Source organism: Paenibacillus sp. FSL M8-0212 (assembly GCF_038004645.1).
Lineage (GTDB): Bacteria > Bacillota > Bacilli > Paenibacillales > Paenibacillaceae > Paenibacillus.
Genome location: NZ_JBBORP010000001.1, coordinates 4,382,646 through 4,613,331, shown reverse-complemented (window position 1 = coordinate 4,613,331; position 230,686 = coordinate 4,382,646). Strand labels below are relative to the sequence as shown.

The following is a 230,686-nucleotide window of genomic DNA, read 5'->3' as shown; positions in this document are numbered from 1 at the left end:
ATACGCCTCATCACCAAGTGTTTCTGACGGGAACGTAGCCCCATATGCCAGCTGAGCTCGTTCATCGTAAGCAATCTCTGCTACACCTTCGTTCATGAGTTGCCGGAATATCATATTGACCGAATGCACGACTTCCGCACGACTGCGGAAATTCCGCGCAAGATCAATACGTTGACCTGTACGACTCAGATGATCTCCCACCATTCCGTCCTCACGTGTGCTCGCTCCATATTGGCGATACTTGTTCATAAACAGACCCGGCTCGGCCAACCGGAAACGATAGATACTCTGTTTGACATCACCGACCATGAATCGGTTACCCGGGTTTTCTCTGGAGATCAGCTTGACGATATCTTCTTGAACCGTATTGGTGTCCTGATATTCATCAAGCAACACTTCATCGAATCGCGAACGGTACTCCATAGCCGCATCGGAAGGCATCGACAGTTCAGGCGTTGAATCCTCATGTCGTAAAATGTGAAGACAGTAATGCTCCAGATCACTGAAGTCAACTTGCCCACGTTCCTGTTTGGCCTGTCGATAACGTTCTCCAAATGTACTAACCAACCTTGACAACTCCTGCATGAGTGGTGCCGCCTGCTCCAGCTCCTGCCAGAACGCAAACGCAGTTCTTCCGAACAATGAACCTTTCAGGTCGGTAACTGCCTTTTTCGCAGCCTCCCGAAGTTCCTTCACCTGATCCTGTAAAGCCGGGTCCGTCTGATCTTTTTTGCAGGGTTTCAGTTTGCCAAAAGCAGCGGGTTGAAACACTTCAGGCAACCTCTCCCATGGCATAATCTCAACCGCAGACAACAGTTCTTCTACCATCACCAGGTCTTCTTTTAACGTATCTGCATAAGGTGTCGGACCTTCAGGTTGCATGGAAATATGGATGCCTTGACGAAGCAGTCCTGCTGCACCACTTAAAGCAAGAGCCGCATCACGCAAAATACTCTGAACCCATGCTGAATGTCCAAGTGCCTCCACACTTTCCACCTGAAAAGCAGATGCCATCTCTGAGAGCCAATGATCCGGCCAGGAATGACTGCGGGAGAAATCATACAAACGTTGCACCAGTCGATGCATCGCATCATCGTTTCGTTCTCCACTGAACCAGTCCACTAATTCACGGAATGTACTCCCTTCATCTTCTTCGCCATACTTTTCCTCAAATAGTTCTTCAAGCAGTTCCTGCCGCATGATTTCCGCTTCATTTTCATTCAAGATACGAAAAGCCGGGTTCAACGGAATTTGCTGATAATAACGGCGAATGACTTCCATACAGAATGAATGCAGCGTTGTAATAGATGCCCGTCCAAGCAGCGACAGCTGCTTACGCAAATGCTCTTCTCCAGGCTGTTCTTCCAGCGCACGTTCCAACGCTTCCCGAATCCGTTGTTTCATCTCGGCGGCGGCCGCTTTGGTAAACGTAGCTACAAGCAAACGATCCACACTGTATCCTTGGGAGGGATCTGCGATCTTGCGAATAATTCGTTCAACCAGCACGGCTGTCTTTCCTGATCCCGCCGCTGCGGCAACCAGAATGTCTTCTCCGCTTTCCGAGATGGCACTCCACTGGTCATCACTCCAAAAGCTTCCTTCCGGTTTTGGCATATTCGTCATGATGTTTCCCCTCCCTTGGTGTGAGATAACATATCCCAGATTTGCTGTTTGCCCGGTTTGGACAACAGGTTGTATTCATTTCCTTCTATATTCTCATCAAACTGACAAACAGGCTTATATGGACAGAACGTGCACGCCACTTCCTGCTGAATACGATAAGGCTCAATGGCCACATCTCCATCCGTAATCCGGGTACCAATCTCACGGATATTACTGCGGACTGAAGCAAGCAGCGTATCCCATTGCTCTGGCGTAGCTACAGCGGCGCTGCTATAAAAGCTTCCGTCCGCCTTAAGAGCAACTGGAATAATAGCTGAATACCCCTTATCCAGGGTGTTGTCCATTTGAGCAATTGCGTCCCGATCCGCCAGCAGCAAACCTTTCATTTTGAACCGTTTCAGCAGTTCTTGTCCTGCCTGCTCTGATGTCATGCCGTTTGCGGATTGCAACAGCGGGTTATGCACATGGAAATACAACGTTCCTCCCGGCATCGCCGTTTCCCCAAGCCATTCTTCGGCAGCACTAAGCAGCACCTCCAGATAGGTGAGCATTTGCAATGACAGACCATAGTACACTTCATGTAACTTGAGGTCCGTCTGGCTTGATTTATAGTCAATGACACGCAGGAGCAGACCATTCTCTCCTTCTGCGACATCTACTCGGTCAATCCGACCCACGATCTCCATCACACAGCCGTTCTCCAGTTCAAAACGTAGTGGCGGCAGTGTTTTATCCGGTCCAAAATCAAGCTCCAATCCAATCGGTTCAAAACTTCCGCGTCTGGACTGTTCACCAAGAATAACGGATGCGCGGCTAACAATGTCCTTCAATTTGCGGAAAATATAACCGTATCGCTTGGTGCTTAGCAAAATCTCCCCTTGCAGCTGTGGTGCAATCTGCTCCACAGTTTGCTCGGCTTCCTGACGGCATTGGTCTGGAGTCAAACTGCCCCAACTACGATTTTCTTCACGCAACCGCATAGCCAGCTGGCTTAGTGCAGCATGAAACAGCTGTCCAATATCAGGAGCCTGAAGGCGGTACAATTGCCGTTCTTTGAGGCGCAGCCCATGCGAAGCAAAATGAGAGAACGGACAGGCTACGAACCGTTCCATTCGCGAGACACTTGTCCTCACCTCTGTACCATACAATCTGCGACTGGTAGCTGTACGTAGTGGTAATGCCCGATTACGATAAAAGATCGATCCCATCAACCGCTCCAGTTGAGGTCTGCTTGTCTCCCGAGAGACATGCCAATTGTAGACCGCCCACCACATTTCAGGGATGTCTTCTCCACGGCGCCATTTGCGCAATTGTCCAATGAGCGTAGACAGACTCTGACCTGGATGGGTGACATAGGACCAATGCGCTTCTTCCGAGTTCGCAACCGGTGGTTGAGCGAGCAACGGCTGTTCTTGTAGACCAAACATTTTCCGTACATGGCGGACAATCTCGGAAGGAAGAAGTGCTTTCCCCTCATCATCAGCAACCGGGTAACTCAGCCACAACTGGCTGCTTGCCGCTGTAAGTGCCGTATAGATCAGAAAACGTTCATCCAGCATCTGCCTTGTTGCACCTGGTCCAAGTGCCACGCCTCTTTCCGTCAGTAACGATCTCTCCAGTTCTGTTAATACGCCATCATCCTGAGGTACGGCAGGTAATTCACCATCAACGGCGCCCAGGATAAATACGTATTTGATGTCCTGAAGTCGTGTACGGTCCATAGAACCAACCAATACCTGATCAAGTGCTGGTGGTACCAGACCCAGCTTCAGTTCCGTCAATCCGGTCTCAATCATCCCGACAAACAGCGTGATATCCAGCCGTTCATTCCCCATCATATCGACCATCTGATCCAATAAATCCAGCACAGCTCCCCACATCTGCCGATGTTCTCTCGACCGTTCGGGGTCACCTTGTGCCTTAGCTTCAGCAGACATATTCTCCAGCTTCCATGCGATCTCAGCATCTTCCAGCAGTCTGTATAGTGCCTCACACTGGGCTTTGGCTGTCTTTGCCTTTTTCATTCGCTTCTCAAAAACACCCAAGGAATCTGTAATGACCGTTCGGCAGCTCTCCATTAAAGAAAGCATTTGGTCCCGTCCTCGACTACGGCCATCCTGACCGTTGTCTTCCAGCGAAAGACTTGGTACATACTTCCACGGTTTGCCGTCAGTCCAGCGATACCCATGAATACCACAAGCCAGTACATAATTCTCAAGCTGGTCCATATCTTCACGGGTGATGGAACCATCACGCGGAAGCAACAGATCCGTTTTCACACAGCGAAATACATCCTCGTAACGCCAGTGGCGCCGAACAATATCAAGTGCGGAACGGATAAACTCAGATAATGGATGATGAAGTTCATTTCTTCTACGGTCCAGAAAGACGGGTACGCCATAATCCCTAAATAACGGTTCAGCTATATCAGCGTAGGTATCCAACTGACGAACAAGTACCGCCATGTCCCGATAACGCGCACCTTCGTTTTGCGCCAGACGCCGCATCTCACGCAGTGCTCCCTCCATCTCAGCTCGTCGGTTCTCTGCTGCAACCAGTCGGATTCCGGAATCAAGGCCTTCACTTTTCCAACGAATTCGGCGGTCGAAACCAGCCTCCAGATGAGCAAGTCCCGGACGATCCTTGTATCTCGGTGGAATCTCCGAATCTAGCACGGTTATATCGCTCGGTACACCCAGTTCTTCAGCCATTCCTTTGAGACGCGCGTAGGCACTTGCCGTAGGATAAAACAGTTCCAGTTCTCCAGGCAGTGCGCCGTGATCATAAGGACGATCCAATGTCAGTGCAATGGTCACGGAAGAGGACTGCAACATCAGCCGACCGATCACACTCATCTCCTGTGGTGTGAATCCCTGAAAACCATCAATCCATATCTGGGCATCCTGCAGCAATGCACTTTCCGACAAACGATCTGTCAGCTCGGTCAACGTGTCTTCATCATCAATATATAAATTGGTCAATTCCTGTTCATAGTCACGATATATCAGATTCAAGTCATGCAACTTGTCCTCCAGAATTGGCGAAGTGGATGAGGTATTCCCTCCAAACATCCCTTCTTCCAGCAATGATGGATCAACTTCATAACGTTTAAATTCACTATATAAGTCATTTAATTCGCCTATAAAACCCAGCTGGCTGCCGGATGCACCAAACAGCTTCAATTCTTCCTTACGGCGCTGGATGACTTTATAGAGCAGCATCTTTTTGCCTTCGGCTCCGATCGGAATACGAGCAGAACCACCTGCTTCTTGCATTACACGATAGGCTAAACGGCGAAAGCCGAGCACTTCTGCACGCATGGTACCTTTAATTGCTCCAGAAGACACCAATGCCTGCTCTGTTCGAAAAGAACTCTGTTCGGGAACGAGCAAAATCAAAGGTGTGCCTTGCGGTTCTTGTTGAAGCAGGGATGTAATTTCCCGGGTAATCAGCGAGCTTTTGCCGCTGCCTGCCCGGCCAATAACAAAACGAACGGACATGTCTAATCCTCCAAACCACACGTACAAGATTTTAATTCCCAGTATAACATATCTGACTTGGTTCGGAACATACGTTTGCCACTATTCGGTAAAACCGGAGATCATCTCCGTTAACACAGCAAAACAGCAAAAAGCCCGCAGCTATCACACTGTGGACTTTTGACTCGATCTATACTTGATTGGAACGGAAATCATACAATTAATTCTTTTTACTGCGCACTTCGAAAATAGCAAATTTCAGGTAATGTCCTTCATCCACGCCCAAAATTTGCGGGTGGTCCTTACCGGCTGCCTTCCAGTCGATCAGACGAAGCACTTTGCCTGCATCTTCCGCTGCATCGGCAATCGTATCCAGGAAGAGGTCTGGACGCATGTGATACGAACAGCTCGCTGTTACCAAATATCCGCCCTCATTAACCAGTTTCATTCCTTGCAGGTTGATATCCTTATATCCACGGCATGCACCTTTGACTGCTGATTTCGTTTTGGCAAATGCAGGAGGATCGAGGATGACCACATCAAATGTTTTACCGCCAGCTGCCAGCGCTTTGGATGTATCCACTTTCTGTTCGCCTGCACGTGCACGTGCAGTACGTTCATCCAGTCCTTTCACTTGTTCACGCAAGTACTGGAATGCGTCAGCAACTACAAATTCGACCCGGTCGGTGAAACCGTTCAGCTCCACATTTGTTCGTGCACTCTCAATGGCATGCTCCGAAATATCAAGACAAGTCACTTTTTTGGCTCCATACTTGCAAGCATTCAACGTAAAGCTGCCCGTGTGTGAGAAACACTCCAGTACAGTAGCACCGTCCCAATAAGGGAATGTAACTACCTTACCGCTTTTATTCACAGGCAAGAGTTGCTCTGTGCCATCCTGCTCGGTCGTTTGAAGTGTAATTCCACTCTTGTAGCCCCAACCTTTCATGAGCGGTTCGATGGCTGCACGATTCTCACGTTGGTCGAAGAAGTAACCTGTTTTCTGTCCTTCCACGATATCCACTTTAATGAGAAGTCCATTCTCTGTAACGGTGACATGTCGTGGGCACTCTCCGTACAGCGGACCTTTGGTCTGCTCCAAACCTTCGAGTTCACGAATTGAGACATCACTGCGCTCATATATGCCTTCCGGCTGCATTACTTCAATGAGTGCCTGTACAATCGCTTCACGGCAACGATCCATGCCAAGTGTAAGCAACTGTACAACGAGGATGCTGCCGAATCGATCAACGATCAATCCTGGCAGAAAATCAGCTTCTCCGTAAACGAGACGGTATGCCTCTCCATCCTGGATAAAACGTTCCCGATGACGCAAGCAATCACGGAAACGTGCTGCAAAAAACGCGGTGTCCATCTGTTCGGACTCCAGCGGTTGATAAGCTACAACTCTTACTGTGATTTGAGATGCAGGATTGTAATAACCTGTCGCCAGATAGCGACCTTGATGATTCAATACATTGACCAGATCTCCCGGTTCCGGGTTTCCGTCAACAGAGGCAATTTCATTGTTAAATATCCATGGATGGGCATGTTCAAGTCGCTTTTTGCGACTGCGTTCGAGTGTAACTGATGGCAAGGTAGATCCACTTCTTTCATAGTTAGTTGAAAAGATAGGTTTGGTACAAAGGAGACGCTACGGCGACGAATTGTTCCTCTGATCGCTGTTATCCCCAGATTTTTTTGATTCCCTTTCTTAAAGGGAAAATCCGGGGATAAAGGCGAGCGCTTCGCTTCTTCGGTAACAATTTCGTCTTCTTCGCTGCGTTTGCACGAATCACCGTATCTTTCGAATTGGGGTGCAGTAACTAGGTGGCGTTCCGGGTTCGAATTGATCTTTCGATCGCTGTTGTCTCCAGATTTTTTTTGATTCCCTTTCTTAAAAGGGAAAATCCGGGGACAAAGGCGCACTCTTCGCTTCTTCGGTAACAATTTCGTCTTCTTCGCTGCGTTTGCACGAATCACTGTATCTTTCTAATTGGGGTGCAGCAACTAGGTGGCGTTCCGGGTTCGAATCGATCTTTCGATCGCTGTTGTCTCCAGATTTTTTTTAATCCCCTTTCTTAAAGGAAAATCCGGAGACAGCATATGCTCCCGATGTAGCTTTCTTTCAGAAAGCTTTTAGGCGAGCGCTTCGCTTCTTCAGATTCGATTTCGTCCCCTCCACTACGTTTGCACGAATCACCGTATCTTTTGAATTAGGGGCCGATAATGTAGGTCGCTTCCCTCTGAATTCCTTTAGGCTTGTCATGGTTGTCTTTTCTTACTCATAGGATGAGTTAAGGAACCGGACGGAAGGAATGATATTTTTATGTTTAGAGATGTGATATTGCCCCTACTCTATGGGCTTATTATCTTTTTTGGTGGCATGAAGCTGATGGAGACGGCCTTGCAGCGCATGGCAGGGCCCATGTTGGCAGGTTGGCTCAATCGCGCCACCTCTGCTCCATGGAAAGGCATGGCCTTCAGTGCGGGCGCAACGGCCCTGTTACAGAGCAGTACTGCGGTCACCGTACTCACCATTGGACTGGCTAATGCCAGATTAATTACCTATGGACGCACACTCGGCATCATCCTCGGTACCAACATCGGGACATGTCTGACGACGGAGCTGGTGGGATTACAGATCGGACGTGCTTCCCTGCCGCTGCTTGTCCTGTCGCTTACGGGCTGGGCCATGTTTGTTGTCCTTGGTGAACGCAATCTGGCCGCTCCTGAACGCACACGCCGGACTCTGTTTAACATACAGTACAGCTTCCTCGCAGCTGCGGGATTTGCACTTGTTATGACAGGCATTCAGGTGATGCAATCCATTGCTTTACCCTTGCGGAGCATGGGCGTATTTCAATGGTTTCTCGACCGCTCGGCCGACAGCTTGTGGTGGGGCTTCCTGGCAGGTGCCTGTCTGACAGCGCTCATTCACAGCAGCGCTGCTGTCATTAGCATGGCGATTACGCTCGCAGCCACAGGGGTATTACCTGTGGAGATCGGCATCGCCATTGTGATCGGGTCCAATGTGGGGACCTGCATCACCGCTGTGATCGCTGCCGCGGGCGGAGCATCCGCAGGCAAATTTGTCGCAGCCTCCCATGTTGTATTAAACATTGCGGGAGCGCTGCTGTTTATGCCGCTGATCGGCCAGCTGCATGCAGCTTCGGCCTGGCTGTCAGCGGACAACGGGGCACAGATTGCGCATGCCCAGACCCTTTTTAACATCACTAGCTCACTGCTTGCTTTACCGTTCTGTTACTTGCCAATCTGGCACAAAAAACCACCGGTCCACGCCCCAGCGGCGAAGTCACCCGTGGCTTGATGATCTGCCTATCAGACCCACAGAACACGCGGTTAACTGACCAGGACTATAATGCGTTATACGTTAATGCCTAACTTGTTCAGGGCTACACGCAAGATATCATCGTTATTATCATATCCGCTCTGCTGCTGTAAGGACCATGCTTCTTCCGGAGCATACCAATCCACACCCTTAATTTCTTCAATCTGAGGCTGTAGATCACCACTCTCGGCTTCAACGAGATAATAATGAACTTCCTTGTCCACCGGGCCAAAATCTGCATGTTGGTACGTATAAGCAATGATATCAACCGGCTCTACAATGCGACCCACCATACCTGTCTCTTCCAAAATCTCGCGCAGTGCCGTCTGTTCGATTGTTTCTCCCTCTTCCATTTTGCCCTTGGCGAGAGTTGTTTTACCATAACGATCTACGATAAGCTGAATTTGAAGACGTCCGTCTTCCCCTGTTCTATAAACAACTCCGCCTGCTGAAATTTCTTTTTTGTTCATCGTGCTCTCCCCCATCAACTTCGATATCTTTATCTTATTTTTTGCAAAAGAAGGACCTCATCTCCCCGGGTAAGCTCCCCAAGGAAATGAAATCCTTGTTTCTGACGCCTCGATCACATCGCGGCGGACTTAAGATTCTCTTCCAACACACGTACCAGCGTAGCCTGACTCTCGTTGACGCCAGCTTCAACCACTTTGACCCGGCACACTTTACCGACCATATCCATGGTTCCGTCAAAGACCAGTTGAATGTAGTTGTCGCTATAACCGTGCAGCTTGCCACTTCCCTCGCGGCCCTTGGCTTCACCTTCGGGAATAACATCCAGTACCTGTCCAACAAACTGCTTAGCGTACTCCAGCTGCATCTGCTCGGACAAATCAATCAGTTCATGCACACGTGCATTTTTGACTTCTTCGTCCACCTGATCTTCCATCCGTGCTGCTGGTGTACCCGTACGCTTGGAATAAGGGAATACGTGCATTTCGGAAAAACCGATCTTACGCATCAACTCATAGCCATTACGGTACATCTCATCCGTCTCACCTGGAAATCCAACAATGATGTCTGTTGTAATCGCTACATCCGGCATTGCTTCCCGAATGCGAAGCATTTTGTTGTAAAACTCTTCTGTCGTATACTTACGGCGCATACGTTTCAACACCGTATCATCACCCGCTTGCAGCGGAATATGGAAGTGACGAACAAGTTTGTCCGAACGTTTGATCACGTCGAGCATGCGGTCATCGATCTGACTGGCTTCAATCGAGCTGATTCGAATACGCTCCAAACCTTCTACCTTATCCAAATCCCACAGCAGGTCGGTCAGATCATAGTTTTCCATGTCATCGCCATACCCACCTGTATGAATACCGGTCAGAACAATCTCCTTGTATCCGGCGTGTACGAGTTGATGAGCCTGTTGAATAATGCTGTTCGCCTCACGGCTGCGCGAGAGACCACGAGACCATGGAATAATGCAGAATGTACAGAAGTTATTGCATCCATCCTGGATTTTCAGAAATGCGCGGGTACGGTCAGCAAAATCCGGTACGTCCATTTCTTCAAACACACGGGTTTTCATAATATTACGCACCGCATTAACCGGTTGACGCGACTCCTGAATTTCATTAACATATGGCAAAATCTTGTCACGGTCTTGTGTACCGATAACCAGATCCACCCCTGGGATGTCCAGAATCTCTGCCGGAGAAGTCTGCGCGTAGCAGCCTGTAACGGCCACAATCGCCTCCGGGTTGCGCCGAATGGCACGACGAATAATTTGACGGCTCTTTTTGTCGCCGGTATTGGTTACTGTACAAGTATTAATCAAGTATACATCCGCTGTCTGTTCATCAAAGTCCACTTGATCGTAACCTTCGTTTTTGAACAATTGCCAAATCGCCTCTGTATCATAGAAATTAACTTTGCAGCCTAAGGTGTAAAACGCCACGGATGGCATAATTACATTCCTCCCATTTCTCCGGATTCATATAGCACGCAAGTTAGTGCTGCCATTCCAGCTGTCTCAGCACGCAAAATGCGTTTGCCCAGTCCAACAGATACAGCACCTGCCTCATCAGCCTCTGCCGTCTCCTTCTCAGAAAATCCACCTTCCGGTCCAACCACGATCAAAACTTCTACACTTGCATCAGGTGCAAGCTGCTCTACAAACGGTTTCAGTGCATCTCTCAGCTGTTTACCGTTTTCTTTCTCATAACAATAACATACCAGGCTATAGCCCTCAAAAGAAGATAACAGCCCTTTCCAGGAAAGCGGCTGCTCGACAGATGGAATACGATTCCGGTGACTCTGTTCGGCAGCTTCCTTGGCGATTTTCCGCCACCGCTCTAACCGTTTGCCTTCTTTCTTGGCATCATATTGCACAATCGTACGTTCTGACAGGAAGGGTACAAATGATACCGCCCCAATCTCAGTACATCTCTGGATGACTGTTTCCATCTTGTCGCCTTTGGGCAAACTCTGTGCCACGGTTACACGAATCCGTGCTTCATGGTCCATCTCGAGAGGTTCGACAATATTGGCTGTCACTTGGCCAACTTCAATAGTCTCAATTTCCACGAGTGCTTCTCTGGAGTTTCCGTCACTGACAATCAGTTTATCTCCAGGTTTACCACGCATGACCTTGCCGATATGGCGTGCATCATCACCTGTGATGATCACAGCGTGTTCATTAAACTGTTCTGCAGATACAAAATATCGCTGCATTAGTCAATCCACCCATTCTGTCCTGTTATGACTGAAATTCACCCCGCCTAATGACAGGCGTGAATCCAATCGCCACAGATGATCATACAACTTTTACGTGTTTCTGACCAGTATATCAGCCCAAAACACGATACGCTTTTAGCGATATAATTCAATAACCAGCTTTGCCAGATCCACATACATCGTTTGCGCAAACTCATACAAAGGTTGAATCGTCACATTTTGCAACGGAGGTATAACAAGAATCAATAAGAAGATAAAAATGGACCATTGCTCCACCCCTTGCAGCTTGCGGCTGATTGAAGGTGGCACTACATCTTCCAGAATCCGATAACCATCCAGTGGGGGCAACGGAATCAAGTTAAACAGGAACAGGAAAAAGTTGGTTAAGTTAAAGATAGCGAAAAACGTTGTGATTGCTGTCAGCAACCGCTCATTATCAATGCCGCCGAGTGCTCCCGAACCAACCAGTGAAGCATAGATGATTGTACCAATGATCGCGAGCAACAGATTGCTCAGAGGCCCTGCTGCGGATACGATGATGCCCATCAATCTAGGCTTGTCGAAGTTAGCCCGATTAACCGGAACTGGACGTGCCCAACCAAAGCCGGCAATAATGAGCAACAGCACACCAAATAAGTCAAAGTGTACAACCGGATTCAGTGTGACCCGACCCAACAGCTTGGCTGTTGGATCACCGAATTTGTTGGCAAAATACGCATGCGAGAATTCATGCACCGTAAATGCGATCAGGATAGTCAGCAGGAAAAACGGAAGCTGATCGATCGGATAACGAAAGAACGAATTCCAAAAGTCCATGGGTTACCCCTTTCTGGCTACAAACGCCAGCCAATCCTCATCACGATGGATCGCACTCACTTCAAACCCGGAGGCTACCAGTGCATCATGTACAACCTGCTCTTTGTTCTTCCAAATTCCGGATACAATATAGGTCCCGCCAGACTCAAGCGCATTATAGACATCGTCTACGAACAACAAAATGATCTCAGCCAGAATGTTCGCCACGACAACCTTAACTGGCAGTTGCACACCAAGCGCAGGGTCCTGACTCCCGAGGACGGACAACAGATCACTCTCTTTAACCGTAATTTGTTGCTCCAACCCGTTCAGTTCCACATTCTCCCTGGCACTGATTACCGCAACCGGATCAAGATCAAGCGCCAGTACATGTTTTGCGCCAAGTTTTATCGCTCCTATAGCCAAAATCCCAGAACCTGTACCTACGTCAATAACTTCCTCGCCGCCCTGAACAACCGTTTCCAGTGTACGCAAGCAGAGGGAGGTCGTTGGATGTGTTCCTGTACCAAAAGCCATGCCTGGGTCAAGCTCAATAATTTTCTCATCCGGACTTTCTGGCGTATACTCTTCCCACGTTGGTTTAATCGTCAGACGTTCCGATACACGTACCGGCTTGAAATATTGTTTCCAGGCTGTTGCCCAGTCATTTTCATCCACTGTACGCGTCTCATAACGAACCTCACCTGTATCAATTCCGAATTCGGAGAGTTCCTCGATTCTCGGATTAACTTCTGACTGTAGTGCATCCATGTCCGTACCTTCGGAGAAGTACCCTTTGATTACCGCAAAGCCTTCCGGAATATCATTCAAAGGAACGTCGTATAACTCACCATATGTCGTGTCCCGTTTTTTATTTAAAGTACCGGACTCTTCAATTGAAACCCCTCCAGCACCCGCTTCATGTAAAAAATTCGAAATCATCTCCACAGCTTCTTCTGTGGTATGTATTGTTAGTTCATGCCATAACATACTTGGTTTTTCCTCCTCATTTTTCAAACATCCCAACTATTGTACTACACAAGCTAGCCGGAGCACAAAGCCGCACCAGTAAAAGAAAAACAAAACAGGATATCCGCAGCCTGACTGCTCGAATATCCTGTCATCTATTCATACATATCTGTTTCATTTACTTCAGCATTTTGCATAATTCGAATCTCACTTAGCAAAAACGCCCACCATTCTGCGTGATCATCTCAGCGGCTTGCGGGAGCGAATCGTTGGATACGGACACGGTCAGCAAAATTTCTTGTTTTAGCCTGTTTGCCGAATCCTCTTCGGGTGTATCATACACCTGACCATTGGACAGCATTTCCGTTTCATCACTAATCAGGGCAAGTACATTCAGTTCTCCACTAAATCCTCCAACGACGGCTGTAGGGGAATTATCAGAGCCTGTAACATCGTGAGAGTCCAATGCAGACGCTTCATTGCCAAGGCTCTCGATACTCAATTGGTTTGGGTGCAACAATTCCAGGGCTCTGCGTGCAGACTCGGCCTCAGTCCAGCTTGTAAAAACAGCTTCGAGGGTCACTGCCGAGCGATCTTCAGTCATGAAGCTCCCGTCCCTGACGTCGATCAGCCGCTTCACTGCGGCGTAGTGCTTCGATATCTTCATGATCCGCAGCTTCAGCGCTGAATTCCACGTCCTCATTTTTTGCGGATTGCATACGTTTCATCTTTTCCGTTTTCGTTAAAATCTTGCCTGGACGTTCATGTTCTGCCATTGTAATGCTCCTCCTTCAAATTGTATAAGTTCAACTAAATCGTATTTACACTGACACTCCGATGACAGAACAACCTTCCGATCGCTGTTATCCCCAGATTTTTTATATTCCCTTCTTAAAGGGAGAAATCCGGGGATAAATGCGAACGCCTCGCTTCTTCAGGTTTTTTCTGTCCTCTCCGTTATTGTGTAAATGTTTAGATTGAATCTTATATTGTTGGTCTTATATCGATTTCTTGAAACTAGATCATTCCACCGGCTTGTTCGATAATAGACATAGCACGGTGATGTACCGATTCATCTACGATGACCGTTAGTAATACATCCCTTCCTGTAGGTCCACCCTGTCCACCATCACTCATGCCGCTTGCAGAAGGGTCCGCCGCAGCCATGATTCCAGCACTGGCATTCGTTTGCATCGAATCGGGCACCCATGATGAAAAACTACCGGAAACGCCCGGCTTGTAGGAAGCCCCGCTTGGTCCTACACCCGCATATCGGCTGAATCGATTAATTGACAGGTCCTCCACTCGCAATGCCTCCAGTTTTTTGGCTGCCCCTTGAGCCTGTTCCGGGCTGTGAAAGTACGCCAAAATATTTTTCTCGGTCATCCGCTTCACCTGCTTCCCTAATTTCTCGCATATCAGCTATGCATATCATTCTCGCCATGCTATCTTTCCGCAAGTTCGCTCAGAATATACCGGAATGCTCCCACAAATTGCTGTCGTTCTTCGTAGCATAAATCCATGGATTTCACAAAAACCACTGAACCACAAAAAAAGGCGCACAAAAAAGGACACCCCGCGGTAAAAACCGCTATGGTGTCCTGTTGGGCTTGCTTTATTTTATTCTTAGTCGCCGCGGAAGGCGCGTTTCACTCTATCAAAGAAAGATTGTTCATGCTCATGTGTTTGCTCTCCATCCAGCGCAGCAATTTGGCGAAGCAGATCCTTCTGCTCGTCATTCAGCTTACTAGGTGTAACCACAACCACTTTCACATGTTGATCCCCTTGCCCCATACCGCGTAAGCGTGGTACACCTTTGCCTTTGAGGCGGAAATACGTTCCCGTTTGTGTACCAGCTGGTACTTTCAACTTCACTTTTTCAGTCAACGTTGGGATTTCAACTTCATCTCCCAGAGCTGCCTGTGCAAAGGTAAGTGGGATTTCGCAATAAATATCGTCACCTTCACGCTCGAAGAAATCATGTGATTTCACGCGAATGACAATATACAGATCTCCCGCTGGTCCGCCACGCAGGCCTCCCTCGCCCTCACCTGTCATACGCAGTTGCGCGCCATCATCTACACCCGCTGGAATGCGGACATGGATTTTGCGTTGCTTGCGGACTTTACCGCTACCACTGCACGTTGTACATTTTTCTTTGATAATTTGGCCCGAACCACTACAGTTCGAACATGCACGGCGATTAACCATACGACCAAACGGGGTATTTTGCACGACTTCCTGCTGACCGCTACCTTGGCAGACCGAGCAGGTTTCCGGTTTCGTTCCAGGTTTGGCACCTGAGCCATGACAGGTATCACAGCCTTCGGTACGCGGAATCGTAATATCGGTTTCTTTACCAAATACAGCTTCCTTGAACTCAATCGTCATCGTATACTGCAGGTCATTCCCCCGTTGCGGAGCATTTGGATCACGTCGTCCACCGCCACCGCCGCCAAAGAACATGTCGAAGATGTCGCCAAATCCGCCGCCGCCAAAATCACCGCCACCACCGAATCCACCTTGATTCGGATCGACATGACCATATTGATCATATTGTGCACGCTTCTGACCGTCACTCACTACGTCGTAAGCTTCTTTAACTTCTTTAAATTTAGCTTCCGCATCAGCAGCCTTGTTTACGTCAGGGTGATACTGACGGGCAAGCTTACGGTAAGCCTTTTTAATCTCATCGTCGTTAGCCGTTTTACTAACGCCAAGCACCTCATAATAATCACGCTTTTCAGCCACTCTTCCACCCCCATATCATTCACCATATCGCACATCGTGACAAAAGGAAAGCCAAAGCGCGGGAGCCCCGGCTATGACTTTCCCTCTAATTCGAACGTCACCGATGTTTAATTCGCGTAGAACTACGAATTAGTTTTGTTTTTTATCTTCATCCACAACTTCGTAATCAGCGTCTACGACGTTGTCACGTTTAGCAGAACCTTGTTGCTCTTCAGCACCTTGCGCTTCTTGCTCTTGCGCCTGAGCTTGCTCATACAGTTTCACGGACAGTTGTTGAACGATCTCTGTCAGTTCTTCTGTAGCAGCTTTGATATCTTCCAGGTTGTCGGAAGCCAGCACGCCTTGCAGTTTTTCTTTGGCAGCATTTGCTTTTTCAACTTCGCCAGCATCTGCTTTTTCGCCAAGATCTTTGATCGTTTTGTCAACAGAGTAGATCAATTGATCTGCACTGTTTTTCGCTTCAACGAGTTCTCTGCGTTTTTTATCTTCTTCAGCGTGCAACTCAGCATCTTTCATCATTTGCTCAACTTCTGCATCGCTCAAACCGCTGGAAGAAGTGATTGTGATTTTTTGAGTTTTGTTAGTACCTTTATCTGTTGCAGATACGTTAACGATACCGTTGGCATCAATATCGAAGCTAACTTCGATCTGCGGAACGCCACGTGGAGCTGGTGGAATATCACCCAACATGAAACGTCCAAGCGATTTGTTACCCGCTGCCATCTCACGCTCACCTTGCAGAACATGAATCTCAACGCTTGGTTGATTGTCTGCATATGTGGAGAATACTTGAGATTTGCTTGTAGGGATCGTTGTGTTACGCTCGATCATTTTGGTGAATACGCCACCTGCTGTTTCGATACCCAGGGACAGTGGAGTTACGTCAAGCAATACAACGTCTTTCACGTCACCTGTCAGTACTCCCGCTTGTACAGCAGCACCCAAAGCTACAACTTCATCCGGGTTAACGCCTTTGTGAGGCTCTTTACCCGTCAGTTTTTTGATTGCTTCTTGAACTGCAGGAATACGTGTGGAACCACCAACCAATACGATCTTGTCGATATCGTTAGCTGTCATACCCGCATCGCTCAATGCACGACGAGTTGGTTCAAGCGTACGCTCAACCAGACCTGCAGAGATTTCTTCAAATTTCGCACGGCTCAGGTTCAACTCCAAATGCTGAGGAACGCCATCAGCAACCGTGATGAAAGGCAAGGAGATCGTTGTAGTCAATACGCCGGAAAGTTCTTTTTTCGCTTTTTCCGCTGCATCTTTCAAACGTTGAACCGCTGCTTTATCTTTACTCAAGTCAATGCCTTGATCTTTTTTGAATTCACTTACGAGGTAATCAATGATTACTTGGTCAAAGTCATCCCCACCCAGTTGGTTGTCCCCGCTAGTTGCTTTAACTTCGAAGAAGCCGTCACCCAGTTCAAGAATGGATACGTCGAACGTACCGCCACCCAGGTCATATACGAGAATCGTTTGGTCTTCGGATTTCTCCATACCGTATGCCAAAGCTGCTGCTGTAGGCTCGTTGACGATACGCAGAACTTCCAAACCTGCAATTTTACCCGCATCTTTAGTCGCTTGACGCTGACTGTCATTGAAGTAAGCTGGTACAGTGATAACTGCTTGAGTTACCGTTTGACCCAGATAAGCTTCAGCATCAGTTTTCAATTTTTGCAGGATGATTGCAGAGATCTCTTGTGCAGAGTAGTCTTTGCCATCAATTGTTTCCTTGTGGGAAGTACCCATGTGACGTTTGATCGACATGATGGTACGATCCGGATTGGTGATCGCTTGACGTTTTGCAGTTTCACCAACAACACGCTCTCCATCTTTTTTGAAACCAACTACGGATGGAGTTGTACGTGCGCCCTCCGGATTTGGAATTACGACAGCCTCGCCGCCTTCCATTACTGCTACGCATGAGTTTGTTGTTCCTAAGTCAATACCAATTACTTTGCTCATCCGAAAATTTCCTCCTCAACAATTTAAAATGAATGGGTCTGATCTGACCCTTATTTAGATGTTCATGTTGCTAATCGTGCTCTATGTGTACAAACCTTTATATTAAACTTCGCCCACATTGTTCAACCACGGAGCCAACTCATTCCTTCCTATAAGGAAATTATGAGCTGACTTTTACCATAGCTGGACGAAGCACTTTATCTTTCAGCATGTAGCCTTTTTGGACTTCCTCAACAACGATACCTTCTTCGTATTCGTCGCTTTCCACTTGCATAATTGCTTGGTGGAATTCAGGATTGAACGGTTGTCCTACCGATTCCATAGCCGTCAGACCTTCATTATTCATCACGGTTTCCAATTGACGGAAAATCATTTGGATGCCTTTTGAGAAAGATTCGACCTCTGCTCCTTCCGGTACAGTAGCCATGGCGCGCTCGAAGTTATCAATAACCGGTACCAGTTCGGTGACCAGCTTCATCGAAGCATATTTAGCCAATTCTTCTTTTTCCTTCTGCGTACGACGACGGAAGTTATCAAAATCAGCCTGTGCACGGACATAACGCTGCTGTTGCTCCTCAGCTTCTGCCTTCAGACGTGCAAGCTCATCCTGCTCCTGACCAGCCATCTCTTCAGCTTGTGCTTCTGCAGCGCCAGCTTCATTAATAGGCTCCTGCTCAGCTGCTGTTACCTCTTGTTCTTCTGTAAATGATTGCTCCTCTTTCAAGATGTTCACCTCCTTATACGAATGAAATGGTTCATTCCCGAATCTTATTTGAAACGATGGGTCAGCATCGTCGTCAAGTCACGGGATAGTGTATTTAGAATATGAATGACACGTGCATAATCCATCCGCGTGGGTCCTAAAATACCGATCGAACCCAATGCCTCACCGTCCAATGAATAGGAGGCTGTAATCAGGCTGCAGTTGGCAAAGGCTTCATGATCATTTTCAGTGCCGATTCGCACTTGAATACCAGATCCACCCGGCACGGGCATCATCAATTTCATGAGTGTTGGTGTCTCTTCCAGCAGGTCAAGAATATCTTTTACCTTTTCGATATCTTTAAACTCCGGTTGAGTCAACATGTTGGTGGCACCACTGAGGAACAGACGATTATCATGTTCGTTATCAAAGGCACTGTTCAGCACCTGCATAACTTCCTCATAACGTGTAATATGCCGTTCCATCTCTTGCCCAAGTTCGGTATAAAGACGGGATTTCAATTTGTAGATTGGTACGCCCACAAGTTTGGTATTTAACAAACGAACCACATTTTCCATCTCGGCTACCGAGATTTCTGGTGGAATCTGGACCGTCTTGTTCTCCACCTGACCTGTATTGGTCACAATGATTGCCACAGCTTCACTTTCATTCAACGGAAGCAATTGGAAGTGACGTAGGGACGTATGGAATACTTCCGGTCCAAGCAGGATCGAAGTATAATTCGTCATATGTGACAAAATATTGGATGCATGCTGAATAACTTGCTCCATGACGTTCAACTTTTCAGCGAAGAACGACTTCAGATCATCCAACTCCTGAGGCTCCACCTGATTCCAGGGAACCAAATGATCGACATAATATCGATAGCCTTTATGGGATGGAATGCGTCCAGCCGATGTATGCGGCTGTTCCAGAAAGCCCATATCTTCGAGGTCCGCCATTTCATTACGGATCGTCGCCGGACTGTATCCAACATCTCCCCTTTTGGAAATGCTCCGGGACCCTACGGGCTCAGCTGAACGGATATAGTCATCCACTATAGCGTTCAGAATCATTCGTTGACGCTCTGTTAACATGGTGAGTATTCCCTCCTTCTGACTGTACTGTCCCATGTCGTTAGCACTCCAGTTAGATGAGTGCTAAGCGGTAATACAAAAATACCAAACTGACGTGAACATTGTCAAGTGAGTTTGATGAGTGGGCTCATCTATTTATAGTATAGACCAATGTCAACGAGTCCTAACAACTTTATTGTACATACTTTAAAGTAAAAAAAGGACTGCATGTAGGGCAGAGGCTGACTCGGCTCGATCCATGCAGTCCATTCAGTTATTAGGCTGAAACATTAAGCTCTTTTAATACCGCGATCTCATCACAACAATCCTGCTTGCTGCAATGAACACAGTCGGTCCATACTTTCTCGGGGAAAATCTCCTTTTCCACCACGGCAAAGCCGTTTTTGAGGAAAAAGGACACTTCATATGTCAACGCCATAACCTTAGGAATCTGTTGTTTCTCCGCTTCTTCTACCAGTCGGTCCAGCAATCGGGAGCCAATACCGAGCCCTTTGTGCCCTTCCGAGATACCGAGTGATCTGACTTCTACCAGATCATTCCCCAGACGACAAAGCGATCCGCAACCCACCACTTCACCATCAACTTCGGCTACAACAAAGTGCTCCAGCTGTCGGTGCAGTATTTCCCGTGATCGCGGAAGCATGATCCCACGCTCTGCATAGCCCTTAATCATTTCATACAGTGGTTCAACATCTTCCGGCACGGCTTTTCTGCATATTACCGACATCCTGCTCTCCTCCTATTACCAAGCTTTCCAGAGGAAAGCTGACTTCGTAGTTGTTAAATTAACACGCTCTGTAAAATCAATATGAATAAATATACAACAGAGCGTATAGAATTTCAAGCTATGAATTCAGCGATATGGACCCGATAAACTCCGCAAAAACGTCATTTCCGAACAGGATACCCTGCTCGCTCAGTCGGAAGCCGTCTGCCGTCCGCTCAAGCAGCCCTGCGTTCAACATTTTGCCCAAAGGCTTTGCAAACACTTCTTCCATGGACTCTCCGAACTGTTCGCTAAAACGTGAGGCCGAAGCCCCCTCCAACATTCTCAGTCCAACCATCAGATAATCTTCCATGGCCTCCGGGCGAGCAATCTCAAAATGATCCAGACGAGGCAGTCCTGCACGCGAAGCTTCAACATAAGGATTTATACCTTTAATATTCATATGCCGTTCGCGGCCTACATATCCATGCGCACCTGCACCCAGACCATAGTAGTCCTCATTACGCCAGTAGGTAATATTGTGACGACTCTCAAAGCCCGGCTTGGCAAAGTTACTGATCTCGTATTGTCCATAACCTGCTTCTTTCATACGTCTCATTAATAGAAGATACATCTCCAGCTCGTCATCTTCATGAGGAAGTGGCAACTGGTTCTTCTGATACAGTGTATGGAAAAGTGTATTCTCTTCCACTTTCAGGCTGTAGATGGAGTAATGCGGCAGATCAAGCTCCAGCGCTTTGTCGATACTCTCATTTAACATCTCTACGGTCTGGTTTGGCAACCCAAACATCAGGTCAATGGACAGGTTATTCAAGCCTGCTTTACGAGCATTCTCCAAACTGCGATATACATCATCCGTATTATGAATACGGCCAATGCCTGTCAGCAGATCATTCTGAAACGCCTGCACGCCAAAGCTGACACGGTTGACCCCGCCTTCTTTCATCGCAGCGAGTTTCTCCGCATCCGTGGTTCCCGGGTTGGCTTCCATCGAAAATTCAATATCGTCCGCCCAATTTGGGAAATACGTCTTCACAGAACGAAGAAATACTGCCATCTCATCCGGTTTCAGAGCTGTTGGCGTACCCCCACCTACAAATATCGTCTTGATCTCACCCGGTGGATTGGCCTTAACTGTATGTTCCATCTCCCGTTCCAGCGCTTCGAGATATTGCATCACGGGCTGATCTTTCAGAACGTAAGAGTTAAAGTCGCAATAAAAACATTTATTCGTGCAAAAGGGAATGTGAAGATACACCGCTTGGGGCGCACCTGTCTTCCGGCTGTGTGCTGCCAATGTCATGGCAAGTCCCCCTCTATTTGAAAAAAGGAAAGCCATCCGGCTTCCCTTTCAGCTTAGTTATTTAATATTCTGTGTTGTACCAATTCAATTTCGATACACACACTCTGTGATGTACCCGAAATTGAATTCTCCTAATCTAGTTTGAATACTCACATTCTGTGACGTATTTCAAATTAGATTATTTAATCATCAATTTTCAGTACCGCCATGAATGCCTCTTGTGGCACCTCAACGTTACCAACTTGCTTCATCCGCTTCTTACCTTCCTTCTGCTTCTCAAGCAGTTTCCGTTTCCGCGAGATGTCACCACCATAACACTTGGCAAGTACGTTTTTACGCATTGCTTTTACCGTCTCACGAGCAACAACCTTGGTACCTACAGATGCCTGAATTGGCACCTCGAACATTTGCCGTGGAATCAGCTCGCGCAGTTTCTCACAGACAATGCGTCCGCGGTTATAGGCACGGTCACGGTGAACGATGAAGGACAGAGCATCCACCTGTTCGCCATTGAGTACAATATCCATTTTCGCCAGATTGGACTGACGGTAACCGGACAACTCATAATCCAGGGATGCATATCCTTTGGTACCGGATTTCAACTGGTCGAAGAAGTCATATACAATCTCGGACAACGGAATCTCATAGGTAATGGTAACCCGGGTTGTGTCCAAATATTCCATATTTACATATTCACCGCGTTTATTCTGACACAGCTCCATAATGGTACCTACATAATCATTCGGTACGATAATATCTGCCTTGACGTATGGTTCTTCGACGTAATCAATCCGTCCCACCTCAGGATAGTTGGATGGGTTGTCGATTTTCATCACTTCACCATTCGTTAAGGTGACGTGATAGATTACACTTGGTGCCGTTGTGATCAACGGAATGTTAAACTCCCGCTCGATCCGCTCCTGGATAACGTCCATGTGAAGCAGTCCAAGGAATCCGCAACGGAATCCAAAACCGAGTGCACTGGATGTTTCCGGTTCAAAGCTCAGAGACGCATCGTTCAGCTGCAATTTCTCCAACGCTTCACGCAGATCAACATAGTCCGATGTTTCGATCGGATAGAGACCACAATACACCATTGGGTTAATTTTACGATAACCCGGCAAAGGTTCCGGTGTTGGATTTTTGGCATCTGTCACCGTATCCCCGACTTGTGTATCGCCAACATGCCGGATACCTGCAACGATAAATCCAACATCCCCGACGTTCAGCTCGTCCACGATGGTCATACGAGGTTTGAACGCTCCAACTTCAATGACTTCAAATGATTTACCTGTTGCCATCATTTTGATTTTGGAACCGGATTTGATTTTGCCATCAACAACACGCACATATACAATTACACCTTTGTACGGGTCATAGTGCGAGTCAAAGATCAGCGCTTTCAAAGGCTGGTCAGGATCACCAGTTGGAGCCGGAACACTTTTCACCACTTGCTCCAAAATTTCTTTGATTCCGATTCCTGATTTGGCCGAAGCCAAGACCGCATTACTTGTGTCCAAACCAATAACATCTTCCACTTCCTGCTTCACCCGTTCAGGATCAGCGCTCGGAAGGTCAATTTTGTTGATTACTGGTAAAATTTCAAGGTTGTTATCCAATGCCAGATACACGTTGGCAAGTGTTTGGGCTTCAATTCCCTGAGCCGCATCCACAACCAGCAGAGCACCTTCACATGCAGCAAGACTGCGTGATACTTCATACGTGAAGTCTACGTGTCCCGGTGTATCAATCAGATTCAATAAATACTCTTCACCGTCATCCGCTTTGTAAGTCAAGGCTACTGCTTGTAGCTTGATCGTTATTCCACGTTCGCGTTCAAGGTCCATCTTATCCAGAACCTGTTCCTGCATTTCACGTGACGTGAGCGCACCTGTGTGCTCCAAGATCCGGTCCGCAAGTGTTGATTTGCCGTGATCTATATGTGCAATGATAGAAAAGTTACGAATTTTACGTTGTCTTGCCCGAATGTCAGTCATTCCTTACCCCCAGAAACAGCCTAGTGTCAATCACTTCATTATAACAGTTGAAGCACAGTGCATCAATCCCGTGTTGTCTCAACTTTATAATAAAGTGTGATCATACACTCCTAGAGGTAATATTGTACCTTTAATCCATGGTATTTTATTCAGCAACGCCACTAAAAAGAGATACTACCCATTTGATGCCACTGTGTGAGAGATTTTGCAATAGTCCAGCCGTTTTGTCTGCCAACACATCGACCGGAGCTTTACTCTGATCTGCCCCAAGCACTTGGCTTGGTGACTGAACAGGTACAAACGGTGGTTCTTTGATCTCCTTCTGGACAGGTGCAGTTGGAACAGATTCGGTAACCGATGAAGTTGGCTCAGTTGTCACCACGGTTGACGTGCCTCCTGATGGATTGCCCATATGAAAGTTGCTGCCAGCCAGCTGCATTCCGAACAGAACACCCAGCAACATTAATACAGCCATGGATAACAGTCTTTTACCGAATCTGGACATATGCTTTGCCTCCTGTCACTCTACTATTTTTATCTTCTTTACATATATAATTCCTATCCACCCTGCGACGAGGTTTCCACACTGGCTTTGTCCACCTTCTGATCTTCCCAATACACTTGGGCAATCATGTCTGCTAGAATCTTCGATGTCCGTTGTAACTCAGCTCCTGTGTTGTCTATGCCGCCAATCTCAATCAAAATGCTGTTGGGTGAAAGGGTTTGATTATACTCTCCATTGTTGGCTCCTCCGCCATCCTTGCCCCACACACCACGGGATACCCCAGGATACTTGGCTTCTAGTTTCTTATGAATTTTCGCTGCAAAGGCTTCATTCTGCCGCCAATTTGGATTTTCATGTCCAATAATGAAATACACTTTAGCATAGCCCAAGTCATTAATTGTTGTTGTTGTTTTGCCATGACGCTGTGAATCACGATGAATGTCTATGAGATACGTCAGATCATCATTTTGAGCGAGTGCCGCTTTTACCGTTTGACGGGAGTATTTATAGGAATAGTTCCAGTTGTAGTCCTTAACTTTAGTGGGGTAATCATCCTTGGCGTGTTCTACGCCGATTCCCAGCTTCTCCAGACTGATTGAGAGGTAGGTTCCCACTTGAAACACATTGCCTGTTGATTTGCCTGATGATGGATTATCACTTTTCGTACCTAGCAGTGGATTGTAGCCTTCCCTTGGATGGGAATGATAGATAAGAATTGACTTTTTGCCTGTTGTCGGTGAGCCTGAATTGTCTTTCTCACCATTCTTCGCTGGAGGATCTTCTTTACCTTCTCCATCTCCAGGCTCACTCGACTCAGGTGGATCCGTATTGTCTTGGCCTGGTGGAATATGCAGCTCACTACCGGGTTTTCCTCCACCTGCGGAAGCCGTATCCGTAAGACCGGGACCGGGCTGATAATCCTCGGGAGCCTCTGCTTTTTCGTTACCAGATCCAGGACGGAGCAGAACAGGTTGGTTGGAACCCATGCCCGGCATTTCTCTCGCAATCAGGCTCTTCGGATCTTGAGGATTTACATTCGTTAGTAATTGGAAAACAAATGAGGTGAGGTTTTCACCAGATATGGCAGAGGTCTGTTCTTTCTGGGTGAGATGTGGCATCTCCATACCGAGCATATCAACAAAAAAGCGGCTTGATACGGCACTCGCAAATCCTTTCATGGAAGAAACGGGTGAATTATTCAAGCGTTTCTCTGCCATGCCCCCCAGACCCAATACGACAAAAAATAAGGCAGATATGATCATAAGCAACAACAACGTACGGCCCATGGCCAGCACGTGCAGACATCTTTTTTTCCACTTTCCAATATTCCAGGCCAATATCTTGTTCATTCTGCTGTCTCCTTCCCTGCTGGACAACTCTTATACTTCAACTCTATGAGCCCGCCCAATTTGCTAGAACAGGAAAATGAAAGATTCCAGAAACAAAAAAAGAAAGTCCGATAGATTCGGACCTTCTTCTCAGCAGTTTTAAGTTTTAATGTGTATAAGCGGCTACGTTATCCGGATTCACTGCATCATGGAGTGCGGCGTTAAGTCCTGTAGCAATAACATTGGCAATTCCCTCAATAAACTCATCGATTTCCTTTGGGGTAACAATGAGGTCATGACCTAGTGGCTCCAGTACCTCTTTCACCAGACTCAAGCGATCTTGCTCACCGATGTCGTCCAGCATACCCATGATCTGTTTGGTCTGATCCGTTTCCTGGCGGAAGTGTGAGCGCATCATCTCAATCACATTGTTCACAATGGTGGACGCATAACATACGGTTGGTACTCCGATGGCGATGCAAGGCACACCTAATATCTCACGGGTCAGGCCACGCCGTTTGTTTCCAATACCGGAACCCGGGTGAATACCAATGTCCGCTACCTGAATCGTTGTATTTACACGTTCCAAGGAACGGGAGGCCAGCGCATCAATCGCAATAATCGCATCCGGCTTGGTCCGGTCTACAATCCCCTGTACGATGTCACTGGATTCAATGCCCGTTGTACCTAACACGCCGGGAGCAATCGCGCTGACTTCCCGATACCCTGGCGCAACCTGATCTGGCACCAATTCGAAATACTGACGCGTCACCATCAGATTTTCCACAACAAGTGGACCGAGTGAATCCGGGGTGACATTTAAGTTGCCCAAGCCAACAATCAAAACCTTGGATGTTTTGTTAATTCCGGCCTTAACCATAAAATCTTCCATTTCACGTGTGAACTCGGCAGCAACTCGCTCCTGTAACTCGGTATCACCATTCCGTAGTGAAGGTACTTCCAAGGTGACATAGTGACCTTTCACCCGACCAATAGCCGTGGCTGCTTCTTCAGTCAGGACATCAATACGTGTAATCGTAATGCCCTCTTTTTTCTCTACATCTTCCTGTAGTCCGGGAATCGTCTGTTTCTGTCCACCTTGCGCCATTTCCTTGGAGTCGATCGCCAAATCGGTACGAACTGTATAGTTTTGCAAATCCAGTGTCATTCTGTCCCTGCCTCCCTTACCGCATTTGAGCATATTGTGTGGGAAAAAGGGTTTCTTTATACAGCATGTCGAACATCGTAGGAATATCTGTTGCATTTTACATGCTAGCGTGATAGAATATTTTAAGTTGTGAAACGTTTGTATTCATGCAAATGCCTTACAGGAGGTGAATGTAATGCCAAACATCAAATCCGCTGTTAAACGCGTAAAAACGAGCGACAAGCGCCGCGCACTCAACGCTTCCCAGAAGTCTGCACTCCGTACAGCTGTTAAAGCTGCTGATGCTGCTCTGGTAAGTAACGAAGTTGATACTGCAAAAGCTGCGATTCAAGCTGCTTCCAAAAAGCTGGACAAGGCTGTAACTAAAGGTCTGGTTCATAAAAATGCTGCAGCACGCAAAAAGTCTCGCTTGGCGAAAAAACTGAACGCTCTTTCCGCACAAGCGTAAGAAGCGTTACTTATACGATCCAATGGAAAAATCCTGAACAGCATAGGCTTTCAGGATTTTTTAGTATCTGATTCGATAAGTATAAGACACAAACAAAAGCGACCTTTATTCCGATGATTTAACGATCATGGAGCAAAGGTCGCTTTGTTTGTTATTCACACTAGTAATCTATTACGTTTACTTGTCCATTCATGCACCAAGTCTCAATAAGAACAGCTCCAGACCAAGTACTTTATCCACCGCTCCTGTTTTCATCTGGTAATCCAGTTCGCTGAGGTGACTCAGAATCATTCTCAGACGTTCCGGTTGAAATTTACGAGCTTGTTCACCCGCAATCTTAACGGCATATGGATGCAGACCAAGCTGACTGGCAATCTGCTGCTGGGAGTAACTTTGTTGGCCCAACTCTTTCACCTGGATCATGATCCGAAACTGACGTGCGATTAAAGCCGCAATTTTAATCGGTTCTTCCCGCTGCTTCAGCAACTCATAGAAAAGAGCCAACGCTTTCTCCAGTCGCAAATTAGCGAGTTCTTCGACCAGCGAGAATACATTCTGCTCTGTACTACGGGCAACCAGTGACTCGATATCAGCACGCTTGATTGTCCCCCCATTACCAGCAAACAAACATAACTTGTCTACTTCAGCAGACAAGGTCTGAAGACCTGTTCCTGCATAGCTGATCAACGTTTCCGCCGCTCCCGTCTCCAAGGAAACATCCCGCTGCTTCGCCAGTTTCGCTATCCAACTCAACAGCTCATCTCCACTAAGTGGAGCAAAAGCAAGAACTACTGCCTGTTTCTTAACAGCCTTCACCAGTTTCTTACGCTCATCCAGCTTATCCCCTTGGGCCAGGAAAACAATCGTACTGTAATCTGCCGGATTTTCCATATATGTAAGCAGACGATCAACCTGATGTTCAATCTTGGATTCTTTACCTGCGGTGAACAGGCTCGCGTCCCTTACAATAATTAATTTGCGCGGAACCAGAAAAGGTACGGTCTCTGCTTCTTCAATAACGACCTCCACAGCCGTTTCAGACAAATCATATGGAATAATCGCAAAATCACGATGTTCTTCTTCAATAACCTGTTCTTTTAACATATCCGTAAATTGCTGTATCTGATACTTTTCCGTTCCATACAGCACATAGATCGGAGCCGGTTCTCCACTACGTATTGCCTTTGTTGCACTTTTTACATCCATTCACGGTGCCTCCTTATCCCTCTTATCCTACCAGAAAAAGTGCAAGACAACAAAGGGACCTTACATCCAGTTTACGGATGAAGGTCCCCTGTCCTACATCTATATAAACGCAGACACCAGCAGTTCTAGAAAAAGCCGGTGCGCGGTCATACGACGTCAGTTGTTTGAACTGAGATAGGACGTTTTGTTAATTCCACTATATGCTTGTCATACTGAAAATGTTCTTTCGTTTGGAGGAGCGCACTCCCCATTTTTTAAATTATTTCGCAGGAGCTCCACTTGGAACGGCAGGTACATTAAACGAGTTCTTCGCCGTTGTTCCGTCCTTGTCCGTCTCGTAATTAAATAGGGTACCATCCTTGGACCAACTCGCTGACTTCAGTGTCCCCTCTATACTGCGTTGTTCAACCAAATTCAGAACATCCGGTTCATTGGCAGGTTTGGAGTATATGCTGAGTTGATCACCAATAAGCATAACTACATAGGAGCCGTCAGGTGACTTCCATTCTTTTGGTGCTGCCGTTGTAGTCATTCCCTGATCCGGTCCTGCTGCGAAACCTTTGTTTCCTCCAGATGCGTCTGTACCTGCACCGGAATCAGGAGCAGAACTGCCTTCTACCGGAGCATCTTCATTCGTATTTGGTACGATTGTCTGAGAAGTGAATGAATCTCCATTTTCTGTTTCTGTTACTCCATTCTCTTCCCCATCTGCAGAAGATTTGGGAGCATCTCCTGATTCTTGATTTCTCTTCTCAGAATCTTGGTTCTGAACCTGACTCTGCTGATTATCGGTCGAAGGAGTTTTAGACGAATTATCCTGAGTTCCTTTATTCCGAGCAGGTGTTGATTCGGTAGCCGGTTGTTGAGGTTCCGGATCTGATTGAACTTCAGGCTCCTGTACCTTATCTCCACCGTTCTCTTCAGGCAAGGTTTCTACGCCTTGGTTGTCTGGTTCAGTCGGTGAAACATTCGATTGATCCACAAACACATCGTTGCTGCTTGGTTGGGATGAAGTGGCAGGATCAGAATTTTCAATACTCTTGCTTAATGGATTCTCATCCACATTGCCACTCTCTTGAGAAGCCCCAGAGCTCATCAGCATTGAATCGGCATTCTCAATCTGTTCAGGCTGATATCCCCAGATGGCAAATCCCAATACAACTGCCGCAGCCGCTGCACCCATGGACATACGCCCTGCCATTGAGTTAAGCCATTTTTGCTTCGTTTTCCGCTCACTTGAACGTTGTAAATTCTCAAATGTAGCGGGGACAGGATTCATTTCCTGTATGGTGCTACTTTGTTCCTTCCGCGCTTCGTCAATGGCATCAAGCTGTGGCATAATCGCATCAACCAGACTAAATTTTGGGCTTACTTGCGGTAATTCTTCCAGTTCTCTGGAAAGAGCTCTGAGTAAACTAAAATTTTCGGCGCATTCCGGACACTTTGCCACATGCTGTAGCATCTGCGCGGTTTCCGCCTCGCCCAGATCATGATCCAGATAGCGGTGCATCCATTCCACCACCTCTTCGCATTTCATCCTGTCACACCACCTTTCTGATATTCCTGTAGTAGATTCTGTAATTGCTGTCTGGCTCTAAATAAATAAGATTTCACCGTATTCAACGGAAGATCGAGACAATCCGCAATTTCATTGTAGGATAAGTCCTGCAAATATCTTAGAACAATAACGGTACGATGATGCTCGGGAAGCTTGTTGATCGCATCCTGAATGTCTTGGGCCACATATGTAGACATGACCTCGTACTCCACATCCTGATTATCCTGAAAAACCATGTCATGTTCGTCAATGGAGACGGACGGTTTGGTTCTTCTGAATTTATCAATACAGATGTTCGTGACGATGCGTTGTACCCATGTTTTGAATTGGGCCTTTTCTTCGTATGAATTGATTTTGGTGTAAATTCGGATCAACGCTTCCTGAGCAGCATCCAAAGCGTCCTGTTCATTATTTAGAATGTAATATGCGGTCCGATAGACATGTTGTTCAATCTCCCGCAATAGGGTAATTAGAGCGTCGCGATCGCCCGATTGAGCGGCTCTGATGAGTTCCGGCTCTACCACAAAGGATCCCCCTCTCCCTGCAACCTTACAGACGTGATCATCAATAAAATTGTTGCAAAGTTAAGTATTTTTTTAATTTGCCATAACAAAATAACGGCGTATGTATTAGGGCCGCTGAAATCTTCTCTTAGAATAACAGAAATTGCATAACGAGTCACCAAACGTATCCAAAAGGGATTCCATTACTTACACGACTCAATTCAAATGCAATGGCATACATTATAGCTAAGCACTTTTTTGGTTCTGAAAATAAAAAAAGTCGAAATTTGTCCAAATTTAAGCTATTTTTAATGCAATTTTCATGAAAATGGTGTATTGTAAATTTACATTCATAAACACGAGGTGATGAGCATGCCAGCTCTAGCGAAAATTCAAGCTTTAAAAGAACAAATGCCCAAAGAATACCAAAGCATTTCCCATTTTGTGGAACATGCATTGGAGTCCATTGATACTCTGGTCGAGGAACATCGGAAGTACGTAGCTGCACAGGCATTATACGGCGATAAAATCGTTGGATCGGAAGAGCGCTTGTACAGAGAAACCGTACTTGATGTCAGAGCACAGTTGTTGATGACTCTTGAGAAAACGGTAGAAGATCTGTTGCACAAGGGCGACAAACACTGGAACAAACACTTTAAGGATGGCGTGGAGTAGTTCTTATATTTCTTCTACATTTTGAAAAAATGGCCCGTTTTCCGATATTCTCCCTCGTGGAGTGTAACGGAAAGCGGGCTTTTTTTGTGCTGTGACTTACAATCAAATGAAGTGATTAATTGATATCATCTCAATCAGCATAAAATCGTTTAACTGTTTCCTCAACCTCTGTATGTTAAAATATAGTAACTCTCTTAGTTTATCTCTTGTTGAATATAGTTATTCAAGATGGAGGTCAATATTTAAATGACAAACACCCATAGAATCAATAGGCCGCGCGGAAAAATACTTGCAGCTGTATTAACCGCCATTATCATTTCACTTGCAATGGGGATATATCACTATGTCCCTATAGATGAAAGAATAGAGAACACTTACTACTATTCATTCGGGTATAAACTTGCGGTTGGATTATTGATTAACCTCGCTATTTTACTTTTCTTAATTATGCCACTTTCCATATTGGTGGATGGATTACTTTTATACAGAAAAAAAGATAATACGTATATGAGATTGCTCGTTGCTATTGCCGCATATGCTCTATTAGGCTTCATAGGTGGGATCATCTACTCGATATTTACACTCAACTTCAATACTTTTTCCGCTCAGACTATCCACATTGTTGTATGTTCTATTGTCTTTTTAGCTTTCCAGTTAGTATTAAATCGGAGTTTTCTTCACTCATCTTCACACCGATAAATAGATCGCGTGCCGTCACTCAACTCCAAACAACTTGTACCGAATATCAATCTTCCCATCTTTCACTCTCATCTGGACCTCACCCATCTGATCCGTCTGATAAATCTCTGACCCGGTAGCTTCCAGACGTTCCATCACTCCCGGGTTGGGATGTCCATATGTATTGTTAACTCCAGCAGATATCACAGCGGTTTTGGCATTCCAGTATTGGAGCCAAGCTTCTGTGGACGACGTTTTACTACCATGATGAGCGACCTTTAGAACGTCAATGGAGCCAAATGCTGAAGAAGCATCATTTGAATTAACCTGCAACGGGCGTGTAAGTACCCTTTGTACAACTCCCTCTGTATCTCCAAGATCTGCACCTTTCTGTTCAAACTGGGCAGCCAATGAGCCATCCTGAATCATATAGAGCAGGTCCTGCTCGGCTGCTGCATCCATATCCCCGGTGAATAACATGGAAGTCCCAGCCATGTCCAGCAAAAAGACAACGGAATCATGATTTTGGTGTTCAGATACAGGTAAACTGCCTGATACATTTACATCCATATGTGCCAGATCCGGAGCTATAAAATGTAAAATTGTCTCCTTATCAACCTTATAGGACATGCCTTGCTGAATCGCGTACAGAGGAATTTTCCGTTCCATAGCTGTATTCAGTAACTTATCAAAGTTATCCTTACCGCTGGTCGTTCCATTAAACATGAAACGTTTAACCGGAATCTGTTCCAGCACAGCCTGTAGCCCTCCGGCATGATCCTGATCAGCATGTGTTACAATGACCGCGTCCAGTTGATGGATGCCTCTTTTTTTCAATAGAGGAACAACCACCTTGGCTCCCACCTCATACGGATCACGCCTTGTTTTCCAAGATTGTTCGTTGTTCCCAAAACTAACTGTTCCCCCGCCATCCACCAGAATGTGTTTGCCTTCCGGGGTTGTAATTAATGTACTATCTCCTTGTCCAATATCCAAAAACTGTACGATGCCGGTTCCAGCAGGCTTGGGAGTCTGATATGCCCACAACAATCCAGCAACAAAGCTGAGCGCAAGCAAACCGCACAACCATCGCTGAACTTTACTCATTCGTTTATATGCATAATAACCTGCACCTCTTGCGGTAAATGCACTTGTATACTCCGGCCAGGCAATACTGGCTCCTAATATCGTTAATGAAGTTTCTTTTCCATCTACACGGTTCTTACCTTGATCCTGTGCCACCGTAGACACCGAAGAGCGAATGCCCATATTCGCCATTGAAACTGAAGGTTGTCCCCTCACAAGAGGAGCCGTCTCTTCCTCAACAAACGCTGTTTCTTGCTGCTCACCATTGCCACGATACAACAGGTAGAGTAAGGCATACAACACAGCATAATATGCGGCAATCCATAACAAGGGCGGTGTTGCCCAGATCAATACAAAACCTGGCAGGCTGTTCATCCACTCCACGCTTATAAATGTCAGTTGATTCAGTTGAATCGCAATCCATGCGAGAGGTTTCGCCAAGGGAACCCATATGAATGATAACAGCATGGCGACCGTCCCCAGAGGTAATACAATAGCACTAATCAAAGAAACCAGCAGAAAGTTAGCTACAAATGAGAGTAGCGAGAACTGGTTGAAATACAAAATGGTTACTGGGAACGAAATCAGCTGAGCGGTCACCGTTACGGATGCTGTTGCAGACAGTGATTTCGGCCAGCTGCTGAACAGTCGGTTAATCAATGGCATGTAGATCATCAAACCTGCGGTCACAAGAAAGGATAACTGGAAGCTCACGCTTAATAAAAAGTACGGGTCCCACCACATCATCAGCAACGCTGCTGCACTGATCATCTGAAGGCCATCTCTAGCGAGACCGCGACGTGCCATGTACAACCCAATCATGGACATAATTCCTGCCCGAATCACTGAAGGTGAACCACCTGATAACAGTACATAAGCTGGCACCAGGATCAGAACAATCGTGAGTGCCGTCTCTCTGGTAAGCCTTAGCCAGGATAGAATAAGGAGAAGAGAAGCGACATATACAGCGACATGGGTCCCGGAGATTGCCAGGATATGCGTTAAACCCAATTGTGAAAACTGACCATAGGTACCTGGATCGATATCAGTAGCCATCCCAATAATAAGACCCTTCATATATCCTGCATGAGGCTCTGGAAATAAATGCTCAACCGCCGAGCCCAACGTATGCCTTGCCCAATCCGTCCATCGTAGTACGTTATATTGTCCAAGTCCCTCAGGAGCAACTGCTGTTACCGAACCGGCTCCCTTCACTTTGAACAACCAATGGATATGCAAGGTTCGCAAATAACTGCGATAATCAAATCCGCCAAAGTTCCTTGCTTCGCCAGGAAGGGCAAAAGAACCATTAAGCGTGATTGTATAGCCCCTCTTCCAGCTCGCTGCTACCTGTTGTTCTTCTTCCTCCAACAGTCTGACTTGTACCATCAATTGTTCATCTATTTGGAATGCAGACGCTGCCAGATCTGTATCTGCTGATGAATCCGATATGGGCAATATTGAAGACATCTGCATCTTAAAGTCAGCCCGATCTCCATCAATACGTACATCTGACACAAGCTCACCCTGAATTTCGGCTACCAAACCGTCTAAGTCTCGAATAGCAATATGGGTAGTCTCGGGCAGACTGCTATGATTGCGTGCGTCATTCCATTCCCAATGTGCAGCACCTCCAATAAAGGCAGAGAGCAAAAATAAAATGGACCATCCACGAACATCCATAAAACGAAGTAGAAGTGGCAGACACGCCAGCGCTCCAATCATCCCCCAGATTAACGTCCAGCCTGTTAACGCACATGCCATTCCGCTACCGCATAACCAGCAAATCGTAAAACTTAACAACGGTCTGCCTTTCATTTGTCCCACTCCTTCATGTCACCCGTTGAACGCAGAAAAACCCCCGGAAAGCCAATTCAGGCTTGCCGGAGGTTCTCCCTCGCGTATTCGATCATATTTACATTAATTGCTCACAGTCATCATCGTTTCCCGCGGGGGCTGGTAATTCTCCAGCCTGCGGAACGTTATGCCCTTCTGTTCCATCATATTTGTAACCTTGCCGGTATCTTTAGGATAAGAACGATGAAAGACGATTTCTGTAATCCCGCTATTCGCCAGCATATTGGCACATGTCCAGCACGGTTCGTCGGTCACATACACGGACGAGCCTTCGCGGTCGATTCGATCTGTGAATAAAAGCAAATTTTGCTCCGCATGAATTGTACGAATGCATCGTTGCTTTTTCACCATTTCTTCTTGCCCATCGGTTACGACCAACTCATACTCTTCCGATATCATGCAACCTGCTTCAGAACAATCCGGGACGCCGGTGGGTGCACCATTATAGGCTGTTCCCAGCAGTTTCTTCCCTTGAACAAGAACGGCACCCACATGACGACGCGAACAGCGGGAACGGGTGGAAACCATATACGCGATGTCCATAAAATACGTATCCCAGTCCTTGCGTACCTCTGTACTCATGCTGTTTTCCTCCCGCTTAACACAATTTATATTTTAATATTACCGGATCTGCACATACGGCGCCATCTTCTCCAGCATCTTCATACCGATTCCTTTGACCTTTGTCAGATCACTGACTTTTGCAAAAGGACCATGTGCATTCCGATAGTCCACAATAGCTTGAGCTTTCTTCTCTCCGATTCCGGGAAGCTCCGTAAGCTTGGAGACAGGTGCAGTATTCACATCAATCTTGCCATTGTCTCTAGCTTCCTCACGAACTACAGGTGGATTACTGTTCGAGCCCGTCTCGGAGGTAACCGAAGGATTCGAATTCGTACTTTGCGCAACTGGTTCAATCGAATTTGAGGTGTCCGGTGGATTATCATTTGCCTGACTTGTAGTTTGAACTCCCGAATCACCATCAACTGAAGCGCTCGCAAGTTCTTTAGACTTATCTGCCTTTGCCTCATTCCCAGTCTGCACCCCACTTGCATCCGTTCCCGAAGATGATCCCGTGTTGCCCTGAACCGAAGTAGCCGACTGTACAGCAGGAAGTTCCTGCTCTATCGTCGGCTTCTCGGTGCCGAGCTGCAAGGGTTCCCAGCCACTAGGTGGTTGTTCACTTTTGCCCGACCATAATATAAGTATACTTCCAACCACTGCAGCAGCAATGGTCATCCCTTTATTCCATCTCATTCTTCCACACCTCTCCCTGAATTCAAAATCATTCATTTCGAACACGGGCGGTGCTTCCGAACCGTTGTACTTTCCTGATGAAACAAGTTGTGCATTTTTCATGTCATGTGAAACAGGTCCTCACGCATAGAATAGAGGGAATGAACTGCGCCAGTACCGTAAAGCATGAAAGGAGGCCTGAAACAATGAAGGTTGGATTTATCGGAACCGGCAGCATGGGCAGCCTGCTAATCTATGCCCTGATCCAATCGGGTGCACTTGAGCCCCGGCAGATCGCCGCCAGCAATCGAACCCCGTCCAAAGTACGTCAGTTATCCCTCCGTTATCCCGGTCTGCATGAATCCCAGAGCAATCGGGAAACGGTGATCCGAAGTAATATCATCTTCCTGTGCGTGAAGCCGCTTGAATTCAAACATGTCATTGACGACATCCTGCCTGTCGTGAATCCCAATCATATAATTGTCTCGATTACCAGTCCCGTGCAGCTGCGACATCTGGAATCTTCACTTCCTTGCAAAGTCTCCAAGGTAATTCCCAGCGTCACACACCAAGTCGGCAGTGGAGCATCCCTCTGCATACATGGCGAACGAATGACCAGTGAAGACCGCGCTGTGTTGGAAAGTCTGCTCAGTCATATCGGTAGGCCGTACCAAGTGGATGAAGCCTGTACACGAATCACATCCGACTTCTCCAGCTGCGGACCTGCATTCATATCGTTCTTTTTGGAACAGTGGATCGAAAGTGCGGTGAAGCTGACAGGCATCAAAAGGGCAGATGCCTGCGCTCTGGCTGGCGAAATGCTCCTGGGAACAGGCAAGCTGCTCACCGAAGGAGGATACACGCCGCAAGAGCTTCAGGCTCGTGTCGCTGTACCTGGCGGTATTACCGCTCAGGCACTTGCACTGCTGAAGGTAAGTCTCGACGGTGTTTTCGACAGCCTAATCCACACAACACATGACAAATATGATGAAGATTTGTTAAAGCTGGATGAACTATTTCGAGCCGGTGAGATTAACCGGCAACAATATTAACGAGTTTGCCTGGAACGGCAATGACCTTACGAATGGTCTTGCCTTCCAGCGCCTGCTTAACAGGTGCCAACTCCATCGTAAAGTCCTGCATACCCTGTGCATCCAGATCCTTCGCGATCGTAGCACGAGTTACAATTTTACCGTTTACCTGAACAACGATTTCTACTTCCGCATCCACTGTCATGGACTCATCATATTCAGGCCAAGCCACGTAAGAGATTCCACCTTCATGACCCAGACGGCTCCAAAGTTCCTCTGCCATATGCGGTGCCAGTGGTGACAACAGTTGCACAAAGTTTTCCATCGCTTCGCGAGGCAGTGTATCTGCTTTGTATGCATCGTTGATGAAAATCATCAGCTGGCTGATGGATGTATTGAAGCGCAGGTGTTCCAGATCTTCCGTAACTTTTTTGATCGTTTTGTGAGCAGTCCGCTTGAACTCATCCGTTCCACCGTCCACCGTAATCTTGTCATTGATGGCTCCTGTGTCTTCGTTAATGAAGAGACGCCATACACGTGACAGGAAGCGGTGCATGCCTTCAACCCCGTTTGCATTCCACGGTTTTGTCGCTTCCAATGGTCCCATGAACATCTCGTACAGACGCAATGTATCTGCACCGAATTCATTGACGATTTCATCCGGGTTAATGACATTACCACGAGATTTACTCATTTTCTCATTATTGGTACCCAGGATCATACCTTGGTTAACGAGTTTATGGAAAGGTTCTTTGGTCTCCACAACACCCAGATCATACAGCACTTTGTGCCAGAAACGAGCGTACAGCAAGTGAAGCACCGCGTGCTCTGCTCCGCCAATGTACAGATCAACTGGCAGCCACTGCTGCTGTTTCTCCTTGGAGATCAGTTCCTTGTCATTGTGCGGATCGATAAAGCGCAGGTAATACCAGCAGCTACCCGCCCATTGTGGCATGGTGTTGGTCTCACGACGTGCCTTCATTCCCGTTTCCGGATCTACCGTATTCACCCACTCCGTAACATTCGCCAGTGGTGATTCTCCAGTACCCGAAGGTTTGATCTGGTCGATATCAGGCAGCAGCAGTGGAAGTTGATCCTCAGGTACCGTCTTCATCGTTCCGTCTTCCAGATGCAGAATCGGGATTGGCTCACCCCAGTAGCGCTGACGGCTGAACAGCCAATCACGCAGACGATAGGTTACTTTCCCTTGCCCTTTACCGTTCTCTTCCAGCCAAGCAATCATCTTGGCAACCGCTTCTTCATTATTCAGTCCGTTCAAGAAATTGGAATTCACATGCGCGCCATCACCGGAATAAGCCTCTTGTGTAACGTCTCCACCTTGAATAACCTCGATGATATCCAGACCGAACTGCTTCGCAAATTCCCAGTCACGTGCATCATGACCCGGAACAGCCATAACCGCACCTGTACCGTAGCCTGCAAGAACGTAATCAGCAATCCAGATCGGCAGTTTTGCACCATTAACAGGGTTGATTGCATAAGCGCCAGTGAATACACCTGTTTTGTCTTTGGCCAAATCCGTACGTTCCAGATCACTTTTACGAGAAGCCTGCTCCTGATAAGCCTGAATAGCTTCACGTTGGTCATCGGTTGTAATTGCTTCTACCAATTCATGTTCCGGAGCAAGTACTGCAAAGCTCGCACCGAACAATGTGTCCGCACGGGTAGTAAACACCTTAATAACTTCCTCGCGACCTTCAATGGCAAATACAACTTCTGCACCTGTCGATTTACCGATCCAGTTGCGCTGCATATCTTTGATGCTTTCAGACCAATCCAGCTCTTCCAGGTCTTCCAACAGACGCTCTGCATACTCGGTAATTCTCAGAACCCATTGACGCATCGGTTTGCGTACAACCGGATGTCCACCACGTTCACTCTTGCCATCAATAACCTCTTCATTAGCAAGTACCGTTCCAAGGGCTTCACACCAGTTAACTGCAACTTCATCCACATAAGCCAGACCCTTATTGTACAGCTGGATAAAGATCCATTGTGTCCATTTATAGTATTCAGGGTCCGTTGTGCTGATCTCACGATCCCAGTCATAAGAGAAACCGAGCGATTTGATCTGGCGACGGAAATTGTCAATATTACGGAATGTAATATCTCGTGGATGTTCACCTGTATCAAGTGCATGCTGCTCAGCAGGCAGACCGAAAGCGTCCCAACCCATTGGGTGCAATACGTTGTAACCGCGCATACGTTTGTAACGGGAAACGATATCCGTTGCCGTATATCCTTCCGGGTGGCCTACGTGCAGACCTGAACCGGATGGATAAGGGAACATATCCAGTGCATAAAATTTCGGTTTAGCAGGGTCCTCACCCGTTTTAAACGTTTTATTTGCATCCCAGTATTGCTGCCAACTTTTTTCCATGACTTGTGGCTGATAGCCGTGTTTCGGCTGGTTATTCTCACTCATCTATTGTTCCTCCTTCAGGTTATTCGCTTTAGCTTTAATTGCAACAAAAAAACCTCAGCATCCCGTAGCGTTTGCAGCGCTAGGGACGAGAGGTTGAATTCCCGTGGTACCACCCTAGTTAGCGGACGAACGTGCTTCGTCATCCACTCCCTTTGGACCTGTAACGGCGGTTAACCGATGCGGATTTCCATTCCTGAACCCAAGCTTTATAAAAGCAGGTTAAACAGAATGGTGTAATCACCGCATTTCTCCAAGGCGAGTTCGCAAATCACTGTCAACCGGCTTGCACCAACCGCCGGCTCTCTGTTATGTACAGGAATTACTACTGATCCTTATCATCGAAATATGTATACAATATCGGGACCATTATATAAAAAAGCAAGCCCAAAGTCAATATTACACGTTATAATCGCTATCTTGAAGTCTACGGTTCGTATCGTTCATAACACTGGTTGCTGTTCAGGATAAGCGAAAACGCTCAATGCCTTCCTCCAGATTATGAATGGTCCAATTCACATGTTCCTGATTATCATATTGGCGATAAGCGCATTCAATGCGTAATACCAGATCAAAATACAAGTCGTATAAACTTCTTCTTCTCAGCTCACTTTCATTTGTAATCGCATGCCCATACCCTTTCACAAAACCGGGAGTATAGTTAAAATGACTGAAATAATGCTCCATCAGAGGATCTGCCCACAGTGAACGTTCAAAATCAATAATCGCTGTGATGCGACCTTTGTCTACTAGAACATTGCCATCCCATAGATCCCAACTGACAAGCACAGGTTCTTTGACATCGTCCAGTACATTCAATTTTTCTCCAATCAAGCGTCTCAATTCAGGATAATCGATCGAAAATGTAATCCCGGCTTCTTCACCATCGTTAAGAATGTCATCCATCAGATTCATAAATGCATCTTTCCATGTGGAATATCGCTGTTTTTCCTCCGAGAAATATCCAAACTGCTCGCCCTTGATTTCATTAATTCGACGATTGTACCGACCGAGCTGGTGTTCAATGGCTTCCTGTTCTTCCGCAGAATACTGATCCTTGACCTGATTATAGGGTGTTCCAGACATGTATTCCATGATAAAATAACGGGCTGAAGCCATAGTTAACGAATCATCATAAGCCAACACTTGGGGTACGGGAACATCCTGTAGCTCCGTAATAAGGCGCAGGGCCTCAACTTCGGCAATCATGAGATCCTGCTCACAGCGCATCAGATTTGTCGAAGCCGACGGTGCAATTTTGAGTACCACACGCTGTGCGTCACTCAGTGTAATGAGATATGCATGATTGGCCCAGCCATCCACCATTTCCTTGTAGTCCTGTATACTTGCAGAGAAATGCTGCTTTATTATGGCATTCAACTGTTCTGACGAAAGTCTTGTTTTATATGTACTTTCCACTTCTACACCTCACATTGACAATTGATTTGTTTTCTCAGAAAACGCTTTCTATCCGACTATTATCGCCTGCTTTACTTTAACTGGCAATACTTTTTGTCACGTCGATATATCTTTTCTTTGCATTCCTTTACCCTATTTAAAAATATTGCTATTCATTCTCCATGGAAAATCAAACAAAAAAACTGCCCTTATGTACCATACATAAGGACAGTTCTCATTATTCGCTCTTACTTCACAGCCACGTAGAACAAGCGCTGTGCGCTGTCTCCAGCCTCTTTCCATTCAAAATCCGCATATACCTTCACGTCTCTAAAGCCTGCCTTGGACAACTCCAGCTTCATCCAGTCCGGATTATATGCACGCTGGACATGAACTTCTTCAAAGCGCTGGTACATATCCTTGTTACCATTATCCACACGCGAAAAAATACTGAGATGATGCTCAATCTCACAGCGATCCTGATCCAGATCACAAGTCCAAATATACGACACGGAGCGCTCATCTAGTACAAAAGGCTGCTCTTCATCATAACGAATAAGGGTATTAGGATGATGCACATCAAACAGGAACGTTCCACCAGGCTTCAGCATTTCGTATGTCCGCTGGAAAGTACGAACGACATCTTCTTGTTCAAGCAAATAATTGACACAATCACAGAAAGATATCACCGAATCCACAGGTTCCGGAACTCGCCATTCCCGCATATCCTGCTGCACCCAACGGACACTGCCCTCTCGATACAAGCGATGACCCTGAGGCGTAGCCTCCATCTTGCTGCGTGCAACCGACAGCATATCTGCTGAGAGGTCAATGCCTGTAACTTCGAAACCGGAGTTCACGAGTGGAATCGTAATGGAGCCCGTTCCACAGCCCAGTTCGGCTACACTTTTGGGCATTCCATGCTTTTCCCATGCTGTTCTTGCAAACCTTATCCAGTCCGGATAAGGCATATCTTCCATTAATTCATCATACACATAGGCAAATTTCCGGTAAGACATGTCAGGCACCGCACTTTCAATTTCATTTTCGAATTGATCTATATAAATTGAACTAAAGAATATTTACACTGGACACTCCAATGACAGAACAACTTTCGATCGCTGTTATCCCCAGATTTTTTTGATTCCTTTTATAAAGGATTAAATCCGGGGATAAAGGCGAACGCTACACTTCTTCAGGTTCTTTCTGTCCTCTCCGTTTCGTGTAAATGTTTAGTTCAATTTATATAACAATAGAAAAAGCAGGGGTATCCGGTATTTACCCAGCCTAGCCCTGCCTTCTCCGAGTTTCATATTACGAAATATTCAATCAAGAAAATTACTTATTTTCATTCTGATCCGCAGGAGCAGATTCGGACAGATACGTCCAGCTTTCCTTTTGAACCACCAGTCCGTCCTTCATCAATTTGCCCAGGGCACGCTTGAAAGCGGACTTACTGATGCCAAAGCGCTGCTTGATGATATCCGGCGGAGTTGCATCCGAGTAAGGCATGCCGCCCATAGGACGCTCTTTCATAAAGGCGAGCAGCTTGTCTGCATCTTCGTTACGTCCAACTTGTTTGAGTTGAGTCATGGCCAGATTCACACGTCCGTCTTCACGTACCAGTGTAACCCGACATTTCACTTTCTCACCAAGACGCAACATATGACTACGTTCGGATGAATGAATCATACCAATCGCGCCAAAGCCCAGCACACCGCCCTCTACAAGTACAAAAGTACCCATCTGCAGTGGCTTGTATACCGTCGCTTCAACCCACTCGTTTAACCATGAAGTTGGAGCATGGAAAGCCAACGGTGAAAGCTCACGTTCCCCGGCCAATTTGGCACGCAGACGTCCCTGCTTGTCATGTTCCATGATTACAAAGACTTCATCCCCCACTTGAGGACGCAGTTCTTCAAGTTCAGGCAATTCACGAATAGGAAGCAGCAATTGCCGTCCAAGGCCCATTTCCAGGAAACAGCCCAGTCGTGGGTGAACATCAGCCACAACCAGTCGTGCCATTTCGCCAAGCATGAGATAAGGCTTTTTCATCGTTACGGCCAGACGATCTTCCGTATCAAAGAATACAAATACCTCAAGCGTCTCGCCAATCTTAATATCCCGTGTTAACTCGGTGTAGTGAAGCAGTACATCTTCCGATCCTGTCGTCAAAAAGAAGCCAAACGGAGACACTTCACGTGAAACCGGCAGAGAGACGACTGTTCCAGCAATCAAACTCATACAGTTTCCACCACTTTGGCATCAGACCATAGTCGTTCAATGTTGTAGTATTCACGCTCGTCACGGTGGAAGATATGAACAACAACATCGCCCATGTCCATCAATACCCAACGTGCGGAATCCATACCTTCGATACCTTTGATCGTCGCTCCGGCTGCATGAGCCTGTTTGCGAATTTCAGTGGCAATGGCTTGTACCTGTGTATCGGAATTCCCGTGACAAATAACAAAATAATCTGCCACCAGAGAAACATTAATCAGATCCAACGCTACAATATTGGATGCCTTTTTGTCGTCAGCGGCAGCAACCGCCATATTCATAAGTTCTTTCGATGATACTGTCATGAACCAACCTCCATAATCTATAATTGTGTGTTCAAAAAGATCAGTTTTCAGTACCGAGAAGATGGAATAAAGCTAGAAATGGAGTAGCGGAGCGTAGGCAAACTACGTGAGCAACGGACATTTCGGCTGAATTTCATCTTCGATGCTGATGATGCCGCTAGGCATCCTTCGTAATCAAAAGTGGAATTTTTGAACAACCTCTATAATTGTGCAATTAAGTCATTCCGCGACAGCATAGTCAAAGGATAAATGACACGGCGCTGCGAGATCAGCAAGCTGATCGTCGAATCGAATCCGGCAATTAAACCTTCCTCCAGACTACGTTCTGCCTGTTCGCGAATGTGTTCCACTCCCGGGAAATCCCGGCCCGGTTCAATGTAATCGGCAAGACACACCACTTTGTCCAGCAAGCTCATGCCTACCCGACCCGAGGTATGCCACCGGATGGCATTAATAACTTCGGAATCTTCCACACCGTAATCACGCTCAGCTACAAAAGCACCGACTTCGGAATGCCAGAGCTGCTTGTCATGTTGCAGAAGTTCCTGGTTTAATCCGTTATCACGGATGACCGCTTCCATCTCCGCTACGGGCCAGTACTTCGCCACATCATGCAATATCGCTGCCAGATCTGCTTTCACAGGATCAGCCCCATATTTTTCAGCCAACATCACTGCCGATTCCATTACACCCAGTGTATGCTTCCAGCGTTTTTCCGGCATTTGTCCGGATACGGCTTGAATCAGTTCCTCACGGCTTAGTGCCATATAAACCGCTCCTTACAATGTATTGGTGCACCTCATCAGGAATCATGAAGCGTACCGAATGTCCTTTGGCCAGACGTCTGCGTACAGCTGTCGATGAAATATCGACCAAGGGCATCTCGGCCAGCAAGACCCGATCCTGTAACTCGTCTGGTAAATCATCCAGATGTAACTGGAAGCCCGGCCGACCAACTCCGATAAAGGTTAAGCGTTCGGCAAGTTCTTCAATCTGCTCCCATTTGGGAAGATAGTTCACCATATCCGCCCCGATAATGAAATAAAATTCATGTTCAGGATGGCGACGCCACAGTTCCTTCATCGTATCAATGGTATAAGATACTCCACCCAATTCCATCTCGATACCCAGCACCTCATATTGCTGCACACCCTTCACAGCCGCTTCCGTCATGTCGAGACGTTGCTGTCCCGAAGCTCCGGCTCCGCGTTTGTGAGGTGGAACATGGGAAGGCATGAACCAGATTTCATCCAGTGCATGTGAATCCCTTGCCGCTTCAGCTGCCAGGAGATGTCCCATGTGGATCGGATCAAACGTACCACCCATGATGCCGATCTTCACCTGCGTCACGCTCCCTTATCTAGGTAGTTCGATTTGTTTGTTATCGCGAGATTCTTTGTACAGGATGATTGTGTTACCGATGAGTTGTACAAGCTCACTTCCCGTTTCACGGGCAACTTCTTCTGCCATCTCTTTTCTGTCCTCGTCATTGTTGTTCAACACTTGCACTTTCATCAATTCGCGCTTCTCAATCGCATCCTCGATGTGACGGAACAGGTGCTCATTTGTTCCACCTTTACCAATCTGAAATACAGGGGTCAGGTGATGTGCCTGTGACCGCAAAAAGCGCTTTTGTTTACCGTTTAACATGAATACTCCATACTCCTTATGTTGAGCAGGCCCTGATCGACAGCGCAAAACCTGTCCGGACCTGACCATTCAATTATTATTTTTCAATGGTGAAAATGATCACTGAGTACACAAGGTGACTCCGATTGCAGTACCATCTTCCGATCGCTGTTATCCCCAGATTTTTCTGATCCCTTTTCACAAAGGGAAAATCCGGTGATAAATGCGACCACTTCGTTTCTTCAGATTGGTTCTGCACTCGTCGTCTGCATGTACTCTTAATATCATTTTCACACTTCAAAACTGTTTAGTACAGCACGTCTCATCGTTTCCACAGGAGCCGGGATGCCAAGCCAATATTCAAAGGCCACTGCGCCCTGGTATACAAACATACCCAGACCACCGTGAACCGTACATCCGCGCATCCGTGACTCCCGAAGCAGACGGGTCTCCAGCGGATTGTAGATCAGATCACTCACCGCTGCTCCTTCACGGATCAGTGCAGGATCAACCGGTACGTCATCAACATGTGGGTGCATTCCGGCAGCCGTTGTGTTAATCACGATATCAGCCGTAGCCAGTACCGTTGCAGCGTCTTCCATGCCACTGCCCGAGATTTCTCCCAAGCCATGGCCTCGTAAATCCGAAGCAAGTGCAATAGCTCTGTCCGCTGTACGGTTCAGAATGTGGATGCGTTCAGGCTTCTCCAATGCAAGTGCATATATGACACCTCTAGCTGCTCCACCTGCTCCCAGTACAGCAATACGTTTACCCGCAAGCTCAGGCACAGCCTCTTCCTTCAGCGATCGGACATAGCCAATACCATCCGTATTGTACCCTGTCAGTGTTCCACCTTCATTAACGATGGTATTCACCGCACCAATCAGGCGAGCACTTTCATCGATCACATCCAGATACTGCATCACCTGCTCTTTGTGCGGGATGGTGACATTGACACCACGATAGCCCAGTGCCACAATTCCCCGAACTGCCGCCTCCAGTTGATCCGGATGAACATGCAGTGGCATATACATTCCATTCACTTCTGCAGCCTGCAGAGCCGCATTGTGCATTGCCGGAGACTTGGAGTGAGCAATCGGATCACCCATAACACCAAGCAGCACGGGAAGTGAAGAGTTGAATTTTTTCTGCTCAGACATAGGTCCGCCTCCGATCCATCTGATGTACAGATTCTGAGAATTTACTAGATCAAGGATGGGCGGATCTGTACACGAATGCCTTTTGGAGCATGAACAGCAACAAGCGCTCCAATATCGCCATTAACCTTAATCCAGCCCAGACCCGAGATGAATACATCCGATTGACTGCCGCGTTTGATGCGGAATTCATGTCTGGTCCATTCAGCCATCTCTGCTGCATCCTCACGGGTTGGCGGAGACAACAATTCTCCCAGATGGTCGCGGTACAGATCATCTGCACGCTCCAGCTTCGTCCGGTGAATATCAAGCGCAGTGCTAATAAAACAAGTGAACGACTGGCGATCACCTTCCACAAAGTCAAATCGAGCCATGCCGCCAAAGAACAGCGTCTGACCGGAATTCAGCTGATACACAGCCGGTTTAAGCGGTTTTTCCGGCATGATGGCAGCGAGATCCTTACGTGAAACAATCTCGCTGAAACGCCATGGATACACGATTCCAGGCGTATCAATAATATATTTTCCATCATCCAGCGGAATGTTCACCATATCCAACGTTGTTCCCGGATAACGGGATGTGGTCAGTTCCTGCTCCAGATCGCTGTAATCACGGATCAGACGGTTAATCAGTGTGGATTTACCCACATTGGTACCACCAACCACGTACACGTCACGATCTTCGCGATACGTTCCTACAAGCTCAAGCAGTCGGTCGAAGCCCTGATTTTGCTTTGCACTGCACAAGACTACATCCACGGTACGCAAACCCTGTTCTTTGGCTTGCCTCTGAACCCAGTTGCGAACCTTGTTCCAGTTGGTAACTTTCGGAAGCAAGTCCGTTTTGTTCACAGCAAGCAATACCGGATTGTTGCCTACAAAACGTTGCAGACCGGAGATAATACTGCCATCAAAGTCAAACAAATCAACGATATGGATGACAAGTGCATCCTTATCCCCGATTTTGCTAAGCAGCGCCAGGAATTCGTCCTGATCCACCGTAACGGATGATGACTCATTGTAGTTTTTGATGCGGAAACAGCGCTGGCATATAACCGGTTCACGATCCAATGCCTTCTCGGGGATAAACCCTGGTAATTCCGAATTTTCTGTTTGCAGATGCACGCCGCATCCGCTGCACCTTACGGCAAGATTGCCGTTATGCGGTTCTGTCATTTCTTCTTTTCCTCCTCAAGCCATAAGCCTTTCCTGCGTAAACTCGTTAGAGCAATCCGTTCCACGCGTCGATTGAAGCGGGTCATAAATCCTTCGTCCCCAATGGAGATTGGCAGTACCAGAACGGTATATAACCCCATTCGGTTCCCTCCATAAACGTCCGTAAGCATCTGATCGCCTACTACAATCGTGTTTTCAGGAGATAACTCCATCATTTTCATTGCTCTACGAAACGGTACATTCGATGGTTTGCGTGCACTATGCACAAACTGGATATCCAGCGGGGTCGCAAACAGGGATACACGATTCAAATTGTTATTGGACACAATCATCAGCTTGAAACCTGCCTCTTTCACACGTGCAAACCATTCAATCAGTTCGGGCGTAGCGTCAGGGGCTTTGGCTCCAACGAGTGTGTTATCCAGATCAGTTATAATTCCACGGTAGCCTTGAGCGTACAGCTCTTCCAGATTAATGTCAAAAACCGTGTCTACACGCAGCTTGGGCATTAACATTTTAAACAAAGAAGTCACCTCAGTTTCATACGACACACTATATCACAAATCCGTCTTTCCTGAAAATGCATACAGCGCCTGATGGCATAGGAAAAAAGGAAAAACGGGACGGGCAACAACTATGCCCGTTCCGCTTTCAGTTCCTTCCGCAGCTTCAAGGCAGTCTGATAGACGGCCTTCCAGTCGTCGGCAGTTACGGACGCCGGACTGTAACGAGTCTGTTCAAACTTCGTGAGAAGCTCATGCAATGTCGCTTCTGCAGCAGGTTTTGCCTGGCTCCAGCGGGCTACCGATTCACGAAGTGTCTCGTCTCCGCTCCGGGTCAACCCTTTGCGTTTCACATACTGAATCCAACGCTCGGTCTCTGCCACTACCTTCTGTTCAGGGGTGAGCGGTCCACCTGTCCGTAGACGAAGTAGGAAGAATCGCATGGAGAAACGATTACGCCAGAACATATAGGCTACCCACAATACTATAATGGCTCCTGCAGCCCAGATAACAAAAGTCGGGATGGCAGACGATGTCTGCTCAGGTGCAGGGGTCTGCTCTTCCTCTTGTACCGGCTCCTCTTCTGGCTCTTCTTCTGGCTCATCTACAGGCTGTACATCAGGCTGTTCCGTCAGCAGCGGCATATCAAAGCCCGGCGTTGCTTCAACAGGAATCCATCCATACTCACCAAAATAAACCTCTGCCCAAGAGTGTGCATCTGCATTCGTAACGGTGTAGGTCGTCTCAATCTCCGCGCCAGGTTGACGTGGAGCCTGCATGTCCGAATTCAGGGACAGTTGTCCAGGCGCATAACCTTTAACCCACCTTGCAGGAATGCCCTCCGAGCGCGCCATCATCACCAGCGCAGTCGAGAAGTAATCACAGTAGCCTTCCATAATATCGAACAGGAAACCTTCCACAAAGTCGCCGCTTACTTTTCGAGATAAATCCGGATTGTTCGTGTATTCAAAATTAGTTTGTAAATAGTTTTGCAGTAATGCCACTTTTTCATACGGAGTATTCGCAGATGCCGTTATCTCGGCTGCCAGATTCGACACCCGGTCAGGGAAACGGGATGGTAACTGCAAGTACATATCATCTGCCGGATTACTGTTATACAGATCTTCAAATGACTTTGTACGAAGCTCATCTTCCACAATCACAGGGGCTTCCGATACGATAGTATATGTCTTGGGATACTGTGGTTGCTGACGGTCTGTCACCACATGCAGTTCAGCCTGTTCGGCATTCCACAACATCCGATCCGTTCTGTCTTCACCATTAATCGAGCTAACTTCCGAGATTGAATAAGCACCAAAGAGAATCGGATAGACATTATCATTCAGCATCGTTACGTTCTGAGTCACTTGTTTGGTATTCACATTACCGGATTCTTGGTTCTCGAGAGGCTGTCCGGCTTCAACATTCTCTGTCGCACCCCGTCCAGGGTCATCCCAGCCTGTACCTGTATACTCTGCACGTGTCTCACCACGCCAGTAACTGCGCTCATTGGTGGTGACAGACATAACAGGGGTATAGTCGAAGTTGAATCCTCCACCAAGCTGATTGTCTTCCCTGCTGTATCCCGATTCGGTAGCCGCGGGAATATCCAGGTTTCCGTTACCAGCCTGACTTGTGGAAGTTCCGGTATAGTTACGCCACGCCGTATATGGGTCCGTCAAGGTGGGTGGAATCTCCGGCATATTAACGCTGGCTACAATAATCAAAGAAAAGATAATGGCAATATTGGCCAGGACTTTATAAGGATAACGGATGATTCGTTTCCAACCTTGTGGATACTGTAGCTGATAGTTACGGAAATGCTGGCATACGAGCCATCCCATCCCCGCAAACATCACCCAGGCGATTTCAATCCAGAGTGGAATCTGGGTGAAAGAATCGAGAATCCCCATCGAAATGATGTTGACTCCCAGAAAAACAAGAATGCGACGTGTTGTGGTCACGAGTCGAAGCGCAGCTTCAAGCATTACCCATGCACACAAAGAGAACCAGATGTACGGCGTCATATGCAATATAAATTGCTCCGCTCTGTCTGTTAAAGAGCCATAAGGGATGTACACCGTATAATCGATCAGCGTTTTATGCAAAATGTAACCAACAACGACCGCCTTGATCATCGCGCGATATATCGTTTTGAAGGGCAGAATGACCTCCAGCACACTGACCGCAGCAAGTGTCCATAACACCAGAGAAGTGGTCTCCGTGTACCACGATTCCTGCGTAAATGAAATCCACTGCATTCCAATGAGGAAAATCCAGAGCAATGACGCTGCATGATACCAGGATCGTTTGCCTGCAACACTTTCATTTCCTTTTGTACTCATGCAGAACCTCCCCCCATCACCGTTGGAAGCTCCTGCAAGTGAGAAACAGTGAATGACCTCGTGCCTCTTCCACGCAACATGGCATTCCACTCGGCACTCCGGCGGGATTCACTGGTATCGATCAGAATATGACATGGAGTCATGCCCCGCGTATCGGCCCAGCGCAACAGTTCCATTATTTTTTCATCCTTCTGGGGAGAAATCACAACAAAGTAAGCTCCCTGAGGCAGTTGACGTGCAATTCTTTCCACGCCGGGCAACAGATGGGTATCCTGGCCGTTATATTGAATATCCACCAGATGATGCATCATCTTCTGTCGTTCCATCAGACTTTCACTGGGGGCCATGAAGGAGGTCTGGTCTGACAATGTCAACAACCCCATCCCCATTCGTTCCCTGACACCATACTCCAACAGAGAGGCAGCCGTGGAAACGGCAATTTCAAATGCATCCCCATGTTCGTAACTTGATGCCAGCGCATCCAGAACCAGAATGGTTTTGGGCACAGACTCATGTTCAAACTCCTTGGACTTCCAGTTCCCTGTCTTTGCCGTTGCATTCCAGTGAATGCGGGAAAGTCGATCTCCGTATACGTAGTCACGTACACCATTGATCTGAGTGGTCTCCCTCCGTGAACGGGTTAACGCCGTCTGAGGACCGGATAACCGTGATTTGCGGTCGTAGAGCTGCCAATATGGAATAAATACCGTTCTTGGCAGGACGCGAAACTCACCTTTGGCCTTAAACTTTCCTCGATGTTCGATCAGTCCAAATATGTCCTCGCTGGCACATTCCGTTTCTGAAAAAACATACTTCCCCCGCTCAAGTGGTGGCGTCTGGAATGACAGCTCCCCATTACCTCGCATATTGGGAATCAAACTTTCCTTGAACGACCACGATTCTCCGTTATGCCGATGCAGCATTTCACGTACAACAACATAGGGAAGCGGGAGGAATCCCGGAATCGTCAGACTCAGCTGTACTTGAACCTGGTCACCCGCATGCAGCAATTCTTCGTGGTCTGGACCAGAAGATAACCTACGATTTCCTTGAGCGCGTCTTACCCCGCTAAATCCAGCAATGGCAAGGTACACACAGAGGAGGGTCACCATCGACAGTAACATAAGGGATGTCTTCCCGCCCTGAAACAAAACATAAGCCAGACAGCACATCCACACCATTGCGATGCTCCATACGCGTGGGTGGCGTAACCCTCTATTAACTGTTCTCAAAAGCGGCTTCATGAACTATTGCCCCATGGAGACGGGCACGCGTACTTGCTGGAGTACGGCATTCAAAACGGCCTCGGAACTCATACTGTCCAGTCTCGATTCGGGACGAAGCACAATACGATGAGAGATCACATAAGGGGCCATCGTTTTCACATCATCCGGAAGCACATAATCACGTTCCTGCAGGAAAGCAAAGGCTTTTACGGCCATCATGAAAGATATGGCTGCCCGTGGGCTGGCACCCAACAATACAGATGGGTGGGAGCGGGTTTGACGAACAACATCCAGCAAATAGTCCATAACCGGATCACCGATAAAGACCTCTTTAATCTCCTGTTGAATTGCAGAGATCTGATCCATATGAGTCACGGATTCAAGACGATCTACAGGCTGACCCATCTGATGCTGTTTCAATAGGATTTTCTCAATTTCCTTATCGGGATAACCTAGACTTATTTTCAACATAAACCGGTCGAGTTGTGCTTCCGGCAAAGTATACGTACCTTCAAAATCAATCGGATTCTGAGTTGCACAGAGCATGAATGGATGTGGCAGATCATACGTATCACCATCAACGGTTACGCTGCGCTCCTCCATAACTTCGAGCAGAGCCGATTGGGTTTTTGTTGTGGCCCGGTTAATCTCATCAGCTAGCAAAATGTTGGTCATAACAGGACCTGGCCGGAAATAAAAACGTTCATCCTTCGGATGGAACACAGATACGCCTGTAATATCACTAGGTAAAATATCAGGATTACATTGAATACGCCGGTACTCACCACGCATGGATTTCGATAATGCCTTGATTAACTGCGTTTTGCCGGTTCCCGGTACGTCTTCAATCAGAACGTGCCCGCCTGCAAGCAAAGCTGTAAGTAAAAGTTGAATTTCAAAGGATTTCCCCATAATGCAGGATTCCAGATTTGAACGAACTGCGGATATGATTTGGATCGACTCTTTGCGCACAGGCATGTGGTCTAACCTCCTAAAAAAGCATACAGATTTCCTTTTATTGTACATGATCCAGAGTCACGAGTACACTCGAAGGAACTCACAATTTGTTTCCAGCCCGTCAGATTCACCGCAGTTCTCGCATGAATACGACAAAAAAGGCCCGGATAGAAGTTATCCGAAGCCTCTGCTGAATCGCAATATGTTCAAGTAGATTTCCCATTCTATGTTAGCCTTTTGGCCTAACCACCAATGCCGCGAGAAAAGAAAAGATGATCGCTGACGAAATTCCCGCCGCAGTCAGGTCAAAAATCCCCGTAATCACACCCAGCCATCCCTCTTTTTCCAGCTCCGTCAATGCCCCGTGCACCAAGGAGTTACCGAAACTTGTGATGGGGATTGAAGCACCCGCACCTGCAAACTTAACCAAGGGGTCGTACAGGCCAAATGCATCCGCAAGCGCACCTGCTACAACAAGTGTGCTCATCGTATGTGCCGGTGTCAGTTTGACACCATCCATTAGAAGCTGTCCGACAACACAGATCAAACCGCCAACAATAAATGCCCACAAGAATTGCATTACCTTTATCCCTCCTTTTCTATGGCTACCGCATGAGCAATACAGGGAATGCTCTCACCCTGCTGGTACGAAATCGGAGATAACAGCGCCCCGGTAGCAACGACGAGCACCCGTTTAAGATCACCCTTTTGCATGCGGTTCAAAATGTGACCATAGGTGACGGTGGCAGAACATCCGCAGCCACTTCCTCCGGCAACAACATAAGGCTGTTTCTCCCGATCATAGATCATCAGGCCGCAGTCATTAAAAACCGTCTGTTCCATGGGAATGCCTTCTTTTTGCAAAAGCTCTTTCGTAATTGGCAGACCGACGGAAGCCAGATCCCCAGTCACAATGAGATCATAATAGCCGGGTTCCAATCCCGTATCCCTGAAATGAGAGATTATAGTGTCGGCTGCTGCTGGCGCCATGGCTGAACCCATATTAAAGGGATCTTTGATGCCCAAATCCATAATGCGTCCAATGGTGGCTTTGGTAACAACGGGACCATCACCAGTAAGGGAGACCACACCACACCCTGCTCCTGTGACGGTATATTGAGCATAAGGCGGCTTTTGGGAGCCATACTCCGTCGGATACCGAAATTGTTTTTCCACCGTACAGTTGTGGCTCACCGTTCCTGCAAGGACATAATCTCCAGCTCCCGAGTCAATAATCATCGAGGCCAAAGCTAATGTTTCCATGGATGTGGAGCAGGCTCCAAAGACACCCAGGTAAGGCACACCCAGTTTTCGTGCTGAAAAGGAACTGCTGATAATCTGATTCATCAGATCACCACCAACAAAAAATTGAAGCTCTTCCTTGGTGATATTTGCATTTACCAAAGCCAGCTGAGATGCCTGTTCGAGCAGTTTGCGTTCTCCCTTTTCCCACGTTTTCTCGCCGATCTCGAGGTTGTCATAGACATAATCGAAATCAGATGACAGTGGACCCTCGCCTTCTTCTGGTCCTACAACTGCGGCTTTACCGATGATCCGAGGACGATTCTCAAACTGCCATGTCTGGCGACCCAATCGTTTCACAGGTGCCCACCTCCAAATCCCAAAAAGGCGTAAACGATCCCTACGACAAATGCTGCCACGACACCAAACACGATAACGGAACCAGCAAGTTTAAACATGTTGGCCCCTACACCGAGCACCAGTCCTTCAGCACGATGTTCCAGTGCAGCAGAACACATGGAATTGGCAAAGCCGGTAACCGGCACAGCAGTGCCCGCTCCTGCCCATTGAGCCATTTTATCGTAAACGCCGAGACACGTTAGAATAACTGATATGAGAATCATGACCGCCACCGTAGGACTGGAAGCTTCCTTCGATGTCATGTCGAAACCGGCCATAAAAGCCTCTTGAATGGCCTGTCCAATCAAACAGACGGTACCCCCAACCAGAAATGCTTTAAGGCAATTTTTCAGGATTGGACGAGGCGGCTCATGTTTTTTTGCGACTTTTTTGTACTCCTTTTCATCCATGGACAGGGACGACGTTTTTTTTTCGCTTCCGGATGCAGATTGAGCTGGCAAGATACAAGACCTCCTCTATGTGAAAATGGTTCAAAGCTACGGCTGAATGCCAATGTGTGTAATCCTATATTCATTGTTTGTTAATAATCGGAAGGTTATGTATCCGGCGACAGACAGCATATGTTTCCAACAAGATCATGTTGTGGAAGCAAGATGGGAATACGCCGGATCTGAGGACTTTTAGATACGTCTATAAATAAAGAAGAACAATCACGAGCAAGATAAAAAGAACGATAAACAGTACTTTTTCCGTGCCCTCTTCTGGAGGCTTCATTGGATATTTAGCTCCTTCCTGTAAACAGACAAACAAATATTGAAATAAAGAAGTTCACAAAATGATGACATCTCCTCCATATATTCATATTCATTGAAGTGGCATCAGGACTGCGACTACAGCGGATAGAGTCATGAAACTTGGACACGGTAAGCGCCCAAAATATGCCTTAAATACGTGACATAAACATGGACAATCACTTGCGCAAGGTTCATACTGTAATGTGACCAGTGGTTAAATAACAAGTCCTCAGCATATTAAAGTGCATGTTCAAAAAGATAAAAGACTTTTTGAACTACATCTTAAAAGGACAACAGGCGGGTAGCCGTTCTACTGTGACCTGAAATACATACCAACAGAGGAGTTGTTGACACATGAATGAAAAAACGATGGATATGTTCCGTACGTTGACGGAATTCCCTTCCGCATCCGGTTTTGAACGTGAGCTTCGCGGCTGGATGAAAGATAAGCTTTCCGCTTATACCGATGAGTTCGTCCAGGATCGCCTGGGGAGTCTATTTGGTGTATTACGCGGGGAGGAATCCGGTCCTAAAGTTATGGTAGCCGGACACTTTGACGAAGTTGGTTTCATGACTACAGGCATTACGGAAACGGGTATGGTCAAATTCCGTCCATTGGGTGGATGGTGGAGTCAGGCTGTACTGTCTCAGCGATTGGAAATCATCACACCGGATCGTCGCATTACCGGAGTTGTAGGTTCTACACCTACACACTTGTTGGACGAGTCCCAGCGGAACAAACCTGTTGATCTGAATTCCATGTATCTCGATATTGGGGCAGACAACCGTGCGGAAGCAGAATCCTGGGGCATTCATCCAGGGATGCAGATCGTGCCAATCTGTGAATTCACGCCGATGGCGAACCCGAAAAAAATCATGGCCAAAGCATGGGATAATCGTTACGGCGTAGGACTTGCACTTGAACTGGTTGAAGCGTTGCACAAGGAAAAACTGCCTAACACGCTTTACGCTGGTGCAACGGTTCAGGAAGAACTGGGGCTTCGCGGTGCACGTACGGCGGCCAATCTGATTCAGCCTGATATTTTCTTTGCACTTGACTGTAGCGCGGCGAATGATATGACAGGTGACAAACAGTCATTTGGACATATCGGAGAAGGCGCATTGCTTCGTATTTTTGACCCGGGTATGTTCACCCATCGCGGAATGGTGGAATATGTTCAAGATACGGCTTCATCCAATCAGATCAAAATGCAGTATTTCATCTCACCAGGTGGTACCGATGCAGGTCAAGTACACCTGAGTGGAATTGGTGTACCATCAACAGTTATTGGTATCTGCGCACGTTATATCCACACCTCTTCTTCCATCATTCATACGGATGACTACGATGCGGCCAAAGAACTGATCGTGAAACTGGTCAAAGGTCTGGATCGGACAACAATGAATACCATTATTAATAACGCGTAACAGTTGATAAGAGACCTCCTAACTATTCGAGAGGTCTCTTTTTTATATCCACAACTATATCCGTTGGACACATTTACACGAGAAAGGCTATTCTGTCATTCGGAGTGGCACGTGAAAATATTTTTTCGTTCAACGTACGTAGATTAATAGGCCGAACATTATAGGGAATTACACATAAGATACAATAACGGAAGATGAATTAAACACCAACCAGTGGGGGACCTGTTATGGCAGTGGGAAGGAACGGAAAATCAAATAAAGGTTCTAACAAAAAACCAAACGCTGCTAATACCCTCCTTAATGGAAGCCTTAAAGGGAAAAATCTCGAACTGATTGTAGCAGCGCTATTGGTGAGCGGAAAGTTGAGAGTGGATGCTGTCACGTTGTTTCGTGAGGCTACATTGGTTGTAGAATTGGTTGGTCAATATAAAACACTTCAAAAGGTCACACCCTCCAATTCAGACAAACTGGTACAATTCCTGGATGAAACTGGCGGCGATATGACGCTTAATGATGTTATACAGGCATTTCAACAGAGAATCAATTCTTAATGGTCAAGAAATGAGGTGGATGTCATGTCCGAGTTTGACGGAATCGGATTTGCCGAGCTATTAATTGTGCTTATTCTTGTTGTTTTATTTGCATTTGGCTCTTCTGATCTTGACGGTTTATCAAGCACGCCAACAACGAGTTGACCCCCATAATCCTCTCATGGCTTACAGGTAAAAGAACAAAATAAGAAATACCAGTCCTTAGACAGGACTGGTATTTGGTCATTACAGAAATAATGGCGAGAATGCAATCCAGGCCAAAATAAGGGTAAGCACAATGCAGACATTCTCTACAACGGCCCCACGCTTGGTCCCTGTACTCATCAGATTCACCCGTATGCGCCACTTGAGCGGTGGTAACGGACGAATCCCCCGATTGGTTAGTGAATCGGCCAACAGATGCATCGCATATGCCGTGCCTCCCGCTACCCAGATCTCCGGTCCCTGCTGCTGGGTCGTGCTGTAAAGTAAGCCGGCCCATATCGCAGTTCCATATAAGGTATGCGTCAATCCCCTATGAGTTAGCGTGGTGCACAGCATAAGCAGGCTACCTGCAATCAGATTCCACGGGGCAAATGCGTGACCGTAGAACACCAGACCGAGTCCAATGGCAAACATCAACACTTTGCGAAGCGAACGCGAAGGCAGGAATGACACGAGCGCAATAAGGATTGCAAGCAACAGGTTCCATGGTTTGGCATGAACATAAAAGTACACAAATACAGCTGTGGGCAACAGAATCGTCTGTAACAACCTGATCAGACTGTTAGGCAAGGCTCTGGATACCAGCAGCGAATTTGGCTCATCGATATCAGGCAATAACGAACCAATCAGAGCAACCGTAACGGCCGGCGCAGTAACTGGCATACCGGCCAACTGCAGAACAGAAAGCGATACGCCTGTCCCGATAATGAGGTGGGATCTTCCCATCATGATGCAAAAACGTCCTTTCGAAGAAATCGGGAACATACGGCCCAGTTCCGATTTTACAACGAAAACAAAATAAGAACAATAGTTCGCATTTCTTATTTTAGTGACGATCAATTTGTCAACAACACGATACGGGAATGCCTATCCTCTCATACAACACGGCTTCACACGCCATCGCTGTATCTTTCAGACAACAGAACGGCAGATTCCAGACTGGTCATTTGTAGTGCAGCAGTACGTGCCTCAGCAAAAGCCTCTCTCGCCAGATCTGACAGAACCTGTCCCGGAGGCATCTCCAGAAAAAGTCTTCCTCCCAGTTCATAAATTAGCGTGGACACCTCATCCCAACGAACGGGATGTGCAATGTTGGTTGCAAGATCCTGTCCAATGTCATTGGCCGTCCGCAGTACACGTCCTCTGACGTTGCCCGCGTAAGGAATCAGAGGTTCTTTCATTTGGATACGACCGATGGCTTCCTTTAACTTCAGCGAAACGGGGTCCAGCAGCTTGCAGTGGGAAGGCACGTTCATATTCAGCCGTATGCCTTTGCGGGCTCCGTTCTTAAGACATGTAGCGAGCACCTTGTCGATGGCCTCCAGCTTGCCTGCGATCGAAATCTGGGTAGGTGCATTCAGATTCGAGATGTACACCGGATTCTCTTCAGTATGAATCTGATTCACCACAACCTCTACCTCACGCCGAAGAAGTCCGGTCACAACGCCCATGCCATAACCTTCGGGGTAAGCTGTCATCATGCCTTCACCTCGTAACCGGACCAACGGCAACGTGTCCTTGAGCGTTATTGCACCCGATATAACCGCTGCCGCAAAAGCCCCAGCAGAATGACCCGCAACATAGGCCGGCTTCACGCCTTCCTCCAATAGGGCCCGAGCCACAGCAACGCCGCTGATACATAATGCCAGTTGTACGTGGTCGGTTGTTTCCAGCGATGCCTGTGTGTCCAGTTCCAGCACGTCCATGTTCAGAATCTCACTGGCCTCATGCAGTGTCGCCTGAATTGCCGGATGAGAGGGTAATTCATGGAGCATGCCTGGACGCTGGGCTCCCTGACCAGGGAATAAGAAGACTACGCTCATTCCATTTCTCCTCCCTTATTTCGAAATCTCCCATGGATCATTCGTAAGTATAGGACCTGAGCATGTTTTTAACATCACCTGCGAGCCCCCTCTGGCCCACTCCGCCAGCGAGAACGATCCTGCCGCAGTTTCTGCCTGAAGATCCAGCCGAACTCCGCTCCATTTATCCGAGATGCTCAACGGTGAAGTTAGCTTTGCCAGCAATTCTGTTGCCTGCTCAGGTGTAAGTCGTTCGGGTAAACGAAGAATCAGATCCAGATCGCTTTCCGGACGTGCGACCTCTTGCCCTGTAGCCAGCTCAAATCCAATACTGCCTCCCGGACCCCAGATCCGTTCCGTCCTGCTCCAGAGTTCAGCAACCTGTTGTAGCATACCGATCGCAGGAATATTCCAACGTTCCTCCGGGAGGTTATACCATGCTTGATCTGCCACCAACTGCTCAGGGCTTACTCTGGCAATAACATCTTCCGTGGAGATGGAAGCGGCCCAGCGTAAATGCCGCTCTGGCCCCCGAACACCAACTGGAATGTTCCCCGCCATCTGTTCTGCCCTGCGAACTACAACCCAAGGGTTTTTCCTCATCGTAGTGGTGACCCACGCTGGAACCGGCTGCTCTCCTCTCAGCACGGCATTCCCGTGAATCTTTAACAGGTCATGCACTTGAAAAGATCTAGCTATTGGTTCCACTGTTCCTTCAGCAGCTTGCGCACATGAACGGAAGCTGCACGACCAGACTGAGCCGCCTCGGAGGTCAGACGGGAACGGAGGTCCACCGGGGACTGACGTATTTCCTGTATGGTATCCGTAAGAATACGCTGAACCTTCTCTACATCAGACGGACCGGGTGAGGATGCGTTGATCCCATCGACCAGTTGGTGTAGGGCACCCAATTTGGCAAAAGACTGCACATCATATGCCGCCCCTGGCACTTTGGTCGCTGCTTCATTAAGCTCATCAATACTGCGACGAGTGATGCGCGCGGCAGATTGTTTGGACATGACCTGAACCGTAACCTCTGGGTCATTGAATGCGATAAGGCGATTGGACTGCATTCCGTGTGCCAGGAAAGCACCGGAGATCGCGTTGCCCACAATCAGGGCAATCACCGGATGGCCTGCTAATCGAGCCGATGCATAAGCATCTGCTGCTGCTGCGCAAGCCAGGTGTATGCCTAGCAGTTCCTCACGATAACCATAGGCCTGACTTGGTACATCAACGATGGCTACAATTGTACGGCGCTGACCATCTTGATCTGCTTCCATGGCTTCACGCACGTAAGCTGCAATACTCCAGCCCTCGTCCAGCCCCACTTCGCCGTTGCGGGCACGAACAAATCTGGCATTGGGATCAGGAACAACCGAGATAAATCTGACGTTTTCCTCACCGATCCGTCCATCTGCGCACAGCACAGAAGGGGCTTCTCCCTGTCTGATATCGCCATGATCCGCCAGCAGGTTGAACCACTTTTCTCCCCGTGTACCTGACGCATTGGAAATGGAGGCCCATCCTTGACGAAGCTGCTCCAGCTTCTCTGCGCCCGTCTCGTCCCTGTGATTCTTCCACAACTCGCGCACATCTTCCGGCTTGAGATTCTCAGCGCTGCCAATCTCGGCAAGCAGATGCTGATAGAGCTTCACTTGTGCGCTCCGGTTTATTTTTTTGACACCTTGCTCGAATGAATCCCGAATGGCTTGTTTAATCTGGCCGATATCATCTTCAACCAACTGATCTGCAAATCCGGCTTCAACACGCTGTTTACCACCCACCATGGACCAGATCTTTTGTTTGTCACCAGAATCGAGTTCGGCGATCCCTGCCTCTTGTTCAATAACCTCGGACCCGTTCAGCTGCATGCGGCCCTGACGTGTCATGATTAGATGACTGGACAAACCTGCTGCACAGATCGACATCCCGCCGTAACAGCCAATCATCCCCGAGATCACACTGACCACAGGTGTATGAGGACGCAAAGCAACAATCGCTGCGCCAATCTCGGCAATAGCCAGCAGACCATAATTTCCCTCTTGCAGACGTACCCCGCCGGTTTCAAGCAATAACACGGGACGTGTCGGCACACCCTGTTCATGATCCTGCAACGCCAGCTCCAGAGCCCCGGCGATTTTGGCACCACATACCTCGCCTATACCGCCCCCCTGGAATGCACCCTCAAGCGCAATCACAACAGCAGGTTGTCCATCAATGGTTCCGCGAGCGGTAACTACACCATCATCACTTTGCGGGACGATGCCCTGAAGCGGAAGATGGGGGGATTCCACACGCTGAAACGGATCAATCAATTCGCGGAATGTGCCTTCGTCCAATACCGACTTGGCACGATCACGCGCACGCAGCTCAATGAAGCTCTCTTTTACCGCCATCCATTCTGCCTTATTGTTCATGGGTCAGCACCTCCATCGCTTGGGCCAAACGCAGATTCACAACACCCGGCGTTGCGCCGAAATCATTGATTTGGATCGATACCGCCACGTCGTGCTTTTGAAAAAAACGGTCCAATCCTGCCCGCCATATATCGCCAAATCCTTTGGCCGTTGTTCGGATCTCGACATGTGCCTGCCCGTCCGCAGACGGTTCCATCAACAGCTCCAGATCTCCTGAACCAGCTACCCCTACATGGGCTTTACCTTCCAGCTTACGTGATGTTTTATAATTAAAAGTCATGGTTTCCATGGTGTCCTGCACCTCCAAATTGTTTCTGTTATAACTGACTCGTTGCGAGCGGACATGCACCAAGCTCGGTTGACGCACTCTGATCTATGCGGTCGAGAAACAAGACCGCAGCCAGCAAGTCCGCGCTTCCGCCAGGGGAAGCGCCGATGCCAACAAGGCGGCTGCCCAGTTGTTCCAGGGCAGCCATGCCTTCCGCGGTGCCGCTGCCACCCCGCGACAGCACGGTGGCGGCACCGCTTCTTGCGGCGGCGAGGGCATCGTGCCCGCCGCGGTGCAGCAGGCAAGTATCTTCGAGACTTGCCATGATGGCCAAAAGCGCATCCAGACGCGCCTGCGTCTCTGTGCGCCCTGCACTCCGGGCTGCGCGTAGCGCTGGCAGCCCGATGTCCACGACGTGCGGGAAGCCTGCTTCGGCTTCTTCCCGCGCGCCGCGTGCGCCGTAGCGGCGCTGCACACGCTGCCCGTTCGACGTCCGCTGCTGCGGAGCATGCCGGTCGGGCAGCCGGGCAAGCGCCCCGGCGACGGCTGCAATCTCAGCCGCGCCCTGACCGGGCCAACTCACCGCGGCAGCGCCGGTGAGCAACCCAAGTGCCCACACAGCTCCGCGATGTGTGTTGGTTCCGCCTGTGGCTGCGAGCATACTAGCTTCGCCGTCACGCCCAATCGCAGCCAGGCGTTCACGCAGCGATTGATCCGCAGGCTGTGCCCATCCTGCCTCACCCATCGCTGTAAAGGCAGGCCGCAGCGCCCGTGCCGAGCGGCGCATCAGCTCCACGTTCAGATCTGTATGTGCGCCATTGTCACGCAGATCTACAAGCCCCGGTTTTGGCGTCAACTCCGCCTCATCAATCAACGCCTGCACGGCCAGTTCACCGAGCAGCACGCCGCATCTCTGTGCTGCCGAACTGGCCCAAGCTAGCTTCATCGGCTTCAAGTCCTGCCACATAGAGACAGGTGTATTCCTCTTAGGGCTTACCAACTGCGGAACTTGGATGGCGGATTGTACAGCCCACCGGACCATTCCACCAACTCCTCGACACTTTTGGCCGCCAGAAGCGACCGTTTGGCATCCGTGCGGCGAATGTCCAGTTGTTCCGGGAACGCAATCAGTCCATCACTGATCAGACGTTCATTCAAGCTTGCATCATGAGCCTGTCCGAGCGGAGTAACACCGGCAACCGCCGCGAGTGCAAGTTTGCGTTCTTCGATGTTCTGTGCCTTGTACAGATAGGCAATTCCCTCTTCCGTCACTACATGTGTCACATCCTCACCATAGATCATGACAGGTGCAATGGGCAGATGGGCTTCTTGACCAACATGAATGGCATCCAGGGAATCTACAAAGGTTGGCCGCTCTCCGTTCTGGAATGTTTCCACCATCTGTACGACCAATTTTTTACCCCGAACCAGCGGACCATCTCCATTCATCATGTTCAGCCAGGCTTCGGTATCATGTCTGCGTCCATGTGGATCATGTCCCATATTGGGCGCGCCGCCAAATCCACTGAGACGACCGGAGGTCACCGTTGATGAGTTGCCCTCGGGATCGATTTGTAATGTTGAACCAATAAACATATCTACGGCATACTGACCTGCCACTTGGCAGAGTGCACGGTTAGAACGCATGGAACCATCAGGCCCTGTGAAAAATACGTCCGGACGAGCCGCTGTATACTTCTCCATCCCTACCTCGCCGCCAAAAGAATGGATACTTTCAATCCAGCCACTCTCAATTGCCGGAATTAATGTGGGATGGGGATTCAGCGCCCAGTGTTTGCATATTTTGCCGCGCAGTCCAAGTGACTCCCCGTAAGTCGGAAGCAATAATTCAATGGCCGCTGTATTAAACCCAATGCCGTGGTTCAAAGATTGAACATTATGTTTGGCGTATATACCTTTGATCGCCATCATGCCCATGAGAATATGAGTCTCTTTGATCTGGCGCGGGTCCCGTGTAAACAGAGCTTCCAACTGATACGGCCGATCCGATTCAACAACCAGATCTACCCATGCGCCAGGAATATCTACCCTTGGAACCTCATCCACCAGTTCATTCACTTGCACGATGACGATTCCGTTACGGAAGGCTGCTGCTTCGATAATGGTTGGCGTTTCCTCCGTATTGGCTCCGGTGTACAGGTTCCCCTGACGGTCTGCTTTATCCGCCGCCACGAGCACAACATTTGGAATCAAATCAATGAACAGTCGACCATATAACTCCAAATAGGTGTGAATCGAGCCAATCTCGATACTGTTATCCTCAATCATCTGCGACATGCGGAGACTTTGTGAACCCGAATAGGAAAAGTCAAGCTTGGAAGCGATCTTTTTTTCAAAGATGTCCAGATGATCCGGACGTGAAATACTCGACATAATCATGTGTAACTGATTGACCTTCTCCGGATCGACCTGAACCAGTGCAGCGGACAAAAAACTGGCCTGTTTCTGATTATTTCCTTCCAGTACAACACGATCACCCGGTCGGATGAGCAACTCAAGTGCATTTACAATTTGCTCTGTCGGCAGTACCTTTCCCTTGAGTAAAGACTCTACCTTCTGCATTCTGTTATGTTTCTCATCTCTTCTGGTCGTCCAGCTTGATGGGCCCAAGGGCTGTTGCTGCTGTTTGGTCGTACTCATCTCTGACCAGCCTCCCTTAACTATGATTTAATGTTCATCTGCCATTTGGTTTCATTATCATGTTCTCTAATTCAATCTGAAATTCGTTCATTCACATGCGGTACAGGTTTTATTTTACTCCTCACATTAATAATGTATAATATATAGTTATACATATATACATAACCAAATTGATATGGATGGTGATTGGCATGGATTTACTTCAACTTCGTTATTTTTGCAAAATCGCCCGGCTGGAGCACATCACACGAGCGGCAGAAGAACTGCACGTCTCCCAGCCAGCTTTGAGCAAAACGTTGAAAATGCTGGAACAGGAATTGGGAACCGAGTTATTTGATCGAACAGGAAAGTTCATCCGGCTGAACAACTATGGTCGTGTATTTCTGAAATATGCCGAGCAATCTCTTGAAGCACTCGAAAATGGAAAACGGGAACTTGCGGATATGTCATCTGGTCAGGCAGGCGATATCCGTCTTGCATTCCCTGTAGGCTCTCACGTGGTGCCCGACCTGTTATCTCGATTCAGACAACAATACCCAGATATCACATTTACGTTAATCCAGCATTTTGGTCCTTCTGATCCTCCGAGGTTTGATCTCTGTATCTCTTCGCTGCCCTTGCAGATTCCCCGAGTAGAGAGCTTGCCTCTTCTGACAGAGGAACTGTTCCTGGCCGTGCCCGCTGACCACAAGCTCGCCGGGAAAACATCCATCCGACTGGAAGATGCAGCCGAGGAACACTTTGTCACGCTACGTGCAGGGAACGACCTTCGTGAACGAACCGACAGCCTGTGCCGGATTGCCGGTTTCAATCCGAAACGTATTTTCGAAAGTGATGATCCGGCAACCGTACGTGGACTCATTCGCGCTGGACTTGGTATTGCACTTGTTCCCGCGGTATCCTGGGATGGATCTGTGGGTGAACATGTACGATTGATTCGGATTGAACAGCCTGTATGCGAACGAACGATTGGGATTTCCTGGTTGGAAGATCATTACCTGTCCAAAGCTTGTCTGATTTTTCGCGAGTTTACGGTCGCTTATTTCCGTGAGCTGGCGCTGGCTGATGCCCTTGGTGATTCCTCGCTCTGAGAAGTCGCATCATTGCCTTGCACAATTTCTCAATGTAATACACCATCGTGAAGGCTAGAATCGCAGTGCAAATCAGCAAAAACACGATGCTGATGCCGAGCGGCATCTCCTTCACATAACTGCCCATCATCCAGATCGTCAGATTCAGTGCAAAATAACTGGCGAGATATGCCCGAAAGGCGTATTTGGCAATCCAGCGAAAAGTAGGTAGAAATCGGACATTCATACGAATCAGTCCCGTTGCACCAGCGTACAGGAGCAAGATGAGCGCCATGTTAAACAGCACCATCGACGGTTTCAGATACGAAGATTTCAACAAATTCATATCCTCAAATCCATAAGCAAACAATTCCCGGTTCACCCAAATAAACAACAGCACACCGATGGGCAGCAACGCCCACTTCATTTTGTCCAACCAGACAAGGCAAACTTCCTTATATATGGATGTACCCATTCCCAGCAATGCAAATAGTCCATACATGGCAAAGATTCGATCCGTGTAGACCAGATCGGGATGCAAAAGATCCAGCAGAACATATCGGTCATAGAGCAGAATCAGAATGGCATACACGATGATGGATACCACCCATGACACAGCTGCTTTTTTTCGATTCCGAATCATGAGCAGAGCCAGTGCAGTCACCAGCGGAATGAGCAAATGATATTGGAACATCATGACCGTATACCACAAATGCGGGGCTGCCGTTCCCAGCAGAAAGGCTTGTACAACATCCCCCACCTGCTCATATCCGCCTGCATTCACCGTTATTATATATACGGTAGTCCAGAAGAGATAAGGCCCGATGATCTCTTTGGCTTTATGCCATACATAGTGTCCATACTTTACGTCTCGCAGCTGTGCCACATCATACAAAATGGCAAAAATAAAGGCAGGTGCCGAGAACTTCGCCAGATTGTACAACATGCCAATCTCTATTCTGTGAGATACATCGGGAAACTGCTTTAAGAGAACCGACAGGATCAGCTGCATCATCACAGCAGTTACTGCAACCGCTTTAATAATCTCCGGCTGGGTTGCAGCCGGTGAGGTATCGTCCATTCTTTTTACACCCATAGGTGATCTCCTTTCAGCCATGTCAACACAATGAGAATTCACGTCCCCATCTTCACTTCTGAAACTTCATTAAGCCCTAGTAGTGTGTTTCGTGTTAGCAAAAAAAATACCAAATTTTGAAAATATCATATCGACGCGTCGTTATGCCTCGTAGTATATGCCTTGATTAATCAGCCTGTATAATATCCATTTGGATATGTATATATGTCGCTCTGGAAATATATATAAAAATCTGTGACCGGGATCACACCAACGAATAGTTGACTGAACTATCTTTATTAGTGAATTAAATCACATAAACTGTCGTCAACTACTTGTATAATTTCAAATATAAACCACTAAAATTTTGAGTAATGTACAGCGTCTATTCAAGGAGGCATACACACATGAACGGAAAAAAAGAGAACCTCATCATCATTGGTAACGGTATGGCAGGAATCAGTACTGTTGAACAAATTCTGAAATTAACTACGCGATTTGATATTACCGTTTTTGGCACCGAGCCCTATCCTAACTACAACCGCATTATGTTGTCGTACGTACTGGAAGGAAGCAAAACGCTGGACGATATCGTGCTGAACGACCTTCACTGGTATGAAGATTACGGCATTACATTGCACACAGGCACAACGGTTACACGAATCGATGCCGAGACACATGAAGTTGTAACTGAAGATGGAACTCGCGTTCCTTACGACAAAATCATCATTGCAACAGGCTCTAACTCCTTTATTCTCCCCGTACCGGGGCATGACAAAGAGGGTGTTGTCGGTTTCCGTGATATCGCCGATTGTAATGTCATGCTGGAAGCTGCTAAGCAGTATAAACGAGCGGCCGTTATCGGGGGCGGTCTGCTGGGTCTTGAAGCTGCCAAAGGGTTGGTACAACTTGGCATGGAAGTTACCGTAGTGCATCTGATGGAAGATCTGATGGAGCGTCAGCTTGATCCGCAAGCTTCAGCCATGTTGAAGGCAGAACTCGAACGTCAGGGTATCCGGTTCAAAATGGGTGCGCAGACTTCCGAACTGCTGGGTGGCGAACGGGTTGAAGGAATTCGTTTTGCAGATGATACGGTTCTGAATGTTGATTTTGTGGTCATGGCTGTAGGGATCAAACCCAATACGGCTGTAGCCCGCGAAAGCGGTATGGAAGTCAACCGGGGTATTGTCGTGAATGACTATATGCAGACTTCACTTGAGAATGTGTATTCGGTCGGGGAATGTACAGAGCACCGCGGGGTATGTTACGGCCTCGTTGCCCCATTGTTTGAGCAAGGCATGATTCTCGCGAAACATATCTGCGGTGTCGAAACGGCTCCGTATGAAGGTTCTGTAGTATCCACTAAATTGAAAATTTCGGGTGTGGACGTGTTTTCAACTGGTGAATTCATCGACAGCCCAGAGCACACCGTCATTTCGCACAAAGATGACTGGAAACGGACTTACAAAAAAATTCTGCTTCGTGATAATAAAATGGTCGGCGCCGTTCTCTTCGGTGACATTACGGATTCTGCCGAATTGCAGAAACTGATCAAACAACAGACCGAAATGACCGAAGAATTGTATGGTTCACTCATGGGTACAGGCTGCGGCGGTCATAAGAAAACCACCTCTGTAGAAACGATGGCTGAAGACGAGATTGTCTGTGGCTGTAACGGTGTAACCAAAGGAACGATTGTTGATGTCATTACGAATCAAGGACTAACCAGCGTAGATGAGATCAAAGCCTGTACAGGTGCAACCCGCTCTTGCGGTGGATGTAAACCAGTTGTGGAACAGATTCTGCAATATGTACTTGGTGACAGTTTCAGTACTGGAGCCAAACAGGGCATCTGCGGATGTACTTCCATGGGACGGGATGAGATTGTAGCCGAGATTCGTGCAAAGGGATTACAAACAACCAAAGAGGTCATGAATGTACTGGGTTGGAGTCAACCTGAAGGTTGTTCCAAATGTCGTCCGGCGATCAACTACTACCTTGGCATGATTGCACCAGACACACACGAAGATGAGAAAGAATCCCGTTTTGTTAACGAACGGATGAATGCAAATATTCAAAAGGATGGAACGTATACGGTTGTACCTCGGATGTACGGCGGGGTGACTACTCCAGCGGACCTCAAACGCATCGCTGACGTTTCAGTCAAATATGATGTGAAAGCAGTCAAAGTAACCGGCGGTCAGCGTCTCGACTTGATTGGTGTTAAAAAAGAAGATCTGACTAAAGTCTGGGCTGAACTGGATATGCCTTCAGGTTATGCATACGCCAAATCGCTGCGTACGGTCAAAACATGTGTCGGCTCCCAATTCTGCCGATTCGGTACACAGGATTCCATGGCCATGGGCGCTCGCATCGAACGTAAATTCGAACGTCTGGATCTGCCAGCCAAGTTTAAATATGCCGTCAACGGTTGTCCACGGAACTGTGCAGAGGCATGTACCAAAGATATCGGTATCGTTGGTAACGACGGAGGCTGGGAAATCTTCATCGGTGGTAACGGCGGTATTAAAGCAAGACTTGCTGATTCCTTATGCAAAGTGAAAACAGATGAAGAGTTAATTGAACTGTGCGGAGCCATCATGCAATATTACCGCGAGACAGGTAACTATCTGGAACGGACTTCCGAGTGGGTGGAACGGATGGGTCTGGAGCATATTCGTTCGGTTGTCGTGGATAACCTGGAGGAACGCAAAGCGTTGATGCAGCGGATTGAATTTGCACTTGAGCATGTTGAAGAACCTTGGCAAAAAGCGATTCGCAATGAGGAAGGCGAAAGCAAAATGTTCCATGGAATCGAAGTATCGGCTCGTCCATAAGCAAGCTTGCAGGATTAATACTGGAGAATGTTAAATAAATAAGGAGTGGTTTAAGATGACGACCAAACAATCAGGCACCTACTTCCCTGCCGGAGTAGTTGAAGAATTCCTGCCACGAATCGGAAGAGTAGTTGAAATTCTGGACCATCAGCTTGCTGTCTTTCGTGCATCGGATGGCACCATCTTCGCCGCTGATAATCACAACCCCCACCCCAAGGGTGGGCCGCTGGCAGAAGGCATCGTGTCCGGGCATTATCTGTACGATCCGCTGTATGATTGGAAAATTGACTTAACTACCGGTGTTGTGCAAGCACCGGACAATGGGCAAGTGCAGATGTATCCGGTGAAGGTAGAGAACGGCCAGGTCTGGATTGAAATATAGCTCCATCGAAACGTTCAAAGATTGATGCAAAATAATGGGGGAAACCGTGATGTATACACCAAGTGTTGAGGGAATTATTGAAGCTGCGGTTAAAAAACGGGATCAGATGAACTCAAATCTTTCACGCTACATGGTTGCCGCCTTAATGGCGGGTGCCTATGTAGGGCTTGGCATCGTACTGATCTTCAGTATTGGTGCCCCGCTCCTTGCGGCACAGTCACCACTGCAAACCATGTTAATGGGCATGTCCTTCGGACTCGCTCTCACGCTTGTCATCTTTGCCGGATCGGAACTATTTACAGGCAACAACATGTTTTTCACCATGAGCACGCTCGCAGGCCGGACCACAGTCAAAGATACACTGAAAAACTGGGGACTCGTCTTCCTCGGCAACCTGCTAGGTGCGATCCTGCTCAGCCTGCTTATTGTAGGCAGCGGCCTGTTCAAAACGGCTGCGCCCGAACATCTTTTATTTGTCGCTTCTGCCAAAAAGATGGCCGCTCCCGTATCGGAGTTGTTCTTCCGCGGCATTTTCTGTAACTGGCTCGTCTGTCTGGCGATCTGGATGGCTGCTCGCACAAAAGAGGATATCGCCAAAATTGCTCTCATCTGGTGGTGTCTGTACGCCTTTATTGCAAGTGGGTATGAGCACAGTGTTGCCAATATGACTTTGCTGTCCTTGTCCTGGCTGTTGCCAAACCACCCGGATACCATTACTCTGGCGGGCTGGTTTCATAACATGATCCCGGTAACACTTGGTAATATCATCGGCGGTGCCCTCTTTGTCGGAATGGCGTACTGGTATACTTCACCGGTACGTAAAAAATCATAATTTTTGATTCAACTGAACTTATGTAGCACTAGGTAACACAACATCTACACACTAAAGCCACGATGGATGCTGAACTCACGTTCAATCACACATCGTGGTTTTTTATTGTTTGTTGATAACCTGCGTACTCTCTCGTACGTTCCCTTTCATCCTCTCGTCCTTCTATAGAATTAAAACTTCATTTTACCTTCGTCGCTATCCGCGTTAATCCACAGTTGACATAACTGGCGTATAGTCGATGGATACTCACACTTATACTCAACCAGCAAAGGATGAACGCTTATATGGGAATTCACGCGTACTTCAGGTCACTGAATGATCTTGAACGTATTATTCGTACACCTGGCAAATTCAAATTCGAAGAACACAGCGTATCCGCTCATTCCTGGAAAGTGGTACAGTACGCCAAAACGCTCGCAGATATTGAGGAGCAGCATGGAGTCACCATTGATTGGAAGAAGTTATACGAAATCACCAGCAGTCATGATTATGGCGAAATCTTCATCGGTGATATCAAAACACCAGTCAAACATTATTCACTGGAGCTGCGATCGATGCTGCAAAAGGTCGAAGAAGGCATGGTTGAACATTTCATTAATGAAAATATTCCTGAAGAGTTCCAGCCTATTTTCCGCAGACAGCTGCGTGAGGGCAAAGACCAATCGATCGAAGGACTGATTCTCGAAGTCGCAGACAAGATGGATCAAGTATATGAAGCCTTTGCTGAACTCCAACGTGGCAATACGGAGAAAGAATTTATCGTTATGTACCGTTATGCCTTGGTCAAAATCAAAAATATCGACCTCCACTGTGTGCAGTATTTCCTGGAACAGATTCTCCCCGACATAATTGAAGAAGGTATCCGCTCCCCGTTTGATATTCGCAAAATAACCGAAGAAGCTCTTGCCCAGTAATCAGCTCAAGTCAACATGGTTCTCATCATCCATGGACAGGGCTTTTTTTCGTTCCTGCAGTTGCAGTCGGTACTCGCTAGGGTACATGCCCGTTTTGTTTTTGAAAATCCGGCTGAAATAGTGGGAATCACTATACCCTACCGCTCCACCAATGGTCTTGATATCCATATTCTCGTGAGTAACGAGCATGCGCTTCGCTTCATTTATTCGCAGGCCTGTCATATATTTCAGCGGAGTCTCCCCTGTTACTTTTTTAAAACACTTTCCCAGGTAGTCCACACTAAAATGCATCTGTCCCGCCATGTCCTGGAGTGTAATCTCATGCATGTAATTCTGCTTCAAATACAACTTAACGGCCTCTGCGATATCCTCCGGCTTCACCTGTTCATCCAGCACGGCACTGACATGGGCAAGCGAATCCACAGCGCTCCCAAGCTTCAATTCCATCGCATCCAGCAGTGTACGAAGCTGTTCTTCCGATAATGGTTTGAGCAGATAATCCTCCACCTTGTAACTGATCGCCTGCCGTGCATATTCGAATTCATGATAACCGCTCAGAATGACAATTTTCACATGCGGATAGGCAAAATACAGATGTTTGGCGAGTTCCAGTCCATTCATTACCGGCATCTGTATATCCGTTACAACCAGATCAGGTACGGAATGTTCAATGAGCTGTAACGCTTCCTGACCGTTCCGCGCCTCACCAATCACCTCGAACCGGGTGTCCAACTCTCTGAATTTGCGTGAGACATTCCGGCGAATCAAGGCTTCATCTTCCACAATAATCGTTCTATATTTGATTGTCATGGGTTCAGTCATGCTCCTTTCGAATGGAACCACCTATGGTAATCTGGACACCGCCGGAAGGCTTGTTTGTAATCAGCATGTGGGCTGCCGTGCCATACCATAATTTCAATCGGACCCATATATTCTTCAGTCCCATTCCGTTAATTTCAAGGTCAGGCATACGCTCCCACTCCTGTGATTGTTCGATGTAATGCATGATCTTGGCAAGTGCTTCTGGTTCCATGCCAGGCCCGTTGTCTTCCACGTGAATCTGCCAGGTCTGCTGCACCGCATCCATATCTCCAGTAATATTCAGTTTCCATGGAGGGGTATCGCCCAGTCCATATTTCATGGCATTTTCGAGGAGTGGTTGTACCATCAGCATCGGAACCTGAATAAGCTGCATTTCTTCCGAAATATGAAACTCGTAGTGCAGATCATCCTCGAACCTAATCTTCATACACTCCAGATATCGCTCACAATAATCCAGTTCTTGGGACAGTGGAACCCCATTCTTTCCCGGAGTAGAAATATAACGCAGCATATACGCAATATTGGCGCAGAACGCAACAATCTGCTCATTCATGCCTTCTTCCGCCATGATGCTGATATTTGTAATGTTGTTATAGAGAAAATGCGGGTTCATCTGGGATTGCAGCGCCAGTAATCTTGCTTCTGTCTCCTGAGATTTCATCGCCAGCCTGTCCTGAAAAGACTGCACAAGCTGTTGATTCAGCCGGATAAACGTATCATTTAGCTCATCCATCTCCCGAATAGAACCGGGATGCTCCAGCTTGAACAATTGACCGGATTCCTGTCCCGATAACAGATCATTCTCACCCGTTTTCTGAATAATGCGCTGCAAACGATGCAGCGGCAAAGTGACCCGTTTGGAAATCAGATACGAGAGAACCAGAATCAGCATGAGAGTAGCTAACGTGGCACCGATAAACATCACAGCCATCCGGTTGAGACTGGCGAAAAGGGACTGTTTGGACTGCATGACAATAACGGTCCATCCCGTCTCCTGTGACGTCATGTACGTCATCATTTGTTTGGACTGACTCAAAGGATCGGTGATCTCCTGCATCGTATCAGGCGGAAATGAAAGATTTTGAATCAAGTCCACATCATCGAAATGGCCTGCTTGAGAAGCATCAGCATCCGAAGAAAGTGGATACAATCGTGTATTTTGTTCATCCACTACATAGATCCGAAGATCGTCGTTATTTGCCTGCAATTCATTCAAATGCTGAAACAGGGTTCCGGCATCCTGCAAAATCTCAACTACACCCTGGCTGACATAATTGCCATCTTTGTATACCCGGGTAAGAGAAATGTAAGGTTGATCCGATTTCCCCTCACCGGTCGGCATGGGCAAAGCTCCGCCCTCTAACAATTGGATCACTCGCCAGCCACTCCGCTCCCAGGTTTCCTTGTACCACGGTCGCTGAGTCAGGTCTACCGACAGTTGACCGTTGAATGCACCCGCTCCCAGCATCTTGCCATTCACATCATAGATATTGGCCTGCTTGGCTGTATTGGAGCTGCTGATGATCGCAAGAATGACATCAATTAGTGTGGTTGTATCCTTATACAATGCCGGATCACTCGTCATTGTCTGCTCACTGCCTTCTGCTGGTGCCAAATAGTGACTGAAGTGTTCTTTGACCAGATTGGAATACACAATATTCATGGAAAAGTTGTTCATTTTCACCACTTCCTGATCCAGGTTACTGACGATTGATACACCCAGTTGTCTCTGCTGTTCTTCACTTCGCTGACGAATGTCACTTGCGAGAAAAACATACAGAAGCCCCGCCACAATCAGCGAAAAGATAATAAATACCGCAGAGTAATAGGCAAACAGACTTTGCTGAAGCGTTCCAAATCGATATCGCAATCCCCACACACCTCGTCCTATGATGATATCTGTCACACCATTCGAAAATGTCCACCCAACAGAACGCTTTTGTCTATTGAGCACATCCCTTGTTCACAGTAAAGTTATCCACATAAGAATACGCTTACATTAAGCGTTTCGGCAAGTTACAATTTTCTTTATATTCCGGGAGGTTCAATGATGAGAAAACGATTTCTATTTTCGCTTGCAAGTGTGCTCCTGCTCTCCACTCTGCTGCTTGCCGGGTGCAACTCAGGTAAAAGTACGGAAGGTTCGGGTAAGGTGACTCTCACATTTGGAACAAGCCAATCCGGTATTCCGCGTACAGGCATCATGCAGACGATGGCCAAGGAATATGAACAGGAGACCGGTGTCAAAATTGACTTTCAGGTCGTACCTGACGCACAGTGGCGTGACCTGATCAAGGTAAAGCTGGCCTCTGGCGAAGCACCTGATATTTTTAATGTCGATGTGGACCCACTGAGCATGCCGGCTAACGTAAGACCAGAGGAAAATGCCATTGACCTGACCAATGAGGAATTCACAGGTCGGATGTCTGAAGAGATTTTGCCAACCGTCAGTCACAATGACAAGGTGTACGGAGTTTCTTTTGCGCCAACGAAAATCTGGTATGTGTACTATAACAAACGTATCTTCCAAGAGCTCGGCATAGAGCCTCCTACATCCTATGCCGAATTCAAGGCGATCAGCCAGAAAATTAAGGATAAAGACATTATTCCGTTCTATCAGGCACCTGCCAGCGGGTGGTATCAGGTTCTGCCTTTGTTCGAAACGGGACCTAACTATGAGCAAACAACAGCGGGAACCTACGAGAAATTAAACAACAATGAGATGAAAATCGCAGATATGACGCAACTCAAGACGGTCATTGAACAATTGAAGGAATTTGCGGATCTCGGTTATTTCGGCAAAGACTTCTTGTCCAATACGGTAGAAGCGGGAATTGAAGCGTTTGGTCAGGAAAAAGCTGCTATGTTGCTGCGGGTTCCAGGGACGGAAAAGGAAGTTTCCGAAGCGTATCCGGCAATGAAAGACAATATGGGGTTCTTTGTCATGCCGTGGGGAGATAATCAGACGATTGGTGTGAATCCCGGCGGTTCAGCTGCCATGTTTGGTAACAAAAACAGTAAACATCCTGAAGAAGTGCTGAAATTCTTCCGCTGGATTACCGAGCATGATCATCTGCAACGTGTGTTCGACGAAGGTGAAGGTAATCTGACGATCTGTTGGCCGGAAATCGAACCAAAGCTGACACAGGATTATATTGATTATGAGAAAAATCATGAAAAAGGTACGGTCATGCAGGCCGCTGTGAAATATATTGATCCACAATGGATGGATATTGGTAAGGACTTGTCAGGCATGTTCGCTGGCGCAATGACACCGGATCAGATTCTGCAGAATATCGATAAACGTCGTGCTGAACAAGCCAAAGTGCTGAAAGACGAGAAGTGGCAGTAACAGCGCATATGGCAGATAAACATAAATACTGTACAGCGTTACATGCAGCGGGCACTTGCCCGCTCATGTATTTTGGCAGGAAGGAAAGGTGTTACCGGTTATGAATGCAAACAAAATCTATCCCTGGTATTTCTCATCTGGAGCGATTGTATTATATCTGCTGTTCATCGTTGCTCCCGCCCTGCTGGGCATCTATTATTCCTTCACCGACTGGAACAGCTATAGTTCGGAGAAGAACTTTATCGGTCTGGAGCATTTCCGCACTATTCTGGCGGGTGATCCGACCTATCTGCTTTTTATCAAAAACACAGTCCTCTTCACCCTGGTTACATCCATCGCCAAGACGGTTCTCGGCTTGTTTCTGGCCCTGCTGCTGGTCAGCGGTGTAAAGGCCGCGAATCTGCACCGGATGATCATTTTCTCCCCGCAGGTGCTGTCGTTCCTGATTGTTGGGCTTGTGTTCAAAAGTCTGCTCGACCCAAACAACGGGTTCGTTAACGTAACCCTGCGTGCATTAGGGCTGGATGTTCTCGCCCAGAACTGGCTGGGCTCCCTAACCTGGGCCATGCCATCCATCATGGCAGTGGACACGTGGAAAGGCATGGGGTACATCATGGTGCTGTTCATCGCCGGACTGCTCGCCATCCCCCGGGATTATTACGAGGCAGCGTCCATTGACGGCGCCGGATTTGGGCAAAAGCTGTTCCGGATCACCATTCCGATGCTGATGCCTACCATTACCATCGCCACGGTACTCAATATTACGTATGGGCTGAGAGTATTCGATGCCGTATACGTGCTAACCAACGGTGGCCCCGGTAACGCAACAGATGTCATTAACACGGCGGTTTATTCCTCTTTTGCCAAAGGGTATTGGGGACTGGGGAGTGCGCTATCTACCATTCTGTTTGTCATCATGGCGATCATCTCCTTTTTCATCATTCGTTTGATGAACCGAAAGGTGGAATACTGACATGCGATTGAGAAAAAGATTGGCTTCGATCGGGTTAAATGCACTCGCCTGGCTGCTTAGCCTGGTGGTCTTGATTCCTTTTGTGGTCATTGTACTGAATTCATTCAAGTCGGACGCCGAGGCCAAAGTGCTGAAGCTGACGCTGCCCGAGAAGTTTATCTTCGAAAATTACAAAATCGTCTATGAACAGGGACATTTGGGCGGTTCTTTTTTCAACAGTCTGCTGCATTCCGGGGCTTCTTCTCTGCTACTGGTGTTTGTTGTGGCCTTCTCAGCCTTCACGTTATCACGCAACCATTCGAAGCTCAGCAAGTTTCTGTACTTCTTCCTGATTCTTGGTATCACACTGCCGCTCAACTACATTCCGCTGATGGAAGTCATGAAGTCCATGGGTATGATCAATTCACATGTCGGCATGATTCTGCTCTACACGGCTATGGGTATTCCGATCTCGCTGTTCATTACGTATGCGTTTGTGTCTAACATCCCGAAGGAGCTGGATGAAGCCGCGATCATGGACGGATGTAATGGGATCAAGCTGTTCCTGAGAATCATTGTACCTTTGTTAACCTCGGTGCTGGTAACGGTATTTGTTCTTAATTTCCTGAGTGTCTGGAATGAGTTTACTGCCCCACTCTATATGCTAAATACAGTGGAGATGTGGCCGATGACACTGGCTGTATATAACTTCTTCGGGCAATTCAGTGCCCAGTGGAATCTGGTCAGTGCCGATATTGTGCTCACCTCATTGCCTGTGTTGATTGTGTTCCTCATTGGGCAAAAGTATATTGTAGGGGGACTAACTTCAGGGGCGGTTAAAGGGTAAGCTCCACCGACAATCCAAATACACAAACACATCTTGTCTAAGTACATCTGCTGACTCCTCAGCACAAAAAAAAGCCCTTGTCTGCTCATCGTGTGAATAACTTCTTCGTACAGAAGAAGCATCGCACGCTGCTGCGGACAAGGGCTTACGCTGTTGGATTCGAATTAATCGTGTGCCAACCCGCCAACATCGGATGGAGCCGCTATATCTGGGCTCTGCTCCAGAGATTTGATCATTTTCAAACGGGATGTGATTATTGCGATCAGAATAACAAACAGACCCGCGATGATAAACAGAAAGGCAATACCTCTGCCTGGCCCAGTTCCAATAATTTGACCAACAGACGAAGCCAGTGCTCCCCCCTCCATCAGCAACGGATTAAACACATGGTCGGCCAGAAATCCAGCCAAACTGTACGCGATAATAAACCCGAGTTGTGACAGAATACCAATGATTCCCCATACCCTGCCCTGCTTATCGTTGGCGATATTGTTTCGCACCAGCACATCTGCGCTCATATTGACAAACGGCAGCGATGACAGGAACAGAAAACCTGCGAAGATAATAAAATAAATGTTGGTGGATATCCCCAGAAGCGAGAAGGACAAACCGCACAAAATCAGACCCATCACAAGCACACTTGCGTATCTCTTTGTTATTGTAAATATGCCGATGCATAAGCTGCTAATCAGCATGCCGATGGCGCTAACAGACTGAAACGTTCCAAGTGTCTTTGCATCCGTGAATGACAGAAGCATCGGACCAATGAGTGTCTCCAGGAATCCTAGATAAAAGGTGACAAGTGAAATAATCACCACCAGCAACAGTACTCCCTTGTTGGTTACAACTTCCCTCCAGCCCTCTTGCATATCGGTGATCCAGTTTTTGTCTTCTTGATCCTCTCGCTCCACCTTCATGCTCTTCCGAATAACCAGCACAGCCAGAATGGCAACCAGGAATGTCAGAATATTAATGACCAGAATGACTTCAATGGTTGTTATACTAAGCAGAATGCCCGCAATGATGGGTGAAAACAGAAACTTCGAGGATTCAGCCAGTTGTACAAGACCGCTTCCTTTCGAGAACTGATCCTTATCCAGCAGGTCCGTAGCAGAGGCCTTATATGCTGGGCTCTGCAGCGCGGAAAACACCGAACTAAAGGCCACTCCCACGTAGATATGCCATAATTGGATATCACCTGTGAGCATAATGGACAGAATGAAAATCAAACCGGCTGCCGACCCCAGGTCGCCGATAATCATCATCGTTCGACGGTCGAATCGGTCTGCCAGTACCCCTCCAATAGGTCGAAGCAGGATATTCGGCAGAAACGTGAATAAGGTAATCAATGCAACACTTGTTGCCGTATTCGTTTTTTCGAAGGCATACACCCCCAGGGAGAAGGCTGTCAGTCCAATCCCAATCATGGAGATGAGCTGACCGAACCATACTACCAGAAACTTTTTAAATGATTTTTGAACGGTATGTTCCATGGATGATACTCCTTTCTCGGCTAACCTTGATTCGGAAAATAAAGACGAGTGACGTAGGCAAAGCTTCCTTTTTCTGCTCCCAGCACACGTTCCATAATATGTGTGAATGCTTCAACCTTTTTTTGGAGTTCTTCCTCCTCCCATTGAAAGATGCCTCGATCCAGCAAAAATTGTGACGATACGAGCAGGAATTCGATGGATTCCTTTGGGTTAGGTGTATGAAATACCCCCTCCTGAATGCCCTGCTCTACCACCTCGGCCAAGATGGGACTTAATCGAATTACCGTCTCTACAAGACTCTTTTGGTGCATCTCCACATTATGAACACTGTGCAATTGCTCGATGAGATCATGTTTTCTGCCGTCTGGCTGATTCTGCGCCATCATGATGCGAAAAATTTTGTCATGGGCGTTCAGTTTCGGATCGGACACCACATGCCTGGCCGATGCCTCTCCGCTCAGAATAAAACGCATAACAATGGCGTTCATAACCTCTTCCTTGGACTGAAAATAATAATAAAATGTACCCTTAGCAATGTTGCACGCCTGTAGGATATCCATGACCGTAGCTTTGGTATATCCCTTTGTTACAAACAGAATCTCGGCGGCATCCAAAATCTCATTCCTGCGTTCTTCCGGGTTTTTTATCAGTCTCATATCCTGGCCTCCGATACGTTCGACCGACTGTCGGTCTATTGTAGTCATGAAGTTCTTTTTTTAGAACCCCATTTCAGTCAACCATTGCGCCAAATGGCTTTCCCTTGTTTTTAGATCCTGACGCTCTCTTGCATATTTTCCAATATTTCTGTCTGCAACCAGCTTACCGTCCATCATGAACAGTACACGTTCCGATCTGGCAGCGACTTTCACATCATGGGTCACCAGCAGAATGGTTGTACCCGTTGCATTAATATCGCCCAGAATATCCATGATCTCATACGTTGATTTGGAATTCAGCGCCCCCGTTGGTTCATCGCCGAATAAAATATCTGGATTATTAATCAGCGCACGGCAGATGGCAATCCGTTGAAGCTGTCCGCCTGAGGCTTGGGTGATGTTATGCCCGGCCAGCTCATCAATCCCCATTTTTTTCATTAATGACATCGCCCGTGTATTAATCGTTTCTCTGCTGCTATTCTTGGCCAGATACGCGGAAAGTACGATATTGTCTAATAGATTCAGATTTTTGAGCAGATGGATATTTTGAAAGATGAATCCCATCTTGGTCAAACGTAGACTTGCCAGATCTCTCTCCTGAAATGCCGATATTTTTTTGCCATTAAAATAGACACTTCCAGCGCTAATCTGATCCATACCACTTATGTTGTACAGTAAGGTAGACTTGCCTGAGCCAGATGGCCCCATGATGGAAACAAATTCTCCCTTTTTTAATTGAAGATTGATATCTTTTAAGATGTTATGTTCTTCATTCTCGCCGATCGCTACGGATTTATTCACGTCTTTAGCCTCAAGTATAGTTGTCATCGTTGATCCTCCCTATTCGACAATCATTTTGGATATGCTCGTTTCCTTGATCGATTGGATACTAATCCATGCTGTCAGTACAATCGTGCCTGCAAGTAACAATGGACACAAGATATATGCCTGTAACGGGTTAACAACAAAAACAATATTGGAAGCACCAAACGTCGACATAATGGCACTAACCAGCAATGGACCCAACGTATTGGACAATATCGTTCCAGTAACAACTCCTAAGATTAATATGACAAGTGACATCACGACATACTTGAACTTGATTTTAGACAAGGCAAACCCAAGGCTTCTTAGTACAGCAATGTCGTTGTTGTCCTTGGCTACTAACATCTGAAGGAACAGTGCTGTAATTAAAATAGATATGAAGACACCAATGACCAAGGCCAGCATCGTCACCATTTTCAATTGTTGGATGGTTCCGCCTAACGTCTGATCCAGATAACCTTGAAGATCGGTTACTTTGGCTGGCGAGAAAGCCGCCTCATATTCAGCAATTTTGGTAGCCATGTCCCCGCGATTATTCAGATCCAAACTGACCACATACCACAACACACTATCCTTGTTGTAAGGTAATAAGGCCTTCGCCGTTTTCCCACCATTCGTAACGTCCTGGTATATTCCGCTGACCGTCATCATCTGGTCCTTGCCATTAACCAGCAAGGTAAGTTGCTCACCAGTCTTCAGGCGCAGCTCGCTACTGTTGGCATCAGATAACGCAATTTCATTCTCGGTTGTTGGCGCATTACCGCTAACATAAGACAATGGGAAAATACTGAAATCTCCAGTTTCTACACTCAGATTGTCGTAACTTCCTTCCGCATTTTTAATCTTGAACTGGCTTGTCACCAATGGGGAATACGTTTTGATGTCTTTATCATTTTGGATCTGGGCAACCAGATTGTCATAACGCTGCTCCACATCGTCTGTGTGCCTCAAGTCAATGCGAATATCACTTTGTCCAACACCCATATAAGAGATAAAACTTGGCGCCTGCAAAGTGTTCAGGAAGTTGACCGGCACAATCATGATAAATGAACTGACTACAAAGACGAACAACAATAATCGGAACATCTTGATTCGCTGTATGACTTCCTTCAGACCAAGAAAGACAGGTACGGAAGACCAGCGATTGCGGGACAAACTTAGCCGGTTTCGAATGATCTGTGTATCTCCCAGGCTCCCGGTACGGAGAGCATCCACCGCGGAGATGGAACGAAAACGCCGCAGTACCGTTCGACAGAATAGAACAACCATGGCAAATATTATGCCAGCGGCTAATAACGGAATCGCGAAATGCAACAGGGTTGCAGGTGCTTTTCCCATATACAACATGATGTTGGAAACAAATAGTCTGTTAACGCCAAGTGATGCAATGTAACCAAGCACGGATGCAAATCCGGCCATAAATACATACTTCATCAGATACAGTCTCTTAATATCCTTCTCTGCGATTCCAATCGCTTTCATGACACTAATCTCACGATAATCCTCTTCGATGGTCGCAAGCATCGTGAATCGGATGCAGAGCATCGCAATCAGAATCAGCACAAGACTGACCAGAATAATAACGGCTGCAATAACTCCGTCGGTCATCGCATTCAGTACCTGGAACAGCCCATAGGTTACGACTGGACCCGCGTTAGGAAGTCCGGCATTTTGGTAAGCCTGGGTAAATTCACTCGTCAGTCCGGGATCCGTCAACCGGAATTCGATGAGATACTCCATCTCTCCGATGCTCTGCTTCAATTCCTGCAAATTCCCATCACTCACAATAAAACGTTTGGAGTGCACAACCGATGGATTCATCTGAGCATCACGGACAAAATCAACGATGGTGTAAGAACGCTCAAATTGACCATTATCGATCCGAACCTGGTCGCCCACGCTCAATTTATTTTGCTGCATGTAATATACCGGAACCGCGATCTCGCCATCATTAACCTGAATAATCTCACTGTCCAGATTCAACAAATAGTCGAAACCCTGATTCTGTGTAACAAAGTCAATGTCCATAACACTGTTCTTTTCGGACTCTGCTCCGAGAAACAGATTAGAGCCGTCAATGTTGACCATTTCCACAATCTGATGCTGCTGGACCATGGCATTTTCTTCAGCCCATGTGTTCACTTTGGCCTGATCGAGTTCTCCGGCATGCATTTGCACAAAGTGTGGTGTTTTGGATTCAGAAAATAGATATTGGATGGAACTCGTCAGTTCCATAATCATTCGTGACCCCGAAGATACCAGCAAGGCGGCCAGCAGTACAAAAATAAATAACGCAGCCGTAATCCCTTTTTTTCTCGTTATATCGTTTCTCAGCATTCGTAGCAGCATAAACGAACATGGCTCCTCTCATCTACAAGTTGTTCCTATTTATCTGGAGTCATAAAGCTTGTCAGACAATGCGCCACCGTTGAAGGTTGATGCATCATGAACATGTGAGCACCCTCTTTGATGGTTTGAAGCTTCATGGATGATTCAAAATATCGGCCCCATCTCAACGCTGATTGAAGGGTAACGGTACGATCTCGTTCTCCCCACAGATACAACACCGGCAATGAGAGTGGCTCATACTCAAGCGTTGCTGCAGATTCCAGCATCCTGAAATCCGCCCGGATGACGGGCAGAAAATAATTCAATAATTCTTTTTCGTGTATCAGTTCTTGCGGAAGAGCTTCATAGGAAAACAGATGATCAATCAGATTTCCGTCTGACATCCGATCATAATTCTGCATCCCGCATTCGTCAGGCGTGTTGCAGGCAGATAAAACAAGCCGTAGCGTTTTAGCTACATCTGGACGTTCCTGACATAAGCGCTGCGCAACGAAGTAGGCTGTAATTCCTCCCAGACTATGTCCAAATAACAGACTGCCGGGCTGTATAACATCCAGCAGCTTGCTGGTATACAGTTCTACGAGTTGCTGCATATGCTCCAAGGGTGTTTCGGTGTTCAGACCATGACCCGGGGGCGTAAACGCCCAAATTTCCGTGTCAGGAAGGTACGGCACTAGGGGCTGAAAACTGTTGGAGTTGCCACCGAGATAAGGAAAACAGACTATCTGTCTGTTTCCCTCCCCCTTTTGTAGCTGCTCCAAATAGATCGGTTCCATCACTTATTCACCACCATAACCAGGCTTACTTTCTTTCCAGAACATATGCAGGGAATGTCTGAAGTGAAGTATCCACATTTTTACGCTTGAAGATGACATGTATGACAATAGCCGATATTACAAAAAAGAAGAATTGCATAATTTGAACTTGCGGATTAAAGTAGTACAAATCAATTTGACTTCCTGTAGCTACAAGCCAAAATGCAAGCAGATAAAACAGAAGTGTACCTTTGGTTGCATTGAAGATATAACTTTGGAACACGATAAATGCCATAAGCTGAACAACGTAGTATATGTAAGTGGTTGAGGTGCCAAAAGAGGAAATCAAGTATCCCGGAAGCACCCATAATCCGAACAACAGGCCGGTAATCAGACCACTTGTTATATTATTTTTTAACTTCCCTTGCAAGAATGGAAGCAAAAATCCGATCCAGCCAAACAGCCCACCAATCAGCCCCGTCTCCTTGATCAGATTCACAATCCCCAACCAGATCATTTCAGGTACACTATATGTCAACTCAGGGACCGGTATGCCGAATAACAAGGAACCAAAGTGCATTGTTGATGCAAAGATGATGGAAATTCCAATAATGAGCGGTATCCAGAACAGGTCCTGTCTGCGCGGAACCAGCTTCATAAACATTCCTTTTAATGCTTCCGTTCCGCCCATCACATAACATGTAATTAATCCGGCAATGGAAGGTGAATACAGAGCAACGATCGCAAGTGGATGCATCAGGGTTAACTCACCTGTTATGGGTACAATAAAATCCGCAAAGAACATGAACAAACTTGCGATTCCATAACATGTGCCAAAGGAAATTCCCAAAAACAAATACATATATTTGTTGGACGGGCTGGTTGCCGGACTTGTGACTGGACGAATGGATGCCTGATTAGCTGTAATCATAGTGCCGCCTCCTTCTCAGTCAACTTTCTCTCAATAAGATCATGCAAACGGTTAATTGTGCAGAAATTCGCCAAATCCAGATCTTCATTTGCTATCTCAATCTGGAATCTACGCTCTACAAAGTCCACCAAACGCATCGCAAAGAGCGAATTGACGAACCGCTGCTCAAAATAATTGTCATTATCATTAATCTGAGCGTCCTCATGATCCATGGTGAGGTTGTTCCCGATAAACTCCCGAATTTCCTGACGATAATCCACTGCCCTTCCCCCTTGTTATTGATGTTGCCCCTCGGGCACTAAAACCTCAATGTAGTCTGGAAACTCTACAGCCTGCTGCAAATCATGATGAAACAGTACTCTTCCTTCCTGATCTGCAGATTGCTGCTTGAAACCGGCAAAGCGATAGCTGATATTCATCATCCGGTTCCTTCCGGTATCCCTGAAGTCCGCAAGCATCTGTTTGCCCTGCTTCTGAGCTTCACGCATGATATACGTTAGCAGTACACTACCTGCTCCCCTGGACATCACTCTGCAAGACATCAGAAGCATGTTTAGCCGCCATACTTTCTGCTGCATGTGAATAAGTGCAAGCCCAATTTTGCCATACGTCCCGTATTTGTCTTCGAGTTCACACACCAATAACATATGGTCCTGCGAGGTCATCAGTTGATGCAGCTCCTCGTAACTGTAGGTAATTCCGGTTGCATTTAGCTGATTGGTGCGAACGGTAAGTTCCTCTGCACGTTGAAGATCATCCTCAGTAGCCTCGTAGATGGAAAATTTCATGCCCAGCGTAGCCAGAAATTGTTCTGAAGGTCCTTCATACTGTTCCTCAGCCTGTTTACGGAGCGTATCCGCCTGATACATCTGCCTTCTGCACGCAGAGTCGGCTGTAATGAATCGGGGCATCAGCCTTGGGTCATCAAGCATGGTTTCATATTGATCCGCATGAAGTACCTGAATGTCAGCATGTACACTTTGCACTTCTTCCAGTTCAAAAGGTTGATCATCCACAAACAGAATGGCATCCATACCGATATTAATGTTCTGCTGAATCCGCTGAACAGAGACAGACTTCGCATCCCAATGGATTTCGGGATATAGAAAATATTCGGCGATGCCCAGTTCGTTTAGTTTCGTCCAAGCCAGCTCTGCATCATTTTTACTGGCAACAGAATGCAAAATACCTCGCTGGTCCAGTTTTTCAATCACCTCCTTTAAGCACGGCTTCAGTTGCACATCTGCAGATTCAAGCAAAACTCCATCCCATATGGTGTGGTCCAGATCCCAAACGATGCATTTGATATCCTTGAGCTTTTCCATGGTCATGCCACCCTTCATCTTAGTAGGCATAGAATCCTTGACCCGTCTTCCGCCCCCACTGTCCTGCATCAACCATTTTCTGCAACATCGGACAGCATCTGAATTTGGGGTCCTGATAGCTGTCGTACAATACTTTCAATGAATGCACGACCGTATCCAGACCAATCAGATCCGCCGTCTCCAGCGGCCCCATCTGATAATTGAAGCCTTTCTTCATAATGGCGTCCACCTGCTCGGGTGTAGCGATTCCATCCTGTACAATGTACGCCGCTTCATTCATTAACAAGTGCGAGAGGCGATTAGAGACAAACCCAGGCAGATCCTCTATGACAACTGGACTTTTATCAAGAGTTTCCAAAAACGCTACCATCTCATGTTCCGTTCCCTGCGTTGTATGATGTCCTTTGATCACCTCCACCATGGATTTAACGGGAACCGGATTCATCAGATGCACCCCAATGACTCGACCTGGGTCAGGCAAAAATGAAGCGAGCTTTGTCACGGAAATACAGCTTGTATTTAGCGCAAATAAAGCATCCGGACGAACCTTGTGGGACAAGCGTGCATAAACTTCCTTTTTCAACTCCAGGTTTTCGGTTACATTTTCAATAATGATACTTGCCTCTTCCACACCTTCATCTTGTGTCTGGAACGAGATTCGTTCCATGATCTGATCCAGGGGAACCTGACCGTACCCTTGCTTCAGAAAGCAAGCTGAACGATATTCACGACGTATAACATCAGGGGCATGTTCGATGACCGACGCCGAAATATCCTGCAAAATTACACGATAACCAGCCCTCGCGACATCCAGTGCCGTGGCGCATCCCATCACCCCTGCGCCAATGATTGCAATGAGTCGATTATGCATACCTAATCACCTCCGTATTGAGCTACCATCAGACCAGCTCGTCGTAGAGCTCTTTCATTTCTGCAAGTGCTGCAGGGACACGCTCACTGAACCAGGCAACATCTTGCATATCAAGCAGGATATTCGGATACATCCGCGAGAGCGTAGATACCAGAATACCGTGCTCAGCAAGCTTGCTATTTAGCAAAATATCAAAAGACATCAATTCAAACGTATAATCAGCCGTATCCGTAAGCGGCTCCGTGCAGCAGTGATAAGAAGCACAGCCGGACGGCCCCTGAACAATTAAAGGCAGACCCACCTTCACTGCTTCCTGGCAGAGTATGTCATGCATCATCTCAGCGTGGCGGTTCATGCTGTGCATCGCCTGTCCTCCATTGCGTCCTAACATTTCCAGCGTAGCTTTTACAGCAGCTGTACCTAATGGATAGCCATTAAACGTACCCGCATGAATTACTTTTTTGTCTACAAGCAACTTCATGATATCTGCTCGGCCAACCAGGGCTGACACCGGAACTCCGCCACCGGCGATTGCCTTCCCAAGTGTAGTCAGATCGGGTGTTACACCGAATAACTGTTGGGCACCACCGAGTCCCATACGGAATCCTGTTATAATCTCATCAAAAATGAGCACGACCTGGTACTGGTCACATAACTGTCTGACTTTTTGCAGATAACCCGGAGCAGGCATGACTCCGCCTCCATTTACACAAACCGGCTCCATGATTACTGCTGCAATGTCGTCTCCATGCTGGCGAAATAGTTCCTCCAGACGGGCTGCGTCATTCCATGGCAGGAGGTAGGATTGAGATTCCATGGCATCCCTTGCCCTCCCCTTTGTTCCTTTCATGTCACCAGGATAGTCTGAGGGTACAGGCAAACCTGTACGTGCAGTCTTGCCACCCATAATATTGTCCGCATTGCCATGATAATGGCCTTCAAAACGTACAAAGCGATTTTTACCTGTCCACGCCCGGGCAAGACGAAGTGCATTCTGGACAATCTCCGTTCCTGATAACCCAAAACGAATCATCTCTGCTGAAGGTACATATTGATGGATCAGTTCCAGAGCCTCTGCATCCAGATCGCAATGACTTACGGAAAGAACACGGTCAATGGTATCCTTCAGACACTCGTTATACTCCTCGTTGCCGTGGCCAACAATGAGGGCACCAAAGCGGGCATATAGATCCAAATACTCGTTGCCGTTCATATCCGTCACTCTGCTTCGGGAAGCATGTTTGAAATGGAGCGGCGTCTCTTCCCAAGGAAGGTGAAAATTATAGTGCACACCTCCAGGCAGCCATTGTTTCACCCGCTGATTGTACTGCATCATCTCCGTGATCATCCCTTATCGCCTCCCCCACTTGTCTGGTTTACTGCTTCATATCGCTCCAGTAACCTGGACCGATCTTGCGGATCATCCAGCGAATAGGCTCCAGGCAAGGTCTTATTCTCAGCCAGCATATTTCTTACGCTCTGGCCTGGACCGATATCGATCCATACCGTTGCTCCCAGATTTTGAACACGTGCCAATGCCTGATTCCAGCGAATGGGTTGCAAAAGCTGGCTGCTCAGCAGCTTAGGAATGTCCTCGGCTCCACGAATGAACTCCCCATGTACTGTAGAGCAGATGGGAAACACCGGTGCAGAGAAGGAAATCCCTGCAAGCATCTCTTCAAGCTCAGGCTGAATGAACTGCATCAACTCGCTATGATAAGGTGCATCTGCCTTCATTGGCATCATGCGAAAAGGAATGAATTCCCCACCGTAGCCATCCACCTTATCATCCAGCAATTGAAGACCCTTCGCAGTACCTGCGACGACAAACTGTCCCGGTGAATTATAACCGGAGATCGTCACATACTCGTTCTGACGAATATTCTCGACTAATTCTTCAAGCGTTTCTTGGGTTACATCAACAACAATACCCGCTCTTCCTTTTTGCTCCTGAATGGAGCGATGCATCAACGCACCACGCTGAGCTGTAAAACGGATTCCATCAGCAAATCGCAATGCACCCGCCGCTACTAAAGCCGAAATTTCCCCCAAACTGTGACCTACTGCATAATCTGGAGTCATTCCAGTCCGCCGAACAAATGAGTCAAATAGAACGTAGCTTGCCGTCAGTACAGCAGGCTGAGCATATTCAGAGACCGTCAATTGATCCAGGGTCCCTTCCATAACCAGTGCTTTCAAATCAAATCCGATCACCTCGCTCGCTTCCGCAAAGATCTGATTCGCCTCCGGCTCACTGTCCAACAACTCGCTGCACATTCCGATATACTGGCTTCCCTGGCCGGGAAATAGCGCACAGAACGTCATACGCTACCGCCACGCTTGTAATAGGCTTTTAATCCGTAATGCGAGATCATCTCCTGCTGCATCTGAGAAGAACCTTCAATAATCTCCAGAATTTTGGCTTCCTTATACAACCTGGCAACAGGATATTGGTTACTAATTCCGTTCGCACCATGAACCTGTAGCGCATCGCTTGCAACTTCAACAGCAACTTTGGACGTAAAATATTTGGCGATTGTTGTCTCCATGGCGGCCTGCGGGTCCTTGGCTTCTCTCAGCTCGGCTGCACGTAAACATAATGCTCGTGCTGCATGGACTTTTGTCACCGCATCTCCAATCATGCCGCGAATCAGCTGAAAATGACTCAGCTTCTGATCAAATTGCTTCCGCTTCCTTGAGTAAGTCACCATGGCATCCAGTGCTTCCTGCGCAATCGCCAGCCCTGCCCAGGCTATGCTATATCTGCCCTGGTCCAGCGCCCCGGTTACGATGTACTCAAAACCTTCATTCAGACGTCCAATAATGTGATTTTTTGGTACACGCACCTCATGGAGATCAATCTCAGCTATACCTGTCTCGCCCGCAACCATGACACCTTCAATAGGTTTGGTCTGTACCCCCTCAAACTGGCGTTCGACCCAAAAAGCAGTGCTTCGTCCCTGATTCGAGGCAATAATGATAAATACATCTGCCAAATGTCCAAACGTGATCCACTTCTTTTTTCCATTCAAAACATAACAGTCCGATTCTTCTCTCCACTCGGTCTTTACACTTTTTGCATCCGAACCAACTTCCGGTTCAGTCAGGCCAAAGGCAGCAATCCATTCTCCCTTCACCAACTTGGGCAGCCAGGACGATTTTTGCTCAGGCGTTCCGAAACGTACCAAAGTTTCACTTACAAGTGAAGTATGTACCGTTAACAAGCTGCGAACGGCTGGAAGAGCTTTGCCAAATACTTCAGTCAACAGCCCGTACGCCTTGGGACCGAGACCCATTCCGCCATATTCAGCCGGGATCGAGGCAGCCAAGTAACCTTTTTCAGCCATGGCACGGATCAATGTTCTGGGAATGGCTTGCTGCTCTTGAATCTGTTGAGCATAAGGACGAATTTCACGGGCAGCAAACAATTCAGCATCATGAATGATCTCTTGCTCTACATCCACTTCAATCATTCGGCAACCCCCTCTTGAAGAAGAGATTCATTGAGATAGGCGGCGAACTCGGCAATTGTTTTGTATTCAAACAACGCAACCGGACTGATGTCAACTTGAAGATGCTTACGCGCACGATTAATGATCTTGAGCGCCTGTACAGATGAGACACCAATTTTCAGAAAATTCATCTCTTCATCGATGTCCTCTGGCTCCTGATTCAACGCTGCAGCAATCTCGCTTTTGAGAAAAAGCTCAATTTCTTCTTTTGTCATATCATGACCTCCGTTCCCTGATTCACATCTATCCAATGTACATACGGCTCGAATGGGTGTGCTGGCAGATGTACAATCTGGCCAGAGCCATTCGGATGTAACTGTTCCCAATCCAGCGCAGCACCACGTACATAAAGCTGTCCCAGCAATAAAGCAAGCTGATCCTCCATGGTAAGTGTCGGCTCGGCAGACAGGCGGATGAAGCTCTCCTTGCCACTGTATTCAAGCTGCTGCACTGTCTGATCTGCAGCAATCATAATTACAATGTCGGCGTTTGCCATCTTGCCAGGTGTGTCTTGCAGACTTTCTAACGTCACTCTGTTGTTCACTGGAATGGATTGGCTTGCATGAGCGCTGTGATGTTCCTCGCCATCCAGATGTAAACGGGATACAAGCTCCTCTCCTGAAGCTATTCCTCGAATCTCTTGAATGGAAGGGACCAGACGTACAAGTGTCTCAAGCAAGGTCACCCAGTAGTTCAAGGTAGATACCGTATCTTCATTAGAAACGTCTGGCCTGATTACTTGGCGTGCTTCCGCTTCATCTTCTCCGCGAATCTCATGCCCCCCAACCACAATATTGACACGAGCAGCTCGGTTTCTAGGCTTGAAGCCAAATTCCATCTCTTCGATGTTCCACTCTCCGGTGGAGCTGACAGTTACTGCTGCACGATACCGATAATGTTTTCTATATCTGTTCCGGGTAAAACAAAGATCCTCTAGTGCCAGGTCCGCATGTTTCTTCACATATTGCTCCGTGTTATCAATCAGCTTTTTTAAAGCCTGCTCTGATTTCGCAGAGAACGTTAACAATTGGCCTCGTGCCGGGGCATCTGCACGGACAGGGGCTTTCCATTCTTCCAGCACAATGTGGGCATTCGTACCTCCCAGGCCAAACGAACTGATGCCTGCCTTCCGTGTTTTTCCTTCAGGTACATCCCATGATCTACGCTCGCTAACGATATGGAACGGCGATTGCTCCAGTCGGAGGGCTGGATTCGGATTATCCATATGCAGACTTGGTGCCAGTTCCCCATGCTGCATACTGAGCAGAACCTTGGCAAGACTGGCTCCACTGGAGGCTGCAAATAAATGACCAATATTGGTTTTGACTGAACCTAATCCAATTGAATTGTCGCTTGTATATCCCTTTTCCCGGAACAGTCGGAGCAAGGCATTCACCTCAATTGGATCTCCAATCCTTGTCCCCGATCCATGTGCTTCAATATAAGAAATCTCGCTCGGGTTTAGGTTGGCATCGCGATAAGCGGCACGGAGTACCTCATATTGCCCATGAGGGTTGGGTGCCATAATGCCCAGGGAATATCCGTCGTTATTCACCGCTGTCCCGCGAATCACACCATACATATGCTTATTGTTGCGAACTGCCTCTGTTAGCGGCTCCAGATATACAACAACAGCACCTTCCCCCAAGACTGAACCATCTGCTTCCCGGTCAAATACCTTCGTATGTTGAGTGGAAGAACAGATTCCAGCATTGCGTGATAGTTGATGAACATGCGGTGTAGCCAAAATGTTCGCTCCACCTACAACCGCCCCAGAGATACGCTTGTCCTGAATGGCCGCCACAGCTTGTGTCAGTGCTACCAGAAAAGAAGAACATGCCGTATCTATGGACAGTGCCGGTCCTGTGAAATTGTACATGTGTGAAATGGAGGCAGCTGCTATATTGGACATATTGCCTACCATAGCGTGAGAATGAACAGCCTTTCCAAGACTCCGGTTCATATAATCAACAACCAGATCGAAGTATGTGCTTGGGTTAATCCCTACATACACACCCACATCACGCTTATCCTCATGGTCCACGAGCATACCCGCATCCTCCAGCGCCTCATGAGCAACTTCCAGCAGCTTGCGATGCTGCGGATCCATAAATGCAGCTTGTTCAGACGGGATTTCAAAGAACTCATGATCAAACGTATCCGGTTGCTTCAGTTCCCCAATCCAGTCATCCCAATCGGGTTGCTTGGAACGTGTTGCACGCTCTAAACTAACCCGGTCAACACTATCTAACCCGTTAACCAGATTGCTCCAGAACTGCTCTTGGGTGTCGGCATCAGGCAGACGCAGAGACAGTCCGGTAATAGCAATAGCACGATGTACATTCAGGTGATTATCTGTTGTTTCAGCCTGTTCAAAGTCCTTCGTATCTGCTGGAAGTTCCTGCAGATATTCCACCATCTCACGTACTGTACTACAAAAAACAAGTAGTTCTTGTCCTAATTCACGTCCCATATGTGCAGACAGCTTGTCAAGTAATTGATAGGAAAGAATGGAATTGCCTCCAAGTGCGAGAAAAGAAGTATCCATCTCAATCTTTCCTGCGGGCAATTGAAGAATATCGGCCCAGGCTTTACGTACGGTATACTCCAAAGACGATGCGGAAACCGTCTCGTGTTGTTGCTGTTGTGTGTTTTCGCGAATCAGCTCTTCAATGGCCTCGATGTCTTTGGAAAATACTCCACGCTCATATTCGTTTCTCAGCATGAAGCGCTGAACCTTGCCACTCGTCGTTTTGGGAATAACCTTGATCGGGAGAACATGGGTGATCTCAATACCCAATCCAGCCCTCATACGTTGGATCAGATCCTGTCGTACCTCCAGAAACTGTGGAGTGCCCGATTTGTATTTAACAAATACAAGTAGCTCCTCTACTTGTTTGAGGCTGTTAAAGTGCCCAACTACCGTCAGATTCCCTCTCGGAATGCTGCTATTCTGGTACAAAATTTCTTCAAGATCATGCGCATAATGGTTCTGTCCCCGAATAAACACAATGTCCTTGATTCGTCCGCTTACAACCAGGGAGCCATCAGCCATATAACCCAAGTCTCCAGTGCGAAGCCACCCATCCACATACATTTCACGATTGATCTCTGGGAGACTGTAATATCCAGAGGTTACCGATTCACCACGGATCTGGATTTCGCCAACAACCCGCTCATCCAGCACTTCACCCTGTTCATCCGCAATCCGGATTTGAATCCCTGTCATGGGATATCCTTCATGGACAAATTCGATCACATCCGAAGTATGGCTATCATTGCTAGGCGGCTGGACTGGTACAGCCAGTCCTTCCTGCACCAGCCGCGAACGCGAAATACGTTCAATTCGTGGCTCTTCCCCCAGTCTGGAGGTACATACACCTACTGTCGCTTCGGCCATGCCATACGCAGGAAACATCATATTGGGACGATAGCCACAAGAGCTGAATTTTTTGACAAATCGCTCAATAACAGACGTTGATATAGGCTCTGCACCATTCAAGGTCATACGCAGTGAAGACAGATCAAGCGTTGAGAGCTTGGAATCCGGGATCTTCTGAACCATCCATTCGAAACCGAAATTGGTACAGCAAAACCATTTCCCCTGATGCTCCGTAATCTTGCGCAAGAACAGATAAGGCGACCGTACGAAAGTATAAGGTGACATCACCATGATGTTGGCTCCACTCAGGACGGGTGTCAGGTGTTGTCCAAATATCCCCATATCATGCGTATGCGGCAACCAGGTAAACACATTATCTCCTTCTTCAGCTCCAAGAAAAGTCTTGCATGCAATACTGTTGGCGATAATATTGTGATTTGTTAACTGCACGCCTTTGGGAATTCCCGTGCTTCCTGATGAGAATTGCAGGAACACAATCTCATCAGGAGAGGTTGGGCATAGATCAGCCATCTGCTGGCCTGCTTGAAGCTGGTTCACGCTAATCAACATAAGACCTTTGAATACAGGACTTTCCCCAAGCTGCTTATACTTGGGCAGGTAGGCTTCTTCGACGATCACTACCGGACGCCCGAGTACCTCCCACACTTTCGTGAATTTCTCCAGACCGGCTGAGCCTGGTTCCCAGGCAGCCGGAGGACTAACCGGGGCGACAATAATGCCCCCCAGCATACAAGCCCAAAAGGTACGGTAAAATTCCTGTGACTGGTCAATCTCCAAAATAACAACCTGTCCTTGTTGAATGCCTTGCTCCTGAAGAGACTGCAGGTACTTGCGCGCCTGCATCAGTAATTCAGGATAGGATTCAAACTGTTCGTCACCTGAAGAGCTGATATAGGTTATTCCCTTTTCTGGATGAGTATCTGCAATGTAGATTAGCATCTCAGCCACTGTTGAATAATGCTCTGGCACAATCAGCTCGGGTCCTCGCTGTATGGATTTACTGGACATGTTGCACCTCCATTGCCTCATTGTGAACTACCACTTTCACATCGCTACCAAGCTTGTCATCAATCAGTTGTTTCATACGTTTGATGTCCAGACCAGCCTGACAGGCCAGATGTACGTACAGACACTCTTCATCGTAGCGAATAACCCATTCGAATTGGGCGAGTCCCGAATTCGAATCTTGGTCATCCGACGACTGAGACGACATTGGGATCGCTTCGCTGCTGGAGATGAAGCCTTGATAATTAAACAGAATCATCTGACGCGGCTCCTGTTCTGCTTGCCTGTAGGCAGTTCCCAATTGTTCCTGTATGCCATCATATTGTGCCGAGAGGGAAGAATCATGTGTAAGTGCCATAAAGTTAATGCTGTGTTGCTTCGTAAATTCCAGACGTTCCAACAGATCTTCCTGTGTGAATTCACTGTCTACCAGCACTGGAATCAGATCAAGGAATTCTCCCACATAATCATAGTAGGATTCTTCGCCGTACTCCCTTCCGTAATGCACCAGGGCTATTGGCAATTGGCTTATGTCCAGATAAGCCGCAATGATGTTGGCAAAAGTTTCAAAGCATGTCCACCAAACATCGGCAGGCTCCTTCCCTGCAAGGGACAACTCGGCAGTCATGGCTGAAGGCGACAATGTTTCTGTTTCCTTCAACTTGTTCATGACGATGGTGTTACATCTATTCCATGCCTGAAGCGAAAATTGTTTCTCTATTTCATCTTCTGATACCCCTATGGGGCCTTGAGACAGAAAATTTACATAATCCTCATAATTTCGTACTTGGTACAGAAGATTACTCTCGATCTCTATACCTTGCGGTCTATATAATGCCTTCGATTCAAGTTGCTGCTTGATGATTTCAGCACTCATACCATCAAACGCAAGATGATCAAAACTCCAAATCAACTTATGCTCTGTGGCTCCTGTACGCAAAATACACAGACGCCAAGGTAGTTCCTTCAGCGTATACGTTTTGTATAACAGAGACTGAACCAGTTTGTACTCCAACTGCTCAATCGTATCCGAAGCATAATGACGAATATCAAGATATGGGATAAGCTGTTGCAGTATGTCCGCCGCTAATGACATATCACATGGATGCCAATACAATTGTTCTTCCTCATATATCATGCTGTGCAGCAACTGATGCCGGGATATAACCCCAAGGATCAGGTGTTTTACAGCTTGTTCATTCAATTCGCCTTCCAGCGTTGTTGTAAATCCGCTTGCTCGTGAAGTCGTAGAAGCATGTGCTTGTTGAATTGGAGATAGTGGGAATCGACCCATAGGGGTCATGCCCGCCATAAAAGATGAAACCTGATTGCAGCTGTTTAAAACGTGCAGGACCAGGCTGTCCAGTTGTTTCTCATGAAGTGTTATGTCCTGTGGTATGACTATCGGGGACTGAATATGCAGGCTATCATCTGACCAAACTGACGCCGGAGGATTAATGTCTACCAATCGGGCAAGTCCTCTAACTGTCGGATATTGGAATAATTCGTTCACATTGATGGCAATTCCTTCTTTTGCCAAAATTTGAGTGAATGCAATCGCTTTGAGCGAATGCCCCCCATTTTGAAAGAAGTGATCTTCCACACCAATGCCCGGATTACCCAGGATCTGTCGCATGGCGGCAAGAATAACACGCTCCGTTTTTGTCCGAGGTGAATTCACTTCCAGAGACCTCTGCTGCTCCTCAACCAAATGCTCGGACAATGCTCTTCGGTCCACTTTGCCATTGGCATTAATCGGAAGATGATCCATTCGGATAATTCGTGCAGGCACCATGTACTCTGGCAGTTGCTGGTGAAGTTCTCTTCGAATATACTCAGCATTTGCCCCAGTATTGGTTGTATAAAAAGCGGCAATGTAAAGACTTCCTGATGGTTCTGTAACTGTCATGACAAAGGCATCACGAACTCCCGAAAGACGCTCCATGCAATTGCCTATCTCCGATAACTCAATGCGGAAACCTCTAATCTTGACCTGAAAATCCGAACGTTCAATAAAAATCAGACTGCCGTCAGCCAGACGTTTGACGATGTCACCTGTCCGATACATTCGTTCTCCCTTGCGGAAAGGATCATCAAGAAAGTGTTTTCGGGTAAGATCCTCACGGTTAAGATATCCAATACCCACTGCATCCCCACTGATATACAGTTCCCCTGGAACGTTGGGTGGCACAGGCTTCAGCTCATCATCCAGAACATACAAGGCTGTGTTAGACAGGGGATACCCTATAGGCAGTGAGCCAGTATAAGGCTCTGTTTGCTGTAATAAGTGGTAGGAGGCAAAAAAGGTTGCTTCCGTTGGCCCATATCCATTTAACAGCCTGCCCGGCCCCACACATGCAAGCGCTTTGTTGGCATGGCTCACCGATGCAGCTTCACCACCAAACATCACTCTACGCACATTATTCAAGCATGCAGCATCCCAATCCACCAGCATATTAAACAAAGACGTCGGAATATAAAATACTGAAATCCGTTGCTGTCGGATGACATCCGCCAAACGAGCCATATCCAAAATGGTCTCTTTTGAGATTAATACAAGAGTAGCGCCATTTATTAATGAAGCAAAAATATCGAAAATGGAACCGTCAAACGCATAGTTAGAAATTTGCAGGATACGATCCTCTGGCACGACGGTGACAAAATTGCTATTTTTCATCACTTTGCTCACATTGCGATGACTCATCACAGTCCCTTTCGGGGTTCCTGTGGACCCTGATGTATAAATGATATAAGCCGGGTCAAGAGCAGTCTTGTTCATATGTTCAACGGGCTCCTGCATGTCTCCTGAATCAAATGCTGCCAGTTCATCTGCTGGCACGATACAAGGAACTACAGATTGCCATGTGGCGGCATACGCCGTTTCAGTCAATAACACAGCCGCATCGCAATCTTGCAAAATAAATTCAATTCTCGATGGCGGCGAAGCCGGGTCGATCGGGACATAACTGCAACCCACTTGGAGTGTAGCAAGAATACTGATCATCTGGATCGGTCCACGGTCCAGAATGAGAGCAATACTGGAGCCTGATTTTACCCCTTGCCCAAGCAACCTGAACGCCAGCCACTGAACACGTTCATACAGATCCGCATAGCTCCATTCACCGTCTTCCCAGACCAATGCTGTCTTCTGTGCATGCACATGAACTTGTTCCTCGAATAATTGGGAAATGGTCGCATCTCGCGGATACTGAGCGGCATTATCGTTGACTCCGTACAGCAGCCATTCCTCTTCCTCCGGTGTAGTGAGCTTAATCTGACCAATTCGTTCATTATCCCCTGTTGTGATCTGAGACAGGATATACCGGAATTTATCCAGCATCAGTTCCATGGACTCCGCTTTAAACAAATCCGAGCGATAGTCAAGTTCAACCGTGTAACATTGTTTCTGCTCGACCAGTGTCCAAGTCAGATCAAATTTGGCATCCACCTTACCTTCCACCCATGGTTCAAGTATCAGTTCCCCGGCTTCAGGATCATCGGTCCCCATATTAATGTAATTTAGCACCACATCAAATAGGGGGTTGCGGCTTAAATCACCGAATAGACCAAGTTGTTCCACCAGTGCTTCATAAGGATGATGCTGATGTTCATAACAGGATAACAGCTTGCCACGCATCTCATTCAAATACGTCTCTGTGGACCATTCTCTGTCCATGCTGGTGCGAATGGCGAGCATGTTCACGAACATCCCCATAACGTTATTGAGTTCTGGCTTCTCACGTCCCGCAACCGCTGTACCTACGACCAAATCGTCTTGACCCGTATACTTCCAGATTAATAGATTCAAAGTTGCCATAAACAACATATAGGGTGTAAGCCCTTGTTGAGTACAGAAATCATTGACTTGTGTGCTTAACGACTCACCAAGTTCAATGGAACGTCGGTCTCCGCTGTAGGATGACGCGCCATGTCTTGGGAAGTCTGTAAGCAATTCAACCAGTGCAGGCTTGTCCTTGAATTCCTGTATCCAAAACTCGGCGTCTTCAACAGATTGTGCATGTGACGCAGCTTCATCACGCCATTCCGCATAATCCTTATACTGAATGTCAAGAGATTGCAATGTTTCTCCTCTGTACATGCGTGCAAAATCCTGCATCAGGATGGCAATGGAACTCTGATCCGAAATGATATGATGCATGTCGATGAATAAGATGTGTTCCTCTTGAGAAAGGCGAATGAGCTTAACACGAACCAATGGTGCGCTGGTCAGATCAAAAGGCTTGATCCATTCCATGACCTGCTCTAACCCTGCTGTTTCTAATTCCAGCAACTCCACAACGCTTGGAACCTGATCCTCCACAATTTGGAAAAGCTCACCGTCAATCATTTCAAACCTGGTACGGAATGCTTCATGTCTCTCTACCAGTGCATCCATTATTACTCTGAATTTGGCAGGGTCAAGTTTTCCCCTTACCCTATAGGAACTGGCGAGATTATACGCCGTACTCTCACCTTTCATCCACTCATGCACCACATACATTCTTCGCTGAGCAGAAGTGGTCTTGTATTTCTCTTTCTTAGTAACAGGCAAGATTGGGTTCACTGAATCAGAGTCACTTGTAGCCTGATGTTCAGTAATCCATTGAACCATGTGTTCAAACACTGAATGATCAAAAACCTCTTCCAGCCCCAAATTTAATCCAAACATTTCTTTAATCCTCGATGCCAAGGAAATCGCTTTTAATGAATGACCCCCAAGCTCAAAGAAATCATCTTCAAGGCCGACTTCTCCATGACCAAGCAACTCCTGCCACAATTGCGATAATACATGCCTTATCTCATCATCAGTCCGTTGAACCCTGACTTTCCCAGATGGAGATTGGTCTAATGCTGCGATAGAACCCGCTGCAACCTGCGACATACCTGCAAGCTGATACAACGCAACATCATGTTGATGAACAATGGGATCAAAGGAATACGTCGGCAGGGAGATTTTTTGCCTCCCCCCCGTTCCGTTTAACTCTTCCCAATCCAACTCCATGCCAGAGCACCAGCAAAAAGCAAGTACTTTCATTAAATACACGTCTGCCTCAAGCAAGCTCTGACGATCTCCAGTAAGAGCAATGATGTTTGACTCTGAAAATGAATCCGAGGCTATTTGGTCTGTATCCTGCTGCTGATTCGAAACGATCCACAACGTATGCCCATCAGATTCAGAAAGCGTCTTGCGATTTAGCAGCGTAAACAGGAAATTTGGAGATAACAGTGGTGCAATACTCAACGCATGGTCTGTTACAGTTGCATCTGTCATCCTTCCAGTCAAAGCATCTGACAATGCTCCTTCTTCTAGTGACCAATGCTCCAAATTGTATAAAAGCCCTACGGCATGTACTGGATCAAGTGCATCACTAATAACCAACCCCACCAGTTCGCCAACGCCTTGTCCACAGACAGCATCTGGCTTGACACCAAGCTGCATCACGGTTTTATAAAGAGCATATTGCACAACAAAGCACTGCATGCGCTCAAGCCTTGAATCAGTTAACGATCGCCCTATGCCTTGGCGAATGGCATACTGTTCCTTGGACTCAAAAAGGTTCAGTATCTCTTCAAAGTGCTGTTTGAATATCTCTGAGACCTGGCTCCGATACACAGAAGCATATAGTTCCCGAATCTTGCGCGCTTCCCAATTTGCATTTCCGCTGAGGTAAAACATGACCTTAGTCTTCCCATTTATCACACTTGCCTGTGTCTCAAACTCCACAGACTGCTCGCTTGGCGGAATATAACCGTCTACAACGATTAGCGCTTTACGATGAATGAATCTGCTTCTTCCCTTCTGTAGCGTCCACGCAGCATTGGGCAACTGCTCCGGCAATGCATGCATCGCCTGTAGAACCGAATCGTACGTGCGTTCCAGCGCAGATTCACTTTTGGCCGAGAAGGGCAGCAGAAGCAATGACTCATAATTGGCTTGGCTCTCTTGAACAGGAGGCTGCTCCAGAATGACGTGAGCATTGGTCCCCCCGATCCCAAACGAACTGACACCTGCTCGCAGGATACGCTTCGAGTCTTCTAGTGGCTGTGGCTCCCTGTTGATATAGAAGGGACTATGCTCCAGCTCCAACATCGGATTCGTCCGATTCATGTGAATCTGTGGCGGAACCACCCGGTGATAAAGCGTCAGTACGGTTTTAATAAAACCAGCGACACCTGCTGCCGCATCAAGATGCCCAATATTGGCTTTCACAGAACCTAGAGCACAATAATTCCTAAGATCTGTTCCCCATGACTGCCTGAGCGCTTCGATTTCAATCGGGTCCCCCAGCTTGGTTCCTGTTCCATGCGCCTCTAGATAGGAGATCTCTTTTGGAGACACTCCCGAACGATGAAGGGCAGATTTAATAACCTTGACCTGCCCGGCCACACTCGGTGCCGTATATCCAATTTTGTCCATGCCATCATTATTAATCGCCGAACCTTTAATGACTGCATAGATATGATCTCCATCTCTCTGCGCGTGGCGGAGTGACTTGAGCACAACCATTCCGCATCCATTACCAGACACAGTACCAGATGCCTGCTCATCAAATGGTCTGCAATGACCATCCTTTGAATAAATCATGCCTTCATGCCAGTGATAACCTTCTTTGAGCGGATAGGAGATAGAGACACCTCCCGCAAGTGCCACATCACACTCTCCCCGAATCAGCGATTCAGCAGCTTGGTGGATAGCAACCAAAGAGGTCGAACATGCGGTCTGTACGGCCATACTCGGCCCTCTCAGATTTAATTTGTGAGATACCCGAGTTGTAATATAGTCCTTTTCATTTAAAGTCATGGCTTCAAAAGCCTGTAGCAAATTACCGGAACGACCGAGAAATTGCACCATCCATGGTAAGCTTAGTCCACTTCCCGCAAACAATCCTATAGCTCCCTCATAACTGTAAGGATCACACCCGGCATGCTCAAGCGCCTCCCATGAGCACTGATGCAGCAGCCGTATTTGCGGATCCATCATGTTGGATTCCTGATGCGGATATTCGAAGAATCCGGAGTCAAAATACTCAGTGTCTTGCAGTACACCTTTGGCCCATACATAATCGGGATGTTTGAAGTCTTCCGGTCGTACACCCGCAGCGGTTAGATCCTCCTCATTCAGACGGGTGATACCATCCTTACCTGCCATTAGGTTATCCCAGAACTCCTCAATATTTCTTGAACCGGGAAAATGCCCTGCCATGCCAATGACTGCGATATCCGTCGAAGAAGAAATTCTGCTACTGTGTTCTGAAGCAAACGGGATACTCTGTTCCGGTCTGCTCTGCTCCAGTTTGCTGTGTTCAACTGTGCTCATCACGTCATCTTTGGGAGCTGCTGTCGGGCCCGGGTTCGTAACAGGATATCCAACCGAAGCGATATTCCCGCTCTCCTCTTGTACCTGTTGTGTAACTGTCGGCAGCATCTGCTCCGCCACCAGATGATTGACCAGTGATGCAATGGAGGAATGCTCAAACAATTGCACCAGCGGAACGCTTTTATCCAGATAGGCATTCAGCCGATTATTAATCAGAATAAGCCCCAGCGAGTTGCCTCCGATGTCAAAAAAGTGATCATGGATATTAACCGTATCCAGATTCAATATTTCCTTCCACGCTGCAATAAGCATCTTCTCCAGATCAACTTTTGCCTGCTCCATTCCTTGAATCGATGAGCCATAAACCAGAGCCGGATTAGCCTTCTCTCCCGTTTCAAAATCAGCCAGACGAAGGGCATTGCGATTCAGTTTGCCATTAGGCAGCACAGGCAGATTTTCCAGACGAATCAAGCGAGAAGGCATCATGTAGTGTGGAAGCCGCTGCTTTAACCAAGTCCGAAGCTGTACGTCTTCATCTTCCATAACGGAAGGCCCAATCCCAGGCTTCAGACTGTAGAAAAGGATTAATTGCAATGAATGTGGCTCGGCCCCTTCTACCTTAACGACAGCTTCTCTTACACGTTCATTATTCATCGCTGCCTGCTCAATCTCGTTCAGTTCAATCCGGTAACCCCGAACCTTCACTTGCTGATCCAACCGTCCCATTAACTCAACATCCCCATCCGGCAGTATACGGGCCAGATCACCAGTTCGGTACAAACGGCCTCCCAAAACATTGGCGTTTGCAATGAATCGGGCATCGGTCTCAGCAGCGTTGTGCAGATAACCGCGGGATAATCCTTTTCCTGCAATGCCCAGCTCTCCATAGCTGCCAGGTGGCAGTATTTCACCTTCATCATTCAGAATATAAATCTCTGTATTGGTAATGGGCTTGCCAATGGTAATCGCGGTTGTGTCATTCAATTCTTTGGTCGTTGACCAGATCGTAGTTTCCGTTGGTCCATACATGTTAAAGATTCGAGCAGGCGTAAGCCGCTTCAGATCGGTGAGGAGTCCCACAGGGACATTTTCCCCTCCGGTAAGAACACACCGCAGATTGCCCAGCGCCTGAGCGAATTCCGGGTTTTCTACAAATGCCTTAATGCGTGAGACCGTGCTAAGAATGTGCGTAATACCATGTTCACGTATTCGACGTGAAGCAAGAGCCGGGTCAAGCTGCTCCTGCTCATTGGCCAGATACAGCGAATATCCGGTGCATAATGGTGTCCACACTTCAAATCCGAAAATATCAAAAGATATGGTCGTTACACTGATGATGCGATCTGTCTCATGTGCAAAAATATGTCGGTGCCTGATGTCCTCAACAAAATTGACCATCGCCTCATGAGTAATCATGACCCCTTTGGGACGCCCCGTTGATCCTGAGGTAAAAATCACACAGGACAGGTCCGAAGACAGGAAGCTTATGTCCGGGTTAACGGATGAACGCACATCCTGGGCAGTTGGATCATACACAAATCTCTCTCCGCTAAAAGTCACTGTTTCTTCTTCATCAGGCGTACACAGCAGTACGTTCATCCGGCTGTCTTCGATCATATTCACGATGCGCTGCGACGGAAAAGCAGGGTCCAGAGGCACATAAGCCGCCCCAGCTTTCAGCACTGCCAATAGCATAATGATCAATGATTCATCTCGTCTGGATAATATGCCCACAGGTTCATCCCGGCGCACACCTTGATCAATCAGCTTCCAAGCCAGCGTATTAGCTTTTTCATTAAGCTCCCTGTAGGTAAAAGAGGCTCCGGATGATACAAGGAGAGCTTTCTTGTCTGGTGTGTGTTCTGCCTGCAGCTCAAACAGCCGATGCAGACCCCCCGCAGAATTGTAATCCAGACGTGGACCAGCAAGACGATGGACTGGGTGCTCATGAGAACGTTCGTTTCTCTCAAACAGTTCGCTCAGAGACAGATTAGGCTGTTGTACAACCTCTTGGCAGAGTCCGATGAACTCCTGCATCATACCTTCCACTGTGTCCCGGTGGAACAGATCCAGCGAGTATTCGATATATCCTTCAATCACCTGCTTCTCCCTGTTTTCTTGACAGGTCATTAACAGATCATAAGTAGACGTACCCGTCTCCACCGGAAAAGAACTGAATTGCAAACCATGAAGTTCAAGTCCATGCAAATCCATGTTCTGATAATCAAAACAAACATCAAATACCGGATTTCGGTTCAACTCACGTGTCACGCCCAGTTGTGCCACAAGCTCATTAAACGGATACTCCTGATACGCAAAAGCATCTAGTGTATGTTGTTTAAGTTCGCGTAAAAAATCAGTGTACGTACGATCAAACGTTGGAAAATTCCGCATCGCAATCATATTGACAAACATGCCTACCGTCTCTTTCCACTCCTCTTGCATCCTTCCTGCAACAGGGGTTCCTACCACAATGTCCTGCTGACCTGAGCGGTGTGCGAGAAGAAGATTCCACACACTTAGCATTACCATATACATGGATGCTTCCGATGAGGAAGCCAGCTCGTGCAAGTTTTGTGTTACCGAACGATTCAACGTGAAATGGAAACGTCCCCCTTGCATGGATCGCTGTGATGGACGCTCCTGGTCAAGTGGAAGCTCCAGCACAGGTAAAGAAGGGCCAAGATGGTCCAGCCAGTATGTTTGATGTGAATTGTATTCCTGTGATGCGAGACGCTGCTGCTGCCATACCGCGTAATCTTTGTACTGCAATCGGACTGCTTGCTCTTTGCCAAAATATAAATCGTTGAAGTCACGAGTGATGATTTCGACAGATGTACCATCTGCGATAATATGGTGAATATCAAAGAATAGCAGATGCTTGCGCTCGCCTATCTTAATCAGTTCAACCCGCATAAGCGGAGCACTCCCCAGATCAAAAGGACGAATCAATGTCTCGATCATCGCAGGCAACTCTTGGTCATCTGCCACATGCTGCTCTGCATAGCCCATACTTAAGCGAACCGAAGGTTGGATGATCTGAACGATCTGACCACCCCGTATCTCAAACAATGTTCTGAGCGCCTCATGATGCTGTATCAACTTCTGCAAAGCAGCCTCAACTCTTATACGGTCCAATTCACCTTCAATAATGGTTGCAGATGGTAGGTTGTATGCCGTATTGCCTGGATCAAGCATCGCTTGTGTGAACATACGCATCTGTGCAGAAGAGATTGGATACGCATCCATAGTGGGTGCTGATTGAATGGTCTGTTGGTCCACTTTTGGTTTCGCCATGACATAGAGATGCTCCGCCAGTTGAATAGGCGTTGAATGATTGAAAATATCTGCTACCTCAGGCTGAATTCCTAAATGAGACCGGATCCATGCAGACAAGCTGACTGCTTTGAGAGAATCTCCTCCGACCGCAAAGAAATTAACCTCTTCATCTAGATCATCGATGCCAAAAATCGTTCGATATGCGTCCAGGACAATCTGTTTCAGTTGGTCGGAATCACCTGTATAAACTGTCCCTTTTACTAGAGTAGAGCCACTTCCCATACCCTGCTCTGCATGCCCCGTATCATCCCCGGTACCCATTCCTTCCGCTGCTGATGAGCCAGAAAGAGAAACACTGACAGGATAGGATTGTTTGTTGAAAACATAAGTAGGCAGAGAGCATTTGCGTCGTACCGTCTGCCCTTTGAGCACCTTCCAGTCCGGTTCAATGCCTTCGCACCATAACTCCGCAAGTCTGCGGTTCACATAGATACTATCCTGCTCCGTTTCCCTTACGTGACGTAGCATATTCAGTACCGTCTGGGAATCTCTTGATTGACTGTGCTGTCTGGCAAAGGAGCTTAGTGTTCGTCCTGCACCTACTTCAATTAATACAGCCCGCTCATCCTTCAACACTTCAGCCAGGTTTGATTCAAACAACACCGGCTGTAAAATATGACGGGACCAATAGTCAGGTTGTGTGATTTCATCTCCAAGCGCCCATGTTCCACTGGTATTGGACAGTAATGGGATCTGTGGCGTATGAAGTGAATGCTCTGCTAAATAACGTCTAAATTCCTCGGAAGCCTGATTCATCATTGGCGTATGGAAGGCATGGGAAGTCTTCACACGAATGCACTTCCAGCCCAGTCCTTCAGCCTTGGCTTCCATCCGTGAAATGGCTTCAGCTGTCCCACCAATCACACTGGAACCTGTAGTATTCACCAGGGCAAGCCACACGTCTTCCTCCAGTTGTGACTTTACCTGCTGTGCATCCGCCATAATGGCAAGCATGACCCCGGGTTGTTGTTGCTGCATCAGACGTCCGCGAAGTCGAACTAACTTGACAGCATCTCCAAGTTCGAATACACCCGCTACCGCTGCGGCAGCCAACTCACCAATGCTGTGCCCGATCATGCCATCTGGCTTGATGCCCAGATCCAGCAGCGACTTGGCCAGCGCATAACTTGTCATGAACAGTGCGAATTGGCTGTACTCTGTCTGGTTTATTCGCTCAGGCTGCTGATCTCCGTATACAACGGACAGCTTATCTTCTCGTTCTTCCGCGGGCAGAAGGTCCAATATTTCCTGGATATAACTTCTGAAGATTGGGGCCAGGCCTGATTGCTCTGTAGATCTGTATAGTTCTGCACCCATTCCCTGATACTGACTGCCCTGTCCGGGGAACATAAAGTATACGGGACGAGTTCCTTGAGCCGAATGGTATACTCGTGCTTTCCCCAGCTGCTGTATCAGCTTGTCCGGATTATCCTTCCATTTCTTATCCAGAATGAGTGCCTTACGATACGCAAAAACAGATCTACCTGATTGCAAGGTCCACGCTGCGTTCGATACAGATTGATCCGGCTGCTGAGTCAGATGTTCCATAATCCGTTCAGCGGTGCGGTTCAGCGAGTGCTCTGTTTTGGCGGAAAAAAGCAATATATTTACGTCATCATCGGGACTGCACTTCTCCATCTCGGGAGCCTCCTCCAATACCATGTGAGCATTCGTGCCCCCCACACCAAATGAATTGATTCCTGCGCGCATGACTCCAACATTGCCCTGTTTCCAGTCCACACCTTGTGCATTAACTTTAAAAGGCGTATTCAAAAAATCAATTTTGGGATTAGGCTGCTCATAATTCGCTGTTCCAGGGATATAACCTTGTCCAAGACTGAGAGCTACCTTGATTAAACCAACCACACCTGCGGCTGTATCCATATGTCCCACATTGCCTTTGACCGAACCCAGATAACAAAATTGCTTTTGGTCGGAAGCAAAGGCCCGAGTTAACGAGTTTACTTCAATTGGATCACCAAGCAACGTTCCCGTACCATGTGCTTCGATATAACTCACCGTTTCCGGGTCTACTCCGGCTACCTTATAAGCATCCTGAATGACTTCAGCCTGTCCGCTTACGCTAGGAGCAAGAAAACTGAGTTTCTCTTGTCCGTCATTGTTAATTGCTGAGCCTTTGATGACCCCGTAGATATGATCTCCGTCCCGCAGAGCATCGTTTACCCGCTTCAGCACCACAATTCCCATACCATTGGAGAAGACGGTTCCACTGGCTGCCGCATCAAATGGACGACAGTGTCCATCTGTGGAGAACATCATGCCATCCTCAAATATGTAACCCCCTTCATTGGGCAACTCCACGGTGATCCCACCAGCCACGGCCACATCACATTCTCCAACGATCAAAGATTGACATGCCAGATGAGGTGTAACCAGTGAAGTAGAACATCCCGTCAGAGCGGTATAGGCCGGCCCTTTTAAGTTAAGCTTATAAGCCATTCGGGTAGCGAGAAAATGATTGGTACTGAGGGTAAATGCTTCGTATTTACTGCTATAGTTAGCATCGTTAAAAAGTACTTGACGGTACCATTCGAAGTCATCGGACCCGCCAAGGAACACACCCACCTTACCCGCTTCATCCGGTCTGCAGCCTGCATCCTCCAGCGCTTCCCATATTCCCTGATACAAAAGTCTGAATTGGGGAGACATCATTTTGGCTTCACCGGGAGTATAGTCAAAGAACCCTGCGTCAAACTCATCGATGCCGTTGGCACGTCCTTTTGCCTTGACATAACGAGGTGAACGCAGCAGCGCTTCCTCCACACCAAGCTCCCTCAATTCATCATCACTATAAAAGTGAATGCTTTCCCGCCGTTCAACAAGGTTACTCCAGAACTCCCTTATATCCTCAGCACCCGGCACATTCACCGCCATTCCCACAATTGCAATGTCCTCACGCATAATGCCGTCTTTTCGTTGAAACAATTGTTCCCTTTCAGTCGGTATCCGAACTCCCTCATCTTTTGATCCCAGCGCCGCAAATTGACGCAAAGTCGGGCATTCGAAAAAACGAGGAACAGGGAACTCCACATCGGTATAATGCTTTAGTTTATTGTGAGCCTGAATGACAGAAAATGAATTTCCGCCCAATTCAAAGAAATGGTCATCGCGCCCTACTCTCTCAACACCGAGCACTTCGGCCCACACTTCAGCTATAACCTTCTCAAGCTCAGAAGACGGGGCGGTATAAAACGTACTGGAAGCGTGAGCATGCGTGATATCTGCCATGAGTGCCTTCCGGTCAATCTTCCCACTGCTATTCAATGGAAATTCGGATTTATGTACAAAAACGGATGGTATCATATATGCCGGTAACGAACGAGACAGGTGCTCTCTCAATTCGACAGAAGGCAGCTCCTGCTCTGACAGATAGTAGGCATACAGCAAGCCGGACCTACCTTCAAATGATTTCATGACTACCACGGTCTGGATGACACCCGGATAGGTTGACAGGGTATTCTCAATTTCGCCTGTCTCCAGTCTGGCGCCCTGAATTTTAACCTGGAAATCAATGCGTCCCAGATATTCGATCGTACCGCTTGGGAGTGAACGTACCAGATCCCCTGTGCGGTACATGTACCTGAAATGTTCTGCGTCCTGTCCTTCTTGAAAGAAAGGATTAGGGATAAACTTCTCTCGGGTCATCTGTTCCAGATTCAGATATCCACGTGCAAGCCCAACACCGCTAAGACAAAGCTCCCCTGGAATACCTAACGGCTGAAGCTCATCATGATGTCCGACGACATACCATCTGGACTCATTGAGCGGGTAGCCAATCGGTACATTGCCCAAGCCTTCATAATGGCTTAACGGATAATGAGAAACCCATATGGTGCATTCGGTTGGACCATATACATTTTCCAGACTTGCTCTAATGCCTAACCTGTTAAATTTCTCAATGATGTCTGGCGTGACTGCCTCTCCGCCAACAAACATCCATTTTAGCGTTTCCAATGCTGACAGATCGGAGCGGAGCTCCATCGTTTCCAGAAAAAGACGGAATAACGTTGGAACAAAGTTAATGTGCGTCACCTTATGTGATGCCACCGTAGACACAATACGAGCAGGGTCTTTTTCTGCTCCAGGCTCAAGAATACTTAGTGCGCCTTCACCCATGAACCAGCCGAAAAGTTCCGTGGCGGACACATCAAAGGTATATGCTGTTTTCAGCAAGTAAACATCCTGCGCCTGCATTGGAAAACGACGCTCCAGATCAAGCAGTGTATTGACTACGCTATGATTTTCAACCATGACTCCTTTGGGCTTGCCTGTTGATCCGGATGTGTACATGATATAGGCAAGGCTATGCGGATTCAGCGCCTCTTCAAGATTTGAGGCATCCCCCGTATAGGCCTGATCTCCCTCAACGTAGATGTACTGGACATCCAGAGTCTTGTCATCTTTTTCGGGCTGCATAGCCAGCACTATGGATATGTCTGCATCCGACATAATATAGGCCTTTCTGGACAAAGGATAGGAAGGGTCTACAGGCACAAAAGCACATCCGGCTTTTAATACAGCCAATAGGGCAATGACCATATCCGAGGAACGTGGCATCTGCACGCCGACTGCCGCGTTATCACTTTTCTTACTCGCAACGATCTGCCTAGCCAATTGATTCGCTTTTGCGTTGACCTGCGCATAGGTCTGATGCTGCTTCCCTTCCATTAGAGCTACCCGCTCCGGGAAACGCGCTACTTTATCGTGAAATATATCCATAATATGTTGTGGAGTGTAGGGAAAATAAGAAGTTTGATTGAATCGGTACAATAGGTTTTCTTTCTCATCCTGCATCAGAAGGCTGAACTCACTGATTTTTTGATCAGAATTGGTTACTAGTTGATTCAGCAAGTATAGAAATCGTTGGCCCATTCGCTCCATTGAATCTTCACGGAACAAGCTCGGTTTATATTGCAGCTTCAACTGAGCCCCTTGCGGTAGACGACTCAACACCACCATTAGATCTCCTGGAAATGTAACCTTATCCTGATCCAGAATACGAGTTCCGAGCATATCTTCCTCATAGGAATCATAAACAAAGGAGATATCAAACAACGATGGTGATCCGGGTTGAGCCTGTAACATGCTGTCTCTGACAATGAGGTTATTGGGATATCCGATGTTCCTATACGTATCCATCCAGGTTGTGGCTACTTGTTGCAGCAGAGGTTTTAGAGTTGATTCGAGGTCAATATGGAATCGCATAGGCAGCATATGGACAAAACATCCAATCGTTTCTTCCAAGTCCATACCGGGACGATGAGAATATGGGGAGGCAAAGGTGATATCGTCTGTACCGACATATTTGCTCATAAGAATGCCAAAGGCACCCATAAAGAACATAAAAACGGTTACTTCATTATCTTTGGACATCTGTGTAATATCAGCCATTAACGATTCCGAAATATCAAATCGCAGTTCATGACCAATACCTTCTTGTACAGAACCTGCTGGAAAGTCGTGCTTTAGAGAAAGAGGTTCCGCTCCCTTCATTTTGTTTAACCAGTATTCCCGCTCTTTGGAATACTTGTTTTCGTGCAGTTTCTTGTTCTCTGCCTCAACATAAGAGATGAACCCTTCATCCAGCTTGACATCCACAGGCTGATCTTCAAGAAGACATGTATATGACTGGATAAGTTTGTTTTTCATCAGTTCAAGCGACAAGCCATCACATATTAAATGATGAATACATAAGGTCAGAATATATCGGCTTTTATCCATCTGAACAATCATTATACGGAACAGAGGACCTTTCTCCAGCACAAAAGGTGTCCCGATGCATTCATCTACCAATGCTTCTAACTGTTGTTCCTTTGGATTCTCCTGATGCTCGCTACTTAGGTCCCACAAGGCAAGTGAGTAGTCCATATCTTCATGAACGGATAACACGGGTACATCATTTTGAATCTCAATCCGAGTACGCAGCACCACTTGCTCATACATAAGCAATTCGATGGCCTGGCGAAATATCTCCATTTGAAGATAATCAAATTGTATTGAAGCTGAGATGTTATACGAAGTGGGATCATTCACCTGACAATCAAAATAGATTCCCTTTTGTGTTTCGGAAAGTTCAACGGTTTTTTGTACCATCACGACCACACCTCATCGTTTAATTGAGATTCAAGCTGTGTAAGGCAAAAAATCAATTACAGCTTAGTGCATTACCCAGATTCCGCCAGCCAATACAGAGAGAACCGTGATAAACGTTTGATACACCACATCCATAATGAGATTCCCGATACTGTCTCCATCTGCCTTGCGATTTTTAATCATGACATAAGTATGTGACCAAAGACCACTTAATCCGTATATGTACATCGTTACCAATACACCCACCCAAAAGTTCCCCTGGAACCAGATGGCCATAATCCCCATAACTCCAAGCCCTACCTGGGAAAAACCGTATTTAACCTGAAATGGTCCACCAGGCCATCCTAACATTTTGGCTGTCTGATCCGCTCTGGCAATGTTGACAACATAACCAATCACTCCAACCAATCCAAACGTAACCACAAACTGATGAAGCAGCAATACTCTGCTAATCTCGCTCATTTCCCCGGGAAAACCTAACACATATAGGTGTACTCCCCCTGAGATTAGACCTAACAACCATAGAACCAAAAACCACATGCCTGTCCCACTCCCGCCGTTTGTTATTTGGAATCATTTGTAACTAAATGTACAATCTTGTAGATACACACATTATATAATCGCTTTTACATTTGTCAATTCATACATAATTTTCTATTTTGTCGAAGCTTTTGTCATTTTTATTCTTCTGTACGCAAACAAGAAAACCATATAGTTCCATTTAACTTGGAAATAATAGGAATTAAGCCCTATTATTACATTAAAATGTTTGAAACCTACTTCTTTTTTAACGCTTCAAAAGAACCACAACTCATTTATTTGACATAGGTGATAGTTCAATTATCATCTGTTTGATCATCTACGATTACAGGATAACAGCAACGATCAATTCACATATGATATAAAAGAATTGACATCCGATCACTTTGTAACTATTATAGTTACAACGGTGGTGATTATCCCATGAGACAAATCAGCAGTCGCTTTTCCATTGCGGTTCATACCCTGTCCCTGATCGCTGTTATGCCTAATGAATGCACCGGAGATGTGATCGCACAGAGTGTGAATACAAATCCCGTGATTATTCGGCGGATTATGTCCAAGCTGAAACAGGCTGGTCTGATTGACGTCAGACCCGGTGTGGGCGGTGCTTCCTTGTTGAAAGATCCGGCCGACATTACCCTTCTTGATGTATATCGAGCGCTTGAGGTCGTGGAGGATGGGGAATTGTTTAACTTTCACAAACATCCGAATCCGAAATGTCCGGTCGGCAACATGATTGAACACACCTTGCGTGCCGAACTCATTGAGGCTCAGACAGCCATGGAACAGCGCTTGAATCGTGTAACCATACAGCAGATGATGGATCAGATTCATGTTTCTGAATAAAAAAGCTCATAATGAGCTTTTTTTAACCCTTTCGTTGTAATCACACCTGTTATAACATTTTTGATTACAATCATATGCAACCAACAACACATACCCTAGGAGGAAAAGAAAATGAAAATTTTGGTTACTGGCGCAACAGGTCAATTGGGTTCACTGGTTGTAGAAGCATTGTTAAAAACGGATTCTGCCAAGGATGTGGCAGTAAGTGTACGTAATCCTGAGAAAGCGGAAGCACTCCGCACCCAAGGCATTGACGTGCGTCACGGTGACTTCGATCAACCGGAGACGTTGCAGAAAGCTTTTGCCGGTGTAGACCGCCTGTTGCTCATCTCCACCGATGGTGACAATGAAACGCGTATTCGCCAACATCAGGCTGCCATTGACGCTGCCAAGAGCGCAGGTGTGGGTTTCATCGCTTATACAAGCGTTGTGAATGCAGAGAAAAATACCCTTTCCCTGGCGGAAGTTCACCGCGCTACAGAAAAAGCTATTCGTGAATCCGGTATTCCGTATTCCTTCCTGCGCAACAACTGGTACCTGGAAAATGAAGCAGGCAGTGTGCAAGCCGCTACACAAGGCGCACCTTGGGTTCATGCCACCAATGACAGCCAAGTAGGCTGGGCTACCCGCAGTGATTATGCCCATGCTGCAGCAGCTGTACTTGCAGGCGAAGGACATGAGAATACCGTATATGAATTGTCCGGCAAACTACGCACGCAAGCTGAACTGGCTGCCATTGTTGGTGAAGTGCTTGGGCAGGAAATCAACGTGCAGAACGTGGACGATGCCGCTTACGCTGACATCATGAAAGGTGCAGGTCTACCGGACTTTGTCGTATCGATGCTTGTTGATATGCAAAGTGCCATCCGTGAAGGCGCATTGGCTGTAGAAAGTGATACATTAGAGAAATTGCTTGGCCGTCCGGCTCAGCCACTTAGCGAAGGTATTAAAGCGATTGTAGGCAAGTAAGTTTTGAATATAAGAAAGGGACACACCAACAAATGTTGGATGTGTCCCTTTTTTGTGTAGCTAGAGATCAATACAATGATATTCCCGTTGTAAGAATGACCGTACACTCACCCGTTGATTGCGACTGCTGTAATTCGAGATAGGTATTTATGTTTTCCACAACAGTTCATCAACTCATTGTACACTGCTCACTGCTCAAGAATATAACGTGCGGGAATATGATCGGCCAGCCAGATATTTTCGTTTCCATGATAAAAGAGGATTCCATCTGTGGCCGCTTGAGCAGCATTGATTTTCAAAATAACAGGCTGATCATCCCGTCTTCGTCCCACCTGATTGGCCGTATCGATATCTGCGGACAGATGTACATATTGCCTTTGCCGCGGCTGTAAGCCATGTTCCATAATAGAATTCACTGCGCGTGCCGGAGTCCCATGGTACAGGGTTTCCGGTGGCTCAGCAGATAACTTCGATATCTTATGGGGTGTCGAATGTCCATACAATGCCCGGATACGGCCAGAACGGATTTCATGTCTCTTTTTCTCCGAGGCTTGGATCATCTGCTCCAGATCGGCTTGCGTGACTTCCTTCCACTGCGGACTTTCATGTAAAGCCACCAGCAATTGCGAGATTTCCACCCAACCCTCTTCATCCAGTTCCAACTCATACTCCCATGGTGCATGTCGCAGAGCGTATGAGAGTTCTTTGCTTAATTTCATCAGATCCAATGCAATCATCTCCCACATCTAATAAAACCCGTATATTACTGCGATTGAACCGCTGTTAAAATCTCCTGAATGTTACGTTCCAATCCTTCATCGTCTTCCTGATTGAATTGGCGGTGTCCATCAATCCCACGTTGGATAATCGTATTCATCACCGGATGAACCTCACGATCGGAAGCCACACGAATCAGATCATCGGCAAAATCAACCGCCTGCTGTTCACTATAATTAAATGGTTTAATCAGCATCCGAATGCTCAAGGCATGGGCCTGCGGCTCTGCTAGCTGATCCCGATGAGTGATACCATACACCGCGCCAAAACCAAAAGCAGCCATTACCTGACGCTCCAGTTCAGTCGTCTGTTCCAATGGCGTGCCAATCAGCTCACACATTTTGTCCACCATCTGCTCCAGCTCGTTTGCTGCCGCAGCCAGAATTACGTCATTAATATCGTCAGCGTTGATAAAATCAGTCATATTGGTTTTCTCCATTTCTGCACCGTATTTGATCCATTCTCTCAGACTCTATGAGAACATTGTATCGGAGTTGGGGTGTTCGTTTCAAACCACTCATATGTCGTCGACACTTCTCTTAGTCTTATATTACCCTTATATAAGGGAAGTCGCTTGTGATTCAAAGCGATTTTTGGCGAGCCTGAGCGCCTTGTCCTTTTCACCATGATCCATATAGTACTGAAACAATATCTCTTCATAACGTTCAGCGAGATACTGGGAACCAAGTTCACGATAATAAGGAAGAATTCGCTCTTCTATCATTTCGTAATACGCTTGCTCCTGCCCTTGTAAAATGACAGACTGGAGTTCCAATTCCATATAACTTGCGTCTGAAACAAGTTTAGAATTGTGCAAGGCTTCCAGAGACATGTCCAACAGCTTGTTTGCAGAAATGAGGTTACCCAATCTATTAGATTCTATGTAATTATTGAGTACCATCAGGTATAACGGTTGTTTCTCCGGAATGATATCAAGCGCTTGTCTGTACCAGTAAGCAGCATCCTCATATTGCTTCCGCCGGTTATATTCATAACCCAGATTGTTCAACAGCTTTGCTTTTCGGTCAGGGAGCCCACAATCATCACTAATCCGAATCAGATTCTCATATCTGCGTTTCGTCTCAGGAAAATCATGATACTCACGGGAATTGAGCTGAACCAGCATAATGGTTTCAGTGTCAATGATCCGCACCATATTGAGCGTTTTCCGAAAATGCTGAATAGCTTTCTCAGCGTAATAGTACGACGTAATATTCGAATATATCGAGTGATATGCCAGAGACAAATGATAGAAGTACTCATGATTCGTATATTTGGACTGATTAATTGAAGTTAACGTCTCAATGGACTTGCGATAATGTCCTGTAAGGAAATAATAAATCCCCATCACATGGTGATAAAAATAATGTTCATATGAATGCTCCGATTCATCAGGAATTTCAACTTCGGCTATAAGTCTCTCGGCTTCATTGATATTATTCATAAACAAGTAAAATCGGATCCGCAGCAAGTCATAGGATAAACGCAAATCAGGTATACCTTTTAACGGTTCTTCTTCCAACTTGTCTTTGAGACGAATAGCTTCAGCTGTTCTCTGCATAATAATGGCCTCTTGCCATGAATCCAGAAGATCGTTCATTTGATGATATCTCGCTACTTCTCTTGCCATATCAATACATAGTCGATCACAGAGCATGTCCATAATTTCTTGTGAATACTCTGTCATTCCCCGTTCAATTTTGCTCAGATGTGTGACTGAACAGATCCCTTTCACCAGTTCGCCTTGAGTTCGTCTACTTTTCTCCCGGTAAAATTTAATAATCTTCCCTTCAATCATCACTACACCTCGTTTTAATCCATCATTTTATTCCTAATTATAGGGTTCGAATATGGACTCTGCCAGTTATATATTGGAGTCTGACATACTTGGGAAGAGAATTTCAGGAGCTTAACTAAGTAAAATAACAATAAAATAAGAGGCCCCTCTAATGTTAGAGGAACCTCTTATCCTTGTACTTCTTATTTCAGCAGCGCAAGTAAATTGTGAACCGTTTGGGCCGTTTCGGCACGAGTAGCACTATTTTGGGGTTTGAATTTCCCGCCAGTAGAACCTTTCATTACACCAAGCTCGGAAGCTTTCGCCACAGCTTCTTTTGCCCAAGATGCAATGTCTGCTTCATCCGTATAACCGGCAACAGCCGACTGGGTATCGTTTGATTGGGATTGATATTCGTATGCTCTCATTATGAGCACTGCCATTTCTTCACGTGAAATGGTTTGGGTCGGAGCAAACTTATCATTCGCTATTCCCTGAACCAAACCTGCTTGATATGCAGCTGCAACGCTGTCTGCATACCAGGCATCCTTACTAACATCACCAAATGGCAATTCGTTACCTTTCACCTCTAAACCAAGAGTTCTCACGATTAAAGCAGCGAATTCGGCACGAGTCGTTTGACCTTGTGGATCAAACGCGGTCTCTGTTTTGCCTGTCAGCACATGTTTCGCCGAAAGAGACTTGATTGCTTTACTTGCCCAATGCGTTGGTACCACGTCTTCGAAGGATTTATCGTAAACGAACGGTGCATACATGCCCATATCAGACAATTGGGAAGTAACGGTACCCTTCTCTTCATCTACAATCCCACCTGCGTAATCCCATTGATCCGCAGATGAATGTTCATGATACATTCCAATCAGATCGCTGTTTAACATTCTGTCGTAATGGAGTGTCAGTGAAAAATCTTCAGGAAGCGAGGACAGAGATAATTTCTCACTGGAAACCTGGAGATACAGTTCAACTTCATAAGCAGCACCTGCGGTTGTCCACGTAAGACCTTGTTTCGTTTCTGGTGCTTTCACATCTTGTTTCAATATATCCAAAATGATCTTGCCCCCAGCAGCACCAGAACCTCCTTTGGTCTGCAGTTCTTTCAATACGCTAGATGGAATGGTGAGCGATAATACACCTTGCTGAGAAATTGTGAGTGAATTCGCACCCAACAAGTCCCCCGCATTAACAGGCAACTCAATTTTCTTACCAACTGTAATATCCACATCTGCGGTACCGTTTGTCACAGCTTTCAATTCTTTTTCTGTAATGACCTGATTTTGGCTTGGATCTGGGTCTGTGGTTGGTGCAGGTGTTGGGACAGGTGCAGGGGTCGTAGAAGATCCGCCGCCACCGCTATTTCCAGAACCACCCCCATTGTTACCAGAACCACCATTATTCATTTCCTGAATTTTATTGAGGAAGTACCCTAAGTCTTTGTCCCCAATTTGCAAAACAGGCTTCTTGGTAGAATAGTTAGCAGTCATTCCAAAGTTATTTGTAATATAATTCACTTCGGCGTCTCCTACAGAGCCATCCTGGTCAATATCGGCGATCTCATCCGAAGTATGATAATGTTTCGTTACAAGCTCCATGTCATAGATATCGATGACTCCATCCCCATTAATATCTCCTGCATACGTAAAGTCTGACGAATTCATTTGATTAATGCCATAATATTCGCCATCAATCGTCTTGCTCAGAACCACTGCCAGCCTGGAAGGTAAATGACCCGGAACTCGTGTGTAGATGGTCGTCATTTCTCCTGTTGCCGGAATCCCATCGATCAGGAACTCACCATAATTTTGCACAGTCCCCTCATATTTCTCACCGGAAGCCGTCTCGGCATAAACTTCAATGCCCATTGCCGAATAGTCATTTTCAAAATCCAGATACTCTCCATCGACCATAAAAGCTTCCGGACGTACAAAACCATATGTTCTCGAGGATTTGGAGATCACTTCATAACTGTCTGTGTTAAACGCGGTTAATGCCAATTTCTCTTCGTTCTCTTTCATGCCAACAGTCGTGTATTTCACTTCAAGAAATGGTACGTCACTTTTCTTAAAATAGAATTCATCCTTCGGTACATCAAAGACAACATGGAACAAATCAAGATCCCCTGTGATTCCTTCAAAGGACCCACCTGAGATGGATGCCTCAAAGCTGAGTTCTCTTTGGTCCACTACAGGCTCACTGATTTTCACTTGAGCACCTGTGGCATCCAGTAATGCCTGCAGCTCAGGCGTTGGCTCAATCCGGTTAAATTGTTTATAGTCATACATCGATTCCAGGGTAAACGAAATACCGTTTAACTTCTCGACATTGTTCAATTGAATAGTTTGGGTAATTGTATCTCCTTTACGCACTTGTTCTTTGTCATATTTGCTGGTCACATAAGGTTTACCTTCGGAAATAAAACCATAGCGGTGGTCCTTGACGGGATTGGCCGCTGTACCCACATCCAATCCAAAGAGTCGAAGTTCGTAACCATTATCATATTCTTCTTTGGTAATACCAAAAGATATATTTCCTTCTTTGGAAACAGGCAAATCACCGGAATAAAAGGGACTGCCATTCTCGTAGAAAATGACACGATTGGAGGATTGATCATAAGCCGTGATCCCATTATCAACAAAGGTTTGGATGGTTGAATCGATAGCTGTGCCATCATACCAGACGCCCTGTCCACCTTCCCTTTCCGTCAGCATACTATCATTGAGTTCGTGTAAACCAGGCTCAATACCCAAATCAATCTCGGGGGCTGTATTGTCCACAACTACCAATCTTTCGGATGAATACTGCTTGGCGTCCGAATCTGTACCGATGAATTCAAGTGTGTAGTTGCCCTCAGGGACAAATCGTGCAACGTTGGAGATCTCCCCGTTGTCAATCGGAAATGCATAACCTCTAAACACATTCAGGATCAGATATTCCACTCCCGGTAGCAGGGACTGCGAATTCAAGGTACCTACAAACCCGATTTCCTCGCCGGTTTTGCGATCCTTCAGCAATACATCCACAGAGTCAATGGGACTTCCCAATTGAATAGCACTCAGTGTAATACGATTCAGGAACTGATGGAAAGGAGTATCGTTTGTGATGGATGGTGGAATCAGTTCCACCGAAGTTATACCCTTTTCGCTAATACGGATGGAGAATGGGATCTGAATATGATCCGCCGCATTTTCCGTATCCAGATATACATATCCTTCATAACGACCACTTGGCGTGTCCTGTGGTATATCCACTGAAACAGTCATCTCTTCCGTACTTCCGCCACTTACAGTAATGGATTCTGGAAGATGAACATTTAAGTTCATATCGTTTAACAGCTTCATGGAAGTGTTATACGTTTTGGCACCGTCCCCTTTATTCTCGATCTTAACTGTTCGGCTGTCAGATACGATTCCCTGGTCGTTTTCTTCCAAATATGCACTATCAAATACGATGGAACCTGTAATTTCATCAATAAGGATGGATTCGTCATTCGAGAAGTGAATCGTTTTATCCTGAACTTTGGCAAATACAGATGTGTGGACTGCCCGGTACGGATCTACTCGGCCTGCACCTACTTCATATACGGAATAATTCCCGTTCAGATCAACAGCTGTATTCATAAGAGCAGTCTTCACATCAAAAGGTGTATATTCTTCATGTGCCTGAAGCATAAGTGCAGCAATACCTGCCATATGCGGGGTTGCCATGGAAGTACCCGAAATTCGTGCATAGGCAATATTATAATTCTCACCCGTATGATCATTCACAAATACAGGATAGGTTGAAAAAACAGCTACGCCCGGTGCAACGATATCGGGTTTAATATCATCATTCACGGCGGCTGGGCCTCGGGAACTGAAATCGGCCAGTTTATTCCCTTCCGTAACGGTTTGACCTGCTGCGCCAAAGGTGACCGTCACACCGTTCAACTCTTTTAGTTTTTCTCCAAGCTCTCTCATCATTTGGAATGTAGGAATATACCCGTTCATTTCACCCAAATAATTAGGGATTGTTCCTTCAACATTGTTATAAATGATTGCTGCTGCCGCCCCTGCTTTTCTTGCGTTGACAATCTTGGCATCGAGTGCAATATCTCCCCGAGCGATTAGGGCCACTTTGCCTTGTACATCAATACCTTCAAAATCAAAAGCATTACCAAGCCCTGCATAAACAAGTTCGTAGGTTTTGCCTTCAAGCGTGGTCAGATCGTCAGCAAAATCTTTACCAAACAGTGTTAACACCTCAGTAAACGTTGAAGCAGGTGCTTCTTTTGTTGGCGCTTCTTCTTCTGCTGCTGGTGGTGCTTCTACTTCTGCATCAGGTGCATCTTCTACTGATAGTGAAGTTTCTACATCTGCTGCTGGTGTCTCTTCTTCTGTTGTCGATGCTTCTACATCTGCTGCAGATGGTTCTTCTACTGTTGGTGGAGTTTCTTCATCCACTATAGGTGTTTCTTTTTCCTCTGCCGATGCCTCTTCTTCTACTGCAGGTGTTTCCTCCCCCCGAATAGGTTCTTCTTCAATTACAGGTGTTTCCTCTGTCTCTCCCGCACCTGGATTGTTATACACATCCAGAGTCACTGTAGCCGTAGGAATAGTTAACGGAACATCGGAAGCACCAATCGTAATGGCCAGCGCGCTCGCGCCTGGTGTACCTAACGTACCTTCATTGGGTCCATCATTACCTGCCGCAACCATACTCACCACGCCTTGCAGCATCGCATTATTCAGTGCAATTGAAGAAGGATCCAGCGGATCATTCGTGGCGGCCCCTAAGGATAGATTGATAACATCAAGTTCATCTTCAATAGCCTTGTCAATTCCGGCAATAATGCCACTCATCTCACCACTTCCACCAGGGCCAAGTACACGGTACACATATAAGTCTACGTCTGGAGCGACACCTTTTACAGCATGCCCCACATCATTTTGGGCCTGCCCAGCGATGGTTCCCGATACGTGTGTTCCATGGGAAGTATAATAATCTTCTGCTAATACACCTTGCTCCTTATAGCCCGAATTCTCCCAATCTTTATAGGTCGTCTCCATCGGGTCTGCATCGTTATCAACAAAGTCCCATCCTTTAACTGTCGTTGGATCTACTTGCTTTGGATCCTCACCCGCATGAGCGCGATACCCTTTATACGCCCCTGTTAAATCCGGATGATTATAATCAATTCCGGTGTCCAGTACACCCACTTTGATTCCCTTACCAGTGATACCCTCTTCATGAAGTTTGTCGATTCCGAGATATGGCACACTATCAGCCATTCGAGGTTGTATTCCGGATGCAGATGCAAATTCACTTGATGTGTCTGTTTCTGGCAGATCAAGTACCACTTCCTGGTCAGCCCATACTTTTTTCACAACTCCGGATTTCATCAGATCTTCTACGGCTACGCCAGGGACTGTTAACGCAACACCATTTAGTGCGTTTTCATACTCCTGAGTGATTTGGATCGAGGCAGCATCATAAGATAGCCCTCTCTTCTGCTGCAAAGACTTAATGTGCTGCTTGAATTGCTGATGATTTTGTTTTACTCTGCTTGCGGCCGTAAGCTCTGACAACTTCTCATATTTTAGTCCAGCCCGTTTCAAGGCAACGGCAGCGGGTTCGCTATTGAATTGGATGATCACTTTGACCAAATCGTTACTTTTGGTATTCACCTTGGAGTCGATCACTTCACCGTCCATGACTTGAAGCTGATTCAAAGCTTGTCTTTCCTCTGGCGTCAGTGATTGAAGAATGGACTTAGCGCTTTCACTCTGCTGTAGAGGACCATAAGAAGGTGCTGCGTAAGCAGGTAAGGAGAACATGGAAGACAACATGACTCCTGCTGCTACTAAACCGGATAACCATCGGGTTGATTTTCGTTTCATTTTATACCTCCTGCGATTTACGATCAGATTAGGCTTATCGTATTCCGCAGCGTAGGGGATGTAAATTGGGGTAATTGAGTATGTTAATAGAAGAATCAGTTTGTTACCCTTCGGAAAAATTTACATATAAATAGACCGAATTATCTAATTTAGTGACTTTATTTAACAAATTCAGGATTCTATTCTTTTATTCACAACTGAATTTGATAAACAAGTTTCTTTAGACCTAAAATCACTTTCGAAAATGAAGAGTTTTTTCAAAAACAAATTACTTTTTTTGTTATTTTTTGATTGGATTCAATTAAATATCTGTTAAAAAACGCGAAAAAAGCTTACACCATTGTTCTAAACAGAACGAGACATGTAAGCTTTTTTAACGTATATCTCGAATGGATGGCATTGGTAAACGATGATGTATTCTATAAGCTATAAAAGAAAACAAGCCAGTTCGCCCCATATGTAAGGGGAAGAACTGACTTGTTTATATTTTACACCTATTTAACAGCTATGCTTTCATTTAAGCGTATCTAAACATAGGTCATGACTGCTTACGCCGTCTCATGTTGCTTTTTCGACTCCACTTCATAGACCTGCGTATGTTCATTCTCGGCTAAAGACCATTCCACTGTACCTGGCTTGCGCACTTTCCATACCCAGGCTTGAATTCGCAGCGAGCTTCTGACCCAAGCTAAAGAGGCACAGCGTTTCTCAGAACGAACCGTCAAACCCCAATGAATAACACGAGCGAGCCAAGGATTCACATACTCATTATGTGAACGAACTGATGGTAATTCATCTTGGAACAACCGCTGTTTCACGTCCATAGGGGGTTGCCCGCATGTCCAATAATGGAGCAGAGCTGCCAAACTATAGATGTCCGACATCGGTCCCTGACTGGATTTCTCCGAATAGAACTCCAGCGGAGAATAACCTGCCGATGTAAATATCACCTGTTTCTCTCCGGATTGCATAGGCCAACGGGTAGCTGAGCCAAAGTCCAGAAGTTTGGGTGTACCATCCTCCATCACCATAATGTTGGAAGGTTTCACATCCCGGTGAAGAATGCCTTGCTTATGTATGTAATCCAATGTATCCACCAGTGGAAGCAGCGTCTCTGTTATGAAGGCAGCATCAAGAGCATGGTTGTGTTCATTCAGATACTCGGTCAATGTGATTCCCGTGCAGTATTCCATAACCAGATACCCCGTATCATTCGCTTCAAAATGATCCAAATACGAAACAATATGAGGATGATCCAGTTTCGATAACAGTTCACCTTCGAGCAGAAATGCAGCCAGTAACTCCTGATATTGCCCACCGTATCCTCGCGAAGAGCAGAACACCCCACGCTTGTCTGCCTGACGTTCAGCCAGTCTCTGTGGGAAAAATTCCTTAATGGCTACCTTGGCACCCGTATTACGATCTCGCCCTGCATATACAATAGCCAACTCACTGCTGGCTAATACCTGTCTTACCTGATATGTATCATTTATAATCACATTGCGCTGCAATGCCATTTTACAATTGTCTTTTCTCATAACAGACCTCTTTTCAACCTTGTCGATCGGAAGACTTTCCGCGTAAATGCATCATTTGGTTCAACCAGTCAGCAATTCATCGCCAACTATACATATAAACCAAATGATGCAATTTGAAACACCTTAACGCGAAATATTTAAATATTGATGATATCAAGCCTTCTACGATCCACTGCTAATCCCTATCCACACTATTCTATAGTAGAAAAGGACTCTCTTATATAGAGTATCGACAGAAGGATGTAATTACTTAATTAAACTGGAGAAAAACATTTCTCATCCTTCATTTGCAGCTTTTATTAATAATTATTCTGTAAAAAACGTCCGATTTCCTCGTTCATCTGAACCAATACGTCCTGTGAAGGAAAATGTCCTGTATCATACTTGATGGCTTTTACATTCGTAATAATCTTTTGAGCTCGCTCAATACACTTATCCGCAGGGAAAAAGACATCCTTCTCCCCTACCAATAACAAGGTTGGTGACGTATAATTCACCAGTTCTTCTCGATCCGTGAGCTTGGGCAGATCCTGCTCTATGCTGACGTATTTAAAAAGTTTGCCAATAATGTTTTTATCCATTTCTTTCATGCAGTTGCACGACATGTTGTCCGTAATTTTTTGCAAAGAAGATGGTGAAGACGTCATGCGGTACTTGACGAGCGGCAGCGTGATATCCTGAGCTGTTTTAATTTTGGAATTGACCGCAAGACCAGCAGGAGCAACCAATACAGCACACGAGATGCGTTCCGGAATATAGGTAGCCAGTCTGAGGATAATGCCTCCTCCAAACGATGGACCGATAAATGCACTCTTTTCAATATCATAGTGATCCAGCAGATCCGACACCCATAAAGCCAAGCTATCAAACCGTGTGGAGATACTCGCTTCCTCACTATAACCAGGATGACCAATCGTATCAGGAGCAATAATCCGGTATTCCTTAAATAAGGAAGAGAACCATGACAACGTCATCGGATTCACACAATTACCGCCCTGGAGAATAAATAACGGCTTGCCATCTAGAGGACCCGTCAGTAAAACATGAGTCTTGCCAAAACGCGTCTCTACATACTCACGCGTAAAATCCTCACCCAACTCGTTCAAATAAATCTCATACTCTTCAAGTATGCTGCTCTTGCCTTCTTCACTTCTATAAATGGAACTCATGTCTGCCTCCTGCAATATATACTCAAATAACCCATTCTAGTGAATGGACTTGCTAATCGATGGACCAAAAAGATAAAGAGGGCCTGCAGATGACAGGCTCCTCCATATGTTTAACTAATCATATTCAGATGATTATAGAGCGGAAACTGGAAATTGTAAATAACGATTCTAATAGACCAAAAATAAAGGAGGCATCCTTTGGTTAAATCAATTTTATAACTCACTAAAAATGGATTTTTGTGACTAGATATAGACAAATTAAACCGCTTTGATCTATATCTAGCCTTGAGTGAAGTAGCTACAGGTATTATGAAATTGATACGGATAAATACTTACTTCCGACCGTAATCCGCCTTGATTTCGCCCCACTGTTTGGTCTGCCATTTTAGCACTTTATTGCTATACGTATTTGTCTGGAGCCACTGCTCCGCACGATCAATCATCAGCCAGATTTCTTCCGTGGAGTTGTCTCTTGGTAATGTTGTGGCTACTTTTTTCTGCTTTAGCCATTTCATGGCATTGACCGAGTCGGTATACACCGTTTTGGTACTGCCTTCTTTTTTCAAATGTGCGAGGGCATGTACAATGGCCAGGAATTCGCCCAGATTGTTCGTTCCTTTGGAGATCGGTCCAACAGAGAAAATAATCTCACCGGTGCGGGTGTCTACCCCTTTGTATTCTACAGGTCCAGGGTTACCGCGTGTCCCCACATCAACAGAGATACTGTCATAATCCACTTCCTCCGACGTTTCCATGCCTGCGCTTCTTCCGCTACCAGCCGACTTGGTTTTCGACGTTCCGCTGGCACCTGAACCCCAGTTCCCTTTCCATCCGGCACGATACGCTTCTTCTGCGGCCGTTTTGGACTCATAAGATTTATATTTAGCTCCGGTATACTGATCCGTCTGCGCTTTGCATTCTGCCCATGTGTTATATACGCCTGGCTTCTTACCTTCCCAGACAACATAGTATTTCTGTTTTGCCACTGTGACCCGCTCCTTTGTTTAACTTCATCAGTACCCTATTGTAAACGATTGGGAGGGGGGAATGAAAGTTAAGTTGTTCGTCCAAGCTAAGGAATACGACACATGATTTGGTATAGAAAGGAATACAACCAATGGACTGGATATGGAAATCCATCTTGCTTGTACTGATTGGCATGATTCTGCTACGGATTGCTGGACGTAAATCCATCTCGCAAATGAGTGTAGCCACGACAGTCATTATTATCTCGATCGGAACAACGATCGTGCAGCCAATTGCGAATCATGAGTTAGGCAAAGCGATCGGGTCAGCGGCGGTATTTATCCTCATGCTTCTGATCGTTGAACAATTACAGTTGAAGTTTAATTGGTTTGAAACAATGATGAGCGGAAAATCCAAGGTTATCGTGGAAGATGGGAAGTTGAATCTACCGAATTTGAAACATATGCGCTTTTCCGTGGACCAATTGGAGATGCAGTTGCGGGAAAAAGGGATTACAAGTATTACCGATCTGGAAACGGCCACGATGGAACCAAACGGGCAACTCGGTTATGTGCTCAAACGGCACGCGCGCCCAGTAACCATTGGTGATTTGGAATCACTCCTGAAGCAAGGTACGTGGCCCACGGAATCCAAAAAACTGTTCCAGGAGGTCATCCAGGATGGACACTCTCGTCCGCTGGACTCCACACTGGAATAGCTACTGCCTGTCCCTCGTCGCAAAAGAAAAGGAAGAGGCTGTCTCAAAAGGAATTCCGCCTCGTTCCAATGGCTAACGAACCTACCGCACCTTAAAAGGCAGATCATCAACGGTTGCAAGATTTAACGAACCTCAGTAACGCTATTTCGTCATAAAAGGGCTCCCAAACCTAAAAAATCCAGTGATTCGACGAAATAGCGTCTCTATGATTCGTTAGATCTCAGATCTGGGCAAAAGGGAGCGAATAGCGTGTGTCAGGTTCATTAAACCAAAACAAAATAAAACTGCAAAGAGGATGTCCCCGTCATATTCATGACTTATGGGGCATCCTCTTCCTTTTCAGTTTCTGTGTGAATTAATCCCCTCCCTCGTACCACAGCTCCAGTGGCAGACCAACCAGAGACTTGCCAATCCACTCTCTGGCGATATTGTTGGAGGGCCCCATGGCAATGCCTGCACGCGCGTCACGGAAGAGACGTTCAAACACGCCTTTTTTATAACCATAACCTCCGGTAACATCCAGTGCTGCTTTGGTCGCTTTATTCGCGACTTCGGCAGCATGAATTTTGAATTCAACCAGCGGCAGGAACAGCTCAACTTGCGGTCTCCCCTGTGCCTGAAGTTCGTCCAGCTGCCGCGCAAGTGATAACTGCCAAGGCTTCAAGCTGGAGATTAGCACCTTCACTTCAGCCAACTGCTGGCGGATGATCTGGTAATCAGCCAAGCGCTTGTTAAAATCCCGATGAACCATGCCCTTCACATATTCGGATGCAGCCTCAAGCGCCGCCTCGGCAACTCCAAGCCAGGTTGAGCCCAGGCCGATCAAATATACGGGCGATACACCACTCTCCAGAATTTCGCGACCCTGCCCCTCGGTTCCGAGCTTATCCTGAGCTGCAATTCGGACACCTTCATATTTAATGGGTCCGCTATGGTTACCACGAACACCGAGTGCATCCCACACGCCGGAAGTAATGCCTTCCAGTTGTCCATCGACAAGAAAGAAGCTCACATCTGTCGGGGTTTGCGCTCCTGGCGTGCGAGTCTGGGTCACATAAAAATCAGCCTGTCCCGAGCTTGTCGTGAACGACTTTTCGGCATTCAGAATATAATCCTCGCCGTCTCGGGAAGCCTCGCTGAAATTAAACCACCAGTGACCTCCCGAAGCACGCTCACTTGTGGAATACGTACCTATAGCGCCATTACGTACCGGCTTCAGCCAACGCTCCTTCTGATCCTCATCTCCGTAGAGAGCTATCGTCTGAACGGCTCCAACATGCATGACATACACCAGTGAAGTCGAAGGGCATCCCTTGGCAATTTCTTCTGCCGCAATCGCAAAGGCAACATGATCCAGTCCCCGTCCACCGAAGCGCTCGGGAATCAGCACCCCATTCCATCCAGCCTCAGCAAGGGCGGACAGATTCTCACGCGGGAAACGGCCCTCACGGTCGATCAGCTCAGCACGTGGTTTAATGACTTCGTCGACAATCCCCCGAATTTCAACTCTCAATTGCTCATAGTCTGGCCGGGTGTGAATCGTGTTTGATTGAATACTCATAGTGTCATCTCTCCTCTAATTATAATAGGGGTAAATCCCTCAAAAACACGGATACAGATGTGCCAGTCCAATTCACTTCATTCCATCTATTAAAAATGGATGGTCTTCTCAGGTAGCCGCTACCCGGTTTAGTGCAGCCTCCTTCTCTCTAACCAGCGGGATCACCTTCTCACCGAAAGCCTGAATATCCTCATCGTAATGAAGAAAGCCAGTAAGAATGAGATCTACTCCAACCTTTTTCAACGCAATGATGCGGTCTGCCACCTGCTCCGGGGTACCAATCAAACCGGTTTTGAACCCGTCATTATATTGCACCAGGTCGTCGAAGTTGGAATTCGCCCACATTCCCTCCTGTTCAGGTGAAGCTTTGCCTGCAAATTGAACCTGACTGCGGAAGCCCTCCACGGCCTCGGGGTCAGCATGCAGAATAATCTGGCGCAGTACTTCCAATGCTTCTTCTTCCGTATCCCTCACGATGACAAAAGCATTTACTCCGAATTGCAGCTTGCGGTTGTAGGACGCAGCCCGCCCAGTCACATCCTCAATCTGGGTACGGAAACCTTCGATGTTATTCCCGTTCATGAAATACCAATCCGAGACTCGTGCAGCCATGTCACGTGCAGCAGCCGAATTCCCTCCCTGGAACACAGGTGGAAGTGCAACCGGTTTGGGTTTGTGTGGCGCTTCATGAATACGGTAAAAGTCTCCCTGGTGATTGGCTTCTTCTTGCGTCCACAGCTCCTTTATGACACGGATGAACTCTTCCGAGCGACGATAACGCTCGTTATGGTCCAGCCACGGTTCTCCAAATCCATGAAACTCTCCCTTGAACCAGCCGCTGACAATATTTACGGCAGCTCGTCCCTTGCTGATATGATCAATCGTCGTGATCGCTTTCGCTACTGGACCGGGATGCCATAATCCAGGCAATATGGCTGCTATCAGTTTCAAGCGATCTGTAACCACAGCCAGTGCGGAGGCAAGAGCAATGGCTTCCAGTTGATTATCAGCGCCGTAGCTGGCCATAAATCTGGTTTGCAATAACGCATAATCAAAGCCCACATCTTCTGCGATCTTGGCATACCTCGCGTTATCCTCAAATGACCAGCCTGTTTTTTGCGGGATGCTGGAGATAACCAGACCCCCACTTACATTAGGAACCCAATACGCGAATTGCATGGACATGTTGAATCACCTCTTCAATGGAATGATATATAGGCAAGGGCCAAGGCCCTCTCTACCGGAGCGGAATGCAACAAAAAAGACACCTACAACCTATAAGTTTGAGGGTGCCTTTAGTTCGTCTAATCGGCCAGAATGTATGATGTTTTCAATGGAGATATCGTAAAAAGCAGACCCTATCATTTGGAAGCCGCAGGCGCTTTTACCACATGATCAGGAATGTTATTATTGGCGATGATCTCGCCAAAAGGGCTAATAAACGAGCGCTCGCCGTTATCGCCATATTGTGCATAATTGAGCTTCGGAAACAACAGCTCAGCTGTACGGTAGGCTTCTTCCAGATGCGGGTACCCTGACATAATGAAGGTCTCAATCCCTAGTGCCTCGTACTCCCTAATTCTCGCTGTAACCTGGTCAGGATCACCTACAAGTGCTGTACCGGCACCCCCTCTGACCAGTCCAATGCCTGCCCACAGATTTGGGCTGATCTCCAGATTGGAACGATCCCCATTATGCAGTCTGGCCATTCGCTGTTGACCGACGGAATCCATGCGAGCATAGATCTTCTGGGCAGAAGCAATCGTCTCTTCATCCAGATGAGCGATCAGGTCATTCGCGGCCTGCCAGGCCTCCTCTGCGGTTGGACGAACGATTACATGAAGTCGGATGCCGAAGCGCAGATTTCTTCCCTTTCTGGCAGCAAGCTCTCGCATTCGGTTGATCTTGGCCTCTACCTGGTCAGGTGGCTCACCCCACGTCAGGTATACGTCTACATGCTCGGCAGCCACCTCCATGGCAGCTTCAGATGAGCCTCCAAAATAAAGTGGAGGATAAGGCTTCTGAATGGTCGGATACAGAACCGATCCACCGTTGACCTTTAAATATTTGCCCTCAAAATCAACTTCTTCGCCCGCCAGCTCCTTGCGCCATATGGTTAGAAATTCATCTGTCAATGCATAACGCTCATCATGATCCAGGAACACCCCGTCTCCCTCAAGCTCGATCGGATCCCCTCCGGCTACAACATTGATCAAAAGTCTTCCTTTGGAGAAGCGATCCAGTGTACTCGCCATTCGTGCCGCCGTGGTCGGAAGCATCAGACCCGGACGTGCAGCGACCAGAAACTTCAGCTTGTCCGTTACCGACACCAGCGAGGAAGCAACGACCCAGGCGTCTTCACATGATTTTCCCGTAGGTAGCAACGCACCGGCAAACCCAAGCTCATCTGCAGCTTGCGCAACCTGCTTGCAATAATGATAGGTCACTGCCCTGGCACCTTCTCGGGTGCCCAGAAATCTTCCATCCCCATGTGTCGGGATAAACCAAAACAATTCCATTTTTCTCTCTCCTCCTGCTCAAATGGTGGCTACTCTGCCCTTGCTGTTCTCTTGAATCAGCTTCCAGACAGGACCTGTTAACGACAATTTGTCATGTCGAATGTAGTGGGATGCGAGCCCCCGGATCGGATCACCTGCATAAAATTTTTCATATAACAGATGTCTTGCGCCAAGCGGACTGCCGATGAGATCCCAAGCCAGCTTGAATAGCTCCACTTTTTTCTCTGCACTTACCGCAGCGCCTTCAAAATACAAATGCATAAATTCGGAAATCGGACCGTAGAAGTCCTCAATTCCGGAAGGGGTCTGAACAAAGCCACCTGCGCCGACTTGTTGAAGTATCTCAACAGCCCGTGGATAATATTTGGTTCCCAAACTTCGCGCCGTCTCTACATACGTCAGATCAGGAACGAGTACACCTGCTGCATCAGGCACGGCTTTGGCCTCCGCTGCAATAATCAGCGCCTTGATTACATCAATTTGTGTCAGCAGCTCCCCCAGCTTCTCCTGTATATGCAGAAATCCGGTTACGCCAATCGACTCAGCCACCGCAAAGGCCACACCCGTGACAAATTCCAGCTTGGCTACAAAGCGCACGACATTTTGGTGGAAGGCCAATCCATTGGCTGTATGGTTCCCGCGAAGCTTCAGGACCTTGTCAGAATCGCCGTAGAGAAGCACCCTTTCCCAAGGAATCAGGACATCATCGAAAAAAAGGACCGCATCCATCTCATCGTATCGTGCACTGAGCGGATGATTGCGTTCTCTGGCATCAGCAAATGACTCCCTGCACACAATATGCAGTCCTGGTGAATTGGCGGGTACAATCAAGACATGCGCATGTTTCTGATGTCGGGTCTGAAATTGCAGGAACGAAAAGATCAGAAAGTCATGCGTATACGGTGCACCAGTCGCAATCATTTTGGCTCCTCTAACCACAATCCCTTCCGAAGTTTCCTTCACCACATGCAGGAATCGCTCTGCAATCCGCTGGTCATCCAGTCCGCTGGAACGATCAATCTGGGGATCAATAATGGCTGTTGTCAGAAAGAGGTCGCGGTCTCTGGCCTCATGGTAATAGGTGCTGATTTTATCCGCAAATTGCGGGTCCAGGTCGGATAATTCGTGCCGGGCAGCATACCATCCGGTGACCATGGAACGGGCATAGTCGGATAACCGGCTCATCATGCCATTGGTGCTGGAAGACCAGACTGCAAAGGACTGACTGCGTTTGTTCAATTCGGCTGCTGTGTGCGGTATGAGAAATGAGCTGTGTGCATATCGCTCCTGTCCCTCGAGAGCATAGCCCACTTGCTCCCGTTGAAGAGGATCATCCAGCATATTAAACAACTGCCTGATGGTGGATAGTGTGCCTTTAAAAGCCGCATGTTCGGAAATATTCTTCACCTGCTGCCCTTCCAGCCAGACACGTCGTCCATCCTCCAGACTGGATATGAAAGTATCTCCCCTCAAAATGTCACCCCTTACTTAAATTTTATTTTTCCGATTGATTTGCTATGTTTTATTGTTTATCATAGCTAATATCCATTGGATCGCAACAATCAATGACTCCAAATTTGATGTTTAACAAACACAAATGCTTGATCTGTCGGACAACGTCAAAATAAACTACAATCCGGCTTGATTTGAAGGTGCCTGCATCTTAAGCGCATTCCCATGGATGCATGAAATACGGATCTAGACGATGTTGCTTAACCAACAAAAAATCCTAATCTGTTGTTTTTGAGGTGATATGGTATGAATGAAACTCGAGGTGTCGACCGAAGAATTTACAGAACCCGTGTCATGATCTATGAAGCTTTTTTGAAAATGATGAAGAAGCAGGATTACGTGGAAATCAGTATCGTGGACATTGCTGAACAAGCAAACATCAACCGTTCAACCTTCTACGCCCACTTTATTGACAAAGAGGATTTACTGGACAAGATGGTCAACGAGAAATTGGAGTTGCTGGAACATGTACTCAGTGAACGTTCTGCTGCCATGGATGTGGCTCTTTCTTTTACCGAGCCTGACCCGATCTTTGCGGTCCTGTTTGAGCACATCTTTGAGCATGATGAGTTCTACCGGGTCATGCTACTGATCAATCCTGTCGGCAATTTCAGTACCCGGCTGAACGAGGTGATTAAAACTTATTTTTTTCAACGGATTACCCAACTCGGGATGGATCAGAAGGTTCAGGTACCGCTGGACATTTTACTCGATCATCTCAGCTTCTCCACCAGCGGAATTATTCATAAATGGCTTGAAAACAACAAAGTATACTCTCCCCATCATATGGCTTTGCAGCTTACCCGTCTTGCCCGACTAGGTGTCTACACGGCCATGGGCGCGCAGGCCCAGGATACACGCTCCCCCCATTCCTGACCTGCCTGTTCTGGAGCCAGAGGCTAACTTGACCAACCTCCTCGGAGAAGAAAGCTAAACACAAAAAAAACTGCCTTCCAAGCTGAAAATCAGCTAGAAAGACAGTTCACTGGAACACTAGACATATCACCGTGTACTCAGGTAAGCGATGCCCAGGCCGCCCGTAACCGGATTTGTATAGATTTCACATTCTACATCAAATACCTCACCAATCATCTCACGAGTCAGGATATCAGCCGGTTTGCCGTGGACCACAATCTGTCCCTTTTTCACCACATAGAGATAATCGCAATATTCTGCGGCGAGTTCGAGATCATGCAGCGCTGCTAATATGCCAATGCCGAGTCCGCGGACAATATTTAGAATCTGAAGTTGGTATTTGATGTCCAAATGGTTCGTCGGCTCGTCCAGGATCAGGAATTGGGGTTGCTGTGCCAAGACACGCGCCAATACCACACGCTGTTTCTCTCCACCAGACAGAGACACGTAATTGCGGTCTGCATGTCCAGTCAGATGTACTTTTTCCAAAGCCTGCTCCACGATTTCGTGATCCTGTTCATTATCCGTTTCCAGCAGTTTTTTGTGCGGGGTACGCCCCATCATGACCATCTCACGTACCGTAAAATCAAAACTCAATTCATTAAACTGGCCGACAACGCCCATATGTCTGGAAACAAGCTTTGGACTGGATTTGAGAATATCCGTATTATCCAGAAAAACCTTACCTTGCTGCGGTTTGATCACTTTATAGATGCTCTTGAGCAGCGTTGACTTGCCACAGCCATTCGGTCCGATCAGTCCCACAAATTGTTTACCGTTTACCTGTAATGAAATATCCTTGATGATGTCCGTGTTCAGCACAGATATGGATACATTTTCTACGTTCAGTTTCATGGTTAATTTCCTCCAAAACCGTAGCCTTTTTTGACCAGCATATACATAAACATCGGCGCACCAATCATGGCTGTAATGATCCCGATTGGCAACTCCACGCTGGATATGAGGGATCGTGCAATAACATCCGTCCAGATAAGGAAAATGGCACCAAACAACACGGATACAGGCATCACTTTACGATGGTCGGAACCCACCAGACCTCTGACGATATGTGGAATAATGAGTCCGACAAAACCAATCATGCCACAGCTCGCCACCATAACGCCTGTCACCAAAGCAGTTAACAACATGTACACTCTGCGGTACACACTCAGATTAATGCCTAGTGTAACGGCTGCTTCGTCCCCCAATAACATCGTATTAAGAACTCTGGACTGTAAAAGGAAAAATAGAATCGCGACCAGCACAACGATACCAACGAGTGGAAGCTTGTTCCATCCGGAAGCCGCCAGGCTGCCCATGGTCCAGAATGTCACCGTTTTGATGCCTTCAGCATTGTTGGCAAAATAAATAATAAAGTTCGAAAAAGCGCTGCATAGCGCGTTAATCACCATTCCGGCAAGCACCAGCTTGACCGACGTCATTTTCCCCCGAATACCCGCAAGGGTTAGCACCAGTAAAGAAGCTCCCATCGCTCCGGCAAATGCCCAGAAAGCCACCCCTGTCTGACCCAGCCAGCCAATCGCACCGAAGCCAATGAGAATTGCAAAGGTTGCTCCAAGTGAAGCGCCTGAGGATATACCCAGTATGTAAGGATCAGCCAGTGGATTCTGCACAGCAGCCTGCATAACAGCACCGCACAAGGCCAAGCCTGCACCGATAAACATCGCCATCAGCACCCGCGGGAAACGAATCTGCCAAATGATATCGGTAAAGGAACCTGCCTCAATGGGTGTTGTTCCCCACTGAAATCCCGTTAATTTGTATAAAAGGATACGATACGACTCCGCCAGTGGAATTTGTACCTGTCCAATGGAAACTGCAATACCTACAGAAATAATCGTGATTATGACTAAAGCTGCGATCAGTAAAGCAAACCCGGATTTACTATGAATCAGAGACTCTCTTTTCCCCCTACGTTGTGTCTGAACCTGAACCGTCTGTGCCATCTCTTCCCCCATCAATTCGCGTAAAATGTTGAACAAATTAAATTCAGCTATTTACAAAGCTTTTTCTCGGATTATAATTGAGAATGATTATCTTTGTCAATTTAAAACACATAGAAAAGGGGTTCATCATTTAATGAAATTCACATCCAGAACCATTGGCTTCGCTGCTCTAAGTCTCCTGTTAATGCTGCTTGCAGCCTGTTCGAATGCATCAACTTCTTCCCCTGCCGAAGAAACAACTTCAACAACTAATACGACAGAAACTTCAGCTCCTGCTGAGAATACAAATAAAACGACGTACCCGCTCACCATTGAGAACTACACAATCTCGGGTGAGGGCGGCGAGTGGAAACCAAAAGTGCAAGTATTCGATAAAGCACCTGAACGTGTGGTTGCGAATACCCAATCTGCGGCTGAGATGCTCATCAAATTGGGTCTGACCGATAAAATGGTCGGTGTTGCTGCTCTATACGGTTCCGTTACACCGGATGTGGCTGATGATTTTGCCAAAATTCCGGTATTGTCCAAGGATTATGTAGGTAAAGAGCTGGTTGTAGGTGCAAGCCCGGATCTGGTACTCGGACGGGGTGACCTGTTCGCTGATGCAGACTGGGGTGTGGGTACCGTCGATGGATTAAATGACATGAATATCCGCACGTTCCTGCAAACGACGAATCACAAAGGCACACTCGATAGCCTGTATAGCGATATTGCACAACTTGGGCAGATCTTCGACGTTCAAGAAAATGCCGCAACATTCACAGAAAGTCTGAAGACTCGTGTTGATGCCATTAAGGCAAGTGTAGCCGATCAGCCTGAGCATACTTTTGCCTACATCGTACCCGCTACAGAAGACACCATTACGGTAAGCAGCATGCAGAACGATACGTATCAGCTTGATGCACTTAGTCTGTTGAAGCTAAAAAATACGTTTGATGGTGTGCAAGGTGAGGTGAGTGTTGAGCAACTGATCACAGCGAACCCGGACTACCTGCTCTTGTCCGCGTATGCCGGTTCACCAGATATCGACAAGCTTATTCAAAATCTGTATGCCAACCCTGCCTTGCAAAGTATGAACGCAATCAAGAATAAACAAATCTATGTCACGGATTTCAGCGAGTTCTGGGGTTATGGATATCAGATTCTGGATGGTATTGAGAAAATGGGACAGGAATTGAAAGCTAATCCGATTAAGTAATCGCCGGATGTTGGCTTGTAATGTCATATTGCAGTGAAGTATTAACATGAAATAAAAGCAAAGGAGCAGGAGAAGAAATTCTCACTGCTCTTTTGCTTTACTGTACATGCATTATATGATGAATCAAAGCTTGACATTAGTTTGATAACAAACTATATTACACATATGAAAACAAGAGACGCTATTTCACTCATATCCAAAATTAAAGAGAAGGTCAACCGCTTCATCCTTACTGAGATGGCTGAGCAGGGAATCCAGGATCTCGCCACGTCCCATGGGGATATCATCTATGCCCTGTACAACAATCACAGGATGACCATGGCTGAAATCGCCAAAAAAATCGGCAAGGATAAATCCACGGTGACTGCACTTGTGGACAAATTGGTGCGGACAGGATACGTCCTCAAGGAGCGTGATGCAACAGATTCACGAGTTGTTCATGTGGCTTTGACTGCAAAAGGCGAAGAATTAAAGCCTGTCTTTGAAGAGATATCTCAGCGCATGTTGGACGTGTTCTATGCGGACGTTACGGAAGCGGAGAAAAAAGAACTGCTTCGAATTTTAATGAAAATTCATGGCAACTTCTAATTTTTTTTGGAGAAATAGTTTGATATCAAACTATTAGTTTAGAGGAGGTTTTTGGTATGATGGACTACACTCAATTATTACCGGAACATGAGATAAAGAAGATCGGAGAACATGATTTACACTTGGAAATATTCGAAGGAACCCGGCCTCATGACGAAGAAACAACGACCAAGAAGCCCCCACTGCTGTTCGTTCATGGTGCATACACAGGCAGCTGGATGTGGAGCAAATATATCTCCCACTTTGTCCAGCACGGTTGGACCTGTTATGTCATGAACATGAGAAGTCACTACAAGAGTCGGGTCATGGACATGACAAAGATTACGTTTGAGGATTATTTGGAGGATATTCGTGAAGTGTTAGCCGAGTTCAACGAACCTCCCGTTCTCATTGGCTTTAGCATGGGTGGGATTCTCAGTCAAAAGATTGCAGAAACCGTTACCCTGGCAGGCCTGGTTGTGATTGACGCCAGTCTGAGCAAGGAAGTCCATGAGCTAATCCCCTACCCGGAAAGCAATCGTATCACACCCGGGATCATCATGCCTGCACCTGTCCGTGATGAACTGACCAGTATAGATGAGACGGCAGAAGACATTGCTTTTCAGCGAAAATATCTGCAAACGGAGTCTGCGAAGGCATTTGCTACCTTTTCAGTTCTGTGTGGAGCCGATGGAGTATCCATTAATGGTGATCTGATCTATTGTCCCAGCTTGGTGATCAAAGCTGTTTCCTCTGAAGACGAAGATCGGAGAGGCAAATTAACTGCCAAGCAGCTGCATGCCGAATATGCCGGACTCTGGGATACAACACATACGGGTTTACTGGTAGGCCAACGGTACATGGAACCTGTCGAACTCATCCTTGGATGGTTGAACAGACAGCATCTTTTGAATTAACGGAGAAAATTTCAAAATAAAGTAAATATCATATTAAAACCTCCTTCCTGCCTTTCATTAAGGCTGCAAGAATATAAAAAATATAAATACCCGCCCAATCTAATTGGACGGGTCTACTTATTAACAAAGCTAAGTTCTACTGTCTGTTACTGCTCAAGTTTCTCTTTTTGAGAAGGTAGATCCCCGCAACCAGGATAAACCACACCGGCGTGACAAATAACGCCACTCGCGTGTCCTCAGCCAAAGCCAATACTACCAGCACAAATGCCAGAAAAGCTAAGATCAAAACGTTCGAGAACGGATAAAGTGGCAGTTTGAAGCGGCTGCGACTCGCCAGTTCGGGCTGAGTACGACGATATCTGAGATGACAGATCACCATGATGCCCCAGACAAAGATAAAACACACGGTAGACACGCTCGTGATCAGCGTAAATACGCCTTCTGGCATGATATAATTCAGAACAATTGCGATAAAAATAACAATCGTGGAGAAAAACAACGCGTTGGAAGGAACCTTCCTGTTATTCAGTCGTGCAAACGATTCGGGTGCGTTGCGATCCTTTGCCATGGAGAACACCATACGGCTTGTACTAAAAATCGCACTGTTACACGCTGACGCTGCGGACGTTAGCACCACAAAGTTCACAATTCCAGCGGCGGCCGCAATACCTACAGCTGCAAACACTTGTACAAACGGACTTTCAGTAGGCACAATGGCGTTCCACGGGTAGATACTCATAATAATCAGCAATGCACCAACATAGAAGAGTAAGACCCGAATCGGAATCTGGTTAATCGCTCTCGGAATAACCTTCTCCGGGTTCTCCGTTTCCCCCGCTGTGAGTCCCACCAGTTCCATGCCTACAAAGGCGAACACCACCATCTGGAACGATATGATGAACCCATGCAGTCCATTCGGGAACCATCCCCCATGACTCCACAGATTGGTGAAGCTCGCTGGACCCTGATCCGTTGTAAAACCTTTGAAAATCATATATAAACCAACAACAATGAGTGCCAGAATAGCCACAACTTTAATCAGGGCAAACCAGAATTCCATCTCACCAAACAACTTGACCGTTGCCAAGTTCATGATCAGCAAAATGACTAACGCAATTAACCCTGGCATCCACTGAGGTACATTTGGAAACCAAAACTGCGTATACAATCCAACGGCCGTAATATCAGCCATGGCAATGGAGATCCAGCAGAACCAATAGGTCCAGCCTGTAATAAATGCCGCCATATTTCCCAGGTAATCACGCACAAAATCGACAAAGGAATGATACTGCAAGTTGCTTAACAGCAGCTCCCCCAATGCACGCATGATCAGGAACAACACCACACCCGTAATGATGTAGGCCAGCAAGATGGATGGCCCTGTCAGTTGGATCGTTTTGCCTGCTCCGAGAAACAGACCTGTACCGATCGCACCACCTATCGCCATCAACTGCACATGCCTGTTCTTTAATCCCCTTGTTAACGTTTCTTGCTGCATGATCAACCACCACTCTCTTTCTGCAAATACTCTCTACGATGCAAAATATTATTACTCATCATATAATAATCTGCTCAGAATACATATCCCTCATTTATATATTTTTTTGCACAGCAAAGAGGATGTACCATAAGTCATGGATATGACGGGAGACATCCTCTTTATTGTGTTATTTTGTTTTAATGAACCTGACACACGCTATTCGCTCCCATTTCCCCAGATCTGAGATCTAACGAATCACAGAGACGCTATTTCGTCGATTCACTGGATTTTTTAGGTTTGGAAGTCCATTTATGATGAAATAGCGCTACTGAGGTTCGTTAATTCTTGTAACCGTTGATAATCTGCCTTTTAAGGTGCGGTAGGTTCGTTAGCGCTTGGGCGAGGCGGAATCCCTTTTGAGACTCCCTGATTATGTACACATTTATCATACATACCTAATGAAATATATTAAAATATAAACCAAGCTTAGAACGGCAACGACTAAAAAGGCAATGGCTAATGAACGTTCGGTTTTCCAAACTCGAATAGCATTAGCAACACTAATCATCAATAGCGCAATCAAGTTAATATTACCCGAGTTTGATTGGAACATGTTAAAAACGATCATTATAAATCCTACGATCCAGATTAACAAAAACCACAGTGGAGTTTTCCGAAAAAGCTGCTTCATTATGATTTACTCCTTTTAAATTAAATTGATCTGTGTATAAGATATTCTTCAACAGGAATGAAAATTCCTTTATTTAGGTTATAATCCCAAATAATTAATACTATTCAGAGCCAATTTTAAGCATCTTCACAGTAAAAAGGGCTCCCGATAAAGGCGCCCTCTAATCTGTTCAGCTATTCCGCTTGCCTTATTCAATCTGTTCTGAGGATATCGATCAATGTAATTTCATTGCCCTCTTTGTCTGTACCAACTTCAGAACGCGCAGTGTATCAAATTTTCGATCTTAATGCATCTCCCTACAAATGCGGAAGGTTCAGAAAGCACCATCTTTTTAACGAAAAGTGCTATCTATCCAGCAACTATTTTTGCTTATAAAACTCATGATACAGCTTCATTAACGCCCGTTTCTCAATACGAGATACATAAGAACGTGAGATGCCCAGTTCCTTCGCAATTTCGCGTTGAGTTCGTTCCTCCCCGCCTGCTTCCAGGCCAAATCGACCGATTACAACTTCCTTCTCCCGGTCATCCAGGATATCTAGATTGCGATAAATTTTGCTTTTTTCAATCTTAAGCTGTACCCGATCTACAACATCATCAGCTTCTGTGCCAAGGATATCGATTAATGTAATTTCATTGCCTTCTTTATCCGTACCAATGGGGTCGTGCAGAGATACGTCTTTGCGTGTTTTCTTCAGGGAACGAAGATGCATCAAAATTTCGTTTTCAATACATCTCGCGGCAAATGTGGCAAGCTTTGTGCCTTTGCCTTGTTGAAAACTTTCGATCGCTTTAATCAAACCAATGGTTCCGATGGAAATCAGGTCTTCCTGATCTTCACCCGTATTGTCGAACTTTTTGACGATATGCGCGACGAGGCGCAGATTGTGTTCAATGAGCAGATTGCGAGAGTGAGCATTGCCTTCAGCCATAAGGCGCAAATGTTTGGCTTCATCATCCTCAGCCAGTGGCTGGGGGAACGCATTATTTTTGACATACGAGACGAGTAACGTTAACTCTTTAATGAATAGAGCAATTGCGGTAAACAATCCGGGCACAGATGACACCTCCTGCAGTTTTACAACGATCTGGCCTGAGCACATGTGGGAACAGGGTCGATCTATTGTATGTAGGCAGAGGCCCAGAAGTGCACGTACACTTGAAAAAGGGATGATCTCGCGAAGATTTCACAGACTCACAGAAACAATGGAGCCCACCCGCTGAAGCAGGAGAAATTCTTTTTCCACACTTTCGATAAAATACTTCTTTTCACCAAATAGGACAACATCATTCTGGGCTAATGAAACTTCGCTTTTAAAATAGATCACATTGTCCGTTTCACGGAACGCACCTTTGTAATAAAACATCATACCCCTCTCCTTCATAACACTACCTATGTAATCAATTAAACCATTACTTACACTCTCATTAACCCTATCCGCAAAAAATAAAAATACCTCATATGTTCCATTCCGATCACTTGATTCATAACAAAAACCCCAGCCCTGTACAAAACAGAACTGAGGCTGCGGCTCATCCAATATGAATCCCAGTAAATTTCCGAGAATCCCTATGAATACCGGTTAATCACTTGAAGATTCGTTGTGAGAACTGATACAAGCCGCTGTTCCAGACAGATGGTTCATGTCCACCTACATCCAGATACCAGGTATGCGGAATGTTCATGCTGCTCAAGCCGTTTTTGAAATTCTGGCTGACCCATAACAGACCATCACTTGATCCACAGGAGATCCAGAGCAATTTGAGTTGGCTAGCAACTTGTCCCGGGTTGGAAACCAGCTGCGATACAGATTGCGTATTCGGTGCAGCCGAGAAGGCCCCTACCCAGGCGAAGGTATTCAGATTTTTCAAACCAAAGTTAAGCGACTGCCCACCACCCATGGACAGACCGGCCAACGCACGACTATTCTTGTCTTTGTACACCGGATAATTGGCCTCGATATGAGGAATCAGATCCTTGAGCAAGTCTTGCTCAAATCGTTCAAACGCAGCCACCTTGTCTGGAGCAAAAATGTCACCAACTGGACGATCGTCCTTCATGGCACGGCCATTCGGCATGACAACAATCATATCTGACAGCTTACCTTCAGAATACAGGTTGTCCAGAATGTTCTTCGGTTTCATGGCGTTTACCCACTCATGCTCATCTCCACCGATACCGTGCAAGAGATACAGGACGTTATACTTTTTATTCTGTGAATATCCTGGCGGTGTATACACCGTCGCTTTCCGTGTATTGCCTACCGTTGTGGAATAATAGGAGATCAGATTGGTATTGCCGTGTGGAATATTGTTTCGATAGGCATCATAACCCGGCGGTGCAGGCACAACCGGAGTGTTAGCCAGCGCATTTTGCCCCGAGTTATCCATGGTCCCGGTCACTCCCTGATCGATCATCGCCTGAATGGGGGTTGGAGCTGGAGTTTCCTGCATATCGGCTGCAGACGCCATCGTTGGTACAAGGAGTGCTGCTGTGATGGAGAGACTCAGAATCTTGGACAGACGTTTTTTCATCAATATCAATCTCCTTTGGAATATGATTTTCAACCGTGTACAAACCTCATAACAGGTCTTTCAGATACACACAAAACCTTAATTGAAAGCCCTTACATTTTAAAGTAAAGTTCCTCCTTTCCACGCATGAATACGGACCGCCATCCTTTGCCTTTCCCAATATGGAAGTAAAGAATCACGATCCATAATTTACAATGAATTCCAATTACAGCTTTATTATATCACCTCCCAAGACTTGTACATCATCAAAAAACTTAAATAAATATACCTTATAGTTTAAAAAGTATACTTCTGTACACCACCATACCCTCTATTCGCTTCCTCCACTTCGGATCTCACATGAAATAAAAAAGCCTCAACTCTCCGTGTTCAACGGAAGAATTGAGGCGAACCGATTCCATTTTCAGCTTGCCGACGCTGCTTCTACTACCTCAACAATCTCTGGCCCATGATGTTTACGATCCATGAACAGACTGAAGAGCAGTCCTAGCAAACCCAATCCGGCAATAACTGCCGCATACAAAGGTACGGATATAAGACCCGTGTGGGTAATTGCATACCCGCCCAGATAGGCACCACCTGCATTCCCCAGGTTAAATGCGGAGTGACTTGATGTTGTTGCCAGCAGTGGCGCTTCGCGGGTCATATTCATGATTCGAATCTGCAATCCCGGCATGATGCCAAAAGCTGCAACGCCCCACAAGAATATAGTGATTACAGCAAGATAAGGGCTCTCCAGGGTAAGCGTAAGTGCAGCCAGAAGCACCGCCAGTATCCCAAAATTGACGATTAGGGAAGGCATCAGCTTCCAGTCCGCCAGACGGCCGCCAACCATGTTCCCTAAGGTAACGCCGAAGCCAAAGAGCACCAGAATCCAGGTCACATTCTGTTCGGCAAAACCACTAATGTCCACAAGCATCGGCGTGATGTAAGTGAACACGGCGAATAAACTTCCACATCCCATCGCTCCAACAAGCAGAACCAATAATACTTGGGGACGAACCAAATTTCGAAATTGCTGTCCGAGATTTGCTGGTGCTCCTTGCGGGAGCACGGGAATAAAACGAATGATGCCAATCAACGAAATGATGCCCAAGATCGTAATCGCCCCGAAAGATGAACGCCATCCAAGCTGTTGCCCGATAAACGTACCAAACGGAACACCAATAATATTCGCAATTGTAAGCCCTGCAAGAACAACGGATACTGCTCCTGCCCTTCTCTCGGGTGCAACAAGCCGCGTTGCCATGATTGAACCTACACCGAGGAACGTACCATGGGCAAATGCCGTTAATATCCGTGCTGAGATTAACAACCCGTATGTGGGAGCAATCACAGATAATGCGTTACCGATAATGAAAATGCACATAAGCAGCACCAGCAGTTTCTTCTGTGGAATCTTGTGTGTAAATACGGTTAATATCGGGGCACCTACCGCTACACCCAGCGCATATCCCGTAATGAGTTGTCCTGCCTGTGGAATGCTTACATTCAAATCTGTTGCTACATTGGGCAGCAGGCCCATAATAATAAATTCAGTCATACCAATCGCAAAAGCTCCAATAGTCAAGCATAACAGGGACAATGGAAACGCCCCTCGTTTACCTGACTGTGAAACCTGTGGTTGTATTGTGTGTCCAGTCGTGCTCATAGATGTTCTCTTCTCCTGTCTCTTAATCAACGATGTTCTGTCGCCTTCAACCACAAGGCATCTGTTAGTTGTTCGAACGTTTCACGCATAGCCAGCTTGTCCCGCCAGTGTGCCGGAATACCACTCAGTCCATAATAAGCACCTGCAATCTGCCCATACACCGCACCTGTAGTATCCGCATCATCACCCAGATTCACAGCTAACAATGCGCCTTCTTCAAAACTTGCCGACTTATGGAACGCCCATAGTGCTGCCTCAAGTGAACGAACCACATAACCACTGCCCTTAATTTCGGGCGGTTCTTTCCTCTGATAGGAGCCCCTAACAACCTCTTCAATAGCAGGTGAAAAAGAAACCTCTTCTCTCCACTGTCTGCATGTCTCCGGCATCAGCATGACGTTTTTGTCCGCTCCGCGCAGACCGGCAACAATTATGGCGGCCAGCACTTCACATGCTTCCACGCTTTCCGTTGCAGCATGTGTTGTACGAGAGCTCAGTCCAGCATAGTGAACCGCCTCGTTTGGTTGATTAGCGTAAGCCATCACGACAGGTGCAAGCCTCATAATAGAGCCATTGCCTGCCGTCATCGGGTCAGTTGATCCGCTGTAGGCTTCCCCAGTTACCTCAAACCTCTCCAAGGCACTTCGGGTGGCCCCGCCGATATCAAAGCAATCGCCTGTGCTGCTCATATACCCGACCTTGTACCAATTGACGTATCTGCGCATCTGATCCGCAGGATCAAAGTCTGCCTTGCGTACCAAACTTTCTGCCAGACATAGAGCCATGGATGTATCATCTGTCCACTGCCCTGCCTCCAGCCCGAATACGCCGCCACCCACGATATCCGTTACGGGTTCAAACGTGCCCGGGCTGCTGAATTCCACGGTAGTTCCGAGCGCATCACCCGCTGCAAGTCCGATGAAGCAGCCATTGAAACGGTCTTTTTGCAGCATCCTTATCTTCCTCCCTTACTCCATATACTTTCAGAATCTTTCTTCCATTCTCCCACAGGGCCTGATCCGGCGTAAAGCTAATAAAATCCAATCAATTAAGCTCCATTTCTTCTATTATAAAAGTGTCGAAAGCTGTTGAACGGCCAGATTATCAAATTTTCATAAAAAAAGTTTTATTTTTTTGAGCTGTAAAAACAGTTTATTCAGTACACCGCTTACATGCAAAAGGGTTAACGGTTTGCAACGTTCATCATTTTCTGAAAACAAATCACACATGTGAAAATTTTCAATGTAAACAATCATGACGCGCTTGACCCCTAGGTTTGTCCTATGTTACGGTTTTATTAGCTTCAAACGCATATTTTTTCCCAAATTAATATTCATTTTCGATTTACTGCGTCAACTAACTTCCCGCAGGTTAATGAATATACGGAAATGAATTTGCAGAAAATTTTCATTCGTTTTTTTTATTCCCAAACTAATTCTGAAACAGGAGGAACAAATTTATGATTAAGGCACTGGTATTTGATTTCGACGGAACGATTATTGATACAGAGACAGCATGGTATATTGCTTTTCGTGATGCTTACAAGGAACATGACGTGGATCTAACCCTGGAGATGTATTCACAATGCATCGGGACCAGTCTGAAAACATTTAATCCGTATGAGTACCTCATCACAGATTTGAATCTTCCGATCGATCGGGAAGCGTTCAGGGAATCCGTTCAGTTGCAGCACGCTGCATTGATGAACAAAGAGAAGGTTCGTCCTGGTATTCAGGAATATCTCGAACAAGCACGTGAAGCCGGACTGAAACTCGCTGTAGCATCAAGCTCCAAACGGGATTGGGTTGAACAGCATCTGGAACAACTGAAACTGAAAGATTATTTCGAAGTTATTTGTACCGCAGATGATGTTGCCAATGTGAAGCCTGACCCGGAACTCTACAATCAAGCGCTTGAAGCCCTTGGAGTAACTGCAGACGAAGCCGTAGCGATTGAGGATTCACCTAACGGCGCGCGTGCAGCTGCTGCGGCTGGTATGCACTGCGTAGTCATCTCGAATACCATCACAGGAACACTGGAATTCGATATGCCTCACCAACGGCTGTCTTGCTTGACTGACCTCGCATTTAACGATTTGATTTCGAAGCCACTCGTCACTACCGTCTAAAGGTCTGCACGAATTTCGCGATTTAATCCTTAAAGGGGGAGTTCACACATGAAAGCTGTACATTTTGGTGCGGGCAATATAGGCCGCGGTTTTATCGGTCATATGTTGTCCGCTTCCGACTACGAAGTCTGCTTTGTCGCACGTAACCCGAAGAAAATCTCCATGCTTCAAGAGAGACAGGAATATCCGATTACACTTGCCAACAGCGAACAGGATACAACGATTGTCAACAACGTGACGGCTATCAATGTGAGTGAGCAGAATCTGGTTGCTGAAGAGATCGCTTCAGCCGATGTGATCACAACCGCGGTGGGTGTATCTGCACTCGGAGATATCGCCGAACCTATCGCCAAAGGCATTCAACTTCGCATGAAAAACAATATTCAGGCTCCACTGCATATTATCGCTTGCGAGAATGCTATCGGTGGTAGCACCCGGCTGAAGAAACGCATCTATCCATTTCTGGATGAACAAACTCGCAAAAAAGCCGAACGTTATGTTTCTTTCCCCAATGCAGCTGTGGACCGGATTGTTCCGGCTCAAAACCACAAAGACCCGCTGCAGGTCACTGTTGAACCTTTTTACGAATGGGTCGTTCATCGTCCAGCACTTCTGGATGGATTTAAGAAAATAGATGGCGTCCACTATGTGGATTCGCTTGAACCTTATATCGAGCGTAAAATGTTTACGGTCAATACAGGCCATTGTGTCGCCGCATACTTCGGCTATCTCGAAGGATTCAAGACGATCCGCCAGGTGATGAGTAATTCCACCCTTCGGGCCAAAGTGCGCCATGTTATGGAAGAGACCGGTCAGATGCTTATCCAGAAGCACGGATTCAACGCTCAGAAGCATAACAAATATATCGACACCATACTGGAACGCTTCGCCAATCCCAACCTGACGGATCAGGTCACCCGGGTCGGACGTTCCCCCCTTCGCAAGCTTTCGCCTCATGATCGGCTTGTTCGCCCAGCGCTGCAGGCCAGTGAATTCGGAATTGAAATTCCTCATTTAACTTCTGCTATGGCGGCCGCAATGCTGTTTAATGACAAACGCGACGAGGAAGCCATGAAGCTACAACACATGATTCGCGAAGATGGCGTCTCTGCCTTTATCCGTGAACGCATGGGAATTCCCGACGAACATCCCGTTCATCAGAATGTAATCGCCCGCTATCAGGAACTCAGAGGGCGTAAGGAATCGACTATACTAACCTGAGTAACGGATCAGGGCATGGGTTCGATCCTGCAAACTGAATAGAAGCACGGCCAAGAAGCCGGGAGGAACCTATGCAGCGCATCGCTCCTTCCGGCTCTTTGTCTATGCACGGCACGGTACATCCTATCTATATTGCAGTAACGTTAATAAAACAGCGCATCTCCTCTCTCAAGGAAACACGCTGTTTAGGGAATCTTTTTAATTTACTACATCGTTTGGCTCAGCCTTGAGGCTCATCCCTTTTCTACTCATTCATAATGGAATTGAGAGATGCGTATGCCATGGGCAGGAAACCTTCCGATGGTTCACCAATAGGTGCTTGGATGTGGAAAATGTAACCATTGCCGTCCAGTTCTTTGACAATAAAATACTCTGTTTTCTTATCATTCTGGGACATCATGTACAGTTGCGCATCCTTCATCGGGCCGTTGCTGAGTTGTTCAGCCGTTAACTGCTTCACTTCTCCGGTCTCGGACAACTCTTCCTTGGCATCCATCTTCAGTGCATCCAGATTGTAATTCGCCGGCAGCTTCTCAATCTCTACCTCATAATCCGGATCAATCTTCATTGTTAATTCATGGTCTTCCACATCAAAAGCCATCGGTTCAAACACATACAGTGAATAACCTTTCGCTTGTGCCAATGTCACTGGGCGTTTCTCGGTCATGCCTTCTACCGTCACTTCCAACTCTGATGTCTTCGGACGATCGGATGTTACTGTACCGCCTGCATTGGAACCGTTATTGTCATCACTCGATTCCATCTTTGCAATCTCTGTAAGTACCAACTGTTTCGTTGTTGCATCAATCGTTTTCTCTACATATTTGAAACGAACGGAATCTTCGTCATCGATATCATCCAGAGACTTCTGCAGATCTTCGCTCACCTGGAATGACATCGGCTTCTCATTCACTCGAATCTCAACGGTATGCGGATCAGCCCATCCAGTCAGAATACCTTCTGCTTCTATTGCAGCACTTTCATTCGGTTGTTGCTCCGGTGCTGGTGACTGTTCTTCCGTATTATTCACTGGTGGCTGTGCAGCAGGATTACTGTTCCCACAGGCCACAAGCGAGAATCCCATAAGTAAAACCAGGAGTGATGCACTGACTTTCATTGTATTTCCTTTTCGCATATGAACACCTCCGTTAGCTTATACGCAATGATGCTTGTCCATGTTGCTTCTCATCCATTGGCTTGGCTGTATACTAGTACTTACACGGGAGACAGGCAGCTCAATCATGCAAAATGTCTGAACAGGTGCTGAGTTTCTCGACTTAGCTAGCCTGATCCATCTGTACCAGTTTCGCATTAGCTCCGTTAAATGCTTTGGTCTGAAGGTTAAATTGCTTTCGGAATTCAGCAAGCTTCGCATATTCGCTATTCCGTACCCGAATGGCTCGTTTAAGCTTAACCAGATTAGGTTCTGCACTTTCTCTCATCAGATCATACAACTGCTCATCGGCACTCAGACTCAACTGATACGAAGCAACAAAATTTTCCAATGCACGTGCTCTTGCTTCATATTGATCCAGCACCTTTTCAGCCTGTGCCAACGTTTCTTCTTTTTCGAATGATAGTTCTTTCAATGAACTGCGCAGGGCCACCGTCTTCTCGTTGGTCAGTTTCATGGCCTCTTCCGCCTGCTTCAACAACGTTCTTCGTTCATGAATATGACCTGCTGCCTGATCCAATAGTGCTTCGAGATCACTATTTTTGTTCTTGCCTTTGTCCAAAATAGACTTGTATAACTTCATATCTTCCTGCTCATGACTGGCCAGCGTCTTCAAACTCTGATCGATCTCCTGACCGCTGAGCACCAATTGGTTTACCTGATTTGCCGCAGGCTCCTGCGGATCTCCACAACCACTCGCCAGCAGAATTAGCAATACACTAACTGCCGCAAGCGCCACTTTTTTACTCGTTAGCACCCAAGTCCTTCCTCTCTTGCATCATCTTGTTGTTATATTACAAGCGGCTATCTCCGCTAAAATTGGCTACCCAGTGTGCATCCGGATCGTATACTTCGAACTCGTAACCTCGATCTTCGAGCAGCTTCAGAATACGTGGCAAAGCCTGAACCGTCTGCTCCCGCTCATGCATCAGAATCACTTCCTTATCCCGATGTACACTTTTGCTCACGCGGGCCACAATTTTGTCCGGCTGACCGGGAAGATTCCAATCCAGTGAATCTGTCGTCCAGTCCCACATTTTGAACCCGGCCGCTGCAATGTCACCTCTGAACTTTTCACCGATCTGTGGACTGCTGCCATAAGGTGCACGAATAAGATGAGGTGTAAAACCAATCAAGTCTTGCACCATCTTCTGCTCTTTCTTGAACTCTTTCACAAAGTTCGCAGAGCTGCCGCTCTTATACAGCTTTTTATAGTTATGCGTTATGCTGTGAAGTCCAGGGTAACTGCCTTCTTTCAACAGCCGTTTCACTGCCTCTGGATGCTGGTTCAACTGACGTCCGATCATGAAAAAGGTAGCCTTCGCCTCATGCTGCTTCAAAATATCCAGCAGTTGTTCCGTATATTCAGTTGGGCCATCATCAAACGTTATGTATGCCAATTTGCGAACCTGACCCTGGAACCGTACCGGCTCCTCCTTCGCATCCGGAGTAACTTGTATCATGCCGAGCTTGGCGGGCTGTTCGATTACAGTCATTGGAGGCGGCGCCACAACGCTTTTGATCCAATGCGTCATGCCAAGGAATATATATGTTATACCGGTAACGAACAGTACCAGGAGCATTAGAGCTATGCTAATCCTTCCATACCGGATTTTTCTTCGTTTATGTGTTTTCGTGCGACTTGTGCTAGGCGGAATACTTCCACGTTCTCCCGCTCTCTCTTGTTGGACTCTCACTTTCATGCCACTTCCTTACTTTCATTTTTTCCCGATTATTGGTAGATTATCTCGTTTCATGTCTCTATATAGAAGATTAATAGAAAAATGGATCGGGAGAATGACAGAATAGTTACAAGGCCGGTTACAATCTACTTATCTATTCGTTCTCTTTATCTTTCCTGCGGTTACCTTCTCCTGTATAATGAAGTGATTTACGCTATCAGACTTCAAGAAGGAGCTACACCCATGACAAGCTTGAACCGTGCCGGCAGATCCATCTATCTGTTATTTTTTGTCGGCATTATCGCCATTTCTTTTTCTTCGATCTTTGTACGTTGGTCTACCGCAGATGTTGCGGTCATTGCCATGTACCGTCTATTTTTGACCAATCTGCTAATGCTCCCGTTTGTCTGGAAATACAGACACGAGATGATGCGTCTGAGCTTACGCCAATGGGGCTTGCTGCTTGCATCCGGTGTGATGCTGGCCCTTCATTTCCTGCTCTGGATGGGTTCGCTGCGGCTCACCAGTGTTGCCAGTTCCACAGTTATTCTCGCGCTGGAGCCTATACTGATTCTTGCCGGTTCGGTATGGCTGTTCAAAGCCAAAATTAACCGCATGATGATTATCGGCATGGGCATCGCCCTGTTTGGATCAATCGTCATTGGCGCAGGAGATTTCCAGTTGGCAGGTACTGCCCTGCAAGGTGATATACTGTCTTTGCTTGGCACAATTGCAGTCGCTGTCCATATGCTGCTGGGTCAATTTTTGCGAGCGGGACTTAGTGCATTCTCGTATAACTTCTGGGTGTTCTTCGTAGCTGCTTGCACGCTGGCGGTATATAATCTGATCATGGGCCATCCGTTCGGAGGTTACGCTGCGTCAGAGTGGGGAATCTTCCTGCTGCTCGCCATTGTGCCAACGATCTTTGGACATTATCTCTTCAACTGGCTGCTTCAATATATGAATGCCACAACGGTATCCATGGGCGTACTTGGGGAACCCGTATTCTCTTCCTTACTGGCCTGGATGCTGCTCGGCGAATCCCTCACTGCATTACAGATGTCTGCCGGGGTTGTCATTATATTCGGGGTATGGATCTTCATTCGATATGGTAAAACCAAACCTCAACCCATTCCTGCTGACGCTCCTATCGCTGGCAAAGGGCCTGTTGAACCTACCACGGTATAACGTATTTTTTCGTAATGCATAGTTATAAACGACTCTACCACTCTCATAAGGCGGTGTATTTTAATGAAAAATATTGTATCCATGCGCTGGCTGCTCGCCAGAATGTATGAACCGGATGTGGTCATTGCAGATTGCCGATTCTTGCTCGGTCAGCCGGAGGCTGGAAGACAAGCCTATGAAGCTGGACATATTCCAGGAGCTGTCTATCTCGATTTGGAAAAAGATCTGTCTTCTCCTGTGTCTGCGCACGGAGGACGTCACCCGCTTCCTGATCCGGCTGTTCTCGCAAGTCGTCTCTCCAAAGCTGGCATCGGCTCCAATAGTCGTATTGTTGCTTATGACGATCAAGGCGGGATGAATGCATCTCGTCTTTGGTGGCTGCTGCGCTACATCGGTCATGAACAGGTATATATCATGGACGAAGGTTTCTCCGCTTGGAAAAACGCCAAATTCCCTGTGACCACGGATGTGCCAGTTCAGATCCCGGCATCTTTTGAGGCGAACGTACAGCCAGCCATGCTGGCAAGTGTTGAAGATGTTCAACAAGCCTCGGCAAGTGGCAGCTCCGTGTTAATCGACTCTCGCGATGCTCGCCGCTATGCGGGTCTGGAGGAGCCGATTGATGCCAAGGCCGGACATATTCCGGGTGCGGTGAATTATTTTTGGAAAGATGTGTTGGATTGGGATGGACGTTGGACAGGTACTGAGGTGTTAGAAGAGCGTTTCAGTAAGCTGGACAAGGATGGTGCAATTATCGTGTACTGCGGATCAGGCGTGTCGGCTTGCCCAAACGTGATTGCACTGGAAGAAGCGGGATATACGAATGTGAAGCTGTATTCCGGGAGCTGGAGCGACTGGATTAGTTATGAGGAGAATCCGGTGGCGACGGGGGAAAAATAAAATAATTGTAGGAAAGTACAAAAAGCCCACGCTCACCGTGGGCTTTCACTAATGTCTAAAATCTCTTCTTCAATAGTCTATCTGTTTTTTCATGGATCAGGGCTAATTATTATTTTTTCACTTTCCCATCAAATCCAACCTTATACACGGTATCTTTCTTAAAAGATAGGACTGCAAAACCACCCTCTACTTTCCCCAAAAACTGATCATTAGTATCCAAAGAAAGCAACTTGTTCGTTTTACCAGTATAGCGACTATAAACATGTATATCTGTCTTAAAATTGCCTACGTCGTCTTCGGCCTTAAAAGTTGTATAATAGAACTTATTATCGACATATGCTACTGGGTCAAGAGTATACTCCTTCGAGACAAATGTTGTCTTTCTAGTTCCGTTCGGATTTACAAAGACACCTATATAACTGTCATTATAGCGTCCTTCCACCACCTCCGAAAAAAACAAAACATCACCATAAAATTCGTATGCCGAAACACCTTTTGAGGATATGACCTTAGCTCCTGTACCATCTTTCTTCATACGATACAATTTGTCATTATCATAGTTTTTATAGTATATATACCCTTTATTAATCGTGATAAATCTATCAATTCCCATATCGTTAAAAGGAGGTTTAGACATAACAATCTTTTCCTTTGTGCCATCTGTTCTCATTGAACCAAAAGACAAAGGGGTTTGAAAATCCTCGTCGCCTTTTCTCCTTTTCAAAAAGTAAATCGTATCTCCTACAACATCAATACTTGAAAAATCTGGATCTTGGCTTATATAAGTAAACGCTGAACCATCTTTTTTAATTTTAGCGATCTGAAAAAACCACTCATCTGTCCCGTCCGATACCAAGAAATATATCCACTCTCCAGCCATTTGTGAATCTCGAACATACTTAGGATAAATAGACTTTGTTGTGCTTTGGTTATCTGTGAATGTCGTAACGTTAATTCCAAAGAATCTGCTAAACTCATTTTCACTATCCCAAACTAGAGAATCTTCAGAAGCTCCTGTCCCATATGCAGGTACTACTCCAAACAACATAATCACACTTAACAACGCTATTATATACTTTTTTCTCATCTAACTCTCCTTAAAATATGTATTTTTCTACAGTCATTATTGTAAATTGTATTTACATATAACACAATCATTCCCTATCGATTCTGATTTCACTTTCAAAATTCAATATAAATTATTGCTGGCAGAGAAAAGTTTTTTCCTGTATATGGCCAACTTTGGTGCAGGCATGGGTGTTCTGATGATCGATTCCTCCAATACCCCTTCGTTTGACCGCTGGGAAGGGAACTTGTAACCCATGGGATTTGCGCACGGAGGACGTCACCCACTTCCTGATCCGGCTGTGCTCGCAAGGCGTCTCTCCAAAGCTAAATTGCTCCAATGCACTCATTATTGCATACGATGACCAGGGCGGCATGAATGCCTCAAGATTGTGGTGGTTGCTTCGCTACATCGGTCATGAACAGGTGTATATCATGGACGAAGGGTTTTCTGCTTGGCAAAATGCCAAGTTCCCGGTGACCACGGATGTGCCGGTTCAGATCCCGGCATCTTTTGAGGTGAACGTACAGCCAGCCATGCTGGGAAGTGTTGAAGATGTTCAACAAGCCTCGGCAAGTGGCAGCTCCGTGTTAATCGACTCTCGCGATGCTCGCCGCTATGCGGGTCTAGAGGAACCCATTGATGCAAAGGCCGGACATATTCCGGGTGCGGTGAATTATTTTTGGAAAGATGTGTTGGATTGGGATGGACGTTGGACAGATACTGGGGTGTTAGAAGAGCGTTTCAGTAAGCTGGACAAGGATGGTGCGATTATCGTGTACTGCGGATCAGGCGTGTCGGCTTGCCCGAACGTGATTGCACTGGAAGAAGCGGGATATACGAATGTGAAGCTGTATTCCGGGAGCTGGAGCGACTGGATTAGTTATGAGGAGAATCCGGTGGCGACGGGGGAAGAAGACTAATTTTTATTCAATATACGGAGCTACTTGAATCGTCGAGCCTTGTTTGGCTTGCTGAGGAATATCGCTTTATACTTCAATATCGCCACATTTGCTCTGGCTGCACTCGTACTGCAATTTAATCTTCAGCAAAAGGTACCAAGATATTAATATCTTTTGTAGTTATGTTAGTTGCAATTTGAGGAAGAAGCGAAGAACCTGGCTGAATTGACTTCGGCTTTTCCAGCCCATTTTCATAACGGGCTGGAGAAGCCGGATATACGAAATTAAAGCTGTATATCATTAGCTAGATGACTTTTGACTCCCAACATTATTAAGTATGAAGCTCCTTCAGATCGGCTGTTTACATGTCCACTTGTCATTAAATCATCTATAATATTCATAACATCATCTGAAATAGGAACTGAAACGACATTTTTTTGTATAAGACCTTCAAGCATAGTTTCATCAATCAGAACTCCCATTTGCATTTTACGTTCAAGCTTTTCTTCCGTAGCTTTTTGAATATCCATTTTTCACACTCCCTCATATCGACATTACATTATTACACGTAATTTATAAAATCATTAGGTCGCGTTTCTCCCCCAAAAATCGAGTAAAATTCTTCGCAAGTTGATTCCTGTGATGTTTTTTCCTATAACACGAAAAGAAAACATTTTATTGCTATCGGACCGTAATCCCAATTCAGCATTTCATAGTTGCACACCACGCTTACCTCATGTAGGACATATGTCTCCTTTTCTACGAAAACGATTAAAAAATCTTTATAATCCACACAAAATTTTCGATATACAACAAATGAACATCCGCATATCCCATGTATGCATCCTGAAATCTACCTCAGAAATGTGGCACGGGAGAACAGAACAATACATATAACAGGTGGTTAGGAAACAGAGAAAGTTCTGTCTGGTTGAAAGGCAGGAACTAACAAAGGAGTAGAAGATATGAAGGGACGAACGAGTCACAAACGAAACACACGCAGCATCTGCGTGAACTTGCTGTTATCCATGCTATTGTTGGTCAGCAGCTTGCCGCTATGGCCTAGCAAGGCAGCAAACGCTGCTGCAGAAGGGTCATATCTCTTATCCCTGAACAGACCGGTGTATAGCTCCTCATCTCTTGGTGGGAATACAGCCGATCATGCCGTGGATGGCAACAAAAATACCCGGTGGGAAAGTGTGTGGCAACAGGATCCTCAGTGGATCTATGTTGATCTGGGTGCAGTTGCTTCCATCTCCAACATCTCGATTGAGTGGGAAAATGCCTATGCTTCCACCTTCGACCTTGAAGTGTCGGATGACGAAGTCAACTGGAAGCAAGTGTACTCCACAACGAAGGGTCAGGGCGGTCTGACAGAAGTGGAGGTTTCCGTCAATGCACGATATGTGCGTTTGTTCAGTCATGAACGGGCGCAGCAAGCCTATGGTATTTCTCTGTACGCGTTCGATGTGTATGGAACGGGTGGAGCAAACCCACCTCCAAAACCAACTGCCGCCAACCTTGCTCTTGGTAAATCGGTTATAGCGTCGTCGGAAGAGATTGACGAACCTAGCCGCTCCGCCGAAGACAAGGCCAAGATGGAGAAGCGCGATTATGAAGCGCGCAATGTGACAGATGGTGATCCAGGTACACGCTGGTCTTCCATATACAAGGATCAGGAATGGATTGTTGTGGACCTTGGTCAACGTCAGGAAATCGGAGAAATTTCTCTGCAATGGGAAAATGCGTTTGGACGTGCTTACGACATTCAGGTATCCGACGACGCAAAGCAATGGACTACGCTGTACCGGGAGTTACACAGCAATGGAGGACGGGATGAAATTCCTGTATATTCAGAAGCCAGATATGTCAAGCTCGCAGGTCATGGCCGAGGTACAACCAACGGTTATTCACTCTATGCCTTTGATGTATATGAGTATATTCAAGGAGATGAAAAACCGGTCTACACCATTCCGTCTATCCCGGAGATGAGCTCGGTACAAGTCGGAGCTGGCAGTTATGCCATTAATGACATCACGATGCTGCAGCCGAAAAACCCTAAAAATCGCACAGCTGACATCACCGCCCCGATTCCATCCAATGACTGGTGGCAATCGATTCTCGTCTCGGATTTAGGAGATGGAAACAGTCTGGTCACGCTCCCATTCAAAAATCGATACACCAAACAGGGGCTTCATATTTTGAATCCTGGTGCTGGATACGTTTCTGCTGATGGCAACTCGATGGATGCAGACGGTGAAGCAGACCTCATCCTGACAACAAGTGATATGAACCCAGCCAAGGTCAATACCAAGATCGCAGGATACGGGGATTACTCCGCTAACATCATCATGAGTGATGATGACACGGCAAAGGTCAATACAACCTTTGTAAAAGGCTCCCCTTTCCTGTACAACACGTTTGAGAACCCGGACACCATCCTGATTCGTTCACCGAACATTACACGTCTCTTTGATGATCAAAACCGTGAGATTGTGTTGCAGGATGGGGAATCATGGACAGGAGATCATATCGGTGTAGAAGTCACCAATCAGGACAGAGCGCCTTCGCCGCAAACTTTTACAAGAAACTACGGTCTTTATGCACCTGAAGGAACCACATTTATAAAGCTGGGCAATACACTTAAGATTAAGCTGGGATCAAGCGAAAATTATTTGTCGCTCGCTACCCTGCCATCTGCATCAGAATTAGCATACTATTACCAACACGCCTATGCTTTTGTAACGGATACGAAGGTCGATTACGACTATAACGAGAGCACTTCACAAGTTACAACGACCTTTAACTCCGTTACACAAACGAAGCGTGCCAACTTTTCCGCCGACACATTAATGGCTTTGTTCCCGCACCAGTGGAAACTTGCAACAACTCCACTCACGGAGCTCGCTTATCCTTCTATTCGTGGAATGATGATAGTGAGCGAAGGCAACAGCTTTACGACACAGGATCGTTTCTACGGAATTATTCCGCAATTTGTGGAGCCGGATGATCCGACATACTCACGCGCGCAATTAATCAGTTATCTGGATCAGCTTGATGCAGATACGTCAGGCAATTTAATGAGCGAAGATCCCTACTGGCAGGGGAAAAAGCTTCATCCGCTTGCACTAGGTGTGCTCATTAGCGATCAGCTTGGAGATCAGGAACGTCGGGACCACTACCTGTCCCTGTTAAGAAGCATTTTGACCGACTGGTACACCTATTCACCGGATGAACGTCTGCACTCCTATTATTTCTATTACTCGGAGCAATGGGGAACGATCTTCCCTTATGGAAGCGGGTTCGGGGTCAATACCGGACTGACGGATCATCATTTTACGTATGGCTATTACGTCTTTGCATCTGCGGTGCTGGCTATGTATGATCCAGCTTTTGTACAGGATTATGGCGATATGGTTGAACTGTTGATCCGGGATTATGCCAATCCTTCACACACAGACGATCAATTCCCATGGATGCGTAATTTTGATCCTTATTCAGGTCATTCCTGGGCGGGCGGTTATGCCGACAATCGCAGCGGAAACAATCAGGAAGCTGCAGGTGAAGCTCTGTTCAGTTGGGTCGGACAATATATGTGGGGCGAAGTAACGGGGAACAAAGCCTATCGCGATGCGGGCATCTGGGGCTTCGTCACAGAGGAAAAAGCGGCTGAGCAATATTGGTTCAACTACGATGGGGACAACTGGCTGGAAGGATACAAACACGCTACCGTAGGGCATGTATACGGCAGTGCTTACCTGTATGGCACGTACTTCTCCAACGAGGCCGAGCATATTTATGGCATTCACTGGTTGCCGCCCGCAGAGTGGATGACCTATTATGGTCGTGATCCGAAGAATACCGCCGCACTATACAACGGTCTGATCAAGGATCTTGGTGGTCAGCAGGAGCAAACATGGCAGCACATCATCTGGCCATTCCAATCCATCGGGGACCCGGAGACTGCTCTTGCAAAGTGGGATACAAAAGAGATGCAGCAAAACGAAGTCTTTAACGCCTACTGGTTCATGCATAGCATGGCATCCACAGGAACACGTACCATGGATATTTGGGCAGATTCTCCCGCAGCAACCGTATACAAAAAGGACGGTGTCTACACGGCGCAAATCTGGAATCCGTCAGATACCGCCAAAACGGTTCGTTTTTATAATGCAAGCGGAGCTTTGGGTTCAGCTACCGTCTATGCGAAAGCTCAAGTGAAAGTCAATCCATTGGAGCATACAGTAGTCAAGCAGCCAGATGCTTCACAAGGCGTCACCTATCTGGATCGCAGTGAATGGACGATTACGGCCTCTTCCAGTTCGGAAGCAGTCGAACGCATGATTGACGGAGATTTGACTACCCGCTGGTCATCTGGACAAACGCAACAGCCTGGAGACTGGCTCCATATTGATCTGGGCAACGAGCAGATGATGGACACACTTTTCATGAACTCCGGCAACAGCGGAGGTGATTATGCCCACGGGTATGAAGTTTACGTTTCGAAGGACGATGAAAACTGGAGCAAGCCAATTGCACAGGGAACAGGCTCTTCTCCAAGCCTGTCCGTCGATTTGGGAATGCAGACCGCACGTTATATCAAAATTGTATTGACTGCTCCCGCAGACAGTTGGTGGTCCATCTCGGAACTCAAGCTCGCCCGATTTGGAAAATTGCCTCAGACCCCTGAGTATCCAAATCCAGCTCCGTCGTCCGATCGCTCAAACTGGATCGTGACCGCTTCCTCCACGCAAGGAACGGATGTCACGGCTCACATGCTTGATGGAAATAAAGACACATTATGGACGAACGGGCGAAAGCAAACGAGCGGACAGTGGATTACGATTGATCTTGGGGAAACGAGTGCTTTTGACGCAGTAGAGCTGGACCCGGGGAACGCGAAGGATGACTATCCGCGGCAATATCGCATTTTCGTTTCCGATGACGGGCAAAACTGGGGAACCTCTATTGCTGGAGGCGAAGGCGTGTCAGGACGTCTCTCCATCACCTTCCCTGAGCAGCAGGCTCGTTATGTGAAGATCATGCAGATGGGTGAATCCGATCAATGGTGGTCGGTCTCCGAGCTATTTGTTAATCACTATGGAACAGGAAAACAAAAACGTCTGCTTTCAGATGCATGGTCCGTCACAGCGTCTTCCGATGAGGAAGCTGCAACGGCGATACTGGATGGCTCGAACCAAAAACGCTGGACTTCCGGTCAGGCACAAACAGGCGGTGAGTGGCTTCAGCTGGATCTGGGCAATTCAGAGACAGTGAACCGGATTGTACTGGATAGTGCGCACAACAGTGAGGATTATGCTCGCGGTTATGAAGTATACACTTCTCTGGATGGCATGGATTGGGGTAAAGCTGTGGCTATGGGTGAAGGGAAAAATGCCTTGCTCTTCATTGCATTCTCTGCTCATGAGGCCCGCTATATCAAAATCGTTCAGACCGGAACGGATTCTCACTGGTGGTCTGTAGCTGAAATCGCAGTTTATACTGCCGATCAGACACCATGGGCACCCGGGGAACAGGATGATCTGCTGCCTACCGAACTGGATCGGACTTCTTGGACAGCTACAGCCTCCACGTCTGAAGACGTTGGTGCACTGCTGGATGATGATCTGAACTCACGCTGGACCTCTGCATCCGGACAACAAGCAGACCAGTGGATTCAGATCGATCTGGGAAGCATCCAGAATTTCAGCCGATTAACTATGGACTCAGGCAGCAGTACCAATGACTATGCCCGCAGTTTTACAATCGTCACTTCAACGGATGGCGAGCATTGGAATCCGGTTTCAGAAGCTGTGGGAACAGATTCTTTAATCTCAGCGACATTTATCAACCAGAAGGCACGATATGTCAAAATTGCTTTGACTACGGACAATACTGAGTGGTGGTGGTCTATTGCTGAATTGAAGCTGTACCATTGATACGCTGAATTCAAAACCATCAATTTTACGCAGTATTAAAAATCATTAATCTAAGGAATTAAATATTGTTCATCCAGCCACCTCTCTCCCTCAATTTTGCGGGACAGGGGTGGTTTTTTGGTAATCACCCGCTTCTAAATGTAATAAGCAGCCCGCCTAAGCAACTTTAGAGACCAGCATATGCTTCTTTGCGCTGTTCCCGAGATCAAAATATTGGGAAATCGAGGATTGACAGCGCAAGTTATCCAATCTAATATAATCTTAGCGGAAAACTATGAATAAAATCAGTATCAATAAACCCACTAAAGGAGACTACAAAATGGCTGCCCTCCAAACGTTTAAAGCATCTGCTCATCTGCAAAACGGAGTTCAAGTGAAAGTAACATCTCGAAACTTCGAGTTTATTATCGACGAGCCCAAAAACTTGGGTGGAACCGATACCGGCATGAATCCGGTGGAAGCTTTACTCGCCTCGCTGGGAGCATGTCAGTCGATCGTAGCTAGGGTATATGCGCCTAAATTCGGGGTGAATCTCAAGGATTTTTTTGTGGATGTAGAAGGCGATATTGACCTGGATGGCTTTTTCGACAAATCAGAGGTGCGTCCAGGCTATTCCGATATTCGGTACACATTCCGTATCAAAACAGATTCTCCCCAAGAGCAGGTTGAAGCATTTGTACAATTCCTGGAGAGCAAGTGCCCAGTTGGAGATACGTTGGCACATCCGGTTAATCTCAAGTTGGACAGAATTATCATCGAAAACTAAGCAGCCTATAACTACCGTGAAACCGGACTGATATTGAATTGCTAACCGTATAACATATTTAGATATAACAAAAGCCCGCGTTTTTCGCGGGTTTCTGGTCATAACCTAATAAACTCGGCTATAAACTTCGTTTGGCCCTTTGAGAAAATATCCTGTTCGAATTAAAGACACTCTCCTTATTCGTTTCCAGCAAGCGCCTTTCTGTACGATGCAGACATAAAGTGGCAGCTTTTTTTGATTCATGATAACAAAAAAACAAAAAAAACCGTGATGGACATCTGTCCACCACGGTTGAATAATGAAATCTATTATTGCTTTTTACTTAACGATACATTAGCTGTTAACGTCTTGTCGATCGTCGTCCAGTTTACATAAGCACCTAGTATTTCATTAATAACAGAAACCGGAACTACGGTTTCGCCTTTTAAAAGCTTTGGTACGTTACTATTGAACACTAGTTTATCGTTAATTGAATACACATCTGAACCAATTTGAGCACTTATATTTTTCGTGCCTAATTTGATTTGCGTTGTACGCGTCTTATGATCCCATACTACTGTACCGCCCAATAGCTCGGAAATGGTTCGAATCGGTACGTAGAACTCATCGTTATGAACAACCGGTTTGATTGTCGTACCCCCTACATTCATTGCAACGTCAACATATTCAAGAAAATCGGTCTTTCGAATGAGTCCATGAACCCCTTTCGTTCGATCTACGACCTGAGATACTTCATAATCCGTTGCGGCTGATAGGTACGCATAAGCTACACTTCTATCCATATCAAGCTTATCGGATAAGAATTGAATCGATTCACGTACTGATTCTTTCATGGCTTCATCCAAATCAGGGTCCAGTCCAATTGGAATCCAATAATCCTCTGTTTCAGCAAAGGGTTGCGTGAATTCTCCACTGTGTGGTAGTGATGGATCACCTTTCTTTAACACCGTTAACCGAACTGTCCCCCTTAAGGAAGCTTCCAATGCAGTTAACGCTACTTCTCCATCTCCTTGAGCAAAGTGCGGATCTCCAGTATAGAATAGCCCGCCTTTAACTTGAATCGGATAATAAATAGTTGCACCAACACCCAACTCATTAATATCCATATTCCCTCCTGTTTCAATAGGTGGGATCGAACTCACAACCTCGCTGGTATTTGGTGCAACCCCCATAACACCTAGAAACGGGTTAATTGGGAAACGTACATTTTTGCCAGCTTTTGTTGGTAATACCCCATACCAATTACCGTTGATCTCTTCAATAGGCGTAAATATAGATACATTATTATATAATTCCGGTTTTGTTGCGCTAGCTCCCTCTTGTGGGCCTGTATTTTCTGGAAATTCGTTAGGAAGGGCCCCTTTCCCATGGCGGTTAGAAATGACACCATATGGAACTCGAGTTTGCAACGAAAGGACTTCTACTTTAAGAACATCTCCTGGCTCTGCTCCCTCAACCGCTACTGGCCCAGTGATAATATGAGGTCCGTCTTTTACATAATCATGCTTAATCTCAGAAGCCGCAATTGCCTTCGCGTCATCCAACACTCCATCGGGGGATATCCCGAATTTGCCGAAGTACTCCACTGGATTTCTCCCCTGATCCTCTATCAGTCCCTCATGCGATACCGTATCAAATGTTACAGCACTTCCTGATGGTACAGTAAGAATCGGAGAGCTATCTCGATTAGGCAGTGACCCCCAGCGAATGTTCTCAATCGCAGACGTTACATAATAATCACCTTCTACCTTATCGATGGTTGTTGGTTGCAGTGGCATACTAAAGCCCACTGAAGGTAGAGCAAATGTAAGCATACTTATAATCCCTACTGAAACCCCAAATTTCCTAATCGTTCGGTTAATAAACATTACGCTCCCCCTCTATACTATGTAATATTTTCTAACACAAATACACACTAACATATAAATACATTTACAACAATATTTTTTTGTCAATAAAAGTAACATTAAATAGCTGAAAATAAAGAAAAAACTTATAAAAACAAAAAATATGTCATTATACTTATCATACGAAAGGCGTGTAAAACTAAAATAGTTCTAGTAACTTGAGGATTCTCCTTCAGAGATTTGAACAAACGAAATTAAGTTGCATGGAAATTATGTATGTATTTCATGTTTCTGAACCCGCCGCAGGAATACTACTGCACTCCGGTTCAGGCTTAATCACCTGTCTGCACGTGATTGCACTGGAAAAAGCGGGATACTCAAATGTGAAGCTGTATTCCGGAAGTTTGAGTTAGTGGATTAGTTATGAGGAGAATCCGGTGGCTATCGGGGAAGAGTAGGTACGGATCACAAGTCTGCAGGATCTCAAAAACAAATACACCGCCATGCAGGCTGATGCCTGGGGCGGTGCATTTTCAGTGACTAAGCATCACCCGGAAATACGGGAGAGATAGAGGCATCGTTGCATGGGAAGACTGATCCAACCCAATCCTTTCTCGCTCAATGAAACAGGATCTGCAAAAGAAAATGAGGAGAAGCATTCATGAGTCCATGTATCAAGATAATCACCCATATTTTACGATAGCGGGCCCATAAATAACCAAGAAACAGACCTGTAACCCCATGATTTGCAATTACTGTTGCCACATCAATATCCCAATGACCATTTCCTTGAATGGCGACATGCCAAATGGACCATAGTATTGAAACTAGTAGTATGGCGGGCCATCTTCCAAGCAACGTCTCCAATCGGGTTTGCAGCCATACCCGATAAAAAACTTCCTCCAATACGCTATTGATCATAAAACCAATCAACACCAAGAGAAGTAATTCTGTCATATCGGTTGTTACGATTTCTCCTTCTGGTTGTGCAATTGGAGAATAGAACTTTAGATAACCCCAGACCAAAATAACGATTAGTGGTACGATGACGTGTCTGCGAGTGCGAGGTTTTACCGAGATAATGTCTTGATGCCCGCCAGCCATTTTGCGATAAATCAGAAATAAAATCAACGGAGTGAACATTAATGTCGTTAACTTGAACGCCAAATAATATAGCTGGAAATGTAATCCTTGCTGGTCTATCGTTATCAGAGAAACCGTAAATAAAACGCCTGACAGCAATAATACAATCGATTGAACGACCAAGTGATGTTTCTCCATTTGTTGGAAAATTAAGGAATCATGACTTTGATAAGGAATCATATGGATTAGAAAAATACCAAGGAATGCCGGTAACATACTATGCCATATTGGAATCACTTCCTCATGATCAGCCGTGTACCTTATATTCAAATTTCCGGTCCACACTAACCACAATACAGCAGCAAATATAATGATCATACATAATAAGCCGATTGCCTTTCCCCATGCTGGAAGCATTACTTTGAATTGCTGATTCATTCCAATTGCACTCCTTTGAGTGGCATGTTGCGTTTGCCCCATTCTTTTTTTAATTCAGTTGAGTTAAATAAATTCTAGCACATCCCTTCTTCATCGTCTATTTATTTCAGTTGAGTTAAATAATATGATATTCTGTGTGTATGCCAAAAATCGTGGACCATGAGAAGATGAAGAATATTATCGCTGAAGCTACTTGGAAAATCATTAGTGAGAAAGGCATTCATCATGCAACGTCAAGAACGATTGCGAAGGAGGCCGGATTATCACAAGGCGCTTTAAGACATTACTTTTCAAAACAAGAGAGTCTATTAGCGTTTGCAATGGAGTTAGTTAAGGAAAAGGTACTTACTCGAATAAAAAATCTGAATGCAAGAGAACTGGCGCCTCAAGAAAGAATTGTTGAATACTTGCTCGAACTAGTCCCGACGGATGAACAAACATTATTGGAAATGGAGGTTTGGTTTGCATTTGTAAGCTATGGAAAAACGCAAAAAGGGTTCGACGCCAATTATGAGGACCTGCATAACGCAATCAAGAACTGCATCATGTACTTGAAAAATGAAGGTCTTCTGCGTACAACCGATGAAGAGAAGGAACAAGAAAAACTGTATGCCTTTATGAATGGGATGGCTCTCAATTTGTATCTAGAGCCGGATAAGATAAATAGAACACGAAGCAAAGAAATGATACAAGACTATATCAATTGGATTATACGTTAAAGGAAAACTTGATGCATAGATCAGGGAGCTAAGTCAGCTGACCCGCGCCAAGCAAAATACACAAGAAAGTCCGGTGGCTACTGGGGAAAAATAAAGACTAAAGAGCCCACGTTTTGCGTGGGCTTCTGTGTGCTTCCATTATATCCATGTAGCATTTTAGATGCTTACATTTCCGACCTCTGTAACGTTCAGATTCAGCTTATGTTTTCGGCATAATTCGTAAAAATCTTTTGAAACAATGGGTTTGAAGATATTTATATAATCCAGCATAAAAAATTCATGCTCGCCAATTCGCTCTTCATGAAGGCAGATTGAAGATACAACTTTGACGATCTTACGTGGAGGCTGTTGTACAGATGCAGCAATGACCGCTTTGCGCCCATATTCCGAACGTTCATAATCGAAAACATCCAAACGATCGAGCTGATGTGCAGTCCAATAGTTTTTTTCAACCGCACGACCGTCGTGGTAACACACCGTTGTCGGAATAAACTGTGTATTTGTTTTCGTTTCCTCCAACAGCGTTTTAAAACGATCTGATACATGTCTCGTTCCTGTGATCGTCTCAAAATAATCCACGTTCAGGTTCCGCACCGTAGGCAGTAACTCAACCTCTGCCGTTGTTCCCTCGGGCAACGGATTCTCTATCGCCAAATAATTCATATCTAATTGGGGAGTGAAGGTTGTTCCGCCACTAATAAACCCTCTACGTGGATATTGAGATTCCAGAAAATAATAGTTCAAAGAATGATGTCTCCTTCCGAATGAAGTGCATTTTAATCAATTATACGGGTCAAATAGCGATAAATAAAACACCAAGACAAGTTAGATTCATCTTTTGTTGGTGTACTTTTTCATTTTTTACAGACTACATAGAGGCCCACATCGAACGATGCGGACCTTAGTTAGGGTTATATTGTTTTAATGAATCTAGCACACGCTATTTGCTCTCATTAGCACAGGTTTAAATTCTAACGAATCCCAGAGACGTTATTTCGCCAGTTCGGTCCATTTTCAAGGTGTTAACACCGTTTTATGACGGAATAGCGTTACTGAGGTTCGTTAAACCTTGTAGTCTTTCATAATCCACCATTTAAGATGTGCTAGATTCGTTAACGCTTGAAACGAGGGGGAATCGATAGGAGTGAAGTCCCTCCTTCATTTGCATAGTTATATGGCGAGTATCCATTATTTTAATAGATGCCTTTTTCATAATAAAAGATGTTCATTGAAATGTAGGATGGCTTTCCAGCTCCTTAAAATCATTGGTCATATATTAGTCAATAGAGAGTCAACTTGCATGCAAAATAGGGGCCGGATCACCCACTAACGTGAGTACCCGACCCCTTTCTTTAATATACATATGAATATACAGACCTTAATCAACACTTTAACAGATCGAAAAGAAACAGTCTATATTTTTAGGAAAATATTCTATATATTTAGGTAGCTGGCCGGCAAATACAGATGAAACGGAGCATACATCAATGATGTCCAACAACCATCTTACTCGTGAAGAATTACAGGATTATGTGTACAATGTATTTGGTGCCGGTTACCACATAACGCAGAGCGCAAGAATTCATGGAGGCGCACAAAAAGTCATTTACAAAATTGATTGCACGAATGGTTTCACTTGTATGTTGTACATTTGGGATATTTCCAGCAACTATTTTCAGGAAGAGATCTTGAATGAACCCACTTTCCACAGTTCCTATGGCAGCGAACTTTTCACTTTGAATACTCGCTTTCTCGCTCAACATGGAATTCGAACACCAACTTTGTATGATCTGAATAACGATAGAGACCGGCACGCTTATGATTTTGCTCTTGTTGAGTATGTGGATGGACAGAAAGCCGAAGCCTATTTCCAGCATAAAAATCACAAAGATCGGAATGAGTTGTTTCAACGGATCGGGGATATGTTGTCTACTATGCATAACATCCAAAGAAACGTTTATGGAAACGCCAACGATAACAGCAAAAAGGCTGGACCTTGTTACAAAATTCAGCGTTTGGATGCCGAAACAGCCTTATCCTATGCATCCAAACATATGACAGATATCAGGAAAAATAACGAAAGGCTGCTTGAGAAACTTTACGAATTGGAAGCAGCCATTCAACCCAGAGATCTCTATAGTTTCATTCATGGAGAGTTAGGTCCGGATCATATATGGATAGATCATGCTATGCAACCATGCCTTATTGATATTGAGGGCGCAAGATTCTTCGATCTCGAATATGAGCATAGCTTTCTGGAATTTCGATTTGGAGACTTTTATCACTACTTAAAAAATAACGATCTCGACCCGGAGCGGATGACATTTTATCGATTTTGCCATCATTTGTCCTTGATATCAGGAGGATTGAAACTGCTTCACAGACAATTCCCCGATCAACAATTCGCTAGGGGTCTCGCGGAGTATCATGCCAGATGTGCAATTCAGATGCTTATGTGATAAGAACCATATACATGAATATGGATATAAGCCTGAAAGGAGGTTTGAGCATGGAATTTATTTACGAAGATGAAAAACTTGCAGTGAGCGTTATTCAAGCCATTCACACTGGAGATATTCCAACGTTAGAGCAGCAACTGACAGAGAATCCGGGATTGGCAAAGATAAGAATATTGGAAAGAAAGCCTGACAACGTAGATGCAGACTCCAGTATCTCTCGAACGCTGCTGCACGTGGTGACGGATTGGCCGGGGCACTTCCCTCATGGAGCGGATACCGTGCGAGTATTGACCAAGTTCGGTGCGGAAGTGAACGCTCCTTTGGTCGGTCCAAACAATGAGACACCTTTGCATTGGGCTGCAAGCTCCAATGATGTTCAAGTGCTCGATGCCCTTCTTGATGCTGGTGCAGACATGGAAGCGCCTGGCGCGGTGATCGCCGGTGGCACAGCGCTGGACGATGCTATTGCTTTCGCACAATGGGATACAGCACGACGCTTGGTTGAGCGCGGTGCGATCTTTTCCCTTTGGCATGCGGCCGCCCTTGGAGATATTCACGCCATACTAGAACATTTTAAAGGAGTCGAACTCCCGGAACGTTATCCTTGGGGAACAAGCACCTCCCCTTCTCCTCCCGATGCAGTAACCGTTGCCTTCTGGTGTGCTTGCCATGGAGGTCAAAGAGAAACAGCCGAGTACCTGCTTGACCAAGGCGCCGAACTGAACTGGATAGCCAGCTGGGATGGAATGACTCCACTGGACACGGCAAAACGTAATTTTTCAGCTGAACTGATCCCGTGGCTTGAAAGTCAAGGTGCCACGTCTGCTAGCGAGATTCACAGGTAGATGAATGGCTAGCATGGAATGGCCAATCGCCAGCGACTTAGTTATGAGGAGAATCCGGTGGCTACTGGGGAAGTGTAGAAGACTCCAACAATCATACACAACGAAAAGGACATCGCCACTTGAGCGATGTCCTTTTCGTTGTGTAGTGACCCTAGAACCGTGAGAGGCGACAAGGGTCTAATTCATTTCTTGATTTACCATCAATAATTTCACTTGCAGCCAGATTCGCAATCAGCGGCGCCAGCGTAATTGCAGAATGCATTAGCGTCAGATAAAGTCCATTCATGTGATCATGGAAGCCCACAATCGGATAACCGTCTTCAGGCATGGGTCTCCATCCAACCTTTATGCTCTCCAGTTCCAGTTGATTTCCGTGCTTGAGACTGTGACGCAATGTATCGTAAGCTCGCTTACCGACCGCCTGTGGTCCGTTTTCCTCCGACTCGTCGATATAATCTTCCGCAGCCAGCAGCGTATAATCTGTCAGTTGACGCGCTTCAAATTGCGCATTGGATATTAATGTGTGTATCAGTTTATTAGCAGTTTTCATCCGAATCAGAATCGAAGGTGACGAAGTTACCGGCACGTGACAACCTAACGGGTTACAAAGTTCGGGTGTACCTGTTCCTGCCGCCAAGACCACAACATCCGACTCCACAAAACCCTTGGATGTATGAACACCAACCAGACGGGAACCCTCTTGCTTCAGCTGTGTAACGTTGGTGTCGAACTGAATCTTTGCTCCGCACTCTTGCGCTTTGCTCAACAACAGCTCCGTTACCGCTATAGGGTCCACCGCACCTTCTTCGCTGACAAACATGGCTTCATCCGGATATTCCTTCAGATTGGGCTCCAATGCCTCAAGCTGCTCCCGGTTTAATTTTTGAAAGTGTTGCTCCCTTAGAGGCGGAGTGTCCCAAGTTAGCGCGCCATGCCAATGAATTTTCAGTTCGGACAACTCTTGCTGAAGTGTGTGATATTCTTCCACAGCTGCATCGTACAAATGCCAGTATTCAGGAGCCACTCTATGCGTCGTATGTATCCAGGCAAATGATTTTTCCGTGACTTCACGCGCCGCGGCTGAGTGCCGTTCAATAACAGTTACATCTTGATTTCGTTTGGCTAGATGATAGGCCATACACGCCCCAACAATCCCTGCACCAATGATCACAATTTTTTGTTTATTCAAAACTAACTCTCCCTTGTCACCCTATCCCCCAAGGAATCGATTTTCCGAGGTTCGGATGGATGTGCTCCTTTTTCGTCTTCTTCGCCGTACAGCTTCTCCATATGCTTCATATGGCCGGCTCGCCAGTTGCTCATTGTCTGGAGCACAGGTTTCATGAGCTGTCCGTACTCCGTAATCGAGTATTCGACCTTTGGCGGAATTTGGGCATATACTTCCCGATGCACAATATCGTGATACTCCAGTTCTTTTAACTGCTGGGTCAGCATCTTTTTCGAAATATCTGGAATGGCTTTTTGTAATTCGCTGAACCGCATTGTACCGTTGCTCAGCAGGCGTAGAAGAATCAATGATTTCCATTTACCCGTGAGGATATCCAAGGCCGTTCCGAATCTGCAATATACCGTCATTCGTATTCCTCACTTTCTGACCATACCCAGGTTTACTTTTGGTTACCTGGTTAGGTTTAAGTGCCTACTTCCTGATTCGGCTTTCTCACTTTAGTATAGAGGCAGATATTAAAATCGAGCAAGTAAGGGGAAAAGAAAAGATGAATGTAACGTTATGGATCATACAAATCATATTGGCGCTAGGTTTCGTATATTCAGGATGGATGAAAACCATTCGTATCGAGTCGTCAAAAAAGACCTGGGCCTGGATCAATGATGTGCCGAAGAATCTAGTTGTTCTGATCGGTATCGCGGAGCTACTAGGAGCACTTGGCCTAGTTTTGCCTTGGGCGCTGAACATCACTCCTGTGCTTACGCCGATCGCCGCGATCGCTTTGGCTGTTGTCACAATGCTTGGAATGCTGTTTCATATTCGGCGTAAAGAGTACCGGGAGCTCGGCGTTAATATCTTCTTTATAGTTCTGGCATTGATCATAGTCTTTGGAAGAATATAAAGGAAACGGTGAAGTACAAATCCAAAAAAAAACTCAAAAGTGGATGGACAGGTGATAAGAGTTGGGATTCCGTTTTTGAAGGTCTTATCTGGGATAACCTCCCTGCTGTCCAGAATAACCACGTTTATCGCGAGGAAAGCCGTGGCTTCGTGTTTAGTGACCCAATTTCGTTGGAAGCCCAACTTAAATTTGTCGTAGACAGCCTAACCAAAACGGAGTGAAATTGAGTAGACCACGGTATGTACGAGGCGAGGAGCAATCCTCGCCTTTTTATGTTTTTGTATAGTCCTTATCTTTCATTTGAAGAGAGTTTGAAAACAAAAGCACACACATAAACAGGGACCTCTCACCATGTTGGCAAGGTGTCACTGTTTATGAACTTGTTATAGAGCTAAATTTCCGTTAAGTGATGGTAAGGCCGCCGCTTGCATATCCGGCTACGGTTGTAGCCACATCAATTCCGGCTGTTACTGATGCTGAGAACACCATAAGCAGGCGGTCACCTGCAGATACTGGAATACTCAGTCCTGTAGTCACTCCGCTGGATATTGTTCCCAGTGCCAAAATGCCGGTCAGTGGAGGAGCCAAGGTTACCAATGCACCTGGTACAGCTGTAAAGGAGTTATTAGGTGTAGTGGATCTGAATAATTGTGCAGTTAAGGTTACTGTAGATCCAACCAAACTAAGTCCAGCTGTCGTGCTGAAATAAGCGGCCAGTGAAGTAATCGTTCCTGCACGCGATGCCGAGAAAGCAAAGTTAAGCAATGTGCCTGCAGCGCCTGTGAGATCAATAATTCCTCCGTTAACACTTACTCCGGTAGCACTGTTGCCAAAACCAACTAAACTGGAAGTATTCAAAAGTCCACCCAAAACTGTAGTCAACACAACGGGAAGCCCTGATGCATAAGGAATAATTGTTCCAGAACCTGTCGCACCCGTAGCCCCGGTTGCCCCGGTTGCTCCGGTTGTACCTGCCGTGCCTGTCGCTCCCGTTACACCCGTTGCACCTGTTGTGCCTGTTGCTCCCGTTGCTCCGGTTGTACCTGCTGTGCCTGTTGCTCCCGTTGCTCCCGTTGCTCCGGTTGTACCTGCTGTACCTGTCGCTCCTGTTACTCCGGTTGTACCCGCTGTACCTGTCGCTCCCGTTACTCCGGTTGTGCCCGCTGTACCTGTCGCCCCGGTTACTCCGGTTGTACCTGCTGTGCCTGTTGCTCCCGTTACTCCGGTTGTACCTGCTGTACCTGTCGCTCCTGTTACTCCGGTTGTGCCCGCTGTACCTGTCGCCCCGGTTACTCCGGTTGTACCTGCTGTACCTGTCGCTCCTGTTACTCCGGTTGTGCCCGCTGTACCTGTCGCTCCCGTTACTCCGGTTGTGCCCGCTGTACCTGTCGCTCCCGTTACTCCGGTTGCACCTGTTGTGCCTGTCGCTCCCGTTGCTCCCGTAGCCCCGGTTGCGCCTGTAGCTCCGTTGATGCTTGGGGTTTCACCCAGCAATTCGGAAGAAACCAAACGATGGGCTGTTACCAAAGCGCCTGTGCTGCTCTTACCCCATACGGATACTTGCACAGGATCATTAACCGTCGCTGTTGTTGTAAAAGTAAACTCGAAGGCATCAAGATTCGCAAAATAGTTGTTGGTTATTATTTGATTCGGTGCGATGTCAAAAGACTCACTGACATACAGCACCCTCATTCCACCACTCATGTAATACCCTTGTATTTGTATGGTTGAGGTACTCACATCACTGCGGTTATCAATTTTGACTGTAACTGTCTGAGTCGGCCTTACACCGCTAACAGCATTATTTTCTATTGGCCCTGTTGATAAAAAGCTCATCGCTACATCTCCTCTTTTTGGGATTTCTGATCTGCTAGATGTTATTAACTGTTTTTTCGTGCTCGACCACTCGGTGTGCATCAACCAATTGTCCAGAGGCTTGTTTCCCCCACACTGAAATCTCTACTTCCTCCACGCCTTCCTCATCTGTTCCAAAAACAAACTCAAAAGCATCTAAATCTGCAAAATAATTTCTGGTCACTGCTTCATTAGGGGCAATACTGATTACTTCACTCACATACAGCGTTCTTGTTGTGCTTAACACATAACCCTGAATGGACACTGTTACAGAATCCACCTCAGCCCGACTTACCAATCTAATCGTTACCTGTTGGGTCGGTCTAACCCCGGAAACCGGATTGTTTTCAATCGGCCCAGTTGACAAAATAGTCATTTTCCCATCCCACCTTTATGAACCTCTGACTCTAGCAGTATTTGGCATAAGCTCACTCGATAGTAATATTCAAACACTCAATCAACGGTGTGGACAAAACACAGGGGGCACCCCACCATTATCACTTAACAACCTTCTACGCTCAGGGCTTTAGCTATACAAAAATTGGAATATGTACAACATGGGGATGAAATTATGCTAATGCAAGTTGAACAACAAGTAAGCGAGTATTTTGTTTTATAACCAGGATCGATTCCAGAAAAAAACGAAAATAACCGTTCCTCTGGTAGATTCCAGGGAAACGGTCGCAGCTTAAGACGTCTTTTTCTCGTATCTAATTGTTGGCCGGGCAAAGCTATGCTTGAAAGTGTAGTTTTATAGAATACGAGATAGTATTTTTACCATCAAGCCAATATCAAACACATAGAATAATGATCTTCTTCATCCTCTACTAAAAAATAGAAAAAGATTGTATTATCTTAAAATTGTGATATGATATCGTCAAGTTAATAAACATTTAAAAGAAAATATGAAAAATAATTACATTTAAATGTGACCAAACTTCTTTCTTCGCCAAATTTCAGTATTCTAACCCATTTTATTGAAAGCGATTACAAAAAGAAACCTGACAGATTATAGCTTTTCTAATCGCACTCATAGATGCAGGCTTACTTCGGGTTATAGCCACTCCCCTTGCTGCCGTGACCACGTACCCGGTGCACAGGTCGTCTGGCTTAAACCATATATGACAACATGAAGACTTATCCTAACAGCCAACCTAACCATTATTTCAAGAAGGGGGTGACATGAGGGAAATCTCTTCGTTTTTTCGGCATTTCATCATCTCAGCTATTCTGAATTTCAGCTCACCAACTAATCCAATCTCATGGAGGCGAAACGTATGATTCGTAAACCGCTAGTTTTGTTGTTGTCGTGTCTGCTAATCTTTGTCACCCTGCCCGTTGAATCCAGCCATGCAGCCAATGCAGCCGTTGCCAAACTTCCTGGAAACTCTAATCCCCTCATCGATCATAAACTGGGAGCCGATCCTTATGTGCTCGTCCATAACAATCGGGTCTATGTCTATATGACAGGTGATGCATATCTGTACAACAGCGACGGCTCTGTCCGAGAGAACCAGTACAGCACGATTGGGAAAATTAACGTCATCTCTTCAGCTGACATGGTGAACTGGACAGACCATGGTTCCATCCCTGTAGCAGGTGCGAATAATGCCAATAATGGACAAGGGATTGCCAAATGGGCTACTCAGTCCTGGGCTCCTGCCATGGCGAAGAAAACCATTGCTGGCAAAGAAAAGTTTTTCCTGTATTTTGCCAACTCAGGTGGAGGTATTGGCGTACTCACGGCGGATTCCCCCATTGGACCGTGGTCCGACCCGCTCGGACGTGCCCTCCTGACACACGGAACACCGGGTATGTCCGGCGTAACCTGGCTCTTTGATCCGGCTGTACTTGTCGATGATGATGGTTCTGCTTACTTGTATGCTGGAGGCGGCATTCCAAACGATACCAACGCTGCTTCCATTGCCAATCCCAAAACAGCTCGGGTCATTCGTCTCGGTGCCGACATGACCAGTGTGGTGGGCAGTGCTGTGACTATTGATTCTCCTTATATGTTCGAAGATTCCGGCATCCACAAGTATAACGGCAAATATTATTATTCCTACTGTATCAACTTCGCGGGAACACATCCCTCTGCATATCCAAAAGGTGAGATCGGATACATGGTCAGCGACAGTCCGATGGGGCCTTTCACGTATAAAGGACACTTTCTAAAAAATCCTGGCACGTTCTTCGGTGTAGGCGGCAATAACCACCATGCCGTGTTCCAATTCAACAACGAATGGTATGTGGCGTACCATGCGCAAACGGTAAGCAAGGCATTCCTCGGTGATGGTAAAGGGTACCGTTCCACACATATCAACAAACTGACACATAATGCGGATGGAACAATCCAGGAAGTTCAGGGGAATATGACAGGTGTACCTCAGACCACTAACCTCAACCCGTATGTCCGGGTGGAAGCCGAAACCATTGGCTGGCAAGCAGGAATTAACACTGAACCAACTCAAGCGAGCGGCGGACCTGTAGCCAATCAGAATGTCACTAATATTCATAACGGGGATTGGATCGCGGTCGGCAATGTTGATTTTGGCTCAGCTGGAGCCTCCAAGTTCAAGGCCAATGTTGCTTCTACCGGAAATGGCAACATCGAGGTTCGACTGGACAGTCCGACAGGTCCTCTGGTTGGAACACTCAACGTAAGCTCAACGGGCGGTTCGCAGACTTGGCGCGAGATGGAGACCAATGTAACCAACGCGACGGGTGTGCACCGTTTGTATCTGGTGTTTACAGGCGCAGGTAACGGAAATCTGTTCAATCTGGACTACTGGCAGTTCACATCCGGTTCGGGCGGCAACCCTAACCCTAATCCTAATCCCAATCCAAACGTTACCCGTTACGAAGCCGAGAATATGACGCTTGGCGGCCAATATGCAGGCGTAGTCAGTTCCCCTTTTAATGGAGTCGCTCTTTACGCGAACAATGATTATGCAGCATACAATCAATATTTTGCATTCCCAACCCATCAATTCTCTGTCCGCGGCGCTTCCAACAACAACAATAATACAGCCCGTGTTGACCTGGTCATCGGGGGTGTAACCGCTGGTTCTTTCTACTTCACGGGAACAGAGCCGACCGTTCAAACCCTCACCGGCATCACTCATGCTACCGGCAATCAGGAAATCAAGTTGGTCGTTACAACGGATAATGGTACTTGGGATGCTTACATTGATTATCTGGAGTACTCGCTGTAATTCATCGGACATGATCGATCGGGAGGATAGAATATGTGGAAAAAAATTGGTACTCTTCTACTCGCTCTTCCTTTGTTTATGGCATCACTCCCTATGACAAGTCCGGCTGCTTCCGCAGCAACGTTCAGCAATCCGGTTATTTACGCGGATGTTCCTGACAGTGACGTCATTCGAGTGGGCAATGCCTTTTATATGACAAGCACAACGATGCATATGAATCCGGGAGTACCCGTCATGAAATCTTATGATCTGGTTAACTGGAGCATCGTAAACTATGTGTATGATACGCTTGGAAACGGGGATATACAGAATCTGAACAACGGACAAAACGAGTACGGACGTGGTTCCTGGGCAAGCAGCTTGCGGTACAACAACGGTATATATTATGTAGCCTTTGGCTCGCTTTCCACGGGCAAGACGTATATTTACCAAACCAACAATATTGAAACTGGACCATGGACGCCTTACACCTTGAACAGTTATTACCATGACCCTTCCCTTTTGTTTGACGGGAATCGCACCTTTCTTGTTCATGGCAGTGACAACATCAGTATCGTTGAGCTGACACCTGATGCCAAGGGTGTCAAGTCCGGCGGGCTTAATCAGGTCCTGATCCCAAACGCGAGCAGTGTAGCCGGCTCTAACATGATTGTAAAGGCAGAAGGAGCACACATTCAGAAGATCAATGGCATGTACTATGTATTCCTGATTGCCTGGCCTTCGGGTGATGGCCGCATTCAGCTTGCCTATCGTGCAAACACATTGACAGGACCATACACAGGTAAAGTTGTACTACGAGACTCGGGCATCGCCCAAGGAGGCATCGTGGATACCGCATCCGGTGCATGGTACGGCTTGCTGTTTCGAGACAGCGGGGCCATTGGGCGCATCCCCTATCTCGTTCCGGTGACGTGGTCGGATAACTGGCCTGTGTTTGGGGTGAACGGCAAGGTTCCCCTGAACATGAGTCTGCCCGTTGAAGGTCAGCCTGCTGCCAAAATCTACGGGTCCGATGAGTTCAACGCAACCACATCAGGCACCCCCTCAGTAACGCAACTATTAGTGAACGGCGGCTTTGAGGAGAGCACCATTCAGCCGTGGTCCAGCAACAATACGGCAACCATCAACTTAACAAATGCCGAAGCTTTTAGCGGTGCCAAAAGCCTGCTCGTCAGCGGCAGACAGCAGACAGCGGGTGGTGCCAAACAGATGGTTACAGGCAAGCTGGTACCGGGAGAAACGTACTCTTTTTCCGCAAAAATCAAATACACTACTGGTCCTGCATCCAAAACGTTCAATCTGAGCATCCAGAACGGTGCAAGTTATACCGGAATTTCCATTATGGGTAGTTCGACGCTAACCCGCGGACAATGGGGCACTCTTCAAGGTACGTATACCGTTCCGTCGAATGCTGACCTGTCCCAAAGCTTTATTTTTGTGGAAACACCGTATAACTCGAATCCGGAACCGACCAATGATCTGATGGCGTTTTATGTGGATGACGTCTCCTTGACGAGCAACTCATCTTCCGGTACATCCAGTCTCGCTACTTTCTGGCAGTGGAATCATAACCCTGATGCTGCCAACTGGTCCCTGCTCCAGCGGCCCGGTTTCATGCGGTTAACCACAGGCAAAATCAGCAAAAATCTGTTAGAAGCCCGCAACACGTTGACACAACGAACCTTTGGTCCAAAAAGCACGGGAATTACCGCTTTGGATACAGCAGGCATGAAGGATGGTGATTATGCCGGACTCGCTGCTTTTCAGGCCAGATATGGTTTTGTTGGCGTAAAAATGACGGGCAGCACCAAATCCATCGTTATGGCTAATGCCAGTTCCGGCACCATAACCGAAGTAGCAACTATGCCATTAAACCAGAACAGAATCTATCTCCGCGTCATCTGTGATTTTACGAACCAGACAGACAAAGCCTACTTTGCTTATAGTCTGGATGGCAGCAACTGGACCACCATTGGCAATACACTTCAAATGTCTTACACCCTGCCACACTTTATGGGATACCGGTTTGCACTATTCAATTATGCAACCAAGTCTACCGGAGGATATGCAGATTTCGATTATTTCCGCGTAGAATAAATGTGGTTTTACTCGGTTATTAATTTTTCGCTTATTGATCAGGACCTGGAACTCCACCATGTGGGGAGCCAGGTCCTTTTCAGTACATTTCTTATGAAGAGCTTCACCTTTTAACTTCAAAAATCTTGAATCTTGACAAGGATGAAGCATATCTCATTCAAACTTCATGTTCCATATATCACCTCTATAGTAAGATATAAAGTAATGAAAATACTTAAACATTTCTAATCTGTAAGGAGGGTTTCATGTGAAAAATATAATTGTCTTCGGTGCAAGTAAAGGATTGGGCGATGCATTCGTCCGAGGCGTGCCACAGTCCGGCGATAAAGTTTGGGTGGTCTCCCGCAGCAAGCCGGAAAGTCTGTCCGTGGCGGATGGCGTCGAGCGAATATGGATTCAAGCTGATCTTTCCGAGCTTCAGGCCGCGGAGCATATTGCCAGCCAGCTTCAAGGCGAGACGTTGGATGTGCTTATTTATAACGTGGGGATCTGGGAAAAGGAAGGATTTGAAGAGCACTATACGTTTGATCGGGATGAACCCGCAGATATCAGTCAGCTGATCCATGTAAATGTGACTTCAACCATTGTATGTATACAGGCTTTACTGCCTCATCTCCGCCAGTCTGAAGCAGGGAAGATTATCCTGATCGGTTCAACAGCCGGTTTGAGCAATGCAGGTAGCAGCCAGGTTTCATTTGTCGCATCCAAATTTGCCATACGGGGTATTACGGAAGCTTTAAGAGAACATACGAGAGATGACCGCATCGCGGTGACATGTATCAACCCGGGAGAACTGGCGGCAGAAATTCCGTATGAAGACGGGATGGAACGTGCACTTGCCGAGTATGATGGGACACGCATTCCCCTGCAGGATATGGTCGCCATCGTTCGATGTATTATCAGCTTGTCCAAAGCGGCCTGCGTGAAAGAGATCAACATACCCGCATTAACGGATACAAACACCTAGATAGAGACCCGTTTACATTAATACCTGCGACAAGTGTGCAATACCTATGGAATTCATGCGTTCATGCTCAGGGATATTTTCATATAACAAATGGGATTTTCCAGCCTTGTCCAGCTGATCACGCATAGCTGCAATCCGTCCTTTGTTAACATCAATAAAACGAAAATCGATTTGGCGCAAATGCTCCAGCCCGGTTAGTCCAGCAAAAGAATCCGCCTTGAGCGCCGTATTCATCTCTTTCAGTTCAATAGACTCCAAAGCACGGGCTGTCCATAGATGTGTGGTATCCCGCAACGATTTCATATAGTCCAGTTCGAGCTGTCTGAGAGAGGTCATATGGGAAAAGTCGCATAACTGCTCCAGCTTGGGCAAGGACAGATGCAGATATTCCAGCCCCCGCATCTGTTCGAGTCCCTGAATACTCGTCAGTTTGCGAACAGAGCTTAGCTTCAACATCGAGATGGTCGACTGTGTCAATACGTCCAATTCCGCTCTTAACTCACAGTGATCCAGGGATAGATACTGAAGCATAGGCAGTTCCGCCAACACATTAGCACTTTCGACCGTGCAGTTCAGAATGAGCGTATGCAGTTGGAGGCATGCCGCAATGGAAGCAAATCCGTTGAATTTGCCACGCAGTTCAAGAAAGGTCAATCGTTTGTAGTGTTTAATAAAATCGAGCACGGTCGCCTTTGCAGGTGAATTCAATCTTAGAAACTGCAGTTGCTCCATCGCACCCAGTATCGTCAAATCCTGAGCCTGCGAAAGATCAAGCTGCAAGGCAGACACATGTTTCAACTGTGCCAGTCGCCCCAAAAATCCGGATGAATATACCCCTTTAGGGTCCATATGTGATATGTGTAGAATCAGATCCGGCCGGGCAAAGAATACTTTGGCATCGAGCTCGGCAAGTTCCTCGTATGTATCCGCGTCAACGCGAAAATGAACCGTTGCTCTGCGACGCAACAGATGCACCGCCTGGTGCATCTTTTCGGCATTCCATGGAACCCCCTGTATTGAAGCATGCCATAACTCACTCACAGATAATCCCCCTTTTCCATCCATAGTTCCAATTCATTCCATTATAAACAAGATCGCCTGGATGAACCACTACCGATCCCGTTTTTTCATTCCTTTCCTCTTTTTTCATCCCTCCCCTTTCATCCTGCTCATACTCATGCCTTTCCTTCCCGTTGCTTTCAGGATTATTCGACAGAAATCTACATAAAACTATAGATTAAGCCGACATATAACTTAGGCGTTTTGAGCTTTTTATTACTCATCTGGGGAGATGGAATATGTCGAACATGTTGAACAAGTGGGGGAAAAAGGGAGCACGGACATCCAGTATGGCAAATACGTTGTCCATTGTGCTGCTCGTCATTATCGTAGTTGTCTTTGCCGTGCTGGGAACATTTATGTTTGCAAGTACACGAAACATTCTGGTGAAACAGCAGGAATCCATGCTCCAGACCAAGACACAAGCCATTGTTAGTGAATTTGATGCACTATTCAAGGAAAAAGGTGCGCTGGTCAAGCAAATGTCCACCAACACATTATTTCAGCAATACATAGAAACAACAGCATCTGCTGCGGATGCGGCAAGTTCTACCTACGCTGCGGAAACACAGGCAACACTCGCCGCTATCGTTAAGGCAGAGCCTTCGTTTGCCGATGCCTGGGTCGCGGGTCTGGATGGAAAAGGCTTTTGGATTCAAAATGATGGTGTCGTATCTGCACCGGACTTTGATATCCAGTCACGTCCATACTACAAGCCGGTTACCGACGCAGACGGACTTTATTTCTCCGATCCGTACATTGATATTGCAGCAGGCGATGTACTCATGGGTATCTTTTATCCGATCAAAGACGAAAACAACACCACGATCGGCTTTGCCGCAGCGGATATTGCATTCAAGGATATTCCGGCGATTATGGAGAGTTATTCCCTTGGAAGCACGGGCTATTCCATGTTGCTGTCCAAGAGCGGGGAAATTCTGTACCATCCAGATCAAGAGAAGGTATTGAAGGAGAACATCCTGGACAGTACGGGGGACATGGGGGACATCGGCAAGAAAATGCTTGCCGGTGAAAACGGCGTACAGCTTATGAACGACAATGGGGAACGTCGTTATATCGGCTACGCTACCAGCAAGGATACGGGATGGTCCGTTGGTCTGACCATATCCGAAGAAGAAGTTCTCACGGAATTAAAAACGTTCACGTGGATCACGCTTGGCGGTTTTGCTGCAGCCACCCTTTTGCTTGTGATTATCTGTTACATTACCCTTCGCCGTCTGTTACGCTCAATACCACAGCTGCTGGCCAAGATTAAACAGATTGAACAAGGTGACCTGACTGTCAAACTGGATATCAAATCTAATAATGAAATTGGACAGATCGCAACAGGCTTGAATTCCATGGTGCAGAAAATTCAGGGCATGCTGCAAATGGTCGGCAGCTCGGCACAAATCCTGAACCAGTCGTCGAATGATCTGCAAGCCATCTCCTCACGAACGGCTGTGACCATGAATGACACATCAACAGCCATCAACGAGATTGCTAATGCAACGAATTATCAGTCCATTGAAACGGAAAATATCTTACGCAAAACAGGCTCATTATCCAGCCAAATTGATGAAATTGCGACCGATGCGCAAGCTATGGGAACGGTCGTGCAGACATCTGCTGATCAAAGCAGCCAAGGACTTGCGGTCGTGGAACAATTATCGAAATGGTCCGACGAAAACCACCAGTCCACCCAAGCAATGTCCTCTATTATCCAGGAGATTGACCTGAGTCGGAATGAAATATCCAGTTTTGTGGATACAGTCAAACAGATTGCCTCTCAAACGAACCTGCTCGCCCTGAATGCCTCCATTGAGGCTGCACGTGCTGGCGAACATGGAAGAGGATTTGCCGTCGTTGCCGAAGAGGTCCGCAAACTTGCAGAACAGACGGCTCAGGCAACAGAGGAAATCAACAAAAAAGTGAATGTTATTGAAGAGAAAACAACCCTGTCGGTTGAACATACCATGCGCGGTATGAAGATTGCGGAGGAGAATGCCAAATCCGTAGAAGATACCAAACATGTATTCTTCAGTATTAACCAAGACCTGAAAGATCTGCAGCAGCGTATGATACAGATTACCAGCAATACCGCCAATGTACACAAACACAAAGATGAGATATTCCAGGCACTGGAGATTATCTCTTCCACCACAGAGGAGAACTCGGCATCGACGGAAGAAGTAAGCGCCAGCACGCAGGAGCAGCTGGATAGTATCGAACAGGTAGCGGATCTGTCAAAACAGTTGAACCAGCTATCTGGCAAACTGCAAGAGGAACTAAGTCAGTTTAAAGTAAAGTCATGATCCACAAGCTTTCCTCTGCTCTTCTCTTTTAGTCGCTGTCCATTTATTATTAATGAATATGCGTACGAAGAGGATTGGAGGCTGAATCATCATCATGAACTTTGCCAAACGAATGGATCATTTCAACGAAGGAATTTTCACCCGGTTGCTGGAGATCAAGCGCCGCAGACTGGAGAACGGACTGCCGGTTATTGATCTCAGTGTGGGTACGCCGAATATTCCACCTGCGCAGCATATTATAACTGCACTATGTGAGGCCGCAGCTGATCCGGCTAATTATATATATGCAGTGAATGATCAGAGTGAGTTGCTGCAAGCTGCAAGCGATTGGTACAAGCAGCGCTATCAGGTCGAGTTAGACCCGGCAACACAGATCTGTTCCTTGCTCGGTTCACAGGAAGGGCTGGCACATATATCCCTCTCCATTGTCGATGAAGGTGATCTGGTGCTGGTCCCTGACCCCTGCTATCCCGTCTTCGCGGATGGACCGTTACTGGCAGGTGCAGAACTGTATTATATGCCGCAAAAAGAAGAAAACGGGTATGTTATTCAGCTTCAGGATATACCGGAAGATATCGCTCATCGAGCAAAATTCATGCTGGTCTCCTATCCCAACAATCCAACAACCGCGATGGCACCGGATCAATTCTATCTTGACCTGATTGCCTTTGCCAAGAAGTATGATATTATCGTGCTTCACGATAATGCGTACAGCGAGCTCGTGTTTGACGGAAAGTCATGTGGAAGCTTTCTTGCGTTCCCTGGCGCCATGGACGTCGGTGTGGAGTTCAATTCCCTGTCAAAAACGTACGGACTGGCCGGAGCTCGAATCGGCTTCTGTGTGGGCAATACAACCATGGTCTCCATGCTGAAAAAGCTAAAATCCAATATGGATTACGGGATGTTCCTTCCGATCCAAAAAGCAGCAATTGCCGCCATTACCGGTGATCAATCCGAGGTTGAACGGGTCAGAGCTATTTATGAACAACGCAGAGACATCCTCTGTGAGGGCTTCAGCAATCTCGGTTGGCCGATTGCCAAACCTGAAGCAACGATGTTTGTCTGGAGCCGCATTCCCGCTCACTACGACAGCTCAGAGCAATTTGCCATGGATCTGGTTACACATGCAGGAGTCATTGCAACGCCAGGAAGTGCCTTTGGTCCTTCAGGGGAAGGGTATGTGCGCTTCGCCCTCGTTCAGGATAATGAAATATTGCAACAAGCGGTACAATCCGTCGATGACAGCGGGATTCTGAAATCCAGCTAACGGGAGTACGATTCGAATGTGCTCAAGCAAAAATCCCCTCAAGGTCCACAGGGAGTAAGAGTTTCACGTTTGATAACGTGATCTCTACTTCTTGTAGACGTGAGGGGATTTTGTCATTTCGTGCGGGAGCAGACATTCATTGCATTAGGTGATTTAAGGTAGCGGCTGAATGGTACCACGTGACAGCAAAAGCCTGCTCGGGGAGCAGGCTTCTTGTTTCAACGATTTATACAGACTTGCGCCAGTTAGAACGATACATCAGATACAGGAAGTACGGTGTTCCGATGATTGCAATGAGTATGCCCGATGGAATCTCTGTCGGTGCCATGACGGTTCTGCCGATGGTATCGGCGAGCACCAGCATGACTGCACCCGCTAATGCGGATAGGAACATGGATCGTCTTAACTTATTCCCCGTCAGTAGCCGTACCATATGTGGTGCAATCAGGCCGATAAAACCAACGGTTCCTACGCAAGCAACCGCACCTGCTGCAAGTAATACACCAACTGTCATGGCTAATAATCGTGTACGCCGTACTCCGAGACCAAGCCCGGATGCACTATTGTCGTCAAATACCAGCAGTTCGAATCTGCGTGCAAGCCACCAAGCCACCGGTACCAGAATAACTAAAAATAATCCGATAACCCTCACCTGTTCCCAGGTACGAGCATAGGTACTTCCTGTCAGCCAGATATATCCGCTGCTACCGTATACCGCACCACGGACAATCAGAATCTGAATACCTGCTCCAGCAATGGCAGACATCGCGATCCCCAGCAACACAACCGCCGAAGGGTTCAGTCCTTTCTTCCAGGCGAGGGAGAACACAACCACTGCAGCAATGGCTGCACCGATGATTGCCGCAATTGGCAACAAGTATATCGGAAGACCTGGCCATAAGATGATGACCATCATCGCTCCAAGCCCTGCACCTGAGGACACACCCACAATTGAAGCATCTGCCAGCGGGTTACGTACCGCCATCTGAATGAGCACACCACTGATTGCCAGTGCAGCTCCTGCACCTGCGGCAACAAGTGTACGCGGAATCCGAAGCTGAATCAGCGCGGAGAACAGTCCATCCGATTGGAACAGACTCGGTAACCAATCAGCCAGCGGAATTCGCATACCGCCAAACATCGTACTGAGCAAGATAAGCACGACCGTTATGACTGAGAATAATACAGCCATCGGGCCAAATGCAAAGCGACGCGCAGCTCCTCCTGTGCTCATTGAAGTAGACATGCCTGATCCGTTCGCAGCCTTCATGCGTGTAAGAACAAGCCAGATGAGCCACGGTGCACCAATGATCGCCATAACGGCACCCGTTGGCAGTTCCATGCTGGAGTTATGCACCATCTTGGCGAGGACATCTGCTCCAACCAGGAGCGCTGCACCCCATATGAACACACCGGGTAAAAGTAATCGATTAGAACGTACACCACTCAATCGAACCAGATGAGGTGCAACCAATCCCACGAAGCCAATCGGCCCAATTACACTGACAATCACGGCGGCCAGCAATACAGCGAGGATTAACCCTCCTGCACGAGCCAATGCAACCTTTTGTCCCAAGGAAGAGGCCGTTGATTCATCCAACTCCAGCATATCCCACTGTCTGGACAGGATTAACGCGAGAAGGGTAATACCAACCACCCAAGGCAAAGCATAAAACACACCACTCCAGTCATTCTGGACAAGTGTTCCTGAGCCCCAAAGGAACAGCCCTTGTGTCTCCATGGAGAAAAAAATATGTAATGCGCTTGTAAATGAACCAAGCACCATCGATACAATCATACCGGACAACGCAAGTCGAACCGGGCTTGATGTTCGTCCGCCGCCCATGAAATAAGCCGCAAATGCTGCCAGCAAACCACCTAGGGCTGCGAAAAGAAAAGGTGACCGACTTAATAGACCTGGAAAAGCGATAGCTCCCAGCACCACCACAAAGTATGCTCCCGCATTAATGCCCAGCGTATCTGAAGCAGCCAGTGGATTACGAGTAATCGTTTGCAGCAAAGCGCCCGCAACAGCCAGTGCGCCACCCGCAAGAATACCGATCACTGTACGCGGCATGCGCAAGTCCCAGACCATATTATGCTCTAATGAATCCTGTCTGCCTGTAAGAGCGTCCCAAACGACATGCAAAGGAATGGATGCTTCTCCATAACACAGACTTACAAAAAAAAGCACGATGAGAGCGGTTAGACCGCCCCCATATATGCTTATTGTGCGCCAATTCATAGCTGGCTTAGATCCTTGAACCGAACTCATTTGGTAATCGCCTCGACTACCCCATCAACCAATACTTTGGAGGAGATCGGTCCACCAAATGTCCATGTTGTGCTATCGAGTTGATATGTGCGTTTTTCCTTCACAAAGTTCAGTCCGTTCCAAACCGAGTTATCTTTCATGGCTGTGCCAAAGACGTCATCGTCTGGTTGTGTAATATAAATGAAGTTACTGTCCTTCACATCGGTTAAGGATTCAATGCCTACTGTAGAGAAGCCATAGTTTTCAACTTTGTCCGGCTGCCAATCGTTAACCAGTCCGATTTTGTCCAAAGTACCAATTACGACCGAGTTATCGGTAAACATACGCAGGCTGACTGCATTTTGATATGTGAACGCTTGTGTCAGGGCAAAATTGAAGTTTTCTTTACCCGCAGCAGCCAGTTTTTCTTTGGCTTCTACATAGTGCTGATCGAGATCACTAAGAACTTCTTTTGCTTTGTCTTCTTTACCCAGAGCCGTTGCAATGTTAGTAAAGATCTCTGTCATTTTGTCATAATCATAGCCGTCACCATCATACGGATCATATTCAATCGTTGGTGCAATTGCATTCAGCTGATCGTAGACCGCAGTGTTATTATCTGCATTAGCAATGATCAGATCTGGCTTCAATGCAGCAATAGCTTCCAGATTTGGTTCACTGCGTGTTCCGATATCCGTTACACTGTCATCCAGTGCTGCTTCGGAAGTTACCCACACTTTATAGTTAGCGTTATCTGCGTTACCTACTGGTTGAACACCCAGGGCAACAACATCTTCCGTATATGTCCATTCAAGCGTAACGACACGTTCTGCTGGCTTGTCAAGCTTAAGCTCTCCACGTTTATGCTTCACAGTAACAGGACCTGCTGTCTCTTCAGCCGGAGCACTACCCGAGCCACTACCTTGACTTGTATCTGTTGTAGTCGTGGTTTTACCACAGCCCGCCAAAACCAGCACAAAGGCCAGCATAATCAACAGTCCATTCAACCCTTTTTTCATATCTCTTTTCTCCCCTGTTAATATGTATTTATATGATAACAATTATCATTATCACTATTGGATTATGCCGTAGGAATGGATTTTTGTCAATGGAAAGTACCTTATTCCCATTCTTTTATGAAATAAAAAAGGAAAGGAATAGCTCAAAAGCCATCCTTCCCTTATACTGTTTGCATTAACTCAACTGCATCGTAGTGATGCATGTATTATCATTTTCGTATGTAGACAATTGCGTTTCTGCAACCTTTCCATCTCCAACAATACGAATCAGATAGGTTCTGTCTCTAGGCACCCAAAAATCCATAAACCCGTTCGCACCAGACTTCATCACTTCATCTTTCATAAAAGTGTTGCCTTGAGAATCGTGAATGGTAACGCTGAATTCCTTATTGCTCATTTCCCCCTGACAACCGGTCAAGCTATGAATTGCACAGGGATGGGTCTGATCCACATAGGGCGCAATCGAAAGGAAAAATTCATTTTCAGGCAAATCGTATGTAGTGGTCTTTTTATCTTGATCGGTGACGATTAACTGTTTGGCATTAATGGAGGCAGATTCCGGTGTCTCTTTTCCTGTGCTGATATCTTCCACCAATTTTCGGATGTTGGGCGCACTGGCTGTGCCTGCCTCATCCTTGCCCGTATTGCTTGCAAACAGATAGGTTCCGATTACAATTACAACCGCAATACTTGCAATGATCCATATTTGTTTCTTCATCTGGAGTCCATCTCCTCGTCCGTTTTGGTTTATTATAAGGTAGAACACAGTGATACGGACAGTTTACGACACCAAAGTCACCATATATTCACATTTTTGTATTGTAGTAAGAGTAATCTGCTGCCTGTGCACTGTATCATTGATAAGTAAGGGAGGTTGTGTATATGTTTAAGTCTCCATCTGTATCTGACACCGATCGAAGAGTACACAAATCCAAACTGGCTCTGAAGACAGCCCTTCTGGAATGGATGTCCCGTAAGCCATTGGCCAGTATAACCATCACCGATATTGTCAAATCTGCTGATTTGAACCGCAGCACATTTTATAAGCATTATGTATACAAAGAAGACCTGTTTGATGAATTGTTAAATGACGTGATTGACGATCTAAAATCAGCCTATCGAGCACCCTATCAGCATTTCCGAGATTTCGATATTAAGGACCTTAACGCCTCAGCAATTCAAATTTTCGACCATGTATTGGCTCATGCCTCCTTCTATACATTATTGGTTCATTCAAACGTGCTACTGGATTTTAGGGATACACTCTATATAACACTTAAGAACTTGTATCTGGAGGATGTGACCGATCTGTCGCCTGATCCACGGTTGGATAAAGAACTTCTCGCCTGTTATCAGGCTAATGCCGTTCTTGGTTTAGTTACGAGTTGGGTGAAAAGCAACTTCAAATACAGCGCCTCCTATATGGCTGAACAACTGTTGGAATTCACACGCATGAACCGTTCCGAAGAGATTTATCGGTCTAATCTCCATTCTGCAACGAGTCCATCAAGATAAAGTTATGCCATGACTCTGTAGTGGGATCTGCTCTTAAAAAGAGGTACTGTCTCCCCTGAAGCTTGAGATACAGTACCTCTTTATCATGTCGAAACATTTATTTTAATTAGTTGCTGATCCAGCCACCATCTACAGGCAACTCAACACCTGTAATGAATTTGGATTCATCAGATGCCAAAAACAGGTAGGCGTAAGCAATATCCATAGATTCACCAGCATGTGGAGGCAGTGGAGCAAGATTTTTGTAATTCTCCCCCATCTCCACCTGGGATTTGATGCCTGCTTTCTCCACCATACCCGTAAACACAGCACCCGGGTGTACGGAGTTCACACGGATATTATCTTTGGCGAACCATTGTGCACCGTGTTTTGTCAATGAACGTACAGATCCCTTGGAAGCACTATAAGCCGCGCCCTGAGCATCCGCGATTCCACCAATGATTGCTGCAATGGAAGAGGTATTAACGATGGAACCTTGTCCATTCTTCTGCATATAAGGAATGACTGCTTTCATGCCGAGCCATACACCTGTTCCATTAATAGACATAACCTTGTCCCAATCCTCTAGCTCAGCTTCCAAAATGCCTTTGGCCATATGAATTCCGGCATTGTTGACCAGAATATCTATTTTGCCGTATTTCGATACGGTTTCTTCCACAACAGTGTTCCAGGAATCTGGGCTGGACACATCCAGCTTTAACGCGATAGCTTCCCCGCCATCGGCTACGATCTGTTTAACCTGTTCCTCCAAAACCTCGACTGCCACATCGGTAGCCACTACCGTGGCTCCTTCTTTTGCAAATAATTGAATACCTGCCAATCCCATTCCACTTGCGGCACCGGTTATAATTGCAACTTTTCCAGTTAATCTGCCCATTTCATATCATCCTTTCCTATTACGATGAATGCCTCATTATGACACCCAACCTGTTAACACCTTTAGTATACGGATGAAATGAAAGCTCTTTCAATCAGCAAATAAACAGCCTTTTGTGGGATAACCGATAGTCTGAACCTCCTAATGTCTGTTATGTCAAAGTTAATCCACATATCTAAACCCATCTGTTGTTTTCACTCTCATACTGTATTCCATCTCAACGTGCGATAATCCGTTCTGCCATTTCCTCGGCTTGCAGCACCGCAGACAACGGGTCGGAGAGGAAATATCTATTCCAGTCAAGGCTAATTATCCGGCAGTGATCTGTCTCGATGGACTTCTGCCATGGTTTGCCTAAAGTTTGATCAAGCTCATGTCTTGGACCATTATCCAACACCAACAGGTAGTCCTCCAGATACCCACCTACCGCACTCCGCGCAATATCCAGGTATTCCAGGCCCGGCTCCAATAGTTCCTGGCGAACCTTGCCTGCTGGCTTCAAGTTCAGTAACCCGTAGGCTGCCTTACCTCCACGAGTTCCCGTATTTCCCACAAGGGTAATATGTTCTCCCCAGTTCGGATCAATGACGGTAAATGTCTTCTCTGCGGAGATCTTGCCCGTGATCGTTTGCTGCAAAGTATGTACTCTCCGCCCGTACTCCTTAATCCATGTCTCGGCTTCTGTCTGGCGATTCAGAATACGTCCCATCTCTCGAATCTCCTCCGCGACAGAGCCGTAACCAGTCCTTCCATAGACCACCGTAGGTGCAATTCTGGCATAGGAAGCGTAGGCAGCAGGATTCCAGGTGATGATCAAATCGGGCTCCAGTTCAAGCACTTTTTCGAGCGAGATAAAATTATGATTGCCGATATCCTGTATTTGGTCATAGATATAAGGCTCCAGCATTTGGTTGCTTTCAATGAGTGAATGTGGCGCTCCAAGAGGCGTCACTCCCAATGCCAGCACTTCTCCCAAATTCCAGTCCACGACAACACGGCTAGGCTTGGTCGGTATCGTAATCTCGCCCATGCTTGTGGCAAGTATTCGAGTTCTGGCTCTTGGTACCGCGGGCGCTGGGGGTTTCCTCACTTGAACTCCTTGTAGATCTATAATCTTCTGTTTTGGCTGGGTCTGATCAAGTTCAAGTATGGGTACCGCTCGTTCGCTCCATTCCGGATAGTGACTTTTCAGAAGGGTGTTTGGTTGGAATGTATTCGGGGCTATATCTGGAATACTGCTCTCTAGACGTTTTCTGTAAAACTCCGGAGAAACACCATAATGTTTCTTGAAATAACGACTTAGCGTATAGCCGTTCTCATAGCCTACTCTCTCCGCGATTTCCTGTAAGGTCCCTTTTGTGCTCACCAGTAGTTTCATCGCCTGTTCCATCCGGATCTGAGACAATACACGACTCGGACTCGTGTTCAAATGAAGCTGAAACAATTGGTTGAGATACCTTGGACTACAATTCAGCATTTCAGCTACCTGTTCTATCTTGAGTGATTCTCCGTAGTGACGGCTCAGATAATGCACTGCCTGATCTACCCGATCCAGCTTCGTACGGTTCTTCCTCTGCTCCTGCATTTGTTTCAGCATCTCGGCGAGCCATTGGTAGAACAACCCCTTGGTTTGAATTCGGCCTGCTGACTGTAGTTCATTCCACTGTCTGTATATCAACTGCATGATTTCAATTAATGGCAATGGATACGCTGGTTCAAAACCAAAACTTACTTGCAAAGACTCCACCCCAGTATATGTTTGGGATCTTTCAGTCTTTGGCTTCTCTGACTCTGTTGACGAATACGACAACACATGTATTTCCATCGGCTTCTTAGCCAGACAATCCAGGCGCGTTCCTTTGGAGGCGTGCAGAATATATATCCCTTTGATGTGATGCATTGCCTGACCGAGCCAAATCTTTCCCTTGCCATTCGTAATTAATAAAAAAGCATTCGAGGGAAGCGTCCACGTATTAGGATCTTCACTGATGTTAACGGTAATGATTCGAATATCCAGTAATCGGATCGTTAAATGCTCCCATAATGCCCCGTATTCTTCTATGTTCATCGTCATGGACCTTTCTTTGTGTTTCCTCGTTACTACATCCAAAGCTTCGCCTCATCATATATGATAATCATTCTCAATTCAACCTGTACATCTGTTCTGAAATGGTTATGCTTCCGCCTCCGAATTGGTTATTGTGCAATCGTCAGATTGCCTCTAGAGTTATATTAAATGAAAATCATTATCAATTAGAAAGAGGGTTCGTCATGTTGTTTAAGAAAGCTTGGTATCGTATCGCCCTGCCTGTTTTGCTGATCATGGCCGTATTCATTAGTGGTTGTACCCAGAAAGAGACGGTGGAACCTGGGGCGACAGAAACAGGAAACACCGCACCCCAAACAAGAACACTCTCCACGATGATGGGAGACGTTACAGTCCCCCTTAACCCGGAGCGGGTTGTCGTTGACTGGAATATAGGACATGTTCTGGCTGTCGGCGTAACACCAGTTGGTGTGCCGAGCAGCCTGCTGGATTATGGAGTGTTCCTGCGTGACAAACTTGTGGATAGCGCGGATTTGGGTAACCACAGTGAGGTTTCACTTGAGAAAATGGTAGAGCTGGAACCGGACCTGATTATCACATGGGACCAGGAGAAATTTCAGACCTATTCCAAAATCGCTCCGACTGTCGTATTCGTACCCGATCAGTATGATTCCATGGAAGCCGAAGTGACAGCCATGGGCGAGATTCTGAACCGCAAAGCAGAAGCCATAACTTGGAACGAATCGTTTAAACAACGGATTGCAGCTGCTCAGGCCAAAATTAAAGGTGTGATTCCGGACGGTGCCACCTTCACCGTTGCCGATTTTAACTTTTTGAAGAACCCAGCCATTATCGGCAACAGCGCCAATCGTGGTGGAAGAGCAGCCTATGAACTGCTTGGACTAACTCCGGCACCCAAGGTAAAATCAGATCTTCTGGACCAAGGCAAAGAAAATCTGGAAGCTAGCGCGGAGGTTTTTGGAGAGTATGTAGGTGATTACCTGCTGATGATGGTTACAGAAGGTACGAAAGATCACTCCCTGTTGCCTAACGTCTGGGACAATCTGCCCGCGGTGCAGAACGACCATATCTACAAACTGGATATCCATAAATATTTCACCGCTGATCCCTATACCTCCATTCTACAAGCCGAAGAGATCGCAGATCGACTCGCAAGTGGACAGACTGAGCTGAATTAGCGCAAGTTTAAATCTAATGAAATAATGAAAGCCAGCAAACCTGAACGTGTCCGTAGAAGGCAAACACACTGAATCCTGAATGTATGAGAACGTGCCCTTCAAGTGCGAGCAAGCGATTGAGACGTCGTAAAAGCAGCTTTTCTCCCTTACTATGAAAAGCTACGCTTCAGATGGGATTCAGGGCAGGATTCAGGATCGTCCTCTAGGCTCGCCGCCGGTTGGATCAAAGTATGAAGCAAGCACTAACGAATCTGAGGCGTCTTATTCAAGGGTTTGAAGCGCATACAGAAATCTAAGGAACCTGAGACACTCTATATCAGATTAAAAGGCCGTTTTCAGTGTTTTTACTAGGGAGTTTTCATTAATAACGTGTCTGGTGTTCCTTAGAATTTGAAAAGAGGTTCCGAAGGCCCATTAAGATGTCCTGAGTTCCTTAGAAAATCGTCTATCCATTCGCCAAGATCGGCAGTCTGGGATTTAAGACTTTTTATCCAGCTCAAAAAAAGATTACACAAACAGCGTCACCAGAATGATTCAGGTGGCGCTGTTTTATTTGGTTTGAATACGTCGCTGTCGTCAATGAGCATAAGCCGAAATACTATAAATATCTAGTTACAAAATGAGTGTTCATATCTCAATATCTTGCTACTACTGACAAAAGTCTTACGAGAATCCTTGCTCACCTGCAAAACGGGGATGGACATCAGCACAAGACAACTCCTCATTAGAAAATCGAATCCAGACATAATCATCATATAACACACCATGTGTTTGTTTTACGATCTCCGAAGCTACATAATCATTCAGACCCAATGATTGCAAAACTTTATCGGCATGGTGTCTGGTGCGAGGGAAGCATCTGGATTCAAAGTAATCCAGTACATCTCCAATGGTTACCTTGGACTTGCTTGGAAAAGGGAGAAAAACAGGAGATACACTTTTATCTTGCCATACATCAACCGTTTGATTACTATAATCCAATTTCACTTTTGCTATCACCTGGTCATGCTCCAAGACCTCAAACTCAAGAGGAGAAGATATAAATTTGTTTATTTTTTTCATCTGCTACCTCCCATAGTGATCTTTCCTATTTCTTTGTTATGATTATATCACTTCTTCAACTTGTATTTCATTTCCTTACTTCATCATTCAATTTAAAAAAGCCCGACGCAATTTCGAGGAAATCTCGACGTTGTTCGGGCTTCTTCAGATTGCCTTCCATCCGTGCAAACCTATTTACGTATTGGAGAGAGCTTTGTTTTTCTCATAGAACCGGGCATTGTGAGAGGATACACCCGCCATGTCGGAAGCAGCAGGTTCCAGATACGTCTTGGCACTGTTGACTGCGAGCACCGCATCGTTAAAAGCACCTGCAATCAGCCTGACTTTGCTTCCATAAGTGATGAAATCACCTGCTCCAAATATGCCTGGAATGTTGGTTCGCATGCGCTGATCAACGGACACACCGTAGTCTTCACGCGCCAGTCCCCATTGCACGAGGTTACCAAAATCACGATCATACCCATGGCTTACTACAACTTCATCCACTTCAACATGTGTGATCTCACCGGTTTCTACATGGGCTAGCTCGACACGATCTATTTTGTCACCGGTACCGTATAAACGTGAGATGCTAAATGGCGTCATGACGTTCGCTTGAGCTTTCATCTGAGCAACTGGCGACTCGTGTCCGGTAAATTCATGACGTCTGTGTGCTACCGTGACTTCACTTGCTATTTTGCCCATTTCATTCGCCCAGTCGACTGCGGAATCGCCGCCGCCCGAGATCAGAACACGCTTTCCAGCAAATCGGGACAGATCGGTTATCGTATAGTGCAGATTGGTCAGCTCATACCGATTGGCACCTTCGATATCCAGCTTTTGCACCTGAGTCATGCCTCTGCCCGCACATAACAGGATGGTACGTGTGTAATGACGCTCCCCTGTTTTGGAAATAAGTATAAATACACCATCCTCACGTCGTTCAAGCTCAGCAATTTCCTGCCCAAACACAATCGTTGGATCGAACGTTCTCGCCTGTCTCTCCAGCGATTCAATCAGCTTCTCACAGCGAATCGGATCAATCCCGCCCACATCCCAGATCAGCTTCTCCGGGTACGTACGCATGAATCCACCCAGTTCCTGCTTTGCTTCGATGATCTTGGTACGCATGGCTCTCATGCCACTATAAAAGGAGGCATACATGCCAGCTGGCCCACCACCAATAATAGTAATATCGTAGATATCCAATTGTGTCTCCGTTGTCATTTAAGGCACCAACTTTTCAACAACATAGTCCATCAATTTTACAGATCCAATCGGACCCACACCCGATACGAATTGGCTTGTCTTCAACGGGAAGACATGATCATTTTTCACAGCCTCCAGATTCGACCACACTTGGCTTGCTTTCAGATCTTCCATGGATTTCTTCGTGTCATAACCTACGAGGGTTCTGTCTTCCAGGAAAATATAATCCGGATTCATCTCAGGCAAAAATTCCAGTGAGAACTGGCTAAACCAATCTGTAGAGTCTTTGATCGCTTCAGGACTATTCAGACCCAGGATATCATAGAAGAAAACACTGCTGCTTCCTCCTTTGGGACCCATGAAACGGTAACGATTGTGCTCAACCCGGAGAACCAATACGGTCTTGTCTCCCAGGGCTGCCGCAATTTTCTCTTTCGCTTGTGAGGCTTTCTCATCAAATTCAGCCAATACTTTGGCAGATTCTTCGGTCTTGTCAAATATGGCAGCCAGCTTTGGCATAGCACGTTTCATTTCACTGTTGGCATCCAGTGCCACAGTAGGAGCGATTTTGGACAATTCATCATATACACCCTGTTCCATACCTTCGCCAGCTGCAAGGATCATATCCGGTGACAACGCAAGCAACTGCTCATAATTATATTGATATTGCTCGACTTCAATGATTTGGACTCCATGTTCTTTCAAATAATCAGGGCGGTATTCCGCTTCAACCTCCGGAGTTAACAAAACGATTTGGGGTGTAACACCCATTTCAATCAGATACTCGGCATAGATCGAATCAAACACAACCAGGTTTTGAGGATGAGTTGGAATCGTTACTTCTCCAAACTGATCCTTCACCACCTTAGTCCCACTTTCAGTCGCTGTTTCTTTTGCAGTACTCGCTACTCCTTCAGTTGGAGCACCTGCTGTTCCAGCTGCAGCATTCTCTTCCTTGGTTCCACCGGAACATGCCGCCAGCATTACACTAATCACCAACAGCATGATGCCCAACCCTTTAAATCTTCGTGACATGATATACTTCGCCCCTTATGTATATTGATAATGATAATTATTATCAAATAGTATCAAATAAGAAGTATTGCTTCCATAGTATATCGTGCGTATTCAGTTGGATTATTGTGCTCTCTCATGAAAAGGTTCCGTAAGATGGCGAACGATCTGATTGAGAATCAGAGTGTGTCCCGTAATTCCGTGGCCGTCTACCCACAGGTGAGTATCTACGTAAAATACCCGATTATTTTTCACAGCCTTCAGGTCATTCCATTGCGGGCTCTCCCATAGTTTCCTCATATTCTCTTCAGCACTGAAGTGCTGCATGATCCGCTTCTCCACAAACAGATAATCGGGATTGGCTTGCGTCAGCAGGTCAAGCGAACAAGGATTAAACCAGGCTGTACCTGAATCGAGTGCGTGCGGCAGTGTTAATCCAAGCTGTTCATATAACAAGTGTGATCCCCCGTGTGAATGCCCACCCAGATATCGATAACCAAACGCTTCTACCCTCAGCAACATGACTGTGGACGCGGATTGGATGATGGGTTGCAACTGTCGCTTAGCTACGCTGACTTCATGTTTCATCTGCTGATGCAGTCTATAAGCCTCATCTTCTTTAAGAAACCAGGCTGCTAATTGATCGAGCATTGGTTCTACATCTTGATGAAGTAAGGTAAGAATCGGTGCAATTGTGCGCAGCTCCCTTTTGACCTCTTCCGTCAATACGTTTCCAATCAACATCTCCGGTTGAACTTGTCGAACAAGTTCTATCTCCACCTCATACTGTGTCACCTCCAGCATCTTCACTCCATGAGCTGTAAATTGTTCACGGTGATGTGGAGACACCAGGATCGGAGTTACCACTACGGCATGGGGAATGACACCCAGATGAATCATAATTTCTGCACAGATTGGAGAAAGTGATACGATCTTGCGTTGCGTCATCGTCTGCCTATATATCTTTGGTGATACGCCAGTCAACTGTTTGAATCGTCGGCTAAAATAATGAGCATCTTCAAATCCAGTCTTTTTGGCAATATCCTGAGAGGTTGCAGCGGTTAATAACAGTTCCTCCTGTGCGCGATAGATCCGGTAGTGGGCCAGATAATCCAGAGGTGGCTTACCATATCGCTCGCTAAATTTGCGTGAATAATGCCATGGACTAATACCAGCGATCTGAGCTAACTGTGTACGTGTAATGACCTGATCATAATGCTGCTGCATATAGTCAATAGAGCGAAGTATACCGTGTTCTGGCTTCAACTCGTTATCCGGCTGTTTCCGATATAGATTACTTAACAACTCATATAACAAATGCTGATTGCCAACCCTTTCTGCACTCTGATCCTGTGTATGCACTTCACTCCAATGCTGAATGATACTTGCCAGACCTCCACCGGACAGTTGCACTTTCTGATACGCCTCTCCTGACGGTAAATGCCATTCGAACTTCTCAGCTTCCCGTCGATCATGCAGCACCGAATATGTATCGAACTGAACATGCCAGCCTGCCAGATCCAGGTTGCCACCTTCAATGACCTCCATTACGGAATTCTCTTCAAGCGCAATTAATTCTCCATAGGAGACGTGAACTCGGTGTCCATTTATATTCCAGATCGCTTTTCCATCAATGATAAATATCAAAGTGTGACTGAAAAAGTGATGCAGCTCGCCTTTTGTTATCCAAGCGTTGCTTAGTGTATTCGTTGACTTCCATTGAGCAATCCATTCCATGTTGTCAGACATAGGTTATCCTTTCAAAGGGATTAGTAATCCAGATTTATAGGTTTCACTATATCAAAATACATGACAACTCCATAACCAACAAGCTATGGCTTGAATAAAATGGTGGACAGCGATTATCATCTCATACTTACATTAATCAGAAAAACACAACAAAAAAGCCCGCACCATTAGGTACAAGCTCTTTCTTCTTTAATGTTATTTCTGTGATACTACGTTTTACGTATTACTCAATGCTAGTTTTCGGTGACCCCTGTCCCGATTTCTGTCCTTTTCCTGCCATCCAATACGTCAGTCCACCAGAGACGCCGAAAGCAATAACCACACCAATGCATGTGTGTAACAGATTCAGGCTACCCTCTTCGATGAAGAGCGGGAGGCTGAGCAAGCTTGGATTCCCCACCATAGCAAATGCCTTGACAGATAACAATCCAAAATACAGCCCACCCGCTGCTCCACCCAGCAATGCCGCATAGAAAGAGGATCTTTTTCTCATGTTGACCGCATACAATGCAGGCTCTACGACTCCCAGGAGTGCTGTTCCAGTAGCCCAGAAAGCCAGTCTTCTGGATGTTGGCTCTTTCGAGCGGATTCCGTTTGCAAGCGCGGCCCCAGCTTGTCCAACAATCGCCACTAACATGGCAGCAATCACCACAGAACCACCATTCATGACCATATCATTAATGATGATGGCAATCAGCCAGTAGTGTAATCCCGTAATTAACATCAGCGAGAAGACTGCTCCCAGTAACATGACTGATACCACTGGAGCATTAGCCACTAGTGAATCCAATGCCTCCGGCAGATATTCATCAACCCAGGTGCCAACTGGACCAAGTATCATCAATACTAGCGGAACAAGAATCAGTAACGTCAGGAATGGGGCAACCATCCCTTTGGAGAATTTTGGACTCCATCGTTCAACAACTCTCTCCAGGTAGGCCGCTGCACAAATCGTTAAAATGACCCAGATGGCCGTAGAGTAAAAAGCAGGCTGGGACACCAGTGGCAAACCCAGGAAATGCACCTCTTTTTCCCCCGACATCAGCATAGTCATCTCTGGATAAAACATGAGTCCGCCAATCGATGCAGCAACATAGATGTTGCTCTTCAACCGATACGCAGTGCTAATTGCTACCAATACGGGCAGTACATAAAATACACTGTCTCCAATGATTCTGAAGATCGTAAAGGTCTGGCTGTCCATCAATGTTGAAGAGTCCGCAGAACTGTACGTATCCATTAACGCAATAATGGCAACTATAATTTTAATAACAGCAGCTCCGAGAATGGCTGGCATCAAGGGCCTGAACACATCGGATACAAAATGTAAGATCGAGAAACTGTTCTTCTTCGTGTGTCCCGCTTCCTGCAACGCTGTCTCTGTTGAATCCCAAGCATCCATACCCAGTAACGTACTGTAGATCAGAGAAGATTCATCTCTTATTGCCAGATGACACTGCTCACCTGTTACCCGAATATTTGCTATAACATCTGCGGAGGCAAGTGCCGACATGTTCAATTGTGTACTGTCCTTCAGTACCAGTGTCGTTGTGTCCTGATCGTGTTCTACGAGCTTGATGTTCTCCTTGCCACCTGCGAGTTTCAACCAATCTTCAATCTGTGTGTCATGCATTATGTACGATCTCCTCATATTACGGTAAACCCGTGTTTTGTGATGTGTTATGATCTAATCTGCCTCTATCTATATACACATTTCCATGAAAAAACTTCAATAGGATAAAAAAACTAATTTCCCTGACATTTCATGTTTATTTATACAAGGTACATTGACCTATGAAGGTCGAAAAAGCAAAAAAGCCTACTCTTATGTAGGCTCTTATCCATCTTTACTTATGAGTCATACTCTTCATACTCACAACCGACATTCACAGTCATCAGATGGCGTTGCACGTAAATATACATCCTATGACAGTGCCAACATCGCGTTCATATCTTCTTCTGCTGTTGTAATTAACTTCAGACCAAACATATCCACGAGTACATCCAAGACACCTTCCGATATGAACTCAGGCGGTTTTGGTCCAATTCGAATGTCCTGAATGCCAAGGCTGAACAGGCCGAGCAGGATCGCAACTGCTTTTTGCTCAAACCAGGACAGGACAATGCTGACAGGCAACTCGTTCACGGTACAGCCAAAAGCATCCGCCAAAGCCATGGCAATTTTCACCGTAGAACCGGAATTATTGCATTGACCCAGGTCGATATAACGCGGTATGCCCGTATCTCCAACCGTACCATAATCCACATCGTTGAAGCGGAACTTGCCACAGGAGGTTGTCAGAATTACAGTATCATTCGGCAAGGATGTCGCGAGTTCACGATAATAGTTACCGCCTTTGCCTGGTGCATCACAGCCTGCGATAACGAAGAAACGACGGATATGGCCGTCTTTCACCGCTTGAATAATCTCGGGCGCAAGCCCAATCACGGTCTCATGATGGTATCCTGTCGTTAAGACTTGCTCCGATTGTACATTAGCCGCAGGTAGTGACAAAGCACGTTCAATCAGAGGTGAGAAGTCATCATCCATAATCTTAGCAACCCCCTCCAGACCCGCCACTTCGTACGAGAAAAAGCGGTCTGCATACGTGCCTTTGATCGGCATGACACAGTTGGTCGTTGCAAGAATTGCACCCGGGAATTGTTCGAAGAGTCTTCTTTGATCATACCAGGCTTTGCCAATATTGCCCTTGAGATGGGCATATTTCTTCAGCGCCGGATAACCGTGCGCAGGCAACATTTCCGAGTGGGTATAGATGTTTATTCCTTTCCCTTCAGTTTGACGAAGCAACTCCTCCAATGCATACAGATTATGTCCCGTCACCACGATGCACTGTCCTTCGATCTGGTTCTGGCTAACCGTAATTGGTTGCGGTACACCAAAGCGGTCCGTGTGTGCACGATCCAGCACGTCCATAATACGGATTGCTGCATTACCTACCTTCATCGCCATCTCCAGATGTTCCTGTACATTAAAATTCGAGTTCGTTAATGTCATATATAATGCCTCATGTGTAATCCGATCCACCTCAGGATCAGAATATCCCAACTGGCGTGCATGTGTCGCATAAGCAGCGATGCCTTTTAACGCAAAAATCATCGTATCCTGCAAACTTGCGATTGTTTCGTTTTTACCGCATACCCCTACCACGGTGCACCCGCCACTCGGCGTCTGTTCGCACTGATAACAAAACATATGGGTTCCCCTCCAAACTTAGATTAAACGCGGTTCGCTATGTAATAGCGTAACAGACCCTGATATGAGCTAGTGTGATGGTGCACACAGTTTCTGATCCAATATCTATATATGGTTCTCCAGACTATCATCCAAACTGACTGGAAATAATAACATTCGAAAAAAGGCATATCTCGGATCATTATGAAAAATACTGTGTACAGCTAAAAACGTATAAATCCATAATCTTAAAAAAATACGGAAATGAAACGATTCTAGATTTTGCCCGTAAGGGTAATACACAGAGAAATCTAATATTCAAGGAGCTGGTCAATTGCAACATTACAGACACAGTGCGGAGGAAACCCTTCAGGATGTACAGAGTTCCTCCAAGGGACTCACGACATCCGAAGCTGCCAAGAGACTTGAAACGGAAGGATATAACGAGTTAAAAGGGAAAGATGCAACACCAGTCTGGAAACTGTTCCTCGAAAATTTTAAAGATCCGATGGTCATTGTGCTGCTAATTGCAGCCGCGGTACAGGTTGTCCTTGGACACCTGATTGAATCGTTGATCATATTCCTGGTTATTTTACTCAACGCGGTAATCAGCGTAGTTCAGACCAAAAAAGCCGAGAGCTCGCTCGACGCGCTGAAACAAATGTCTGCTCCTGAAGCCAAGGTCATTCGTGACGGGCAGAAAAAGACCATTCCAGCGAGGGAACTTGTTCCCGGTGATATTGTTATGCTGGATGCAGGTGATTATGTCCCGGCAGACGGGCGTATCCTGGAATCAGGAAGTTTGAAAATCAACGAAGGCATGCTGACCGGAGAATCCGAAGCTGCGGAGAAACACGCTGATACCATCCCGGATGAAGCTCCAATCGGAGATCGTCGCAATATGGCCTTCAGTGGCTCACTCGTCGTATATGGACGGGGCATGCTTGTCATTACAGGTACGGCTCTCAAAACCGAAATCGGCAAAATTGCCGAACTGATTGAAAATGCCGAAGCCAAGAACACGCCATTACAGCGCAAGTTGGAATCTTTCAGCAAAAAACTGGGCTTTTTCATCCTCGGCTTGTCGATTCTCATCTTTGGCATTGAAGCCGGTCGTGTATGGTTGACCGAAGGTACGGAGAATATCGGACCATCCATCGTAAATGCACTGATGTTTGCCGTAGCAGTTGCGGTTGCTGCCATTCCTGAGGCGCTCTCCTCCATTGTGACTATCGTATTGTCACTCGGAACAAATAAGATGGCCAAACAACATGCGATCATTCGCAGACTGCCTGCCGTGGAGGCGCTCGGTTCTGCCAGTATCATCTGTACAGATAAAACAGGAACACTAACTCAGAATAAGATGACTGTCGTCGATTATTACATTCCCCATGGCACCAAAGACGAATTCCCCGATGATCCCGATCAGTGGTCGGAAGAGGAACGACGTTTGTTACATATTGCGGTGCTCTGCAATGATTCGAATATTAACCAGGAAGGCAAGGAACTGGGTGATCCAACCGAAGTGGCCCTCATTGCCTTCAGCAACCGGGTGAACAAGGACTACAATGAAATCCGTGACCAGTTCCCGCGTGAAGCTGAGCTTCCTTTTGACTCGGATCGAAAGCTCATGAGTACGGTGCATACCTTCGAGGGACAGACGGCTTTGCTGACCAAAGGTGGACCGGATGTGCTGTTCAGTCGCTGTAGCCATGTGTTTATCAACGGTGAAGTTCAGCCCCTCACACCCGAGATTCGCACACAGTTTGAAGAGAAAAATGAGGCCTTCTCCAAACGTGCCTTCCGTGTACTGGCCTATGCGTACAAAAAATTCGATGACAAAAACCAGGTCACCATTGATGACGAGCATGATCTGACACTGGTTGGCCTGACAGCAATGATTGACCCACCGCGTGAAGCGGTATACGGCTCTATTGAAGAGTCCAAAAAAGCGGGCATTCGCACCATCATGATCACCGGAGATCACAAAACGACGGCTCAGGCCATCGGTGTGGATATTGGTCTTGCCGAACCGGATGATCTCGCCATTACCGGAGCCGAACTGGACAAAATGTCCGATGAAGAACTGGATCAACAACTTGAACATATCTCGGTATACGCCAGAGTATCACCTGAGAACAAAATCCGAATCGTGCGTGCATGGCAGCGTAAAGGCAAAGTTGCAGCCATGACCGGAGATGGGGTTAACGACGCGCCTGCGCTGAAACAAGCCGACATCGGTGTAGCGATGGGTAGCGGAACAGATGTCGCCAAGGATGCGGCTGCCATGATTCTGACGGATGATAACTTTGTCTCCATCGTGAATGCGGTCAGTGTTGGGCGGATGGTATTTGATAATATCAAAAAAGCCATCGCATACCTGTTCGCCGGTAACCTCGGTGCCATTATCGCCATTTTGTTTGCCTTGATCGTCGGCTGGGTTAATCCATTTACGGCCCTACAGCTGCTGTTCATCAATCTGGTGAACGACTCCCTGCCTGCCATTGCTTTGGGTACAGAGAAACCCGAGCCGGATGTCATGCGACGCAAACCGCGTGATATTAACGAGGGGATCTTCGCAGGCGGAACCCTGCAAGCTGTAATTACACGTGGTGTCCTGATTGGTGCGGCTGTTATTGTGTCCCAATATATCGGACTTGGCATCTCGGAGGAAATCAGTGTGGCTATGGCCTTCACAACCTTGATTCTGGCACGCAGCCTGCAAACTTTTGCAGCACGTTCCAATACACAAACCATCTTCCAGGTGGGCTTCATGACCAATAAATTCGTGCTTGGCTCCATTCTGGTATGTCTCTGTCTCTATGCAATCACACTGATTCCAGGTGTTCGCAGTGTCTTCGCCATCCCGGATACATTCGGTTGGAATGAGTTCCTGATTGCAGGCGGACTTGCTCTTGCTGCCGTCATTCTGATGGATGTCATCAAGTGGATTCGCAATCGCGGCAAACAAGTTACTGCGGCTTAAGATCTGCAGTTATAACATGCACAAACAGGCGCCCGTTATCGGAGCGCCTGTTTGTTTACATTTTTTCACACATACAAAGAGTACACTTCTCATGCATACTGATGTTTTCTAAGGCATCCTCGCAAAATGGTTAAGCATTAAGTTGGTGTCTATATACCAACCAACAGATGGACAAGATAAGGATACATAATCCCCAGGATACCGAGGGAATGGTCGCCGACCAGTTGAACTTTTCTTTTCCTTTTGAACCATTTGTTAATCCAGATGCTATCAGAGCCACTCCAATAATTAAGCCGATCTGGGCAAACAATAACAAAATTCCTTCTACCATGTAGATAACTCCCTCACATACTACGCTATTAATTTGAACATCATTAGAAATTAATAAGTCCGCTTTCTAACTGTATCTAATTATCCCTGTTTGATGCCAAAAGCGATCCATCGTCCATCAACATCCTCGATCACAAACTCCTTGTTATTATAGTCTGTATGATTGAGGGTACGTACGATGTTCACATCGGCGTTGATCAATTCCTGTTGAAGCTCTTCCTGGTTCTTGGTAATAAAATATGCATCATATCCATACCCATATAATTTTCTGTTGGGAATGACTTTCTGACCATTGCTTTGGGTTAAAATAATCTCGGTAAGATCACGATACAGGCAGATATGAGGTTCCGCGGCATCAAGATATTCGACCACCCGAAAGCCCATCTTTTCTTCATAAAACTGCGCGGTTCGCTTCATATCCAGAGTCGGAAATACGCTGTGGGACATTAATAATAAGTGAGTCATACTGTAGTCTCCTTCAAAATCTCTTCAAAACATGATTATGTAATCCAACCATCATCTTACCCAATTTCAGGGAACTAGTCTATAAATTCCGACTCTACATCACTTAATTTTACTTATACTGCGCAATATACAGTATGACATTATTGCCATATAATAAAATAGAGCGTAAAATGATATATTGCTTTTCATCACATTTTCATCAAAGCTCCATCCGAATTCACATTCATAGATAAGACAGGAATGGTACCGTGAAAGATAAAATTGTCATGCCACTCTGGACATGCTGTTTGTTCATCGTTGTGATGAACACCACCATGTTCAATGTTTCTTTGCCAGTCATTATTCATGATCTGCAGATTACCTCGGACCTGGGGTCTTGGGTCATCTCAAGTTATTCCATTGGTTACGCCCTGTCGACGGTAATTTACAGCCGATTGTCAGACCGTATTCCGGTACGCAAACTGCTAACGGTCGGGCTTCTTATTCTGGGGTTATCTTCGTTGCTCGGATTGTTCGCGCATAACTTCGCGATCCTGTTGCTGACACGCATACTGCAATCTGCGGGTGCAGGAGTTATGGCCGGGCTGGGTCTCGTCATTGCAAGTCGTTACATCCCGGTGGAACGGCGCGGAGCTGCCATCGCTCTCATCTCATCAGGTAGCGCCATGGCTTTTGGACTTGGCCCCATTGTCGGCGGACTCATTAGCGAGTACTGGGGCTGGAACGGACTTTTTGCCATAACGGTGCTTGTCCTGCTCGCCCTGCCTGTATTGCTCTATTTTCTCCCCCGTGAATCCGTCAAAACAGATCAGCCGTTCGATGTTATTGGTGCCATATTAACCGTCATTAATGCCACTACACTTCTGGTCGCGATCACCCAGCAGTCCTGGTTATGGTTTGCCATTGGCGTTATTTCACTTGTTGCACACCTCTTGTATATTCGGAAAGCAAGTCTTCCGTTTGTGAATCCACAAGTATTCCGAACGCCAGGATACACCCGGTTAATCCTTATCGGATTCTGCGTGCTGGTGGTAAATCTGGGCAATCTGTTTTTGATGCCACTTGTGCTTGCTGATCTATATGGACGCTCTTCGCTCGCCATTGGTTTGCTGATTGCTCCCGGAGCTATTGTTGCAGCATTTTGCACCCGCTTCGTCGGACGCTGGATCGACCGTTATGGCAATATGCGATTTATGATCATCGGACACATCCTGCTCGCAGCGGTACTTGCCCTATTCATGCTCGGACTGGATCAATCCGCACTGATCATTACCAGTGGTTATCTCTTTTTCTCACCGGCACTGTCAGCCTCCATGGCTTCACTGAATAATGAAGCGTCACGAGTGCTGCCCAAAGCGCAAATAGGTTCCGGTATGGGCATGTTACAACTGATTCAGTTCTTCGGTGGTTCGGTGTCTGTAGCCGTGTGTGGGCTGCTGCTACACAGCATTCCGGGAGTCTCGGTCGAGGAAGCTTATCATGTGGTGTATGCTTGTCTGTTGCTCGTCTGCGTTGTTTCACTCGGGTTGACCGTCTGGCATAGCAGAGCTTCACGCTCAAGCATTAAACCTGTTACATTGGACAATTGATGTTTAAAGTTCAGAACCAAAAAGGCCCGCACCAAGCGCGAGCCTTTTTTTTAGTTTGGAACAGAAATGCCGTTTTTTCAAAGTGGATCACTCAATGAACTTGAACTTACAGGTTACTTTTCTTATTTCCTCCTACAGCAGCATGCCAACTATTTTCCGTCCAGTGCGAACTTCCAGGCCTCCATTATGCTAATTGGGGCTTTACTGCTGCTCTCGCCGTCACCTTCCTGCGTCCAAAGTGGTGGATAATACGCGAATACTTGCCCTGTCTGTAGTTGAGACATATCTTCCTGCCAGCCTTTCCAGCGAAAGGTCTGATAGAACTGCTCCAGATCACCATTCGCCAGCCAGTTGATGAAACCTGAATATGCCAGTTCTGTCGATTCCCATTCGAGTGTATCCGGTGCAAAATAATAAATGTGTCCCGTGCGGCCATACTTGCCTGTATCCAGTCCGAAGAAACCACCTGCCGCATCATATGCAACGACCATCATACCTTCCAGTACATCTACCCAAGGTTGCTCACTCACACCATTCCAACTGGTGAGACTCCCAGATGTACTGTCACCACCCGCACCAAGCAGCGTGATCCAGCCATGGTCCAGTACAATACCTTCTGTCTCATAAGCAACAGCCCCCAAATAGGATTTGGTGCTTATTTGCAGACGATAGAGAGTATCCTCTCCAGCTTCCTGCTTTGCTGGAACATACACATATGTATTTTGCCCGCTGTCCAGGAGTTCCTTGAGTTCTTCCCATGCGTGATTCTCCCGATCTACTAATTCAGCTATCGTTAATGTATTCATGAGCAGTCTCCTCGCTGATTTTATTAGAGCATATCATGGCTTATTAACCCGTTCAAATCTGCTATAATCTATCTTCAAAGCTAATTTCAAGGGGGAAACGATTTGATTCGCGTAGTTATACTTATAATTCCGATTCTGATGGTGCTTGTATCCGGTTGTCAGAATCATAAATCTTCCATGAAGGAACCCGTTTCGGTTCAAAAGTCTGATCCCCAGGTCATCCATTACGTATCACCCCAAGGAAACGACTCGAATAAAGGAACCATTCAATCTCCGTGGAAAACGTTGCAGCACGCAGCTGACCACGCTTCGCCGGGAAGCACGATTTATGTGCGTGAAGGTGTCTATCATCAGAAAGTCAAAATCACCAGGAGCGGTAATTCTTCCGCTAATCCAACCCTATTTTCAAGTTATCCTCAGGAGCAGGTTATCATTGATGGTAAAGGTTTATCTGTCCGGGGCATTGAAGGGTTGATTGAAATTGAAAATGCCAGTTATATCACGATTCAGAATATCGAAATTCGTAACTTCACGACCACACTTGGGGGCCAAGTTCCAGCCGGGATCTATGTCCACGGAGCAGGTGAGCATATTCAGCTGTTAGGCAACACCATACACGCGATCGCTAGTTACGCAACTCCTGAAGGTCCCGATTTGCGGGGCAGGGATGCCCACGGTATTGCCATTTATGGCACAGAGCACCCTCAAGCATTACGCGATATCATCATCAAGGATAATGAATTATATGATCTTACACTTGGTTCAAGCGAGTCACTCGCAGTCAACGGCAATGTTGATACCTTTGCCATCCAGGACAATATCATCCATGATTCCGACAATATTGGTATTGATCTGATCGGGTACGAGGGTACATCTGAGGATGATACATACGATCAGGCTCGGAACGGCATTGTACGAGGCAACGAAGTATACGATATTACGTCCAATAATAATCCCTCCTACGGTACAGACCTGCCCAATGATACCAACTCGGCCGGTGGCATCTATGTAGATGGTGGGAAAGATCATATCATCGACCAGAACCGGGTATACCGTAGTGACATCGGAATTGAGATTGCCTCAGAGCATGCCGGACGTTCAACCAGCAACATTACTGTGCGTGATAACCTGATTTATTCCAACAGATTGACGGGTATTGCCATGGGAGGTTATGACGAGGAACGAGGAGCTACGGAGGATAGCAAGATTATGTACAATACACTTGTGGGAAATGATACCCTGAATGCAGGCAATGGACAGCTATTCACACAGTCACGGACGAAGAACAATACGTTCATGCGTAACATTCTCGTATCGAGCAGCTCGGAAGTACTGATATACAACGAATACACTAGCAATACCGGCAATGTGTTTGACCATAATGTCTATTACTCACCAGGTGAGCAGGGAGATGCCCTGTGGGTTTGGAAAAATAAAGCCTACTCCGGCATCGCCGCCTACATCAAGGGATCTGGCAATGATGTACACTCCATATATGTGAATCCGGCATTTATGAATGAACCGAGCGAAGATTTCCGTCTTCAGGCGAATTCTCCCGCGAAAGCGTATGGCTACCTTGCTCCGCGGTAAAGTTAATCTGATGTTACTCAAGTGGAATTAGCCCTGTCTATTTTCACACAAATAAAAGGAGCCTGTGCTATGTGGGATCATCTCCCTCACATTGCACAGGCTCCTTTTCGCTTTTTTTTGATGCAAACCAATCCTTAACTTCTTACCATCTGAGCTGCATGTGTCACCCGGTTTCGTCCTCCGGTTTTGGAGGCATACAGGGCGTTGTCCGCTCTTTGGAACAAGGTCTTTTCCGTATCTTCCTCTACTACAGTGGCCGCACCGATACTCACAGTAATGTTATATTCACCCCAGTCGGCTGAAGCAACCTGTGAACGATATCTTTCTGCTATACCGATCGCTTGCTCCTCTTCACAATCTGGAAGAATGATCACAAATTCCTCCCCGCCGTAACGTGCAACCACATCCGTACTTCGCGATATCGATTGCAGCAGCCCTGCCAGATTACCGAGCACCAGATCTCCGATCGGATGTCCGTACGTATCATTAATGCTTTTGAAATGATCAATGTCCACCACCAGAAGGGAGAAATTACGTTGTTTCTGCTGGAACAATATCAAGCTTTCAAGCATTTTTTCCTGGAAAAACCTGCGGTTCTTCAATCCTGTCAACAAGTCGGTGGAGGCCAGTGTCTCCAACTGATCATTCACTTTGATTAACGCCTGCTCTTTAATTTTATATTCCTCATGCAGTCGTTCAAGCTCCTTGTTCGCTTCTTGCGTCGCTTGATACAGCTCCTGTAGCTTCGTTTTGGTATGCAAAATATCCTTCTCATGTTCGATTCGCTTACGCATGACAACAACAACACAATCCACAACGCTTTCCCCGTTACGGGTCTGACGAACACCGTTAAGCAGCACGGGAACAGCCTGCTGATCACGGGTACGGAACGTGAAGTACATCTCGTCCACATGTCCATATAACTGGATATAGGGATAGAAATACGTATGGAAAAACACCTTGTTGCTCACCGACATGGTCGATTCAATATGTTGCCCTATCAGCTCATCACGTTCATAGCCAAGCATCGTAAGAAAAGTTTGATTAATCGACTGGACGACGCCCGAATCAGAGATAGAGAAGTATCCACAGGGAGCCAGATCTAATTGTATATCCATAGAATAACTGCCTTTCTTCCGCGTTTTATGCGCTCGTTAAATAATCCTTAATCATTCGGATGGTTTCTTCCGGTTGACTTAGATGCGGATAGTGTCCCTTGGCCGTCATCTGTTGCAACCTGCTATTCTTCAGATGAGCGTGTAGATAATCCCCTACCTCTACCGGGGCAATGCTGTCATCCGAGCACTGAAGAATCAATGTTGGCACAGTTGCCTGCTCCAGATCAATTCGACAGTCCGATAAAAACGTCACTTCAGCAAATTGTCTCGCAATATGCGGATCTCTGGAGCAGAAGCTTTTCTCCAACTCTTCCGTCAGCTCTTTCCGTTCCGGATTATTCATCACAATGGGTGCCAGATAACTCGCCCATCCAATAAAATTCATCTGCATCATCTCAAGCAATTCATCGATATCATTCCGATCAAAACCTCCATAATAATTCGGCAGATCATTCACGTAACGTGGGGAGGGTCCCAACATAACGATTTGTTTGAAATATATAGGGTTCTGAATCGATGCCAGCATACCAATCATACTGCTAACGGAATGCCCGACAAATATGGTGTCCTTTAGCTCAAGCGCTTCCATAATTTCCAGCACATCCTGAGCGTATCCCTGAAGATTGTTATATTTGACAGCATCATAATAGTTAATTTGAGATTCACCAGATCCAACATAATCAAACAACACCACACGGTAATTCTCCATAAAACCAGGAACAATGTAACGCCACATATCCTGATCACATCCAAAACCATGAGCAAATACAATCGTTTGGCTACCTGAGCCAAGTACTTTAACATTATTTCTTACAAGTACATCAACCGTCATTTCATATCACCTCTCCGAGGTAGTATTCACTTGAATCATTTTATCTGATTATTATATCGGAAAATGTTGGGATATGGATTAAAAATGTTTAATTACTTCTCTCATCCACCAAAAAGTCATGAACCCCTGCTCTGAAAACACGCTTTACAATCTGACCATCGTCAGGTAAAATCAGTTCAACATGTCGCGCGACAAAGATCAACATTACGGAGGAAAACCATGAGTACTTCAACACATAGCTCTATACCTCAGCAACTCTGGGGAAGATCATTCCTATTTATCATGTTAGCCAACGCATTATTGTTTATGGCATTTGAAATGTTGCTTCCCACCTTGCCTTTGTTTGTCTCAAGCCTTGGTGGCGAAGCCTCCCAAATTGGGCTTGTTACCGGCGTATTTATGTTTTCTGCCATCTTGATTCGACCCTTCACATCTGTCTTGGCAGCTCGAATAGATAAAAAATATCTATTGATTATCGGTATCACTATCTGTGCATTAATGACAGGCGCATACTACCTTTCGTCAGGTATTTGGATGATTCTTGTATTCCGAGTAATCCACGGATTCGGATTTGGTTTGGCAACAACATATTTTGCAACGATTGCCACTGAAAACATACCAAGAGATCGCCGGGGAGAAGGCATGGGATATTTCGGCGTAGGGGAAACGGTCGCCATATCCATCGGTCCATTGATTGGAACAAGCCTGTTGTTTAGGTACGACTACCAGAGCCTGTTTATGGGAGGTATGTGCATTTTGCTGTTAGCTCTCCTGATGACAGTGTTTGTATCCAGAAAGCCGAAAACAGGAGGTAGTAGCGAGTCTATGCAAACTCATGTCCCTTCGGTGAAACTGATTGAAAAGAAGGTACTCTTCCCTTCCCTTCTCATTATGTTCGTTGGTATTGCAGCGGGTTCAATCATGTCCTTTGTGGCTTTATTCGCCGCCGAAAGAGGGTTCGAGAATATAGCCTGGTTTTTCTTCATCGTCGCCATCGCCAGCTTCGCCGTTCGACTGTTCTCGGGGAAAATGTTTGATCGATGGGGACCAGGTTCCGTGTTGTTACCTTCTGCCGTGTTTGCAATCGCGGGGCTACTGGTTCTGATTATCGCCCAGAGTGATGTGCAATTCCTGATCGCCGGCGCGTTATACGGCTTTGGTTTTGGTGCCATATTCCCGGCGATTCAGACCTGGTGTGTGAATCTTGTTGAAGAACATGAGCATGAAAATGCGATGGCTTCCTTCTTTAATTTTTTTGACCTCGGGATTGGCGGTGGCTCGTTGATCCTGGGCGTGGTGGCTTCTGCATTTTCCTATACGGTGGTGTATGCTATCTCTATAGGCATTTTTGTGGTATATATCTTGTTATATTTGGTATACTCCCAAAAACAGCAGAGGTATTCAGCTCGCCAACTGGAGGTAGACATTGAGTAAAAAACGAATCAAGGAAATTGCCATTCAACATTTTAATCGTCTGGGTTACGAGGGGACCAAGATGGCGCAGATCGCCGAAGAGGCAGGTATTCGCAAGCAATCCCTTGCTTATCACTATTCATCCAAAAAAGCATTATTGCTGGAGTTATATGAGGAAGTTGTGCAGGAGGAACAACAATTTGTACGCCAATTTTTCAGCGAATCTGTTACCCAAACTCTGGATCAGCAGTTATATGCCTTTTTGCATGAACACAAAAATCGCTTTCTGACTCATCCAAACGTTGCTTTTATGTATATCCTGTCCTTTATCACACCGCTGGAGGTGCATGATTTTGTGCTGGCCCAGTATCGAACGTACCTCGGGACACTGAAGGAAGAGCTGGCAGCCGTATTTACCAGACATTCCGATATACGCCTGAGTCCGGAAGAAGCCACCGTAGCTTTTGTCACCGTGATGGATGGATTGGATGTACAGCTCGTGTATGAGACACGGCAATCCTATGAACAAGCCTTGGCGATCACCTGGAATGTCTTCTGGTCAGGCATCCAGCGTTAAAGGATCAATTACGATCAGACTACACAAATAAGAGGGGGCGTCCTGCCAGCCATGTTGATGACTTTTGGGACTTCCCCTCTATTTCTTTATTTCACGGTTAGGATCACACGTTGATAATGCTTCAACTGATGCTCTCCATCATCCTGTACTTCGGCAACGATATGAAGGGTATCTCCCGATTTGGCATCGTCAGGAACGGTAAATGTCACCGCTTCGGTGTCACTGCCCTGCAATTTTATTGTATCCACCTGCTCATCTTTGGCAAGTTCACGATGTAATCCAAGCTGCAGATCACCCGCCATTTCAGGCTGAACTTTGTTCGGTGTTACTTTGGAATCCTCATACGTGTCCGCTTCGAAATATCTCCACCACGTATACGTCAGTTGATCTCCATCCGGGTCTGTGCCTTCCGCATGAAGAGTAACTTCCTCCCCGGGACTAACACTTAGATCCAGCCCTTCCTTAATCGTTAATGAGGGATTATGGTTGGCACCTTCGTAAGTGTCTGCAACTGCCCAGTCTGCACGTGCTGCAAAATCATCCTGAATATCGTCAAACCATCTCATCAGAGAGTATTCGGCTTCATAGCGTTTGGTGTACGGATCGTAATCAAGCACATTGTTTCTAAACAGCTTTTCGTTCACAACGCCAAAGCGTCCACCCCAACCGCCGTAGGAAGGGTCTTCCATACTACGCAGCCCATTATCGATCAGATAAAAGAAGGAAGGAGAGTCACCCTCAGATATAAAATCGTACTTGTCATATTGTGGATTGTTCTTCAGATATTCAGCACTTCCCCGTTGTTCTTCGGCCAGTTCGCCCTCGATCATTTTGCCATCACCCATCGATGCATACATATCCATCAGCTTGCCATGTCCGTTCAGGATATTCTTGACCATCCAGTCTCCATGAAGTTTACTGTTCACTTCTTCGGCATGCATCTTCCATGCATAGGCAAAATGCCAGAAGTTTGATTGGTCGTTGAGAATGCGGATATCCGGCCAATTCTTCGCAATGTATTCGTTGTAGCTGTCATCCTGATCGAGGATGATGTAGAGGACCAGTTTGTCGCTGACTTTTTTGCGAATCGTATCCCACTCAGCTGTGTCCTTGTACTGTTCCTCAATCGATTTCAGCGCTCTGGCTGTGGTATTGGTGCCACCCCATGTCTGAACAATCAGATCCCGGGAATCATCGTCGAGGAAAAGAGTTTCGAGGAATTCGGAACCTTCGGTTTCCTTCTCCATCTCCCCTTTATCGGAAATATTACCGATCTTGGTCATCGCTCGAAGCTGTTCCGGCTCCGGGTACCCATCAGCATGTTTGGACAAGTTCGGATAAATCTCACCATAGGCATCGATCATGTCGTAGACCCACTGTGTGCCTGTCCAGCGGAACGGTTGGATTCCCGCTTCCTCGTCTCCGGCATAATGATACACGGAACTGGTCAGTACAATTCCGGCAAGGTCCATCTCATTCGAATACAAGAGGAAACGAATAACCGAGTTCATATCATCCACTTCACCGTCGGTTGTAATCACTGTTCTGCCTTTGGCAGCTTGGTTGTTTGCAGGTTCCTGGGTTTCATTCTCTGTCTGTTCTGTCGCCTGATTTGGTGTGTCACTCGCGGTTTGTGGCGCTTTGGATGCGCATCCACTAATCACCAGGATGATACTGAGACAGCCTGCGGCAAAACCGTTTAACCATTTTCTCTTGTTCATAATGCTCCCCTTTCTTCTGTACAGCATGATGTTAGTTGGGTTGGAATAAGTACGTCCTCTGTTTTTCTATCCTTAATATGGACCGTAGAATGCAAAAAAACCCGAACAACATTATGAATGGAACAAAGTCCACGCATAGTGATGTTCAGGTTTTGCCTGCCCGAAGCAGTAACAATCCTTATTTGAGTGAAAGTATATCATGTCCTCTCATGAATGTAAACGTATTCAAATGTTTTTTTGAATTTATCTTTGATATAGTATAATGCTTATAGCCAAGAATCAAACGAATCGGCCTGTTATTATATCAATGTTATTAGGAGGACTCAGACATCATGCAACAACTGGATGCGGCCTTGAGCCGTTTTGTGGAACAGCAGGATTTATATAATGAAGCTTATGGACTTTTCAAAAATCATGATCTGCGTCCACGCGAACAACATCACCAGCCGGAAGTGGATACACGAATACCTCTTTCTCCAGAACTTCAGTATCTGTACAGTCATTATGAAATGATGGATGCGGATGCGGAAGGTACACTCAAAATGAAAAATGCCGCCGTTGAGATCGGTGATGCAGCGTTGATCTCCTTTGTTGCACCTGAACATCTGCTTCGTCAGCAACTGGGGTTCTGCTGGATTGGCATGAATGAACCTTATGAGGAGTCCTCCAATTGGCCAAAAAATCACGTCGTCATCGCAAACTTTAACGATGATCCGTTAATTGTAGATGTGGAAGCACCAAACTCTCCCGTATATGCCGCTTTTACAGGTGGAGAACCAAACCGTGTTGCTGATTCGCTGTCTGATTTTTTCAGTGCACTAGCTATCCTGATCGAAGCGGCACGGAGCTATGCCGGGGAAGTGAAAGATGAAGAAACCTATGAGACCAAGCCCGAGTATCTGGAGCATGTGGAACCGCTAATGAATGATCTGTTGGGAGAAGAGTATACCGCTCATCTTTTCGAGTATCTGTCCTTTTGTTAAAACGGTGAATTGAAGGAATTGGAGGGGCGCCCATATGATCTATGTGGCTTTGCTACGAGGCATTAATGTAGGCGGGAACAATAAAATGAATATGAAACAGCTGAAAGAAACGTTTGAACAAGCAGGCATGTTGGATGTCGTTACCTATATCAACTCTGGCAATATTATTTTTGCCGATCATCAGGAACGTGCCAATGCGAATGTGGAGATATCCCATGTTTTAGAACAGGCCATCGCCGCCGATTTTGGCTTACAGATTAGGGTAATGGTGCGGAATATGGATGAAATCCAACGCGTTATTGAAGCACTCCCGGAAGAATGGGTTAATGATGATACAGCCAAAAGTGATGTGATGTTCCTCTGGGATGAGATCAATGAACCCTCCGTGCTGGATCAACTGCCCATCAAACCGGAAATCGGCACACTGATCTATGTTCCCGGAGCCATTTTGTATTCAGTCAGCAGAGAGGATGCATCCAAAAGTGGCATGAACAAGCTTGTGGGTTCCAAAATCTATGCTTATATGACAGTAAGAAATGTGAATACCACACGTAAGATATATGCCCTGATGCAAGCAGCAGCAGAGAAATAAATTGGACCAGCAAAATGGATATTCAGTTATGTCTCATTTCGTCCAATTCATATGAAAAATAAAGCATGCAGAAAACATCCTTATGGATGTCTCCTGCATGCTTTTTGCCAGCTTAGGGAACAAATCTTTTCTCTGTATATTAGTTAATCTGAATTCGTCTGCGAGATTGATCATCCCCAGGACGTTTCGGAATTTCAAGCTTCAGCACACCATCTTCCAATCTGGCCTTAATGTTCTCCTCATCAATATGATCCACATAGAAACGCCGGATAAATTCACCTGAACGACGCTCCTGCCGAATGATCCGATTGGAGTCATCCTTCTGTTCAACCATGTCATGGCGTTTGGCACGAATGATCAATTCTTTACCTTCAACCTGAATGTCTATATTCTCTTTGGCAATGCCCGGAAGCTCGGCTTCTACCCAGTATTTGTCTTCTTCCTCACGAATGTCGGTCCGGAATGGCTGGGAGCCAGTTCCAAAAGGGGAGAGGAATGAGTTCTCAACCATGTCATTGAAGGATTTCAACATGTGTCCGAACGGGTCTTCATTTCGTTTACGAAACGGAATCAGATCAAACATGAAAATCAGCTCCTTTTGTGTGGTTGGTTTATTGGTGTTGCTTACATTGATTATTATAATACCCGTGCAAATAAGGCTCAAAGTCCGTAAAAGACGAAAAAAAACGATTTTCTTTCATCATAGTTCACTATTTTAAAATAGATCCTGTTTTCTTTTATTTTGACCTTATTTGACTTTCTGACTTTGTCTGACTATAACGAATGAATGGGGTCCGTTACAGTATTGGATTCATTCTTCCGCATTCCCATCATCATGATTGCCAGCAAGACAACCAGAACAGCTACGAGCATAAATGGAACATGTTTGTCCACCTGATAAAGCGTCGTTGTAAGTAAAGGCGTAATGACGGCGGATATCCCCTGAATCGCTGCTACCAATCCCGCTGCACCTCCCTGCTGTTCTTTGCTAACTGCCAGCGAAGCACCTGCCATGAACCCCGGCATCATCAGACCCGAACCCATGCCAAACAGGAAAAACGAGAAATTATACATGGATAACACATTGAAGACCAAAAACAGGATCATGCTTGCGATCAGGAAAAGGGACCCGAGCAAAATCATTGGACGTGGCTGCCATTTCAACCATTTCATCTGAATGACCTGCATGATCAACATCGCTGCTCCAGAGAACATGAGTCCAAACGAAACCATTCGGGCCGTCGCCGCTGGGGATAGAGCCAGTTGATCCTGAAAATAAAATCCTCCGACAACCTGCAATGTCATAATGCCCATCATCGTAACCAAGCCTGCAGCAAGGTACATTCGTAAACCACGTTGGAACGGGTTGACTTTAGGCGGTTTTGTCTGAATGACCGGTTTGGCTGCCGGGATTAACAACAAGGCAATAATAAACGCAGCTATCGCTATAAAAATGCCAAAATAAAGCGGCCAGAGCAGACCGATAAGGGTAAAAGCTCCTGCAATCGCAGGTCCAAATACAAGGCCAAGTCCATTCGCAGCACTGATAATCGCCATTCCACTTCCCCGCTCTTCCCCTTCTGTCACATCACTCATATAGGCTTGGGCAGAAGAAAGTACAGCCGGAATAAACATACCAATCAGACTGCGCGTCACAATCAGAAGGGTTAACAACACGCCCCCTCCGATCCATGCATTTAATCCCCCATACAAGGCCAGGGCAAATAATGCACAGCTAACAGACATGCCTATGAATCCAATCAATATGATGGGTTTTCTGCCCTTCAGATCACTGAATCTGCCCCATACCGGAGCCATAACAGCCATCATAATGGACCCTAGTGAGATAATAAGACCGGAATGACTTTCTTTCATGCCCAACTCGCGAATAAGTGGTGGCATGATGGGTGCAATCAGCATCAGACCCAGCATGGCTGCAAATACGCTAAAAAAAATACTTCCTCTAATTCGGTTCATGCTTATACACTCCTCTATATTTCAGTACAGTATCCACTGTACCTGGAGTATACAAGGCGAAATGAATCCCCACTGCCTCTATACGGAACAATTCACGGCAAGCCGGATTATTAATTTTATTCTAAATAAGATAAACCCATAAAACGTTACACCAGACCACTACGATTGCAGCACCATCTTTCGATCGCTGTTATCAACGGATTTCCGTGATTCCCTTCTATGATGGAAAAAATCCGTTGATAAAAGCGAACGCTCCGCTTCTCCAGACTGGTTCTGCACTCTTCGTTCTTGTGTAATGTTTCAGTTCATCTTATTTAATAAATCTTTTTCATTTCAGAGGGCTTCACGCCGAATTTGCGATAAAACTGCTGTGAAAAGGCACTGACATTGCTGTAACCGACCGCAATGGCGGCCTCGGTGACGTTGTTATTCTGATTGCGCAGCAACTTCATGGCGTTGTCGAGACGAACCTGACGCAAATATTCAAAGACCGTGCTTCCGAATAGCGCCTTGAATCCTTTTTTTAATTTAAAATCGTTAAGACCCACTTGTCTGGACAATGCTAGCAAGGACGGAGGATCTGCCATGCAAGCCTCCATAATCTCCCTTGCCGTATGTAACTTCCGGATATCCTCTCTGGAAAATCCCGCAGGAATCGGCGCCAGATCAAACAATTGGATCATGAATCGATTCAAAATCTCCAAGGCTGTCGCTTCCATCATTAAGGATGATCGATAACTGTTGTTTAATTCCACAATCAAACTGTCGATCATCGTTCGTATCCGGTTATCCAGTTGAAAGACGATCGGCTTAAACACCTTTTGCCCTAACACCTGATTAAACGCAATTGGCTTAAAACTGCCCAGTTGCGCCGCGGCATAATTGAATAGAGAAACTGGAATCCCCAGCGAAAAGGACGTATACAGTTCTCTTGCCGGAGGATGAAACCACGCTTCGAAATCATGCATGAAAATGAGGGCACCCTGCCCAATGGATAACGAATAATCCTGACCCGATATATCCACCTGTCGTTCTCCTGACAAGGCAAATTGCAATTCCACAATGGGTGTCTCGGACGCAAAATACGTTGGATACGGCTGATGATATTCAACCTGGGAATATAAAATCTCAATGCCACTGTATGTTGTCACTCTTTTAACCTTACCGCTACCCGCCTTGGGAGAGAGCAGATACGTGTGTTCATCTTGCTGACTGTAAGGTTCTTGGGTCAGGTAATGCTGATATACTACGCCTAATGCATCATCCGTGCGCATGGGTATTCACCTCGCCTATATCTTGATCAGACTCGTCAGTAAAGAAAGTCCGAATTAATTGATAATGATTCTCAATTATGATTCTAGCGTATTTTCTCCCGTTCGACCAGTCCTATATATATGAAGGTTCACGTCTGCTTTTTTCTTCATGTGGCAACATCATTTTATACGCTAACTTACATATCCAATTTGGAAAAATATCTCTTATCTAACCTTTTACACAAATCGCAGACTTCTCTTACCTCTCCTTAACATAAGCTCCCTATACTAAAACAATTGTATAACTCATTACACACGAAACGATAAAGGGGATCTGGAACATTGAAAAAGAGAAATCAATGGCTTGCCGTTCTGTCGATGACTGCCATTCTTACCGCAGGAGCAACCAGCTACACCTCCATGATTCATGCCGCTGACGTAACAAAACCTGCCAACGATCATGTCGTACTGCGTACAGCCATCCAAAATATGCAGGGTACGGTCACATGGAACGGTAGCAGTCGCAGTGTAGATATCCAGATCGCAGATACTAAAATACAACTTCCTGTAGGGACGTCTTCAGCCACCATCAACGGTGTGAAAACTTCTTTGGACAGTAAAAGTTACATCACCAAAGGTACAACGTATGTATCTCCCCAAACGCTAAAATTAATTACGGATCAACTGATCCTAAACCAAAATAAAACCGGTTTTGAACGAACCGCATCGTTTCAGATGCCCGGTGGCAAAGCAGAAATATCAGCCTCTACGCCAGATGGACAGCGCCTGCTCGTAACCGAAGCAGACAATGGTAGCATTGCCATACTGGATATTGCTGACTTGAAAAACATTAACGTATTAAAGACAGTCAGCTTCCATGACCTCTCCGCCAAAGCTGAAGTCACAAGCGTAACCGTGTCCAAAGATGGCAAATACGGTCTTGCTGTTATTCGTACAGGGGATACAGATAGCGAAGCAAACAAAGGATTGCTTGCCATTGTGGATCTGACAACCTACAAAACCGTCAAAACGTATGAACTCGGTATTGGTCCTGACTCGATTGCACTGTCACCTGACGGTCTGCATGCGGTGATCGCGATAGAAGATGAAGAGCTGAATAAAGCTGCCGATGAAATTGACTATGCCAACACCAAACGTCCGGGTAGCATTATGGTAGTATCTTTTGCTGGCGGGAACGTATTGGAGGGTGAAATCACCAACTTGCCGGTATCTCTCGAAAATGTAGAAGGCGCCATCTATCCGCATGATCCACAACCAGAGTATGTTGCCATTAGTCCAGATAGCAAAACAGCAGCTATCACGTTACAGGAAAACAATGTCGTTGCTATTGTAGATCTGGAGACAAAAAAGATCAGCTCCATCTTCGCTTTGGGTACTACTTCACATCAAGCGGATCTGAAAGATGATGGTATCGTTCAGTTTAAAGAGACGTTGACTGCTCGTTATGAACCGGATGGGATTGCTTTCTCGGCAGATGGCAAATACCTGCTGACAGCTAACGAAGGGGACTTGGGCAAGAATGAATTTGAGGATGGTGTAAAAGCAGGCGGACGTAATATCGCTGTCTGGGATCTGCAAGGCCAGCGGATGTACGATAGCCAGAACCTCATTGACGAGGCAACAGCTATGGTCGGCTTGTATCCCGATGATCGCAGTCCCAACAAGGGCAGCGAAGTTGAGAACCTGACCGTTGCTACTGTAGACAGCACTACGTATGCAGCGGTAGCTTCTGAACGGGCAGATGCCATTTTGTTCTTTGATCTCACTGATCCGGTCAATCCAGACTACCTGGGTCTGATCCCTACTGCCGGAGAATCACCTGAGGGAATCCATCGTGTTAACGGACGCAGCCTGTTTGTGAGTGCAGATGAAAGCACCGGAACCCTTAGTTTTTTTGCCAAGAAATAGATCGAGCGCCCTTGGTATGTAAAGGCTGAAATGAGCGGTTTCACGTTGTATTGAGTAGGTGGGGGCGTAGAGCCCCTATCCTCTCAAACTGTTGTACACGCTATTCCACGTTCCCACATAATGCTACAAAGCTTATCGACGCTTTATATTTTCCAATTCCCGCCTGTTCCGCTCGACTTCCTCTTGTAACACTCGTACTTCCATCCTTAATGCGGATACTTCCTCTTTGACGCCAGACCTCTTCATCCCAAGATAGAAAACCAGATATAATACAAGGCCAATCATAATAAAGAAAATTAATAGCGTTATAATACCTGCAATACCAAAATTACTAACTCCATCCATAATGTACGTTTTCCCCTTTCCCATATCTTATTAATTTATATTTACAACAATACCATATTTATGTATAACGAACAGTATAAAAAGCCAAGAGAGCATGCTCCCTTGGCTTTTAATTTATCTATATATGCCTTCCTATCCGGTGATCCTTATTCCCAGAAGAAACGACCTGCGAACACTTTTTCCGTCAACAGTTTATACGTTTCTTCAGGCAATTCTTTTTTCATCTTTGCCATAACGGCGTCTTTGCCTTGATTATATTGTGTGGACATGCCAATCTCTGCCGTTGTATTGCTTGCATCCAGACGCATGATTGGGGCTTGAGCATCTTTCGTCCAAGGTGTCCATGCCGAGAGATCAGGTGATCCACCCGTACCTGGATTGCCTGTGTACAGGAACTGCTTCAGATATGCTGCCATCGCGGCGGACAACTGATCACGTCCTGGTTTGTTTGTATCGCTAAAGTACCCATCAGGGAAATAAGCAGCAATTCCGTCTGCGTGTCCTGTATAGAAGTCCATATCCGCACCATGTGGTGCACCCAGTAACGTGAGCAAACGCTCAGAGATAACCCCAGGTTGTGTGCCCCATGCAAAACGATACGCATATACCGGTGGCTGACCTGCTTCACTTGTCAATTGTTCTGCTACACGCTCTGCATTAAAGCCTGCATAAGCTTCGCTACCGTATTTCAACGCAGCGGCATATTGCTCCGCCTTGGTTTTATCGGTAAACAGGGTTCCATCGGTAATCGATGGAGAGAAGTTTGGATCACCGAAGGCAAATCCGGAGAACTCCGTTTCCAGGCTGCCGAGCAATACAGGAACTTTTGTGTAATTACCGCTCTGGATGGCGTCAAATCCTTCTTTTGGAATCACTGTACCATCCCGGAACAGATGCGGGAATGGTTCCATACGGATTGCGGTTGCACCAAATGCTGTGACCAACTTGTCCGCAGGCAGTGCACGCAGGTAACTCTCCAGCTGTGCCTGAGATTGCTTGCCAATCCATGTTTTGGCTTCTTCTGCATTAGCCGCTTTCCCCTCTTGCACGAGTAGCTTCACAAGTACATCCTCGGATTTTTGCTCGCCTTCTTCCGGTGATGCTGTCGTCAATCCTCCGCTGAAAGCAACTGCTTTTTGATACAACCCTTTGCTAAGTGGAGAGATCAGGGTTGCCAGCACATCACGTGCACCAGCAGATTGTCCGGCTAATGTAACATTGCCTGTATCTCCGCCAAAACCTTCGATATTATCCTGTACCCACTCCAGTGCACGGAATGCGTCGAGCAGACCGTAGTTACCTGAGTCATCCAGGGCATTGCCTGTTTTCAGCGCTGCATTCTCGAAGAATCCGAGAGCTCCCAAACGGTAGTTCACCGAGATAATGATGCTGTTGGTGCTCCGTGCAAGCTGTTCACCCTGAAAATCTTTGCCTGATCCGGTCATATTCCCGCCGCCGTGCAGGAACACCATAACCGGAAGTTTCGAGCTGGTTGTGTCGGGACGCCAGATATTGAGATACAACGAATCCTCGCTACCTACTGTATTTTTACCGGAGATCTGCAAGCTGTTCGCTGCAAATTCCTTAGCCGATCTCGTTCCTGTCCATGATTCCGGTTCTTGCGGGGCTTTCCAGCGCAGTTCCCCTACTGGAGGTGCCGCGTATGGAACACCGAGCCAACCCAGCGTGCCATATTGCTCATAGGTTTTGCCATCAATTGTGCCATACTTGGTCTGTTGCACCGTTTGAGGTTTGAACGCCCCAGCTTCTTTATGTTTCAACCAGCTCTGCTCCAAAGTTCCACTGCCATTCTTGAGCTGTATCTGCAAAGCCTGTGCGGTTGCCTCTGCCATCAGGCGATTGGTAAGTTGACTCGCTCCCTTCCCTTGAAGCGCCTTGATTCCTTTACCAGCCGCATAGGTGGAAGCCGCTCCCTGCTCATAATCCGAACCCGCTTCATATCCAAGCACCTTCAGCAGCATTTCGGCATAACCTTCCGCTGTAAGTGGTGCATTAGGTTCAAACTTATCCGTTCCTGTTACGATCTCAGACACATACGGATGCTGCTTCAAGTAACCAACGACCGGTTGCAATACTTTGCCTGCCTGAGCCGCATCGTCATACGTTTCCGATCCCTGATAAGCGAGTGCTTCTTTCTCCAATCCGGACAAACGTAAGTAAAGTACTGCGGCCTGAATGCGTGTAGCCTTTTTGTTCAGATAAGCTGCATTAACACCTTGACCGCTGCCGCGAATAAGCTCGGATTGGATCAGCTTGTCCATCGCTGCTGAAGAAGAGGATGCTGTATTGCCTGCTGCATAAGCTGGTAGAGCGGATACACATAACCCCAGAATTGTTGCTACGGCAATCGAACGTTTAATGGTTTTCATGTCATAAATCTCCTCGCTGTCGAATAGTGTGTGATGGGATAAGTTCATTGGAAATGTTCAGTTGAAATGCGTATCTAAGAATCAGTATTCCAATGTCTGGATGAGTCTATATCTCTATTTATGAAAAATTAAATCTGCTGCGCTCCTTTCTGCTCGAAATATCTGCTACCGCGCTTGCGGTCATGCCATCAGGCATTTTTTTATATAAAAAAACCTGAACCGAAGGCAAACAGACATCGCTTTAGCGTGGTCTACTGCCCTCAATTCAGGTTTTGCCTGCAATCAGTAACAACCCTGAGGAATGAGGTTCATTCCATATGAAAATGTAAACGCAATCAATCGTTTGATGAACAAAGAACCAACGAATGAACTGACACAGGTATTGCCCTAAACACGGTTACAATCCTGTTGTTATGGTGATGTTAGCACATAATGTAAGCGTTCGCAATATCTTTTTCTAATCGTCTTCATAGGACTTCTGACAGGGCAACATAAAAAACTGCATTCTCATGCGGGTTTAAACTCAACTTACATCATGATGATCTAAAATACTGTCTCTTAATTCGTCAACTCCTTATTTTGTCCAGTTCACCGGAATTCCAGCACCCTTCACTAATCGTAAATTTTACATATAGTTAACCCATTTCATACGTTAGTTTAGCAATTGTTGTATACACTTGGTTTGGGATACCAACTATACATATATTCTAGGAGGATGCATTCATGTTAAACCGGTTTAATGTCCGTGCAGCCAAAATGATGCTCGCGGTGACAACGATTGTTACGGCTACACTCGGAGGAAGCACTGCAGCGTGGGCTGTGGAAGACACCACCTCAACGACATCTGCATCACCGATTAAAAATGTGATTATTCTGATTCCTGACGGTATGGCTAACGATGCTACCGCTCTGGCTCGTTGGTATAAGGGCTCGTCCCTGACACTGGACTCCATGGCAAGCGGCATGGTTCGGACTCACTCCGCCGATGCGCCGATTGCCGACTCAGCTCCTGCCGGAACCGCTTTTGCAACAGGTTATAAATCTCATACCGGATTTGTTGGTGTACTGCCGGACAAGGCTACGATGCCAGGGCAAAAGGCAATTGCTCCTGGAGACGAAAGAAAACCTGTTGCTTCCGTACTGGAAGCATCCAAACTGGCGGGTAAAGCAACTGGCATTGTCGCTACATCCGAGATTATGCACGCCACACCAGCGGATTTCTCCTCTCACTATCCGGACCGTAAAAACTATGATGCACTCAGCAAACAGCAAGTCTATAATGGCATGGATGTTGTGTTGGGTGGAGGTAGCAAATATCTTGAGCCAGCCGGACGTAAAGACGGCGAGAATCTGATTTCGTCCATCAAGGCACTGGGTTACGATTACGTCACTACACCAGATGCAATGAAAACATCCGATTCGAACAAACTGTGGGGTATGTTTGCACCCGCAGGCATGGCTTATAATATGGACCGTGATCCTGCGAAGCAGCCAAGCCTTGCCGAGATGACATCAAAAGCCATTGAAGTTCTGTCCAAAGACAAAGACGGCTTCTTCCTGATGGTTGAAGGCAGTAAAGTGGATTGGGCAGCTCACGCCAATGATCCGATTGGTATTATCAGTGACGTGCTGGCTTTTGATGATGCCGTGAAAGTAGCTATGGATTTTGCCAAAGCAGATGGAGAGACTGCCGTTGTGGCTGTTACGGACCACGGCAATGGTGGACTCACCATTGGTAATGCCTCCACAACTGGCACATATGATAAAGAGCTGTTGTCCACATTTATCGGACCTTTGAAAAAGGCCAAGCTGACAGGTGAGGGCGTTGAAGCGAAGCTGAATGCGAAGCGTACAAACATCAAAGCAGTGATGAAACAATACTATGGCATTACGGACCTGACTTCCGAAGAGATTGCCACAATTAAAGCTGCCGAGCCGGGCAGTCTTAACTATGCAATCGGTCCAATGATCAGCAAACGCGCAGGGATCGGCTGGACAACCGGTGGTCATACAGGTGGAGATGTCGTGTTGTACACGTATGCTCCGAACAATGACCGTCCATTCGGTGTGATTGATAACACGGATGTCGCCAAATATATGGCACGAGTACTGGATCTGGATCTCGACAGCGTGAGCAAACAATTGTTTGTACCTGCCAAACAGGCATTTACAGCCAAAGGTGCGACGTACAAACTGGACCTGACTGACGCTAAAAATCCGAAGATCCTCGTAACAAAAGGCACTACCAAGCTGGAACTGCAAATCTACAAAAATATTGCACTAGTGAACGGCAAAAAGACAACTTTGGAGGGTGTCATTGTATATAACGGTGTAGAGGCATTTGTACCACAGAAGGCCGTTGATCTGATTCAATAATTCGTTAGCACTACCGGAACTGCAAGAGATTACACCATTTGGCTGCCGAATATTTCGGCAGCTATTTTATTGTTTACTGATAAGGGGTAGGTTCCTGCTAACGCCTAGCGTATAATGAACGTAACAAAAATACATATCATGCAAGAAAAAGGAGAGATTCACCCATGTTGATCAAATTAAACTGGATCACGCTGAGGGTCAGTAATTTGGAAGCTTCACTCGGGTTCTACCACGACATGCTTGGACTTCCAATTCAGCGCAGATTCGAAAGCCGTGGACGGCAGATTGCCATGCTGGGCATGGAGAATGAAACCAAACTGGAATTGATTGAGGGCAGTGAATCCATTCTTAAACCAGAGGCCGGCGTGTCGATCGGCTATGAGGTGAACTCGCTGGATGAAGCCATGGAACGACTGGCTGAGCTGAATATTCCGATTGTGCGCGGCCCCATCCAGCCCAATCCGCATCTGCGGTTTATTTACATTACAGATCCAGATGGCTTCGAGGTGCAACTCGCAGAGCATTTCTAATTAGGCGACTGCGCACAAATGTGCGTATCACGATGACCGGTTGGGTGTGCAAGTGTGCAGTCAAACCAGATGCAAGCTCACATCTGCATCGGGCAGCGTAAGCACGTTTTTATGTCTGTTTACAGCTTCATGCGGCGCATCAGCGGCACACCTGCGCGATTCAACAACCGATCAAGCAGTAGCCAGCACCAGCGTCTGCCCCACGGAAGATGACGCTCATACACAGCGGAATACTCAAAATCCGCAACAGCACCGCGATTGCGTTTAAACTGCGCCGCCCCGGCGCTCTCATGCAACAGATGGCCGTTCTCGCGAGCCTGTCCGATCAGACAAGCCGATAACATGCGGTATAGTCCAACGGACTGGGGCACCGCTGTGTCGTAACCGAACAGTGGCGTTGTCATGATTCCATTTCGGCAGAAATAACCCATCACCGCGTTCAGGCGCCCCTCCTTTCGCAGTCCATAGAGTCTGAGTGTTCCTGATGCCATCGCAGCAGCAATGAACCGCTCGGTAAATTGCGGATTGTGATAGGAGTATTTTTCAAGGTACAACAGCTTGTACAGCTCAACGATTCGCGGAATATCTGCATCCGTCATATCTGACTCGGAAACGAATTCGTAGTCGTGCTTTGCCAATAATTCGTAATCCCGCTTCAACAGCCAGCGCGATTTCGAGTTCCCAAAATTCGGATCATGCGCATGATACAAATAGATTTGTCGGCTCGGAATTAGTCTACACCCCGCTTCCGCTAGCCTCGCTGTGAGATCGGGATGAAGTCCCGGACACAAGGAGCGAAACACAATGACATGCTCAGGGTATCGCTCTTGTACCGTTTCAAGCAAGCGTTCTGCCTGTTCACCGGACATGGCTGGATACAGATTCGTAGACAACAACCAGTTGTTCACATGCACAACTTTGTTGATCTGTGATTGCTTCATTCCCCAACCTATTAGACTGAGCAGCACAGAAAGACCCTTTTCCAACACAGGCTTCTGCAACATGGTTAATTCTTGCTTGGCGTAACTCACATAATGCGTATATGGCGAACAAACGTAAGCATTATCATACTCTGTATCATTCACCGTCAGTGGAACAACAAGATCATCGATCCGGGCGAGCAACAATGTCGTTTCCACGTTGGACATAAAGCTTTGGGTCCCGTCCAGCATCATAGGTTCCAGATAGACTCTGGCATATCTGCCATCCTCCGTATCAGGCCAGTCCATGTCTTTGAACGATTGCTGATCATAAAAACGTACGCGTGCAGCCCTATTATCATTCCTAACCTCATATGTACTGTCATCGCAGTCCAATCTATCTTTCATTCCTTTATCCTTCAACCTTCTACTCCCCCATGACGTTACATCTTCTTTTAACTACCATTTACAGTTTTAGTTCTACTCTCTTCATACTCTACACAACACACTGTATAGGAAAAAAATGTCGGCATCAAGCTGTTTTACAGATAAAAAAGCCCGTCCAGTACGCTAAATTCGCACCGACAGGCCCTCAACAATTAATATTAAAGTTTATTCTCAACGGAAGAAGCCTGATGATCCGAGACTAACTCATTCAGGTTCACAATCAGTTGCTCCAGTTCTCCAAAACTCTCCACCATCTTCTGTGTCAGGTTGCGTTGTTCTTCCATGCTCGCCAGAATCTCTTCTGTCGCTGCACTGGATTGCTCCGTTACACTTGAAATCTCGGAAACCTCATTCACTACTCTGGTGGAAGATTCCTTCATTGTAGCCGAACTAATCTCAATATCTGTCGCTTGATTCAACACATGCTGAGAGTTGCTGTTGATCGTACGGAACACTTCATCTGCCGTTTGCACACTGTCTCTTCCGTGCTGTAACGATAGACGAATACGTTCGAATCGATCTGTCAGTGCCTGCGTTTGTCCTTTTAATCGAGACAGAATGGTTGAAATATCATTCGCAGACTTACCCGAGCTCTCGGCCAGCTTGCGTACTTCCTCTGATACAACGGCAAACCCGCGTCCATGCTCGCCTGCACGAGCCGCTTCAATGGCTGCATTAAGCGCGAGCAGGTTGGTCTGAGTTGCAATATCCGCTATGCTGTTCAGCATAAGCGTCATGGATTCACTTTCCTCATTGAACTTTCGCATATCATTTGCAGTTGTATTGATCGTTTCATATAGATCTTGCATCTGAATATTCAGTTGGTCCATATGTTCGCTTCCTGTTTGCGTGCTCGTTGCCATACTTGCAGACAACTCTTTCATCTGTTGGGAATACAACGCAACGTCCTTAATATGCTGATCCGATACAGCTAAAGATTCCGAAATGTCGGCGACACTGGTTGCCTGGAACTCCACGCCTTTGGCAACTTCACTGAATCCCAGGGTCACTTCATGGGTAATGGAACCTGTTGAATCCACCTTTTGCTTCAATTGATCCGTATAACGAGATAGTCCGCCAACAGACTCCTTGACCCGTTCCAGCATCGTTTCCACGCGGGTCCGCGACGCTTCGACCTCGCTCCATCTTTTTTCACTTTCATGAAAGAGCTTTTGGTTCAGATAGGACACCATGAACAAGATTCCGCCCGTAACGGCGAACATTCCTACATTGATTGCATTAGTCACAAACTGATCCTGAGTCGTTGTAGGAATAATCACAAGTTGAAGAATGTTGTTCGCAAGCATAACCGAAAATCCGATGATAAATAATTTTTTATTTGGATAAATAAGCAGGATCGAAGCGATGAGAATGGCCAGCAGCGGTTCAACACTTCCCCATCCGGCGAATACCCCACACAACGAGATCAGCACGGTGTTCACCCAAGGAATTAGATGGATGTGCTTCTTTTTGGCGTTTGCATAAGCAAGCCAGATTCCATACAAGACCACAACACCATTGGAAATAAATAACTTGGGCTGAACTAAAGCCACAGAAAATCCTACAATTAATACAAACCATATAATGATGCTGATGATCTTGTTCCGTTTCCATATAATTTCGTCAATACGATTCATGCATACCCCGTCCTTTAGATAAAATAACTTGCGATTGTAGGGCATACTCGCACTCACACCGGCCTCTTTATGGTTTTCTACCGTGCATATTTCGACGCAACGCTCAGGCCACCGCCATAGTACAATGTTACTTCACAAACATGAAAGCAGCGCTACATTATGTATATCGGTATTCCGGATATAAATTTAAATATTTACTTTTAATTAATGTGCTTCCATATAAAAAAAACATAAAAAGCCCTTCTTATACGCTGTTACGTACAAGAAAGGCTTCTTGGTTACGCTAATAAACATGAATACATGGTCTTATTTTCCGAATACAAGTGTTGTATTGGAGGAACCTGCATACTTGGTGACGAACTCACGCGCATAGCTGGCACTCTCTACCTGATAACTGTAATTGGAGCTTGGTCTCCAGTTCGTTTTAGGAGAAGTCGGACTATTAAGCGCTGGTGTACTTCCCGTATCCGTAAACTCACCTTTTCCTTTGTCATCTAAGATGCCACCCTTTTCAGCGCCAGCACCAAAGTAGTTGTTTTCAGAATAAATCCGTGCTTTTTCACCAATTGTGATGGCCTGATTAAAGTTGTTTGCATAGTTGTTTTTGAGATGGAAGTAACCATATCTTAAAAGTCCAGGACCACGTACATATAAATTTTCGAAGTAATTATTGGACATCGTCACATGAGGTACTCCATTGTAACTGCTGTTACCATCATTCGGATGACCCAAGATGACGCCATACTTATGGTTCGCAAATTTGGAATTGCTAATCGTAATATAGTCGGCGCGATCGCCAATATACAGAAGTTTGTCCAGATCACTACCTCCAGAGCTGTAGCTGTGACCAGCAAACGTCACATGATCAATCCAGTAATTGGAGCCTGAAGTGATATACATCTGGATATCATCATTGGCATTAATATTGGAAGCGTGTTCAAAAGTCAGATTCTGAAAAATCACATTGCTTGAACTGCTTGTGGATCTGAAATGAATATTCGTTAATGTATGTTTGCCAAAGGAACCTACAAGTGTCTTGTTCGCTCCGAATTCAACCTTTTGCAGCGTGGAGGAAGAAATATTCTGTTCAACGACGACAATTTTGGCTGTAGAGCCCGCCATATGTGTTCTCAGGTCATTGAGATTACTAACATAAACTACCTGACCGTTCTTGCCACCTGTCGTAGCTGCCTTGGATACACCACTTTCATTCTTGGCACTGCCTGCAAAACCAGTCAACCCATTCGTACCTGTGTTCGGATAACTAGCCGCACCATATGTAGACGGGGCTGTCGAGACAGTTAGCAACAATAGAGTTACAGCGAGTAAAAGCATCGAAAATTTCTTCAAAATTTCACCATCCTTTATAAAATTATCCTCAAATACAACTCGATTATATCGTGTAACTTTGGTTGTGACAATACAATAATTGCAAAAAGACAACAATATTATCTTTTTCGCAACAGCAGATCAGATATAGTGAAAAAACGTAAACCCAGCCATTCGTTCACACAAAATAGAGACGCTAATTAGCGTCTCTATTAAGGAGTACTATGTGATCCAACTTGGAACTGATCTGCCCTCGGATCAGTTCTTAAAACCTCTAACGAAAACCAGTGCTTGCGGATAATAATATGTTACGACTTCTGATAGCTGCGGCGGAAGGCACCAGGTGTAATTCGTTCCAGCTTCTTGAAGATGGCTCCATAATAACTGGTCGATTCGAAACCGACTTGACGAGCGATATCCTCCATCCCGCGCTGCACATTGTCGAGCAGCAGTTCCTTGCTCTTGTTGACTCTTACCTGATTAACATAGCTAATGGGACGAATACCTGTCGTTTTCTTAAACAAATGACAGAAATATTCTGGTGTGACACAGATCAATCCAGCTAGCGTTGGCAAAGTAATCTCTTCAGCATAATGCTGTTCAATATAGTCCAGAACCGGC

The 230,686-nt window shown here is 46.4% G+C and carries 177 protein-coding genes, 1 pseudogene and 1 other annotated feature (2 of these 179 only partly in view); of the genes and pseudogenes, 51 read left to right on the top strand and 127 right to left on the bottom strand.

Annotated features, from left to right (window positions below):
- The 3 genes from addA to MKX68_RS20250 all read right to left on the bottom strand — a co-directional run.
- Nucleotides 1-1,623: the 5' end (the start) of a helicase-exonuclease AddAB subunit AddA gene (gene addA / locus MKX68_RS20260; protein WP_340913915.1), read on the bottom strand. It extends 2,805 nt beyond the left edge of the window; only the first 1,623 of its 4,428 coding nucleotides appear in the window; its start codon is at nucleotides 1,621-1,623; its stop codon lies off the left edge, out of view.
- Nucleotides 1,620-5,123, bottom strand: a complete 3,504-nt coding sequence (gene addB, locus MKX68_RS20255; RefSeq protein WP_340913914.1) for a helicase-exonuclease AddAB subunit AddB — start codon at nucleotides 5,121-5,123, stop codon at nucleotides 1,620-1,622. Before addB ends, addA begins: the two co-directional genes overlap by 4 nt.
- A 199-nt stretch (nucleotides 5,124-5,322) precedes the next feature.
- A complete protein-coding gene (locus tag MKX68_RS20250) occupies nucleotides 5,323-6,699 on the bottom strand; it encodes a class I SAM-dependent rRNA methyltransferase (protein ID WP_047843789.1) in 1,377 nt (458 codons plus the stop codon).
- Between the two features lie 732 nt (nucleotides 6,700-7,431).
- Here MKX68_RS20250 and MKX68_RS20245 point away from each other — a divergent pair.
- Complete coding sequence (locus tag MKX68_RS20245; RefSeq protein WP_315937168.1) at nucleotides 7,432-8,433, top strand: Na/Pi cotransporter family protein; 1,002 nt, start codon at nucleotides 7,432-7,434, stop codon at nucleotides 8,431-8,433.
- Between the two features lie 56 nt (nucleotides 8,434-8,489).
- Here the strand turns inward: MKX68_RS20245 and MKX68_RS20240 are convergent, their stop codons facing one another.
- From MKX68_RS20240 to gpr, 18 genes are all read right to left on the bottom strand, one after another.
- Entirely contained in the window at nucleotides 8,490-8,924 is a 435-nt protein-coding gene (locus tag MKX68_RS20240) for an NUDIX hydrolase (protein WP_091028391.1), read from the bottom strand.
- Between the two features lie 113 nt (nucleotides 8,925-9,037).
- Nucleotides 9,038-10,384 (bottom strand): tRNA (N(6)-L-threonylcarbamoyladenosine(37)-C(2))-methylthiotransferase MtaB, encoded by a 1,347-nt coding sequence (gene mtaB, locus MKX68_RS20235; RefSeq protein WP_289389895.1) that lies wholly within the window; start codon nucleotides 10,382-10,384, stop codon nucleotides 9,038-9,040.
- Between the two features lie 2 nt (nucleotides 10,385-10,386).
- Nucleotides 10,387-11,151, bottom strand: coding sequence for an RsmE family RNA methyltransferase (locus MKX68_RS20230; RefSeq protein ID WP_340913906.1), 765 nt, complete (start codon nucleotides 11,149-11,151; stop codon nucleotides 10,387-10,389).
- 138 nt (nucleotides 11,152-11,289) lie between these two features.
- A complete protein-coding gene (locus MKX68_RS20225; RefSeq protein WP_074095894.1) occupies nucleotides 11,290-11,970 on the bottom strand; it encodes a site-2 protease family protein in 681 nt (226 codons plus the stop codon).
- A 3-nt stretch (nucleotides 11,971-11,973) separates the two neighbouring features.
- Nucleotides 11,974-12,939: a 50S ribosomal protein L11 methyltransferase gene (gene prmA / locus MKX68_RS20220; RefSeq protein WP_249912133.1), complete on the bottom strand. Its 966-nt coding sequence runs from the start codon at nucleotides 12,937-12,939 to the stop codon at nucleotides 11,974-11,976.
- Nucleotides 12,940-13,129: 190 nt separating this feature from the next.
- Complete coding sequence (locus MKX68_RS20215) at nucleotides 13,130-13,522, bottom strand: hypothetical protein (protein WP_340913902.1); 393 nt, start codon at nucleotides 13,520-13,522, stop codon at nucleotides 13,130-13,132.
- A complete protein-coding gene (locus tag MKX68_RS20210) occupies nucleotides 13,515-13,694 on the bottom strand; it encodes a YfhD family protein (RefSeq protein ID WP_017687220.1) in 180 nt (59 codons plus the stop codon). Before MKX68_RS20210 ends, MKX68_RS20215 begins: the two co-directional genes overlap by 8 nt.
- Nucleotides 13,695-13,935: 241 nt before the next feature.
- The gene (locus MKX68_RS20205) at nucleotides 13,936-14,304 is read right to left on the bottom strand and encodes a hypothetical protein (RefSeq protein WP_017687219.1); all 369 of its coding nucleotides are present in this window, start codon (nucleotides 14,302-14,304) and stop codon (nucleotides 13,936-13,938) included.
- A gap of 240 nt (nucleotides 14,305-14,544) precedes the next feature.
- Entirely contained in the window at nucleotides 14,545-15,669 is a 1,125-nt protein-coding gene (dnaJ, locus tag MKX68_RS20200; RefSeq protein ID WP_062835521.1) for a molecular chaperone DnaJ, read from the bottom strand.
- A 129-nt stretch (nucleotides 15,670-15,798) separates the two neighbouring features.
- A complete protein-coding gene (dnaK, locus tag MKX68_RS20195; RefSeq protein ID WP_091028373.1) occupies nucleotides 15,799-17,643 on the bottom strand; it encodes a molecular chaperone DnaK in 1,845 nt (614 codons plus the stop codon).
- 160 nt (nucleotides 17,644-17,803) lie between these two features.
- A complete protein-coding gene (grpE, locus tag MKX68_RS20190; protein ID WP_017687216.1) occupies nucleotides 17,804-18,367 on the bottom strand; it encodes a nucleotide exchange factor GrpE in 564 nt (187 codons plus the stop codon).
- A 44-nt stretch (nucleotides 18,368-18,411) separates the two neighbouring features.
- On the bottom strand, nucleotides 18,412-19,443 hold the full coding sequence (gene hrcA / locus MKX68_RS20185) for a heat-inducible transcriptional repressor HrcA (protein ID WP_338588007.1): 1,032 nt from the start codon (nucleotides 19,441-19,443) through the stop codon (nucleotides 18,412-18,414).
- Nucleotides 19,444-19,699: 256 nt separating this feature from the next.
- The gene (locus MKX68_RS20180) at nucleotides 19,700-20,170 is read right to left on the bottom strand and encodes an N-acetyltransferase (RefSeq protein ID WP_017687214.1); all 471 of its coding nucleotides are present in this window, start codon (nucleotides 20,168-20,170) and stop codon (nucleotides 19,700-19,702) included.
- Between the two features lie 118 nt (nucleotides 20,171-20,288).
- Nucleotides 20,289-21,473: a radical SAM family heme chaperone HemW gene (gene hemW / locus MKX68_RS20175; RefSeq protein ID WP_036668565.1), complete on the bottom strand. Its 1,185-nt coding sequence runs from the start codon at nucleotides 21,471-21,473 to the stop codon at nucleotides 20,289-20,291.
- A 182-nt stretch (nucleotides 21,474-21,655) separates the two neighbouring features.
- Complete coding sequence (lepA, locus tag MKX68_RS20170) at nucleotides 21,656-23,470, bottom strand: translation elongation factor 4 (protein WP_076211672.1); 1,815 nt, start codon at nucleotides 23,468-23,470, stop codon at nucleotides 21,656-21,658.
- A gap of 145 nt (nucleotides 23,471-23,615) precedes the next feature.
- Nucleotides 23,616-23,975: a hypothetical protein gene (locus MKX68_RS20165; protein ID WP_315937174.1), complete on the bottom strand. Its 360-nt coding sequence runs from the start codon at nucleotides 23,973-23,975 to the stop codon at nucleotides 23,616-23,618.
- 53 nt (nucleotides 23,976-24,028) lie between these two features.
- Nucleotides 24,029-25,324 carry a stage II sporulation protein P gene (locus MKX68_RS20160; RefSeq protein ID WP_340913899.1) on the bottom strand — a complete coding sequence of 432 codons (1,296 nt, stop codon included), beginning with the start codon at nucleotides 25,322-25,324 and terminating at the stop codon, nucleotides 24,029-24,031.
- Nucleotides 25,325-25,469: 145 nt separating this feature from the next.
- The gene (gpr, locus tag MKX68_RS20155; RefSeq protein WP_036615103.1) at nucleotides 25,470-26,471 is read right to left on the bottom strand and encodes a GPR endopeptidase; all 1,002 of its coding nucleotides are present in this window, start codon (nucleotides 26,469-26,471) and stop codon (nucleotides 25,470-25,472) included.
- A gap of 175 nt (nucleotides 26,472-26,646) precedes the next feature.
- Between gpr and rpsT the strand changes: the two genes are divergently transcribed.
- Nucleotides 26,647-26,919, top strand: coding sequence for a 30S ribosomal protein S20 (gene rpsT, locus MKX68_RS20150; protein ID WP_024628504.1), 273 nt, complete (start codon nucleotides 26,647-26,649; stop codon nucleotides 26,917-26,919).
- Between the two features lie 189 nt (nucleotides 26,920-27,108).
- Here rpsT and holA read toward each other — a convergent pair whose 3' ends face one another.
- The 3 genes from holA to MKX68_RS20135 all read right to left on the bottom strand — a co-directional run bounded on the left by holA (nucleotide 27,109) and on the right by MKX68_RS20135 (nucleotide 30,207).
- Nucleotides 27,109-28,125, bottom strand: a complete 1,017-nt coding sequence (holA, locus tag MKX68_RS20145) for a DNA polymerase III subunit delta (protein ID WP_339790133.1) — start codon at nucleotides 28,123-28,125, stop codon at nucleotides 27,109-27,111.
- A gap of 259 nt (nucleotides 28,126-28,384) precedes the next feature.
- On the bottom strand, nucleotides 28,385-29,662 hold the full coding sequence (locus MKX68_RS20140; RefSeq protein ID WP_340913898.1) for a zf-HC2 domain-containing protein: 1,278 nt from the start codon (nucleotides 29,660-29,662) through the stop codon (nucleotides 28,385-28,387).
- Nucleotides 29,659-30,207, bottom strand: coding sequence for an RNA polymerase sigma factor (locus tag MKX68_RS20135; RefSeq protein WP_017687205.1), 549 nt, complete (start codon nucleotides 30,205-30,207; stop codon nucleotides 29,659-29,661). Before MKX68_RS20135 ends, MKX68_RS20140 begins: the two co-directional genes overlap by 4 nt.
- 351 nt (nucleotides 30,208-30,558) lie before the next feature.
- On the opposite strand from MKX68_RS20135, the gene MKX68_RS20130 reads away from it, so the two are divergent.
- Nucleotides 30,559-30,861, top strand: coding sequence for a hypothetical protein (locus MKX68_RS20130; RefSeq protein ID WP_062835531.1), 303 nt, complete (start codon nucleotides 30,559-30,561; stop codon nucleotides 30,859-30,861).
- 246 nt (nucleotides 30,862-31,107) lie between these two features.
- A complete protein-coding gene (locus MKX68_RS20125; RefSeq protein ID WP_340913897.1) occupies nucleotides 31,108-31,560 on the top strand; it encodes a hypothetical protein in 453 nt (150 codons plus the stop codon).
- A 15-nt stretch (nucleotides 31,561-31,575) separates the two neighbouring features.
- On the opposite strand, the gene MKX68_RS20120 is transcribed toward MKX68_RS20125, so the two are convergent.
- The 3 genes from MKX68_RS20120 to MKX68_RS20110 all read right to left on the bottom strand — a co-directional run bounded on the left by MKX68_RS20120 (nucleotide 31,576) and on the right by MKX68_RS20110 (nucleotide 35,739).
- A complete protein-coding gene (locus MKX68_RS20120) occupies nucleotides 31,576-34,443 on the bottom strand; it encodes a ComEC/Rec2 family competence protein (RefSeq protein ID WP_340913896.1) in 2,868 nt (955 codons plus the stop codon).
- Nucleotides 34,444-34,545: 102 nt separating this feature from the next.
- On the bottom strand, nucleotides 34,546-35,064 hold the full coding sequence (locus MKX68_RS20115; protein WP_017687196.1) for a deoxycytidylate deaminase: 519 nt from the start codon (nucleotides 35,062-35,064) through the stop codon (nucleotides 34,546-34,548).
- A gap of 39 nt (nucleotides 35,065-35,103) precedes the next feature.
- Complete coding sequence (locus tag MKX68_RS20110; protein WP_340913895.1) at nucleotides 35,104-35,739, bottom strand: ComEA family DNA-binding protein; 636 nt, start codon at nucleotides 35,737-35,739, stop codon at nucleotides 35,104-35,106.
- 185 nt (nucleotides 35,740-35,924) lie between these two features.
- Between MKX68_RS20110 and comER the strand changes: the two genes are divergently transcribed.
- The gene (comER, locus tag MKX68_RS20105; protein ID WP_036615122.1) at nucleotides 35,925-36,770 is read left to right on the top strand and encodes a late competence protein ComER; all 846 of its coding nucleotides are present in this window, start codon (nucleotides 35,925-35,927) and stop codon (nucleotides 36,768-36,770) included.
- Here comER and leuS read toward each other — a convergent pair.
- The 17 genes from leuS to spoVAC form a co-directional block, all read right to left on the bottom strand.
- Nucleotides 36,751-39,195 (bottom strand): leucine--tRNA ligase, encoded by a 2,445-nt coding sequence (leuS, locus tag MKX68_RS20100; protein WP_340913894.1) that lies wholly within the window; start codon nucleotides 39,193-39,195, stop codon nucleotides 36,751-36,753. The two genes, comER and leuS, sit on opposite strands and share 20 nt — an antisense overlap.
- A 78-nt stretch (nucleotides 39,196-39,273) precedes the next feature.
- Nucleotides 39,274-39,543 (bottom strand) — a binding site (T-box leader).
- Nucleotides 39,544-39,654: 111 nt separating this feature from the next.
- Nucleotides 39,655-40,572, bottom strand: a complete 918-nt coding sequence (locus tag MKX68_RS20095; protein WP_340913893.1) for a phosphotransferase family protein — start codon at nucleotides 40,570-40,572, stop codon at nucleotides 39,655-39,657.
- A gap of 266 nt (nucleotides 40,573-40,838) precedes the next feature.
- On the bottom strand, nucleotides 40,839-41,609 hold the full coding sequence (locus MKX68_RS20090) for a class I SAM-dependent DNA methyltransferase (protein ID WP_339790111.1): 771 nt from the start codon (nucleotides 41,607-41,609) through the stop codon (nucleotides 40,839-40,841).
- 319 nt (nucleotides 41,610-41,928) lie between these two features.
- Nucleotides 41,929-42,834: a CvfB family protein gene (locus MKX68_RS20085; protein ID WP_338588023.1), complete on the bottom strand. Its 906-nt coding sequence runs from the start codon at nucleotides 42,832-42,834 to the stop codon at nucleotides 41,929-41,931.
- Nucleotides 42,831-43,178 (bottom strand): ribosome silencing factor, encoded by a 348-nt coding sequence (rsfS, locus tag MKX68_RS20080; protein WP_036615136.1) that lies wholly within the window; start codon nucleotides 43,176-43,178, stop codon nucleotides 42,831-42,833. Before rsfS ends, MKX68_RS20085 begins: the two co-directional genes overlap by 4 nt.
- Nucleotides 43,179-43,378: 200 nt before the next feature.
- Nucleotides 43,379-43,945 carry a bis(5'-nucleosyl)-tetraphosphatase (symmetrical) YqeK gene (yqeK, locus tag MKX68_RS20075; RefSeq protein WP_340913892.1) on the bottom strand — a complete coding sequence of 189 codons (567 nt, stop codon included), beginning with the start codon at nucleotides 43,943-43,945 and terminating at the stop codon, nucleotides 43,379-43,381.
- On the bottom strand, nucleotides 43,929-44,519 hold the full coding sequence (locus MKX68_RS20070; RefSeq protein ID WP_074095918.1) for a nicotinate-nucleotide adenylyltransferase: 591 nt from the start codon (nucleotides 44,517-44,519) through the stop codon (nucleotides 43,929-43,931). Before MKX68_RS20070 ends, yqeK begins: the two co-directional genes overlap by 17 nt.
- 15 nt (nucleotides 44,520-44,534) lie before the next feature.
- Nucleotides 44,535-44,828 carry a ribosome assembly RNA-binding protein YhbY gene (gene yhbY, locus MKX68_RS20065; RefSeq protein ID WP_017687186.1) on the bottom strand — a complete coding sequence of 98 codons (294 nt, stop codon included), beginning with the start codon at nucleotides 44,826-44,828 and terminating at the stop codon, nucleotides 44,535-44,537.
- 269 nt (nucleotides 44,829-45,097) lie between these two features.
- The gene (aroE, locus tag MKX68_RS20060; protein WP_340913891.1) at nucleotides 45,098-45,967 is read right to left on the bottom strand and encodes a shikimate dehydrogenase; all 870 of its coding nucleotides are present in this window, start codon (nucleotides 45,965-45,967) and stop codon (nucleotides 45,098-45,100) included.
- Nucleotides 45,968-46,011: 44 nt separating this feature from the next.
- Nucleotides 46,012-47,139, bottom strand: coding sequence for a ribosome biogenesis GTPase YqeH (gene yqeH, locus MKX68_RS20055; RefSeq protein ID WP_340913890.1), 1,128 nt, complete (start codon nucleotides 47,137-47,139; stop codon nucleotides 46,012-46,014).
- Nucleotides 47,136-47,663 (bottom strand): YqeG family HAD IIIA-type phosphatase, encoded by a 528-nt coding sequence (locus MKX68_RS20050; protein WP_036615148.1) that lies wholly within the window; start codon nucleotides 47,661-47,663, stop codon nucleotides 47,136-47,138. Before MKX68_RS20050 ends, yqeH begins: the two co-directional genes overlap by 4 nt.
- A gap of 110 nt (nucleotides 47,664-47,773) precedes the next feature.
- Nucleotides 47,774-49,987, bottom strand: a complete 2,214-nt coding sequence (locus tag MKX68_RS20045; protein WP_340913889.1) for a DUF4129 domain-containing transglutaminase family protein — start codon at nucleotides 49,985-49,987, stop codon at nucleotides 47,774-47,776.
- Entirely contained in the window at nucleotides 49,984-51,168 is a 1,185-nt protein-coding gene (locus tag MKX68_RS20040; RefSeq protein WP_338595009.1) for a DUF58 domain-containing protein, read from the bottom strand. The genes MKX68_RS20045 and MKX68_RS20040 overlap by 4 nt, the downstream gene beginning before the upstream one ends.
- Nucleotides 51,169-51,234: 66 nt before the next feature.
- A complete protein-coding gene (locus tag MKX68_RS20035; RefSeq protein ID WP_338588027.1) occupies nucleotides 51,235-52,191 on the bottom strand; it encodes an AAA family ATPase in 957 nt (318 codons plus the stop codon).
- A gap of 208 nt (nucleotides 52,192-52,399) precedes the next feature.
- Entirely contained in the window at nucleotides 52,400-52,750 is a 351-nt protein-coding gene (gene spoVAE / locus MKX68_RS20030) for a stage V sporulation protein AE (protein WP_062835568.1), read from the bottom strand.
- A gap of 5 nt (nucleotides 52,751-52,755) precedes the next feature.
- Nucleotides 52,756-53,772, bottom strand: a complete 1,017-nt coding sequence (spoVAD, locus tag MKX68_RS20025) for a stage V sporulation protein AD (protein WP_338588028.1) — start codon at nucleotides 53,770-53,772, stop codon at nucleotides 52,756-52,758.
- Nucleotides 53,769-54,272: a stage V sporulation protein AC gene (gene spoVAC, locus MKX68_RS20020; protein ID WP_371327916.1), complete on the bottom strand. Its 504-nt coding sequence runs from the start codon at nucleotides 54,270-54,272 to the stop codon at nucleotides 53,769-53,771. Before spoVAC ends, spoVAD begins: the two co-directional genes overlap by 4 nt.
- 648 nt (nucleotides 54,273-54,920) lie before the next feature.
- Here spoVAC and MKX68_RS20015 point away from each other — a divergent pair.
- Nucleotides 54,921-55,994 (top strand): M42 family metallopeptidase, encoded by a 1,074-nt coding sequence (locus MKX68_RS20015; protein WP_074095923.1) that lies wholly within the window; start codon nucleotides 54,921-54,923, stop codon nucleotides 55,992-55,994.
- A gap of 227 nt (nucleotides 55,995-56,221) precedes the next feature.
- On the top strand, nucleotides 56,222-56,545 hold the full coding sequence (locus MKX68_RS20010; RefSeq protein ID WP_074095924.1) for a hypothetical protein: 324 nt from the start codon (nucleotides 56,222-56,224) through the stop codon (nucleotides 56,543-56,545).
- A gap of 225 nt (nucleotides 56,546-56,770) precedes the next feature.
- Here MKX68_RS20010 and MKX68_RS20005 read toward each other — a convergent pair whose 3' ends face one another.
- The 7 genes from MKX68_RS20005 to mdcA all read right to left on the bottom strand — a co-directional run bounded on the left by MKX68_RS20005 (nucleotide 56,771) and on the right by mdcA (nucleotide 63,900).
- Nucleotides 56,771-57,478 carry a metal-dependent hydrolase gene (locus MKX68_RS20005; protein WP_036615169.1) on the bottom strand — a complete coding sequence of 236 codons (708 nt, stop codon included), beginning with the start codon at nucleotides 57,476-57,478 and terminating at the stop codon, nucleotides 56,771-56,773.
- Nucleotides 57,479-57,639: 161 nt separating this feature from the next.
- Nucleotides 57,640-58,572: an ACP S-malonyltransferase gene (locus tag MKX68_RS20000; RefSeq protein WP_338588029.1), complete on the bottom strand. Its 933-nt coding sequence runs from the start codon at nucleotides 58,570-58,572 to the stop codon at nucleotides 57,640-57,642.
- Nucleotides 58,573-58,587: 15 nt separating this feature from the next.
- On the bottom strand, nucleotides 58,588-59,232 hold the full coding sequence (locus MKX68_RS19995; protein WP_340913885.1) for a malonate decarboxylase holo-ACP synthase: 645 nt from the start codon (nucleotides 59,230-59,232) through the stop codon (nucleotides 58,588-58,590).
- Nucleotides 59,233-59,246: 14 nt separating this feature from the next.
- A complete protein-coding gene (locus MKX68_RS19990) occupies nucleotides 59,247-60,971 on the bottom strand; it encodes a biotin-independent malonate decarboxylase subunit beta (protein ID WP_338588031.1) in 1,725 nt (574 codons plus the stop codon).
- Nucleotides 60,961-61,260, bottom strand: a complete 300-nt coding sequence (locus tag MKX68_RS19985) for a malonate decarboxylase subunit delta (RefSeq protein WP_211080846.1) — start codon at nucleotides 61,258-61,260, stop codon at nucleotides 60,961-60,963. Before MKX68_RS19985 ends, MKX68_RS19990 begins: the two co-directional genes overlap by 11 nt.
- Before the next feature lie 28 nt (nucleotides 61,261-61,288).
- A complete protein-coding gene (locus MKX68_RS19980; protein WP_340913884.1) occupies nucleotides 61,289-62,143 on the bottom strand; it encodes a triphosphoribosyl-dephospho-CoA synthase in 855 nt (284 codons plus the stop codon).
- Nucleotides 62,144-62,232: 89 nt separating this feature from the next.
- A complete protein-coding gene (gene mdcA, locus MKX68_RS19975) occupies nucleotides 62,233-63,900 on the bottom strand; it encodes a malonate decarboxylase subunit alpha (RefSeq protein ID WP_338588033.1) in 1,668 nt (555 codons plus the stop codon).
- 191 nt (nucleotides 63,901-64,091) lie between these two features.
- Here mdcA and MKX68_RS19970 point away from each other — a divergent pair, with 191 nt between their 5' ends.
- Nucleotides 64,092-64,991, top strand: a complete 900-nt coding sequence (locus tag MKX68_RS19970; protein WP_338588034.1) for a LysR family transcriptional regulator — start codon at nucleotides 64,092-64,094, stop codon at nucleotides 64,989-64,991.
- Here MKX68_RS19970 and MKX68_RS19965 read toward each other — a convergent pair.
- Nucleotides 64,930-66,066, bottom strand: coding sequence for an acyltransferase (locus tag MKX68_RS19965; RefSeq protein WP_338588035.1), 1,137 nt, complete (start codon nucleotides 66,064-66,066; stop codon nucleotides 64,930-64,932). The genes MKX68_RS19970 and MKX68_RS19965 overlap by 62 nt on opposite strands.
- Before the next feature lie 386 nt (nucleotides 66,067-66,452).
- On the opposite strand from MKX68_RS19965, the gene nirB reads away from it, so the two are divergent.
- The 4 genes from nirB (at nucleotide 66,453) to MKX68_RS19945 (ending at nucleotide 71,010) form a co-directional block, all read left to right on the top strand.
- A complete protein-coding gene (nirB, locus tag MKX68_RS19960; RefSeq protein ID WP_340913883.1) occupies nucleotides 66,453-68,882 on the top strand; it encodes a nitrite reductase large subunit NirB in 2,430 nt (809 codons plus the stop codon).
- Between the two features lie 55 nt (nucleotides 68,883-68,937).
- Complete coding sequence (nirD, locus tag MKX68_RS19955; RefSeq protein ID WP_340913882.1) at nucleotides 68,938-69,264, top strand: nitrite reductase small subunit NirD; 327 nt, start codon at nucleotides 68,938-68,940, stop codon at nucleotides 69,262-69,264.
- Nucleotides 69,265-69,313: 49 nt separating this feature from the next.
- Nucleotides 69,314-70,096 (top strand): formate/nitrite transporter family protein, encoded by a 783-nt coding sequence (locus MKX68_RS19950; RefSeq protein WP_340913880.1) that lies wholly within the window; start codon nucleotides 69,314-69,316, stop codon nucleotides 70,094-70,096.
- Nucleotides 70,097-70,380: 284 nt separating this feature from the next.
- Nucleotides 70,381-71,010, top strand: coding sequence for a YfbR-like 5'-deoxynucleotidase (locus MKX68_RS19945; protein WP_340913878.1), 630 nt, complete (start codon nucleotides 70,381-70,383; stop codon nucleotides 71,008-71,010).
- Here the strand turns inward: MKX68_RS19945 and MKX68_RS19940 are convergent, their stop codons facing one another.
- Nucleotides 71,011-71,820 carry a response regulator transcription factor gene (locus MKX68_RS19940; RefSeq protein ID WP_083677409.1) on the bottom strand — a complete coding sequence of 270 codons (810 nt, stop codon included), beginning with the start codon at nucleotides 71,818-71,820 and terminating at the stop codon, nucleotides 71,011-71,013. It abuts the gene before it with no gap.
- 4 nt (nucleotides 71,821-71,824) lie between these two features.
- Entirely contained in the window at nucleotides 71,825-73,711 is a 1,887-nt protein-coding gene (locus tag MKX68_RS19935) for a cache domain-containing sensor histidine kinase (RefSeq protein ID WP_340915461.1), read from the bottom strand.
- A 171-nt stretch (nucleotides 73,712-73,882) separates the two neighbouring features.
- Here MKX68_RS19935 and MKX68_RS19930 point away from each other — a divergent pair, with 171 nt between their 5' ends.
- The 3 genes from MKX68_RS19930 to MKX68_RS19920 all read left to right on the top strand — a co-directional run bounded on the left by MKX68_RS19930 (nucleotide 73,883) and on the right by MKX68_RS19920 (nucleotide 76,983).
- Complete coding sequence (locus tag MKX68_RS19930; RefSeq protein WP_340913876.1) at nucleotides 73,883-75,184, top strand: ABC transporter substrate-binding protein; 1,302 nt, start codon at nucleotides 73,883-73,885, stop codon at nucleotides 75,182-75,184.
- Between the two features lie 100 nt (nucleotides 75,185-75,284).
- Nucleotides 75,285-76,157 (top strand): carbohydrate ABC transporter permease, encoded by an 873-nt coding sequence (locus tag MKX68_RS19925; RefSeq protein ID WP_340913875.1) that lies wholly within the window; start codon nucleotides 75,285-75,287, stop codon nucleotides 76,155-76,157.
- A gap of 1 nt (nucleotide 76,158) precedes the next feature.
- On the top strand, nucleotides 76,159-76,983 hold the full coding sequence (locus tag MKX68_RS19920; protein ID WP_133385583.1) for a carbohydrate ABC transporter permease: 825 nt from the start codon (nucleotides 76,159-76,161) through the stop codon (nucleotides 76,981-76,983).
- Between the two features lie 164 nt (nucleotides 76,984-77,147).
- On the opposite strand, the gene MKX68_RS19915 is transcribed toward MKX68_RS19920, so the two are convergent.
- From MKX68_RS19915 to MKX68_RS19840, 16 genes are all read right to left on the bottom strand, one after another.
- Entirely contained in the window at nucleotides 77,148-78,476 is a 1,329-nt protein-coding gene (locus MKX68_RS19915; RefSeq protein ID WP_338588046.1) for an MFS transporter, read from the bottom strand.
- A 20-nt stretch (nucleotides 78,477-78,496) separates the two neighbouring features.
- A complete protein-coding gene (locus tag MKX68_RS19910; protein WP_133385585.1) occupies nucleotides 78,497-79,132 on the bottom strand; it encodes a TetR/AcrR family transcriptional regulator in 636 nt (211 codons plus the stop codon).
- Between the two features lie 60 nt (nucleotides 79,133-79,192).
- On the bottom strand, nucleotides 79,193-79,960 hold the full coding sequence (locus MKX68_RS19905; RefSeq protein ID WP_017687160.1) for an ABC transporter ATP-binding protein: 768 nt from the start codon (nucleotides 79,958-79,960) through the stop codon (nucleotides 79,193-79,195).
- 12 nt (nucleotides 79,961-79,972) lie between these two features.
- Complete coding sequence (locus tag MKX68_RS19900; RefSeq protein WP_340913874.1) at nucleotides 79,973-82,306, bottom strand: ABC transporter permease; 2,334 nt, start codon at nucleotides 82,304-82,306, stop codon at nucleotides 79,973-79,975.
- 35 nt (nucleotides 82,307-82,341) lie between these two features.
- On the bottom strand, nucleotides 82,342-83,082 hold the full coding sequence (locus tag MKX68_RS19895) for a thioesterase II family protein (RefSeq protein ID WP_339790067.1): 741 nt from the start codon (nucleotides 83,080-83,082) through the stop codon (nucleotides 82,342-82,344).
- 25 nt (nucleotides 83,083-83,107) lie between these two features.
- Entirely contained in the window at nucleotides 83,108-83,992 is an 885-nt protein-coding gene (locus MKX68_RS19890; protein WP_176872545.1) for a hypothetical protein, read from the bottom strand.
- Nucleotides 83,989-84,252 carry an acyl carrier protein gene (locus tag MKX68_RS19885; protein WP_091028302.1) on the bottom strand — a complete coding sequence of 88 codons (264 nt, stop codon included), beginning with the start codon at nucleotides 84,250-84,252 and terminating at the stop codon, nucleotides 83,989-83,991. Before MKX68_RS19885 ends, MKX68_RS19890 begins: the two co-directional genes overlap by 4 nt.
- Nucleotides 84,253-84,267: 15 nt before the next feature.
- Complete coding sequence (locus MKX68_RS19880) at nucleotides 84,268-85,347, bottom strand: HAD-IIIC family phosphatase (RefSeq protein WP_339790064.1); 1,080 nt, start codon at nucleotides 85,345-85,347, stop codon at nucleotides 84,268-84,270.
- A complete protein-coding gene (locus MKX68_RS19875) occupies nucleotides 85,337-86,188 on the bottom strand; it encodes a 3-hydroxyacyl-CoA dehydrogenase family protein (RefSeq protein WP_100526999.1) in 852 nt (283 codons plus the stop codon). Before MKX68_RS19875 ends, MKX68_RS19880 begins: the two co-directional genes overlap by 11 nt.
- Nucleotides 86,189-86,216: 28 nt before the next feature.
- Nucleotides 86,217-87,536 carry an aspartate aminotransferase family protein gene (locus MKX68_RS19870; RefSeq protein ID WP_249912112.1) on the bottom strand — a complete coding sequence of 440 codons (1,320 nt, stop codon included), beginning with the start codon at nucleotides 87,534-87,536 and terminating at the stop codon, nucleotides 86,217-86,219.
- On the bottom strand, nucleotides 87,533-88,513 hold the full coding sequence (locus MKX68_RS19865; RefSeq protein WP_340913868.1) for an ACP S-malonyltransferase: 981 nt from the start codon (nucleotides 88,511-88,513) through the stop codon (nucleotides 87,533-87,535). The genes MKX68_RS19870 and MKX68_RS19865 overlap by 4 nt, the downstream gene beginning before the upstream one ends.
- Nucleotides 88,510-89,661, bottom strand: coding sequence for an acyl-CoA dehydrogenase family protein (locus MKX68_RS19860; protein ID WP_340913867.1), 1,152 nt, complete (start codon nucleotides 89,659-89,661; stop codon nucleotides 88,510-88,512). Before MKX68_RS19860 ends, MKX68_RS19865 begins: the two co-directional genes overlap by 4 nt.
- Nucleotides 89,658-89,915, bottom strand: a complete 258-nt coding sequence (locus MKX68_RS19855) for an acyl carrier protein (RefSeq protein ID WP_036668520.1) — start codon at nucleotides 89,913-89,915, stop codon at nucleotides 89,658-89,660. Before MKX68_RS19855 ends, MKX68_RS19860 begins: the two co-directional genes overlap by 4 nt.
- The gene (locus tag MKX68_RS19850; protein WP_340913866.1) at nucleotides 89,912-94,111 is read right to left on the bottom strand and encodes a beta-ketoacyl synthase N-terminal-like domain-containing protein; all 4,200 of its coding nucleotides are present in this window, start codon (nucleotides 94,109-94,111) and stop codon (nucleotides 89,912-89,914) included. The genes MKX68_RS19855 and MKX68_RS19850 overlap by 4 nt, the downstream gene beginning before the upstream one ends.
- Nucleotides 94,101-110,879 carry a non-ribosomal peptide synthetase/type I polyketide synthase gene (locus MKX68_RS19845; protein ID WP_340915459.1) on the bottom strand — a complete coding sequence of 5,593 codons (16,779 nt, stop codon included), beginning with the start codon at nucleotides 110,877-110,879 and terminating at the stop codon, nucleotides 94,101-94,103. Before MKX68_RS19845 ends, MKX68_RS19850 begins: the two co-directional genes overlap by 11 nt.
- 63 nt (nucleotides 110,880-110,942) lie before the next feature.
- Nucleotides 110,943-111,419: a DUF6790 family protein gene (locus MKX68_RS19840; protein ID WP_026080959.1), complete on the bottom strand. Its 477-nt coding sequence runs from the start codon at nucleotides 111,417-111,419 to the stop codon at nucleotides 110,943-110,945.
- Nucleotides 111,420-111,842: 423 nt separating this feature from the next.
- Here MKX68_RS19840 and MKX68_RS19835 point away from each other — a divergent pair, with 423 nt between their 5' ends.
- Nucleotides 111,843-112,268 carry an Rrf2 family transcriptional regulator gene (locus tag MKX68_RS19835; protein ID WP_036668516.1) on the top strand — a complete coding sequence of 142 codons (426 nt, stop codon included), beginning with the start codon at nucleotides 111,843-111,845 and terminating at the stop codon, nucleotides 112,266-112,268.
- A 111-nt stretch (nucleotides 112,269-112,379) separates the two neighbouring features.
- Entirely contained in the window at nucleotides 112,380-113,237 is an 858-nt protein-coding gene (locus MKX68_RS19830) for an SDR family oxidoreductase (RefSeq protein WP_340913865.1), read from the top strand.
- Nucleotides 113,238-113,425: 188 nt separating this feature from the next.
- On the opposite strand, the gene MKX68_RS19825 is transcribed toward MKX68_RS19830, so the two are convergent.
- The 7 genes from MKX68_RS19825 to rnhA all read right to left on the bottom strand — a co-directional run bounded on the left by MKX68_RS19825 (nucleotide 113,426) and on the right by rnhA (nucleotide 125,378).
- On the bottom strand, nucleotides 113,426-113,965 hold the full coding sequence (locus MKX68_RS19825) for an RNA 2'-phosphotransferase (protein ID WP_338588057.1): 540 nt from the start codon (nucleotides 113,963-113,965) through the stop codon (nucleotides 113,426-113,428).
- A 35-nt stretch (nucleotides 113,966-114,000) separates the two neighbouring features.
- A complete protein-coding gene (gene imm48 / locus MKX68_RS19820) occupies nucleotides 114,001-114,438 on the bottom strand; it encodes an Imm48 family immunity protein (RefSeq protein ID WP_338588058.1) in 438 nt (145 codons plus the stop codon).
- 132 nt (nucleotides 114,439-114,570) lie between these two features.
- Nucleotides 114,571-115,812: a transcriptional regulator gene (locus MKX68_RS19815; RefSeq protein WP_340913864.1), complete on the bottom strand. Its 1,242-nt coding sequence runs from the start codon at nucleotides 115,810-115,812 to the stop codon at nucleotides 114,571-114,573.
- Between the two features lie 182 nt (nucleotides 115,813-115,994).
- Entirely contained in the window at nucleotides 115,995-121,685 is a 5,691-nt protein-coding gene (locus tag MKX68_RS19810) for a S8 family serine peptidase (RefSeq protein WP_340913862.1), read from the bottom strand.
- Between the two features lie 548 nt (nucleotides 121,686-122,233).
- Nucleotides 122,234-123,223, bottom strand: a complete 990-nt coding sequence (locus MKX68_RS19805) for a serine/threonine protein kinase (protein WP_338588061.1) — start codon at nucleotides 123,221-123,223, stop codon at nucleotides 122,234-122,236.
- A gap of 299 nt (nucleotides 123,224-123,522) precedes the next feature.
- Nucleotides 123,523-124,392: an alpha/beta fold hydrolase gene (locus MKX68_RS19800; RefSeq protein ID WP_338588062.1), complete on the bottom strand. Its 870-nt coding sequence runs from the start codon at nucleotides 124,390-124,392 to the stop codon at nucleotides 123,523-123,525.
- A gap of 332 nt (nucleotides 124,393-124,724) precedes the next feature.
- Nucleotides 124,725-125,378 (bottom strand): ribonuclease H, encoded by a 654-nt coding sequence (gene rnhA, locus MKX68_RS19795; protein WP_340913861.1) that lies wholly within the window; start codon nucleotides 125,376-125,378, stop codon nucleotides 124,725-124,727.
- Between the two features lie 131 nt (nucleotides 125,379-125,509).
- Between rnhA and MKX68_RS19790 the strand changes: the two genes are divergently transcribed.
- Nucleotides 125,510-126,076, top strand: a complete 567-nt coding sequence (locus MKX68_RS19790; protein WP_340913859.1) for a DUF421 domain-containing protein — start codon at nucleotides 125,510-125,512, stop codon at nucleotides 126,074-126,076.
- Between the two features lie 355 nt (nucleotides 126,077-126,431).
- On the opposite strand, the gene MKX68_RS19785 is transcribed toward MKX68_RS19790, so the two are convergent.
- From MKX68_RS19785 to MKX68_RS19770, 4 genes are all read right to left on the bottom strand, one after another.
- Nucleotides 126,432-127,637 carry an acyl-CoA dehydrogenase family protein gene (locus tag MKX68_RS19785; RefSeq protein ID WP_340913858.1) on the bottom strand — a complete coding sequence of 402 codons (1,206 nt, stop codon included), beginning with the start codon at nucleotides 127,635-127,637 and terminating at the stop codon, nucleotides 126,432-126,434.
- 108 nt (nucleotides 127,638-127,745) lie between these two features.
- On the bottom strand, nucleotides 127,746-128,822 hold the full coding sequence (gene sfnG / locus MKX68_RS19780; RefSeq protein ID WP_340913857.1) for a dimethylsulfone monooxygenase SfnG: 1,077 nt from the start codon (nucleotides 128,820-128,822) through the stop codon (nucleotides 127,746-127,748).
- A 176-nt stretch (nucleotides 128,823-128,998) separates the two neighbouring features.
- On the bottom strand, nucleotides 128,999-130,156 hold the full coding sequence (gene ssuD / locus MKX68_RS19775) for an FMNH2-dependent alkanesulfonate monooxygenase (RefSeq protein WP_340913856.1): 1,158 nt from the start codon (nucleotides 130,154-130,156) through the stop codon (nucleotides 128,999-129,001).
- Nucleotides 130,157-130,174: 18 nt separating this feature from the next.
- Entirely contained in the window at nucleotides 130,175-131,629 is a 1,455-nt protein-coding gene (locus MKX68_RS19770) for a 4-hydroxyphenylacetate 3-hydroxylase family protein (protein ID WP_340913855.1), read from the bottom strand.
- A 285-nt stretch (nucleotides 131,630-131,914) separates the two neighbouring features.
- On the opposite strand from MKX68_RS19770, the gene MKX68_RS19765 reads away from it, so the two are divergent.
- On the top strand, nucleotides 131,915-132,544 hold the full coding sequence (locus MKX68_RS19765) for a TetR/AcrR family transcriptional regulator (protein WP_340913854.1): 630 nt from the start codon (nucleotides 131,915-131,917) through the stop codon (nucleotides 132,542-132,544).
- Nucleotides 132,545-132,670: 126 nt separating this feature from the next.
- On the opposite strand, the gene MKX68_RS19760 is transcribed toward MKX68_RS19765, so the two are convergent.
- The gene (locus MKX68_RS19760; protein ID WP_340913852.1) at nucleotides 132,671-133,438 is read right to left on the bottom strand and encodes an ABC transporter ATP-binding protein; all 768 of its coding nucleotides are present in this window, start codon (nucleotides 133,436-133,438) and stop codon (nucleotides 132,671-132,673) included.
- 2 nt (nucleotides 133,439-133,440) lie between these two features.
- Nucleotides 133,441-134,550: a FecCD family ABC transporter permease gene (locus MKX68_RS19755; protein WP_339790026.1), complete on the bottom strand. Its 1,110-nt coding sequence runs from the start codon at nucleotides 134,548-134,550 to the stop codon at nucleotides 133,441-133,443.
- Nucleotides 134,551-134,683: 133 nt separating this feature from the next.
- Between MKX68_RS19755 and MKX68_RS19750 the strand changes: the two genes are divergently transcribed.
- The 3 genes from MKX68_RS19750 to MKX68_RS19740 all read left to right on the top strand — a co-directional run bounded on the left by MKX68_RS19750 (nucleotide 134,684) and on the right by MKX68_RS19740 (nucleotide 137,232).
- Nucleotides 134,684-135,748: an ABC transporter substrate-binding protein gene (locus MKX68_RS19750; protein WP_340913851.1), complete on the top strand. Its 1,065-nt coding sequence runs from the start codon at nucleotides 134,684-134,686 to the stop codon at nucleotides 135,746-135,748.
- A 165-nt stretch (nucleotides 135,749-135,913) separates the two neighbouring features.
- Complete coding sequence (locus MKX68_RS19745; protein ID WP_340913848.1) at nucleotides 135,914-136,336, top strand: MarR family winged helix-turn-helix transcriptional regulator; 423 nt, start codon at nucleotides 135,914-135,916, stop codon at nucleotides 136,334-136,336.
- Nucleotides 136,337-136,392: 56 nt separating this feature from the next.
- Nucleotides 136,393-137,232 (top strand): alpha/beta hydrolase, encoded by an 840-nt coding sequence (locus MKX68_RS19740; protein WP_340913847.1) that lies wholly within the window; start codon nucleotides 136,393-136,395, stop codon nucleotides 137,230-137,232.
- A gap of 136 nt (nucleotides 137,233-137,368) precedes the next feature.
- Here MKX68_RS19740 and MKX68_RS19735 read toward each other — a convergent pair whose 3' ends face one another.
- The 6 genes from MKX68_RS19735 to MKX68_RS19710 form a co-directional block, all read right to left on the bottom strand.
- Entirely contained in the window at nucleotides 137,369-138,730 is a 1,362-nt protein-coding gene (locus MKX68_RS19735; RefSeq protein ID WP_340913846.1) for an amino acid permease, read from the bottom strand.
- 1,032 nt (nucleotides 138,731-139,762) lie between these two features.
- Entirely contained in the window at nucleotides 139,763-140,461 is a 699-nt protein-coding gene (gene sigK, locus MKX68_RS19730; RefSeq protein WP_090915017.1) for an RNA polymerase sporulation sigma factor SigK, read from the bottom strand.
- A gap of 129 nt (nucleotides 140,462-140,590) precedes the next feature.
- Complete coding sequence (locus MKX68_RS19725; protein ID WP_340913845.1) at nucleotides 140,591-140,770, bottom strand: hypothetical protein; 180 nt, start codon at nucleotides 140,768-140,770, stop codon at nucleotides 140,591-140,593.
- A gap of 220 nt (nucleotides 140,771-140,990) precedes the next feature.
- Nucleotides 140,991-141,938: an alpha/beta hydrolase gene (locus tag MKX68_RS19720; RefSeq protein WP_340913844.1), complete on the bottom strand. Its 948-nt coding sequence runs from the start codon at nucleotides 141,936-141,938 to the stop codon at nucleotides 140,991-140,993.
- Between the two features lie 403 nt (nucleotides 141,939-142,341).
- The gene (locus tag MKX68_RS19715; RefSeq protein WP_340913842.1) at nucleotides 142,342-143,589 is read right to left on the bottom strand and encodes an MFS transporter; all 1,248 of its coding nucleotides are present in this window, start codon (nucleotides 143,587-143,589) and stop codon (nucleotides 142,342-142,344) included.
- A 26-nt stretch (nucleotides 143,590-143,615) separates the two neighbouring features.
- Entirely contained in the window at nucleotides 143,616-144,542 is a 927-nt protein-coding gene (locus MKX68_RS19710) for an ADP-ribosylglycohydrolase family protein (protein ID WP_340913841.1), read from the bottom strand.
- Between the two features lie 506 nt (nucleotides 144,543-145,048).
- On the opposite strand from MKX68_RS19710, the gene MKX68_RS19705 reads away from it, so the two are divergent.
- Nucleotides 145,049-145,717, top strand: coding sequence for an HAD family hydrolase (locus MKX68_RS19705; RefSeq protein WP_338588075.1), 669 nt, complete (start codon nucleotides 145,049-145,051; stop codon nucleotides 145,715-145,717).
- A gap of 48 nt (nucleotides 145,718-145,765) precedes the next feature.
- On the top strand, nucleotides 145,766-146,938 hold the full coding sequence (locus MKX68_RS19700; RefSeq protein ID WP_340913840.1) for a mannitol-1-phosphate 5-dehydrogenase: 1,173 nt from the start codon (nucleotides 145,766-145,768) through the stop codon (nucleotides 146,936-146,938).
- Between the two features lie 244 nt (nucleotides 146,939-147,182).
- Here MKX68_RS19700 and MKX68_RS19695 read toward each other — a convergent pair whose 3' ends face one another.
- The 3 genes from MKX68_RS19695 to MKX68_RS19685 all read right to left on the bottom strand — a co-directional run bounded on the left by MKX68_RS19695 (nucleotide 147,183) and on the right by MKX68_RS19685 (nucleotide 149,608).
- Nucleotides 147,183-148,073 carry a hypothetical protein gene (locus tag MKX68_RS19695; RefSeq protein ID WP_339790001.1) on the bottom strand — a complete coding sequence of 297 codons (891 nt, stop codon included), beginning with the start codon at nucleotides 148,071-148,073 and terminating at the stop codon, nucleotides 147,183-147,185.
- Between the two features lie 142 nt (nucleotides 148,074-148,215).
- Nucleotides 148,216-148,869: a YkyA family protein gene (locus tag MKX68_RS19690; protein ID WP_338588078.1), complete on the bottom strand. Its 654-nt coding sequence runs from the start codon at nucleotides 148,867-148,869 to the stop codon at nucleotides 148,216-148,218.
- Nucleotides 148,870-148,906: 37 nt separating this feature from the next.
- The gene (locus MKX68_RS19685) at nucleotides 148,907-149,608 is read right to left on the bottom strand and encodes a polysaccharide deacetylase family protein (RefSeq protein ID WP_338588079.1); all 702 of its coding nucleotides are present in this window, start codon (nucleotides 149,606-149,608) and stop codon (nucleotides 148,907-148,909) included.
- A gap of 429 nt (nucleotides 149,609-150,037) precedes the next feature.
- Between MKX68_RS19685 and MKX68_RS19680 the strand changes: the two genes are divergently transcribed.
- Nucleotides 150,038-150,982 carry a DMT family transporter gene (locus MKX68_RS19680; RefSeq protein ID WP_338588080.1) on the top strand — a complete coding sequence of 315 codons (945 nt, stop codon included), beginning with the start codon at nucleotides 150,038-150,040 and terminating at the stop codon, nucleotides 150,980-150,982.
- A 63-nt stretch (nucleotides 150,983-151,045) separates the two neighbouring features.
- Nucleotides 151,046-151,882 carry a sulfurtransferase gene (locus MKX68_RS19675; protein WP_340913838.1) on the top strand — a complete coding sequence of 279 codons (837 nt, stop codon included), beginning with the start codon at nucleotides 151,046-151,048 and terminating at the stop codon, nucleotides 151,880-151,882.
- A 109-nt stretch (nucleotides 151,883-151,991) separates the two neighbouring features.
- On the opposite strand, the gene MKX68_RS19670 is transcribed toward MKX68_RS19675, so the two are convergent.
- Entirely contained in the window at nucleotides 151,992-152,969 is a 978-nt protein-coding gene (locus MKX68_RS19670; protein ID WP_340913836.1) for a DUF5050 domain-containing protein, read from the bottom strand.
- A gap of 232 nt (nucleotides 152,970-153,201) precedes the next feature.
- Between MKX68_RS19670 and MKX68_RS19665 the strand changes: the two are divergent.
- A pseudogene (locus MKX68_RS19665) lies at nucleotides 153,202-153,871 on the top strand (sulfurtransferase); the annotation flags it as partial.
- A 24-nt stretch (nucleotides 153,872-153,895) separates the two neighbouring features.
- Nucleotides 153,896-154,018, top strand: a complete 123-nt coding sequence (locus MKX68_RS19660; RefSeq protein ID WP_340913834.1) for a hypothetical protein — start codon at nucleotides 153,896-153,898, stop codon at nucleotides 154,016-154,018.
- Nucleotides 154,019-154,134: 116 nt separating this feature from the next.
- On the opposite strand, the gene MKX68_RS19655 is transcribed toward MKX68_RS19660, so the two are convergent.
- Nucleotides 154,135-154,380: a hypothetical protein gene (locus tag MKX68_RS19655; RefSeq protein ID WP_340913832.1), complete on the bottom strand. Its 246-nt coding sequence runs from the start codon at nucleotides 154,378-154,380 to the stop codon at nucleotides 154,135-154,137.
- A 435-nt stretch (nucleotides 154,381-154,815) separates the two neighbouring features.
- Here MKX68_RS19655 and MKX68_RS19650 point away from each other — a divergent pair, with 435 nt between their 5' ends.
- Both MKX68_RS19650 and MKX68_RS19645 read left to right on the top strand, forming a co-directional pair.
- Nucleotides 154,816-159,789 (top strand): discoidin domain-containing protein, encoded by a 4,974-nt coding sequence (locus tag MKX68_RS19650; RefSeq protein ID WP_340913830.1) that lies wholly within the window; start codon nucleotides 154,816-154,818, stop codon nucleotides 159,787-159,789.
- Between the two features lie 319 nt (nucleotides 159,790-160,108).
- Nucleotides 160,109-160,555 carry an OsmC family protein gene (locus tag MKX68_RS19645; RefSeq protein ID WP_076332250.1) on the top strand — a complete coding sequence of 149 codons (447 nt, stop codon included), beginning with the start codon at nucleotides 160,109-160,111 and terminating at the stop codon, nucleotides 160,553-160,555.
- Between the two features lie 308 nt (nucleotides 160,556-160,863).
- On the opposite strand, the gene MKX68_RS19640 is transcribed toward MKX68_RS19645, so the two are convergent.
- Complete coding sequence (locus MKX68_RS19640) at nucleotides 160,864-162,423, bottom strand: acetamidase/formamidase family protein (RefSeq protein ID WP_340913828.1); 1,560 nt, start codon at nucleotides 162,421-162,423, stop codon at nucleotides 160,864-160,866.
- Between the two features lie 597 nt (nucleotides 162,424-163,020).
- Nucleotides 163,021-163,923: a CPBP family intramembrane glutamic endopeptidase gene (locus MKX68_RS19635; RefSeq protein WP_340913827.1), complete on the bottom strand. Its 903-nt coding sequence runs from the start codon at nucleotides 163,921-163,923 to the stop codon at nucleotides 163,021-163,023.
- 140 nt (nucleotides 163,924-164,063) lie between these two features.
- Here MKX68_RS19635 and MKX68_RS19630 point away from each other — a divergent pair, with 140 nt between their 5' ends.
- Nucleotides 164,064-164,642 carry a TetR/AcrR family transcriptional regulator gene (locus MKX68_RS19630; RefSeq protein ID WP_338588087.1) on the top strand — a complete coding sequence of 193 codons (579 nt, stop codon included), beginning with the start codon at nucleotides 164,064-164,066 and terminating at the stop codon, nucleotides 164,640-164,642.
- A 156-nt stretch (nucleotides 164,643-164,798) separates the two neighbouring features.
- On the opposite strand, the gene MKX68_RS19625 is transcribed toward MKX68_RS19630, so the two are convergent.
- Nucleotides 164,799-165,386 (bottom strand): imm11 family protein, encoded by a 588-nt coding sequence (locus MKX68_RS19625; protein WP_340913826.1) that lies wholly within the window; start codon nucleotides 165,384-165,386, stop codon nucleotides 164,799-164,801.
- A 743-nt stretch (nucleotides 165,387-166,129) separates the two neighbouring features.
- Between MKX68_RS19625 and MKX68_RS19620 the strand changes: the two genes are divergently transcribed.
- Together MKX68_RS19620 and MKX68_RS19615 are read left to right on the top strand one after the other, a co-directional pair.
- Nucleotides 166,130-167,101 carry a phosphotransferase gene (locus MKX68_RS19620; protein WP_340913825.1) on the top strand — a complete coding sequence of 324 codons (972 nt, stop codon included), beginning with the start codon at nucleotides 166,130-166,132 and terminating at the stop codon, nucleotides 167,099-167,101.
- An 83-nt stretch (nucleotides 167,102-167,184) separates the two neighbouring features.
- Nucleotides 167,185-167,946: an ankyrin repeat domain-containing protein gene (locus MKX68_RS19615; protein ID WP_340913823.1), complete on the top strand. Its 762-nt coding sequence runs from the start codon at nucleotides 167,185-167,187 to the stop codon at nucleotides 167,944-167,946.
- Nucleotides 167,947-168,097: 151 nt separating this feature from the next.
- On the opposite strand, the gene MKX68_RS19610 is transcribed toward MKX68_RS19615, so the two are convergent.
- Nucleotides 168,098-169,135, bottom strand: coding sequence for an NAD(P)/FAD-dependent oxidoreductase (locus MKX68_RS19610; protein WP_340913821.1), 1,038 nt, complete (start codon nucleotides 169,133-169,135; stop codon nucleotides 168,098-168,100).
- A gap of 2 nt (nucleotides 169,136-169,137) precedes the next feature.
- Nucleotides 169,138-169,542 (bottom strand): winged helix-turn-helix transcriptional regulator, encoded by a 405-nt coding sequence (locus MKX68_RS19605; protein ID WP_340913820.1) that lies wholly within the window; start codon nucleotides 169,540-169,542, stop codon nucleotides 169,138-169,140.
- Between the two features lie 140 nt (nucleotides 169,543-169,682).
- Between MKX68_RS19605 and MKX68_RS19600 the strand changes: the two genes are divergently transcribed.
- Entirely contained in the window at nucleotides 169,683-170,036 is a 354-nt protein-coding gene (locus MKX68_RS19600) for a DoxX family protein (protein ID WP_340913818.1), read from the top strand.
- Nucleotides 170,037-170,438: 402 nt separating this feature from the next.
- Here MKX68_RS19600 and MKX68_RS19590 read toward each other — a convergent pair whose 3' ends face one another.
- The gene (locus MKX68_RS19590) at nucleotides 170,439-171,872 is read right to left on the bottom strand and encodes an exosporium glycoprotein BclB-related protein (RefSeq protein WP_340913817.1); all 1,434 of its coding nucleotides are present in this window, start codon (nucleotides 171,870-171,872) and stop codon (nucleotides 170,439-170,441) included.
- Nucleotides 171,873-171,906: 34 nt separating this feature from the next.
- Nucleotides 171,907-172,266 carry a hypothetical protein gene (locus MKX68_RS19585; protein WP_340913816.1) on the bottom strand — a complete coding sequence of 120 codons (360 nt, stop codon included), beginning with the start codon at nucleotides 172,264-172,266 and terminating at the stop codon, nucleotides 171,907-171,909.
- A 901-nt stretch (nucleotides 172,267-173,167) separates the two neighbouring features.
- On the opposite strand from MKX68_RS19585, the gene MKX68_RS19580 reads away from it, so the two are divergent.
- The 3 genes from MKX68_RS19580 to MKX68_RS19570 all read left to right on the top strand — a co-directional run bounded on the left by MKX68_RS19580 (nucleotide 173,168) and on the right by MKX68_RS19570 (nucleotide 178,169).
- A complete protein-coding gene (locus MKX68_RS19580; protein WP_340913815.1) occupies nucleotides 173,168-175,105 on the top strand; it encodes a carbohydrate-binding protein in 1,938 nt (645 codons plus the stop codon).
- Nucleotides 175,106-175,138: 33 nt separating this feature from the next.
- Complete coding sequence (locus MKX68_RS19575; RefSeq protein WP_340913813.1) at nucleotides 175,139-177,202, top strand: beta-xylosidase family glycoside hydrolase; 2,064 nt, start codon at nucleotides 175,139-175,141, stop codon at nucleotides 177,200-177,202.
- Nucleotides 177,203-177,449: 247 nt separating this feature from the next.
- On the top strand, nucleotides 177,450-178,169 hold the full coding sequence (locus MKX68_RS19570) for an SDR family NAD(P)-dependent oxidoreductase (protein ID WP_340913811.1): 720 nt from the start codon (nucleotides 177,450-177,452) through the stop codon (nucleotides 178,167-178,169).
- A gap of 12 nt (nucleotides 178,170-178,181) precedes the next feature.
- On the opposite strand, the gene MKX68_RS19565 is transcribed toward MKX68_RS19570, so the two are convergent.
- The gene (locus MKX68_RS19565; RefSeq protein WP_340913809.1) at nucleotides 178,182-179,210 is read right to left on the bottom strand and encodes a hypothetical protein; all 1,029 of its coding nucleotides are present in this window, start codon (nucleotides 179,208-179,210) and stop codon (nucleotides 178,182-178,184) included.
- Between the two features lie 257 nt (nucleotides 179,211-179,467).
- On the opposite strand from MKX68_RS19565, the gene MKX68_RS19560 reads away from it, so the two are divergent.
- Both MKX68_RS19560 and MKX68_RS19555 read left to right on the top strand, forming a co-directional pair.
- On the top strand, nucleotides 179,468-181,543 hold the full coding sequence (locus MKX68_RS19560; protein WP_340913808.1) for a methyl-accepting chemotaxis protein: 2,076 nt from the start codon (nucleotides 179,468-179,470) through the stop codon (nucleotides 181,541-181,543).
- 94 nt (nucleotides 181,544-181,637) lie between these two features.
- Nucleotides 181,638-182,810, top strand: coding sequence for an aminotransferase class I/II-fold pyridoxal phosphate-dependent enzyme (locus MKX68_RS19555; protein ID WP_091028159.1), 1,173 nt, complete (start codon nucleotides 181,638-181,640; stop codon nucleotides 182,808-182,810).
- Between the two features lie 226 nt (nucleotides 182,811-183,036).
- On the opposite strand, the gene MKX68_RS19550 is transcribed toward MKX68_RS19555, so the two are convergent.
- From MKX68_RS19550 to MKX68_RS19540, 3 genes are all read right to left on the bottom strand, one after another.
- A complete protein-coding gene (locus MKX68_RS19550) occupies nucleotides 183,037-185,085 on the bottom strand; it encodes an iron ABC transporter permease (RefSeq protein WP_340913806.1) in 2,049 nt (682 codons plus the stop codon).
- Nucleotides 185,082-186,083: an ABC transporter substrate-binding protein gene (locus MKX68_RS19545; RefSeq protein WP_340913804.1), complete on the bottom strand. Its 1,002-nt coding sequence runs from the start codon at nucleotides 186,081-186,083 to the stop codon at nucleotides 185,082-185,084. The genes MKX68_RS19550 and MKX68_RS19545 overlap by 4 nt, the downstream gene beginning before the upstream one ends.
- A gap of 175 nt (nucleotides 186,084-186,258) precedes the next feature.
- Nucleotides 186,259-186,801: a CueP family metal-binding protein gene (locus tag MKX68_RS19540; RefSeq protein ID WP_338588109.1), complete on the bottom strand. Its 543-nt coding sequence runs from the start codon at nucleotides 186,799-186,801 to the stop codon at nucleotides 186,259-186,261.
- Between the two features lie 164 nt (nucleotides 186,802-186,965).
- Between MKX68_RS19540 and MKX68_RS19535 the strand changes: the two genes are divergently transcribed.
- Nucleotides 186,966-187,598 (top strand): TetR/AcrR family transcriptional regulator, encoded by a 633-nt coding sequence (locus tag MKX68_RS19535; protein WP_340913803.1) that lies wholly within the window; start codon nucleotides 186,966-186,968, stop codon nucleotides 187,596-187,598.
- Between the two features lie 106 nt (nucleotides 187,599-187,704).
- Here the strand turns inward: MKX68_RS19535 and MKX68_RS19530 are convergent, their stop codons facing one another.
- Complete coding sequence (locus MKX68_RS19530) at nucleotides 187,705-188,475, bottom strand: SDR family NAD(P)-dependent oxidoreductase (RefSeq protein ID WP_340913802.1); 771 nt, start codon at nucleotides 188,473-188,475, stop codon at nucleotides 187,705-187,707.
- 217 nt (nucleotides 188,476-188,692) lie between these two features.
- Nucleotides 188,693-190,543, bottom strand: coding sequence for an AraC family transcriptional regulator (locus MKX68_RS19525; protein WP_340913801.1), 1,851 nt, complete (start codon nucleotides 190,541-190,543; stop codon nucleotides 188,693-188,695).
- 203 nt (nucleotides 190,544-190,746) lie between these two features.
- Between MKX68_RS19525 and MKX68_RS19520 the strand changes: the two genes are divergently transcribed.
- A complete protein-coding gene (locus MKX68_RS19520; RefSeq protein ID WP_338588114.1) occupies nucleotides 190,747-191,721 on the top strand; it encodes an ABC transporter substrate-binding protein in 975 nt (324 codons plus the stop codon).
- Nucleotides 191,722-192,384: 663 nt separating this feature from the next.
- Here the strand turns inward: MKX68_RS19520 and MKX68_RS19515 are convergent.
- The 6 genes from MKX68_RS19515 to hcp form a co-directional block, all read right to left on the bottom strand.
- Nucleotides 192,385-192,783: a hypothetical protein gene (locus MKX68_RS19515; protein ID WP_340913800.1), complete on the bottom strand. Its 399-nt coding sequence runs from the start codon at nucleotides 192,781-192,783 to the stop codon at nucleotides 192,385-192,387.
- 174 nt (nucleotides 192,784-192,957) lie between these two features.
- The gene (locus tag MKX68_RS19510; protein WP_340913798.1) at nucleotides 192,958-193,989 is read right to left on the bottom strand and encodes an NAD(P)/FAD-dependent oxidoreductase; all 1,032 of its coding nucleotides are present in this window, start codon (nucleotides 193,987-193,989) and stop codon (nucleotides 192,958-192,960) included.
- A complete protein-coding gene (locus MKX68_RS19505) occupies nucleotides 193,990-195,006 on the bottom strand; it encodes an ABC transporter substrate-binding protein (protein ID WP_340913796.1) in 1,017 nt (338 codons plus the stop codon).
- A gap of 102 nt (nucleotides 195,007-195,108) precedes the next feature.
- On the bottom strand, nucleotides 195,109-196,734 hold the full coding sequence (locus MKX68_RS19500) for a helix-turn-helix domain-containing protein (protein WP_340913794.1): 1,626 nt from the start codon (nucleotides 196,732-196,734) through the stop codon (nucleotides 195,109-195,111).
- A gap of 223 nt (nucleotides 196,735-196,957) precedes the next feature.
- Complete coding sequence (locus tag MKX68_RS19495; protein WP_340913792.1) at nucleotides 196,958-198,367, bottom strand: PTS transporter subunit EIIC; 1,410 nt, start codon at nucleotides 198,365-198,367, stop codon at nucleotides 196,958-196,960.
- 291 nt (nucleotides 198,368-198,658) lie between these two features.
- Nucleotides 198,659-199,951: a hydroxylamine reductase gene (gene hcp, locus MKX68_RS19490; RefSeq protein ID WP_036617450.1), complete on the bottom strand. Its 1,293-nt coding sequence runs from the start codon at nucleotides 199,949-199,951 to the stop codon at nucleotides 198,659-198,661.
- Between the two features lie 313 nt (nucleotides 199,952-200,264).
- Between hcp and MKX68_RS19485 the strand changes: the two genes are divergently transcribed.
- Nucleotides 200,265-202,916: a cation-translocating P-type ATPase gene (locus MKX68_RS19485; protein ID WP_338588119.1), complete on the top strand. Its 2,652-nt coding sequence runs from the start codon at nucleotides 200,265-200,267 to the stop codon at nucleotides 202,914-202,916.
- Between the two features lie 130 nt (nucleotides 202,917-203,046).
- On the opposite strand, the gene MKX68_RS19480 is transcribed toward MKX68_RS19485, so the two are convergent.
- Nucleotides 203,047-203,247: a hypothetical protein gene (locus tag MKX68_RS19480; RefSeq protein ID WP_074096009.1), complete on the bottom strand. Its 201-nt coding sequence runs from the start codon at nucleotides 203,245-203,247 to the stop codon at nucleotides 203,047-203,049.
- An 80-nt stretch (nucleotides 203,248-203,327) separates the two neighbouring features.
- Nucleotides 203,328-203,711: a VOC family protein gene (locus tag MKX68_RS19475; protein WP_340913788.1), complete on the bottom strand. Its 384-nt coding sequence runs from the start codon at nucleotides 203,709-203,711 to the stop codon at nucleotides 203,328-203,330.
- 248 nt (nucleotides 203,712-203,959) lie between these two features.
- Between MKX68_RS19475 and MKX68_RS19470 the strand changes: the two genes are divergently transcribed.
- Nucleotides 203,960-205,300, top strand: a complete 1,341-nt coding sequence (locus MKX68_RS19470) for an MFS transporter (RefSeq protein ID WP_340913787.1) — start codon at nucleotides 203,960-203,962, stop codon at nucleotides 205,298-205,300.
- A gap of 149 nt (nucleotides 205,301-205,449) precedes the next feature.
- Here MKX68_RS19470 and MKX68_RS19465 read toward each other — a convergent pair whose 3' ends face one another.
- Nucleotides 205,450-206,106, bottom strand: a complete 657-nt coding sequence (locus tag MKX68_RS19465; protein ID WP_017687085.1) for a DUF2625 domain-containing protein — start codon at nucleotides 206,104-206,106, stop codon at nucleotides 205,450-205,452.
- 102 nt (nucleotides 206,107-206,208) lie between these two features.
- Here MKX68_RS19465 and MKX68_RS19460 point away from each other — a divergent pair, with 102 nt between their 5' ends.
- The gene (locus MKX68_RS19460; protein WP_445671085.1) at nucleotides 206,209-207,696 is read left to right on the top strand and encodes a DUF5123 domain-containing protein; all 1,488 of its coding nucleotides are present in this window, start codon (nucleotides 206,209-206,211) and stop codon (nucleotides 207,694-207,696) included.
- A gap of 134 nt (nucleotides 207,697-207,830) precedes the next feature.
- Here the strand turns inward: MKX68_RS19460 and MKX68_RS19455 are convergent, their stop codons facing one another.
- Nucleotides 207,831-208,814 carry a sensor domain-containing diguanylate cyclase gene (locus MKX68_RS19455; RefSeq protein ID WP_340913785.1) on the bottom strand — a complete coding sequence of 328 codons (984 nt, stop codon included), beginning with the start codon at nucleotides 208,812-208,814 and terminating at the stop codon, nucleotides 207,831-207,833.
- A 25-nt stretch (nucleotides 208,815-208,839) separates the two neighbouring features.
- Entirely contained in the window at nucleotides 208,840-209,646 is an 807-nt protein-coding gene (locus MKX68_RS19450; protein ID WP_338588125.1) for an alpha/beta fold hydrolase, read from the bottom strand.
- Between the two features lie 219 nt (nucleotides 209,647-209,865).
- On the opposite strand from MKX68_RS19450, the gene MKX68_RS19445 reads away from it, so the two are divergent.
- A complete protein-coding gene (locus MKX68_RS19445; RefSeq protein WP_340913784.1) occupies nucleotides 209,866-211,080 on the top strand; it encodes an MFS transporter in 1,215 nt (404 codons plus the stop codon).
- The gene (locus tag MKX68_RS19440; RefSeq protein WP_047843882.1) at nucleotides 211,073-211,636 is read left to right on the top strand and encodes a TetR/AcrR family transcriptional regulator; all 564 of its coding nucleotides are present in this window, start codon (nucleotides 211,073-211,075) and stop codon (nucleotides 211,634-211,636) included. The genes MKX68_RS19445 and MKX68_RS19440 overlap by 8 nt, the downstream gene beginning before the upstream one ends.
- Before the next feature lie 86 nt (nucleotides 211,637-211,722).
- On the opposite strand, the gene MKX68_RS19435 is transcribed toward MKX68_RS19440, so the two are convergent.
- Nucleotides 211,723-213,357, bottom strand: coding sequence for a DUF1593 domain-containing protein (locus tag MKX68_RS19435; RefSeq protein ID WP_340913783.1), 1,635 nt, complete (start codon nucleotides 213,355-213,357; stop codon nucleotides 211,723-211,725).
- A gap of 332 nt (nucleotides 213,358-213,689) precedes the next feature.
- On the opposite strand from MKX68_RS19435, the gene MKX68_RS19430 reads away from it, so the two are divergent.
- Together MKX68_RS19430 and MKX68_RS19425 are read left to right on the top strand one after the other, a co-directional pair.
- Entirely contained in the window at nucleotides 213,690-214,340 is a 651-nt protein-coding gene (locus MKX68_RS19430) for a hypothetical protein (RefSeq protein ID WP_340913782.1), read from the top strand.
- Nucleotides 214,341-214,374: 34 nt separating this feature from the next.
- Nucleotides 214,375-214,932, top strand: a complete 558-nt coding sequence (locus MKX68_RS19425; protein WP_340913779.1) for a DUF1697 domain-containing protein — start codon at nucleotides 214,375-214,377, stop codon at nucleotides 214,930-214,932.
- Nucleotides 214,933-215,071: 139 nt separating this feature from the next.
- Here MKX68_RS19425 and MKX68_RS19420 read toward each other — a convergent pair whose 3' ends face one another.
- The 3 genes from MKX68_RS19420 to MKX68_RS19410 all read right to left on the bottom strand — a co-directional run bounded on the left by MKX68_RS19420 (nucleotide 215,072) and on the right by MKX68_RS19410 (nucleotide 218,183).
- The gene (locus tag MKX68_RS19420; protein WP_133385723.1) at nucleotides 215,072-215,515 is read right to left on the bottom strand and encodes an Hsp20/alpha crystallin family protein; all 444 of its coding nucleotides are present in this window, start codon (nucleotides 215,513-215,515) and stop codon (nucleotides 215,072-215,074) included.
- A gap of 191 nt (nucleotides 215,516-215,706) precedes the next feature.
- Nucleotides 215,707-216,909, bottom strand: coding sequence for an MFS transporter (locus tag MKX68_RS19415; RefSeq protein WP_340913778.1), 1,203 nt, complete (start codon nucleotides 216,907-216,909; stop codon nucleotides 215,707-215,709).
- Between the two features lie 314 nt (nucleotides 216,910-217,223).
- Entirely contained in the window at nucleotides 217,224-218,183 is a 960-nt protein-coding gene (locus tag MKX68_RS19410; protein WP_340913777.1) for a helix-turn-helix transcriptional regulator, read from the bottom strand.
- A gap of 321 nt (nucleotides 218,184-218,504) precedes the next feature.
- Between MKX68_RS19410 and MKX68_RS19405 the strand changes: the two genes are divergently transcribed.
- On the top strand, nucleotides 218,505-220,091 hold the full coding sequence (locus MKX68_RS19405; protein ID WP_340913774.1) for a choice-of-anchor I domain-containing protein: 1,587 nt from the start codon (nucleotides 218,505-218,507) through the stop codon (nucleotides 220,089-220,091).
- Between the two features lie 491 nt (nucleotides 220,092-220,582).
- Here MKX68_RS19405 and MKX68_RS19400 read toward each other — a convergent pair whose 3' ends face one another.
- Nucleotides 220,583-222,826, bottom strand: a complete 2,244-nt coding sequence (locus MKX68_RS19400; RefSeq protein ID WP_340913773.1) for a carboxylesterase/lipase family protein — start codon at nucleotides 222,824-222,826, stop codon at nucleotides 220,583-220,585.
- 723 nt (nucleotides 222,827-223,549) lie between these two features.
- On the opposite strand from MKX68_RS19400, the gene MKX68_RS19395 reads away from it, so the two are divergent.
- Nucleotides 223,550-225,202 (top strand): alkaline phosphatase, encoded by a 1,653-nt coding sequence (locus tag MKX68_RS19395; protein ID WP_340913772.1) that lies wholly within the window; start codon nucleotides 223,550-223,552, stop codon nucleotides 225,200-225,202.
- Between the two features lie 164 nt (nucleotides 225,203-225,366).
- Nucleotides 225,367-225,732, top strand: coding sequence for a VOC family protein (locus MKX68_RS19390; RefSeq protein ID WP_340913771.1), 366 nt, complete (start codon nucleotides 225,367-225,369; stop codon nucleotides 225,730-225,732).
- Between the two features lie 119 nt (nucleotides 225,733-225,851).
- Here MKX68_RS19390 and MKX68_RS19385 read toward each other — a convergent pair whose 3' ends face one another.
- The 4 genes from MKX68_RS19385 to MKX68_RS19370 all read right to left on the bottom strand — a co-directional run.
- Nucleotides 225,852-227,060, bottom strand: a complete 1,209-nt coding sequence (locus MKX68_RS19385) for a GNAT family N-acetyltransferase (protein WP_340913769.1) — start codon at nucleotides 227,058-227,060, stop codon at nucleotides 225,852-225,854.
- A 197-nt stretch (nucleotides 227,061-227,257) separates the two neighbouring features.
- Nucleotides 227,258-228,736 carry a methyl-accepting chemotaxis protein gene (locus tag MKX68_RS19380; protein WP_338588139.1) on the bottom strand — a complete coding sequence of 493 codons (1,479 nt, stop codon included), beginning with the start codon at nucleotides 228,734-228,736 and terminating at the stop codon, nucleotides 227,258-227,260.
- Between the two features lie 306 nt (nucleotides 228,737-229,042).
- On the bottom strand, nucleotides 229,043-230,086 hold the full coding sequence (locus MKX68_RS19375) for a pectate lyase family protein (protein ID WP_445671084.1): 1,044 nt from the start codon (nucleotides 230,084-230,086) through the stop codon (nucleotides 229,043-229,045).
- Between the two features lie 287 nt (nucleotides 230,087-230,373).
- A protein-coding gene (locus MKX68_RS19370; RefSeq protein ID WP_340913767.1) for an AraC family transcriptional regulator crosses the window boundary here: on the bottom strand, nucleotides 230,374-230,686 show its final stretch. 530 nt of this gene lie beyond the right edge of the window; 313 of the gene's 843 nt are visible here — the last part of the coding sequence; the start codon falls outside the window, past its right edge; it ends in the stop codon at nucleotides 230,374-230,376.

What these genes read in the sequence shown, in the direction of transcription:
- addB (WP_340913914.1), bottom strand. Translation starts at nt 5,123, where the DNA reads ATGTCCGTTCGTTTTGTTATTGGCCGGGCAGGCAGCGGCAAAAGCTCG.
- MKX68_RS20245 (WP_315937168.1), top strand. Translation starts at nt 7,432, where the DNA reads ATGTTTAGAGATGTGATATTGCCCCTACTCTATGGGCTTATTATCTTT.
- MKX68_RS20240 (WP_091028391.1), bottom strand. Translation starts at nt 8,924, where the DNA reads ATGAACAAAAAAGAAATTTCAGCAGGCGGAGTTGTTTATAGAACAGGG.
- mtaB (WP_289389895.1), bottom strand. Translation starts at nt 10,384, where the DNA reads ATGCCATCCGTGGCGTTTTACACCTTAGGCTGCAAAGTTAATTTCTAT.
- MKX68_RS20230 (WP_340913906.1), bottom strand. Translation starts at nt 11,151, where the DNA reads ATGCAGCGATATTTTGTATCTGCAGAACAGTTTAATGAACACGCTGTG.
- MKX68_RS20225 (WP_074095894.1), bottom strand. Translation starts at nt 11,970, where the DNA reads ATGGACTTTTGGAATTCGTTCTTTCGTTATCCGATCGATCAGCTTCCG.
- prmA (WP_249912133.1), bottom strand. Translation starts at nt 12,939, where the DNA reads ATGTTATGGCATGAACTAACAATACATACCACAGAAGAAGCTGTGGAG.
- MKX68_RS20215 (WP_340913902.1), bottom strand. Translation starts at nt 13,522, where the DNA reads ATGACTGAAGATCGCTCGGCAGTGACCCTCGAAGCTGTTTTTACAAGC.
- MKX68_RS20210 (WP_017687220.1), bottom strand. Translation starts at nt 13,694, where the DNA reads ATGGCAGAACATGAACGTCCAGGCAAGATTTTAACGAAAACGGAAAAG.
- MKX68_RS20205 (WP_017687219.1), bottom strand. Translation starts at nt 14,304, where the DNA reads ATGACCGAGAAAAATATTTTGGCGTACTTTCACAGCCCGGAACAGGCT.
- dnaK (WP_091028373.1), bottom strand. Translation starts at nt 17,643, where the DNA reads ATGAGCAAAGTAATTGGTATTGACTTAGGAACAACAAACTCATGCGTA.
- hrcA (WP_338588007.1), bottom strand. Translation starts at nt 19,443, where the DNA reads ATGTTAACAGAGCGTCAACGAATGATTCTGAACGCTATAGTGGATGAC.
- MKX68_RS20180 (WP_017687214.1), bottom strand. Translation starts at nt 20,170, where the DNA reads ATGTCGGTAATATGCAGAAAAGCCGTGCCGGAAGATGTTGAACCACTG.
- hemW (WP_036668565.1), bottom strand. Translation starts at nt 21,473, where the DNA reads ATGACATTGGCAGCACACAGCCGGAAGACAGGTGCGCCCCAAGCGGTG.
- lepA (WP_076211672.1), bottom strand. Translation starts at nt 23,470, where the DNA reads ATGACTGACATTCGGGCAAGACAACGTAAAATTCGTAACTTTTCTATC.
- MKX68_RS20165 (WP_315937174.1), bottom strand. Translation starts at nt 23,975, where the DNA reads ATGTCCAGATTCGGTAAAAGACTGTTATCCATGGCTGTATTAATGTTG.
- MKX68_RS20160 (WP_340913899.1), bottom strand. Translation starts at nt 25,324, where the DNA reads ATGAACAAGATATTGGCCTGGAATATTGGAAAGTGGAAAAAAAGATGT.
- gpr (WP_036615103.1), bottom strand. Translation starts at nt 26,471, where the DNA reads ATGACACTGGATTTGCAAAACTATACAGTTCGTACCGATTTGGCGATC.
- rpsT (WP_024628504.1), top strand. Translation starts at nt 26,647, where the DNA reads ATGCCAAACATCAAATCCGCTGTTAAACGCGTAAAAACGAGCGACAAG.
- holA (WP_339790133.1), bottom strand. Translation starts at nt 28,125, where the DNA reads ATGGATGTAAAAAGTGCAACAAAGGCAATACGTAGTGGAGAACCGGCT.
- MKX68_RS20140 (WP_340913898.1), bottom strand. Translation starts at nt 29,662, where the DNA reads ATGAAATGCGAAGAGGTGGTGGAATGGATGCACCGCTATCTGGATCAT.
- MKX68_RS20130 (WP_062835531.1), top strand. Translation starts at nt 30,559, where the DNA reads ATGCCAGCTCTAGCGAAAATTCAAGCTTTAAAAGAACAAATGCCCAAA.
- MKX68_RS20125 (WP_340913897.1), top strand. Translation starts at nt 31,108, where the DNA reads ATGACAAACACCCATAGAATCAATAGGCCGCGCGGAAAAATACTTGCA.
- MKX68_RS20120 (WP_340913896.1), bottom strand. Translation starts at nt 34,443, where the DNA reads ATGAAAGGCAGACCGTTGTTAAGTTTTACGATTTGCTGGTTATGCGGT.
- MKX68_RS20115 (WP_017687196.1), bottom strand. Translation starts at nt 35,064, where the DNA reads ATGAGTACAGAGGTACGCAAGGACTGGGATACGTATTTTATGGACATC.
- MKX68_RS20110 (WP_340913895.1), bottom strand. Translation starts at nt 35,739, where the DNA reads ATGAGATGGAATAAAGGGATGACCATTGCTGCTGCAGTGGTTGGAAGT.
- comER (WP_036615122.1), top strand. Translation starts at nt 35,925, where the DNA reads ATGAAGGTTGGATTTATCGGAACCGGCAGCATGGGCAGCCTGCTAATC.
- leuS (WP_340913894.1), bottom strand. Translation starts at nt 39,195, where the DNA reads ATGAGTGAGAATAACCAGCCGAAACACGGCTATCAGCCACAAGTCATG.
- MKX68_RS20090 (WP_339790111.1), bottom strand. Translation starts at nt 41,609, where the DNA reads ATGTCTTACCGGAAATTTGCCTATGTGTATGATGAATTAATGGAAGAT.
- MKX68_RS20085 (WP_338588023.1), bottom strand. Translation starts at nt 42,834, where the DNA reads ATGAGTTTGATTGCTGGAACAGTCGTCTCTCTGCCGGTTTCACGTGAA.
- rsfS (WP_036615136.1), bottom strand. Translation starts at nt 43,178, where the DNA reads ATGACAGTATCATCGAAAGAACTTATGAATATGGCGGTTGCTGCCGCT.
- yqeK (WP_340913892.1), bottom strand. Translation starts at nt 43,945, where the DNA reads ATGGCACTAAGCCGTGAGGAACTGATTCAAGCCGTATCCGGACAAATG.
- yhbY (WP_017687186.1), bottom strand. Translation starts at nt 44,828, where the DNA reads ATGTTAAACGGTAAACAAAAGCGCTTTTTGCGGTCACAGGCACATCAC.
- aroE (WP_340913891.1), bottom strand. Translation starts at nt 45,967, where the DNA reads ATGTCTGAGCAGAAAAAATTCAACTCTTCACTTCCCGTGCTGCTTGGT.
- yqeH (WP_340913890.1), bottom strand. Translation starts at nt 47,139, where the DNA reads ATGACAGAACCGCATAACGGCAATCTTGCCGTAAGGTGCAGCGGATGC.
- MKX68_RS20045 (WP_340913889.1), bottom strand. Translation starts at nt 49,987, where the DNA reads ATGAGTACAAAAGGAAATGAAAGTGTTGCAGGCAAACGATCCTGGTAT.
- MKX68_RS20040 (WP_338595009.1), bottom strand. Translation starts at nt 51,168, where the DNA reads ATGGTGTGGATGTGCTGTCTGGCTTATGTTTTGTTTCAGGGCGGGAAG.
- MKX68_RS20035 (WP_338588027.1), bottom strand. Translation starts at nt 52,191, where the DNA reads ATGCCTGTGCGCAAAGAGTCGATCCAAATCATATCCGCAGTTCGTTCA.
- spoVAE (WP_062835568.1), bottom strand. Translation starts at nt 52,750, where the DNA reads ATGCAATTCTTGTGGGCATTTATTGTTGGCGGTTTGATCTGTGTTGTC.
- MKX68_RS20015 (WP_074095923.1), top strand. Translation starts at nt 54,921, where the DNA reads ATGAATGAAAAAACGATGGATATGTTCCGTACGTTGACGGAATTCCCT.
- MKX68_RS20010 (WP_074095924.1), top strand. Translation starts at nt 56,222, where the DNA reads ATGGCAGTGGGAAGGAACGGAAAATCAAATAAAGGTTCTAACAAAAAA.
- MKX68_RS20005 (WP_036615169.1), bottom strand. Translation starts at nt 57,478, where the DNA reads ATGATGGGAAGATCCCACCTCATTATCGGGACAGGCGTATCGCTTTCT.
- MKX68_RS20000 (WP_338588029.1), bottom strand. Translation starts at nt 58,572, where the DNA reads ATGAGCGTAGTCTTCTTATTCCCTGGTCAGGGAGCCCAGCGTCCAGGC.
- MKX68_RS19990 (WP_338588031.1), bottom strand. Translation starts at nt 60,971, where the DNA reads ATGAACAATAAGGCAGAATGGATGGCGGTAAAAGAGAGCTTCATTGAG.
- MKX68_RS19985 (WP_211080846.1), bottom strand. Translation starts at nt 61,260, where the DNA reads ATGGAAACCATGACTTTTAATTATAAAACATCACGTAAGCTGGAAGGT.
- mdcA (WP_338588033.1), bottom strand. Translation starts at nt 63,900, where the DNA reads ATGAGTACGACCAAACAGCAGCAACAGCCCTTGGGCCCATCAAGCTGG.
- MKX68_RS19970 (WP_338588034.1), top strand. Translation starts at nt 64,092, where the DNA reads ATGGATTTACTTCAACTTCGTTATTTTTGCAAAATCGCCCGGCTGGAG.
- MKX68_RS19965 (WP_338588035.1), bottom strand. Translation starts at nt 66,066, where the DNA reads ATGGGTGTAAAAAGAATGGACGATACCTCACCGGCTGCAACCCAGCCG.
- nirB (WP_340913883.1), top strand. Translation starts at nt 66,453, where the DNA reads ATGAACGGAAAAAAAGAGAACCTCATCATCATTGGTAACGGTATGGCA.
- nirD (WP_340913882.1), top strand. Translation starts at nt 68,938, where the DNA reads ATGACGACCAAACAATCAGGCACCTACTTCCCTGCCGGAGTAGTTGAA.
- MKX68_RS19950 (WP_340913880.1), top strand. Translation starts at nt 69,314, where the DNA reads ATGTATACACCAAGTGTTGAGGGAATTATTGAAGCTGCGGTTAAAAAA.
- MKX68_RS19945 (WP_340913878.1), top strand. Translation starts at nt 70,381, where the DNA reads ATGGGAATTCACGCGTACTTCAGGTCACTGAATGATCTTGAACGTATT.
- MKX68_RS19940 (WP_083677409.1), bottom strand. Translation starts at nt 71,820, where the DNA reads ATGACAATCAAATATAGAACGATTATTGTGGAAGATGAAGCCTTGATT.
- MKX68_RS19930 (WP_340913876.1), top strand. Translation starts at nt 73,883, where the DNA reads ATGAGAAAACGATTTCTATTTTCGCTTGCAAGTGTGCTCCTGCTCTCC.
- MKX68_RS19925 (WP_340913875.1), top strand. Translation starts at nt 75,285, where the DNA reads ATGAATGCAAACAAAATCTATCCCTGGTATTTCTCATCTGGAGCGATT.
- MKX68_RS19920 (WP_133385583.1), top strand. Translation starts at nt 76,159, where the DNA reads ATGCGATTGAGAAAAAGATTGGCTTCGATCGGGTTAAATGCACTCGCC.
- MKX68_RS19915 (WP_338588046.1), bottom strand. Translation starts at nt 78,476, where the DNA reads ATGGAACATACCGTTCAAAAATCATTTAAAAAGTTTCTGGTAGTATGG.
- MKX68_RS19910 (WP_133385585.1), bottom strand. Translation starts at nt 79,132, where the DNA reads ATGAGACTGATAAAAAACCCGGAAGAACGCAGGAATGAGATTTTGGAT.
- MKX68_RS19905 (WP_017687160.1), bottom strand. Translation starts at nt 79,960, where the DNA reads ATGACAACTATACTTGAGGCTAAAGACGTGAATAAATCCGTAGCGATC.
- MKX68_RS19900 (WP_340913874.1), bottom strand. Translation starts at nt 82,306, where the DNA reads ATGCTGCTACGAATGCTGAGAAACGATATAACGAGAAAAAAAGGGATT.
- MKX68_RS19895 (WP_339790067.1), bottom strand. Translation starts at nt 83,082, where the DNA reads ATGGAACCGATCTATTTGGAGCAGCTACAAAAGGGGGAGGGAAACAGA.
- MKX68_RS19890 (WP_176872545.1), bottom strand. Translation starts at nt 83,992, where the DNA reads ATGATTACAGCTAATCAGGCATCCATTCGTCCAGTCACAAGTCCGGCA.
- MKX68_RS19880 (WP_339790064.1), bottom strand. Translation starts at nt 85,347, where the DNA reads ATGCCTACTAAGATGAAGGGTGGCATGACCATGGAAAAGCTCAAGGAT.
- MKX68_RS19875 (WP_100526999.1), bottom strand. Translation starts at nt 86,188, where the DNA reads ATGCATAATCGACTCATTGCAATCATTGGCGCAGGGGTGATGGGATGC.
- MKX68_RS19870 (WP_249912112.1), bottom strand. Translation starts at nt 87,536, where the DNA reads ATGATCACGGAGATGATGCAGTACAATCAGCGGGTGAAACAATGGCTG.
- MKX68_RS19865 (WP_340913868.1), bottom strand. Translation starts at nt 88,513, where the DNA reads ATGACGTTCTGTGCGCTATTTCCCGGCCAGGGAAGCCAGTATATCGGA.
- MKX68_RS19860 (WP_340913867.1), bottom strand. Translation starts at nt 89,661, where the DNA reads ATGATTGAAGTGGATGTAGAGCAAGAGATCATTCATGATGCTGAATTG.
- MKX68_RS19855 (WP_036668520.1), bottom strand. Translation starts at nt 89,915, where the DNA reads ATGACAAAAGAAGAAATTGAGCTTTTTCTCAAAAGCGAGATTGCTGCA.
- MKX68_RS19850 (WP_340913866.1), bottom strand. Translation starts at nt 94,111, where the DNA reads ATGTCCAGTAAATCCATACAGCGAGGACCCGAGCTGATTGTGCCAGAG.
- MKX68_RS19845 (WP_340915459.1), bottom strand. Translation starts at nt 110,879, where the DNA reads ATGGTACAAAAAACCGTTGAACTTTCCGAAACACAAAAGGGAATCTAT.
- MKX68_RS19840 (WP_026080959.1), bottom strand. Translation starts at nt 111,419, where the DNA reads ATGTGGTTTTTGGTTCTATGGTTGTTAGGTCTAATCTCAGGGGGAGTA.
- MKX68_RS19835 (WP_036668516.1), top strand. Translation starts at nt 111,843, where the DNA reads ATGAGACAAATCAGCAGTCGCTTTTCCATTGCGGTTCATACCCTGTCC.
- MKX68_RS19830 (WP_340913865.1), top strand. Translation starts at nt 112,380, where the DNA reads ATGAAAATTTTGGTTACTGGCGCAACAGGTCAATTGGGTTCACTGGTT.
- imm48 (WP_338588058.1), bottom strand. Translation starts at nt 114,438, where the DNA reads ATGACTGATTTTATCAACGCTGACGATATTAATGACGTAATTCTGGCT.
- MKX68_RS19815 (WP_340913864.1), bottom strand. Translation starts at nt 115,812, where the DNA reads ATGATTGAAGGGAAGATTATTAAATTTTACCGGGAGAAAAGTAGACGA.
- MKX68_RS19810 (WP_340913862.1), bottom strand. Translation starts at nt 121,685, where the DNA reads ATGAAACGAAAATCAACCCGATGGTTATCCGGTTTAGTAGCAGCAGGA.
- MKX68_RS19805 (WP_338588061.1), bottom strand. Translation starts at nt 123,223, where the DNA reads ATGAGAAAAGACAATTGTAAAATGGCATTGCAGCGCAATGTGATTATA.
- MKX68_RS19800 (WP_338588062.1), bottom strand. Translation starts at nt 124,392, where the DNA reads ATGAGTTCCATTTATAGAAGTGAAGAAGGCAAGAGCAGCATACTTGAA.
- MKX68_RS19790 (WP_340913859.1), top strand. Translation starts at nt 125,510, where the DNA reads ATGGACTGGATATGGAAATCCATCTTGCTTGTACTGATTGGCATGATT.
- MKX68_RS19785 (WP_340913858.1), bottom strand. Translation starts at nt 127,637, where the DNA reads ATGAGTATTCAATCAAACACGATTCACACCCGGCCAGACTATGAGCAA.
- sfnG (WP_340913857.1), bottom strand. Translation starts at nt 128,822, where the DNA reads ATGTCCATGCAATTCGCGTATTGGGTTCCTAATGTAAGTGGGGGTCTG.
- ssuD (WP_340913856.1), bottom strand. Translation starts at nt 130,156, where the DNA reads ATGGAATTGTTTTGGTTTATCCCGACACATGGGGATGGAAGATTTCTG.
- MKX68_RS19765 (WP_340913854.1), top strand. Translation starts at nt 131,915, where the DNA reads ATGAATGAAACTCGAGGTGTCGACCGAAGAATTTACAGAACCCGTGTC.
- MKX68_RS19760 (WP_340913852.1), bottom strand. Translation starts at nt 133,438, where the DNA reads ATGAAACTGAACGTAGAAAATGTATCCATATCTGTGCTGAACACGGAC.
- MKX68_RS19755 (WP_339790026.1), bottom strand. Translation starts at nt 134,550, where the DNA reads ATGGCACAGACGGTTCAGGTTCAGACACAACGTAGGGGGAAAAGAGAG.
- MKX68_RS19750 (WP_340913851.1), top strand. Translation starts at nt 134,684, where the DNA reads ATGAAATTCACATCCAGAACCATTGGCTTCGCTGCTCTAAGTCTCCTG.
- MKX68_RS19745 (WP_340913848.1), top strand. Translation starts at nt 135,914, where the DNA reads ATGAAAACAAGAGACGCTATTTCACTCATATCCAAAATTAAAGAGAAG.
- MKX68_RS19740 (WP_340913847.1), top strand. Translation starts at nt 136,393, where the DNA reads ATGATGGACTACACTCAATTATTACCGGAACATGAGATAAAGAAGATC.
- MKX68_RS19735 (WP_340913846.1), bottom strand. Translation starts at nt 138,730, where the DNA reads ATGCAGCAAGAAACGTTAACAAGGGGATTAAAGAACAGGCATGTGCAG.
- MKX68_RS19725 (WP_340913845.1), bottom strand. Translation starts at nt 140,770, where the DNA reads ATGTTTTATTACAAAGGTGCGTTCCGTGAAACGGACAATGTGATCTAT.
- MKX68_RS19720 (WP_340913844.1), bottom strand. Translation starts at nt 141,938, where the DNA reads ATGAAAAAACGTCTGTCCAAGATTCTGAGTCTCTCCATCACAGCAGCA.
- MKX68_RS19715 (WP_340913842.1), bottom strand. Translation starts at nt 143,589, where the DNA reads ATGAGCACGACTGGACACACAATACAACCACAGGTTTCACAGTCAGGT.
- MKX68_RS19710 (WP_340913841.1), bottom strand. Translation starts at nt 144,542, where the DNA reads ATGCTGCAAAAAGACCGTTTCAATGGCTGCTTCATCGGACTTGCAGCG.
- MKX68_RS19705 (WP_338588075.1), top strand. Translation starts at nt 145,049, where the DNA reads ATGATTAAGGCACTGGTATTTGATTTCGACGGAACGATTATTGATACA.
- MKX68_RS19700 (WP_340913840.1), top strand. Translation starts at nt 145,766, where the DNA reads ATGAAAGCTGTACATTTTGGTGCGGGCAATATAGGCCGCGGTTTTATC.
- MKX68_RS19695 (WP_339790001.1), bottom strand. Translation starts at nt 148,073, where the DNA reads ATGCGAAAAGGAAATACAATGAAAGTCAGTGCATCACTCCTGGTTTTA.
- MKX68_RS19685 (WP_338588079.1), bottom strand. Translation starts at nt 149,608, where the DNA reads ATGACTGTAATCGAACAGCCCGCCAAGCTCGGCATGATACAAGTTACT.
- MKX68_RS19680 (WP_338588080.1), top strand. Translation starts at nt 150,038, where the DNA reads ATGACAAGCTTGAACCGTGCCGGCAGATCCATCTATCTGTTATTTTTT.
- MKX68_RS19675 (WP_340913838.1), top strand. Translation starts at nt 151,046, where the DNA reads ATGAAAAATATTGTATCCATGCGCTGGCTGCTCGCCAGAATGTATGAA.
- MKX68_RS19670 (WP_340913836.1), bottom strand. Translation starts at nt 152,969, where the DNA reads ATGAGAAAAAAGTATATAATAGCGTTGTTAAGTGTGATTATGTTGTTT.
- MKX68_RS19655 (WP_340913832.1), bottom strand. Translation starts at nt 154,380, where the DNA reads ATGGATATTCAAAAAGCTACGGAAGAAAAGCTTGAACGTAAAATGCAA.
- MKX68_RS19650 (WP_340913830.1), top strand. Translation starts at nt 154,816, where the DNA reads ATGAAGGGACGAACGAGTCACAAACGAAACACACGCAGCATCTGCGTG.
- MKX68_RS19645 (WP_076332250.1), top strand. Translation starts at nt 160,109, where the DNA reads ATGGCTGCCCTCCAAACGTTTAAAGCATCTGCTCATCTGCAAAACGGA.
- MKX68_RS19640 (WP_340913828.1), bottom strand. Translation starts at nt 162,423, where the DNA reads ATGTTTATTAACCGAACGATTAGGAAATTTGGGGTTTCAGTAGGGATT.
- MKX68_RS19635 (WP_340913827.1), bottom strand. Translation starts at nt 163,923, where the DNA reads ATGAATCAGCAATTCAAAGTAATGCTTCCAGCATGGGGAAAGGCAATC.
- MKX68_RS19630 (WP_338588087.1), top strand. Translation starts at nt 164,064, where the DNA reads ATGCCAAAAATCGTGGACCATGAGAAGATGAAGAATATTATCGCTGAA.
- MKX68_RS19620 (WP_340913825.1), top strand. Translation starts at nt 166,130, where the DNA reads ATGATGTCCAACAACCATCTTACTCGTGAAGAATTACAGGATTATGTG.
- MKX68_RS19605 (WP_340913820.1), bottom strand. Translation starts at nt 169,542, where the DNA reads ATGACGGTATATTGCAGATTCGGAACGGCCTTGGATATCCTCACGGGT.
- MKX68_RS19600 (WP_340913818.1), top strand. Translation starts at nt 169,683, where the DNA reads ATGAATGTAACGTTATGGATCATACAAATCATATTGGCGCTAGGTTTC.
- MKX68_RS19590 (WP_340913817.1), bottom strand. Translation starts at nt 171,872, where the DNA reads ATGAGCTTTTTATCAACAGGGCCAATAGAAAATAATGCTGTTAGCGGT.
- MKX68_RS19585 (WP_340913816.1), bottom strand. Translation starts at nt 172,266, where the DNA reads ATGACTATTTTGTCAACTGGGCCGATTGAAAACAATCCGGTTTCCGGG.
- MKX68_RS19580 (WP_340913815.1), top strand. Translation starts at nt 173,168, where the DNA reads ATGATTCGTAAACCGCTAGTTTTGTTGTTGTCGTGTCTGCTAATCTTT.
- MKX68_RS19575 (WP_340913813.1), top strand. Translation starts at nt 175,139, where the DNA reads ATGTGGAAAAAAATTGGTACTCTTCTACTCGCTCTTCCTTTGTTTATG.
- MKX68_RS19560 (WP_340913808.1), top strand. Translation starts at nt 179,468, where the DNA reads ATGTCGAACATGTTGAACAAGTGGGGGAAAAAGGGAGCACGGACATCC.
- MKX68_RS19555 (WP_091028159.1), top strand. Translation starts at nt 181,638, where the DNA reads ATGAACTTTGCCAAACGAATGGATCATTTCAACGAAGGAATTTTCACC.
- MKX68_RS19550 (WP_340913806.1), bottom strand. Translation starts at nt 185,085, where the DNA reads ATGAGTTCGGTTCAAGGATCTAAGCCAGCTATGAATTGGCGCACAATA.
- MKX68_RS19545 (WP_340913804.1), bottom strand. Translation starts at nt 186,083, where the DNA reads ATGAAAAAAGGGTTGAATGGACTGTTGATTATGCTGGCCTTTGTGCTG.
- MKX68_RS19540 (WP_338588109.1), bottom strand. Translation starts at nt 186,801, where the DNA reads ATGAAGAAACAAATATGGATCATTGCAAGTATTGCGGTTGTAATTGTA.
- MKX68_RS19535 (WP_340913803.1), top strand. Translation starts at nt 186,966, where the DNA reads ATGTTTAAGTCTCCATCTGTATCTGACACCGATCGAAGAGTACACAAA.
- MKX68_RS19530 (WP_340913802.1), bottom strand. Translation starts at nt 188,475, where the DNA reads ATGGGCAGATTAACTGGAAAAGTTGCAATTATAACCGGTGCCGCAAGT.
- MKX68_RS19525 (WP_340913801.1), bottom strand. Translation starts at nt 190,543, where the DNA reads ATGAACATAGAAGAATACGGGGCATTATGGGAGCATTTAACGATCCGA.
- MKX68_RS19520 (WP_338588114.1), top strand. Translation starts at nt 190,747, where the DNA reads ATGTTGTTTAAGAAAGCTTGGTATCGTATCGCCCTGCCTGTTTTGCTG.
- MKX68_RS19515 (WP_340913800.1), bottom strand. Translation starts at nt 192,783, where the DNA reads ATGAAAAAAATAAACAAATTTATATCTTCTCCTCTTGAGTTTGAGGTC.
- MKX68_RS19510 (WP_340913798.1), bottom strand. Translation starts at nt 193,989, where the DNA reads ATGACAACGGAGACACAATTGGATATCTACGATATTACTATTATTGGT.
- MKX68_RS19505 (WP_340913796.1), bottom strand. Translation starts at nt 195,006, where the DNA reads ATGTCACGAAGATTTAAAGGGTTGGGCATCATGCTGTTGGTGATTAGT.
- MKX68_RS19500 (WP_340913794.1), bottom strand. Translation starts at nt 196,734, where the DNA reads ATGTCTGACAACATGGAATGGATTGCTCAATGGAAGTCAACGAATACA.
- MKX68_RS19495 (WP_340913792.1), bottom strand. Translation starts at nt 198,367, where the DNA reads ATGCATGACACACAGATTGAAGATTGGTTGAAACTCGCAGGTGGCAAG.
- hcp (WP_036617450.1), bottom strand. Translation starts at nt 199,951, where the DNA reads ATGTTTTGTTATCAGTGCGAACAGACGCCGAGTGGCGGGTGCACCGTG.
- MKX68_RS19480 (WP_074096009.1), bottom strand. Translation starts at nt 203,247, where the DNA reads ATGGTAGAAGGAATTTTGTTATTGTTTGCCCAGATCGGCTTAATTATT.
- MKX68_RS19475 (WP_340913788.1), bottom strand. Translation starts at nt 203,711, where the DNA reads ATGACTCACTTATTATTAATGTCCCACAGCGTATTTCCGACTCTGGAT.
- MKX68_RS19465 (WP_017687085.1), bottom strand. Translation starts at nt 206,106, where the DNA reads ATGAATACATTAACGATAGCTGAATTAGTAGATCGGGAGAATCACGCA.
- MKX68_RS19455 (WP_340913785.1), bottom strand. Translation starts at nt 208,814, where the DNA reads ATGGATATACAATTAGATCTGGCTCCCTGTGGATACTTCTCTATCTCT.
- MKX68_RS19450 (WP_338588125.1), bottom strand. Translation starts at nt 209,646, where the DNA reads ATGACGGTTGATGTACTTGTAAGAAATAATGTTAAAGTACTTGGCTCA.
- MKX68_RS19445 (WP_340913784.1), top strand. Translation starts at nt 209,866, where the DNA reads ATGAGTACTTCAACACATAGCTCTATACCTCAGCAACTCTGGGGAAGA.
- MKX68_RS19435 (WP_340913783.1), bottom strand. Translation starts at nt 213,357, where the DNA reads ATGAACAAGAGAAAATGGTTAAACGGTTTTGCCGCAGGCTGTCTCAGT.
- MKX68_RS19430 (WP_340913782.1), top strand. Translation starts at nt 213,690, where the DNA reads ATGCAACAACTGGATGCGGCCTTGAGCCGTTTTGTGGAACAGCAGGAT.
- MKX68_RS19425 (WP_340913779.1), top strand. Translation starts at nt 214,375, where the DNA reads ATGATCTATGTGGCTTTGCTACGAGGCATTAATGTAGGCGGGAACAAT.
- MKX68_RS19420 (WP_133385723.1), bottom strand. Translation starts at nt 215,515, where the DNA reads ATGTTTGATCTGATTCCGTTTCGTAAACGAAATGAAGACCCGTTCGGA.
- MKX68_RS19415 (WP_340913778.1), bottom strand. Translation starts at nt 216,909, where the DNA reads ATGAACCGAATTAGAGGAAGTATTTTTTTTAGCGTATTTGCAGCCATG.
- MKX68_RS19410 (WP_340913777.1), bottom strand. Translation starts at nt 218,183, where the DNA reads ATGCGCACGGATGATGCATTAGGCGTAGTATATCAGCATTACCTGACC.
- MKX68_RS19400 (WP_340913773.1), bottom strand. Translation starts at nt 222,826, where the DNA reads ATGAAAACCATTAAACGTTCGATTGCCGTAGCAACAATTCTGGGGTTA.
- MKX68_RS19395 (WP_340913772.1), top strand. Translation starts at nt 223,550, where the DNA reads ATGTTAAACCGGTTTAATGTCCGTGCAGCCAAAATGATGCTCGCGGTG.
- MKX68_RS19390 (WP_340913771.1), top strand. Translation starts at nt 225,367, where the DNA reads ATGTTGATCAAATTAAACTGGATCACGCTGAGGGTCAGTAATTTGGAA.
- MKX68_RS19385 (WP_340913769.1), bottom strand. Translation starts at nt 227,060, where the DNA reads ATGAAAGATAGATTGGACTGCGATGACAGTACATATGAGGTTAGGAAT.
- MKX68_RS19380 (WP_338588139.1), bottom strand. Translation starts at nt 228,736, where the DNA reads ATGAATCGTATTGACGAAATTATATGGAAACGGAACAAGATCATCAGC.